A 226,525-nucleotide genomic window follows, 5' to 3' on the forward strand; every position below is an offset into this window, starting at 1 on the left:
CGCCTGATGCACCGCCTCGGACGCATTCCGCCGGCCGAAGCCGAAGCCCGCTACTATTCCCAACTCGTGACCGGTAGACCGGCCGGATCACAGAAACCTGAGGGTGCATGAAACCCGGGACGGTTCAGTGGCGAGCAAGGCCCAGTACGAGGACGCGATCAAAGCTGTCACGTTCTCCACGACCGAGGGCGGGATCGCCCGTGGGATCTCCATCCACGTCACCGACGACGTGCAGGTGCGCAGTGTGGTTCCGGGTTCGGCCACAGTGACGGTGATCGGATTACCGCCGACCGTGACAGCGTTCGGCACACCGTTCTTCCGGTTGGGCGGGTCGCCGGTGAAGGTGGTGTCCGCGGTGGACATCAGTGATCTCGACTCGGACAACCTCTCCGGCGCCACGATCCTCATAGCGTCCGCCTATCAGGCTGGCGATGTCCTCAATTACGCTGCCCCAAGCGGTAGTTTGATCATCGGCACCTGGGATGCCGGAACCCGGACGTTGACGCTGTCCGGGGTGGCAAGCAAGGCCCAGTACGAGGAAGCCATCAAGGCCGTCACATTCACGACGAATCAGGGCGGCCTGTCACGAGGCATCCAGATCCACGTCATCGACGAAACCAGCGTCAAGTCCTTGGTGCCGGCATCTGCAGTGGTCAATGTGGTGGGATTGCCTCCGTCGGTGACGACCATCGGAGCCCCGACGTACACCATCGGTACAGCGCCGGTGAAATTGTTGTCGTCTGTCAGCATCGCCGATGCGGATTCCGACTACATGTCGAAGGCAGAGGTCAAGATCGTCTCGCTGGGTCAGTCCGGTGACCGTCTGGATTACGTTGTGGCCGCCGGAAACCCGATCACGGCAACATGGAACGCTGCCAGTCGGACACTCACGCTGTCAGGAGTCGCGACCAAGGCCCAGTATGAGCAGGCCTTGGAGGCCGTCACGTTCTCCGCGACTGGGGGAGCGGGACTGGTCCGCGGTATCTCGGTGACGGTCACGGACGACACCGACGTCGACAGTGTGCTACCCGGTGGCGCGACAGCCAACGTTCGGTACTCGCTACCGCCGTCGGTGGTGACGGTCGGTTCGCCGACGCACACCATCGGAACAGAACCGGTCAAGTTGCTGTCGTCGGTCACAATCACCGATGCCGATTCGGAGGTGTTCTCCTCGGCACGCGTGACTATCGAAACCCTTGCACAGAGCGGAGATACGCTCGGCTATCTCCGGCCGGCCGGAAGTCCTATCACCGCGTCGTGGGACGGCTCCAGCAAGACTCTGACGTTGACCGGGCCGGGGACCAAGGCTCAATACGAAGAAGCGCTCCGATCGGTCACTTTCTCCGGCACAGGCGGTGTCCTGTTGGTCAGAGGCATCTCTGTATCAGTGACGGACGAAACAGGGGTGAGTAGTTCTGGCGTGCTCAACGGCATTGCGACTGCATCAGTTCGGGAGAACTCCGCCCCGGGACTGTGGATTACCGGTGGTAGGTCCTACGACCGCAACGACCCGCCGATGAACCCAGTCGTAACGCTCGACATCAGCGATGACCTCGGCATCCTGACGGGGGCCACCCTGAAGGTCACTGCGTTTGTCCAGCCGAATGACACCCTCGGTTACGTGCAGCCCGCCGGCAATCCGGTGACCGCGTTCTGGGATTCAGGTTCCAAGACCCTGACCTTGTCAGGGACTGCAACGGTGGAGCAGTACGAGCAGGCGCTGTGGGCAGTGACGTTCTGGGCGAATCAGGGCGGGTGGACCACCCGCACCATCGCTGTCACTGTGACGGACAACGGAGGCAAGAGTGCGTCGGGGGCAATGACGGTTTCGGTGTGGTGACCGTCGCCAGCTCGAGGCACGTGGCGAGGGCGATCAGGTCATCGGCGGCCTTGATGACCTAGCCGAATCCCTGTTCGGTAATCAACCGCTGACAGCACGTGTTCGACTTGTCGCGCGAAACCTCGATAGAAGACCGCGGGGATGCTGTGGGTCGGTGCGTCGCGTGTTTTGCTGCTGGCAATCGTCCGGCGCCGTTACCGCCGTGTCTGTCCCGGCAAGGTGCAGACCGGGAGGCAAGGCTGAGTCCGCTCGATGCGCCAAGAGCGTTCGACCGCCTGAGAGCAACTCTGTTCGCCAACTTCCGTTGGGTCGGGATTTCCGATTCCTGAGCGTCGAACGGAAGTAGACGCTGCCATTCAGCAAACGGCTTAACCGCGGCTGCCCGGGGCCTGGCCAATGCGGGTTGCCTCCGAACGTGCAGGTCACGAATGCATTCCTGGCGCAGACTGCCATAATCGCTTCAGCGATGGCTCGAAGTATCGCTAGCAAACACGCAGCTAATATTGATCGCGCGGCTTATTGACTATGCAAACAGTCGGCGCCTGCTGGGCTAAAAAGTGCCATAAGCAGTGTTGCAGGCCACATTTCTTGGTGCTAGCGTCAGGTCCGTCACGGGGCGAATAAGCGGTCGAGTTCGTTAACAGCTAATTCATTGGTCTTCACTGAAATCGCAGGCCAATGCGCAGGGGGCGGGTATGGCGGGGCATATTTCAAATAACGGGCATAGCGGGGCGGCGCCTGTCGCGCACTCAGCCAATCGCAGCGTTCACGTCCAGGACGTTGCCCACATCGGGAACGTGCACAAGCGCGAGAGGGTGCCGGAGTCGGCTACGTCCCTAACTGTCAGCCTTGTCATTCCAGTCAAGAATGAGGCGCGAAACATCGCCTGGGTCCTGAATCAGATCGACGACGACATCGACGAAGTAATTCTCGTCGACGGGAACTCCACCGACGCCACCCTGGTCACTGCGCGACGCTGCCGCCCGGACATCAAAGTGGTGTCTCAGAAGGGCGTCGGCAAGGGCGATGCGCTGAGGGCCGGCTTCCTGGCTGCCGCGGGCGACGTCATCGTGATGATGGATGCGGACGGCAGCATGACGCCCGACGAGATAACCCACTATCTGCATTTCCTGGCCAACGGCTACGACTTCGTCAAGGGTTCTCGATTCATCTCCGGGGGTGGATCTTTGGACATCACCAGCTTCCGGCGGATGGGCAACCGCTTCCTTCTCGGCGTCTTCAACTCGCTTTATCGCACTGACCTGACGGACTTGTGCTACGGCTTCTGCGGCTTCCACCGGCGCTACCTGGATGTGCTGGCTCTGTCTGCGACCGGCTTCGAGATCGAGGCCGAGATGGTGGTCCGCGCGATGCAGGCCGGCCTGCGCGTTGCTGAGGTGCCGAGCCTTGAGCTCCCGCGTCGTGCCGGCAAGTCAAACCTTCATTCGGTACGGGATGGCATCAGAGTGCTGCGGACGGTACTGCGAGAGCACCGGTCCGGGCTGAGCGGTCGAGTCGTGCAATCAGTCCGCAGGCAGGTCAGCTCCGGCAAGCGCGTCGGGATAACTGCGTGATTGACGGGCGCGCTTGGGGGAGCGGGCCCGTCACCTCAGGAGCTCGGCCGGGGGGTGGATCAATGCCTAGTAGACGGACTTGTCCAACGCTGAGCGCTGGGTCTTTCCTACAGAGCCGGGCGAGCGTCGAGCAGAAGAAACGTATAGGCCGACGTCCAGGCCGACAAGGAGCGGGGGCATGACGAAGTCCGCGTTGCGGGTTGGGATTCTCGTCCCACGTTTCGCGCCTTTCCGGGGAGGCATCGAAACCTACGTGGCTTCTGCGGCCGCCGCGCTGGCAGCAGAAGGTGCAGAGGTCACCGTCGTCACCCAGGCGCCGCGTAGCGCCGCCCTGCCGAGACGGGAGCTGCTCGACGGATACGCCATCGAGCGTCACCCGCTTCCGCTCGGAGACGTTTTCGATGTATCTGCGCCTGCGGCGGCGCGCGCCGCAGCCATACCGGGGCGCTTCGACGTCGTCTGGTTGCACAGTTACCACACTCCGCTGGCATGGCTGGGCGCTGAGCGAACCACGGCGCCAGTGGTTCTCACTCCGCACTACCACGGTGTCGGACACACCCGTGTACGTCATGTGCTCCACTACGCCTACCGGCCTGCCGGTCGTCGGCTCATGGCGGCGAGTCGACGCGTAGTCGTCGACACGCAAGCTGAAGCGAGACTGGTTCTTCGAGACTTCGCCGGCCGGGTATCGGCGGACAAACTCGTGATCATCCCGCCGGCCGTCGCGAAACCCAGACTCGGCCTGCCGCTACCGTGCGCAGATCGACGCGTCGTGTTGACCGTCGCCCGGCAGGAAACGTACAAGCGCACCGACCTTCTGATTCGTGCGATCGCGCAGCTGCGTGACCACGGCGAGCCCGCGCATCTAGTGGTGGTCGGAGACGGTGCCGCCCTCGGCTCGCTGCGAGCCCTCGCCGCTGCGCTCAACGCAGACCGGGCAGTGACTTTCACCGGATTCGTGGACGAAAAGACACTCGGGGATTGGTGGGCGTCGGCATCCCTGTACGCCACAGCAAGTCAACAGGAGGCGTACGGGATCGGACTCGCCGAAGCACTGCTCTCAGGGCTGCCGGTGGTGGCAAGCGACATTCCTGCCCATCGAGAGGTCGCCGAGCGTGCGGGAGAGCGCGCTGCCGTCCGTCTGTGTGCGCACACCGACTCTGATTCCGAGGCGGCCTCGCGCTATGCCGAGGCGATCGTTCGAATGTTGTCGACCCCCGGTTCGCGCACGCAGCGCGCCTCCGAGTGTGCGTTGCCGCAATGCGCCGAGGTGGCACAGCAGTTACTCGAGACACTTGCAGAAGTCAGCCAGATTGCGAGTCGGGTGTGACGACAACGCTGGACACGGTCCCAGAGTCTGAACCGGCCCGGCCGTCGGCCCCTAAATGCCGCACGGATCGGGCAGGATCGAACGCACATCGACTCCGTATCGCTCTGGCTGTGGTGATGCCGGCCGTCGGCGGAGCCTTGATCGTTTTCTCCCACCACCATGCCGCGGGTTTGGAGCAGCCCGACAACCTGATGTTCGCCCTGTACTGGGCCGGCTTCCTGGGCGGCATGATGCCGCTCGTCTGGCTGGCCTGCGCACGCCGCACCGCCGGCGCGATCCGGGCCCTCGCCCTGATCGGCATGGGCTTGTACAGCATGGTGCCGAGGGTGCTGCACTTCGCGCAGCCCGTGGGCTCCGACGAGTACATCCACTTGCGGCAGGCCATGGAGACCTACATCAACGGCGATGTCGGCCACACCGTCAAACTGTTGCCGATCACCAAGGAGTTCTTCGGTCTTCATCAGGTTGCCAGCGCCTTCGCCCATCTTGGCGAAGTCCCCCTCTGGTTCGCCGCAATGGCCGTGGTGGTCCTGGCGCACATCCTGTCCCTGCTAGGGATCTACCAGCTCGTCCGGATGGTGAATGTCCCTGCCAACGGGGCGGCGGTCGGCGCGGTCGTCTATTCGCTGAACCCTTCCTGGATGTACTTCAACGTCGCCTTTTCGTACGAGAGCCTGGCCTCACCGCTGATCGTGTGGTGTCTGGCGGCGACCGTCGCCGCCGGCCGCGGCACGCAACGACCGGCCATCAGGGCGATCGCGGGCGCGGTGCTGGTCGTGGCCGTGGTGCCGATGATGCACCATCTCAGCACGATCATGCTCCTGCTGATTTTGATGGTGCTCATCGGCACCAGGCTCGTGCCCTGGTTTCCCCGAGTGGCGGCCGGCACCCTCGAGGCCCGGCGGGAGCGGATCTGGCCGCTGGTGCTGATCTGGTGCTGTCTGATGGCGTCGATTGCGTATTGGTGGACCGGCAAATACGAATGGCTGATCAACTACCTCGGGCCTGCGCTGAGCGAGGGTTACGCACAGCTGCAACGGATCCTCGAAGGTGTCAGTAAGTCCACCAGCGGTCAGCGGTCGCTGTTCGCCAACGCCCAAAACCCGATGTACGAGATCATCAGTGGTTACCTGTTCCCCGTCGTGACGTTGGGGTTGTTCCTGTGGGCTCTCGCGGTTCTATGGCGCAACCGGCGCCGGATCGGCTCCACGCCATGGGCATTCGCGGTGGTCGGGGCGATGTTCTTCGGGAGCATGCCGATGTTGCTGACTGCGGGAGGCGCCGAGGGCGCACATCGATCATGGGGGTTCAGCTTCATCGGGATCGCGGTCGTGTGCGGCTTCGCGTGGTCTTTCGGGCCGCGGACCCCTGGCGTGCTGGCCGCCAGATGGTCGCGGGCGGCACTCACATTGGCCCAGCCCCGTTTCCGGGTCAGCGCTGCGGTCGCCGTCTACATAGTCCTGGTTTTCGGGGGCGCTGCGCTGGGTGTCAATGTGTCACACCGGTTCCCGGGCAGCGCGAACGTCGGCGATGACGCCCGAGCGGCGTCCAACGAGGGCCGAGCAGTAGCTGATTGGTTCGCGACACACGTGCCGGCCGACACCCCGGTAATGGCTGACAGGTACGTCTCAACCCTGGTCGGTTCGATCGGGAGAATGTCTGCTTTGCGACCCAGCAAGACGTTTCCCATCTGGGAGATGTACATGAGTCCGGGCCCGGTACGTCCCGAGGTGCTCAAGCAGATATGGGATTCCAAGATCGGATTCTTCGTGGTCGACTCCAGGATGGCGACCACCATCCCGAAGAGCGGTACTTGGTTTGTGAAGGATGAGCCGGGACGCGGCGCCAACACGGTGGTGCCGCAAGCGGCTCTCGACCGATTCAACTGCCTGCCATGGCTCAAGGGTGTGTTCGCAGCCGGGACGCTGACGGTGTACGGGGTCGACCGCGGTGCCCTCAGTCGCACAAAAGCCGTCAGCTGCGAGGTGCCGGCGACATGAGCGTCACCTATCGGACGGACGACGAGGCGGCGGGTCCGTCCGTGCAACACTCACGGGACGAGGAACTGGACCAACCGGCCGCGCAGAGCCGCCTCCTGCGGCGCGCGCGACACCGCCGGCAGCTTGCGGATTCACAGCGCCGCCTGACGCCGAGGTCGAGGGACAGATTACGACTCCTCGCGTGGTCGCTCTTCGGCATCGGCTGTCTGCTGACAGCGCAATGGATCCAACCGGAACACGGTTCACTGTTCGCGCCGCCTTCATTGTTCGCACCACCCGCCGATGTCGTCGGTTGGGCATCGCTGCTGTGCGGTGTCACCGGACTGTGGCTGGTTCCCGGGGTGTGGTTGTCGGCGCTCGTCGCACGCACCGGGGCTGGTCAGCCGGCGTGGCTGGGTACTCGCATCGCGACGACGCTGATCTGGTACGCGGTGCTCGGACCTGTCATCCACCGTTCCGGAGAGGGAGCCAAGGTCACCACGGGCGGCCTGCTCATCGCGACCGTCGCAGCGACCACCGCCGTACTGATCGGTGTGGCGCTCGGCCTGTCGCGGTGGCCCTCCCGGCGGTGGATTCGCGTTCTCATACCGGCCATCGTCGGGACCGTGGGCGCGCACGCCGCGATCTGGGTGTGGATGCGGGTCTGGACATCTGACATGAACTACGAGCACATCCGGCGGCTGGACTGGCTGATCGTGCTCTGCGGCGCACTGCTCGTGACCCTCGGGACGCTGAGCAAGCCCAAGCTGCCCGCGGTCACGACGAAGCGTCAGCTCGTCCAGATCGTGGCGGCATTCGCCGTGGTGGCTGCGGCCTTCGGCGCGATCCAGCTCACGAGCGCAATCTGGTCCCCGGCGCAGCGGATGCCGTCGGTGATCAGCGCGGAGCAGATTACGGCGCCGGCCGGCGCGGACCTGGCATTCGCACTGAACGCGATCGGCCCGGAGGGGGGCCGTCTCTTCGAGCGTGCCGACTTCACCGTCGCCGACGCGACCGGGCGCCCGGTGCCCGCTTCCAGCCGGATCGAAGCTTCGGAGACCTCGGCGACCCAAGCGACGCTGAACGTCGTGTTGGACCCCAATGCCCGTCCGATGCTGTGCACCTCGGGCCAGACCGCCAAACTGACCGTGCGTGACCAGGTGTCGGGCATGCAGGTGCAAGCGATGTTCCCGGACAGTTGGTGCGCCCGATGAGTACCGAGCGCACGCCGAAGTCCCGTGGTCTGGTGGGAAATAGCTTCGCCCTCCTCGCCCTCACCAATGTCACGTCGGTCCTCGGCTTCGTCTACTGGACGCTGTGCGCACGCCACGTCTCTCCCGGCGCCATCGGCATCGCAAACACGGTGATCTCGGGGATCACGTTGGTCGCGATCGTCTGTGTTGCCGGTTTCCTGCCGTTCCTCACGCGACTTCTGCCCGGTGCCAGCTCGGACGACCGCAGCGGCCTGTGCAGCACAGCGTTCGTCGTCACCGCCATCGCTTCCGGAACGGTCGGCGCCGTCGGAGCGTTTCTCCTGCCTACCCGGGTGCACACCACAGTCGGCACCGGATGGCTCGTAGCGTTGCTGGTCACCGGTTCTGTGGCCACGGCGATGCAGATGGTGATCAATGCGTCATTGCTGGGTGTACGCCGGGCCGAATTCTCGCTGTACGCCAGTAGCGCAGGAGCCGTGCTACGGCTGGGCACCATCGCGTCGATGGTGACGCTCGGGGCACTGGCGGCAACCATCGACAGCGGCGCGACGCACACCATGCTCGTCATCTACGTGGCATCTCTGGTGGTCTCCGACACCATCGCCTTCGTACTGCTGCGCCGTGCCAACCCGGATTTCCGGTTCCGGCCTCGCATGGAGTGGTTGACACGCATCAGCCGGACAGTCGGCTGGGACCACGTCGCCGTGCTCGCGGTCCGGTCACCGGCGTTCATCATGCCGATCCTGGCCGCCGCGATATTTCCCGCCAGGCAACTCGGCCATTACGCCGTAACTGTGATGATCGCGAGCGTTTTCCTCGCTGTCTCTGCTGCGGTGTCCAATGCCCTGCTGGCCGACTGCGCCGGCGATCCCGGACGGCTCCAGGCGCAGGCACGACGCGCGATGCTCCTGATCGGAGTGCTTCTGGTCGTGCCCGTAACCGGTACCTGCGTATTCGCCAAGCAGGTGCTCGGCTTCTTCGGCAGCGAATACACCAGCTGCAGCACGCTGCTCATCGTGCTGCTGATGGCGACCTTCCCGGACGCGATGATCAACATCTCGATGTCGATCTTCCGAGTTCAGGGACGACTGCGCATCATCACCCTCTTGACCGTGACCCAGGCGATCATGATGGTGGGCGGGGCGTGGTTCCTGATGCTGCATACGGGCGTCATCGGCGCCGCCCTGGCCGCGGTGGTCGCGCAGACGATCACCGCGGCGGTATTCGCCGCGGTGGGCACACGCCGATTCCTCTTCGAGGCGCCGCCGGTCGCACCTCTGACGACGCCGGTCCCGACGCCCGATCCTCTCATCGCCGGGCGACAGGGGTTGCCATGACAAGTGGCCGGCTTCACGGGTTGCGCATCCTGCACGCGACCGACAGTTTCCTCCCCAACGTCGGGGGCCTGGAGCTGTCGATCCACGCACTGGCCCGCGAGCAGGTGCGGCACGGCCGTTCGGTAGCGGTGGTGGCGGCCGAGCACCCGGACGCGCCGGCCCGCGAAGACATGGACGGAGTGGAAGTGCACCGGCTGCCGATGGCGATGGCCCATCTTCCCGGCGCCTACGAGTCGACGACCCATCGGTTCTTCCCACCGGTTCCGGACCCCACGTTCGCGCATGCTTTCGCCCGCCTGGTTCGGCAGTTCCGCCCGGACGTCATCAACGTCCGTGGCTGGATTCTCTACAGCGTGCTCGGCACCGCCAGCCGCATGGGCATCCCGGTGGTAGCGAGCGCACACGATCACAGTCAGGTCTGCGCCACCAAGGTGATGCTGTATCGCGGCAAGAGCGTGTGTTCGGAACCGGGCCTGGTCAAGTGCATCGGTTGTGCCCATTCGCAATACGGCCTCAAGGGAATTCCGTTGGCCGCAGGCCTGCATCAATTGGGATCGCGACGGCACCGCGACGTCGCGCAGTGGACAGCCACGTCCTCTGCACTCGCAGCACGCGGTTCAGCGCCGCGCCCCGCAGACAGAGGGCCGATGACGGTGATCCCCACCTTCATCGACGATCAACTGATCGCGCTCGCCAACGACGAGCGGACCGAACAGCGACCCGGTTTCGTCCCGGCCGACGGGCCGTACATCTTCTACGCGGGCGCGCTCGGTGTCCACAAGGGCGTAGACGTCCTGCTCGATGCCCACAAACGCCTTCATGCCGATGGTTTCGACATTCCGCTGGTTCTCGCGGGCCTGCCCCGCAACGATTTCCCGATCGAGGACCGGCCCGGGGTGATCGTCGCGACCAACGTCGCGATGCCGGATGTGATCGCCGCGTGGCGACACGCCGTCGTCGGCGTCGTACCGAGCGTGGTTCCCGAGGGATTCGGGCGCGTCGCTGTGGAGTGTCTGGCCGCGGGTACCCCGTGCGTGGTCTCGGCCCTGGGCGGGCTGCTCGACATCGTCACAGACGAGGTCGAGGGGCTGCACGTGCCGCCGGGAGACGCGGAAGCGCTGGCCGGCGCCGTACGTCGCATCCTCGAGGACGAACCATTGCGGTTGCGGCTGGGGGCGGCCGGACCGGCCAAAGCCGCTCGCTTCACGCTGTCCCAGGTGATGCCCCAGCTCGACGAGGTGTATCTGCGAGCCCTGGACGCCAACGCAGCCGTCACCAACCCCGAACCAACGCCATTGTTCACCAGTGGATTTCGACCGAGTCGGCCCTACGATAGAGAAGAGATCTGAGCATGACCGCGTCCATCGCCGGAGGCACCTCCACATCCCGCGAGCTGAACACCTTTCCGCTGGTGTGGATGTATCACTCAGTCGCACCGTACGACGAAGATCCATACCAGGTGACCATGACTCCGCAACGGTTCGAGAGACAGATGCGCTGGCTCCGCCGAAGGGGGCTGCGGGGCGTCTCGATGCGCGAACTCCTCGAGGCCAGGGCGGAGGGCCGGGCACGCGGGCTCGTCGGCTTGACATTCGACGATGGCTATCAGGACTTCATCCCCAATGCGCTGCCGGTGCTGCAGCGACACGGTTACACCGCAACGCTTTTCATTCTCGCCGGACGGCTCGGCGGGCAGAACGAGTGGAGCCGGCCCGGGCCGAACAAGGCGCTGTTGACCGCCGACGAGGTGAAACAGATCGCGGAGGCCGGCATGGAGATCGGATCGCACGGCCTCAAGCACATCTCGTTGGTGAAGACGGACGACGAGATGCTGAGATCGGAGGTTGTCCAAAGCCGAGAGATCCTGCAGGAGTTGCTCTCTGGCGATGTTCCGGGGTTCTGCTATCCGTATGGCTACCTGGATGCGCGCGTCGTCGAGGCGGCGCGCGCCGCAGGCTACGACTATGCCTGCGCGGTGCAGGCCGGCACCGAGATCAGTCGCCACGCGATCCCCCGGACGTCCGTGCTCGCGAAGGACACGTCGTGGCGACTCGAGGCCAAGCGGGCCGTCTCACTGCTCACGGTCGGTAACCGTCATGGCGTCCGGCGGTACCGAGGAGGTCGCTCGTGAAAGTCGCGGTTGTCGGCCAAGGCTACGTAGGCCTACCGCTGTCGGTCCGAGCGGCGCAGGTCGGCCATCATGTGGTCGCATACGACATCGACGAGAACCGGATGAAGCGGCTGCTGGTCGGGGCTTCCTACATCGAAGACATCTCCGACGAGGAATTGGACGCGATCTTGGCGGCCGGCACATTCCACCCGTCGTCGGACGCCAGCGCGTGCGAGGGCTTCGACGTCGCAATCATCGCTGTTCCGACACCGCTGCGCGAGGGTGTGCCTGACTTGCGCTACATCGAGGAGTCCGCGCAGACACTCGCGCGCTATCTGCGGCCCGGTGCGACCGTCATCGTGGAGTCCACGACGTATCCCGGGACCACCCAGGAGCTGGTCGCCCCGATTCTCGAGGACGGCTCCGGTCTGATCGCGGGCAGCGACTTCCACCTCGGGTTCAGCCCCGAGCGCATCGACCCGGGCAATGCCACCTGGACGCTGGTCAACACACCGAAAATCGTCTCGGGGGTCGACGAGGCCTCGCTGGCATCCATCCAGGGGTTCTACGACACGATCGTGGACACCACCGTCCCGGTCGCCTCACCACGCGAGGCCGAACTGGCCAAGTTGCTGGAAAACACCTTCCGGCACGTCAACATTGCGCTCGTCAACGAGATCGCGATATTCGCGCATGAGCTCGGCATCGACGTCTGGGAAGCGATCGACGCTGCCGCGACGAAGCCGTTCGGGTTCATGCGCTTCACACCCGGCCCAGGCGTCGGCGGCCACTGCCTGCCGATCGACCCCTCGTATCTGTCCTGGTGTGTGGAACGCACCCTCGGTCACAATTTCCGGTTCGTCGAGTTGGCCAATGACATCAATGAACACATGCCCGACCACGTGGTGCGCCGCGTCACGATGGCGCTGAACGACCAGCAGCGTTCGGTGAACGGGTCGCGGATCCTGCTACTGGGTCTGTCCTACAAGAAGAACACCGGCGACGCGCGCGAGTCTCCGTCGGTGCGGGTGGCACAACTGCTCGCCGGGATGGGCGCCGAGGTTCGCGGCGCCGACCCCTACGTGGTCGAGACCACCTCTGTCGACGGGCTGCTGATGCGCGTCGAAGTCACCAAGGACGAACTCGCCGCGGCCGACGCCGTCGTGCTGCTGACCGACCACGATGCGTTCGACTACGACGCGGTCGTCGAGCACTCGAAACTCGTCCTTGACTGCCGCCATCGAATAGGAGGCCCGCGTGTCGAACATCTCTGAATGGCGGCGACCAGCACAGCGGGCCAAGGCGGTGGCGATTTGCCTGGCGGTCATCGCAGTGCTGGCCATGTCGCTCGGCTGCAAGTCTTCGGATGCCGAAGTGCCCGCCGGACAACAGCGAGGGTTCGCGTTGCCGACCTGGGAGGTGACCGGCTACGACGGACCGGGAGTCGAACAGTCCCTGAGGGAGATTCGTGCGCTGGGCGCAAACTGGGTTCAGTTCACGCCAACCTGGTATCAGGCGACGCCCAGCTCCAGCGACATCTACCGAACGGACAGGACGGTCAGCGACTCCGGGCAGGAGCGGGCGATCACGCTGGCTCACCAACTGGGGCTGAAAGTACTGCTCAAACCTCACCTCAATCTGACACCGCAGGGCAGCAACAAGATTGCCGCGCAGGACCGTCCGGCGTGGTTCGCCTCGTATACCGCTTTCATCACCCACTACGCGACCATGGCGCAGCGCCTCGGGGTCGAGCAGTTCGCCATCGCCACCGAGCTGGCCATGATGACCGACGACCGACCGGGATGGCTGGGAGTGATCCAGGCAGTGCGGGAACGGTACGGCGGCCAACTGACCTACGCGTCGAGCACCGACTGGGAGCGGGTCCCGTTCTGGGACGCCCTCGATCTGATCGGCCTGGACGTCTACGCGCCCCTGAGCGCGACGCCCACAACGGATGTACAGGCGCTACAGCAGGCCGTCGAGTCCTTCACCCCCCGTATCGCGGCGCTGTCGGCCAAATACAACCGCAGGATCCTGTTCACCGAGGCCGGTTACACCAGCCAGCAGGGGACCGCGACGGACCCGTCCAGCTGGCGCATCAGCAAGATACCGGCGCAGGCGGAACAGGCGGCGGCGTATCAAGCGCTGCTCGCGGCCGCCAGCGGCCAGCCGTTCTGGGCCGGGGTCTTCTGGTGGGTGTGGGCGACGCCGCCGCACACCGAAGCCGAACCGCTGGACTTCTCCCCGCGCGGTAAGGAAGCAGAAGGGGTCATACGCCGGTGGTGGGCAACATGAGGGCGAAATCCCGCCCGGTGGACCACAATTCTCGCCGCGGAGTGGCTGATTACGTCCCATGCAGATCGTGAAATGCTCAACTGATCACCACAGCGGGCCTTGAGCCCTATCGTCGAAATAGGAACTAGATCCGGGGGGACGACTACAGATTGTGACGACCATCGATTCACATTCATCGGCAGTCCGGCGTTCATCATCGAGTCGACGGCGGCTCGGGCGCGTCAACTCGCTGCTCGCAGGTGTCGCCGTCGCCTTCACGGTCTCTTCGTCACCAGGCTCACCGCCACCACCTGCTCCGAGGCGCTGGGCGGGAGTGCCTCGGTACGCAGTGAGGTAGGAGCACCCACGGTGTCCAATTCTGTCGTGTCAAATGTTCCTGACCTCGAGGTCAAGCCGATCACCGATGCCGACGTCCGGACGGTTGCCGAGTTCTTGCACACCGAGTTCTTGAACCTCGGCGTCGCGAGAACTAGACCCGTCACCGATTGGCTACGTGCGATGAATCCGCCATGGGCCGTCGAGCAGCCCAACCACGGCTACCTGCTGCGCGAAAGCGGGCGAGTCGTCGGAGTGCATCTCGCGCTGTACTCGGAACGCGTCATCGACGACCACGTGCGACGTATCTGCAACCTCGGTGTGTGGTGTGTTGCTGAACCGCACCGCGCGTCCGGAATGCGCCTGCTCCGATCGTTGCTCCGCCAAAAGGGTTACAACTTCACCGATCTCACCCCGAACCCGAACGTGGTGACATTGAACTCTCGCCTGGGATTCGTTGCGCTCGACACCACCACGGTGTTGGTGCCCAACCTGCCCTGGCCATTGTGGTCGCGACGGGTCCGGGTCATCGACGCCAAGGACGAGATCGATGTCCTGCTCTCGGGACAGGACAAGCGGATCTACCACGACCACAGGGCGACAGCTGCGCATCACGTCGTGCTCACCGATGGCGATCAAAGCTGCTATGTCGTGTACCGGCGTGAGCGGTACAAGCATCGCTCGGTGCTTGCCATGGTCCTCTATGTGGGCAACGCCGAGATGTTCGGACGCTGGGCACCGCATTTCCACCGATACCTGTTGTTGAGGCAAAGGATTCTGGCAACGCTGTTGGAGGTCAGGATCGTGGGGCAGTGCCCGGCGCGAGCGATCTCGGTAGCCGGGCGGCCGAGAATGTATCTCGGCGACGATCTGGAACCGGGCCAGATCGACTATCTCTACAGCGAATTGACGTGTCTGGAATGACTCGATCAGATGGGTTCGCCCGCGACACTCGGCTGCGAGGTAGCGCACGTCCGCTCGATGCGGGGGACCCGCGCGTTTCACGTAGGCGGCCGCCATGCGCCTGAGGATCACCTGTGCACCCAGCCTCCCGCCGTTGGCGTGGTGTGTGAGGCTCGGTCGCGGCGATGTCGAACTTCTGTGCGGCACCAGCGTCGAGGTCCGTGACGACGGTTTCTTCGAAGGAGCGTGGGCAGGCGACGCGCACTCGTTCGAATTCGCCGATGCCGTCGACGTGTTCGGGTCGGGCGGCCGGATCGCCGGAGATGATCTGATCGTCGTGCCCCCGAGTCACACCCTGGAGCGGATCCAGTACATCAGCCGCGGCGACGAAATCCTGATCTCGAACTCGCTGGTGTTCCTCCTGACGGCCGCCCGCGCAGAACTCGATCCGCGCCATGCCCGCTACGCGACCGACTTCGCCGCGATCATCCACGACGGCATCCGCGCGTTCGACACTGTCATCCCCGTCCGCTTCAGCGGGGATTCGGGGCTGCCCAGCGGCGAAGCGCACCTCGTGTACGTGCACAACGTGCGCTTCCATCACGACGGCCGGATCACCTTTCTGGACAAGTCCGCGGGGCAGCCGTACCAGACGTACGACGAGTACGTGGCGCTGATCACCGACGTCCTGCAGCGGACGGTCCGCAACGCCGCGGCGCCGTGGCGTTCAGTGGCGTATTCACCGCTGGCGTCCGTATCCTCCGGCTACGACTCCCCGGCAGTGGCAACCCTGGCCCGCCGCGCCGGCTGCAAGAAGGCCTTCACCTTCACCCATGCCCGCACCCGGGGCGGCCATCCGGAGGACGACTCCGGGAAACCGGTCGCGGCGGTTCTGGGCTACGAACTCGAGGAGTTCGACCGGGAGGCGTATCGCGAGGCCGGTGACTTCCCCGAGGCGGAGTTCCTCGCGACCGGTATGAGTGGTGAGGACTTGAACATGGCCGGGTTGGCGACCGACATCGGTCGGACGGTGTTCTTCAGTGGCCACTATGGTGGCCGCGTCTGGGACCTGCATACCTACCCCGACGAATTGCTGCGCCGAGGGGACATGAGCGGCGCATCGATGAACGAGTTCCGGCTCCGCACGGATTTCGTCCACGTGCCCGCACCGTTCATCGGCGCACGCCGACACCCGAAGCTCCTCGAGATCGCCCAGAGCGATGTGATGCGGGCATGGTCGACCGGAACCGCCTACGACCGCCCCGTTCCCCGTCGGATCGCCGAGGATGCGGGTGTGCCCCGGGCCGCCTTCGGTCACAAGAAGCGAGCGACCACCGCCCTGCTGCACGTACCGGGGGACTCCGCGTGGACCGAGCGTACGCGGGACGCCATTCGCGAATACGCACGGGCGCAACACCTTCCACTACGCACCCGGCTGACCTACCTACTCGACGCGGCAGCCGAGTCGTCGCGTTCCTTCGCCTACCGCGTGGCGCGCAGGCTGAATCTGCTGCGACTCACGCCGGCCCTGGCCGTCAGACCACTGGAGATCCACAGCCACACGCGTCTCGGACCCCTACCGACACTCTGGGCGATCCAGTGCATCAATCCGCGCTACGGTGCCGCGGTCGAGTCATGGCGGGAGACGCTGTCGTCCCCTCCCGCCACCGCGAGGTGAGCTGTGCTGACGAATCTTCATCATCTGGTCGAGGGCCGTGCGTCATCCTGTCCCGATGCGCCGGCCGTGACATTCAAGACGGCGACGCTCACCTACGGCGAGTTGTGGTCGCAGATCCGGGACGTGGCAGCCGGCTTCGCCGAGATCGGTGTCGAACGAGGGCAGCGCGTCGCGGTCTACCTCGACAAGAGGATCGAGACGGTCACGGCCATCTTCGGCGCGTCCGCGGCGGGGGGCGTGTTCGTGCCGATCAACCCGTTGCTGCGGCCCGCGCAGGTCGGCCACATCCTGCGGGACTGCGACGTCCGTGTCCTCATCACCACTGCCGATCGGTTCGCCCTGTTGGTCGACGAGCTCGCAGCGTGTCCGGCTCTCGAGGATGTCGTGCTGGTGGCTGCGCGGACCGAAGAACCTGAAACCGGCGCGCGCCTCCAATCGCGAAGCTGGGAACGGTTGCTCGCCGCACCTCGCGCACCATCCGGCCCGGCCGCCCCCACCGACCTCGACATCGCGGCCATCCTCTACACCTCCGGTAGCACGGGCCGTCCCAAAGGCGTGGTCCTCAGCCACCGCAACCTGATCGCCGGCGCGGAAAGTGTGTCGACCTACCTGGAGAACTCGGCGGACGACGTCCTGCTGGCCGCGTTGCCGCTGAGTTTCGATGCCGGCTTCAGCCAGCTGACAACGGCCTTCGCGGTGGGTGCCCACGTGATCCTGACGAACTACCTGCTGCCCGGCGATGTGCCCAAGCTGTGCGCGCGGCACCAGGTGACCGGCTTGACATGCGTACCACCGCTATGGATCCAGATCGCCGAGCAGAACTGGCCGGACGACGCCAGAACCTCGTTGCGGTATTTCGCGAACACCGGGGGGCGGATGCCCAAACCCGTCCTCGACCGGTTGCGGGAGGTGTTCCCGACCGCCAGGCCGTACCTCATGTACGGCCTCACCGAGGCCTTCCGGTCGACCTACCTCGATCCCGACCAGATCGACCATCGGCCCGGTTCCATCGGCAAGGCCATTCCGGGTGCCGAGATCCTCGTGGTCCGACCCGACGGATCGACGTGCGACCCGGGCGAAGAGGGTGAACTCGTCCATCGTGGACCACATGTGGCGCTGGGCTACTGGAACGACCCAGCCCGCACCGCGGAACGTTTCCGGCCGGTACCTGGACGCGACGAGCCCTGGCGCACACCGGAACTCGCGGTCTTCTCAGGTGACACGGTGGTCACCGACGCTGAGGGGTTCCTGTATTTCGTCGGCCGCCGCGACGACATGATCAAGACCTCCGGCTACCGGGTCAGCCCGACCGAGATTGAAGAAGCCGCCTACGCCACCGGCCTGGTCCGCGATGCGGTCGCCCTCGGCGTCGAGGACCCCGCGCTGGGAGAACGGGTGCTGCTGGTGGTGGCGCCGACCGCCGAGGACTTCGCCGCCGATGCACTCCTTGACGCGATGAGATCCGGGCTGCCGCTCTATATGGTGCCGGGCTCCGTCGTGGTTCGGTCGGAGATCCCCCGCTCGCCCAACGGCAAATTCGACCGGTCGGCGCTGCGCGAGGAGTTGACCACATGAACCTGCGCCCGACGATCGCGGCCTTCGGCACCGTCGACGGCCAACTCGCGGTCGGTGGCACGCCGCTTGACCGCCTCACCGCCCGCGTCGGATCGACGCCGTACTTCGCCTACGACCGCCGCCTGTTGAGTGAGCGCATCGCCGCTCTGCGCGCGACACTTCCCTCGGCGATGCATCTGAGCTATGCGGTGAAGGCGAACCCGATGCCCGCAGTCGTGCAACACCTCGCCGGCCTGGTCGACGCGCTGGATGTCGCGTCGACACTGGAGATGCAGACCGCCCTGGACACGCCGCTGTCTGCGGACCGCATCAGCTTCGCCGGACCGGGCAAGACCGCAGCCGAAATCACCCAGGCGGTCGCGGCGGGCGTGACCATCGAGATGGAATCAACCACCGAAGCGCGACGTGTCATCGAGGCTGGCGAAACGGTGGGGGTGCGCCCGCGAGTCGCGATCCGGGTGAATCCCGACTTCCAGGTGAAGGGTTCGGGAATGCGCATGGGCGGGGGCCCTCAGCAGTTCGGTGTCGACGCCGAACAGGTGCCCGAGTTGCTCGACCTGGTCGATACCGCCGATCTCGAGTTTCTCGGCTTCCACGTGTTCGCCGGTTCGCAAAACCTGAACGCCGAGATCCTTTGTGAGGCACAGCAGAAGACGGTGGAGCTCATCCTCGGGCTGGCTGACAAGTCGCCCACCCCGGTCCGGTACGTCAACCTGGGTGGCGGCTTCGGCATCCCTTACTTCGACAAGGACTCCCCCCTCGACCTGGGCGCGATCGGGACGAACCTGACCAATCTGGTCCAGGACCGTATCGGGCCGCAACTGCCGGATGCGAAGGTGGTGATCGAGCTCGGCCGCTACATCGTGGGGGAGTCCGGCATCTACGTCACCCGGGTCGTCGATCGCAAGGTGTCCCGTGGCCGCACCTATCTCGTCGTCGACGGCGGTATGCACCACCAACTGGCTGCATCCGGGAACTTCGGCCAGGTGATCCGCCGCAACTATCCCATCGCTGTGGGCAATCGCCTCACCGAAAGCCCGGACTCGGAGGTGACGGTGGTCGGATGCCTGTGCACCCCGCTGGACCTGTTGGGCGACAATGTCCAGCTCCCGAACGCCGACATCGGCGATTCGATCGTGCTTTTCCAGGCAGGCGCCTACGGTCTGACCGCAAGCCCGACCGCATTTCTGGGCCATCCAGCTCCCGTCGAGATACTTGTATAGCAGGATGAAATGAGAGATTTCCTAGCCAACAGAGGGTTCCCGATGGAGGACCTCGAGAGGCATCCTGTCTACAAGTTCGCGGGAAAGATCTACCACGACCAGATCCTCGGGACCATGATCAGGATCAAGTACCGGACGAAGAATCTCCGGAAGAGATTCGAGCAGGACCATCGGCCCACCACCATCTTGTTCCATCCGGACAAGCCTGATTACTCCCAGATCCTGTACAAGATCTCTCATTCGCTGGGTCTGACGATGACGTCGAGGACTGCCACGCGTCCAGATGTGGTGGTGTCCTTCGAGGATGTGACCAAACGACGCCACAATCCACTGCTCGCAGAGTTGTCCAACCACCACTTCGTGGTGAATCAGCACTGCAACGACATCAGCAAGACCAAGGTGGAGCAGGTCTTTCGGGAAGTTTTCGGCTACGGCACATTCGTCGACCCTCGCACGTACCAGGGTTTATGCGTCATGAAGTCCGACGACAACGCGATGCACGACGGAACACTCATCGAATGTCCCACGGCCACAACACGAACAGATGTTGTCTACCAGCGAGTGATCAACAACACGAGCAGAGATCAGGTCGTCGATATCAGAGTTCCGATTGTGGGCGGCTCGATACCGCTCGTCTACTGGAAGTTCCGCGATGCCAGAACCCGGTTCAGCAATCGCAACGATCGCGTGAAGTTGGGATCCCCCGAGTCCGCCTTCTCAGACCGTGAATCGGTGCTGATCCAGCTTTTCGCGAAGAATCTGGGCCTGGATTTCGGTGAGCTCGATATCCTCAGGGACGTCGATGACGGCCAGATCTACATCGTCGATGTGAACAACACTCCGTGCGGCCCGCCCAACCATCTCGGCAAGGCCGAGAGCAAGCAGGCGGTGAAACTTCTGAGCGCCAGTTTCAATGACGAATTCGTCCGCAGGGCACCGACCCGAGATGTCTGATGGCATAACCCCGCGACCGGGCGCCGCCAGGTTTCGCACAACCCGTTGGAGGAGGAAACAGTTCGATGAACTACAGCACGGAGACTCTGGAACGCGTGAAGGTGGTGCTCGTGAAAACCCTGGCGATCCAGGATCGCGCCGGCACCCTCGACGCGTCCACCGAATTGTTCGGCAGCATGCCTGAACTCGATTCGATGGCGGTTGTCGCCCTCTCGGTCAATCTTGAGAGAGAATTCGACTTCCAGATCGACGACGAGGACTTCACGGGGGACGTCTTCGAGACGATCGGCACTCTCGCCGAATTCGTCGAGCAGAGCGCGAACTAACTGCCGACCGCGTTCTCCGGGACGTGCGACGGGCCGGGTTTCGGTGCGTCGTGGTGGGGAAAGCGGCCTTGGAACTCGAAACAGGTCAGCTCGCTGTAGAGATAGTCGATCTGCGCCGGCTCAAGGTCATCGGACAAAAACATCTTCGCCGGACCCGCCACCAAGACCGATCTCGGCAGCCGGTGCCCCACCACCCTGATCTCGCCCAACGTAGCGGGTATTCCGCGCCGCAGCAGCAGGTAACGGTAGAAGTGCGGCGCACAGTCCCGAAAGACGTCGGGGTCGCCGACGTGCAGGATCGATGCGAACGTGGGTCGTCGCTTGATCCGGCCGTAGTCCAGCCGGAACATCACGTAACAACTCCGCTCACCCTTGGTGAGCACCACATGGTGAGCAGCGGCAGCCTGGGCGTGGTCGCGGTATATCGTCCGGTCTTGGCCGTGGAGCAAGTCCTCGATTCCTTTTGGGGTATCGACGACTCGCACCCTCCTCGACCACGCCGGCCACGGAATGTTGGGGGCCAGCGACTGCGTCGTGTCGAGTTGAGCGAACCCGAGGCGGGCGTTCAGCGCCACGATCTTGCGGTTCGGCGTCAGGTCGGTGAAGGTGTATCCCTTCTGGCGGAGCAACGTCCGCAGCAATCGCAAACCTGCTGCGCGGTGTTCTTCTGCGACGCACCAGGTCCCGAGGTTGCAGATCCGGTGGTGTCGGCCATCGATCGTTCGTTCGGAATACAACGCCAGATGCGCGCCGACGAGGCGCCCATTATCGCGCAGGAGGTAACCGTAGTTGGGTTGGACGAAATCCCACGTAATGGTCATCGCCCGACGCCAGTCGGCCGCTGACACTTCCGGCCCGATCCCGCTGTGCAGGAATTCAGCCACCTCGGGGATGTCAGCTTCGGTGATCGGCTCGACCTGTACTGGGCGGACCTCTGACATGTCGATACGGTACCGCAGCCCGGGTGAACAGCAACCAATGCCGAGTGCGTCCCCGGCGACGAGATTTCGCGTCGAAAGCGTTCGGGATGAGCCATTTTCCTATTGGCCGCCGATTCACCGCCTGAACTTTGCTGAGACGGAAACACCACGTGATGAGCCGTGATAGCGTCTCGCAACGTGGGGGCGTGGGTGCCGTCAGGGCCCACAGTCGTGGAGGGGGAGAACCGTGCGGCATGATCCGATTCCTGCAATTTGGGCGAACTTCGGTTGTCGGCCCGGCGTTGTTCAAGAGCGTCCCAGACACGGTGGCCCAACCGCATGAAGCGACTCCGGGAAAAGACCGCGATACTCATTGAGCTTCTGCGCACCCCGCGGGGACGCGCATGGCTCCGGCGGGCGCTGCGCAAGCGGTTTTGGTCAGATACGGTGTCGATTGGAATTGGCGACGACCTGAGCGTCCGTTTTCCTGCGCCGCCGGCGAAGATTCCGCTGGTCGTGCGAAAGCTCCAACCCGACGATGACCTCTCCTTGGTCGCCGACGTTCCGGGCCTCACCCCAGAGGTGGCCCGACATCGTGCAGACCAGCGTTGGCTGTTGAACTCCGACCTGCCTGCGCCCTGGGTCGCCATCGATCCCGAGGGAGCAGTGTGCTTTATCGCGTATCTGTTCACGGCGGAGGACAACCCCCGTATGCAGGCGCTTTGGGGCCCACTGGCTCCGGTGCTCAAGCCGGGCGAGGGGTTGGTCGAGGGCATCTTCACATCGGAGCGTCATCGTGGGATGGGAGTGTTCATGGATGCCGGTACCAAGATCATGGACGAAGCCCGCAAGCTCGGTCTGAAAACCGCGATCGGCGTCGCGGGCGAGAAGAACCTCGGGACGTTCAAAGTGGCCGAAAGCGCCGGATGGACGCGACAGTTCAAACGCGTCGAGCGCTGGCGCCTATTTCGCCAAAGCGTCAGCTTCGAACCCTTGGAGGGGGTTCCGGCGTGATCGGTTTATTTGCCCTTTCAATCACCGCGAATCACCGATTCACGATCGGCGTCAACATGTTTCGGTAAATGTGCCATTTATGGCCGAGTGAATCTGAGGCGGTGTTAGGGTCTGCGCGATGTCTGAAAAAGGGCGCTCAATTGTTCTCGGCAGGATCGCTGCCTGGGCATACGCGACGTTCGATCGGCTCCAAGCCCTGTTCGAACGTCTGCTGTTACGCGCGCCGTCCGGCCGTACCGAATTCTTTGATCCCTCGGATTTTCCGTGGATCGCTCAGGTCGAGGCACGGGCCGACGAGATTCAGGCCGAACTCGACGGCTTGCTCGCCCAGGTCGATAAGCTCCCCAACTTTCAGGACATCCAAGAGGAACAGCGCCAACTCACCCAGGACGACCGCTGGAAGGTATTCGCCTTCTATGCCTACGGCGGCCGTGCAGACGGCAACTGCAAAAGATGTCCGCGTACAGCCGAGATCGTGGAATCCATTCCCGGCATGACCACAGCGCTGTTCTCGGTCCTGCTCCCACACAAGCACATCCCACCGCACACGGGGCCGTGGAAGGGGGTGTTGCGCTACCACCTCGCTCTCCGCACTCCGGCCGACGAGACACTAGTCCGTATCCGCGTCGGCAGCAGTACCCAGCACTGGCGCGAGGGTCGAAGCATGGTCTTCGACGACACATTCGAGCACGAAGTCTGGAACGACAGCGAGGAGATACGTGTCGTCCTCTTCGTCGACTTCGTCCGGGAACTGCCTTGGTACCTAGCGATACCGAACCGCGCCTTCATCGGCGCCATTCGCAGGTCGCCGTATATCAGGCGGGCATTGGCCAACTCCGAAGCTTGGCAGGAGACGCTTGGCGCACAGATCACGGCCGACACCGGGAGGCACCCGACCGGCGACTCTGATACGCACGCTCGCTAGCACCCGGTTGCCCGCGCTGTCACCCTCGAGCTACTGCCCTACTCCACCTGAACGCTCAACTGGACAGTTCGACGGCGCAGGGACCCCGTCGAATCGGGCGGCCACCCACCTCGCCACGATTGAGGCGGATCTCCACAAGACGTTGGCGTGATCGGCGCTTGGAATCTGTCGGTACTCGATGTGTCCGCCGAGTGAGCAGCTGTCGGCAACCGCTGTGCGCACCCACTGCGCGAAGACCAGGGAATCCACGGCGCCGGAGACGACGAGCATCGGCCGGTCCAACGGGCGTTGGGGTAGCGCGATTTTGCGCATCGCATCCCGCAGCTCAGCGACGTCGCGGGGAGAGTCCGGCGTGGTCTCGTTCGTCCCGCTCAGCTGATCGACGACGGTTTTCCAGGGGATCGGCGCCGGGTATCTCCTTGGGGCTGCGTGTGCCTCGCCTCGTTGCGCACAATGGCTCAGGCGTTTCCGCTGGGCCTCAGTTGAACCATGCAGGAAGGCCCTCTCGTCGAGATCTGGGTTGTATCGACCCAGGCCGACGATGAACAGCGGGAACAGCGCCAGCTGTTCTTCCGTGAGTGAACCCGACCAGATGAGGTCCGCCGTGGCCGTCACATTTGCCGCCGGTGCGAGCGCGACGCTCCCCACCAGTTCGAGACCACCGCCGTAGTACGGATTCAACTCGTTGGCGGCCCACACCGCTTGTCCACCCTGTGAATAACCGATCGCCGCCCAACGTGTGGACACAGTCGGCGAGAGCTCGCGCAAGGCTCGGACGGCGTCGATGGTGTTGAACGCCGCAGTCCGTTGCTCGAGATATTGATGTGAGCCAGTCTGGCCGAGTCCTTCGTAGTCACTGAGTGCGACGGCGTACTTGCGGTCCAGCAGAGATTCAACGATCGGCGAGTATCCCTGTAGATCCGGCTGGTAGGAGGGACCGCAGTCGGTGCCGATACCGGTCGTACCGTGTGCAAACGAAACGACCGGCCAGCCACCAACCGGCGGAGTTCCGCGGGGGAGGAAGAACGCTCCGGAAACCTCGCGTTCCCCGCCGTCGAGGCCGGACACCGACCTGTAGACAGCACGCCACGAGCCGCCAAGTACCGAATCCGGGTCGGCAAGCGGCGGGTCGTAGGACTCCTTGTGGACGATTTGGCCACGGCTCTGCCAGACATCTGCGGGGACATCAGGCAACGGCACCACGATCGGGGCAGCGATGGGCGCGGACGGCAGTAGCGGGTCAGCGGTGGTCAAACCGAACATCGAAAGAAAGACCAGGAGTGGAAAGACCAGACGCCAACTGGATCTGGCGAATTCTGCCAGCGCCGCCCGTAGCGCGGTACTTCTGCTGCTTCGGCGATGACGCATCTATTCGCTACCGCGGAGTGCGCCGTCGGCGCTGCGATGGTCAACCGTACGAGTAGCTATCGCAGTCAGCCCTTTCCCGTTGTGCCCAGACAGAGCGCGGGCTGGTGACGAAACTCCGAGCTCCATCTGCAGCCTAGCGAAGGGTGATCGGCAACGTGACCGACCTGGTGATTCGGTTTCGCAGCGCGGATTTCGGCACGCTACCGCACTCGAGGCGAGTTGGCCTGCCGGCTCTCCACCGGGTTTGCGCGGTCGGCGGGTGGTAAAGCGATCTCACGATGACTACACAGGGGCGACCGCAAGTCGGACGGCATTGGCAGCATGCGCTGCGGAATCACAGCCCTGAAGCGCGCAGCGAGATATCCAACGGCTGCGGCGGCCAAACCACAGAGCGCCGCCAGTCCTTTGATCCGGTTCGAAGCGTCTCCACTCAGCCGACGCAGGGCGGAACAAGCTGCGCGGCGCACGAAGTCCCGCTCCGCGTCGAGCGTGGACCGGTGGCCGATGTTGCTTTCGAGTGCTGCCTTGCCTTGGCCTTCGGAAAAGCACCGCTTGAGAAAGAACCTGAATGTGCTTCGCGAGGCTGGCACCTCGTGATTGATGACCGCGGTCGGCACATACACCCAGTGCCCCTCACAGGCGGCGGCCATTCGAACGCACAGATCGGTGTCTTCTGGTTCACACACCGATCCGACTTTGCCGAAATCGGTTCGGAATCCTCCGACCGCCAGAAACGCTGCCGTTCTGACGGCCATGTTTCCCGACCACACGTTGCGGACTCGTGAGGTGACGGTCGGCTGACCGCGGTAGGACCCGCCAACGGTCCACGCGAAGTCTTCGGGAAGCCATCGCGGCTCGCCACGTGCCCACACCGGGACATATTTTCCGCCGCAACCGACCGTGGTGTCCTCAGAGAAAGGCCGTATCAGTTCCGACAGCCAGTCCGGCTCTGCAAACTCGTCGTCGTCAAGAAAGGCGACCAGGGGTGTGGTGGCCACTCGGACCCCGGCATTACGTGTTGCCGAGGCGCCTCTGGAGTCTCGGTTGAGGACGGCGAGCACTCGAGGGAATTCGTCACGAACGATGCTGAAGAGCTTTTCATTGTTATCGACCGCAACGACCACCCGCACCGACGGAAGTGTTTGCGTTTGCACGGATTTGACGGCCGCCCGAATATTCGCCAGCCGGTCCACGGTGTGGCATGGGATGACAACAGTGATCGCATCGTCGGACATGTGGTACTCCTCCCCCCGGATAGTTGTACCAAGGCACGACGTCGGTAGCAGCCGCAACGGCTAGATGCGAGAGAACCTTCGGCCGGGATATGGCTCGTCGAGGTCCACCGTCCTCGGAGGTTCTCGTGGCCGAACGCAATGCTCATCCGACGTGTGACGGTCGAAGTATTTGATAGCGCAACAAAATTGGTCTGGACTTGACCCAGATGCGGCGACCGTTTCCTCATGGTTGGCGTGCAAAGTCATTGGGATCGTCGACCAGGCCGGCAGATTGCCTCGACGGTCGACAACACCGTCCGAGACACTGCGGGCGGGTGGGGTGGCCACTGGGCGGTGAGCACCCGATCGCAGCAGAAGCGATCGCGCCGAACCGCTAGATCAGCGTGCCGTTCTGGCTGCCGAGAACCACGTCCGTGCCATTGCCGGTCACGGTGTTGCCGGTCAGGAGATAGCCCGTCACGCCGCCGTTGGTCCAGATGCCGTACTTGCGATTGTCCGTGACCTTGTTGTCTTCGAGCACCGCCCGAAGGACATCGTGGAGAACGATGCCGCTGCCGTTGCCGTAAACGGTGTTTCGGCGGAGGTACAGGTCTTGGAGAGGGGCGAGATCGGCCTTGATGCCCGCATCCAGATTGTTGTAGAAGATGTTGTCTTCGATCCAGGTGTTGTTGCTGTTGTTGACGATCCGCAGACCGCAGGTGCAGTTGTAGACGATGTTGTGGTGAATCCAGTTGTTGGGTCCGGAATTGTCGTGCTTGGTTTCGGTGCCGATGACCCCGCTGTATTCGCCGATCTCGATACCCGCCCCATTCGGGCTGACCGAGGTGCCGTTGCGGACACAATCCGAAACGGTGTTGTAGCGGATCTCGTTGCTGTACTCGTCCTCACCGTGCAGATCGATAGCGCCGGACACGGCCCCGGTGATGGTGTTGTCCTCGATGAGGTTGTGGTGCGCACTCTCTTGGATGAGGATCCCATGGCGGATGACCGGCCCGATGGTGTTGTTCCTGACCCAGTTGTTGTGGGATCCGGCTTGGTCGATGATGATCCCGTATCCGGACCCGCCGCCGTCGAGAGCCGAGGCGTTTCGAATCATGTTGCCCTCGACGAGCACGTTGTCGGCGTTTTGCAGCTGGACGCCGAAGCGCCGGTGCTTCTCGATGAACAGGTCTTTGACGGCGATCCGCGATACCTGGCCGCGACTTTCTGAGCCGAGTCTGACGCCGGCGTTGTAGATCTTGCCCGAGGCCTGCCTGATGGTGAAGCTGGAAATCGTCAGGTTGGTGGTCCCGCCCGGAGCGTAAATCACCGCATGCGGGTTGGAGAACATGTACGTCATCGTCGAGAAGGCGCTCGCCAGCACCGTCGCGTCGCGCGACTGACCGATCAGCGACACCCCCGACTTCAAGGTGATGATCGACTTGACGTGGTAGACGCCGTCGGGGATGTAGACGACATCACCGGCCTGCGCGGCGTTGATCGCCTTCTGGATCGCGGCGGCATCGTTGTCCGAGGACTTCCCCGAGGTCGCACCGTAATCGCGGACGTTGAGGGTCTTTCCGGACGGTTGGTCCGCGTGCTGGAACGGATCCTTCAAGCCGGCGTCGTAACCCCCCGGGCTCTGGGTGGGCTGATCCTGCGTCGCTCCTCCCGTCGTGCCACCGGGGGTGCTGTCGGGATTGTCCGGGGCGATCTTCGCGATGGACACCGTGACCGTCCGCACGATGGTGCCTGCCGGAGTGCCGGCCGTCGCCCCGCTCAAAGCCCGGACCATCTTGTTCCACATGCCGTCGAACCCGTGCGTGTGCTCGTCGGCATTGGTCTCCCGCACCACGACGGTGAACGTGTCGGTCCCGCCGCTTGCGGCCAACTCCGCTGACGGCGTGTAGGTGTAGTTGCCGTCGGTGTCGACCTGCACACTGCCGCGTTTCGGGCCCGAGGACAGCGTCACCTCCAGCGGATCTCCGTCCGGATCCTTCGCCCCGACGGTTCCCGTCACCACGCCCTGGCTGGATTGCCCCGGCTTCTGCACCGGCTTGGCCGTCGGCATCTTGTTGAAGTACGTGCGCTGGAAATTCAGGAACAGGGCACTGAGAAGCTCTGACAGCGTCTTCGGCGCCGCCGGTGTCTCCACCGCGGTGGCGGTTGCGGTCGCCACGCGCGCAACGGTTCTCGACGCCTGAGGCGCCGTCGCGGTGTCGACGGCCGCCGGGATCACCAGTGCCGTCGCCGTTGTCGACACGGAAGTGTCAGCGGGGTCGCTCGTCGACCGGTCGACCTCCGTTGCGACGTCCTCACGCACGGGAATCGACTCTTCGCGCGCGGCGGAATCCTCAACGGGATCTGCCTCGTCGATGATCGGGGTCTCCGGCCGAGCGGCGTCCCGATCCCTGCCTGCCGCATCCTCGGTGCTGACCGGCGAGGGTTCAGCAACCGGATCGGACGCGTCCTCGTCGCCCTCGGTGCCCGTGCTGTCGTCCGAGTCCTCGACGGTCTCGCTTGAGTCCTTGCTGTCCGCCCCGTCTACGGTGTCGTCGCCTGACGGATCGTCCGTCGAAATGTCGTCGCCGGCCTGGTCTTCGGTGGCGACGTCGGTCGGCTCCCCGTCGACGTCGGTATCGGTGTCGGTGTCGGCTTTGCTGGTCGACTCGCCGGCGCTGCCGTCCGATGACGACGACTCTGTCTTCGCCGACGCACTGCTGGCGGGTCCAGTTGAACCGGCGGCGTCCTCGGCGTAGGCGATCCCGGTTCCGGAGATCGCTGCAGCAATGCCGACGCTCACCGCTCCGGCGGCCAGCCATGCGTACGGTTCGACACGGCGGTGCTGGCGGCGAGTTGACCGCTTCCGCCGCTGCACATCCTGCGTCGGGGGTGCGTCCCCTGTGCTGTTCATATCGCGAATTACGCGGTCCATGGGTGACCCCCGATGTCGAAGCTGGCCTGGCTGCCGCGCCAGGCATCAACATGTTGAGCCATCTAGGTCCCTTTATGCAGCAATTTCGAACTCGCTGCCCATCTTTGCATTTATGGCAACTCAAAAACTGATTGCCAAAAGTCGGCTTATGCGTGCAGTGACGTCCCGCAGCGGGCCAGCTTAGGCCGCTGGACTGAGCTTATCCGCTGGTAGTGCGACAGGCGGGCCGCGAGCTGGTGCGTGCGGACGTTTCCCGGCAGGAGCTCGATTCACGCTCATAGATATGCCGAATATGCGAAGAGCAAATTTATCTCGGGCGTCATCCGTACTTGTGAGGCATATCTCAGCAAGGCCGATCAATGGTGCAGGCAACGCGGTCGAGGCGCGTTTGAGCGCCATTTGTTAGTCGAGTACCTGTTGGCGTTCGAGTGTCAGATGGCGGGGCCGAGCAGGTCGTCGGCATCCTTGATGACGTAGCCGTAGCCCTGTTCGGCAAGGAACCGCTGTCGGTGCGCGGCGTACTCGGCGTCCAGGCTGTCGCGCGAGACCACCGAATAGAAGACCGCACCGCCACCGTCGGCCTTGGGGCGCAGCAACCGTCCGAGTCGCTGAGCTTCTTCCTGGCGTGATCCGAACGTTCCTGAAACTTGCACGGCCACACTGGCTTCGGGCAGGTCGATGGAGAAGTTTGCCACTTTGGACACGACCAGCGTCCGGATCTCACCACGGCGGAAGCCGTCGAAGAGGGCTTCGCGCTCGGCGTTCTTGGTCGACCCCTGGATCACCGGCGCGTTCAGTTCGGCGCCCAGCTCGTCGAGCTGGTCGAGGTACGCGCCGATCACCAGGGTCGGCTCGTCCGGATGCCGTTCCAGGATCGACTTCACCACAGCGATCTTGGTGTGCGCGGTGGCGCACAACTTGTACCGCTCGTCCGGTTCGGCTGTCGCGTAGAGCATGCGTTCGTTGTCCGTCATCGTGACGCGGACCTCGATGCACTCGGCCGGCGCGATCCAACCCTGCGCCTCGATGTCCTTCCACGGCGCGTCGTAACGCTTGGGGCCGATCAACGAGAAGACGTCACCCTCGCGCCCGTCCTCGCGGATCAGGGTGGCCGTGAGGCCGAGGCGTCTGCGGGACTGCAGATCGGCGGTCATCCGGAACACCGGTGCGGGGAGCAGGTGCACCTCGTCGTAGACGATCAGGCCCCAGTCGCGGCTGTCGAACAGTTCCAGGTGCTTGTACTCGCCCTTGGTTCTGCGCGTGATCACCTGATACGTCGCGATGGTGACGGGACGGATCTCCTTGCGTTCCCCGGAGTACTCGCCGATCTCGTCCTCGGTCAGGGACGTCCGCGCGACCAGCTCGCGCTTCCACTGCCGGCCGGCCACGGTGTTGGTGACCAGGATCAGCGTGGTGGCGCCGGCCTTGGCCATGGCGGCCGCACCGACCAGGGTCTTCCCGGCCCCGCACGGCAGCACGACGACACCGGATCCGCCATCCCAGAACGAGTCGGCGGCCATCTGCTGGTAGTCGCGCAGCTGCCAACCGTCCTGCTGCAGATCGATCGGGTGGGCCTCGCCATCGACGTAACCGGCGAGGTCCTCGGCCGGCCAGCCGATCTTCAGCAGCATCTGCTTGACCCGGCCCCGCTCGCTGTTGTGCACGATCACGGTGTCGTCGTCGAGCCGGGCGCCGAGCATGGGTGCGATCTTCTTGTTCCGCAGCACCTCTTCGAGGACGGCGCGGTCGAAGCTCACCAGCGTCAGGCCGTGCGCCGGATGTTTGACGAGCTGCAGGCGGCCGTAGCGGCCCATGGTGTCGACGATGTCGACCAGCAGCGGTTGCGGCACGGCGTAGCGCGAGTACGTCACCAGGGCATCGACGACCTGCTCGGCGTCGTGCCCGGCAGCTCGTGCGTTCCACAGCGCCAGCGGGGTGATGCGGTAGGTGTGGATGTGTTCGGGGGCGCGCTCGAGCTCTGCGAACGGCGCGATCGCGGCGCGCGCCGCGCCGGCCTGCTCATGGTCGACCTCGAGCAGCACCGTCTTGTCGGACTGCACGATCAGCGGGCCGTCGGTCACGCGGCACCTCGGTGATAAGTCATCCCACCTATTATCCGGACTCGGCGGACACGACCGATGTCACCCGGTGGATCGCGAACTCGCGGACCCGCCCCGACGCGGGGTCGTAAGCGGTCAGTTGCCCGCCGCGGACATTGATCGGGGCCACTACCCGCTGGGTCGCCACACCCGCCGGATCGACGTAGCCGATGACCACCGACTGCTGATGGTGGGCCGCGTGCTGCAGTTCCGAGATGGCCGCGGCCGGATCCAATCGCAGGCCCGACGGCGGCGCCGACGCGACCTTGCGCAGCACCGCGACGATCGCGGCCAGCGTCTGATCGGTGGGCGCCGCGTTGTGCCGATATCCGCGGCGCCGCCCGGGCGACGGGACGCGGGCGCCGCGGCTGCGCAGATCCACGACCGTGCCGGTCGTGTCCTCGGCGGCCGGTGCGAACCCGGCGCTGCGCAGCGCGTGGAGCACCTCGCTGATCGGCGCCTGGGACACCGCCACGGTGGGCGCCAGCACGCGCAGCTCGACCGACTCGGTGGCCGGTGCCGCCACCGCCTGGGCCAGCAGCGCGGCGTCCTCGCAGCGAACGAACGCCGACGCCATCCCGACCCGCAGTTGCCCGTGGCGTCTCGCCACGTCGTCGATCAGATATGTCAGCGCTTGCGGCACTGGTGTTTTCGAATGCCGGTTGAACAGCGCGTGCAGCTCGCCGGCGGTGTTGCCGGTGTCGAGCGCGCGCCGCACCGAAGCCTCGTCGATGCGGTAGACCATGGCCGCGCCGGCCGACTCGACGGTGGCGACCGCGGCCAGCTGCTCGGCCAGCGCACGTTCCAGCGGGCCGGGAACCACCACCGTAAGGTCGGCCTGCAGCAGGAAATGGTCGATCGGCGCCGGAAGGACTTTCTCCATCGCGGCGATGACCGCGTGCTCATCGTCGCCGGCGAGCAGGCGCCGGATCGGGGAAGCAACCGCGCCGCGGCCCACCGCCCCGACAGCATGGGCCTCGGTCAGCATGTCGGCGACAGGGCCGGGTTGCAGCCGTACCGCCCACCGCGGCCGCTTCCAGACCATCGCCTGCGAGGCGGTGCCCGCATCCACGCCTGAGCCCGGCGGCAGCTCGGCGAGGATATCGAGCATCAGCCGGCGGTCCAGCGGCGCCGCCGTCGAGAACAGCGAATCCGACAGCGCCGCATACGGTTTGTTGTCGGGCCCGCGGGTACCCACGAGGCTGGGGCGGCCAGGAAGCTCAAGCCAGGCCGACACCACGAGATGCCATTTCGCGGCGGTGGGAGATTCGACGAATCGATCGAATGCCACGGTCGGTGCCCAGTGCGATCCCGCGCCGTCGTCGGGTTCGGGTTCCGGCATCCCCGGTGCGACCAGCCCGGCGGCCGCACTGACCTCAAGGATCAGGCCCAGCCGGCGTTCGTCGATCCCGGTGTTCTTGGTCAACCGCTTGACCTCGCGCACCCCGAGTCCACCGCTGCGCAGCTCGGGAACCGGTGCGGCGCTGAGTGATTCGAGGACCACTTCGATCTCACGCAGGAAGTCGATCGCCGCGCCCGCGGCGACGGCGTCCACGTCGGCGGCTGTCGTCGTCGTCACGGTCGGATCGGGAGCGGACAGACTCACCGGGCCCGGCTGCTCACCACGGAGCACCTGCCCGACCAGGCGGGGGAGGATGACGGTGTCGTCGTCGAGGCGGCGCAGCAGCCCCGCGGTCAACAGCCGCTGAACCGGGCGCTGCGCCGGCGTTCCCGGCATCGCGTCGCGGGTCCGGCCGATCGGCGAGCCCTCCAGCAGCTTGTCGAGCAGATCGCGTGCGGCGTCGTCCATCGATTCGAGCGCAGCGGTGACCTCGGAGCCGGTCTGCGTCGCGCTCTCCTGGGTGACCTGCCCGGGGTACCACGGCAGACTCGACGCCGCCTCGGCGACGACCCGCAGCGCACCCTCGCCCTGCAGGTCACCCCAGACCAGGGCGCGCGCGGCCAGGTCATCGACCGCGGCGCGCAGATCAGCGGCGGCCACGCGCTCGCCGAGGACCTCGGCCAGGTCTGAGAACGTCGCAGCGGTGGTTTCGGCGTGCACGCTAAGCAGCGCGTCGAGCACCGCCAGGTGCAGAAAGTCCAGATCGTCGGTGGCGACTTTCACCGACTGACGTGCGGCGGCGCGCGCCGCCAGCGCGGCGACGGTGCCCGGCGGAGGCTGGGTCAGATCCGGCCGCAGACGCAGCAGCTGGATCAGCCGCTCGTCGTCCAATTCCGCCAACCAGGTGCCCAGCGGCACACCTGGACTCTTCACGCTCATTGCTGACCAGCGTAAAGGAGCCTCCCGACCTCGCCAGCCGCCGAGTCGTTTGCCACAATGTCAGCGTGGCTGATGACAAGAAGAACCGATACGTCGACCCGGGTTGGCCCACGACGGACCCCGATGACCACGCGGTCAGCGAGCTTGCCACCGACCGCACCGGTGCACTGTCACCGTTCGGCGACGTGACGTTCCCGCTGCCCGCCGACGAACTGCCCTTCATCCAGGCCGTCACCGTCATCAACAAGTAGCGGTGCGCTCCGGGTGAGTGAAGGCCTCTCGCATCTCGACGAGACCGGCGCGGCTCACATGGTCGACGTCACGGCCAAGGACGCCACCAAGCGTGTGGCCGTGGCTGCCGGCACCGTGCACACCCGGCCGGACGTGGTTGACATGATCACCTCCAACGGCCTGCCCAAAGGCGACGCGCTGGCGACGGCCCGTGTCGCGGGGATCATGGCGGCGAAGAGAACCAGCGATCTGGTGCCGCTCTGCCACCCGTTGGCGATCACCGGCGTGGACATCGATTTCACCGTCGGCGGTGACGACGATCCCGGTGCGGTCGCGATCACCGCGACTGTGCGCACGACGGACCGCACCGGGGTGGAGATGGAAGCGCTCACCGCGGTCACCGTCGCCGCGCTGACCGTCTACGACATGATCAAAGCCGTCGATCGTGCCGCCTCCATCGACGATGTCCGTGTGGTGCGCAAAGAAGGCGGCAAGACGGGGACCTGGGTCAGATGACGCGGTCGGGCCTGGTGGTCATCGCGTCGACCCGGGCATCCGGCGGTGTGTACGAAGACCGGTGCGGTCCGGTCCTCGTGGGCTGGCTCAACGGCCGGGGGATAAACACCCCGCCTGCGACCGTCGTCGCCGACGGCGCACCCGTGGACGCCGCGCTGCGCAGTGGGCTCCGAGAGCAACCGGATGTGATCCTGACCTCCGGCGGAACCGGTATCTCGCCGACCGACGCCACCCCGCAGATCACCTCGGCGCTGCTGGACTACGAGATCCCGGGCCTGGCCGATGCGATCAGACGATCAGGACTTCCGAAAGTTCCGACATCGGTGCTGTCGCGCGGCGTCTGCGGTGTCGCGGGCCGCACGCTCATCGTGAACCTGCCCGGCTCACTCGGCGGCGTCAAAGACGGTCTCTCCGTTCTCGCCGAGGTTCTCGACCACGCCCTCGACCAACTCCAAGGCAAGGATCATTCCCGATGACCACCGTGCTGCGGGCCGCGCTGACGGAACAGTCCATCGATACGACAGAGCACGAGCGGCTGGTGGTGCATGAGGCGGCGGGCGCTGTGGTCACCTTCGCCGGCGTGGTGCGTGACCACGACGGCGGTCGGACGGTGACCCGGTTGGAGTACTCGTCGCATCCGTCCGCCGAGCAGACACTGGCCGACGTGGCCGCCGAGATCGCCGCCGCGAGCCACGGAGTCCGTGCCATCGCTGTCAGCCACCGGGTGGGCACCCTGCAGATCGGGGATGCCGCGCTCGTCGCCGCGGTGGCCGCAGACCACCGCGGCGCGGCCTTCGAGACATGCGCACGCCTGGTCGACCGGGTCAAAGAACGGCTACCGGTGTGGAAGCACCAGTTCTTCGCCGACGGCACGGACGAATGGGTGAATTCCGCCTAGCCTCAGGCGGGCGGCACCACCGGAGCAGGCTCGGGCGCGCCCGGGGCGGGCGCGGGAGCCGGAGCAGGCGCGGGAGACGGGGCAGGCGCCGGACCCGCCAGCGGTGCGACCGGAGCATTCGGTGCCATGCCACCGGGGTCCGGCGTGGTCAGCGGTCGCTGGGTCAGGGCCAGCAGCGCGTCCGCGCCCGAGATCTCCTGGGTCTGGATCGCGTGCCAAATCTCCTTGAGATACGTGACGTTCGGGCTCTGCGCAGGTCCCTGCGGTGCCATCGCGGTGCCTGGCGGGAGGTTCTCGGGGCTGGCCAGGTGCGGAACCTCGGTGGGAACGGCAAGCTCGCCGCTGATCGCCTGGTTGGCGAGGTCGTAGGCCGGCGCCGGCACATTTACGGCACCGAGCGGAGCCAGCGGGTCGGGGGCCGGTGCGGCGACGGCGACCGGTGCGGGGACAGGCACCGGCACCGGCGCCGGCGGCAGGGCCGGGTCGGCGGGAGCCGGCTGCAGCGGCGCATCGACACCGAGGGACCACAACTGCGGCTGCTCGGCGGGCACCGGAGCGGCGTCCCAGTTGGCCGCGGCGATGATTGCGCTCGGCGGCGCGTCGACCGGTGCCGGCGGCACAGGTGCGTCAATGGGAGCGACGTTCACCACGTCGACGGCCGGGGCGGGGGCCGGAGGCAGGACCTCCGGAGCCGGCGGCAGCGGGGCGGGAGCCGCGAGCGCGTCCGCCGGAGGCGCCGGTGCGGGTTCGGGTGCGGGCGGCATCGGCGCGGGAGCCGAGAGCGGATCGATCGGCGCTGGTGCGGGTGGCAGCACCTCGGGGGCGGGCGGCAACGGCGCCGGGGCGGCCAGCGCGTCGAACGGAGCCGGGGCAGGCGGCGCAGGCGGGGCGAACGGGTCGAGGGGCGGCGGGGGAGGCGGCAGCATCCCGTCGAGGCCGACCGGTGCGACCGGGGCCGGTGGTTCATCGACGACGTTGCGTGGCGTTGCGGCGGAGAGCGGCCCGCCGCACGTCGGCCATGCACCCTTGCCCTGCGAAGCCAGGACACGCTCGGCGACGGCGATCTGCTCTTCCTTGGTGGCCAAGTGCGCGGCCGGGGCGAACTCGCCGCCGCCGTGACCGGACCAGGTGCTCGGCGCGAACTGCAGACCACCCTGGTAGCCGTTGCCGGTGTTGATGGCCCAGTTGCCGCCCGACTCGCAGCGGGCGACCTGGTCCCACTCACCGTCCGTCGCCGCTCCGGCCTGGCCGGCCAGCGCGATGCCGCCACCTCCGATGACTGCTCCGGTGAATGCGATCTTCGCGACGTTTACAGCAGATGAAGCGGGCTTGCGGTGCCGTCCACTCATAAGTGCGTGTGGTCCTCTCTGAAGCGCCCGCGAGGTCAGCTGTCGGGTTCGGGCTGGAGAGGTTGCCCGGCCGGCGTCGTCGAAACGGCGACGGCTTCACCCCAAGGAACCGAACGGTTCCTGGTCCTTCTATGTCGGTGGACCGGTGGGTCCCCCGCCTCCATCCAAGTTGTATCTCGTTGTCCCCGCGCACCAACGGATGGAGCTCGGCGCAATTGGTGTGCGGCAGGCCGGTCAGATGTGGGGGGCGATCGGCCTGGTTCAAGACGGTAACGGCTCGTCTGGGCCGCGTCACCTTTTGCTCACCGCCGTGTGTCCGCCGACGGCAAATACTAAAAAAACTCTAAAAGACCAGTAACGACCGTTATTCCTGCAGGTGCCATACCGCGCAACCGTGCCGTAGCCATCCCGTGACCATTCCGTGATGTGACGCAAATCACGGATTAGATTTATGTGCGCGTGAAGTCAGCCGCCGGCGAACGGGGGGAGAACATCGACGGTCTGCCCGTGGCGGAGTTCAGAATCCATGTCGCGCACCGCAACTCCGTCGAGCAGATAGGAACACCGCGCCAGGACCCGGGCCAGGCCGGCGTCCCTGGCCTTCAGAAGGTCCACGAGGTGTGCCACCGTGCCGGCGGGGCCGACGTGCAGCAGCTCCGATTCCGTGCCTGCCGCCGCGCGGGCTGCGGCGAAGTAGCGGACGGTGACCCGTGCCTCGGCGTCAACAGTCATCGCTCATCCGCCGATCGCGCTCATCGGACGGTCGGGTTGCACGAAGCCGGGGTCATTGATGCCGTGACCGGCGGCTTTCGTCCACATGGCCGCCCGCCACGCACTCTCCAGCGCGGCGTCGTCCGCGCCGGAACGCAGCAGTACCCGCAGGTCGGTTTCCTCACGTGCGAACAGGCAATTGCGGACCTGCCCGTCGGCGGTGAGCCGGGTGCGGTCACAGGTCGAGCAGAACGCGCGGGACACCGACGCGATGATGCCGATGTGACCTGCCACGCCGGCGCCGTCGCGCACCTGCCAGAGCTGAGCCGGCGCCGACCCCCGTGGTCGTGGATCGGGTGTCAGCGTGAAGTGAGCGCTCAGCGCGCCGAGGATGTCGTCGGCGGTGAGCACACGGTCGCGTGCCCACGAGTGCCCGGCGTCGAGAGGCATCTGCTCGATCACGCGCAGCTGGTAGCCGTTGTCGACGCAGAACCGCGCCAGCGACACCACGTCATCCAGGCCGGTCACCGGGTCGAGGACGGCGTTGACCTTTACCGGACGCAGGCCGGCGTCCTTGGCCGCACGTAGACCGGCCACCACATCCGAGAACCGGTCGCGTCGCGTGATCGCGGCGAACCGGGCCGGGTCGACGGTGTCGAGGGAGACATTGATGCGGTCGAGTCCGGCGGCCTTCAAAGCTTCGGCACGTCTGGCCAACCCGATGCCGTTGGTCGTCAACGTGATCTCGGGGCGTGGCCGCAACGCGGCGGTCGCCGCGACGATGTCCTCCAGGAACGGCGCCACCAGGGGTTCGCCGCCGGTGAACCGGACGCTGGTGATGCCGAGCCGCGTGACGGCGATGCCCAACAGCCGGATCAACTCGTCCGGGTGGAGCTTCGCGTCGGCCGGGAGCCAGTCGAGCCCCGCGGCCGGCATGCAGTAGGTGCAGCGCAGGTTGCACAGATCGGTCAGCGACACCCGCAGGTCGGTCGCGATCCGGCCGAAGGTGTCGATCAACGGGCCCTCGGCGGGGGCCGGAGACGATGGCCGGTGCACCGACGGCACGCCGAGTGCGACAACGGTCACGGCACCGCTCCGACGATCCGACCGTGCGCCTGGTCGACGGGCACGATCTCCTTGCCCAGGGGCATCAACGACACCGGGATCAGCTTCAGGTTGGCCAGGGCGAGCGGGATGCCGACGATCGTGATGGCCATCGCGATCGCGGTGGTGATGTGGCCGATGGCCAGCCACACACCGGCGACGATGACCCAGATGACATTGCCGATCAGTGCGCCGGGGCGCGGGCCCGGCTTTTCGACGATGGTGCGGCCGAACGGCCACAGCGCATAGGCCGCGATACGCAGCGAGGCGAACCCGAACGGGATCGTGACGATCAGGACGAAGCAGATGAGCGCGGCGAGGAGGTAGCCGAGTGCCAGCCACAGGCCGCCGAAAATCAGCCAGATGACATTCAGGATTAATCGCATAGCAGTCGATTCGTCTTCCTTCTGCGGTGACTCGCAGCCTACCGACATAAGGGGATGCTGGCTGTGCTGCGGTCCGAGTAGGATCTCCCGGGACGCGTCCCGACGCAGGCGGGACGCTTACTTTATGTACCCCTACAGGTACAGACATCTATCGGCTCAGACAGACAGCAGGTGAGACCAGTGCCGACCGGCCGGGTGAAGTGGTACGACGCGGAGAAGGGCTTCGGGTTCCTCTCGCAGGAGGACGGCGAGGACGTGTACGTGCGGTCCTCGGCGCTGCCCGCCGGTGTCGAAGGCCTCAAGGCCGGTCAGCGGGTCGAGTTCGGCATCGCGGCGGGGCGCCGCGGGCCGCAGGCGCTCAGCCTCAAGCTCATCGACCCGCCGCCGAGTCTGACCCGCACACGCCGCGAAGCCGCGGCTGCCGAGCACAAGCACACACCCGACGAGCTGCACGGCATGGTCGAGGACATGATCACGCTGCTGGAGAGCGCCGTGCAGCCGGAACTGCGCAAGGGTCGCTACCCGGATCGTAAGGTCGCCCGCAGGGTCTCTGAGGTGGTCAAGGCGGTCGCCCGCGAGTTGGACGCGTAAGGCGCGCGCCGGACCCTGCACGCGGCCGCCGACCTTCGGGCCACGCTCTGCGGGAATGCCGTTTCGGCGGTCGGGGATTGGCGCATTGGGTATGACTGAGCCATGAGTTATGTCGCCGACCCGTCGAGTTCCGGCGGAGAGTTCAGCCGGGACACCGAGTACATCTCGACGCGGATCACCGCCGACGGTCGGGACGGATACCCGGTCGAACCGGGCCGGTACCGGCTGATCGTGGCCAGGGCATGCCCGTGGGCGAACCGCACCATTATCGTGCGTCGGCTCCTCGGACTGGAGGACGCTCTTTCCATCGGCTTCTGCGGACCCACCCATGACGAACGCAGCTGGACCTTCGACCTCGATCCCGACGGTGTGGATCCGGTGCTGGGAATCCACTATCTGCGCGATGCCTACAACAAGCGCATTCCGGACTACCCGAAGGGCGTCACAGTGCCCGCGATCGTGGAGGTCGCGACCGGGCAGGTGGTCACCAACGACTTCCCGCAGATAACGCTGGACTTCTCAACGGAGTGGACCGCCCACCACCGCGAAGGAGCCCCGGAGCTCTACCCCGAACCCCTGCGCGACGAGATCGACGAGGTTGCCCAGCGCATCTACACCGAGGTGAACAACGGTGTGTACCGGTGTGGGTTCGCAGGATCCCAGCGCGCCTACGAGAAGGCTTATGACCGGCTGTTCACCGCGCTGGACTGGTTGTCCGACCGCCTGGCCGAACGGCGGTATCTGGTCGGGGACACCATCACCGAAGCCGACGTTCGCCTGTTCACCACGCTGGCGAGATTCGACCCGGTGTATCACGGCCATTTCAAGACCAACCGCAGCAAGCTGTCGGAGATGCCGGTGCTGTGGGCCTACGCGCGGGACCTGTTCCAGACCCCGGGATTCGGCGACACCACCGACTTCGTGCAGATCAAGCAGCACTACTACATCGTGCATTCGGACATCAACCCCACCGGTGTCGTGCCGAAGGGGCCGGATCTGTCGAACTGGTTGACCCCGCATGGTCGAGAAGCCCTGGGAGGCAGACCGTTCGGCGACGGAACCCCGCCCGGACCGACCCGTGAGGGTGAGCGTGTGCCGGAGGCGCACTCGGCCGGCTGACGCGAATCGGTGCGGCTAGCCCTGCTGCCACACCGTGCGCACCGACCACTCGGCGTGCGGCACCGGGAATTCGTTGCCGTCCTGGTCGCGGACCAGGGTCGGCAGCTGCACCGCGAATCCGGTGAGTCGGCCGCGCTGCGCGTCCACGGTCGGGATCGTCACCGCCAGTCGGCTGCCGGGGCGGAACTCCTCGACGAGATCCGCGTCCTCATAGGCGCGGATCAGCACCCATGGCGCCTGGCTGATGTCGGCCGGAATGGACAACTGCACGGGGTCGCGGCCGATGACCCGCAGCTCACCTTGATCGGCGGGGACGACGCAGTCGGTCGGGTTGAGCACCTCGCAGAAGCGGTACGGGCCCACCCGGGCCAGCTGTCCGTGCGAGTACGCCGAGATCTCGGGGAGTTCCGGTGCGTGGTCGCGCGCCCGCTGCCAGACGAAAACGCCGGTACCGATCGACGAGAGCAGGGCCACCGCTGCGAGAACAGCGACAACACGTTTCACTCCTGGGTCACCACCGCATCCGTCCGTACGCCTTCCTGTTCTGCCAGCACCGGCCGGTTGCCGCCGAAGCCCGGTACCAGTGACTCGCCACGATAGCTCAGCACGGTTTGGGCCAGTCCGAGGATCAGGATCGCGGTGATGGTGGTGAAGCCCGCATACAGGTCGGTGTAGATCAGCACGCCGGTCGCGCCACCCGCGACCCAGGCCAGCTGCAGCAGGGACTCCGACCGTCCGAACGCCGACGCGCGTGACTCCTCGGGCAGGTCGTCCTGCAGGGAAGCATCCAGTGACGCCTTGGCGATGGCGCTGCAACCGGAGGTGATCAAGGTCGCGACCGCCGCGACCAAAAGATTCCCGGTCAGCGCGGTCACCAGGGCCGCCGCGGTGACCGCCACTGCGCACCGCACGACCAGCCGCGCGGGATGGCCGAGTTTGAGCCGAGCCGCGGTGAAATTGCCCGCGAAGTTCCCGACGGCCGCCGCGGCGCCGATCATCCCCAGGATCCGCAGCTGCTCCCAGCCGCCGGCGTCGTGGGCCTTCGCGACGAACGCCGGGTAGAGGAACAGGAAGCCGACCATCACCTTGATCGTGCAGTTGCCCCACAACGACGTGATGATGTTGCGGCCAAGCGGTTGGCGGGCCCGGGTGACGCCGCCCCCGTGCGGCGGGCGGCGGAGCGGGTCGGTGTGGTCGGTCTGGCCGTGATAGCTCAAGGTCGCCGGGACCTCACCCTCGGTGACCTCGACCCATTTCGGGATCCGCATGGACAGGACCGCACCGCCGATGGTCACCGCGACCACGATGTAGAGCGCGCCGGGCATCTGGAACAGCTGGAATCCCCATTCGGCGGCCGCTGCGATGCCGCCGCCGACCAGGGTGCCGCCCAGCAGACCGAACGTCGTCAAGCGCGAGTTCACCCGGACCAGGTCGATCGATGGTGGCAGCACTCGTGGCGTCACCGCGCTGCGCAACACCGAGAAGGACTTGGAAAGCACCATCATCCCGAGCGCACACGGATAGAGGACCCACGACGGGAAGCTGCCGGTCGCACTGTCGAAGTTGGCGATGAGCACCACGGCGAGCACAGTGCGCAGGGCGAACGACGCAGCCAACGCGACCCGGCGGCCGTGTTGCAGGCGATCCAGAGCGGGCCCGATCAGCGGAGCGATCACGGCGAACGGAGCGATCGTTATGAGCAGGTACAGCGCGACGCGGCTCTTGCTCTCACCGGAGGCCGCCGCGAAGAACAGGGTGTTGGCCAGCGCCACGGCCATGGCGGCGTCGACCGCGAAGTTCGCGACCACCGGCCAGGTCAGTGCCGTCAGCCCCGACTTGTCGGCGCCGTCGGCGGTCGCGGCCCGGTGCACCAGGCCGTACATTTTGGAGCCCATCTCGCGGCTGCGCTGTGCAGCCACCCGGGTGACCGTGACCTTTTCTCCGTTACGTCCGGGGGGCGGGTCGTCATAGCGGTCGTGATGGCGGGCGCTCTCGTCGAGTGGGGGCAGCCAGCGGTTCCCGCCCTGATTCGGCGAATAGGGCCGCCCCCGTGCGGCGCCGCGGTGACCTGGACGCATGGTCGGTTCGCTCGGGTAGTTGGCCATCCCCGGGTGTTCGCCCGCAGGCGGACGCGGCGGGTAGTAGCGTCCACCCTGCTGACCGTCAGGGTCCCGGTGGTCACGCCGCGGTCCGGTCACGCCGTCGATTCTCCCCTATGGGGACGACAGGGGCCGCGCAGCCGACCGGTGTGGCTGGCCTTCGCCCGGCTCAGGCAGTATTGGAGGCGATGGACAGCATGACCGAACCCGACCCGCAGGCCGCCGTACCGGGTGCCGAGGTCGACCCGCCGGCGGTCGAGAGCCCCGGGCCCGAGCTTGAAGCGGTGCTGCTAGGCGCTGTGGAGGCGGCGCGTGCAGCGATCGTGGAATACAGCGGCGAGGACACCGTGGGTGAATACCTCGGCGCGGGTTTCGAGGACCCGAGTTCGGCCACCCATCGCTTTCTCGCGGAGATGCCGGGGTATCGCGGCTGGCAGTGGGCCGTCGTTGTCGCCGCGTGTCCCGGCGCCGAGCGCGCCACGATCAGTGAGGTCGTCCTCGTGCCCGGCCCGACCGCACTGCTCGCGCCCAAATGGGTGCCGTGGGACGAACGGATCCGGCCGGGTGACCTCGGGCCGGGTGACCTGCTGGCTCCGCCTGCCGATGATCCCCGACTCGTTCCGGGTTGCACGGCCACCGGCGATCCGCAGATCGACGAGGTCGCGGTCGAGGTGGGTCTCGGACGTCGCCAGGTGTTGAGTCTGTGGGGCCGCAACGACGCCGCCCAGCGCTGGCACGACGGCGACTACGGGCCGGGCACGCCGATGGCCCGGGGCACCCGGCGCGTGTGCCGGGACTGCGCCTTCTACGTACCGCTCGGCGGTTCTCTCGGCGGGCTGTTCGGCGTGTGCGCTAACGAGTACGCCGCCGACGGGCACGTGGTCGACGCCGAGTACGGGTGTGGTGCGCACTCGGATACGCCGGCTCCCGGCGGCAATGGGTCGCCGCTGTTCGATCCGTACGACGACGGGGTCCTCGATCTCGTCGAGCGCAGCGAGTAGTCGGCCCGGTCAGCGCTCCGCGGCGGTCTTGATGCGCGTCAGCGATGCGTTCATGCCTTCGATGAGTTCCTGCTCGAAGTTCGGGACGCCGCCCATGAACTTGCCGACCAGAAAATTCGACACCGCCGTCGTGCCGTTCTCGGCGTGCCGGGTCTCGACCAGCCGGGTGCCGGCTTCCGTCGGCTCCAGTTCATAGCTCCATACGGTGTGGTTCTCGTTGACCCGGAACGCCAGCTTCTTTTCGGGGATGAACTCGGTGATCCGGCAGGTGGTGGGCCAGAACAGGAGTCCGCGCCTGTTGAAATTCACGGTGCGGGCACCCTGGCGCAGCTGGCCGACCGGCTTCATCAGGCGGCACTGCGGGCTCCACTGCGGCATCTTGCTCAGATCCGAGACGAGCGCCCAGACCTTGGACACCGGCGCGTTGATGTCGACCTCGGCCTGCAAAACCGGCGCTGCCATCGAATTCCTCCTACGTCAAACCGCGTTGAGCGCCGCGGTGTCCGCGGCGCACCGCGTGACGTTGCCACAGAAATATCGTCGTGCCAAGCACTCCGACGCCGAGGCCGGCGACGGTGACCGGACGCCACTCGTGCAGAGCGCCGACCGTGAACGCCAGCACGGCGGCGATCAGCCATCCGCACGCGATCACCACGATGACGGGCCACGGCGTCAGCAGGCCCCCGGGCAGCGGCGGGGGTTGCGGTTCGGAATCGGTGTCCATCGCGTCCAACTTAACGACCACCGCGGGGCGCTGGGTAGTCTCAGCGCTGTGCTCGTCACTGCCTGCCTCGAAACAGCGTGATCGCCAACGGCGTTGAAGTCATCGACGTCAGCGATCCGTCCGACCCGCGACTCGACGACTTCCGTGATCTCAACAGTGTCGACCGCAGACCCGACCTTCCCAGCGGCAAGGGGTTGGTCATCGCCGAGGGTGTGCTGGTGGTACAGCGGATGCTCGCGTCGCGGTTCGTCCCTCGCGCGCTGCTGGGCACCGATCGGCGGTTGGCCGAACTGGGGGCGGACCTCGACGGCATCGGGGCGCCGTTCTACCGGGCGTCGGCGGAGGTGATGGCCGAGGCGGTCGGCTTCCATTTGAACCGCGGGGTGCTGGCGTCGGCCTCCCGGGCCCCCGATCTGACGGTGCCCGAGGTGCTCGCGGGGGCGCGGACCGTCGCCGTGCTCGAAGGTGTCAACGACCACGAGAACCTGGGCTCGGTCTTCCGGAACGCCGCGGGACTGGGTGTGGACGCGGTGGTGTTCGGCAGCGGCTGCGCCGACCCGCTGTACCGGCGGGCGGTTCGGGTGTCGATGGGGCATGCCCTGCTGGTGCCGTTCGCCAAGGCCGGCCACTGGCCCGGTGATCTGGAGTTGTTGCGGCAGAGCGGTTTTCGGTTGCTCGCGATGACGCCGGACCCTGAGGTGCAGACCCTCGCCGAGGCGATGTCCGGTCTGGCGGAGCAGCGGGTGGCCATCCTGGTGGGCGCCGAAGGGCCCGGCCTGAAGGAACACACGATGCAGGCCAGCGATGTGCGCGTGCGTATTCCGATGTCGCGCGGTACGGATTCGCTGAACGTCGCCACTGCTGCCGCGCTGGCGTTCTATGAGCGGGATAGGCTCGCCCGGTGAGCGACGAGACGCCGTGGGGGACGGGCCTGACGGTCGCGGTGTTCGTCGCGGCGGTGGTGGCCGCCGCCGTCATCGTGCTCAGCATCGGGCTGATGCGGGTGCACGTGCTGCTCGCTGCGGGACTGAATCTCGTTGCGGTGGGCGGTCTGGCGCCCACGGTCTGGGGTTGGCGCCGTGTGCCGGTGTGGCGCTGGTTCGTGCTCGGGACGGGCGCCGGTGTCGCCGCGGCCTGGATCGCGTTGCTGGCGATCGCCGCCTCGGGTGGGTGAAAAACGTTGCGCGCGTAGAAGCTAGCGCTGGCCGCCGCTGGAACGGACACCGAGCAGGACGTCCTCCCACGCCGGCACGGCGGGCCTGCTCTTGCGGGAGCGGGGGGCCTTGGCCGCCGGTGCGGGCTCAGGCGTCTCGGCGACCTCGGGCGCGGGTTCGGGTTCGGGTGACTCGACCGGGGCAGGTGCCTGGACCTCGTCGGGTTCGCCCAGGGCTAGCTGTGCCACCGCCGCCAGCGGACGCAGTGGGCGCGCGAAATTCGGATCGATCAACTCGGACGCGGCGTCGTCGAACGCGGTGACGGTGCCGCCGTGCGCGCCGGGCGCGTAGCGGAAGTGGGCCACGTTGTCCGACATACCGGCCTTCCAGGCCAACTGCACGGTCCACCGGCCGTCCTCGTTGCGCCAGGCGTCCCAGTCCGCGCCGTCGGGATCCAGTCCGCGGGCAATGAGCGCCGAGGTGACCGTTTCGAGCAGGGTCAGCACCGACGGGCCGTCGGCCAGCACCGGATGCGCAGCGGTGGCCAGTTCGGCCGCGCGGGCGCGCTCCAGCAGCACCGGGTGGGCGAACCGTTCGACGCGGGCGATGTCGACTCCGGCGGCCGCGGCGACCTGTTCGACCGATGCTCCGGCCCTGATCTTCGACTGGATCTCGCGCGGACGCAGCAACGTGGGAACCTCGACATCGATGGTGGTCTGGGCCGACCCGGCGCGGTCACCGCGCACGGCGGCCTTGAGCCGGTCGTCGGAGCGGAGGACGAACTTCTCGTCGGAGTCGCTGGTCTCGCAGATGATGCGTCTGCCGTCGACATCCAGCCCGACGACCTTGAGCTCTCTCATTGCGACCTCCTCCGGGCTTGCGCGAGCCCGATACAGAAGGTGACCCTACTGCGTGATCAATCCGTAACCGGGATGACACGCGGCACGGGGCTACAACCGCTGCACCACCCAGTCGACGCATGCGGTCAGGGCGCTGACGTCGTCGGGCTCGACCGCGGGGAACATCCCGACGCGAAGCTGGTTGCGGCCCAGCTTGCGGTACGGCTCGGTGTCGACGATGCCGTTGGCTCGCAGGATATTGGCGACGGCGGCGGCGTCCACGTCATCGGAGAAGTCGACCGTCCCCACCACTTGCGACCGCAGGGTCGGGTCGGTGACGAACGGTGTCGCAAACGGGGCGGCCTCGGCCCACGAGTACAGCCGCGACGATGACTCGGCGGTGCGCTTGGTCGCCCAGTCCAGGCCGCCGTTGCCCAGCAGCCAGTCGATCTGCTCGGCGAGCAGGATCAGCGTGGCGATCGCCGGGGTGTTGTAGGTCTGGTTCTTGAGGCTGTTCTCGATGGCGATCGGCAGAGATAGGAACTCCGGCACCCAGCGACCCGAACCCGCGATGGCCTCCACCCGGGCCAGCGCTGCCGGAGACAGGATCGCCAGCCACAGGCCGCCGTCACCGGCGAAGTTCTTCTGGGGCGCAAAGTAGTAGGCGTCGGCCTGGGTGATGTCGACCGGCAGGCCGCCCGCCGCGGAGGTCGCATCGATCGCCACGAGCGCGTCGCCCGATCCCTCCGGGCGCACCACCGGGACCGCCACTCCGGTCGAGGTCTCATTGTGTGCCCACGCGATCAGGTCGACCGACGGGTCCGACTGTGGCGCGGGCGCGCTGCCCGCGTCGGCCTTGACGACCACCGGGTCGCCGACGAACGGGTTTTTGTCCACGGCGGAGGCGAACTTGGAACTGAACTCGCCGTAGGTCAGGTGGAGCGAGCGCTTGTCGATCAACCCGAACGCGGCGGCGTCCCAGAATGCCGTCGACCCGCCGTTGCCGAGGATCACTTCGTACCCGTCGGGCAGGGAGAACAGCTGGCGCAGTCCGTCGCGGACGCGACCGACGAGGTTCTTCACCGGCGCCTGCCGGTGCGAGGTGCCGAACAGGTGGCCGGCCGTGGCGAGGGCCTGCAGCTGTTCCGGCCGGACCTTTGACGGCCCGCAGCCGAATCGCCCGTCGGCGGGCTTGAGATCGGAGGGGATGGTCAGGGAGGGCGAGCTGTCGGCCATGGCGCCAAGCCTAGAACCGGAGCTCAACCCGGAGAAATTCGGGCACCCGCGGTCTTCGCGCGTCCGCCCGCGGCCTCTTCGGTGTGATGGGGGCCACATGTGATGGGGATAACCAGGTTGACGCACATCCCGGAGAAGACCCTGGTTAATTCATGGGACCGCGGGTACTGTCACTGGACAACGAGCACGAGAATGTAAACCTCACGGGAGGCGGCAATGGCTGTCAAGGAAGCTCGGACGCGCATCATCCGGCGCTGGCGCGAAAACATGGAAATCGGGGACAGCCCGGAGGACAGGGCCTACGTCGAGATGCTCACCACGCTGTCTGAAGGCTCGGTGCGGCGCAATTTCAACCCGTACACCGACATCGACTGGGACTCGCCCGAGTTCGCGGTGACGCCCAACGATGAGCGCTGGATCCTGCCCGGCACCGACCCGTTCGGCAAGCATGAGTGGTACCGGTCCCAGCCGAAGGACAAGCAGATCGCGATCGGCATGTGGCGCCAGGCCAACGTCGCCAAAGTCGGTCTGCATTTCGAGTCGATCCTGATCCGCGGCCTGATGAACTACGCCTTCTGGGTGCCCAACGGGTCGCCGGAGTACCGGTACTGCCTCCACGAGTCGGTCGAGGAGTGCAACCACACGATGATGTTCCAGGAGATGGTCAACCGCATCGGCGCCGACGTCCCCGGCATGCCCCGGCTGCTGAAGTGGCTCTCCCAGCTCATCCCGCTGGCCGCCGGCCCGCTGCCCATCCCGTTCTTCTTCGGCGTGCTCGCCGGCGAGGAGCCGATCGACCACACCCAGAAGAACATCCTGCGCGAGGGCAAGGCGCTGCACCCGATCATGGAGCGCGTCATGGCGATCCACGTCGCCGAGGAGGCCCGCCACATCTCGTTCGCCCATGAATACCTGCGGAAGCGGGTGCCGCACCTGAACCGCCGGCAGAAGTTCCTGCTGTCGCTCAACGTGCCGATCATCATGCGGGTGCTGTGCCAGGCGATCATCGTGCCGCCCAAGTCCTTCTGGCAGGAGTTCGACATCCCGCGTTCGGTGAAGAAGGAGATCTTCTTCGGCACCCCCGTGGCGCGGCAGTTCCTGCGCGACATGTTCGGCGATGTCCGGATGCTGTGCCACGAGACGGGTTTGATGAATCCGTTCGCCAAGCTGATGTGGCGAATCTGCAAGATCGACGGACCGCCGAGCCGGTACCGCAGCGAGCCCGCGCGTCAGCACGTCGTGAGCGCCGCCTAGGGCCCGGAAGTCCCACGTCATGCCTCATGTGATCACCCAGTCGTGCTGCAGCGACGGGTCCTGCGTCTACGCCTGCCCGGTCAACTGCATCCACCCGACCCCGGACGAGCCCGGCTTCGCGACCGCCGAGATGCTCTACATCGACCCGGTGGCCTGTGTGGACTGCGGGGCCTGCGTGTCGGCCTGCCCGGTCGGCGCCATCGCCCCGGACACCCGGCTCCAACCCGAGCAGCTTCCCTTCGTCGAACTCAACGCCGCGTTCTATCCGAAGCGCGACGGCAAGCTGCCTCCGACGTCGAAGCTGGCGCCGGTACAGGAAGCTCCGGTCGTGCGTCCGAGAGCCGGAGGGCCGCTCACGGTCGCGGTGGTCGGGTCGGGCCCGGCGGCGATGTACGCGGCCGACGAGTTGCTCACCCAGACGGGGGTGCGGGTCAACGTCTTCGAGAAGTTGCCGACGCCGTACGGTCTGGTCCGTGCCGGTGTCGCACCGGATCACCAGAGCACCAAGCGGGTGACGAACCTCTTCGACAAGATCGCTGCGCGTGCGGGTTTCACGTTCTACCTCAATGTCGAGGTGGGCTCGGACATCACCCACCACGAACTGCTCGCCCATCATCACGCCGTGCTCTACGCGGTGGGCGCCCCCGACGACAAGCGCCTGCAGGTCGACGGCATGGACCTCGCCGGCACCGCAACGGCCACCGAGGTGGTTGCGTGGTACAACGGCCACCCCGAATTCGCGGGTCTGCCGGTCGATCTGAGCGGTGAGCGTGTCGTGGTCATCGGCAACGGCAACGTCGCCCTGGACGTGGCCCGCATCCTGACCACCGACCCGGATGTGTTGGCGCGCACCGACATCGCCGAGCATGCGCTGGACGCGCTGCGGGACTCCCGCGTCCAGGAGGTGGTGATCGCCGCCCGGCGGGGGCCGGCGGCCTCGGCGTTCACGCTGCCGGAGTTGATCGGGCTGACCTCGACGTGTGAGGTGGTGCTCGACCCGGCCGACCATGAGCTGGTGCTCGCGGCGCTGGCCGAGACCACCGATCCGCTGACCCGCAACAAACTCGAAGTCCTGTCCAAGCTCGGCGACGCGACGGCTCCGGTCACCCGGCCGCGCATCCGCCTGGCCTACCAGCTGACCCCGCGTCGGGTGCGGGGCGAGCAGCGCGCGGCAGGCGTCGAGTTCGTGGTGACCGGCACCGACGAGACCCGCGACATCGAGGCGGGTCTGGTGCTCACGTCCATCGGCTACCGCGGCAGACCGATTCGCGGGTTGCCGTTCGACGACGCAACCGCCGCGGTGCCCAACGCGGGTGGCCGGGTGATCGACCCTGAGACGGGCGGACCGGTACGCGGCAGCTACGTGGCCGGCTGGATCAAGCGCGGACCGACGGGTTTCATCGGCACCAATAAGTCCTGTGCCGCCGAAACCGTGCGCAATCTGGTCGCCGACTACAACGACGGTCTGCTCACCGACCCCGTCGAGAAACCCTCAGCGCTGCGGCGTTTCGTCCGCGGCAGGCAGCCGGCTGTCATCGACGCCGACGGGTGGCACGCCATCGATCAGGCCGAGATCGGGCGTGGGGCCGGGCTGCGTCCGCGTGACAAGTTCACCTCCGTCGCAGAGATGGTGGGTGTCGCCGCGAATGCGTCGGCCCCGCCGGTGCATCAGCGGTTGCTGGCCGGCCTGCGCCGCTGACCGCGCGCACGCCACGGAGTTTGGTCAAACCGCCCCCGGGGTCGCCCGCCGGAGGTATGCAAAGGCATGGGTTCTGCGCAGTTCGTGGGTCGTGTCGGAGGCCTGGCCGTGGCGTTGGGAGTCGGGGCCGCGGTGTTCACCGGATCCGGTGTCGCGTGGGCGAATGAGGATGCCCCGCCGGGAACCGCCTCGGAGTCCGATCCGCCGGCGGCAGCGCCGGGCTCGGACACTGAGCCCGGTGCCTCCGGGGACATCGAGGTTGGTGTCGACGGGGATCCGGGCGTGGAGTCCGACGAGGAAGACCTCGGCAGCCCAGAGCCCGGCGAGGAGTCCGGGCAGGATCTAGGCGAGGAGTCCGGCGAGGGCCTCGGCGGGGAGGACCCAGGGGAAGACCACTTCGACGGCGGGGATGTCGAGGGCGAAGACGACCCCGTCGACACCGACACGGACACACCGGCCGTCGACGTGGACAAGCGCGGGTACGACGAGCCCGTCGTGCGAATCGAAGAAGACGATGATGCGGGTCCCGCCGCCACGTTCGACGGCGCTGTGACCTCCGCAGCGGAATTGCCGGAGTCGCCCGGCAACGACGAGGTGGCGTCCGTGGCGGACACCTTCGCCGCCACGGCGTTGACGACGTTCGCGCCGCCGAAGGTGCCGTCGTGGCGGCCGTGGCCGACCGCGTTCGATCTGCGCAGCGTCGTCACCTACGTCGTTGACCTGACCACCAGCTTCGTCGACGCGCTGTTGCGGCCGTTCGCCGCCGGTCCGCCCAGGCCCCCCGCCGACCCGTCCGGCTGGGCTCTGCTGGCCTGGGTGCGACGCGAGTTCTTCAACGGCACACCCGCGCTGGTGGACAATCCGCTTCCGGACACCCAGAGTCTCGTCGACGGTGAGGTTCGCATCACCGGCAACATCGGCATCGAGGATCCCGACGGTGACGCCCTGACCTACACGGTGATCGGACGCCCGCACAACGGCGGGACGGTCACCGTCGACGCCGACGGGAACTTCGTGTACCGGCCGATGAACGCGATGGCCGCGGTCGGCGGTACGGACACCTTCACCGTCGCCGTCAGCGACGAGCACGACGGCCTGCACGTGCACGGGCTGTTCGGCTGGCTGCAGTTCGTCCCGGTCCTGGGCAGCCTCCTCAATCCCGGCGGTGGGCACGGCCGCACTGTCACCGTCACGGTCTCCGTCTCACCGGTCGAGGGCATCGACCTATCGCTGCCCGACGACTTCCGATGGGGCGTCGCCCATTCCGGGTTTCAGGCCGAAGGCGGACCCGGTGCTCCGGTCGACACCCGCTCGGACTGGTACCGCTGGGTGCACGATCCGGTCAACCGGCTGCTCGGGCTGGTCAAGGGGGTGCCGGAGAACGGGCCGGGCGCCTATGTCTCCTACGCCGGCGACGCTGCGCTGGCCCGTGACGAACTCGGCGTGAACACCTTCCGGATGAGCATCGAATGGAGCCGCATCTTCCCGAGTTCGACTGCAGCTGTGAACATCTCCGACGAAGGGGGAGCACTGAGCCCGGCCGACCTCGAGGCGCTCGACGCGCTGGCCGACCAGGACGAGGTGGCCCACTACCGGGCGGTGTTCGCGACGCTGAGGCAGTACGGCCTCGATCCGTTCGTCACCGTCAACCACTTCACGCTGCCGGTCTGGGTGCACGATCCGATCGTCGCGCGACCGCTGATCCAGCTCGGGCTACCGGCGCCGGCGGCGGGCTGGTTGTCCCCGGACACCGCGGAGGAGTTCGAGAAGTACGCCGCCTACGTCGCATGGAAATACGGCGACCAGGTCGACAACTGGGCCACCCTCAACGAACCGTTCCCGCCGGTGCTCACCGAGTTCCTGGCGATCCCGTGGGTGGTGCCCAACTGGCCGCCCGGGGTGATCCGACCGGATCTGGCCTCGACGTTCCTGGTGAACCAGGCAATCGGACACGTCGCCGCCTACGACGCGATCCACGCCTGGGACACCACCGCGGCCACCGCGGGAGGGCCGGCGGCGTTCGTCGGCTTCACCCACAACATGATCCCGGCGCGGCCGGCCAATCCGGTCAATCCGCTGGACGTCCAGGCCGCCGAGGCGTGGAACCACTTCTACAACAAGTGGTTCCCGAACGCTGTTATCGAGGGCTGGGTCGACGCGAACTTCGACGGTGTCAAGACCTCCGACGAGATCCACCCCGACATGGCCGGCAAGGTCGACTTCCTGGGTGTGCAGTACTACGGGTCGCAACCGATGGCGGGGTTCGGCGTCGCACCGCTGCCGGGTTTCCCGTTCCTGCGCGGCTTCCCGATCCGTTGCTCGGCACAGGAAGCCACCTGCAGTGACTTCAATCAGCCGACCGACCCCGGTGGTTTCCGAGAGGTGCTCGAGCTCGCGGCGTCCTACGGAAAACCGCTGTGGGTCACCGAGAACGGGATCGCCGACGAAAAGGACACCAAGCGGCCCTCCTACATCGTCAACCACGTCGCGGTCGTACAGGATCTGGTGGCCCACGGCACCGACATCCGGGGCTACACCTACTGGTCGTTCGTCGACAACCTGGAATGGGCCGACGGCTACGAGCTGCAGTTCGGACTGTACGGATCGGACCCGGACACCCCTGAGCTGGAACGGATCCCCAAGCCGGCGAGTATCGCTGCGCTGCGCGGCATCACCACCGGCAACGGGCTGCCGATCGCGTTGCTGCAGAGCTACATCCCGGGCTGACCGCCGTCGGCCATCTGCGCCAGCACCTCGTTCATGTCGACCTCGCGGACGGTCTCGGCCAGTGACCACTGGTGGCCGAAAGGGTCGCGCAGCACTCCGTAGCGGTCGCCCCAGAACTGGTCCTCGAGCGGACTGACGACGGTGGCGCCGGCATCGAGTGCCCGCTGGAACCGCCCGTCGACATCAGGGCCGTGCAAGTGGATGGTCACCGACGATCCGCCCAGTGCGGTCGGCGTGCTCGCCTTGCCGTCGTTGAATTCGGGGAAGTCGTCGTTGAGGAAGACCATGGCTCCGTTGATCCGCATGGCGGCGTGGATGAGCTTCCCGCCCGGACCGGGCATTCGGACCATCTCCTCGGCACCGAAGGCGTCGGCGTAGAAGTCGAGCGCAGCCGCGGCGTCGTCGACGACGAGGTGGGGGACCAGCATGGGTTGGTTGGCTTCGTCTGTCACGGCCATGGTTACTCCTCACGGTGAGTGGACTGCCGGTGCAGACTCCCAGTCGATCAACAACTCATCGCGGTGACCAGATCACACGACGGAAAAGCCGTCCGGCAGTGCGGCGCGTCCTGTCAGCGCGAGCAGCATCACCGGTCCCTGACCCAATGCCACACCGACTCGGCCGGCCAGCGCCGCGGCCTCCGACAGCACCTCGGCGGGTGGTTCGCCGTCGATCCCGACCGCGCGGGCGATGTCGAGGCCATGCACCGCGATCTCGAAGGTCCGGGTGGGCAGATAGCTGCTCAACCGGATGCCCAGGCCGCCGATCACCTCGATCAGCGGGTCGTCGACGGCAGCCACGTCGGCCAGCGCCCGGGACGCCAACGTCTCGACCGCGGCGGCGGGATCGGCGCCGAGATCACGACCCGCCTGCCGGCCGCGTTCGACGACGGCCGCGGCGCCCATGCCCGCGGCATAGGAGTGCATCGTGACGTAGTAGTCCGCCGCGTCGGCGACATCCTCGCGGTGCGCCGGCACCTTCAGATACGTGCTGACCGTGATCAGCGACCGTGACGTGTGGCCGATCAGGTCGCGCACGGTCCACTCGCCCAGACCGGGGTCGTTCCAGCGGTCGTCAGGGATCCGCCTCACCAGGGCCGCGAAATAGTCTGCGGCCGAGGCGAACACTTCACGGGCGGTGGATGTCATCTCCGAGTCAGTAGGTCCCAGCCCTCGACCGATTCCGGGCTGCGCGGTTCGGGGCCGACGTACACCGCCGACGGCCGTACCAGCTTGCCGAGGCGCTTCTGCTCGAGGATGTGGGCGCACCAGCCGGCGGTGCGGCCGCAGGTGAACATCGCGGGCATCATCTTCGGCGGCACCTGTGCGAAGTCCAGGATCACCGCGGCCCAGAACTCCACATTGGTCTCGATCGGGCGGTCCGGCCTGCGCTCCCGCAACTCGGCCAGCGCGGCCTGCTCCAGCGCCGCGGCCACCTCGTAGCGCGGCGCCTGCAGCCGCTGTGCGGTGGCGCGCAGCACCCGGGCACGGGGGTCCTCGGCCCGGTACACCCGGTGTCCGAAGCCCATCAGCTTCTCGTTGCGGTCCAGGATCCCCTTGACCACCGCGCGGGCGTCGCCGGTCCGCTCGGCCTCTTCGATCATCGGGATCACCCGTGCGGGCGCGCCGCCGTGCAGCGGCCCACTCATCGCCCCGATGGCACCTGAGAGCGCCGCGGCCACGTCGGCGCCCGTGGACGCGATGACCCGGGCGGTGAACGTCGAGGCGTTCATCCCGTGCTCGGCGGCGCTGACCCAGTAGGCGTCGATCGCCTCGATGTGCCTCGGGTCGGGTTCACCCTGCCAACGGGTCATGAAACGTGCTGTGACAGTGTCACATTCATCCACGGTGCGCTGCGGTACCGCGGGCTGATAGATGCCGCGAGCGGACTGCGCGACGTAGGAGAGTGCCATCACCGAGGCGCGGGCGAGCTGATCGCGTGCGGTCTCGTCGTCGATGTCCAGGATCGGCGGGTAGCCCCAGATCGGAGCCAGCATGGCCAGTCCGGCCTGCACGTCGACGCGGACGTCGCCGCTGTGGATCGGCAGCGGGAACGGTTCGGCCGGTGGCAGACCGCGGCCGAACCTGCCGTCGACCAGCAGCCCCCAGACGTCGCCGAAGGTGACCCGGTGGGCTACCAGATCCTCGATGTCGACGCCCCGGTAGCGGAGCGCCCCGCCGTCCTTGTCCGGTTCGGCGATCTCGGTTTCGAACGCCACCACGCCCGCCAGCCCGGGGGCGAAATCCTTCGGCACCGCTGTCATGGGCTGATTGTCGCACCACCGTCGGCGGAGCCGACCATTCGGGACCGTCGGCGGAGCCGACCATTCGGGACCGTCGGCGGAGCCGACCATTCGGGACCGTCGGCGGAGCCGACCATTCCGCACCGTCGGCGTACCGTCTGGCAGGTGGGCACTTCTGATCACCTGGCGCGGATGCGCGTCGAATATGGATCGGTGGAGAAGGACGGCAGCGACGATCTCGATGCCGACTGGCTGGGCCCGGACCCTTCGACCGGCTGGGTGGAACTGCTCAACCGGTGGATGGCCGACGCCGTGCAGGCCGGCGTCGCAGAGCCCAACGCGATGGTGATCGCCACCGTCGACGGTCAGGGCAGGCCGGTCACTCGCACCGTGTTGTGCAAGAGCGTCGACCAGACCGGAATCTCGTTCTACACGAATTACGCCTCTGACAAGGGCGAGCAGCTCGCTGCCGTGCCGTACGCGTCGGCGACCTTCCCGTGGTACCTGCTGGGCCGGCAGGTCCACGTCCGCGGCGCTGTCACCAAGGTGTCGCCGGAGGAGACGTCCGACTACTGGCGGAAGCGTCCCCGCGGATCGCAGCTGGGGGCCTGGGCCTCACAGCAGAGCCGGCCCGTCGTGTCGCGGGCCGCGCTGATGCGGCAGCTCGACGACGTCACACAGCGGTTCGCCGACCTGGAGGAGGTGCCCGTGCCGCCGCACTGGGGCGGATACCTCATCGCCCCCGAGGTCGTCGAGTTCTGGCAGGGGCGGGAGAACCGGGTGCACAACAGGATTCGGGTGCACGACGGCCGGGTGGAACGTCTGCAACCCTGACCCGCCCCGGGCTGGCGCGTCGGGGCCGCCGGCGATCTCTCAACCTGCCGTTTTCGCCCTGCAGCCGCCTGCCGACCGTTACCATCCGGGACGTGGGTGAAGCCAGGCGGGAACCGGTTCTCGGTCTGCGCGAACGCAAGAAGCGCAGAACACGTGCCACGCTGATCGACGCCGCTGTGGGCTTGTGCGACCGACAGGGCTTTGACGGCACCACGGTCGACCAGATCGCCGCGATCGCGGAGGTGTCCCCGCGCACGTTCAGCCGCTACTTTGCGACCAAGGATGCCATTGCGTTGGCCCTGATCGACGAGGTCCTGGTGCGCACTGCCGCCGAACTGGCCCGCCAACCGCGGTACCTGAGCCATCTGGAGGCGTTGCGACGCGCGTACGTGGCGATGGCCGAGTCCTGCAAGCTGGCGCCCGCCGACGGCCTGTCGGCCGAGCGGCTGATGCAGATCCTGCGGATCACGATGTCCTCGGCGACGCTGCGTCAGGCCACCATCGAGTACCGGGCCAGTGCCGTGGACGCGGTGGTCGCCGAACGGATGGGCACCACCGTAGACGACCGGAGGGTGAGGCTGCTCGCGGCGGTGTGGGGTGCGTTGATGATGACCGCGCTGCAGGATCTCAGCCGCCGGACCGGCCCCGACGTCCTCGTCAGCGTCGACGATGCGATCGAGGCCTTCGAGTCCACCTATGCGGAGTTCACCGGCGAAATCGCCGACCTGGGGCTGCCCGTCTGACCCTGTGACAGCCCCCCGCGGGCGTGACTGCTGGGATGGGACTACCTTTTGTAGGCAGACTCCGACTGATCGACACACCCGACAGACCTGAAGGGATCCCAGTGGCCGATAACGCCGACGCCGGGCAGGAGCATGCCACCCTGGTCTACCCAGGCGGCGAGCTCGAACTCGACATCGTCAAAGCTTCCGAGGGCGCGGACGGCATCGCGCTGGGTTCGCTGTTGGCCAAGACCGGCTACACGACGTTCGACGGCGGCTTCGTCAACACGGCGTCGACCAAGAGCGCCATCACCTACATCGACGGTGACGCCGGCATCCTGCGCTACCGGGGCTACCCGATCGAGCAGCTGGCCGAGAAGTCGACGTTCATCGAGGTCAGCTACCTGCTGATCTACGGTGAGTTGCCGACTGCCGAACAGCTCGAGGACTTCACCACCAAGATCCAGCGACACACGCTGCTGCACGAGGACCTCAAGCGGTTCTTCGACGGCTTCCCGCGCAACGCGCATCCGATGCCGGTGCTCTCCAGCGCGGTCAACGCGCTGAGCGCCTACTATCAGGACTCGCTGGACCCGTTCGATCCGCACCAGGTCGAGCTGTCCACCATCCGCCTGTTGGCCAAGCTGCCGACGATCGCGGCGTATGCGTACAAGAAGTCCGAGGGACAGCCGTTCCTGTACCCGGACAACTCGCTGACGCTGGTGGAGAACTTCCTGCGGATGACGTTCGGCTTCCCCGCCGAACCGTATGAGGTCGACCCGGAGATCGTGCGGGCTCTCGACATGCTGTTCATCCTGCACGCCGACCACGAACAGAACTGCTCGACCTCGACGGTGCGGCTGGTGGGCTCGTCGCAGGCCAACCTGTTCACCTCGATCTCCGGCGGCATCAATGCCCTGTGGGGTCCGCTGCACGGCGGCGCCAACCAGGCGGTGCTGGAAATGCTGGAGAAGATCCGCACCGGTGACGACGACGTCGCGACGTTCGTGAAGAAGGTCAAGAACCGCGAGGACAACGTCAAGCTGATGGGCTTCGGTCACCGCGTGTACAAGAACTACGACCCGCGGGCGCGCATCGTCAAGGAGCAGGCTGACAAGATCCTCGGCAAGATCGGCGTGCAGGACGAGCTGCTCGACATCGCCAAGGAGCTCGAAGAGATCGCGCTGACCGATGACTTCTTCATCGAGCGCAAGCTCTACCCGAACGTCGACTACTACACCGGTGTGATCTACCGGGCGATGGGCTTCCCGACCCGGATGTTCACGGTGCTGTTCGCGCTGGGCCGGCTGCCGGGCTGGATCGCACACTGGCGGGAGATGCACGGCGAGCCGAACAAGATCGGCCGTCCGCGCCAGATCTACACCGGCTACACCGAGCGCGACTACACCGGTATCGACGGCCGCTGAGGCGCCACCCGGCGGTGCGGTCCCGACCCGATGCGCGCGAGCGTGCGTGTCGGCGGGCGACTCGCCGGGCATATCGCCGAGTAACCGCACGCTCGTCGCCGACGAACGTCACACGCACTCCCGCTTGCCCCGCAAACGGTTGTAGTTTCACAATAGTTGTGTGAATACAACCGTCGGCTCGATGACGCCCAGGCGCAAGGCCATCATCCTGGTGTCCTGCTGCCTGAGCCTGCTCATCGTGTCGATGGACGCGACGATCGTCAATGTCGCGATCCCGTCGATCCGGCAGGACCTGTCGGCAACCTCCGCGCAGATGCAGTGGGTGGTCGACATCTACACCCTGGTGCTGGCGTCACTGCTGATGCTGGCCGGGGCGACCGGGGACCGCTTCGGTCGCCGGCGGGTGTTCCAGACCGGGCTAGCGCTGTTCGCGCTCGGCTCCCTGGCCTGCAGCCTGGCGCCTACCATCGACGCGCTGATCGGGGCTCGTTTCCTGCAGGCCATCGGCGGCTCGATGCTCAATCCCGTTGCGTTGTCCATCATCTCGCAGATCTTCACCAAGCCGGTGGAGCGGGCGCGGGCACTGGGCGTCTGGGGTGGGATCACCGGCATCTCGATGGCGGCCGGACCGATCGTCGGTGGCCTGCTCATCGAAACCATCGGGTGGCGCTCGGTGTTCTGGATCAATCTTCCCATCTGCGCGGCGGCCATCCTGCTCACCGCGGTGTTCGTCCCGGAATCGAAGTCGGCGACGATGCGCAACGTCGACCCCATCGGTCAGGGACTGGCCATCCTGTTCCTCTTCGGCACCGTGTTCACCCTCATCGAGGGGCCGGTGCTCGGCTGGACGAATCCACGCGTCGTCGCGATCGGTGCCGTCGCCGCGGTGGCCCTGGCGGCGTTCCTGCGGTTCGAATCGCGCCGCCACGACCCGTTCCTCGATCTGCGGTTCTTCCGCAGCATCCCGTTCACCACCGCGACCGTCAACGCGGTCAGCGCGTTCGCGGCCTGGGGTGCGTTCCTGTTCATGATGTCGCTGTATCTGCAGGGGGAGCGCGGGTTCTCGGCCATGCACACCGGCCTGATCTATCTGCCGATAGCCCTCGGCGCGCTGCTGTTCTCCCCGCTGTCGGGACGACTCGTCGGCCGCTACGGCGCGCGGCCGTCCCTGGTGGTGGCGGGGGTGGCGATCACCGCGGCGGCGACGATGTTGACGTTCCTGACCGCGACGACCCCGGTGTGGTGGCTGCTGATCATCTTCGCGGTGTTCGGCATCGGCTTCTCGATGGTCAATGCGCCGATCACGAACGCAGCGGTGAGCGGGATGCCGCTGGATCGGGCCGGGGCGGCGTCCGCGGTGACGTCGACGAGCCGCCAGGTCGGGGTGAGCATCGGTGTGGCACTGTGCGGTTCGGTTGCCGGCCCGGCGATGGCCGTCGGCGGCACCGATTTCGCGGCGGCTGCGCGACCGCTGTGGTTCGTCTGTATCGCCCTGGGTCTGGTGATTTTCGGGGTCGGCTTGTTCGCGACATCTCAGCGCGCTCTGCGGTCGGCCGAGCGGCTGGCCCCGTTGGTCTCCGGTGCAGCGGATCCGGTCGGTGGTGCTCATGTCCGGTAATCCGCTCGCCGACGACGTCTGGCGCGATCTGGCCGCATTCGTCCACGATCACCGGGACAACTGGAAGAAGTCGGTGGTCGAGCGCACCGGCCTTCCGTTCAGCAGAGTGCGGATCCTGATGCGGTTGATGCGAAATTCCATGACCGTCAAGCAGATCGCCGCGGCAGCCACCGTCGACGCGCCGGCGGCGACGGTGGCCGTCAACGATCTGGAAGAGCGCGGGCTCGTCGTGCGCCGCATCGATCCGTCCAACCGTCGCTGCAAACTGGTGTCGCTCACCGACGCCGGCCGCGACGTGCTGCGCACGATCGACGCCGTCCACGACCCGGCGCCCGAGGCCCTGGCCACGCTGGCCGAGGACGACCTCGCCGCGCTGCGGGCGATCCTCGACAAACTGGGTTAACTCTCCAGCACAGCCATCGCCGCGTTGTGCCCGCCGATTCCCGACACCGCCCCACCGCGGCGAGAACCGGATCCGCACAACAGGATCCGATCGTGTGCAGTGGCCACACCCCACCGCTGCGCCGGTGTCGCGAGCTCCTCGTCGTCCTCGGCGAATGGCCACGACAACGCGCCGTGGAAGATATTGCCGCGCGTCATGCCCAGGGTGTGGTCCAGGTCGGCGGTCGTCTTGGTCTCGATGCACAGGCGGCCCAGGCTGTCCTGCATGACGACGTCCTGGATGGGCTCGGCCAGAACGGAATTCAGCGATGTCAGCGCCGCGGAGGTCAGGGTGTCACGGAGGCGGTCCGGCGTGACCGAGGCGGCCAGATCGTGCGGGGTGTGCAGGCCGAACACCGTCAGCGTGTGCGCGCCGGAAGCCTGGAGGGTTTCGGACATGATCGACGGGTCGGCCAGGGTGTGGCAGTAGATCTCGCAGGGCAGCGGATCGGGCACCGTGCCCGCCGCAGCCTGGCGGTATGCGGTGTCGAGCTGGCCGTAGGTCTCGTTGATATGGAAGGTGCCGCCGAAAGCCTGTTCGGCGGTGATGGTTTCGTTGCGCAGTCGCGGCAGTCGGGTGAGCATCAGGTTGACCTTCACTTGCGCGCCCGGTGCCACGTCCGGTTCCGGTTCGTCGAGCAGGCGAGCCAGCACCGCCGGTGTCACGTTGGCCAGGACGTGACTGCCGGTGACCTCGTGCTCGGCGTCGCCGCGCCGGTATCGGACCTCGCCGTCCGGGGTGATCGCGAAAACGTCGGCCCCGGTGAGGATCTCGGCGCCGAATCCGGTTGCCGCGGCGGCCAGGGCGCCCGATACCGCGCCCATCCCGCCAACCGGCACGTCCCAGTCCCCGGTACCGCCCCCGATCAGGTGGTACAGGAAACAGCGATTCTGTGCCAGGGATTCGTCGTCGAGGCGGGCGAACGTTCCGATCAGCGCGTCGGTCGCCATCACGCCGCGGACCAGGTCATCGCGCACCGCCGAGGTGATCGCCTGCCCGATCGGGTGCTCGATCATCTGCTGCCAGGCGGTCTTCGCGTCCCCCTCGCCGGTCAGGGCACCGTACATCGCCGACCGGGTGCGCAGCGGCTCCAGCAACGTCGGCCACATCAGGGTGGTCAGCGCCCGGCAGCGTCGGTAGAAGTCCTCGAAGTGCGCTTCGTCGTCACCGGCGCCGATCGCGTCGAACGTCGACTCCGGTCCGACCAGCAGGCCGGTGCGGCCTCCGTCGGCCGGGGTGGGTGTGTAAGACGAGTACCGGCGTCGCGCCAGCCTGATTCGCGCGCCGAGGTCCTCGATGATGCGCCGCGGCAGCAGGCTCACCAGGTAGGAGTAACGCGACAAGCGGGCGTCGACACCGGCGAACGGATGCTGCGACACGGCTGCGCCCCCGACGTGGTCGAGGCGCTCGAGGACCCGCACTCTGCGCCCGGCCTTCGCCAGGTAGGCGGCGGCAACCAGCCCGTTGTGCCCGCCACCGACGATGACGGTGTCAACGCGTGTCACAGCGTGCCTTCCTCAGTTGAGGTAGCCCTCGACCTCGCCCTCGGGTCGCACCTCCGCGTCGGCGGGATTGCCGCCGCTGGAGCGCAGCGCACGCCGCTGGCGGAGCAGGTCCCAGCACTGGTCGAGCTGGACCTCGACCGCCTTCAGCCGCGCGTGTTCCTCGGAGGCGTCGATCTCGCGGTGCTGCAGTTTGTCGCGCAGTTGTCGCTCTTCGGCGACGAGTTCGTGGACTTGTTTGAGGATGTCTTGGTCTTTGTCTGCCTGGGCCACGTCTACCAGTGTGCAGCTATTTCGTGCCCGCGTCTGCGGACTAAGCTGGTCGGATGGCTACCAAACCCGAGATCGAATTCCCCGACGGCCCCGCCCCCGCGGAGCTGGTGATCGAAGACCTCGTGGTGGGCGAGGGGCCGGAAGCGGTCCCCGGTGCCAGGGTCGAGGTGCACTACGTCGGCGTCGAGTACGACACCGGCGAGGAGTTCGACAGCTCGTGGAACCGCGGCGAGTCGATCGAGTTCCCGCTGCGCGGCCTGATCCAGGGCTGGCAGGACGGCATCCCCGGGATGAAGGTCGGCGGGCGCCGGAAGCTGACGATCCCGCCGGAGCAGGCCTACGGCCCCGCCGGCGGCGGGCATCGATTGTCGGGCAAGACGCTCATCTTCGTCATCGACCTGCTCGCCACCCGCTGACGTCGCCTCCGGCGAAATTGCATTCCGGCAGACGACCACTCGCACTCTGCCTGCCGGAATGCGATTTCGGCGAGAAAATCAGCGCGGGCCGGGCAGCCGCAGCAGCAGGCGCGCCCCGCCCAACGGGCTGGCCTCCAGAGACGCGGTGCCGCCGTGCAGTTCGGCCTGCTGAGCCACCAACGCCAACCCCAGGCCCGAACCCGAATGCGACGCCGTCGACCCGCGAGAGAACCGGTCGAACACCACCTTGCGCTCCTCTTCGGGAACCCCGACGCCGTCATCGTCGATCGCGATCTCCACGCCTTCGCGCGAGCTGACCGCTGACAGCTGCACCCGGGTGGCACCGCCGTGCTTGACCGCGTTGGCGATGGCGTTGTCGACGGCCAACCGCAGACCGGCCGGCAACCCGACGATGATCACCGTCGGCGCAGGCACCAGCGACACCTCAAGCTCCGGGTAGACCCGCATCGCGTCGTGGGCGGCACGGTCGAGCAACTCGGTGATGTCGACCGGCACATGGTCGTCCTCGGTGGACAGCTCGCCCTGGGCCAGACGCTCCAGCGCCCCAAGCGTCGCCTCGATGCGGGACTGCGTGCGGATGACGTCGTTGACGACCTCCTTGCGGCCCTCCTCGGACAGGTCCAGCGTCGCGAGCACTTCCAGGTTGGTCCGCATCGCGGTCAGCGGAGTGCGCAGCTCGTGCGCCGACACCGACGCGAAGTCGCGGGCGGACGCCAGCGCCGCCTTGGTGCGACCCTGCTCCTCCCACACACGCTCCACCAGCCCTTTGACCGCGTCGGCGATCTCCACGGCTTCGGTCGCGCCGCGGATGTCGATGTCGGGCGCTTCGTCACCGGCGTCGATCTGGCGGGTCTGTTGGGCCAGCCGTTTGAACGGCCGCACCGCGAACGCTGCCAGCAGCCAGCCGCCGAACGTGGCCGCGCCGACGGCCAACGTGCAGATGATCAGGACACGCCGGTGCAGGTTGTTGGTGTCGGCGATCGTCGCGTCGTAGGTCGCGCCGACGGCCACCGACATCGGTTCGGGTGTCGACAACTGCACCGTGCGCACCCGGTACCGGACACCCCCGACCTCGGTGTCGGCATAACCGGGCTCCAGCTCGGGTAGCACCACATTCGAATTCGAGGTCACCTGCCCGCCCCGGCGCACGGTGATGACCGCGTCCTGGTCGTTCGGGGACTTCGGGATCTCGTCGAGCCCGCGAGGCAGGAACGGGATCGCGAACCCGGCGGCCTCATCGAGGCGACGGTCGAGCCGCTCCTTGCGGTCGTTGGTGATGCCGACCCACACCACGGTGCCGACGATGCCGACGACGATCGCTGCGGCGATGGCGGTGGCGAACGCGACCCGCGTGCGCAGCGACGGTGTGCGGCGAAAGATGCGGGACAGCGCGACCATAACTACTGTTGCCTGTTCTTCGCGCAAGCGCTCATCACTGCTGCCTGAGGACGAATCCCACGCCGCGCACCGTGTGCAGCAGTCGCGGTGCGCCATTGGCCTCGAGCTTGCGCCTCAGGTAGCCGATGAACACGTCGACGACGTTGGTGTCGGCGGCGAAGTCGTAGCCCCACACCAGCTCCAGCAGCTGCGCCCGCGACAGCACCGCGGTCTTGTGCTCGGCGAGCACGGCCAGCAGGTCGAATTCGCGTTTGGTCAGGTCGACGTCGACTCCGTCCACGCGGGCCCGCCGGCCCGGGATGTCGACCTCCAGCGGGCCGACCGTGATGGTTTCCGACGAGAAGGTAGCCGTGGAACCGCGCCGGCGCAGCAGCGCCTTGACACGCGCCACCAACTCGGCCAGCACGAAGGGCTTGACCAGGTAGTCGTCGGCGCCGGCTTCCAGGCCGGCGACACGGTCGTCCACCGACGAGCGGGCGGAGAGCACACAGACCGGCACGTCGTTGTCCATCGCCCGCAACGCGGTCACCACGGACACTCCGTCCAGCACCGGCATGTTGATGTCGAGGACGATCGCGTCCGGGCGCGTCTCGGTGGCGCTGCGGAGGGCCTCGGCGCCGTCGACGGCGGTGAACACCTCGAATCCGGACAGTCGCAGGCCGCGCTCGAGCGAGGCGAGCACATCGGGATCGTCGTCGACCACGAGCACCCGGGGTGAGGCCACACCACTGTCCATGCACGCAATCTTGCCTGATGAAGCGGCGTCCTCGTGGGAGGTGGTGCCTGCGGATTACCGGCCGGCGCCGGAGGGAAGTCATTGACCTCAATCTTCGTTGAGGTCCTACGGTGAAAAACATGAGTTTGGAAACGGTCGCCCGCCAGTCGCTGTACCGGCAGACGCACGCAAAGGGCGGTGATCTGCACTCCTTGGCCGACCGCCGGCTGCTGGCCCGGATCTGGCGCTTCGCGGCGCGCCACCATCGCCGGCTGGCGGTGTTCGTCGGCGTCAGCGTCATCGGTGCGGCGCTGACAGTGGCGACCCCGCTGTTGGCCGGGCGCGTGGTGGACGAGATCACCGGCGCGGGCAGTGCCGGGGTGGTCGTCGCCCTGGCGGCCGTCATCGCGGTGGTCGCGCTCGCCGAGGCCGGGGTCGCGTTGCTCACCCGGTGGCTGTCGTCGACCATCGGCGAGGGCCTGATTCTCGACCTGCGCACCGCGGTGTTCGATCACGTGCAGCGCATGCCTGTCGCGTTCTTCACCCGCACCCGTACCGGCGCGCTGGTGAGCCGGCTCGGCAACGACGTGATGGGCGCCCAGCGCGCGTTCTCCGACACGCTGTCCGGGGTGGTGTCCAACCTCGTGACCCTGACGTTGACGCTGGCGGTGATGCTGGGTATTTCGTGGCAGATCACGCTGGCCGCGCTGGTGGTGTTGCCGCTGTTCCTGATTCCCGCGCGGCGGATCGGCGCGGCGATGGCGCGGCTCTCGCGCGAGGCCGCGGCGCACAACGCGACGATGAACACCCAGATGACCGAGCGGTTCTCGGCGCCGGGGGCGACGCTGGTGAAGCTGTTCGGCGACACCGCGGCCGAGTCCCGAGAGTTCGCGGTGCGGGCCGGGCGCGTGCGCGACATCGGGGTCCGCACCGCGATGCTGCAGTCGACGTTCATGAACTCGCTGACGTTGATGTCGGCGCTGGCGCTGGCGCTGGTCTACGGCCTGGGCGGCACACTCGCCCTCGGTGGTCATCTGCAGGCCGGCGAGATCGTGGCGCTGGCCCTGTTGCTGACCCGGCTCTACGCGCCGCTGACGGCGCTGGCCAACGCGCGCGTCGAGATCGCCACCGCGTTGGTCAGTTTCGAGAGGGTATTCGAGGTGCTGGATCTGGTCCCGCTGATCCGGGAACGCTCCGGCGCGGTCGAGGTGCCGCGCGGTCCGGTGACCGTGGAGTTCGACGACGTGCGGTTCTCGTATCCGTCCGCTGATCAGGTGTCGCTGGCCTCCCTGGAGGAGGTCGCCGAACTGGACGACCCCGGCGGTGAGGAAGTGCTGCACGGCATTTCGTTTACGGCGCGGGCTGGGCAGGTGGTCGCGCTGGTCGGGTCCTCGGGAGCGGGCAAGTCCACGATCGCGTCGCTGGTGGCGCGCCTGTACGACGTCCAGGGCGGTGCGATCCGCCTCAACGGCGTCGACATCCGTGACGTGACGTTCGCGTCGTTGAAGGACACCGTCGGGATGGTCACCCAGGACGGTCACCTGTTCCACGAGTCGATCCGGGCCAACCTCACGCTGGCCGCTCCGGACGCAACCGATGACCAGCTCTGGGCGGCCCTGCGGCGGGCGCGACTCGACGACGTCGTGGCGGCCATGCCCGACGGGCTCGACACCGTGGTCGGGGAGCGCGGCTACCGGCTCTCCGGTGGGCAGCGGCAGCGACTGACGATCGCGCGGGTGTTGCTGGCCTCTCCGCAGGTGGTGATCCTCGACGAGGCCACCGCGTCGCTGGACTCGGAGTCCGAGGCCGCCGTGCAGGCCGCGCTGGCCGAGGCGCTGGCCGGCCGGACGTCGATCGTGATCGCCCACCGGCTGTCCACGGTCCGCGCTGCGGATCTGATCCTCGTCGTCGAGGACGGCCGCATCGTTGAGCGCGGTGATCATCAGGAACTACTGGTCCGCGGCGGCCGCTACGCCGAGCTGTATCGCACCCAATTCGGCACCGACCGCCGAAATTGCGTTCCCGCGGGCCCTCACTCGAACTTTCGCTGCCGGAATGCAAGTTCGGCGCGGGCGGAGCGCGACTTAACCACTTGCCCGCAATGGGAAGATGCTCTAAGTGGCTGACACCCGAGAATCTCTGCATGCGGCGCCCGCGATCGGGGCGCCGCCGAAGCGGGTGAAGCCGAGTTCGGACCTGTGGCGGATGCTTCCGTATCTGTTGCCGTATCGGGGCCGCTGGATCGTGATGATCGTCGTCGCGCTGGCCAGCCTCGCGGCCACCATCTCGATCCCGTTGATGACCAAGGCCGTGATCGACGGTCCGGTGCGTCATCAGGATCAGCAGGGCCTGTGGCTGGTCGGCGCGGCGGCGGTCGCTGTCGGCGTGACCGAGGCTGTGCTGTGGTTCATCCGGCGGTGGCTGGTGGCCCGCGCGACGATGGGCGTGGAAGCCGACATCCGCAAACAGCTCTACGCGCGGTTGCAGATCCTGCCGATGTCGTTCCACGGCCGCTGGCAGTCCGGCCAGTTGCTGTCGCGGATCATGAACGACCTGAGCACGATTCGCCGGTTCATGTCGTTCGGCCTGATCTTCCTGATGCTCAACGTCCTTCAGATCACCGTCGTCACCGCGATCTTGCTGGCGATGTACTGGCCGCTGGGCGTGGTGGTGCTGGTGTCGATCGTGCCGATCACGGTGACGGTGCTGCATTTCCAGCAGGAGTACACCCGGCTGTCGCGGCTGGCGCAGGATCAGGCCGGCCACGTGGCCACCCACGTGGAGGAGGCCGCGCTGGGCCTGCGCGTGGTCAAGTCGTTCGGTCGTGAGGACTACGTCTACGAGCGGTTTGACGAGCAGCTCACCGGCCTCTACGACACGCAGGTCGGCCGGGTGTCGGTGTCGGCGAAGTTCTGGACGCTGCTGGAGATCATCCCGAACCTGACCCTGATCGTCGTGCTCGGCTTCGGCGCGTACGCCGCAGGAAACGGCTCGGTGACGATGGGCACCCTGGTCGCGTTCATCACGATGATGCTGTCGCTGGTGTGGCCGATCGCGTCGCTGGGTTTCCTGCTGTCGATGACCCAGGAGTCGTTCACCGCGGCCAACCGGATCGCCGAGATCTTCGACGCGCCATTGGAGATCACCGACGGTCCGCGCACGCAGGCACCGCGGGGCGGCCGGTTGGAACTCGTCGACGTCGGGTTTCGCTTCCCGGACGCGGCGCCCGACAGTTGGGCTCTGCGCCACGTGAACGTCACCGTCGAAGCGGGGGAGACGCTGGCGTTGGTCGGTGCGACGGGGTCGGGCAAGTCGGTCCTGGTCGGGCTGCTGTCGCGGCTCTACGACGTCAGCGAGGGTGAGATTCGCGTCGACGGCCGGGACATCCGCGAGCTGTCGCTGGACGCACTGCGCCGGACGGTGGCCACCGCGTTCGAGGATCCGACGTTGTTCTCGATGTCGGTCGCCGAGAACCTCCGGCTGGGCCGGCCCCGAGAAGATCCAGCGGCCGACGACGAGTTGGGCCAAGCCGTCGAGATCGCGGCCGCGCAGTTCGTCTACGACCTGCCGTTCGGTCTGGACACCCGCATCGGCGAGCAGGGAATGAGTCTGTCGGGTGGTCAGCGCCAACGCCTTTCGCTGGCCCGGGCGATCCTGGCCGGTCCGCGGATCCTGGTTCTCGACGACACGCTTTCGGCCCTCGACGTGCACACCGAGGCGGTGGTCGAGGAGGCACTGCGCCGAGTGCTGCACGAGGTGACCGGCGTCGTGGTGGCCCATCGGGCCTCGACGGTGCTGCTCGCCGACCGGGTCGCGCTGCTGCAGAACGGCACCATCACGCACGTCGGCACGCACGCTGACCTCCTCTCCCGGGTACCCGAGTACCGCTATCTGCTGGCCGCCGACGACGAGCTCGACGACGGCAGCGAACGCGAATGTGATTGGGCCGATGAGCGTCTGCGTGACGAGCAGATGATCGAACGAGAAGAGCGCGCCCGGCTCGACGGCGACGACGAATGCGCCCGCGTGGACCAGGAAGTCCTGGGGAGGCGCAGATGAGCACCGCCGACTGGCGTGGAAAGTTCGACGAGCAGTCCGATCTCCCGATCGACGAATCGGTGCCGCGCCGACGTGAGGCCCGGTCGCTGCTGTACTCGTTGCTGTATCCCTACCGGTGGGTGGTCGCCGTGCTCGCGATCGTCGTGGTGGTGGAAAACGCTGCGCGTCTTTCGGTTCCGCTTCTGGTGCAGAAGGGCATCGACGACGGCATCCCGCCGCTGCTCGAAGGCGGGACCGCGACCACCCTGCTGACCATCGTGGCGGGCCTGTGCGGTGTGGTCGTGGTCCAGGCCACCAGTCGGATGTACTTCCTGCGCCGATCGGGCCGGACCGGGCAGAAGGTGCTGCTCGAACTGCGTCGCCGGGTGTTCCGCCATTTCGCCCGCCTGGACATCGCGTTCCACGACCGCTACACCTCCGGCCGGGTGGTGAGCCGCTCCACCAACGACGTCGAGGCCATTCAGGACATGCTGGAAACCGGCTTCGACAGCCTGATCACCGCGGTGCTCACGCTGGTCGGCACCGCGGTGCTGCTGGTGGTCCTCGACGTCAAGCTCGGCCTGATGTGCCTGGTGGCGTTCCCGATCCTGGTGCTGCTCGTGTTGTGGTTCCGGCGGGAGTCGTCGAAGGCCTACCGCGAGGTCCGGGAGATCTCCGCGCTGGTCATCGTGCAGTTCGTCGAAACCATGACGGGCATCAAGGCGGTGCAGGCCTACCGCCGCGAGCCACGCAACCAGGAGATCTTCGAGGACGTCGCCGACCGTTACCGCGTGATCAACGAGAAGACGTTCAAGCTGCTGGCCGTCTTCATGCCGGGCGTCAAGCTCGTCGGCAACCTCACCACCGGTGTGGTGCTGCTCTATGGCGGTTACCGGGTCCTGCACGGCGAGATGACGATCGGCACCTTGGCAGCGTTCCTGCTCTACCTGCGGATGTTCTTCGAGCCGATGCAGGAGATCTCACAGTTCTTCAACACCTTTCAGTCCGCGGCCTCGGCCTTGGAGAAGCTGGCCGGCGTGCTCGCCGAGAAGCCGGGTATCAGCGACCCCGCCAGCCCGGTCGAACTCGGCGACGTGCGCGGCGAGATCGCCTTCTGCGGCGTGAAATTCGAGTACGTACAGGGACGCCCGGTGCTTCCCGGGCTGGATCTGGTGATTCCCGCCGGGCAGACCGTCGCGCTGGTCGGCACCACCGGTGCCGGCAAGACCACGATCGCGAAACTCATCACCCGGTTCTACGACCCGGTGGCCGGAACGGTCACGCTGGACGGGGTCGACCTGCGTGACGTGGCGCAGACCGATCTGCGCCGCCATGTGGTGATGGTGACGCAGGAGAACTTCATGTTCGGCGGCACGATCGCCGACAACATCCGGTTCGGGAGACCCGAGGCCACCGATGACGAGGTGCGGGACGCGGCCCGCGCGGTCGGGGCGCACACCTTCATCGAAGCGTTGCCCGACGGCTACGGCACCGACGTCGCCAAACGCGGTGGACGGCTGTCGGCCGGGCAGCGCCAGCTCGTCGCATTCGCACGGGCCTTCCTGGCCGATCCCGCGGTGCTGATCCTGGACGAGGCGACCTCCTCGCTGGACATCCCGAGTGAACGGATGGTGCAGCGAGCCCTGGAAACGGTGCTGGCCGACCGGACCGCGGTGGTGATCGCCCACCGGCTGTCGACGGTGCAGATCGCCGATCGGGTGCTGGTGCTCGAGCACGGTCGCGTCGTCGAGGACGGGGCACCGGCGGAGCTCACGGCCCGCGACGACGGGCATTACGCGGCGTTGCACCGGTCCTGGGTGCAGTCACTGGCGTAGCGGGCAACGTCCGGAGTTCACCGAAATCCTTCCATCTGGCAACACCCGACCCTAGGCTGTCTGTGCTGTCAGCAAATTTGGGGGGTTCAGATGGATCATGCACGGTTCGTGGGACGGGTCGGCGCGTTGGCCGTTGCTCTGGGCATCGGCGCAGCGACGGTCGCGCTGCCCGGGATGGCGTCCGCAGACGCCGGTGACGACACGTCGTCGACCAGCGCCGAGCACGCGAAAGCAGATGACACGAAAGGGGATTCGGCGTCCGGAGCCGGGGACTCGACCGACGGCGGCATTGACGCTGATGTCAATCCCGAGGACGACGCCGACGAGCAGGATTCCGTGCCGGAGGATGACGCCGATGACGAGGAGCCGACGGGGGTCGAGAAGCGCGGCTCGTATGGCAGCAATCGATCAGAAGATGACCTAAAGGGGTCCGACCCCGACGACGTGCAGCCCGACGAGACCGAGAGCGGGTCCGGGGATCTGCACACCGAGCCCGTGCCCGCCGCGGACGACGACCAGCCCGACGACGGCGAGGGCACCGGCGTGGAACCCTCCCCGGAGCCCGGCCCGGCCGCGGACGAGGTGCCGCCGGAACCACTCGTCGACGTTTCTCGGGACGCCCGAGAGCCGGACAAGGCGCGCACGCCGACGTCGTCGTCGGTCGTCACTGCATTGTTCGCCCCGCAGTCCTCCGACGGGTCCGCGCCGGCCGCTCCGGTCGAGTCGCCCCTGCTGTGGACGTTGCTCGCGTTCGCGCGCCGGCAGTTCGGGCAGCCGAGAACCGAACTCGGCGACAGTGGCTCGCCGACGGACACCACCGGATTGGTGGACGGCGGCGCCGGTGCGGTGCCGCAGCCTGCAGAGGTCACCACGCGCGACCCGGGTGTCTTCACCGGCTCGGTCGGTGGCCGCGTGAAAGCGACCGATCCCGACGGTGGGTGGCTGACCTACAGCGGATCGGCCGGCACCGAGAAGGGCAGGGTCGCCGTTACGCCGTGGGGCACCTTCCGTTACACGCCGTCCGCCGCGGCCCGCCATGCCGCGGCCGCGGACGGGGCCACCGCGGAGGACAGGACGGACAGCTTCACCGTCACGGTAAAGGACGCCGCCGGCGGCGCTGTCGAGGTTCCCGTCACCGTGAACATCCTGCCTCGCAACGCCGACCCGTTCGGTGCGCGCGCCCGCGCCGGCAACCCGAGCCTGACCACCGGCACCACCATCGTCAGGGTGAGTGCCTACGACTTCGACCGCGACGCGCTGAGCATCACCGGACCCCTCTCGACCGACAAGGGCGAGCTCGTCGACAACGGCGACGGCACGTTCACCTACACACCGACGGCGGCCGCCCGTGAGGCCGCAGGCACCCCGGGTGCGCCGGCCGATGCCGGGATCGACTCGCTGACGTTCACGATCAGCGACGGACACGGTGGAACCCTCACGGCCACAGTCGATGTCGTCGTAACGGCATACGTGGACGCAAGTGAGTCGACCCCCGGACGGGCCGCGGGCCCTGTGCTGATCAGCTCGAATGGCACCATCTATCAGGTCACCCACGACGTGGACGCGACCAACAGGCCCATCCGGACCCGCGTCAGCATCCTCGACGAGGACGGCCAGGTGCTGAAGACGACCGATGTCATCGCCGGATACCCAGTGGAGCAGGCACTCCCGGTCGTCCGGCCCGACGGCACCCTGTTGGTCACCACCTACAAGGAGTCGTCGAACACGTCCACCATCTCCCTCGTCGACGGCCAGGGGGTGGTGAAGACGGTCGGAACAGTGATCGGGCAACCGTCCGCACCGATGGTGGTCGCCCCGAACGGGGCGGTGTTCTTCCCGACGCGGCAGTTCCCCTCCGGTTCCGGCGACCGGCTCATCCGCGTTTCCGCTGCGGGTTGGCCCCGGGTGTATCAACTCGGTGTCGCCGCAGACACGCCGAGCGTCGCGCCGGACGGCAGCGTGTACATCGTGTCCCGCTCGTTCGGGGTCACGTCGGTGCTGGCAGTCGGACCGGGCGGCAACTCGCGGCGGGTGTCGCTGCCATCGGGTGCCGACACCGTCAACGACGTCGTCATCGGCCAGGACGGCCGGGGCTACCTGACCGTCGAGCGGAACTTCTTCGGCACGAAGACAACTCGCGTGTACACGTTCACCGGGACGTCGAACACCGTGCGGGAGATCCCCGGCACTCCGGACGGCGCGAAAGTGATCACCGCAGATGGTGTCTACCAGTACACCTTCGACGAGTCGACCGGGAAGTCCTACATCTCCCGGATCACCGCGGACGCCATCGAAACCTCCGATCCCCTCGACGGGCGCGTCATCAATCCGATCAGCGTCACCCCGGACGGCACGGTGTACGTCTCGGTCCGCAACGCCGCCACCGGGACCGACAGCGTGGCGATCATCAGCAGCACCGGTGAGGTCATCACGGTCGAGGTCCCGGGCACGGTCGTGCCGGTGCTGCCGAGCGTGAGCCCGGTGCTCGGCGGATATGACGCCAACCCGAACGCCGGCGACAACGGCTACGTCGTCTACGAGTCCGGCGGTGTGCGCTATCTCGCCGTGGTGAACCCGGACGGGACCATCGTGCGCACGATGACGTTGCCCGCCGGCACCACGGTCGCCACTCCGGTGGAGTTCGGGCCGGACGGCGCGGCGTATCAGGTCATCGAGACACGGGACGAGCAGGGCCGGGTCACGTCGCGGGCGGTGCTGGCGTTGGCCACCGACACGGTGACGCCTGCGCTGCCGGGCAATCCGCTGCGCCCGAACTTCCCGGCGCTCCAGTTCGGATCGGACGGCAGCGGGGTGCTGATCACCGTCGAGTCCGGCCAGTCGCCGTTCGAGTACCACTTCCTGCGGTTCGACCAGGACGGCGCCACGATCGCCACCGCGGACCTCGCGGGGTTCCCGCAAGCGGCTGAACAGGATTACGTGTTCTGGCAGGAAGAAGTGGTGTTCGGTCCCGACGGCACGCCGTACGTCACCCTCACCGGCGCAGACCAGGGGGTCTGGGCGTTGACGTCGACGGGGCCGGTGAAGGTCCTCGATCTCGATCTCGGACCTGGCGAGCTCGTCGAACCGGTGAAGTTCGGACCCGACGGCGCGGCCTACGTCACGGTGTCGGAGCGCGTCGACGGCGCCTTCGTGACGACGGTGCGCACCTTCACCCCGCTCACCGAGCTCTGACCCTCTGCGGCCGCCTTCTGCGCCGAAATCGCATTCCACGCGGTCGTTTCGCGATTTGACGCGCGTGGAATGCGATTTCGGCGGTCAGCGGAAGTCGGCGAAAAACGTTGCGACGTCCTCGATGTAGAGCTCGGGCTGTTCGAACGCCGCGAAATGCCCGCCACGCGGCATGGTGGTCCACCGGGTGATGTTGTAATTGGCCTCGCACCAGTGCCGCGGCGAGCGCAGGATCTCCTTCGGGAACGCCGCGACACCGGTGGGCAGTGTGACCGGCCCCCCGCCGCGGAAGCTGCCGAAGCTCTCCCAGTACAGCCGTGCCGACGACGCCGCCGTGCCGGTGGCCCAGTACAGCATCACGTTGTCGAGCAACTCGTCTCGGCTGAGGGCGTTCTCGGGGTGCCCATCGCAGTCGGTCCACGACCAGAACTTCTCGACGATCCAGGCCAGCTGGCCGACCGGCGAATCGACCAGGCCGTAACCCAGAGTCTGTGGCCGGGTCGACTGTTGTTTGGAATAGCCGGAATCCCAGCGCTGGTAGTAGCCGAGGCGTTCGAGGGCGGCCTGTTCGTCGGGTGTCGGTTCGCCCATGTCCTTGGGCGCCTGGCCGATCGGCATATTGGTGTGGATCGCCACGCAGTGGCCGATGTTGCGGCCGATCTGGGTGGTGACCGCCGCGCCCCAGTCGCCGCCCTGGGCGCCGTAGCGGCGGTAGCCGAGCCGCACCATCAGCTCGTCCCAGGCCGCGGCGATGCGTTCCACACCCCACCCGGTCGACGCCGGCTTGCCGGAGAACCCGTAGCCGGGCAACGACGGACAGACGACGTGGAAGCCGGCGTCGGTGAGCGGCTCGATGACCTTGTGGAACTCGACGACCGACCCCGGCCAGCCGTGGGTGATGATCAGCGGGAGAGCGTCTGCACGGGTGGACCGTGCATGGATGAAGTGGATCGGCAGTCCGTCGATCTCGGTGGTGAAGTGGTCGAACCGATTCAGGCTGGCTTCCCTTGCCCGCCAGTCATATTCGTCGGCCCAGTAGGCGGCGAGTTCGCGGGTGTAGGACAGCGGGATGCCCTGACTCCAATCGTCGACGCATTCGGCTTCCGGCCACCGGGTGCGCTGCAGGCGTTCCTTGAGGTCGGCGAGGTCGATGTCGGCGATTTCGATCCGGAACGGCTGAATGTGGGCCATGGCACATCCTGACACTTGGATAATCACCGGTTGTGGGGACCCCGACGCTGATCCTGATCGCCGCGACGACGTTGGCCGCCTGCGTCTGTCTGGGCGCCGCCGTCTACGAAGCCCTCGTCGTCGACCCGTACTGGCCCAGACGCCCGGGCATCATCCAGTCCAAGAACGGCGGCATCTCGCGGGTGCGGTTCTGGTTGCCCGCGCCCCTGATCTTCGAGGTGCTGCTCGTCGTCACCCTGGTGGTCACGTGGGGCGACGCAACGGTCGGGGTGGTGCTGCTGGTCGCCCTGGTCAGCCACGCGGCGATGCGGCTGTGGACGTTGTTCGACCTGATCCCCACGGCGGCCGAGTTCGAACGCACGGACCCCGCCGACATCGACGAGTCCGCGGCGCTGCGGTGGACGCGGAAGAACCTGCTGCGGCTGCCGCTGCTGGCGGTCACCGCGGGCGCGATGCTCGCCGCGCTGGCGTTCGCGTGACGTAGGTAGATCGCGAAATTGCATTCCACGCGCCGTTGTCGCGGAAAACGCCGCGTGGAATGCGATTTCGGCGGGCTTAGAGCGCCGGTGTGATGGGATTGCCGGGTGTCAGAAGACGCCGCCCCCGAGCCCGCGATCGTCGCACGCGCGATCACGATGCGCGGCCCATGGGGTCCGGTCTACGGACCTCTTGACCTCGACGTCGCCGCCGGCGGTGTCACCGTGCTGCTGTGCCCGCCGGGTTCGGGACGCACCGCGCTGCTGATGACGCTGGCGGGCCGGATGCGTCCCGCGTCCGGTTCGCTGTCGGTGTTCGGCCGCAGCCGCGTCCGCGACATCTTCGCCCACGCCGCGCTCGCCGGCATCGACGAACTCGACCCGGTCGCCGAATCGGTGACAGTGCGGGATCTGATCACCGAGAAGCTGCGCTGGGACGCCGACTGGTACCGGCTGATCCGGCGGGCCGGCCAGGACGAGCTGGTCCGGGTGTGCGGGCCTGTCTTCGGCGACCTGCCGCTGCCCCCGCTGTCGGAATACGTCGAGGAGCTCACCGAACTCGACGGTCTGCTGCTGCGGGTCGCGTTGGCCAACACCGGCCGGCCACCGCTACTGGTGGTGGGCAGCATCGAGCAGGTCACCGATGACCGGCATCGCGATCTGCTGGTCTCCCGACTCGTCGAGCTGGGCCGCGCCCAGACCGTCGTCACCGCGGGCGTCAACCCCGTCCCCGGCCGGCCGGTCGCCCAGATCGAGGTCGAGAACACCACCCGCTCCGAGCTTGCAGATCAGCAGAAAGGTGGTGCCTGATGGCGCTGGCCGGGATGTCACTGGGCACCGACCTCAAGCGCTATTCACGCGGGGTGATGCCGCGGATCGCGCTGATCACCATCATCCTGATGCCGCTGCTGTACGGCGCGATGTACCTCTGGGCGTTCTGGAACCCGTTCGCCGAGGTGAACAAGGTGCCGGTGGCCCTGGTCAACGAGGACCGCGGCGCGTCGGCGCAGGGGCAGCCGTTGCGGGCCGGCGACGAGGTCGCCACGGCACTCATGCAGTCCGGCCAGCTCCATCTCACCGAGATGTCGGCGCAGCAGGCCGCCGACGGCGTCGCGCGCGGCGACTACTACTTCTCGATCACGCTGCCGCCGGACTTCAGCGAGCGCGTCGCGTCGCCTTCCGGTGACGACCCGCAGCAGGCGCAGATCCGGTTCACCTTCAACGACGCCAACAACTATCTGGCGACGGTCATCGGGCAGAACGCCTCGCGCGAGGTTCTCAACCAGGTCAACGCCAAAATCGGCGAACGCACTGTCGGCACGGTGCTGACCGGGCTGACCGACGCCGGCGCAGGGCTCGACCAGGCCGCCGACGGCGCGCAGCGACTCGCCACCGGCCTCGACGCGGCCGACGACGGCGCTCACCGGCTGGCCACCGGCGCGGCCACGCTGTCGTCCGGACTGGAGACAGCGCGTGCCGGCTCGGCCCAACTCGCTGCGGGCACACGACAATTGGCCGCAGCGGTGGACACCGCGACGGGTCCGCTGCTGGAGGTGCTGGACCGGGTCGGTGCACTGGAGTTGAACCCCGATGAGGTCGCGCTCGCCGCGCAGCATCTGTCCGCAGCCGTGCATTCGACGACCGACCGGATCGCGGCTCTCAACGTCAACAGCGCGCAGGCCTCCGCGATCGTCGACCAGGCCGTCGGCTTCCTGCAGGCCAACCCCGACCCGGCGGTGCGCGACGCGGGGCACGCGCTGGCCGGTGCTCAGCGGCTGCTGCGTGCCCAGAACATCGACCCGACCACCGACGAGGGCCTGATCCGGTTGCGCGACAGCGCGTCCCGACTGGAAGCCGAGCTCGGCGACCCGGGGGGTGAGTTGCGCACCTTCCTGACACGCGCGCTGAACGGCGGGCTGCGTTCGGACGTCGCCAAGCTCAAGGACGGCGCCGACGAACTGAACTCCGGGGCCCAGCGGCTCAGCGCCGGGCTGGTGCAGCTGTCCGGCGGGGGCCGGGAGTTGTCGTCCGGGGCGTCCCAGCTGGCGGATGGTACGGAGAAGTTGCGGGCCGGCGGGCAGGAGCTGGCGACCAAGTTGCGTCAGGGCACGGCTGAGGTTCCGTCGTGGACGCCGCAGCAGCGCACGGCGATGGCGCAGACGCTGGTGACGCCGGTCGGCCTGGATTTGGTCAACACCAACCCGGCGGCCACGTTCGGCACCGGTTTCGCACCGTTCTTCATGCCGCTGGCATTGTTCATCGGCGCGCTGATCACATGGATGCTGTTGACGCCGTTGCAGTCCCGGCCCATCGTCAACGGGCTGGGCGCCCTGCGGGTGGTGCTGGCCTCCTACTGGCCCGGCTTGCTGATCGCGGCGTGCCAGGTCGTGGTCATGTACGCCGTCGTGCACTTCGGCGTCGGCCTGCAGGCCAAGTACCCGCTGGCCACCGTCGCGTTCCTGGTGCTGATCGCCGCGACATTCCTGGCCATGATCCAGGCGTTCAACGCGGTGTTCGGAGTCGCGGTCGGCCGCGTGGTCACGCTCGCATTCCTGATGCTGCAGCTGGTCTCTGCGGGCGGCATCTACCCGGTCGAGACCACCGCCCGACCGTTCCAGATCATCCATCCGTTCGACCCGATGACCTACGCGGTCAACGGGTTACGGCAACTGACCGTCGGCGGCGTCGACTCGCGGCTGTGGATCGCGATCGCCGTTCTGGCGGGCCTGCTCGCTGCCTCACTGGCTGCCAGCGCATGGTCGGCGCGCCGCAACCGGCAGTACACGATGGACCGGCTTCACCCACCCATCGAGGTGTGACAGGGGTGAGACGGACGACCCCGTCTCCCGCCGAAATCGCATTCCACGCGATGAATCCGCGAAAAGTGCCGCGTGGAATGCGATTTCGGCGGGATCAGGGAAGGCCTATGCGGCGGTAGCGCTCCAGGCGGGCGGCCAGCCGCTGCTCGTCGGGCACCGTGCGCAGCCGGTGGAGTTCGGCCGCGATGGTCGCCGAGAGTCGCGCAGTGAACGCCATCGGTTCGTCGGCCGCATCGGGATGTTCGGGCACGACCGCGTCGACGATCCCGTTGCGTAACAGATCCGCCGATCGAATGCCCTGTGCCGCAGCCAGTTCCGGGGCGTGGTCGACATCGCGGAACACGATCGCGCTGGCGCCCTCGGGAGGCAGCGGTGCCAGCCAGCCGTGCAGGGCCGCCAGCACCCGGTCAGCGGGCACCATCGCCAGGGCAGGGCCGCCGCTGCCCTGGCCGAGCAGTACCGAGATCGTCGGGGTGTCGAGTGTGACCAGCTCGGCCAGGCACCGAGCGATCTCACCGGCCAGCCCGCCTTCCTCGGCCTCGGCCGACAGCGCCGGACCCGCGGTGTCGATGACGAGCACCAGCGGCAGTTTCAGTCCCGCCGCCAACGCCATGCCGCGCCTGGCCTCGCGCAGCGCCGCCGGGCCGACCACCCCGCCGACCACTCGCTGCTGTCCGAGGACGACGGCCGGCTGACCGCCGAACCGGGCCAGCGCCAGCAGCGTGGTGGCCGCCTCACCCTGACCCGTCCCCGACAGCAGCACCCGTTCGGTGGCGCCGTGCCGCAGCAGCGCGCTGACGCCCGGCCGGTCCGGGCGCCGCGAGATCTCGACCGACTCCCAGGCCGGCACATCGGGCAGCGGTTCGGGCTCCGGCGCGACGGGCGGCTCGCCGGGCGCATCCGACACCACCTTCAGCGTGCGGTCCAGCGTCGCGCGCAGCACCGCGAGCGGGACGACAGCGTCGACGACGCCGTGGCGGTGCAGGTTCTCGGCGGTTTGGATGCCCGACGGAAACGGTTCGCCGTAGAGATGCTCGTACACCCGCGGGCCCAGGAACCCGATCAGCGCTCCGGGTTCGGCGGCGGTGACATGCCCGAGCGACCCCCAGGACGCGAACACCCCGCCGGTGGTCGGATGCCGCAGATACACCAGATACGGCAGATGGGCCTTCTTGTGCAGTTCCACGGCGGCGGCGATCTTGACCATCTGCAAGAACGCGACCGTGCCCTCCTGCATGCGGGTGCCGCCCGAGCTGGGCGACGCGAGCAGCGGGAGCCGCTCGGCTGTCGCCTTCTGCACCGCGGCAACGATGCGTTCGGCTGCGGCCACCCCGATGGAACCGGCCAGGAAGTCGAACTCGCACGCCACCAGCGCGACCCGCCGGCCGAACACCCGTCCTTCGCCGGTGAGCACGGATTCGTCGAGCCCGGTCGCGGCCTCGGCGTCGTCGAGTTCCCTACGGTATGCCTCCGAGGTGGGCACGGTCAGCGGCGGCTCATCCCAGCTCACGAAGGATCCCTCGTCCAGCAGGGCGTCGCGCAGCGCATGGGCGCGGATCCGGCTCACAGGGAAAGGCTAATAGGGTGGGGTCCATGATTGGAGTGACCTGCGACGGGAACGTGATGACGCTGGAGCTGCAGCGCCCCGAGCGGCGCAACGCGCTCAACGCCGAGTTGGTGGACGGACTGCGGGAAGCGATCGAGAAGGCGGCTTCCGAAGACGTCCGCGCGATCGTCATCACCGGCGCCGGCCACGTGTTCAGTTCGGGGGCGGACCTGTCCGGTGGTCAGGGCGTCGCCGACGAGCTTCCCGACAAAGCCAGGGCGCTGAACCTGGCGATCGACCGCGCACCGGTGCCGGTCATCGGCGCGGTCAACGGCCCCGCGATCGGCGCCGGGGTCATCCTGTCGATGATCTGCGATCTTCGCGTGGTGGCGCCCGAGGCCTATTTCCAGTTCCCGGTCGCGAAATACGGTATCGCCCTGGACAACTGGAGCATCCGGAGATTGACCTCGCTGGTCGGCGCCGGACGGGCCCGCGGCATGCTGCTGGCCGCCGAACGGCTCACCGCCGACGTCGCGCTGCAGACCGGGATGGCCAACCGGATCGGCACACTGGCGGACGCGCAGGCCTGGGCGCAGGAGATCGCGGGATTCGCGCCGCTGGCGCTGCAGCACGCCAAGCGGGTGCTCAACGACGACGGCGCCTACGAAGAGCCGTGGCCCGCCCACCAGGAGCTCTTCGACCGGGCCTGGGCCAGCCAGGACATCATCGAGGCCCAGGTCGCGCGCATCGAGAAGCGGCCGCCCAGGTTCCGGGGCGCCTGATGGTGCTGCGGACGGCGCTGCGCTACGGCTTCGGCACGGCATCGCTGCTGGCCGGGGGATGGGTGTTGCGCGCGCTGCAGGGCACGCCCGCCTCGCTCGGAGCGACCCCCGCGGAGATTGCGCCGGTGGCGCGCCGCTCGCCGCACTACAAGGACGGGAAGTTCGTCAACCTCGAGCCGCCGTCGGGCATCACGATGGACCGCGACGTGCAGCGCATGCTGCTGCGGGACCTGGCGAACTTCGCGTCCCAGGGCACACCGTCCGCACCGATCCCGCTCGCTGAGCCGCCGACAGTCGACCCGGTCGCGGCGCCGGCCGCGGCGAGCTGGTACGGCCACTCCAGCGTGCTGATCGAGGTGGACGGCTACCGCGTGCTGGCCGACCCGGTGTGGAGCAATCGGTGCTCCCCGTCGCGCGCGGTCGGACCGCACCGGATGCACGACGCGCCGGTGCTGCTGGAAGCGCTACCCGCCGTCGACGCCGTCATCATCAGCCACGACCACTACGACCATCTCGACATCGACACCATCGTCGCGCTCGCGCACACCCAGCGCGCCCCGTTCGTGGTGCCGCTGGGCATCGGCGCACACCTGCGCAAGTGGGGCATCCCCGAGAGCCGCATCGTCGAACTGGACTGGAACGAGGCTCACCGGATCGACGACCTGACCCTGGTCTGCACACCGGCGCGGCACTTCTCCGGACGGCTGTTCGCGCGCGACTCCACGCTGTGGTCGTCGTGGGTGGTAGCCGGGCCCGTCCACAACGCGTTCTTCGGCGGCGACACGGGCTATACCAAGAGCTTCGCCGAGATCGGCGCCGAATACGGCCCGTTCGACCTCACCCTGCTGCCGATCGGCGCCTACCACCCCGCCTTCGCCGACATCCACATGAACCCCGAAGAGGCGGTACGCGCCCACCTGGACCTCACCGACGTGGACCACGGCCTGATGGTGCCGATCCACTGGGCGACGTTCCGGCTGGCGCCGCACCCCTGGGCCGAACCGGCGGAACGGCTGACGGCTGCCACTAATGCCGAGCGGGTGCGTCTCGCGGTGCCGATCCCCGGTCAGCGGGTGGACCCGGAGTCGACTTTCGAGCCGTGGTGGCGCTTCTAGGCTGCGACGACGCGTTACGGTGCTGATCATGAATCCACCGGTCAGGCTGGCCGTGTTCGCACTGGCTGTTGCGCTGCTGGGAGGGTGCGGCGCCGAGCCCGCCGACCCCGCCGCGTCCGCGACATCCGTGGCCCCGCCCGCCGGGCAGGCCTGGAAGGTGCCCCCTCCGTTGGTTCCGGCGATGCCGCTTCCGGACAACGCGGTGGACAACGCGGTGGCCGAACTCGACGGGATCGCCGAGCGCCTGGTCGCCGAGTCGGGTATCCCGGGCATGGCGGTGGCCGTGGTGCACGGCGGAAAAACGGTGTACGCGAAAGGGTTCGGCGTCAAGAACCTTGAGCGTGCCGATCGGCCGGAGAACCGGGTCGGTCCCGACACGGTATTCCAGCTGGCATCGCTGTCCAAACCACTGAGCGCGACGGTCGTGGCCACCCTGGTGGGGCAGGGCCAGGTCAGCTGGGACACCCCCCTGGTGTCGCGGCTGCCGTGGTTCGGGTTGTCGGACCCGGCCGTCACGCAGATGGTCACGGTCGGGGACATGTTCTCGCACCGCTCCGGACTGCCCGACCATGCCGGGGACAAGCTCGAAGACCTCGGCTACGACCGCAGGCAGGTGCTGGAGCGGCTCCGCGAACTGCCGCTCGATCCGTTCCGAACGTCCTACGCCTACACCAACTTCGGATTGACCGCCGGCGCGGAAGCGGTCGCCGCCGGCACCGGGAAGTCCTGGGAGGAACTGGCCTCCGACGCGCTGTTGGCGCGGTTGGGCATGACCGCCACCAGCTACACGTTCGGTGACTACGAGGCCCGGCCGGACCGCGCGGTGGGCCACATCCGCATCGACGGCCGCTACGAGCCGCGCTACGTCCGCGACGCGCAGGCACAGTCACCGGCGGGTGGGGCCAGTTCATCGGTCAACGACATGGCCCGGTGGATGGCGATGGTGCTCGCCGACGGGCAGCACGACGGCCGCGCGCTGATCGACCCGAAGGCGCTGCTGCCCGCGGTCACCCCGCAGGTGGTGTCGTCGCGGGGCTCCGAACCGGCGATGCGGTCGGGGTTCTACGGATACGGCTTCAACGTCGGCACCACGTCGGCGGCACGCACCGAGCTGAGCCACTCGGGTGCATTCGAACTCGGCGCGGCCACCAACGTGCTGTTCCTGCCCTCGGCCGACGTCGCGATCGTCGCGCTGACCAACGCCAGCCCGGCGGGTATCCCGGAGGCCCTGACCGCGCAGTTCGCCGACCTGGTCCAGTTCGGGGAGGTGCGCGAGGACTGGGGTGAGCTGTACGGCAAGGCTTTCGCCGACATGGACAAGCCGGTCGGGGCGCTGGTCGGCCAGCAGCGGCCCGTCGGCGCGAAACCGCCGTCACCGCTGCCGTCGTACGCCGGGGTGTACCGCAACGCCTACTGGGGGCCGGCGACGGTCGCCGAGCGCGACGGCCGGCTGCAGCTCACCCTGGGACCGCGCGGCACCTTCGAGCTGAGCCCGTGGGATGGCGACGTGTTCACCTTCCCGGTGTCCTCCGAGAACGCTCCCCCCGGAACGGTTTCGACGGCGACGTTCGCCGGGGACGCCCTCACGCTGGAATATTTCGACGACGACGGCAAGGGAGTCTTCACCCGATGACGGTTTCTGTGGCCGCCGGCCTGTCGGACGCCGAGGTGGCGCAGCGCGTCGCCGAGGGCAAGACCAACGACGTCCCTACCCGGGCCGCGCGCAGCGTCTCCGAGATCATCCGCGGGAACGTGTTCACCCGCATCAACGCCATCCTCGGCGTGCTCCTGATCATCGTGCTGTCCACCGGATCGGTGATCAACGGCGCGTTCGGTCTGCTCATCATCGCCAACAGTGCGATCGGCATCATCCAGGAATTGCGCGCCAAGCAGACACTGGACAAACTCGCCATCGTCGGGCAGGCGAAACCGTTGGTGCGCAGGCAGTCCGGGAGCCGGCCACTGGCGCCCAGCGAGGTGGTTCTCGACGATGTGATCGAGTTGGGCCCCGGCGACCAGATCGTGGTCGACGGCATGCTCATCGAAGAGGCAAACCTCGAGGTCGACGAGTCCCTGCTGACCGGCGAAGCCGACCCCATCGCCAAAGACGTCGGCGACCATGTGATGTCGGGCAGCTTCGTGGTGGCGGGCACCGGCGCCTACCGCGCCACCAAGGTCGGCCGCGAGGCCTACGCCGCGAAACTCGCCGAGGAGGCCAGCAAGTTCACCCTGGTGAAATCCGAACTGCGCAACGGGATCAACAAGATCCTGCAGTTCATCACCTACCTGCTGGTGCCGGCCGGGGCCCTGATCATCTATACCCAGCTGTTCACCACCGGGGCCGACTGGCGGGAATCGGTGCTGCGGATGGTCGGAGCCCTGGTGCCGATGGTGCCCGAGGGGCTGGTGCTGATGACCTCGATTGCCTTCGCGGTGGGGGTGATCCGGCTGGGCCGTAGGCAGTGTCTGGTCAACGAGCTGCCCGCCATCGAGGGTCTGGCCCGTGTCGACGTCGTCTGCGCCGACAAGACGGGCACTCTGACCGAGAACGGGATGCGGGTCAGCGATCTGTTGCGCATCGAGGCTCCACGGGCAGGAGAGGAGCCGAGCGACCGGGGCGCGGGCACGGTCGCCGAGGTGCTGGCCCAGCTCGCCGCCGACGACGCCAGGCCCAACGCGAGCATGGCCGCGATCGCGGAGGCCTACACGATGCCGCCCGGCTGGACCGCGACCGCCACCGCGCCGTTCAAGTCGGCCACCAAATGGAGCGGCACCTCCTATGCCGATCACGGCAACTGGGTGATCGGCGCACCGGACGTGCTGCTCGACCCCGCCTCGCCGGTGGCCGAGGACGCCGAGAGGATCGGCGCGCAGGGTCTGCGGGTGCTGCTGCTCGGCTCCAGCGACCGGCCGGTGGACGCACCGGACGCCCCCGGTGTGGTCACCCCCGCCGCGCTGGTGGTGCTCGAGCAGCGCGTCCGCCCCGACGCCCGCGACACCCTCGATTACTTTGCCTCGCAGCATGTCTCGATCAAGGTGATCTCGGGGGACAACGCCGTCTCGGTGGGTGCGGTGGCGGGTTCGCTCGGGCTGGCCGGCGAGACGATGGACGCGCGGCGGCTCCCCGAGCAGCCCGACGCGCTCGCCGACACGCTGGAGGAGTGCACGACGTTCGGCCGGGTACGGCCCGATCAGAAGCGGGCGATGGTGCACGCGCTGCAGTCCCGCGGCCACACCGTCGCGATGACCGGCGACGGCGTCAACGACGTGCTCGCGCTCAAGGACGCCGACATCGGCGTGGCGATGGGTTCGGGGAGTTCGGCGTCGCGAGCGGTGGCGCAGATCGTGCTGCTGGACAACAAGTTCGCCACCCTGCCCTACGTCGTGGGGGAGGGCAGGCGAGTGATCGGCAACATCGAGCGGGTCTCGAACCTGTTCCTCACCAAGACGGTGTACTCGGTGTTGCTGGCGGTGCTCGTAGGCCTGGGCGGACTGTCGGCCGAGCTGTTCGGGTCCGATCCGCTGCTGTTCCCGTTCCAGCCCATCCACGTGACGATCGCCGCATGGTTCACCATCGGTATCCCGGCGTTCATCCTGTCCCTGGCCCCGAACAACGAACGTGCCCGCCCAGGGTTCGTGCGGCGGGTGATGACGTCGGCGCTGCCGTCGGGGATCGTCGTCGGGGCGGCGACGTTCACCTCGTACCTGCTCGCCTACCAGGGGCGGGCGGCCACCGAGACCGAGCAGACACAGGCCTCGACCGCGGCGCTGATCACGCTGCTGGTGTCGGCGCTGTGGGTGCTGTCGGTGGTGGCACGCCCGTATGAGTGGTGGCGGGTGCTGCTGGTGGCGGTGTCGGCGCTGGCCTACGTCGTCATCTTCAGCATCCCGTTCGCCCGTGAGCTGTTCATCCTCGATCCGTCCAACGTCGCGCTGACGTCGACGGCGCTGGGAATCGGGCTCGCCGGTGCGGTCGCCATCGAGGTGATCTGGTGGGTTCAGGGCCGTGTGCTGGGAGAACAGCGCACCCTGTGGCGTCCGAGCGAGCGGTAGGGTTGGTCGCATGGGATTTCTGGACAAGGCCAAAGATCTTCTCTCCAAGAACGCCGACAAGGTCGACACGGTGATCGACAAGGCCGGTGATCTCGTCGACAAGAAGACCAAGGGCAAGTACACGTCAACGGTCGACAAGGTGCAGGACGCGGCCAGGAAGGCCGTCGCCGACAACACCGGCACGGTGCCGCCCGAACAGCAGTCCGGTCAGGCGCCTCCTCCGCCGCCGACCACTCCGCCTCAGCAGCCCCCGACGGCTCCGCCGACCTCGTAGGCGCTCGCGCATGGCGAAGCTGTCCGTCTCCGTCGACGTCCCGCTGCCGCCCGAGAAGGCGTGGGAGAGCGCCTCGGACCTGTCCCGCTACCGGGAGTGGCTGTCCATCCACCGGGTATGGCGCTCCAAACTGCCTGATGTCATCGAGAAGGGCACTCAGCTCGACTCGATCGTCGAGGTCAAAGGCATGCCGAACCGGGTGAGCTGGACGGTGGTGCACTACCGCCCACCCGAGGCGATGACGCTCAACGGCGACGGCAAAGGCGGTGTCAAGGTCAAGCTGATGGGCAAGATCAAGCCCAGCCAGACGGACCCGGCCGCCTCGACCGTCACGTTCGACATCCACCTCGGCGGACCCGCGCTGTTCGGACCGATCGGCATGGTGGTCGCCGGTGCCCTCAAGGGGGACATCCAAGAGTCGCTGAACCGGTTCAAGACCGTCTTCGCGCCGTCCTGACCGCGGGTGCGCCGGCCGTTATCCGGCTGCAACGGCGGCCACCGCCTCGGCCACCGGGACGTCGCCGGAGATGACCTCGAAGGTGTGGCCGGCGGTCTGCGGCATGTCCAGCGCAGCGACGAGCACCGCCGCCACATCGGCGCGGGGGATGCTGCCGGGCCCGGTGTGTTCGGCGATGTACACCCGGCCGGTGCCCGGATCGTTGGTAAGCAGGCCCGGCCGCACGATCGTGCTGAGAAGGTCGGCACGCGAGCGGATGACGTCGTCGGCGGCGCCCTTGGCCCGCAGGTAGGCGACGAACACCGGGTTGCCCGCGTCGTCCGGTGCGTGGGCGTCGGCGCCCATCGACGAGATCATCAGGTAACGCCGCACCCCCGCGGCTTCGGCGGCGTCGGCCAAGAGGATCGCCGCGTCGCGGTCGACGGTCTCCTTTCGGGCCGCTCCACTGCCGGGCCCGGCGCCCGCCGCGAAGATGACGGCGTCGGCGCCGCGCAGGTGGGTGGCCACGACACCGTTGGTGGTGTTCTCCAGGTCGACGACGATCGGTTCGGCGCCGGCGGCACGCAGATCGTCGGCTTGGTCGGGGTTACGGATGAGGCCGGCCACCGAGTCGCCGCGCGCGGACAGCAGCCGCGAGGTGATCAGAGCGATTTTTCCGTGCCCTCCGGCGATGACGACGCGCATGACCTACCTCCGACCTGACCGACGACCCGGTGTCGACGTCACAACCTCAACGTACTCACTTCCGCGTCCGTGGCTGTCAGCGCTGAAATCGCCGGCGAACCAGCTTGCCGAACTCGATCGTCGACCGGCGCACCGATTCGAACTCCAACGACACCAGCAGCGTGTCCACCATCGCGAAGGGAAGCGTGGTGGCGACGGCGCCGCGCCCGTATTCGAGGTGCCACGAGCCGGGGTGGACCGTCAATCCCCGCGCGTGCCCGCGTTGCAGACAGGTGTGTCCGCCCGGCATCAGCGGTGGCAGTGCGACGTGGTCGTCGGACTCCAGATCATAGGAGTCGATCTGCCCGGCCAGCAGGAACTTGTGGATGTCGACGTGTTTGTAGCGTCCCGAAAAGCCTTGTGTTCCAGTCGGTGACCCGAAAATGACGATGTACTCGCGTGGGCTGAAATACAGAAACCGGACCTTGCCCAGCACCCCGCCGGCCTTGCTGCCCACCCAGCGCCCCGGAGTCGGGTCGATCAGACCGGGGTACGCCTCGGCGAGCAGCCCGACTGCACGGGCGGTGAGTTCACCGGTGTGCAGCGGCAGGCCGACGACTTCTCTGGCCACCTGATGCAGGACGTCGGGGTCGATCCGGTACGTCACCGGTCGAACTCCACAGGCAGGCTGGTGGGTCCGCTCATACCCAGCAACGGCCGCCACGGTGCCGGTCCGGCCACCTTGGGATTGGGCAGTCGGCGGGCCAGTATCTTCAACGCCTCGCAGAGTTCCCGCCGGGCCAGGTTGGCGCCGAGGCAGTAGTGGGCGCCACCGCCGAAGGTCAGAATCGGGGGTGGGTCGTCGCGGGTGATGTCGAAGCGGGTGGGGTCGTCGTAGATCGCCGGATCCCGGTTGGCGGCGTAGGTGTTGGCCACGATGAATGCTCCCGCAGGGAAGGTGTATTCACCGATTGTGACATCCTCGCCCACGGTGCGGACGGTGCTGCACATCGACGGGGAGTGTCGCATGGTCTCCTCGACGGCGCGCATGGCCAGCTCGGGTCGGTCGCGGAGCAGCGCGAGCTGGTCGGGATGCTCGCAGAGCACCTGCATCGAGGCCGCCAACTGTGTTCTGGTGGTGTCGGTTCCGGCAATCAGGATGCTGAATGCCAGCATGCGGACCTCGCCGGCGTCGAGGCGGTCCCCGCCGTCCTCGGCGCGGATCAGCTCGGACAGCAGATCGGTCGTCAGATGTCGGCGCCGGTGAGCGATCATGTCGTCGATGTAGGCGTCGAACGCATCCACGCCCGAAGCACCGTGGGTTCCTCATCGACGAGGTCGATGTCGAAGCTGACGATCTTGAAGATGTCTTCGGCCCAGGTGGAGAACAGCTTCCAGTCCTGCCGGGGTGCTCCGAACAGCGCGCAGATCACCGGGATCGGATAGGGCCGGGCGATCTGCTCGACGAACTCGCACCCGCCATCCGCGCTGACCGAATCGATCAGCTGATTGATGACCTGATGGATCGTCTCGTCCATCCGCGCTGTCGCGCGTGGGGTGAAGGCCCGCGACACCAGGCTACGTAGGCGGCGGTGTTCATCGCCTTCCATGCACAGGATGCTGCGGGTGACCCGGTCCCAGAGTTCGCCCGAGGTGAGGCCGTGCGCGGAGAGATGAATACCCGGCGGGATCCTGAACCTCGGGTCGCCCAATACAGTTCGGGCCAGGGGATAGGACAGCACCTCGGGTCCGATGGGACCCAGCGCGATCGGCGCGGTCTGCTGCGCGGCGCGCAACTGCGGATAGATCTGCTGCGGGGTGTCGGTGAGCTCGTAGGTGAGGGTGGGCAGGCCGGCGTCGAATACGCTGGGCGCGGCGGTCACCGGAGGATCCTCAGCGGCAGCGCCGGCAGCGTGCACGTCGCCGACGGCCAGGTGATCTCGGGGACGTAGCCGGCAGCGAGCTCGAAGTCGGGAATCCGGGAAAGCCATTCGGCAACCACGAGCTTGAGTTCCATTCTGGCCAGGTGGGAGCCCAGGCAACGGTGCGGTCCGCCGCCGAATCCCCAGTGTTTGTGCAGCTTGCCGTCGAGAACGAGGTCGTCGACGGAGTGGGCGTCGCTGCCGTCGCGGTTGATCGCCCCCAGACACAGCCGCACCTCGGCGCCGGCAGGCAACGTGACACCCGAGACGGTGACCGGCCGGGTCGTCACGCGCCCGACGATGGGCGCGGCCGGTTCCAGCCGGATCATCTCTTCGACGAACACCGCGATGCCGTCGGGGTCCTCCCGCAACGCCGTGCGCAGCGCGGGGCGGCGGGCCAACTCCAGCATCGTGGCGCCGATCGCGGAGGTGACGGTGTCCAGACCGGCGAGGACGAACACCAGAGACAATCCGACCGCCTCGTTGTCGGTGAGGGGTTCGTCGCCATGGAGCAGCTGGGACAGGATGCCCTCGCGGGGGTTCTCCCGTTGTCCAGCAACCGCTTCGGTGAGGTAGGTGTACAGCTGGACCGCGGGGGTCAGGTCGACGCTGGACGGGTCGGTGGTCAGACTGAACGCGATGATGGCGTCTTTCCACCTGATCAGACGTTCGCGGTCGGCCAGCGGCAGCCCGAACAGCGTGAGGAAGACCTGCGACGGGTACGGGGTTGCCAGTTCGGCCATCACCTCGCACTCGTCGCGCTGCGCCAGGCCCTCGATGATGTCGATCACCTGGGCCTGAAACGACGGCATCAGCACGGCGAGTGTCTGCGGACTGAAAAACTGGTGCAGGACGCGCCGGTACCTGGTGTGTTCGGGAGGGTCGAAGCCGAGAGGCACCAACGGCACCGGGCTGATCATGTCGTCGTAGGCGATCCGCGACGAGAACACCTCGGGGTCACGCAGCGCGGCAAGGACGTCCTGGCGGCGGGTGAGGTAGTACCAGCCGTCGCCGTAGAGCACGGGGCCCTGGTCGCGCAGCGTGGCCCAGCCGTCACCGCGGTCCCGCGACATCGGCAGATCCCCGTAGAGCACCTGCGGCAGCGCATCGGCGGCCCCGGTCATGGCACGTCGGTCGCGAGCAAGGTCAGGGGCAGTCCGAGCACCGACAGGTCGACCTCGTCGAGGTAGGTTCCGTCACCGGAGAACTCCTGCCGGAATCGCGTGACCGCGCCGTAGCGGTCGATGACCGCCTCGCCGGCGGCGGCTTCGGGGATGCGCAGCACCACGGTGTAGACGCCGTCTCCGTGGCGGTCGAGGAACTCGTTGACCGACGCCGCCACTGCCGCATCGGACCCGGTGATCGGGCTGATCAGCTCGACGCCACGGTCCCAGTCCAGCTGGACCCGAATGCCCAGTTCGGTGAGTTCGGCGGCGTTGAACCGGAATCCGAGTTCGGTGAACATCATGCGGTGTCATGCCACCGCTGCGGCGCGACCGCGAACACGACATGATGCAGCTTCGGTTCGGTCGTCATCAGCGGACCAGCCCGCGTGGCCGGATCAGGCCGAGGTCGAGGTGGTTGAGCCAGCCGGGTGGACCGTCGCACACGTCGGGAATGGCGTTGATGGCTCCCATCGCCGTCCAGTCGTAGCCGGGATGGGACATGGTGCCGTCGGGCCGGCGGACACCCTTGAGCGTCAGCTCGGTCGGCGGGTCGCCGTCGATGACGATCTCGTAGCGGGTCTCGCCCCAATCCCAGCCCGGGTTCAGCAGGTCGGGGCCTGCGGTCACGTAGATCGCGTGGAAGACGATGAGCGGCTTACCGTCCACCCAGGCGGTCCACTCGTGGCGTTGCCCGGCCACGGTGCCCTTCGGGATGGCGCCGTCCGCGTGCGGGATGTCGGCCGCGGCTGTGGCGACATCGATGTCGGCGGCGCTCACCTCGTCGATCGTCACACCGAGACCGTCGGCGATCATGTGCATCGACTGGGCGAAGAACGGCAATCCGAGGCCCAGGATGGTGGGCTCGGCGAGAAACGCGTCCTTGTCCTTGCCGAAACCCATCCAGTCGATGTGGTCCATCGGCGCGTCCTTGAGCACGTCGACCACTTCGTAAACGTGGATGGTGTCGACCCTGCTCATCACCCGCGACAGGGTGAGCGGAAGGATGTCACCGGCGTAGCCGGGGTGGATGCCGCCGCCGTGAAAGGAGGTGCCACCGTCGCTGCACGCCGCGCGGATCTGTTCGCCGCCGTCGCGGAAATCCGCACTCGGGTGGAAGAATCCGGCCGTCGTCACGACGTTCTTGCCGGAGCGCAGCAGCCGGCACACCGTCTCGACATCCATGATGATCGGCGTGTAGAAGACGCAGTCGGCGTCCAGCGCGACCATCGCGTCGACGTCGTCGGTGGCGGTGACACCGGTCGGAAGGATCCCTGCGAGCTCACCCGCGTCCTTGCCCACCTTGTCCTTGCTATGCACCAGCACACCCACGAGGTCGAAGACGGGCGAGGCGCAGAAGTGCCGGACACCGACCTGTCCGACATCACCGGTCATCCACTGGATCACCCGATAGGTCTTGTCCGTCATGGGCATTCTCCTAGTGCGAACCGGCGTGCAGCACACCGCGGGGCAACGGCAGGGGCAGGTCGTTGTAGGTGGCGATGCCTGCCGGGGCGGCAACCACGGCGGGTATCGCGGTGATCGCCGGCATCGCGGTGATGGTGAGCCCCAGCATGACGAAGTCGTCGAGGGTTTCTCCGGCGAAGTCCGGGGGTGGGGCGAAGCTCAGCGTGCTGGTGATGGTGGGGCGTCCCTCGACGGTGACGGTGTAGCCGAACGCGGTGGGCCACTGTGGCTGCAGCGATTGCCCTTTGGTCCAGATGCCGCGGATCTCGACAACCTCGCGCCCGTCAACGATGCCCTTCCACCGCACGTCGATTCCGGCGACACAGCCGGCGGTGATGGTCCATCCGCCGGGCAGATCGAGGTCCTCGGTGGTCTCGGCGTAGTCCACGTCGCAGCGGATGTCGTCGAGTTGCACTCCGAGTGCGTCGGCGACCACTTGCACGGCCTCGGCGAAGACGCCGGACCCCGTTGCGGTGATCGACGCGAGGTCGGGTTCGTCGATGGAATAGCCGAATCCCATGGGGATTTCGGTCTGCGGCGAGTTGTAGATGGTGGTGTCGAACGATTCGACGATGCTGATCCGGTCGACCCGGTCCGAAATGCCGGCGGTGACGACCGCGAAGAGCTGGATGAAGCCGGGATTGATGCCGCTGCCGAAGATTGTGGAGCCGCCGCGGCGGCAGGCGTCGATGATGCGGTCGCGGTCGGCACCCAGGCGGCTGCCGGTGATGAACTCCGACGTGGTGACGACGTTTGCGCCGGATTCGAGGATGCGAACAAGGTCGCCGGTGTCGGCGAACATCGGGTTGTAAACGACGCAGTCTGGTCGAAGCGCGAGCAGTGCGTCGACGTCGTCGGTGGCGGTGATCCCGATCGGGCCGACCCCGCAGAGTTCGCCGGCATCCCTGCCGACCTTGTCGGGTGACCACGCGTAGCAGCCGACGAGCTCGAGCTCGGTGTTCGCGATCACCGCGTGCACCGACTTGGTCCCGACATTGCCGGTGGTCCACTGCACGACGCGGTATGTCATCGTGACCTGTCTGCGGCAGTGAAAGTGACGGGTACCGAGCGGAATCCGCGAGTGACGGAGTTGCCGTGAAACTTGGCCTGCTGCCCTGCCGCGAGGGTGAAGTCGGGCATGCGGGCCAGCACCCGTTCGAGGCCGACCTGGAACTCCAGCCGTGCCAGGTTGGACCCGAGGCAACGGTGGACGCCGGCGCCGAAGCCGAGGTGCCGGTTCTCGCGGCGGTCGAGGATGCAGCGGTCGGCGTCGGGGAACTGCCGCTCGTCGCGGTTTGCGGCGGCGTAGTTGACGATCACCGACTCGCCGGGGGAGAACCGGCAGCCGTTCATTTCGACGTCTTTGGCCACGGTGCGAGGGATGCCGTGGATGGAGCCGGCGAACCGGATGAACTCCTCGACCGCGCGGGCGAGCAGATCAGGCTCGTCGATCAGGCGGTCCCGCTCGGCGGGGCTGGTGGCCAGATAGTGATAGGCGAAAGACATTGCGCTGGCAGTGGTTTCGAGGCCGGCCTGTACCAGCAGCATTGCGTTGGACACCACGTCGGCGAACGCCAGCTTCTCACCGTCGATCTCGGCGGAGAGCAACACGTCGATCATGTCGTCGCGGGGCGGCTCTGCCGTGCGAGCCGTCACGGCGTCGTGCAGATGCTGGTAGAGACCGCCCCAGGCTTCCATCCGCGCCTCCTCGGTGGCGCCGTTGAGTGCGCTGTCGGTCAGTTCCACACACAGCGGGACATCATCGACGGGCATGCCGAGCAGGTATTTGAAGAACACGATCCCCGGCTGGCGCCACGCCACCGCGGCGAGGTCGCCGGACCCGCTCTCGATGAACTCGTCGAGGAGCCGGTCGGTTTCGTCAGCGATCTGAGGCCGCAAGGCCTTCATGCGTGCCGGGGAGAAGTACGGGTTGAGGACTTTGCGGAACTTCTGCTGCCGGGGCGGATCGAGGGTGATCACCAGATCACCGGCGAGCTGCTCGGCTCCTTCCGGGGTGGGGTTGCTGGAGAAGTGTTCCCAGTCCTGCAGGATCTGCACACATTCGGCGTAGCGCACCGCGACCCACGCCCCCGCCGGTGTCGCGCTGAGAAATGGGTTGTCGGTCCGCGCAAACGGTGACTTAGCCCGCATCACCGCGTACACGTCGTACAGGAATTCGTTGTCGTTGAAATCCGAGTGCCGCAGATCCCAGTTCTCGGCGTGGCGCTCCGGTGTCTGGGTCACGGCGATCCCTCCGCCGCCTGCCGCGCTTCGCGCTCGTCATGAATTCGTACCAGTTCGCGGAACCCGATCCGGTTGTACTTCGGGACGGGCTGGATGCCCCATTCGTCCTGTGCGGTGTCCTTGCCTTCGGCACCCTCGGGCGGGCCGAGAGCCGGATAGGGCACCTGGCATTCCAGCGTGTCGTCGGAGTAGCGCACCTTGAGCAGCTCGCTGCAGATCTCGGTGAGGCTCAACGTCGGGTAGCCGTAGTAGACCGCCATGAACGGCAGTGTGAACGCGCCCTCGATGACCAATGCGACCAGGCACACCAAAACGGCGCGCTTGATCCACTTGTGCATCCGTGCGTAGTACGGGGTGGTACCCGGCGGTAGGTCCTGGCTCTTCTCTTCGGTGTTGTCCACAGAAGTCGTCACAGTTGAACTCCTTAATCCGAGAAGATCTCGCGGTTGACCGTGTGCAGGTACGGGATGGCGAGAAACGGTGTGATGTAGAAGATGTCGTAGAGCCACCAGCCGATGACCGGGAACACGACGCCCGCGTACCGCACGTCGGCGTACATGGTCATGTTGAACACGTACAGGCACCAGATGAGTACGCCCATCCAGCAGGTGATGATCATCCACTGATGGCCCCACCGCTTCATCTGAAGGAACCCGATCGCCGCGGCGCAGCGCATCGCGAAGACGGTGAGGATCATGCCGAACACCATCGACTTCTCGCCGGGTGCAGCGGCGCCGCCGATCCACGCCTCGTTGTAGTGCCAGAAGTAGCCGGCATCGAACATCGCGCCCCAACCGACCATCAGCACGCGGTTGATCAGGGTGTGGTTGGCGACCAGGTCGAGCGCCCAGCCGAGGCTGTTGAGCATCCCGTCGATCAGCACCAGATAGCCGATGAGCGTGACGATCATCGGACGGACCGACAGGCCCGCCCGTAATGCCTGCCGCTGCAACCATACTCCGCGCATGAAGATGGGCAGGCCGATCAGGCCGGGCGCCCACATCCCCATCAGCGCGGCGCCGGCGATCATCCACTTGTCGGCGCGGCGCTGGGCCTGCCGGGACTCGTCGTGGTGCTCCTCCAGATTGACCGAACCGGACGGAACGCTGGCCTTGATGGCCGCCGACTTCTGCTTCAGTAGCGGGATGTTCACAGCTCCCACCACCCCCGGGCGAACGACATGTAGAGCTGGATCAGAAACATCACCAGCAGATATCCGTAGACGACGACCTGCAGGATGATGAGAGCCTTCTTGCGGTTGCGTTCCTTCTGGTCGACCATGTCGTCGATTCCTTTCTAACGGTTGGGGGTCGGGCTGTCGGCGGCGGCGAGGCTGGCCGCGGCCACTTCCCGCAGGCCTTCGGAGACGCCGCCGTCACTGGACAGCGGGGCCAGCACACACGCCTCGGCCGCTTCCAGCTCGGAGGCGCCGGCGGCGATCAGATGTGCGGCGGTGACGAGCACGCGGGTCGACGGCGGTTCGAAGTGAAACGCTTCGTCGGCCGTGCGGATCGCGGTGGCGCACCGGACCAGCCGCTGAGCGCTCGCAAGACCGATGCCCGCCTCGGCGACGATCACCTCGGCTTCCCGCTCGGGAGGCAGGTAACCCATCGGCAGCGTGACGAACCGTTGCCGGAACGACGGTTTGAGTTCCTTGAGGGAGCTGCGGTAGGCCGGGTTGTAGGAGCAGACCAGCATGAACTCATCCGGCGCCTGCACCACTTCGCCCGCCCGGTCGAGGTAGAGGGTGCGCCGGTGATCGGTCAGCGAATGCAGCACGGCCAATGAGTCGTGCCGCGCTTCGACGACCTCGTCGAGATAGCAGATGGCCCCGGCCTTGACCGCCCGGGTCAGCGGCCCGTCGGTCCACACCACGTCCCCGCCGGTGACGGTGAACCGGCCGACCAGGTCCGAGCTCGTCAGATCGTCGTGGCAGCTGATGGTCACCACGGGACGGCCCAGCAGCAGACCCAGGTGCTCGACCAGGCGGGTCTTTCCGCATCCGGTGGGCCCGGTCAGCATCACCGGCAGCCGCTGCCGGTAGGCCTGCTCGAAGAGCTGCACCTCATTGCCGTTGGTGAGATACGTCTGGTCGGTCATGCGGATACCAGCTCCCTGTGGACGTGGGCGAGGACGCGAGGAAGGTCCTCCACCCGGCGGATTCGTTGAGAACGCTTGGGGCCGAACACTTCCGGCAGTGGGTCAACCCGGACCGGGCCGATGCCGACGTAGTACATCGAGACGCCGGCATCGCGCGCCTCCTCGACGGCGTGGGCGGCGTCGGCCCAGGCATAGCGCCCCTCGTAGCCCTCGTCCGAGATCAGCCCGTCGCCGATCACGATGACCAGGCGCCGCTCCGACGGCTGGGCGAGCAGCCTGCTCGTGAGGTGGCGCAGGGGAGCACCGAGGCGGGTGTACCCGCTGGTGCCCAGTCCGAGGCTTCCCGGCGGGACGAACCTTCGGTCGGCGAAGTCCTTGAGACAGGTCACCTCGACGCGGTGCCGGGTGTTGCCGGTGAAGACGAAGATGCCGTGGCGTTCCTGTGCGGTCGTCATCGCCCGCGACAGTGCGTCGGCACAGGCGAGCTCCAGCTTGAACACGGTGCCGCCGTGCACGCCGAGAGAGGAACTGCCGTCCAGCAGTAGAGCTGTGGTGACGTCGCGGCTGGCAGGCAGCAATTCGCGGAAAATCCGTGGCTCCACCGCTTCTCCGGTGGTCACGTCGATGTAGTGGCCCACGTACTGGTCGACGTCGAGGTCGGAGCCGTCCTCGAGGCGGTTCTTCATCGCGCGGTGCGTGTTCTTCTCGAACCACTTACGGACGTCGACCGCGATGGCTCCCGGTTCCCCGGCACGGCCTTGGTGGGTGCGCTCGAGGACGGCGACGTGGTCAGGCAGGAAGCTCTCAGTCCATGCGTTCCATTCCGGATACGGGATGCCCGGGCGGTGCTCCGGAGTGACGTCGAGGTCGTTGTCCTGCGGCCGGCTCGGCGGAGGCAGATTGGGGTTACGGACGCCGCCGTCGCCCCCAGCGGGCACGGAGTGCGGTTGCGGTACCCGCTTCTGGTTGGTGGTCCACGGCAGCCGCCCGAACGAGCGCCGCAGCTTGTCGGACAGTCCCTGCGGCAGCGTGTACGCCCGCGGCAGATGTCCGACCAGCGGGTCCACAGTGAGGGGTTGGTGGGTACGGGACAATGCGACCGCGCGGTTGAGCATCTCCCTGCCGTCCATGTCAGAGTCGAGGGCGGCAAGGTCGGGGAGGACGCGCCGAAACTCGGCGAGCAGTCCCGGCCAGTTCGCGGCGACCCAACCCAGCGCCACTTCGGCTTCGACGAGATGCAGCGCGGCCAGCTCACGCGCGGACAGTTCATGAAGCCTGTAGTCGATGATCCGGTCCTTGGACGGTGAACATTGCAGAGCGATGCCGCATGTCACGGTGCGGCGGGTCCAGTCCCGCTGCCACACCGGATACGGCACGTGCACGACATCGAGCATCGAGCTCAGTCCGAAGCCACGGTGGGCTCCGCTGACGAGGTGGGCGCCGGTCCGACGCTGCCCGCTCAACGCGACCGCGGTGAGCGCGCAACTGCGCTCGACCGCCATGGCGTGTGCATCGGAGAGTTCGGTCATCAACTCAGAAGGTGCCGATGTTGGAGAACATCCAATACCAGAACCAGATGATCAGCCCGGTGCCGCCCCAGGCCGCGACGTATCGCAGGATTTCCCAGATCCAGCCTGTCATGTGAGTTCTCCTAGCAGTAAGGTCTTTTCGATGGTCATCGGGTCTCCAGTCCTCGTAGTGCAGTGGTGATCAGATTGGCCAGCATCGCGTCGCGGATGTCGCTGCGGGTAACGGTGGTCAGCACTCCGTAGATGCCGAGTAGGAAGAACGCGGCACTGTAGAACGCGTCCACTTCGGGATGGACTTCTCCGTCGCCCCGGGCCCGCTCGATCTCGCCGACCAAGGAGACGATGACGGGATGGTCCGACCATTCGTCGTTGCTCGGCCGCGTCGGCGAGAAGTGCAGCGCCAGTAGTTCTTTGAACAGCAGCGGGCCGAAGCGTTGCTCCAGTGCGGAGATCAGCTGGACCACTTTCGTCAGTGCCGCGGCCAGGTCATGTGCCCGGTTCAGGTAGCGAGTGAGTTCCGCTGCCATGCGCGATTCTTCGCGCCGTTCCAACTCGAGCAGCACGTGCTCTTTACTCGGGAAGTGGAAGAAGAAGGTGCCGTGGGCGACACCCGCCGCCGAGACGATGGCGCCGACGTCGGCGCCCGCCATGCCCGACGCTTGGAACTCGGCGATCGCGGCGCCGAGTATCCGTTCCCGCGTCTGTAATCGGCGCAATTCACGTGCTGACTGCCGGACCTGTGGCGTCATCAGTCAGTCCGAGAAGATCTCGCGGTTGACCGAATGCAGATACGGGATCGCCAAGAACGGTGTGATGTAGAAGATGTCGTAGAGCCACCAGCCGACGACGGGAAGGACGACACCGGCGAACCGCACGTCGGCGTACATCGTCATGTTGAACACGTAGAGACACCAGATCACGATGCCCATCCAGCAGGTGATGATCATCCACTGGTGCCCCCAGCGTTTCATCTGTAGAAAGCCGATGGCCGCGGCGATGCGCATGGTGAAGACGGTGAGGATCATGCCCACTTCCATCGCCTTCTCACCCGGGCCTGCGGCCCCGCCGAGCCAGAGTTCGTTGTAGTGCCAGAAGTAGCCGGCGTCGAACATCGCGCCCCAGCCGTTCAACAGGATTCGGGCCAGGATCGTGTGGTTGGCGACCAGGTCGAGCGCCCAGCCGACGGTGTTGATCGCGGCATCGATGATGACCAGGTAGCCGATGAGAGTGACCAGCATGGGGCGCACCGACAATCCGTTGCGCTGCGCCTTGCGCAGTAGCCACACCCCACGCAAAAACAAGGGGAGGCCGAAGATGCCCAGTGCTGCGGTGCCGATCAGCAGGCTGCCGGAGATGAGCCACTTGTCGGCCTGGCGCTGCGCGCGCTGGGATTCCGCCATGTGCTCGTCGAGCCCGCTCGCCGATGCCCGCCGCGGGGGATCGCTACTGCGACGACGGCCCAGGTTCAGCGCCGGCAGGTTCATGCTTGCTGACTATAGTCAGCGTCAAGATTGAGTCAATAGGCATTCTATTGGCGGCCGAGCAGACGCAAAATCGCGTAATTATGGCTGATAACGTGCGAGTTTGTGTCTGCTCGCGGAACTGGTTCACGCTATTTTGTTGACTTGGGTCAGTCGGTGTCGTTAGATGGGCTCACCTCGACGAGGAGGAACCCATGGGATCGTTCGCGACAGACGGTTTACAGGGAAGCCTTGACTTGTTACCCGGGTCGCTGGAGAAGATGAAAGAGGCGACGCCCTTGCATCGCCTGGGCGACGTCGAGGACCTCGGGAGGTTGTGCGTGTATCTGTCCACGCGCGACTGCTATGCCACCAACGCAATCTTCCACGTGGACGGCGGCATCGACTCGAACAATTCGCCGCTGCCCATCCCCGACTATTGAGTGGAGCGGTGTCGAGTGCGCAGAGTGGTTCAGTTCTCCACGGGCAATGTCGGGAGACACTCACTACGGGCGGTGATCGGACGTCCGGATCTGGAACTGGTCGGCGTGCACGCCGCCGGCCCGGCCAAGATCGGCCGCGACGCCGCGGAGCTGTGCGGAATGACGGAGCCCACGGGTGTGGTCGCGACTGACGACCTCGACGCGCTGATCGCGCTGTCACCGGACTGCGTGATCTACACCGCACTGGGGGAGACGCGCCCGATGGAGGCGATCGAGCAGATGTCGCGCTTCCTGGCCGCCGGGATCAATGTGGTCGGCACCTCGATGGTGTGGTTGGTGACGCCGCATCAGGCCGACCCCTGGCTACGGGATCCGCTGGAGCAGGCCTGCGCGGCCGGCAACGCGTCGCTGTATGTCAACGGCATCGACCCCGGCTACTCCGGAGACACCGCGGTGCATGCCGCGCTGAGCCTGGTCACCCGCGCCGAATCAGTGACGGTGCAGGAGATCTTCGACTACGGCAACTACGACGACTACGAATACACCGGCACCGCCATGGGTTTCGGCACCACGCCCGATGACGAGCTGCCGATGGCGTTCCAGCCCGGGGTCATCACCTCGATGTTCGGCGGGCTGGTGCGCAGCCTCGCCGGCCACCTCGGCGTCGAATTGGACGAGGTGCGTCAGCGGTACGAGCCCTGGTACACCCCGGAGCGGATCGAGTGCACGATGGTGACGGTCGAGCCGGGGCAGCTCGCGGGCGTACGGTTCGCCGCCGAAGGGGTTCGGGTCGGCGTGCCGCTGATCACCGTCGAGCACACCACCCGGTTGACACCGGCGGCCGCACCCGACTGGGAATATCCGCCGGAGGGGCTGAGCGGGGTGCACAAGGTCATCGTCGAGGGCGAGCCACGCGTCGAGGTGAGCACCCACCTGTCCCACCCGGTGCTCGACGTCACCGATGCCGGCTGCGTGTCGACGGCGGCCCGGGCGGTCAACGCGATCGACTGGGTGTGCCGCGCTCCGGCCGGCCTCGTCGCGGTCGAGGACATCCCGCCCACGGAGATGATCCGTGGCCTGATGTGGTGACCGCGGACCGTCGGGAGAATTTCTGCATGTAAGGACTCCGGCCGGACTTTAGGCTGGTTGGATGGTGGGCGGGTACGACGTCTGGCGTCTCTCGGAGACGTGGCGGATCCGCTTTGCCTATTTCGAGACCTACGGTCCGGTGGGATCCAGCCCCGAGGGTAAGCAGGCCTACCGCGCGCTGAGCCTGTGGGACAAGGCCCGCATCGCGACCAATCCGTTCGCGTTGCTGTTCGGACCGATCTACTTCTTCGTCAAAGGCATGTGGCGCAAGGGGTTGACGCTGTTGCTGCTGGCGGTGGCGCCGGCGGCGGTGATCGTCGTCGTCAGGCCGGGGGGCGTGGTCGAGTGGGTGCTCGCGCTGATCGTGCCGGTGCTGGCGATGATCGCCGCCAATTACGCCTATTTCCTCCATGTGGTCGAGCACAGCCGGTCGTGGAATCCGTGGGAGGGCAGTGTCGGACGCCGCTGAGGCGCCGCGTCACAGCCGGTGTCGGCGCCGGATACCGTCGAAGCGTTCGTGCAGCTGACGGGCCCGCTGGGACGGGGTGGTCCTGGCGGTGTCCGCGGGAAGCGCGCCGGCCAGCTCCGATCGTCCGACCAGCCGGGTTTCCAGCACCGCCGGTGCCCCGGCCAGCATGTGCCGGTAGGTAAGGTTCCCCCGCTCGAATCCCTGTGTGTCCAGCCAGTTGTGGACACCGGGATCGTCATGGGCCATCACGATGCGGAACCGGCCGTCGCCGTCCACCGCGGCACGGCTCGGGGTGTAGCTCACGGGGCGGTACAGGTAGTCCATGCTGGTGAAGAACACGCCCATGTTGGTCAGATTCCACAGGCCCTCGTGCGCGTCGAACTCGATGATCAACGCGTCGTCGGCGCCGAGCTCCCAGTACATGTTCGCCGCCGCGCGGCCGCGTCGGGCGTCGCCCTCGGAGGTCTGCAGGCCGGGAAACCGGTTCGGCCGGTCGGCGTCCACCCCGCCGTGGGTGAACGGGAACTCCGGCCAGTCGGACATCACCCCGCTGAGGAAGTCAGCCGCCCATTCGATCGCGGGTACCAGCTCGGCGACCGTCGGCACCGGCCGCGGGGACCGCATGCCGACCCGTTCGATGTGCAGTTCGGCCGGGCGTTCGTCCCACCCGTCGAAACCTTGACGGATGAACAGCTTCCGGGAGTCGCCGGTGGTGGGCAGCCAGTTCGGGCCCCGGCGCGGTCCGCCCACGTAGAGCACGAAATCACCGTCGGGCGTGGTGGTCAGCTGATCACCGGACAGGTTCGTCTCGGGAACGTCTCCGAACGGTTCGTGCAGTACGCCGGGTCCGGCCGGGCGAGCTCCCTGGACGGTGATGTTGAAAAACGGTGCCGTGCCGCGGTTCCCGCTGAGCCGGTAGACGTGGGAGCCGCCGATCCACGCCTGGTGATAGGCGAAGTCAGCGCAGTCACCGCCGAGCTTGCGCAGCGGAGTGCTGAACGCGTGCACGACCGGGTACCGCGGATCGGCGGTCTCCAGCGCTAGGTCAAAAGCCTGACCCAGGTTCTGGGTCAACGCGCGCATCGCGTCGGCGCGCTGGACGCTGGTTGCGGCGTTGTAATCCTTGAACACCTGATCGCCGGCGCTGCGCAGCCGGTCGCAGAACGATGTCCACGCCGCGCGCAGCGCCGCGTCGTCGGGTCCGTCACCGAACGCCATCAGGCCCCGGCCCGGGTGAGCATGTCCGAAACCACCGTGCAGGCCCGGCGGGCGGCGGCCTCGCGGCCTTCCCGGTCGATGCGCGGACCGATCAGCTCGAGGTCGAAACCGTGGGAGTAGCCGGCGCCGATCACCTGAGAGATCAGTGGTTGGAGGGGGATCGCGCCGTCGCCCGGTACCGCGCGCGCGGGCAGCGCCCGATCGCCCAGCACGTAGTCGCTCAGCTGTATCAGGCACACGCGGGGTAGGGCGCGCTGCACGAGGGTGGGCAGATCGGCTTCGGCCCAGCAGTGGAAGACGTCGAGGCAGATACCGAGGTCGCCCATCTGGGCGAGCGTGCTGGTGTCGCGCAACGAGTGGGCGATGTGGATGTCGGCGTACAGGCTCGACGCGTTCTCGATCGCCACCTCGACGCCCGCCTCGCGGGCCCGCGCCCGGGACGGGGCCACGGCCGCGCAGAACGCTTCGGCGGCATCGCGCCAGTTCAACGGTCCACGGCCGCCGGTGAGGAGGTAGATCATGCGGGCGTCGACTGCGGCCGCAGCGTCCACGACACGGTCGAGCGCGTCACGGGCGCCGCGGACGTCGGCCGGTGCGACCGGGATCCGGCCTTCGCCGAATAGGTGGTAGACGGCATGGGTGCGGTAACCGTGCCTGGCCGTAAGGGTGGGCAGCTCCGGGTCCAGCAGTTGAGTGTCGGTGAGGCTCAACGTTTTCAGGTCCAGACGCTGCCAGCACTCATGAAGTTCGGACAGCGGCGCGCCGTGGAATGTGACGCTGTGAACCGAGACGCGTTCGTGCACGGTCGAATCCTCAGTCCCGTCGTTCGATCTCGGCGCCGAACCGCTCCCGGTACGGCCGGAACTCCTCGTGCAGCGCCTCGAGGTCCTCGTCGATGTCGGTCAGCACCGAGGTGGAGTAGCGGAACTTGCCGTGGCGGTCGCCCGGGTTGTGGGCCAGATAGTCGCGCATCGCGGTCTCGGCGTCGGCGGTCAGCTCGCGACCGCAGAACGCGTAATAGCGGGCGACGGTGCCGACCTGGTCGGCGACGAAGTCGGTGTAACGCACGTGCTGGATGCGAGGGTCGTCGACGAGCGGATGGCTCATGGTATTGGCGATGCTGGCCCGGGTGAGCTCCAGATGCATTGCGGCCGCCGCCTTCAGGTCGACCGGTCCGACGATGCCTTCGAGGATGTCGGCCATCATCATCGTGCGCGACGCCGCGACCTGGACGGGGTCACGGTGTAGCCACAGCAGCGACGCGTCAGGGTAGGCGGCGAAGAACTCGGTGAGTCGGAACCCGTGAAAACCCTTGCACACCCAGTATTTCGGTGGCCGGCGGTACTGGCACTGCTGCAGCATCGCTTTGTGGATGCGGTACTGCGCCGCCGCGTTGGTGGGCAGTCCGCCGACCACCGTCTGCATCGGCACCCGCCACCACGCGGTCGGCGTCATCACCCGGAAGTCGAATGCCCAGGTGCGTTCGTCCTCGGGCAGTCCCGCGCCGAGCATGTCGTTGTACGGATGGCTGTGCAGCCACTTCGGCATCGTGGCGTTGATCTCGCGCCAGTCGGCGTCGGCGCGGGCAGGCCGCGGATCGTCGGCTACGGCGAGTCCCGGTGGCGGTGAGGGATACATCACCTCCCAGAACCGCAGGGCGCGGGCGTCCGGGTCGACTGAGAGCAGCGCGTGCATCAGCGTGGTACCCGAACGCGGTTCGCCGGTCACGAACATGGGCCGGTCGATGATCTCCGCGTCGATCGGGTATTGCGTCCGGTCGGCGAAGAACTCCAGCCGGGTGGTCAGCAGCCAGTGGCACACCTCGGCGGCCCGGGCGGTCCCGTCGGCGTCCATGCCGACCCCGTTGAGCAGGTCGACGGCTGCTGCGAACCTTTGCGGCAGCGTCGGATCGCCGTAGTCGTGCAGACCGGTGGCGATCTCGGCCTGCCGCAGCAGCCGGGCCGCGTCGAGTGTGGCGATCACGCTGTGACTCCGCAGAGTCGCAGCAGTTCGTCCTCGGCGGCCCTGACCCTGTCGGCAGATGTTGCGGCATAACGTAATCCGCCCATCGCGCCGTAGTCCATGATCTTGGGCACACGCAGTCCGGCGTCGACGAACTCCTTCACTCGCCGGGCCACCTGCTGCGGGGTGCCATGCGGGACCACGGCCAGAATCGCCTCGGGTTCCACCCGGCCGAGGAAGTCGACGATGCGTTCGCGGGTCATGGTGGCGGGGTCGATGTCGTGAAAGCCGTGCCAGTCGTCGCCCATCGGATGCGCATACCCGAACGCGCGCAGGGTCTGGGCCGGCACCTGCAGCAGAAATGCTCTCACCAGCGGCGCTTCCAGAATCTCGGCCAGCATGGCGTCGTCATCGGCGATCAGGCACACCTGGATGTAGCACGGGGTGACGGCCATCGGGTCGCGCCCGGCCCGCTCGGCTGCGCTGCGCACCTCGGCCAGCATGCCCGCGTAGTGATCGGGGGTCCAAGCGCCGGCGGGCCACCAGCCGTCGGCGTACCGGCCGACGATGTCGAGTATCCGGGGACCGCTTGCGCCGATCCAGATCTGGGGGAAGCGCCCGTCGTACGTTTCGGTGTCCAATCGCGCACCGCGCAAGCGAAAGTACCGTCCGGTGAAATCGACGGGCCCGTCGGACTCCCACAGCAATCGGATGACGTGCAGTGCCTCTTCGAACCGGCTCACCGGCCGGGCGAAATCGAACCCGTACGGCACGATGTTCTCGGCCTCGCCGCTGCCCAGGCCGAGGATGAACCGTCCGCGGGAGAGGTGGTCGATGGTCAGCGCGGACTGGGCGAGCGAGGCCGGGTGGCGGCGGACGGTGTCGACGACCGAGGTGGCCAGCGGGGTGCGCTCGGTCAGCACCGCGGCAGCCGCCGCGACCGCCATCCCGTCGAGGTGACGGTGCGGGGACGGCGATGTGGTCGCGAGATCGGTGAACTCGGGTGTCCAGATGGAATCGGGCCAGAAGCTGACCATGTGGTCGGGCAGCCAGATCGAGTGGTAGCGGCCGCTGTCGAGCCGGTCCAGCACCGACATGTCCAGAGGCAGCGTGGTGCGCAGGAACGCCGCCGGCTGCACCGTTGCACTGCTGGGCACTCGCTCAGCATAGGGTGCTGCGGGTGCGGTGCGGCGGTGATTGCGCGATTCGACCCGTCAGCGCGCCGCGCGTGCGATAGCGGCGACCAGATCTTCCCGCGCCTGTGGTCGCCCGAAGTAATAGCCCTGCGCCAACGGGCATCCCATGGTCCGAAGTAGGTCGGCCTGATGCCGGGTCTCCACGCCCTCGGCGATGATCGGCAGATCGAGCGCATCGGCGAGGCTGGCGACAGCCTGGAGCAGCGGCGGCGGAGAGGGTGCCGACGTGATCGACGCGATGAAGGACGCGTCGAGCTTGAGCAGGTCGGTGGGCAGTTTCTGCAGCCTGCTCAGCGACGAGTAGCCGGTGCCGAAATCGTCGATGGCGATCCGGATCCCGTGCCGCCTGAGCTCACGCAGCGCGTTGATCGACGACGGCCGGTCGACATCGAGCACACTCTCGGTGACCTCCAGCACCAGCTGCTCGGCGGGCCAGCCCGTCTCGGCGAGCGTCTCGGCGACCCGTGCCACGTACCCCGGCTCGACCAGCTCGAGGCCGGACACGTTCACGCTCAGCGCCAGTCGCAGACCGGACCGCTGCTGCATCCAGCGCGCGTCCAGACACGCGCGGCGAAGCACATACAGGTCGAGGACGCCGATCAGGCCGTTGTCCTCGGCCACCCGGACGACCTCGCCGGCGTTCAGTTCGGATCCGAGCGCCGGCCACCACCGCAACAACGCCTCGACACCCACGACGGTGTCGTCGTCGATCAGCCGGACGACGGGTTGGTAGTGGACGTCGATGGTCTGTGCGGCCAGCGCGTCGTTGAGTTGCAGGGCGAGCGGGGGCAGCCTCGAGGATTCGAGCATCGTGCGGTTACGCCCGATCGAACGCGCCCGGCGCAGCGCCGCGTCGGCACGTTCGATGACCGGGGAGGCTGATTCCCCGTGCTCCCAAGCGCTGACGCCCGCCGAGAATTCGCGCGAGCATCCTGCGCGCAGCAGCTCGGTCAGCTCGAACGCGTCCTGCTCGGTCATCGCCGGAAGCAGCAACGCGAACTCGTTGTCCCCGCGCCGGGCGAAGACCTGGCCGCGGCCCAGCATGCCGCGCCACGAGTCGATGAGCTGGTGGATCAGCGCGTCACCGGCGCGGTCGCCGAACTCTTCGTGCAGCGCGGTGTGCGCGTCGACGGACATCAGGACGATCGCAGGTCCGTGCCCGGTGACGAGGGCGCGGTTGATCTCGGCGTTCACAGCCCGGTCGAACCCGCGGCGATTGGGCAGACCGGTGACCTCGTCCAGTTCGGCCTTCGACACGATGCGCCCGAGGATCGCGATCAGGGTCCCGATCGCGGCGGCGGTGACGGAGGTGACCACCCCCGTCCACCAGGGCACCGTCGGAGCGATGGCCAGTGCGGTCAGACAGCAGGCGATCGCCACCGCGAGGTACACCACGGCGGTGGGCCAGGCGACGAAGAAGGCCGCACAGGCGACGAACACGTACAGGGTTGCGAACGACACCGCGACGGGGCCCGTCGAGCCGGTGACGGACACGGTGATCAGTGCGATCGCGGTCAGCACGAGCAGATGGAACTGTCGCACGCTCAGGCGCCGCCCGATCAGCAGGACGCAGATCCCGACGAACACAGCGACGGCGGCGTTGCGAAACTGCACCTCGGTGCTGCGGAAGTGGTCCGGCGCCACGGTTGTGACGAGCGCGACGAGCAGGCCGCCCACCAGGAAGCACGCGCCCGCCGTGCGGGCCATCAGAGTTGGTGTTGCGACGCCCGGCCACATTCGCGCGCGACTTACGGCGGCCCGACCGGCCCGCACCCACCCCACGCCGACATCCTAGCCCGGCAAACCCCTTCTCCCCGGGCTTCCGGCGCGAACCCGGATTGACGCAAACGTCAATCCGCAGGCGTGACGACGTGGTGGACGTCACTGACCGGGCAGTTGAAGCACCTGGCCGGCGACGATCACGTTCGGGTTGGTGATCACGGCGCCGTTCATGGCGAAGATGTCTGGCCACCGTTCCGCGTCGCCGAGATGCGTCTTGGCGAGTCCGGACAGCGTGTCGCCGGGTTTGACGATGAGGAAGCGCAGCTGTGGAGCGGGAGGCGGCCCGCTCGGAAGGATCAGGCGCATCCCCGGGAAGATCTGATCGAACCTGCGGACGACGGTGCGGTTGGCGGCGAAGATCTCCGGCCAGCGGGCGCCGTCGCCCAGGTGCTGCTCGGCGATGTCGAACAAGGTGTCCCCGGGCGCGACGACATAGATGTGCGCCGGTGGCGGGGTGTCCAGCACACCGGCGAAGCGCAGCAGATCGGCGAGCTCGAACCTGGCGGGCTGAGCCGACGGCAGCGAGGCCTGCCATCCGGGAACGCGCAGGATCGAGTCCTCGCTGCGGCGCACCAGGCCGATGATGACCTCGGCGACGATCGTGCTGCCGACGGGCCCGAGGCGTTCGCCTCCGGCACAGATCTGTGCCTCGGCCAGCACGTAGTACCACAGCGGTGTGCGCTCCAGGAAGCCGCCGGCAGTGAGCACATCGCGCTGTGCCCGGCCGGCGGCGTGGTCGCGGAGTTCGGCCGGCGTGAGCTTGCGCACCCCGAGCAGCTCCGCCACCGCCTGCCCGGTGGGCATGCGCAGCCGGTAGCCGCGGAGCAGATTGCGCACCGACAGCATGGCGGCCAGATCGACCTCGGGCGCACCGTCAACCTGCCGCAGCCGGAACAGCGCGCGGTTGAGCGCCGACAAACGGGTGTCGAACAGGCGGGCCTTACCGCCCGTACCCGGGTCACCGATGATGTTCTGCCACTCGATGATCCAATTCTCCGGCAGCGTGTCGAAATCCCCGAGTTGGCCGGACAGAGCGGTGAACGTGAACAGCAGATCCAGGCCGGCCGGTATCCGGCCCTCACCCGGGGTGAGGTTGAAATTCAGATTGAAATCGTAGTCGGCGCGAACCATGGTGTGGCCGAATCGGTATGCCGCAACGCTGAATTCGAGGGGCAGGAAGAACGGCTCGGACAGCGCGTCATACCAGCGGTTGCCATTGGTGACGATGTCGTCGACGACCGCGGTGTCGGCGATCCTGGGAAGGAAGTCGTGGACGACGATGTGCTGGTAGTGCTGGCGCAGGATCCGCCGGGCCTGGTGAAAGTCGTGCCCTTCGTGGACGAGCCGGTTGTGCGCCTTGAGGAACGCGACCTGCAACTGCGAGATGATCGTGTTCTCGTCGTTGCGGGGGTCTCCGATGAGCGCGGCGCGGTCGTGCTCGGCGTCGGCGCTGCGTCCCTCCCGCGGCACGTCGTTGTCGTCACTCTTGCCGGGTGGACGGCGGAACGGGATGCGCGTGTCGTCCTGGACCTCACTGACCCGGCCGAGCAGAAGTCTGTCGGGGTCGGTCGGGTGGTGGGGAATCGGTTGTGTGCCGGTCCCGTAGACGCTGTCGAGATCCAGTGTCGCGGTGCGTCGGTTCCTGATCAGCGTGCGCGCCTGCGCCGCGGTGAGCGGCCGCATATCGTCGTCGAGGATGTCGCCGAAGCGGTCGTCGCCGGCCGCCGCGCCGTCGGCGACCTCCAGGGTGATGTCGTGGTCGACGAACTGCCCGAAGTAGGTGTACGCGGCGGGAATCGAGGAGTTGGCCACGTCGTTGCCGCTGTCGTCGACCATCGTCTTACCCAGGCTCCGCAGGTCCGCGATGATCGTGGCGGTGTCCGGGAGCAGAGCGCTCGGATCCGACTGCAGGTCCGAGAACAGATAGTCGAAATTGCCGAGGTCCGGTTCGGCGCCGGGCAGCAGGGAGTGGGCGGCGTCGGCCTGGTCGGTGTCGGTGTCGGCGTCGGTGACGACCTTGCCGTGCGACATTCTGGGCATTGTGCAGACTCCTCCGGGTGGGCGATACGTCGAGCCCCACACTCATGCCCCCGGCCGGTGGCGGCGAGCGTAGTCCTCTACGCGATCTCGGCGCGACGCCCCGCGTTCGCTCACGTAGCCGGCGCGGGCTCAGCCCACGCGGGCCCGCAATTCGCGCTTGAGTACCTTGCCGTAACTGTTCTTCGGCAGCTCGTCGACGAATTCGTAGCGCTTCGGCCGTTTGAACCGCGCGATGCGTTCGAGCAGGTGGGCATCCAGCTCGGCCGCCGAGACGTCGCCGACGACGAACGCGACGACCACCTCGCCCCACTCCTCGTCCGGGGCGCCCACCACCCCGGCCTCGACGACGGCGGGGTGTTCCAGCAAGACCTCTTCGATCTCGCGCGGATAGATGTTGCTGCCACCGCTGATCACGACGTCCTTGGACCGGTCCCGCAACGTCAGGAAACCGTGCTCGTCGAATGAACCCATGTCCCCGGTGCGCAGCCAACCGCCCTGAAGAGTTGACGCTGTGGCCTCGGGGTTCTCCCAGTAGCCCGACATCACCACGTCTCCGCGGCACACGATCTCGCCGATCTCGTCGGCGTCCGCGCGCTCGCCGTCCGGTCCCAGCACCGCGACGTCGACCCCTGAGCGCGCGTACCCGACGGAGCCGAGCACGGCGTCGGAGGCCCATCCGTCACCGGCGACGTGGTCGCGCCGGCGCAGTCCGGTGATCGTCATCGGCGCCTCGCCCTGTCCGTACAGCTGCACGAAGACGGGGCCGAACGCCGCCATCGCCTTCTTCAGGCTGTCGATGTACATGGGTCCGCCGCCGTAGACGAGGGTCTTCAGGTTCGCCGGGCGCGCGCGTCCGGTCTGCACCAGCCGGGCCACCATGGTCGGCGCCAGGAACGCACTGCAGCCCGGATGCTGCTCGCACAGGTCGAGGAATTCGTCGGGGTCGAACCCGCCCGAGGCGGGCACCACCTGGCGCGCTCCCCGAGAAACATACGGCGGCACATACAGACCCGAACCGTGGGACATCGGGGCGCCGTGGATCAGGCTGCAGTTCTGGTCGGGGGAGTCGAAGTCCGCCAGATGTGACACGGTCATCGCCATCAGATTGCGGTGCGACAGCATCGCGCCCTTCGAGCGCCCCGTGGTGCCGCTGGTGTAGAACAACCACGCCAACTGGGCTGGGTCGGTGTGCCGCGGCGGTGCCAGCACCGCACCGGTGCAACGGCTCTCGTATTCGGGCGAGTCGATCGTCTCCAGTCGGGTAGATGTCACCGGTGCGAGTTGGGCGCCGATCTTGGCCGATACGAAGGCCAGGGCCGCGCCGGAGTCGGTGAGAATCTGCTCCATCTCGCGGGGGTGGAGCTTGTAGTTGAGCGGGACGAACACGCATTCGGCCGCCCAGATCGCGAACATCAACTCGATGATGCGGGGGTTGTTCTCGCCGGCCACCGCGACGCGGGCACCGGGACCGAGGTCACGAAGCGAGTTGGCGAGCCGTAAGGCTCTGTCCCGCAGCGACGCCCAGGTTTCGATCTGGCGCTCACCGTGGTACACCGCGCCGCGGTCGCCGTGACGTGCCGCGGTCTGGTCGAGCAGGGCGAACAGGTTCATGACGGAGAACCGTCCGGAACCCACCGGGCGTTGAGTGCGAAGTCGGACAGGTACTTGGTCGAACTCCAGCCGCCGTCGACCACGATCGTCTGTCCGTTGATGAAGCTGCCGCCCTCCGAGCACAGAAACGCCACGGTGGCGGCGACGTCCTCGACCCGGCCGAGTCGCTGATGAGGGGTCATCTCGGTGTTGATCTTGCGGAAGCGCTCGTCCTCCAGCCTGGTCGCCACCATCGGCGTCAACGTGACGCCGGGCGCGACGGCGTTGCACCGGATTCCCTGTGCGCCGTACTGGCAGGCGATATGAGTGGTCAGCGCCGTCAAACCGCCCTTGGCGGCCGAGTACGCACCGCCGCGCAGGCCGCCCACCACGGCGAACGTCGACGTCACGTTGATGATCGCCGAGCCGGGTTGCATGTGCCCGATCACGTCGCGGGCCAGCCGGAACGGGGCCCGCAGCATGATGCCGAGAAACCGGTCCAAGGTTTCGTCGTCGGTCTCGTGCAGCGGCTTCGGACTGCCGATCCCGGCGTTGTTGACCAGGAAATCGATTCGGCCCCAACGCTCCAGCGCCGCGGACACGATACGCTGCGGCGCGTCGTCCTCGGTCAGGTCAACCGCCAGCGTCGCGATCCGGCCCGGTTCCGGGGCGGTCTTCTCCAGGTCGGCGAGCCGTCCCCGGTCGCGTCCGGTGCCCAGCACCGCCATCCCGTGCTCGGCAAGGGTTGTCGCACAACTGAACCCGATACCGCTGCTGGCGCCGGTGACGATCGCTACCTGCATGTCGATGACTCCTTCGCCAGGTCGGCTCTGATCATGTGCTTGAGCACCTTGCCCGCATCGTTCTTCGGTAGCGCGTCGACGAGCACCACCTCCTCGGGCACCTTGAACTTCGCGACACCCCGGGCGATGAGGAACTCGTACAAGTCTGTGACGTCGGGCCCCGACAGCCCGTCAGCGACGATCACCGCACAGGCTCGCTCTCCGGTCCGCGCGTCGGGGACACCGACGACCGCGATCTCCGCGATGCGGGGATGGGTGACGAGGATGTCCTCGACCTCCTTGGGCGAGATGTTCTCGCCGTTGCGGATGATGATGTCCTTGGCCCTGCCGGTGACCACCAGATGACCGTCGTCGGTGAGGCGGCCCAGATCGCCGGTGCGGAAATAGCCGTCGTCGTCGAAGCAGTCGCGGGTGTCCTCGGCGTGCAGATATCCGGTCAGCATCTGCGGGCCGCGCGCCCGGATCTCACCGTCGACCAGCCTGATGCTGGCGATGCCCGGCCGGCCGTCGGTATCGGCGGCCCGGTCGACGTCGTCGAGCGATCCCACCGTGGTCACCGGCACTTCGGTGGACCCGTACACCCGGCTCACCGCGGCGTCGGCGAAATAGGCGGCTGCGCGGCGGATCAGCGACGGCGGCACCGACGCACCGCCGCAGATGAACACCTTCAGATCCGGAAGCCTGGTGTCGGCGCGCTCGGCGGCGGCCAACAAACCGTGCAGGAACGGCGTCGCGCCGGCCATGTGGGTGCACCGGTGTTCGAGCATGAGCGCCACCGCGGCATCGGGATCCCACCGTTGCATCAGCACCGCCTGCGTACCGAGCAGCAGAGGGCACTCGAACGCGTAGATCGAGCCGCCGATGTGGGCGATCGGCGACGGCACCAGGAACGTGTCGCCTGGTGCGATGCGCCAGTAGCTGCCCAGCTGTGAGATCAGTGCCGCGATCGACTCGTGGCTGTGCAGTACACCTTTCGGGCGGCCGGTGGTGCCGGAGGTGTACATGATCATCCGGGTGGCGGCCGGGTCCGGCTCCGGCAGTGTCGGCTGTCCTCCCATGGCCGGCTCGGTCGGCTCTGCCAACAGGTCGGTGAGCGACAGCCGTCCCGCCTCCCCGCGGACCACCACAACCTCCGGCGGCGACGGCAGGCCGGCGACCACACGAGCGAGCATCGCGGCGTAGTCATGCTCCCCGAAGGACTGCGGGATGAAGATCGCGCGGCTGTCGGAGTCGGCGAGGATGAACGACAGCTCCCGGTCGCGCAGCGACGGCAGGATCGGGTTGACGACCATGCCGGCCAGCGTGGCACCGAGGTAGATGATCGCGGCCTCATGCCAATTGGGCACCGTGAACGACACCACGCTGCCCGCCGGCATACGACGGCGCAGGGCGTGCGCCAATGCCGTTGCCTTCTCCGACAACTCGGCACACGTCAGCGACGTCGTGTCGTCCCGCACCAGGATCCGGTCCGGGGTGTCGCGAGCGGCGGCGCGCAGCGCGTCGGACAGCGTGCCACTCACCGTGCGTCCCGACTCAGGTCCGATCGTGCGTCCCGACTCAGGTCTGATCGTGCGTCCCGCACGCGGCGCATCGTCATCGCGTGCCGGAACCTCGACGACGGATGCGTGTTCACGGTGACCTGAGCGATCTCGCCGTCGGAGGTCGTGTAGCTGCGCTGCATCTGCAGCGCGGCAGTACCGGGCTCGGCCTGCAACCGGGCGGCGAGGTCGATGTCGAGCACCACTGCCGAGATCTCCTGGTGCACCTCGACGATGCTGACACCGAACAGGTCCTCAAGGAGTGGGAAGATCGGCCCGGTATGACGGTGCAGCAGCCTGCCCACCGCGGCGAAACTGCGGTTGATGAAGTACTCGGTCCGGCAGATCGGCGCGGTCTGGTCGTCGGCGCGGCGAAACCCGGTGACCGCCAGCCACTGCGACCCCGGCGCCAGTCCGGTTCGGGAGGCCAGCGCGTCGTCGACGGTGACCATCGCGTTGGTCTCGATGGCGAAGCGCGCGCCCTGGGCGAAGGCCAGCAGGTCGTCGATCGACACCACATCCTGGGCGTACGAGTTCGTGCTGGGGCGGGGAACCACCAGAGTGCCGGCGCGGGGCCGGGACTCGACGAGATTGTCGTCCCGCAGCCGGCGCAGCGCCTCACGGATGGTGTAGCGGCTGACGGCGAAGCGCTCGCACAGTTCGTGTTCGGTGGGCAGTTGCGAACCCACCGGGAAGACGCCGTCGACGATTTCCTTGCGCAGTGTGCGCGCCACCTGCAGGTAGCGGTGATCACCGGCGGTGGCGGTCATATCGGCTCCTCGCGCAAGCGCTCGTCGGTCATATCGGCTCCTCGCGCAAGCGCTCGTCGGTCATATCGGCTCCTCGCGCAAGCGCTCGTCGGTCATAACCGGGCAATCGCCAGCACGCTGCCATCGCCGTCAGCCGACACGTACAGCGTGCCGTCGGGCCCGGACGTCACCCCGGCGAACGGTCCCTGCGGACCGGAGAACGGCGGCATGCCTTTGAGCGGTTTGGGTTCGACTCCCGGCGGTGGGCCGACGGCGAGCCCCGCGGCCACCGTGGTACGGGCTTTGGTGGACAGGTCGAACTCGACGAGCTCCTTGGCGCCGGCGTCCACGATGTAGAGCCTGCCGTTGCACACGTGGATCCCCTGTGGACGTTGTAGGCCGTCGACGACTATGTCGACGCCACCGGAGCCGACGCGCACGATCCGGCCGGCGCCCGACTCGGCCACCAACGGCGCACCGTCGGGGTCGGTGGCCACACCGACGGGTTCCCGTAGTCCGGTTGCCAGCGTCTCGGTGCCGCCTGCGCGCACGGCCAGCACCCGTCCGGTGCCGAGTTCGGCGACCACGATCGTGCCGTCGGTGGCTACGTCGATGCCGTAGAGCTGATCGAACTCCGTGGCCAGGAAGTCGGTTTCGCCGTCAGTGGGGCGGTAACGGGCCACCTGACCGCCGGAGGTGGTGACGACGAACTCGCCCGCGCCGACGGCGGTGACCCCGCGCAGGAACCCGGGATAACCGGCAGAGAACAGCATCCCGACGGTATGGAGCGATCCGTCGGGGCTCACCTGATAGAAGTACGTGCCGTCGGCGACGTAAAGGCGTCCGTCGGCCACTGTCAGGTCCAGCGGCCAGTTCAGGCCGCCGGGCAACAGCGTCGAAGTCCGCCCGTCGGAGTGGATCTCGGTGATCTCCCCGGTGAAGTTCGACACGAACAGCCGCTCACCGACCAGAGTCAGGTTGTCCAGGCCCGGATTCAGCTGCGCAAGAACAGTTCTCTCCCCGCTACGGGGATCGATGCGCAGCACCTGGCCACTGGCCACCTGGGTCGACACGATGAAGCCGTCGGAATCGAATTTCACCGCATCGGGCACCCCGAGGTCCGCGGCCACCCGCTGCGGCTCGCCCCCGTCGGGTTCTACCCGCCAGATCTCGTTGGCCGTCATCAGCGGGTAGTACAGCAGTCCGTCGGGTCCCACCTCCATCGCGTTGGGCGAGGGAAGGTTGTCCAGCAGGACGCGGGGAGCGCCGCCGTCGAGCGGCAGTTCCATCAGCCGGCCGCCGTCGCGGCATTCGCCGATGAACAACCGGCCGCGGTGCACCGTGATCCCGTTCGCGCAGGGCAGGTCGTCGCGCAGCACCCGCGACCGGCCGGTGGTGTCCCGGGCCGAGACCCGGCCGTCCATCACCTCGGTCGCGAACAGGGTGCCGTCGTCGCCGAACGCGACGTCGTCGGGGGCGATGATGTCCCCGCCCTTCGGGCTGACAGTCTCAAGCCGCCCCGACTCGAGGTCCAGCGCGCTGATCTGACTTCCCGTCACCTGGGCCACGTAGACCCGGCCGTCGGGGCCGGTGCGCAGGCCGTTCGCGCCGTACAGACGGCTGGGCGCGGTCAGCCTACGGACCTGCCATCCTGCGGCGGTCCACGGTTCGGGCGCGGCGTACCGGGCATTCATGCGATCGGACGTTAGCAAGCGCTGCTAGTCCAGACAATAGGCGCGTAACCGCCGCAATCTCGGCCTTGACGCTCACATAATCCCTGCGGAATAGTGTTCTGCAATATGCAGAGCACCATTATTTGTCCGGACAATTGACGTGACGGGAACCGTTCGCCCAGGTATCCGGCTCAGCCTCGACGGCCGGGTCGTCGTCGTCTCCGGCGCCGGCGGCGGGGGCATCGGCACCACCGTCACCCGGCTGGCCGCCGAGGCGGGCGCCACGGTCGTCGCGGTCAGCCGTTCCTCGGCCAACCTCGACGAACACGTCGCACCGCTCGCCCAGCAGGGGCTGGCCGTCGTCCCGGTATCCGCCGACGCGTCCACCGATGACGGCATCGCGACCGTGCTCGACACGGTGCGTCGCACCGACGGCCGCCTCTACGGTCTGGTGAACATCGCCGGCGGTGCGGCACCGTCGACGTGGATGCCGTCGACCCGCGTCAGCCGTGACGACTGGCGCGCCCTGTTCGCCGCGAACCTCGAGACCACGTTCTTCATGAGTCAGGCCATCAGTAGCGAGTTGCGCGGCCAGGGCAATCCGGGGTCGATCGTGTCCGTGTCGTCGATCAGCGGCATGAACACCGCGCCGTTTCACATCGCCTATGGAACGGCCAAAGCGGCGATCGTCGCGATGACCCGGACCATGGCCGTCGAGCTCGCGCTCGATGGCATCCGCGTGAACGCGGTGGCGCCCGGGGTCACCGAGACAGCGGCGTCGCGCATGTACGTCGACGAGGATCCCGAACGCGACCGCACCGCGATCGCGATGGGGCGCCGCGGCACCCCGGAGGAGCAGGCCGGCGCGATCCTGTTTCTGCTGTCCGACCTGTCGAGCTACATCACCGGGCAGACGCTGCTCGTCGACGGCGGGCTGAACCTCAAGTGGAGCCACCTCGGTGCCGACAACACGTCGCTGTTCCTCAAGGACGAATCCTTCCGACAAGCCATCAGCCGGCCCTGAAAGGAAGAGCATGACCCACACCGAATCCGATCTCGACGCCGCGACCGAGGTCGACGGCGATCCGGACGACTCGACCGGCCAGATCGCCGAGGACCTGTCGGAGCCGACCACCATCCCGGTCGAGGCCTACATCTCCGAGGAATATGCGCGCGCCGAACGCGACAAGCTGTGGCGCAAGGTGTGGCAGCAGGTGGGCCGCGTCGAAGAGATCCCCGAAGTCGGCAGCTACCTGACCTACGACATCCTCGACGACTCGATCATCGTGGTTCGCACCGGTGAGACCACCTTTGCCGCCCACCACAACGTCTGTATGCACCGCGGACGACGGCTCGTCGACACACCGGACGGCGCGAAGAACGCGGTCGGCCGTGCCCGCAAGTCGTTCGTCTGCGGATTCCACGGCTGGACATACGGTTTGGACGGCACGTGCACGCACATCCGGGAACAGGACGACTGGAAGGGTGTGCTCACCCCGCGCAACACCCACCTGGCGCCGGTGCAGGTGGACACCTGGGGCGGCTGGCTGTTCATCAACATGGACCCCGACTGCGAGCCGCTGGCCGACTACCTGTTCCCGGCGTCGAAGATCCTCGAACCGTTCGGTCTGGAGAACATGCGCTACAAGTGGCGCAAATGGCTGTACTTCGACTGCAACTGGAAGGTCGCGATGGAGGCCTTCAACGAGACCTACCACGTGTTCACCACCCACCCGGAGTTCAACAGGTTCGGCGAATTCAAGGGCTGGGCCAAAGCCCAGGGCAAGCACAGCAACATCGGCTACGACGCACCTAAGGGCATGGACGAGACCAAGTCCAAGATCCGTCTCGGCACCGGTGATCCGCGCATCTCGACCGCCGAGATGCAGGTCTACACCATGGAAGAGACCAACGCGACCACCACGCAGACACTGGTCAACGCCGCCAAGCGGCTGGTCGACGAACTGCCCGAAGGCACCCCCGCCGACCAGGTGCTGCAACACTGGCTGGCCTCAGCGCGGCGCGACGACGAGGCCCGCGGCGTCATCTGGCCGACGATCCCGCCGGACATCCTCGGCCAGAGCGGCACGGCGTGGCAGGTTTTCCCGAACTTCCAGGTCGGGCAGGGCCTGACGAGCGCGCTGTGCTATTCGGCCCGCCCCGATCCGAGCTATGACCCGAACAAGTGCATTTTCGAGGTGGCGGTGTTCGAGCTGTACCCGAAAGGCGAAGAACCCGAGACGGAATGGGCGTACACGCCGAAGGACTCACCGAACTGGCTGTCGGTGTTGCCGCAGGACTTCTCCAACATGGCGGCGGTGCAGCAGGGCATGAAGTCGGCCGGTTTCCCCGGCACGTTACCCAACCCGTACCGCGAACGCAGCACCGTCAACCTGCACCACCAACTGTCCAAGTACATGGGAACGGGCGAACCCCGCGAGATCTAGCGATTCCGGCGTCAGAAGGAGGAACTGTGCAGACCTGCGGGCCGACCGCCACACCGACCGACATCGACATCCCGGCACTGAGGGAGAAGTACGCTCAGGAGCGGGCCAAGCGGCTGCGCCCCGAGGGCGCCTCGCAATACCTGGAACTCGAAGGCGATCTCGCCGAGTTCTACGAGGTGGACCCCTACACGACGGTGGTCGAGCGTGACCCGGTCGCCGAGGACGTCGAGGTCGTGATCCTCGGCGGCGGGTTCTCCGGGTTGCTCGCCGGGGCGTACCTGCGAAAAGCCGGGGTGACCGGAATCCGCGTTGTCGAGATGGCCGGTGACTTCGGCGGCGTGTGGTACTGGAACCGCTTCCCCGGCATCCAGTGCGACAACGACGCGTACTGCTACATCCCGCTGCTCGAGGAACTCGGCTTCATGCCGAGCAAGAAGTTCGCCGACGGGGCCGAGATCTTCGGGCACTGCCGCAACATCGGAAAGCACTTCGGACTCTACGACGGGGCGCTGTTCTCCACCCAGGTGCGCGAACTGGTGTGGGACGACGAACTGCAGCGCTGGCGGATCAGCACCGACCGCGGCGACGACATCCGGGCCCGGTTCGTGGTCATGGCGCAGGGCTCCTACAACCGCCCGAAGCTGCCCGGCATCCCCGGCATCAAGGACTACCGGAACGCCGGCGGGCACGTGTTCCACTCCGCCCGCTGGGATTACGACTACACCGGCGGTGACGCCGACGGCGGCCTGCACAAGCTGGCCGACAAGCGCGTCGCACTGGTCGGCACCGGCGCGACCGGAGTCCAGCTGGTACCCCATCTCGGCCGGGATGCCGAGCGGCTGTTCGTTTTTCAGCGGACACCGTCGTCGGTGGACGAGCGGGTCAACACCCCTACCGATCCGGCGTGGGCGGCCTCGCTGCAGCCGGGCTGGCAGGAGGAGCGCAAACGGAACTTCCACAACTGGTCGCCGTTCGTCGGGGTCGTGTTCGGCGAGCCCGACCTGGTGTGCGACTTCTGGACCGAACTCGGCCGCAATCTGACCGCGCGCATCGCGAGCAGCCCTGACCCCACCGCGGTGACGATCGAACAGATCATGGCGTTCCGCGAGGAGGAGGACTACAAGATCATGGAGCGGCTGCGGCGCCGCGTCGCAGCCCTCGTCGAGGACCCCGCCACGGCAGAAGCCCTCAAGCCGTACTACCGGTTCATGTGCAAGCGGCCGTGTTCGAGCGAGCAGTATCTGTCCACCTTCAACAGGCCCAACGTGACGTTGGTGGATGTGTCGGAATCGAAAGGCGTGGAGAGGCTGACCGAGAAGGGGATCGTCGCCAACGGTGTCGAGTACGAGGTCGACTGCGTCATCTTCGCCAGCGGCTTCGAGATCTCGACCGAGATCAGCCGCCGGTACGCGGTCGACCGCATCGTGGGCCGGGACGGGCTCTCCCTCTTCGACCATTGGCACGACAGCTACAAGACGCTGCACGGGATGACGAGCCGCGGTTTCCCGAATCAGTTCTTCATGGGCTTCATCCAGGGCGGCGTATCGGCGAACACCACGGCGATGTTCGAGCAGCAGGCCGAACACATCGCCTACATCATCGCCGAGGCGCAGGGCCGTGGTGCGACGACCGTCGAGCCCTCCCAGGAGGGCCAGGACACCTGGGTGGCGACCGTCCGGGAGCTGGCCATCGACAACTCGGCATTCGAATTATCCTGCACGCCAGGCTATTACAACAACGAGGGCCGCGGCGGCGCGGAGAACAACGGCGCGTTCCTCGGCGACTTCTACTCGCCGGGTTTCTATGCGTTCGGCGACCTGATCGCCGATTGGCGGGCGACGGGCGCCCTCGAAGGTCTCGAGCTCCGTGGCTGACCTGCGGTTCGACGGCCGTGTCGCCGTGGTCACCGGTGCCGGCCGCGGGCTGGGGCGCGCGTATGCGCTGATGCTGGCGACCCGCGGCGCCAAGGTGGTGGTCAACGATCCCGGCGGTGCCCTCGACGGTGAGGGCACCGACACCGGTCCGGCCCAGGCCGTCGTGGACGAGATCGCCTCCGCCGGGGGCGAAGCCGTCGCCAGCACCGGCAGTGTCGCCACCCCGGACGGGGGACAGGCCATCATCGCTACGGCGCAGGAGCGCTTCGGCGGCGTCGACATCCTGGTTCACAACGCCGGCATCGTGCGTCGTGCACCGCTGGCGGAGATGACCTACGACGACTTCGAAGCCGTGCTCGACGTGCACCTGCGCGGCGCCTTTCACGTGGTGCGTCCCGCGTTCCCGGCGATGTGCGACGCCGGCTACGGCCGCATCGTGCTGACGTCGTCGATCGGTGGGCTCTACGGCAACCACGAGGTCGCGAATTATGCCGTGGCCAAGGCGGGCGTGATCGGGCTGTCCAACGTCGCAGCGATGGAGGGAGCGGCCCACAACGTGACCAGCAATGTCATCGTGCCCGCCGCGGTGACCCGGATGGCCGCCGGCATCGACACCTCGGCGTACCCCCCGATGGGGCCGGAACTCGTCGCGCCCGTCGTCGGCTACCTGGCCCACGAAAGCTGTTCGGTCACCGGGGAGATGTTCATCGCGCTGGCCGGCCGCGTCGCCACCGCGGCCGTCACCGAATCCGTTGGCGTGTACCGGCCGTCGTGGACCATTGCCGACGTCGCCGAGAACCTCGATGCGATCCGGGACCGGTCGGCGCCGCTTACGTTCCCGGTGGTTCCGGACGGCCACAGCGACCACATCCGGTACAGCTTCGCGATGGCCAGCCAGAGCGGATCACGGCGATGAGCGCTTGCGCGAAGAGCAGACTACAAAGGCCGCTCGATGGCTGAGAACGGACCGCTGGCGGGCATCCGCGTCGTCGATCTCACCGCGATGGTGATGGGCCCCTACTGCACCCAGATCATGGCCGACATGGGCGCCGACGTGATCAAGGTCGAACCGCCCGAGGGCGACAACACCCGCTTCATCTCGGTCGGTCCTGTCTCGGGCATGAGCGGGGTGTTCGTCAACGTCAACCGCGGCAAGCGCAGTGTGGTGCTGGATCTGCGCTCCGAGGAGGGCAAGGTCGCGATGCGGGCGCTGGTGGGACGCGCCGACGTGTTCATCCACTCGATGCGGTCGAAGGCGATCGCCAAACTGGGCCTCGGCTACGACGACGTCGCCGCGATCAACCCGTCGATCGTCTACACCAACTGCTACGGGTACGGGCGGCGCGGGCCGGAGCGGGACCGCCCCGCCTACGACGACACCATCCAGGCGGAGTGCGGAATCCCGGCTGTGCAGCGGCAACTCACCGGTGAGGCCGACTACGTCGGCACCATCATCGCCGACAAGGTGGCCGGCCTGACGGCCCTCTACGCGACCACGATGGCGCTGTTCCATCGGGAGCGGACCGGGGAGGGCCAGGAGGTCGAGGTCGCCATGTTCGAGACGATGGCCTCGTTCATGCTGGTCGAACATGCCAACGGCGCCATTTTCGACCCCCCGCTCGGGCCGGCCGTGTATCCGAGGACCGTCGCTCCGAACCGCCGTCCCTACCGCACCAAGGACGGCTACATCGCCGCGCTGATCTACAACGACAAGCACTGGAACGCATTCATCGACGCGGTGCAACCGGCCTGGTCCTCGCAGACCTACGCCACGCTGGAAGCCCGCGCTCACCAGATCGATGCGGTGTACGGGCTCGTCGCCGAGACGCTGGCCGAGCGGACCACCGCCGAATGGCTGGACCTGTTCCGGGAACTGGAGATTCCCGCAGCGCCGCTGAACACCCCCGACGCGTTGTTCGACGACCCGCACCTGAACGCGGTGGGCCTGTTCGAGACCGTGCACACCCCGCACGGCCCGGTCAGGTTCCCCGGCGTGCCGACCTGGTTCTCCCGCACGCCGGGCCGGGTGCGAGGGCCGGCCCCGGAACTCGGCGCGGACACCACGGCGGTGCTCGACGAACTCGGCCTCGGCGCGGAATAGGAGCAACCGATGGACTTCGACATGGGCAAGCGCGCCGCGGACCTGCGCCGCGAGCTCCGCGATCTGGTGAACGAGCATGTGCCCGAGCACTTCCTCGGTGCGTTCACCGATGACCCGGCCGACCTGGAGACCGCGCAGGCGTTCTGCCGCACTCTGGCCGAACGCAACCTGTTGTGCCTGGCCTGGCCCGAGCAGTTCGGCGGCAGTGGCGCGTCGGTGTGGGAGCAGACGGTGGTGCGCGAGGAGATGTGGGCCCACCACGAACCGCGCGGCGCGCAGTACATGGGGGTCAACTGGGTCGGCCCGATCATCATGCGCCACGGCACCGAAGAACAGCAGCGTCAACACCTCCCGCCCATCGCCGCGGGTGAGGTGATCTGGTGCCAGGGCTTCTCCGAGCCCGAGGCGGGTTCGGATCTGGCGTCGCTGCGCACCTACGCTCGCCCGGCCGAGGACGGCGACGGATGGCTGGTCAGCGGTCAGAAGATCTGGACGTCGTACGCGACGATGGCGCAGTGGTGTTTCCTGCTCGCGCGCACCTCGAAGGTGGGGGAGGGCACGACCCGGAAGAAGCAGCAGGGTCTGACGATCTTCCTTGTGCCGATGGACGATCCGGCGATCACGGTGCGCCCGATCCGCACCATGCTGGGCCCGCACCACCTGAACGAGGTGTTCTTCGACGACCTGAGGGTCACCGAGGCCGACGTGCTCGGCACCGTCGGCGCGGGCTGGTCGATCGTGCAGGACGTGATGGCGTTCGAACGCGTCGGCATTGCGAGATACGCCCGCTGCGAACGGCTTTTGGCGGCAGCACCGGCGGTGCTGGGGGACCGGTGGGAGTCGCTGCCCGCCGAGCTGCGGGGCCGCTGGATCCGGATGCTGACCCACTGTCGCCGCGCCCGGCTGCTCGCCTACCGGGTGGTCGCGCTGCAGAGCAGCGGTCGCATCACCCCCGGCGACGCGTCGGCCTACCGCATCGCGGTCACCACACTGGACCAGGACAGCGCGGAGGTGTTGATGGACATCGCGGCGCAGGTGTGCCATAACGACCACCGCGCGGCGTGGTTCCTCGGTGAGGTCGACGACCACTGGCGCTACTCGCAGGCGTCCACGGTGTCCTCGGGGAGCATTGAGATGCAACGTATTCTGCTGTCCCGCGCAATGCTCTCAGCAGGGGCTGGGAAATGATCCTGGATCTCAGCGACGACGCGCTGGAATACGGCAGGCAGGCCCGGCACGCTTTCGAGAACGCCGGCGGAGACCGGCTGGTCGAACAGGCCGAGGCCGCGCCCGACACCCGTGCAGCACTGGTCGGTCCCGTCCTGGACGGCCTCGGCGCGTGGGATCTGGACCCGCGCGCCGACGCCGACGGGCTGGAAGCCGCTGCCGCCCTGTGCCGCAGTGCCGGTTACTGGGCGCTGCCGTACCCGCTCGCCGAGCGGTTGGCCGCACCCGCGGACCTTGATGTCGACGGCCTGGTCGTGGCCGGCGGCGCCCGCCCGGCCGCCGCGATCGCCGGTCTGGATCTGCGTTGGGCCGCAGTCGATCTCGACGGCAACCGGTCGCTGATCGCCGGGCGCCGCGGTACCGGGCCGGCATTCGTCACGGAGCTGGAGCTCTCTCCCGTCGACAATGCCGGCGCCGCGGACGTCGCTCTGGCACTGGTGCTGCCGTGCTGGAGCTTGCTGGGCATGCTCGACCGCGCGGTGGCGCTGACCGTCGCGCACGTGAGCCTGCGTCAACAGTTCGGCCAGACACTGGCCTCGTTTCAGGGGGTGCAGTTCCAGCTCACCGACGCCGAAGTCGAGCGCAGCGGGGTGGACATCCTGGCCAAGCACGCGGTGTGGAGCATCGCCTCCGACCAGTCGCACGCCGTCGACGACGCGCTCGCACTGCGGATGGCCGCCATCGAAGCCGCCGAGGTGGTGTTCCGGGTGTGCCACCAGTTGCACGGCGCGGCCGGCTTCTGCGACGAGACGACCCTGTCATGGCTGTCGCGCCACAGCCAACCGCTGCGCCGGCTGCCGTTCGGACTGTCCGCCACGCGAGACCACCTCACCCGGCGTGCCGGACGCCGCGGCCTGACGGGACTGTTCGCATGACCGTGCTCGACGAGTTTCGCGCCGAGGTCCGGGCCTGGTGCCGCGACCACATCCCGGCCGACTGGCGGGCCAACCAGACCCGGGTGAGCGACGACGAGTTCGTCCGCTTCCAGAAGGCGTGGTTCGCCGAACTGCACAGCGCCGGATACGCCGTGCCGCACTGGCCGGCCGAATGGGGTGGTGGCCTCTCGGTCGACCGGCAGGTGGTGCTGTACCAGGAGCTGGCCGCCCACGATGCGCCCCGGCTCGTGTTGGCGTTCGTCGGGATCCACCACGCCGCGTCCACCCTGCTGGTCGCGGGCACCGACGAGCAGCGCCGGCGGCACCTGCCGGCGATCCTCGACGGCGAGATCTGGGTGCAGGGCTTCTCCGAACCCGAGGCGGGTTCGGATCTGGCCGCGCTGCGCACCACCGCCCGCCGGTGCGGCGCCGACGGCGAGGACTATTACGTGGTCAGCGGACAGAAACTGTGGGCCAGCGGCGGGATGCATGCCGACTGGTGTCTGTTGCTGGCCCGCACCGACCCGGATGCGCCGAAGCGCCCCGGTGCTCGGAAAAGCGCGGGCATTTCGTACTTTCTGCTGGACATGACCACCCCGGGCGTGCAGGTGCGCCCGATCCGCAACGCCATCGGTGACTCGCACTTCTGCGAGATCTTCCTCGACGAGGTGAAGATTCCGGCCGCCAACCTGATCGGCGCGGAGAACAACGGCTGGCAGGTGGCGCAAGCGACGCTGGGCGCCGAGCGGGGGATGACCATGCTCGAACTCGCGGAGCGGCTCGGCACGGCCGGATTCCGCCGGCTGGTGGAGTCCGCGCCGCTGCACGACCCGATCGTCGCCGACCGATTGGCCGGGTTCGAGACCGAGATCACCGGACTGCGTGGGCTGTGCCGGCAGATCGTCGAACACGGTGCGGCCGGACCGGCGGACGCGTCGATCGTCAAGCTGTATTACAGCGAACTGTTGCAGCGGCTGACCGATTTCGGCGCCGAGATCGGCGGCCTGGACGCTCACACCGAGCTGGCCAAGCCGATGTCGAGCGGATGGGAATCCGGCTCCTGGGTACTGGATTTCGTGGGCTCCTGGGAGTGGACGATCCCCGGCGGTGCCAGCGAGGTCCAGCGCACCATCATCGCCGAACGCGGGCTGGGCCTGCCGCGGGAACCGAGCGTCGGATGACGGAGTTCTCCGAGTTCCACGACGAGCTGCGTTCGGTCGCCGGCGATGTGCTCGCCAAGGACCGTGCCGTGGACTGGCCGGTGCTGGTGGACGCGGGCTGGCCCGGCCTGGAAATCCCGGACTCCCTCGGCGGATCCGGGGCGACGTTCGTCGAGACGGCGGTGATCCTCGACCAGATCGGGCGTGCCGCCGGAGCGAACGCCTTCCTGGGCAGCGCAGTTCTGGCTGTCGGAGTGTTGAACGAACTGCCGCCCAGCGGTATTCGCGACGAGCTGCTCGGCGCCGTCGCATCCGGGCCCGGGCGGCTGGCCGTCGTGACGGAGGGATTCGCCGTCGACGGCGGCCGGCTGACCGGACACGCCGGCTTCGTCCCCGACGCTGTCGGCGCCGACCAGATTCTGGTCCTCGTCGGCGGCGCCGTGGCGGCGGTGGACCCGGCACAGATGACCGTGGTTTCCCAACCGGTGGTCGACAGCACCCGGCAATTGGCAACCGTCAGCGCCGACGCGGCTGAGATCACCGAACTGCTCCCGCTGACCGGCGCTCCGGAGACCGTGCGGCATCGCGCCGAGGTGGCGCTCGCCTGCGACAGCCTGGGTCTGGCCGAGCACATGCTCACGGCCACTGTCGAATACGTGAAGATGCGGCACCAGTTCGGGCGCCCCATCGGATCCTTCCAGGCCGTCAAACACGCCTGCGCCGACATGCTGGTCGCCATCGAGGTATCGCGTCGGCTCGTCTCCGACGCGGTCCGGATCGTCGCCGACGGCGGCGACGCCGCAGTGGCCGCCGCGATGGCGAAATCCTACGCCTGCTCGGCCGCCGTCGACGTGGCCGGCAAGGCCATGCAGCTACACGGCGGCATCGGCTACACGTGGGAGAGCGGCATCCACGTCTATCTCAAACGCGCCACGCTGAACCGCTCGTTGTTCGGTTCGGCTGCAGCACAACGGAAACGACTCTCGCAAAGATATTCGAAAGGGATTTGACCATGGGTGTACCCGTGTACAAGCGCATTCTCGACCTGTTCGAGGCCGAGGGCGTCAACACGCTGTTCGGCATCCCCGACCCCAACTTCGTGCACATGTTCACCGAGGCCGACGCCCGCGGATGGTCGGTCGTCGCGCCGCACCACGAGCTCAGCGCGGGCTTCATGGCCGAGGCCGCCTCCCGGATGACCGGCAAGCCCGGTCTGTGCATCGGCACTCTCGGACCGGGCGTGGCCAACATCGCCGGCGCGATGATGTGCGCGCTGGTGGAGAACTCGCCGGTGATCTTCCTCGGCGGCCAGCGCGCCCGCATCACCGAGCGCCGGGTGCGTCGCGGGCGGATCCAGTTCGTCCAGCAGGAAGGGCTTTTCGCGCCGTCGGTGAAGTACAGCAGCTCGATCGAGTACGCCGACCAGACCGACGAGATTGTGCACGAGGCGATTCGGCGCGCGATGTCGGGCACCCCCGGCCCCGCCTACATCGAGTTCCCCTCGCACGTCATCCTCGAAGAGCTCAACGTGGGGGAGGCGCCGCCGCCGTCGGGGTACCGGCTGGTGAACCAGGGCGCCGGCGCACCCGAGGTGGCCCGGGCGGTCGAGTTGATCCGCCAGGCCGACAGTCCGATCCTGTTGGTGGGACATGGCGTTCACACGTCTCGGACCCAGCAGCAGGTCAAGGAGCTGGCCGAGCTGATGGCCTGCCCGGTGATCCAGACCTCGGGCGGCACCTCGTTCATCCCGGGGTTGCAGGACCGTACCTTCCCGTACCTGTTCTCCCCGGCCGCCAATCAGGCCGTCGAGGAGTCCGACCTGTGCGTGGCGCTGGGCACCGAACTCGGTGAGCCCATGCACTACGGCCGGACCCAGCACTGGGCCGGCAACGACGCGCACCGCAAGTGGGTGTACGTCGAGCAGGATCCGACCGCGATCGGCGTGAACCGATCCTTCGACGTGCCGCTGGTCGGCGATCTGCGGGGGGTGGTGCCGCAGCTGGTCGAGGCGCTGCGCGACAACCCGCGCAGCGCCTCGGCGAATCTGGATGCCCTGGTCAAGGCCGATGCCGCCGAGCTGGCCCGGGTGGCCGACGAAGCCCCGAGCGGCCGCACCCCGGTGCATCCGGCCCGCTTCGTCGTCGAGGCGACCAAAGCCTTCGATGAGTACGCCGAGGACGGAATCATGGTCCGCGACGGCGGCGCCACGGTGATCTTCCAGTGGACCTACTCGCAGACCAAACCCCGCGACGTGATCTGGAACCAGAACTTCGGCCACCTCGGCACCGGGCTGCCGTACGCCGTCGGCGCGTCGGTCGCCGAAGGTCGCAACCGCCCGGTCATGCTGCTCACCAGCGATTCGGCGTTCCTGTTCCACATCGCGGAGCTGGAGACCGCGGCGCGGGAGAACCTGCCGCTGGTCTGCGTGGTCGGCGTGGACCACCAGTGGGGCCTCGAAGTGGGGGTCTACAAGCGGACTTTCGAGCAGCCGTCGCCGCAGCCCGGTGTGCACTGGAGCAAGGACGTCCGGATGGACAAGATCGCCGAGGGCTTCGGCTGCCACGGCGAGTATGTCGAGAAGGACGACGAGATCGGTCCGGCCATCCAGCGGGCCTACGCCAGCGGCAAGACCGCGGTCGTGCACGTCTGCATCGACCCGAAGGCCAATTCCGAGGAGATGCCGAAGTACGACCGGTTCCGCACCTGGTATGCAGAAGGCACCCAGTAGGCCTAGGGATCGGCGAACCTTTGAGTAAGGATGGCACCATGCGTGAATATCTGAAGCACTACATCGACGGCCAGTGGGTCGACCCGGTCCGGCCCAACGCGCTGGAGGTGGACAACCCGACCACCGAGGAGATCTCCGGCAGGATCGCACTGGGGTCGTCGGCCGACGTCGACCTCGCGGTCACCGCGGCGCGGCGCGCGTTCGGCACCTGGTCGCAGACCACCCGCGAAGAGCGCCTCGACCTGCTCGGCGCGATCATGGCCGAATATCAGAAGCGGGCCGGTGATCTGGCTGAGGCCGTCACCGAGGAGATGGGCGCACCGGCGGGGCTGGCATCAGGCCCGCAGGTCAACCTCGGGGTGGGGCACCTGGCGACCGCGATCGATGCGCTGAAGAACTTCGAGTTCGAGGAGCAGCACGGCAGCACGCTGGTGGTCAAGGAACCGATCGGGGTGTGCGGGCTGATCACGCCGTGGAACTGGCCGATCAACCAGATCGCCTGCAAGGTGTTCCCGGCGCTGGCGACCGGCAACACGATGGTGCTCAAGCCGTCAGAGATCGCGCCGTATTCGGCGCAGATCTTCACCGAAATCCTGGACGCCGCAGGGGTTCCCGCCGGGGTGTACAACCTCGTCTACGGTGACGGGCCCGGTGTCGGGGCCGCGATCTCCAGCCATCCCGACATCGACATGGTCTCGTTCACCGGCTCGACGCGCGCCGGCGTCGAGGTGGCGCGCAACGCGGCCCCGACCGTCAAGCGGGTCACCCAGGAGCTCGGCGGCAAGAGCCCGAACATCGTGCTCGACGACGAGGACTTCGCCAAGAGCGTGGCCGCGGGCACGTCGGTGATGATGGTGAACAGCGGGCAGAGCTGTAATGCGCCGTCGCGGATGCTGGTGCCGAATTCGCGGATGGACGAGGCGATCGCGGTGGCCCGCGAGACCGCGTCGGCGGTCAAGGTCGGCGATCGGTCCGACAAGTCCGCGATCGGGCCGGTCGCGTCGAAGGCGCAGTTCGACAAGATCCAGGGCCTGATCCAGAAGGGCATCGACGAGGGCGCCACGCTCGTCGTCGGCGGCACCGGCCGGCCCGACGGCCTCGACAAGGGCTACTACGTCAAGCCGACGGTGTTCGCCAATGTCACCAACGACATGACGATCGCCCGTGAGGAGATCTTCGGCCCGGTGCTGTGCATCCTCGGCTACGACGACATCGACCAGGCCGTCGAGATCGGCAACGACACCGAATACGGTCTGGCCGGCTACGTCTCGGGCGCCGACCTGGAGAAGGCGCGCGCGGTGGCGCGCCGCATCCGGGCCGGGTCGGTGGCGATCAACCACGGCTTCGACATGGCCGCGCCGTTCGGCGGCTACAAGCGCAGCGGCAACGGCCGGGAGTGGGGCCCGTTCGCATTCGACGAGTTCCTCGAGGTCAAGGCCGCGCTGGGCTACGCCCCGGCGTAAACCCCCGAGATCACGGCGCGCCGGGGTACGCCTGCCGCCAAACCCTGGCCTGCTCGGGCGAGCGTAGGTGTTTCTGACGGATATCGGCGGCGGAAATCGCTCAGAAACCGTACGCTCGGCGCAGTGTCGAGTGAAAAGTACGAGTACGGAATCGATTTCGACGCGGTCGCGGCGATCGACATCCACACCCACGTCGAGGTCGACAGCCACGGCCACCGCGCCTATGACGACGTGCTGGTCGAGGCGACCGGCAAGTACTTCAAAATGCCCTCCGCCTTGGAAGGCGTCGCGGCCGGCGTGGACGCCGTCGCCGAGCAGTACCGACAGCACAACACCGCCGCGGTGGTGTTCACCATCGACGCCCGCCACGGCATGCGGCACGCGCCGAACTCGATCGAGGACCTGGTGGCCGGCGCCGCCCGCAACAACGACGTGTTGATCCCGTTCGGCTCCGTCGATCCGTGGCAGGGCCGTCACGCCGTGCACCGTGTCCACGACCTGGTGCGCAATCACGGCGTCAAGGGCTTCAAATTCCATCCGAGCATGCAGGCGTTCGAGCCCAATGACCGCGCCCACTACCCGATCTACCATGCGATCGCCGAGGCCGGTGTGCCCGCGTTGTTCCACACCGGGCAGACCGGTATGGGCGCCGGGCTGCCCGGTGGCCACGGCATCAAGTTGCGCTACAGCGATCCCATGCTCCTCGACGACGTCGCCGCCGACTTCCCGGAGCTGACGATCGTGATGGCCCACCCGGCCGTGCCGTGGGTGGATGCGCAGATCTCGATCGCCACGCACAAGGCCAACTTCTACATCGATCTGTCGGGGTGGTCGCCGAAGTACTTTCCGCCCCAACTGGTCCGAGCGATGGGACGCCAATTGCGCACCAAGGTGCTGTTCGGCACCGACTATCCGTACATCCAGCTCGAACGCTGGCGCCGCGACTTCGACACTCTCGACATCGACCCGGCGGTGGTGCCGCTGATCTACAAGCAGAACGCGTTGCGGGTGCTGGGGCTCGCCTCGTAGCACCGGGGCGCGATGAGTTTCCGCCGGTCCGTCGGTCTGCATCGATGACACACCACCCTGGACCACTGAACAGGAGAGTTCGATGCCCGTCCGTACCTCCGTCCCGCTGGGCGCCCCCATCTGGATCGACCTGGCCACCTCCGACCTCGACCGCGCAAAGGACTTCTACGGCAGGGTTTTCGGCTGGACCTTCGACACCGCCGGCCCGGAGTACGGCAGCTACGTCACCGCACTCCTGGACGGCCGACCGGTGGCCGGATTGATGGTCAACGACCCGCAGTGGCACGCCCCCGACGCCTGGACCACCTACCTGCACACCGCCGACATCCAGACCACTGTCGACAAGGCCATTGCGGCCGGTGGCACCTCGTGCGTGGCGCCGATGGAGGTTCCCGGCAAGGGCTGGATGGGGATGATCACCGACCCGGCCGGCGCATTCTTCGGGCTCTGGCAGCCGACCGGCCACCACGGCTACGAACTCGTCGACCAGCCCGGCGCACCGGTCTACCACCAGCTCACCGCCAGTGACTACCGGGGAGCTCTCGACTTCTACCGCACGGTTTTCGGCTGGGACATCGACACCGTGTCCGACTCCGATGAGTTCCGCTACAGCACAGCCCTGTTCGACGGTGCGGCGCTGCTCGGCGTGATGGACGGCAGCGGCATCCCGGGCGAGGCGCCGTCGAGCTGGTCCTTCTTCCTCGGCGCCGACGACGTCGACAAGACCGTGCAGCTCATCGTGGACAACGGCGGGAGTGTCGTGCGGGCCGCCGAGGACACCCCGTACGGCAGGCTGGCCGCGGTGACGGATCCGACCGGGGCCGGGTTCAACCTGTCGTCGATCGAGAGCTGATCGTCACGACTTCTTCTTCAGAGCGTCGGGCTTGTGCACGGCGTCGTTGCCGCTCTTGTCGCTGCGCACCCGGTATTGGGGTTCGTCCGGCGATGCCCGCACCGTGCGCCCGGCAGCCTCGGCGTCGGAGGTGATCTTCTCCTCGACGGTGCCCTCGGCCGTGCTGCCGTGGCTCTGCCAGGTCACCTTGTCACCGGTGGTGAACTTCTGTTCTGCCATATGGTTGCGGATACCCGTAGCGGGACCCGCTACTCGTGGGGTACATGTCGACTACACGCATTACCGGCGACAGTATCGGCAGCATGGGGGGACCATGGCTAAGTTCCCGGACGTGGTGGTGACCGGCATCGCCATGACGACGGCTCTGGGCACGGACGTGGAGTCGACGTGGCGGGCGCTACTGGACGGGCGCAGCGGTATCCGGTACCTGCCGGACTCGTTCGTCGAAGAGTTCGACCTGCCGGTCCGCATCGGGGGGCACCTGCTGGAGACCTTCGACGAGGAGCTGACCCCCGAGGAGGTCGCGAACCACTCGTACATCCAGCGGATGGCCCTGGTGCTCGGCCGGCGGGTGTGGGAGAACGCCGGTTCGCCCGAGGTGGATCCGCGCCGGTTGGCCGTGTCGATCGGCACCGGGATGGGCGGCATCGAGATGATGATCTTCGCGTACGACGACCTGCGCCAACGCGGATATGGCGCCGTCGCACCGAACGCGGTGCAGCAATACGTGCCCAGCGCGCCGTCCACCGCGGTCGCGGTGGATCACCATGCCCGCGCCGGGATGGTGACCCCGGTGTCGGCATGCGCGTCGGGCTCCGAGGGGGTGGCCCAGGCGTGGCGGCAGATCATCTTCGGCGACGCCGACATCGCGATCTGCGGGGGAGTGGAGTCCCGCATCGAAGCGGTGCCGATCGCCGCGTTCGCCAAGATGCGCATCGTGATGTCGACCAACAACGACGACCCCCAGGGCGCCTGCCGGCCCTTCGACAAGGACCGCGACGGCTTCGTGTTCGGGGAGGGCGGCGCGCTGCTGGTGATCGAGACCGAGGAGCACGCGAGGGCTCGGGGTGCCCGGATCGTGGGCCGGTTGATGGGGGCCAGCGTCACCTCGGACGGTTACCACATGGTGGCCCCCGATCCCAACGGCGAGCGGGCGGGCCACGCGATGGCCCGGGCGATCGAGCTCGCCGGCCTGTCACCGATCGACATCGACCACGTCAACGCGCACGCGACCGGAACCACGGTGGGCGACGTCGCCGAAGCGGTGGCGATCAACAACGCACTGGGCAGCCACTCACCTGCGGTGTACGCGCCGAAGGGGGCGCTCGGGCATTCGGTGGGGGCGGTGGGTGCGGTCGAGTCGGTTCTGACGCTGTTGGCCCTGCGCGACGGCGTGGTGCCGGCGACGCGCAATCTGAAGAACCTGGCCCCGGACATCCACCTCGATGTGGTGGCAGGCAGCCCGCGGCCCGGCAACTACCAGTACGCGATCAACAACTCGTTCGGGTTTGGCGGCCACAACGTGTCGCTGGTGTTCGGCCGCCCTTAGCGACGCCGAAACTGCAACTGAACAGGGCGTTTCCCGACCTTCTGCCGCCGGAATGCAGTTGCGCCGGCAGCGGGGTCAGGCTTTGACGAGAGTGAACTGACCCAGTTCGCTGATGCCACGGTTGAAGAAGTCGCTGCATCCGGTCAGGTACTTCATGTACCGCTGGTAGACCTCTTCGGACGTGGCCGCGACGGACTCGTCGTGATGGGCCTCCAGCGCCTCGGCCCAGGTGTCGAGGGTGCGCACATAGTCCTTGTTCAGGTACTGCTTGTGCTCCAGCGTGAACCCGGCATCGGCGGACAGTTCGACGATGTTGTCTTCGCCGGGAACCGAGCCGCCGGGGAAGATCTCCTTGGCGATGAACCGCATGAACTTGAGGTCGGTCATCGTGATCGGAATGCCCAATTCGGGCCACTTCTTCAGCGGATGGCCGAGGATGGCCTGCAGCAGCATCCGGCCACCGCTGGGCAGCACGCTGCTGCACATCTTGAAGAACGGGGCGTAACGCTCCTGCGGGAACGCCTCGATGGCTTCGATGCTGACGATGCGGTCGACGGGTTCCTCGAACTGCTCCCAGCCGCGCAGCAGGATGCGCCGGGACCGCTGCGTGTCGAGGCCGTCGAGCAGTTCCTGGGCGAACTTGTGTTGGTTGCGGCTCAACGTCAGGCCGATGACGTTGACGTCGTACTTCTCCACCGCACGGCGGAGCACCGAGCCCCAACCGCAACCGATGTCGAGCAGCGTCATACCCGGCCGCAGATCCAGCTTGCCCAACGCGAGGTCGATCTTGGCCAGCTGCGCCTCGGCCAGCGTCATGTCGTCGCGTTCGTAATAGGCGCAACTGTAGGTCCGGGACGGATCCTGGAAGAGGCCGAAGAAGTCGTCGGAGAGGTCGTAGTGCGCCTGAACCTCGTCGAAGTGGGGCTCCATGTTCTTGCCCGCCTCGGGCGGGTTCACCGTGCTCTTGACCATTCCCGACCGACCTCCATCCGAAAAAGCGGATTCTCGTTCCGTGTGGGCATCCAGGTTACGCGCGTACCCAAATTACTACACGGGCGTCATTTACGGTTTCTCGCAGGTGAATTGGACGACGTCGGTGTAGCCGTCGCGGAACAGGTCGGCGCACCCGGTCAGGTACTTGTAGAAGCGCTCGTAGATCTCCTCCGAGGTGATCGCGATCGCCTCGTCCTTCTTGTCCTTGAGGTTCGAGGCCCAGGTGTCGAGCGTCTTGACGTAGTGCGGCTGCAGGTGCTGCTCGCGGGTGACGTTGTAGCCGTTACGAGTCGCCGCGTCGGTGACCTGAGCGGCCAGCGGCAGACGACCGCCGGGGTAGATCTCGTCCATGATGAACTTGATGAAGCGCACCTTCGACATGGTCAGCGGCAGCTTCTTGGCTTTGATCTCGTCATCGCTGGGGATGATGATCGTGTGTAGCAGCATCACACCGTCGTCGGGCATCCAGCTGAAGGTCTTCTTGAAGTAGTCGTCGTACTTGTTGAAGCCGAAGTGCTCGAACGCGCCGATCGACACGACCCGGTCGACCTTGCCGTCGAACTCCTCCCACGGCTGCAGCCGGACTTCCATGCTGCGGCTGGTGTCGATGTTGGGGAACCGGTTGGTCTCGATGTGCTGCTTCTGGTTCTCCGACAGCGTTAGGCCGATGACGTTGACGTCGTACTTCTCCACAGCGCGCTGGATGGTCGACCCCCAGCCGCAGCCGATGTCGAGCAGCGTCATGCCGGGTTCGAGGCCCAGCTTGCCGAGGGACAGGTCGACCTTGGCGAGCTGAGCCTCCTCGAGGGTCATGTCGTCGCGCTCGAAGTACGCGCAGCTGTAGGTCTGGGACGGGTCCTGCCAGAGCTTGAAGAAGTCGTTGGAGATGTCGTAGTGGAATTGGACTTCTTTCTTGTCCGAGCCGCGGGTCTGGGACGCGGATGTGGACAGCCAGGCGGATTCAGCGGTCTGGTTCGCTTGGTCGGTTGAGCTGTTAGGCATCAGGTGTCCTGTCGGCATGCAGATGTCACGCCCGGGCGGGACGCTGGTTCTCTACTACCCCGCCTGGAGAACGTGAAAACGGTCCGCGTCTGAATGTACGCGGCACGGGCCGCGCACCGGGCGACCCACGCCCATGACCGTCAAGATGGTGCTCATGAGCCGCAGCTCGCAGATCTACCTCAAGGCGTGCATCAACGGCGCCCGCACGCCGGACCAGCATCCGAACCTGCCCGTCACCCCCGCGGAGCTGGCCGCCGAAGCGGTGGCGGCGCACCGGGCGGGCGCCAGGGCCGTGCACATGCACCCCAAGGACGCCGAGGGCGCCGACTCGCTGCTCGCCGGTGAGGTCGACGCCGCGGTGGCCGCCGTGCGGGACGCGCTGCCGGGGCTGCCGCTCGGCGTGACGACCGGCTTCTGGGCGCTGCCCGATCCCGGGCAACGGCTGCGGGCAGTGCAGAGCTGGAGTGTGTTGCCGGACTTCGCGTCGCTGAACTGGCATGAGCCCGGTTCTCCGGAACTCGCCGAACTGCTGCTCGGTCGTGGGCTCGGCGTGGAGGTCGGCATCTTCCACGCCGAGGCGGCGCAGTCCTGGGCGGCCTCGGGCATCGCGCAGCACTGCATGCGCGTGATGATCGAACTCGGGTCGGACGCCGACACGGCGACGGCCGACGAACTGCTGGGCATCGTCGCCGCAGCGAACTCGCCGGCGCCGATACTGTTGCACGGATTCGACGCCAGTTGTTGGCCGCTGCTGCAACACGCCGGGGTACGGGGGCTGCAGACGCGCATCGGCCTGGAGGACACGCTGCAGATGCCCGACGGTGCCGCCGCCGCCGGCAATGCGGCTCTGGTCTCGGCCGCGGTGGAGCTGTTCAGTCGGTAGAGGCGCCGAGCGCGAAGTCGGCGAAATCGAAGCCCGGGACCACCACGCAGCTCACCAGGCAGGGCTGGGCTCCGCGGGGGCGGGCGCGCTGCCAGTGCCCGGGCGGCACGACGAACTGCGGGATCTCGCCCGCGTCGAGGTCGGCGCCGAGGAGGTGGGTGGTCGCCGATTCCTGCTGGGCACCGACCTCGAGCAGCAGTGGCCCGCCGAAGTGGTACAGCCACAGTTCGGCGCTGCGCACGGTGTGCCAGGCGGACTGCTGCCCCGGCATGAGCAGGTACAGGATCGCCGTTCCCGCGTTGCGGACCCCGGCGTAATCCGGAGGCAACGCCGACTGCGGGATCGTCAGATCGCTGCGCCAGGTTTCCTTGAACCAGCCCCCTTCCGGGTGCGGGGAGAGGTCCAGGCGACGCGCCCACTCGGGAAGATCGCTCATCGGCTCACCCTAGTAGTCTTCCCGCCATGGCTCGCGCGCTTCCGGGGTGGTTGGTCGCGCTGTGCGCGTTGCTCATCGCCGTCAGCGCGTGGCTGCCGTGGCTCAGATCCGCCGACGGGGCCCGCGCCAACGCGATCGGGGGGGTGGCCGGCGCGATGCCGGTGCCTCCGCCCGCCTTCGGGGTGGGCCAGCTGGTGGTGCTGCTGGCGGCAACACTGGTGGTCGCGGGCGCGATGGCGGCGCGGGGAATCTCCGGGCGCATGGCTTCCACGGCGGCACTGGCGATTTCGGTGGTGCTGGTCGTGCTCGCGCTGTGGTTCTACCGACTCTACGTCTATCCGCCGGTGTCGGCGGGATACGGTCTGTACGTCGCCGCGGCGCTGGCGCTGGCCTCAGCGCTGCTCTCGATCTGGGCGATGCTCTCGGCATGGACGTCGTCGGCGCCGGCCACCGTGCGATGACCGGCTTCGTCGAGCCGGTCACGTTGACCGGTGACCGCTGGGTTCGACTGGAACCGCTTGCCCCCGAACATCTCCCGGAGATCGAGGCGGCAGCCGCCGACGGCGAGCTGGGCCGGCTGTGGTTCACCGGCACGCCGCGGGCGGGCCGGGCGCGCGACTGGCTCGACATGCGACTCGGCCTGCAGCGGCCGGACACCGGCTTGACCTTCGTGGTACGCGGCGGCGACGGGGCGCTGATCGGGTCCTCGAGCTATCTCGACGTCGACGGCGCCAACCGGCGGCTGGAGATCGGCAACACCTGGTACGTCGACGCGGTGCGACGCACCGGCGTCAACAGCGAGACCAAGCTGTTGATGCTGAGTCACGCGTTCGACGTTCTGGGTTGCGTCGCAGTCGAATTCCGCACCCACTTCTTCAACTTCACCAGCCGGGCCGCGATCGAGCGCCTCGGCGCAAAGCTCGATGGGACCCTGCGCAGTCATCAGCTGCTGCCCGACGGCTCCCGCCGGGACACCGTGGTGTATTCGATTCTTGATATCGAGTGGCCGGCCGTGCGGTCCAACCTGCGGTTCAGGCTGGACCGCCACGGCTGAGCCGCCGGACTATTCGGCGTCGATCGTCGTGGTCTTGATCGACTTCTGCGTGCCGGCGTGGCTGATCTCGATCTTGCGCGGTTTGGCCTTCTCGGCCACCGGGATCGTCACGGTGAGCACGCCGTTCTCGTAGGTTGCCGAGATGGCGCCCGTGTCGATGCCTTCGCCGAGAGAGAGCTGCCTGCGGTAGCTGCCGAAGAACCTCTCGTTGGCCAGCCACTGCGCCGACTCGTCCGAACGTGCGGTGCGGTGCGCCGAGATGGTCAGCGTGCCGTTGTCGACGTTCACGTCGACCGATCCCGGATCGACACCGGGCAGGTCGGCGGTCAGCACGTAGAGGTCGTCGATCTTGCAGAGGTCCATCGGCATGAACCGTGGGGCTCGGTTTGATCCGGTCTGGCTGGTCAGCAAGCCCCGGGTCAAGGCATCAAGGTCACTGAACGGATCAAAGCGGAGCACAGCAATCCACCTCCTACCTCACTCAGAGCCCGCCACCCCGGCGGGCAGCCAAATCACTGTGCAGCAGCGAGATTAGCGCTCGACCATAGAGAGTGCCAGCCCTGGCGCCGAAATTTCCGGCTCATCGCAGGGCCCGGATCTGGGCTCCGCGCAGGTGTGCACGGCAGTGATCGCAGACGAGCGCGGGTGCGAACCTGCGCCTGCAGGCGGTGTGGGTCAGCAGCACCGCGGGTCCCTCCGGGGACGGGAACCAGCGCTGCGCCCAGTCCAGCGCGCACACCAGTACCGGGAAGAACGCCAGCCCCTTCTCGGTCAACCAGTAGCGACCGCCGTCCTGGCCGAGGATCCCTTCATCGGTGAACACCGACAGCCGGCCCGCGATGGTGGCCGGCGGGGCTTTGAGCTGACTTTGGAAGTCGGTGAACCGGCCGATGCCGACGAACGCGGCGACCAGCAGGGCGAACGCCCATCGGTCGCCGATGACACTCATGGTCTGCGGGAAGAGCGCCGCGGCCCCGGAGCGGCGGGCACTGGAGCGCCGCCGGTTCGCACCGGCCGGGATCGACCGCTCCCACGACCCGCTCGGTCCCCACTGTGCGACAACATCTTTCGCTTCGACGCCGCTGCCGCACGAACGGCAGGTGGTCTCCGGCCGGAAGTCCCGGCCGCAGCCGGTGTGGTGCATCTGCGGCAGGGGTTCGGCGTGGTCGGGTACCCACCGTCGTTCCCATTCCCAGACCGAGGTGAGCATCGGCCACAGCGAGCGGCTCTTCGGGGTGAGTAGATACTCCGAACGCGGGGGGTTGTCCCGGTACTGCCGCCGGACCAGCAGCTCATCGCCCGCCAGCGAGTTGAGCCGGTTCGACAACACCGCATTCGACACCGGAAGTGCGGCGGTGAAGTCGCCGTAGCGGCGGGCCCCCAGCATGGCCCGCTGCACGATGAGCAGCGTCCACTCGTCCCCGAGTAGGCCGAGCATCCGCGCTACGGCGTTGGGTGCCTCCGGCAACTACAGCCCGATCGCCGCGGCGGCCGAGTCGGTGTCCCGCCACCGCGGAAGGTCGGATCCGGGTGCCCACGTGGAATGCGTACCGCTGGAGATGCGTTCGGGCAACAGCAGTTTGCACACCGGTCCGTCCTCGACCCGGGCCGCATCGAACACGAGGCAGTACGACGCGTCGGCGTTCATGTCGGTGGTCAGCGTGATGAGGTAGCCGTCGTCCTCGGCGACATCGGAGCGCGGAGCCGCCCCGGCGGCGACATCGGAGCGGGGCGCCATCGCGGTCTCGCTGCCGAACACGCCCTCGCCGAAGGCGTAGTGCGTCTCGGTTCCGGTGTGCAGGTCGTGGCGGAGCAGGCCGTCGAACAGGAACCAGCCGGGCTTGCCGGTGGCCGCGTAGGTGTAGCGGTGCGGGCGGCCCGCGTAACCGGGATTGATCATCCCGAACTCGCTGAGGCAGTCGGACAACGGCTCCTCGCGGACCTGACCGGTGACCAGGTTGAAGCGCCACCGGTGCAGCCGCGTCTGCATGCCGTCCAGGGAGAGACTGCGGAAGATCTGCTGCCACCTGCGGCTCATGCCGTTGTCGATGCCCTGGGTGGGTTCGGGATCACCCTGGAAGAAGCCGTCCAGCGCGATCTCGTCACCGTCCTCGTAGGCGTTGGGGAAGTGCAGCACGTAGGTCGGGTCGGTCTCGAACCACCTGATCTGGGAGGTGTCGCCGCGGCGTGGGACGACCGCAAATCGCGACGGCAGGTCCCGGTGCAACCGCGGCAGGTGGATGTTGTGCTCGAGCAGGGAGGTGTCCCAGAACAGCGGGAAATCGTTGAGAATCACGTAATTCTCAGTGAACGCCATGTCGTGCGGCAGCCGCGGGCCGGGCAGCGGGACGTCGACGCTGTGCACCACCTCCCCGGCGGCGCTGACCACGCCGTAGCGCATATGTGGCGCCTGCTTGCTGTAGTGGAAGAACAGCAGTTCGCCGGTGCGGTCGTCGACCTTGGGGTGCGCGGACACGCCCCAGTCGGTGGGAAATGTGCCGTGCCAGTTCTCCTTGCCGAGGTCCTCGCCGCTGCACGGGTCGATGCGGTACAGGTCGCCGCATTGGTAGTGGCTGGTCAGTGCGACACCCCGGTGCACGATGACGTCGGTGGAGGACGCGTCTTTCATCAGGGTGCGTGCGCCCCAGCCGTAGTCGCGGCGGGCGAGTTCGATGGGTTCGGCGATCCCGGGCCACAGCGGTCCGCCGGCCTCGTTCTCGGCGATGAAACCGTCGGTACCGACAAAGCGGTTGCGGTAGAACGCTTTTCCGTCCCGGAATCCGACGATGTGCAGCATGCCGTCGCCGTCGAACGGGTGGTAGTACTTCAGGGCGGGGTGCAGCGGGTTCTCCGTGTTGCGCAGGTACACGCCGTCGAGGTCGGCCGGGATCTGCCCCTCCACGACGCGGAGGTCGTCGTCGTCCCACTCGGTGGTCTGGGGGCGCCACGGTCCGGTCCGGTAGGGGTGGTCGTCGTCTTCGGGCAGCGTCGAGAGGTACTTGCCGACGATTTCGGGGTGGGGCGATGTCATGGCGTCCTTCCGACGACGAAGCTGACCGTGGTGGCGGTGCTGCCGCCGAAGTTCAAGGTGGCGAAGGTCTTTGCGTCGTCGATTTGGTAGGCGCCCGCGGTGCCGCTGACCTGACGTGCCGCGTCGAGCAGCATCCTGACCCCGGACGCGCCGACGGGATGTCCGCCGCCGATCAGGCCGCCGCTGGGGTTGATCGGGAGCCGGCCGCCGGGCGCGATGTCGCCCTGTTCGATCGCCTTCCAGGACTCGCCGGGCGCGGTCAGGCCGATGTGGTCGATCGCCAGGTATTCGCTCGGGGTGAAGCAGTCGTGCACCTCGAAGCCGTGGACGTCGTCGAGCGTGACCTCGGCGCGGCAGAACGCGTCGAGCACTGTCGTCCGCACGTGGGGCAGCACGTAGGGTTCGCCGGCCGAATGGTCCAGTTTCTGCTGCAGGCCGAGGCCGACGGTGCGGTGACCCCAACCGTCGATGCGGCCGAGCGGACGCGCGGCGGGATGGTCGCGCAGCCAGTCGTCGCTGACCAGGACCACGCCGGCGCCGCCGTCGGTGAGCTGACTGCAGTCCAGTCGCCGCAGCCTGCCCTCGACCACAGGGTTGGTGACGTCGTCGGCGTTGACGGGGTCGGGAATCGACCAATCGCGGGTCTGCGCCTGCGGGTTGCGCTTGGCGTTCGCATAGTTCAACGCCGCGATCGCGTGCAGGTGGGCTTCGTCGATGCCGTACCGACGGTCGTACTCCGCGGCGACGGATTCGAACATGGAACGCCACATGAACTTCGCGTCGCAGCCTTCGTGTTCGGTCCACGCCGCTGCGCCGAGGATGGCGGTGGCGACGTCGCCGGGGACCGTCTTCTCCAACTCCACGCCGAGCACCAGTGCCGAGGCGTAGGCGCCCGACCGCAGATCGGCCATCGCGGCCAGCACCGCGGCGCTGCCCGACGCGCAGGCTGCCTCGTGACGCACCGCGGGAGTCCCCCACAGCCCGGGGTCGACGGTGGCGGGCATGGCGCCGAGGTGACCCTGGCCGGCGAACAGCTCGCCGAAGGCGTTGGCGACGTGCACGACGCCGATCTGGCCGGCGCCGACCTTCGCCGCGTGCAGCGTCGACGTGACGACCTCGGCGGTCAGCCCGGCGAAGTCCAGGCCTTCCTTGGCGTAGTTGCGTGCGAAGTCGCTCTGATAGCCACCCAGGATCCACACGCCGGCCGCACCCATGCCGGCACCGTACTACAACTAACAGAGTGACTGGAAGAGGCGGCCCCGCCGGCTCCTGTCTGAACCGACGAGACCTCGACAGCGGCGACGGTCGACCATCGTCGTTGTCTGCCGCCCTGCATTGCCCCCGCGCCCGACGCGCAAACCCGGGCCGCGTGTACATGTCGGAACGGATGGGGAAGTCTGTACGAATGACTGAAACGTCCAGCCATGCGCTGGCCAAGCGGATGGCGGAGCTGGCCCGGGCGGTGGCCACCCCTCGCCGCGTCGAGGATGTGTTGTCCGATGTCACCGGTGAAGTCCTGGATCTGATCCCCGGTGTCGATGCGGCCGGCATCCTGTTCGTCGGTAAGGGGGGACGCTTCGAAACGGTGGCCGGCACTTCTGAGCTGCCACATCGCCTCGACGAACTGCAGATGACGTTTCGAGAGGGGCCATGCCTCGACGCCGCGCTGGACCAGGTGGTGGTGCGCACCGACGACTTCCGCACCGAACAGCGCTGGCCGCAGTACGCGCCCGCCGCCGCGGAGATCGGTGTGCTGAGTGGTCTGTCGTTCAAGCTCTACACCAGTGGAAAGACCGCGGGAGCGCTCAATTTGTTCGCGCTGAGGCCGCACGTGTTCGACGACGAGGCCGAGACGATCGGCGCGGTGCTCGCGGCCCATGCGGCCGCCGCGATCCTGGCCAGCCGGGAGAACGAGCAGCTGACCTCGGCGCTGTCGACGCGAGACCGCATCGGCCAGGCCAAGGGCATCATCATGGAGCGGTACAACGTCGATGACATCGCCGCCTTCGAGATGCTGCGCAGACTTTCGCAGGACAGCAACACCAAGCTCGTCGACGTCGCGGACAAGGTGATCGAGACCCGGGGCACTTGACCGGCCGCGGGGTCAGAGCCCGCGGGGCCGGATCAGGAACGTCTCTTCGGTCAGGCCGCACTACCTGCTGGCTGGAAGTGCGCTGCGCAGCCCGACGGTCAGGCGTCCGGCATGCTGGCCGGCGGGAGCCCGCAGCGGGCGCGGAAATCGATCATCGGCTGCCGGATGCCGCGCAGCTCGGAGGCTACCTGCGGGCTCGTGTCCATGTAGGACTCGACCTTGGCTCGCCGTTCTTCGGGCGGCAGACCGCGCAGACTGGTGAAGAACCAGTTCACGTCCGGGTGGGTGAACATGTAGGCCGACAGCGATGCGGACACCCCGGACAGGATGCCGGCCTGGTCGGCGATCGAGCAGTTGGGGGCCGGGGCCGGCTGTGCCGCCGCGAGCGGGCCGGAGCCGAGCAACGCGGCCCCGGCGAGCACCACCGCACCTGCAGATCGGACGAGAACAGACATACCCACTCCTTTTCGTGGTCGAGTCAACATGCCAGGGATCCTGCGACCGTCAATTGTCATCGTCGTCGTCACCGCTGCCGAATGCGGCGCCTCCGCCATATCCCACGTCGTGCCGTTCCCGCTGTGGGTTCAGAGCGATACTGATGTCGTCGTCGTAGCAGAACATGTCCAGCTCGCACCACGGATACTCGGTGGGGAACGGTCCGGACAGGACCGGGGCGGCACCGGCCACCGCGGCGGACGTCACCGCGCCGGCCACGGCGCCGGCCGCCAGCAACGGAATTGCCAAGTAGGACTTGCGCATCACTACCTCCCGACCCGATCACCAACGTTCCGCGGGCCGGTAATCGGCTGCGCTGGTGCTCAATCTGCCGTCGGCGGAGGGTAGTGACATCCCCCAGGATGGGGGAAATGGCGAGTGGAAAGTACGCCTCGTTGCCGGGCTGTCAGAGATCAGCCGAAGCAACTGTCAAGCATCAGTCGAAACAGACAGCGAACAAGGACTCGGCACTCGCCCCATGAACCGTCCCGGGTCCGGGGATGATCGGGACGACCCGTGTGCGGGGCGGTATGCGTTGGCTGAGGCCCCTAACCGAAGAATCCGGCTGTCGGCTGAGCGCCGCGCTCAACCACGCGAACCAGCTTCGCGTTGACGAATTCCTTGATGCCCAGCGGACCGAGCTCACGTCCGTAACCGGAGCGTTTGATACCTCCGAAGGGCAACTGCGGTTCTGAGCTGGTGGGGTAGTTGATCCACACCATGCCGGCCTCCAGTCGGGCGGCCAGGTCCCGGGCCCGTTGCTCATCCCCGCTCCACACCGAACCACCGAGTGCGAAGGGCGTAGCGTTGGCGAGCTCGATGGCCTCAGCTTCAGTTTCGACCCGGTACACCTGCGCCGCCGGACCGAAAAACTCCGTATAGAAGGCCGGATTGTCCGGTGTGATATCGGTCAAGATGGTCGGCTGGACGTAGGCACCGGGGCGGTCGATGCGTCCTCCGCCGAGTACCAGGGTGGCGCCGCCGGCGACTGCCTGTTGAATCTGCCCGATCAGGCGTTGTGCGGCCTGCTCAGAGCTGAGCGGGGCAAGGGTGGTGGCCTCGTCGGTCGGGTCTCCTGGCCTCAGCGCGCCCATTCGGTCCCGCATAGCCTCCAGGAAGCGGTCGTAGAGGTCGCCGAGGACGATGAATCGCTTCGCGGCGACGCAACTCTGGCCGCAGTTCGCCGTGCGCGCGGTCACCGCGAAGTCCAGCGTGCGCTCGAAGTCCTCATCGTCGAGCACGATGAACGGATCGCTGCCGCCGAGTTCGAGCACTGTCTTCTTCACCTCGTGGCCCGCACTCTCGGCGACCGCTTGGCCGGCGGCGTCGCTCCCGGTCAGCGAGACTCCGCGCACCAGGGTATTCGGAATGATCTTCTCCACCGTGCGACCGGGCACGAGCAAGTTCACGTAAACGCCGCGCGGCAGGCCCGCGTCGGTCAGGAGTTTCTCGATGGCGATCGAGCATTGGGGACATTGGCTCGCGTGTTTCAGCACGATGGTGTTGCCGGCGGCGATGTTGGGCGCCGCGAAGCGGGCAACCTGGTATATCGGGAAATTCCACGGCATGACGCCGAGCAGTACGCCCAATGGCTCGTAGCGTATCTGCGCACTGCCCGCGTCCGCGTTGAGCGGTTCGGCCTCAAGCAGCGTCGCGGCGTTTTCTGCGTAGTAGCGGAAGATCTCGGCGCTCAGATTCACTTCGCCACGCGCCTCGTGACGAAGCTTGCCCATCTCCAATGTCACCAGGCTGCTGAGCTCGTCGACGCGTTCCAGCATCAGGTCGGCGGCGCGGGCGAGCACGGCCACCCGTTCGCTGACAGGACGCTCTCGCCAGGACAGGAAGGCCTGGTGGGCGTCGTCGACCGCGTGATCGACCTGTTCGTCGCTCATCGGTTGGAACTCGCGCAGCAACTCTCCGCTGGCCGGGTTGACGGTGGCAATCGGTGAACGGTGTTCGACCCCGACCGAAGGTGAATTCATGGTCTCCCCTTTGCGTGCAGCGGATTCCTGCTTGCGATGTCTGGATTGATCGCACGTTCGACGGTCCCTGCATGGCAGCCGACATCTTCGGAGTGTGGCAATCCGGCAGCGCGCGAATCTTCAACTCGGTCATACCGATTTCGCCAGGCGGATTCGTCCCGTCAGAACCACGGCCGAGGGCGGCTCCGCGCGCGCCCTTTCACCTATGTGGGGTTGGGCTTTCTCAACAGCTACTTTCGCAGTTGACTGTGAGCCACGATTCAACAGTTGAGTGCCCCCGGCAGGATTCGAACCTGCGACACCGGCTTTAGGAGAGCCGTGCTCTATCCCCTGAGCTACGGGGGCAGCTACGGGACGATGCCGGTGGGAGCTTACCCTCCCGGTGCCGCGGGCCCGCAACGGCGGATCCCAGGTATGGCAAAAGTGACAAAACTCTGCGGAGTGGCCGGTAGCGTTTCCACCGTGGAGCTGACTCTGCAACGTCTCGGCGCCTGGTCGGGCAGCATCATGATCCTGCTCTACGGCGCCAGTTTCTCCGGTGTGGCCCAACTGTTCCCGCCGCTGTCCCCGGCCGCATCGGCCGACGAGATCGCCGCGTTCTTCGTCGAGCACAAACTCTGGATCCGGTTCGGCGTCTCCGGTGCGCTGCTCAGCGCCGTGCTCGGGCTGCCGTTCCTGGCGACGATCGTCCTGCGGATCCGCCGGGTCGAAGGACGCTGGGGAATGCTGTCCATGACCCAGCTGATGGCCGCCACGGTGTTCGTCCCGGCGCTGCTGTTCCCGCAGTTTTTCCTCGGCGTGGCCGCCTACCGCCCCGAGGAGCGCTCCGCGGAACTCACCCAGGCCCTCAACGACGTGTTCTGGCTGTGGTTCATCGGCATCGTCGGCACCATCATCATCCAGAACCTCACCCTGGCCGTCGCGACGTTCATCGACAAGACCGACCCGCCGACGTTCCCCCGCTGGTACGGCTACCTCAACCTGTGGGTGGCGACGCTGTCGCTGCCCGGTTGCGTGGTGGTGGTCTTCAACGACGGGCCGCTGGCCTGGAACGGTGTATTCGCCTTCTACATCCCCGGTTTGGTGCTCGTGGTGTGGCTGTTCGCCACCACCGCGGTGATGCTGAAGTCCATCAGAGCCCAGCAGCGCAGCGAGGCGACGGCGACGGCGCAGGCCCAACCCGCGTGACCGACACGGCCGCCCCGCCCCGTCCCGCCCGCAGAATCCCCGGCGAGAGCGGCACCTGGGTCTTCCTGTTCGGCGACATGCTGGTCTTCGGAGCGTTCTTCGTGACCTTCCTGGTGGAGCGCGCCAAAGCGCCGGAAGTGTTCGACACCGCCCGCGCCGCGCTGCATCTGGGCGTCGGCGTCACCAACACGCTCGTGCTGCTCACCAGTTCGCTGTGCGTGGTGCTGGCGCTCAACGCTCTGCGCGCCGGCGCCGGGGTGATCGCCACCCGCGCTGTCGCTGCGGCCATGCTGTGCGGTCTGGTCTTCATCGGTCTGAAGGTGTTCGAGTACGTCGCACTCGCGGCGGCCGGGCACGGCCCAGGCGCCAACGACTTTTACCTGTACTACGTCATCCTCACCGGGCTGCACCTGTTCCACGTATGCCTCGGGCTCGGCGCGCTGTCGTTCGTGCTCAGTCAGACCCGGCGCGCCGAACTGGGGCCCACCCGCACCGCGCTGGTCGAGGGCGGCGCCTGCTTCTGGCACCTGGTCGACCTGCTGTGGATCTTCTTGTTCGCGCTGCTGTACCTGGTGAGCTGAATGACCGCGTTGAGTCTGCTGACGAATCGGGCCGGGGCGACCTGGCTGTTCCTCGTCGCCGCGACCGTCGTGTCCTGGGCGGTCGGTGCCGAGCACGGCACCGGATCGGTGGTGGCCGTGGTCGTCCTGGCCATCGCCGCGATCAAGGTGCGCCTCGTCGGGCTCGACTTCATGGAGTTGCGGCACGCACCGATCCCGCTGCGCGCGGCGTTCGAGCTGTATTGCGTGGGCATGTGGGCGCTGCTGTCGGCCCTCTACCTGTGGCTCTAGCTATCGCAGCAGCTCCATCACCTCGCCGAACGCGTCGGCGTGCCGCATCTGCACGATCAGATAGCTGATGCCGTAGTCGTCGCGGTACCCACGGATTCGCTCGGCGATATCCTCGGCGGACCCCGACAGCACGCCGGGATGGCGCAGCAACTGCTCGTCGGTGAGCCCCGGCAGCGAGATCCGGGGGATAGTCAGATCCGGCACGCCGGAACCGTCGACCGGCATCGCCGTGATCGCCAGGTTGAGTTCCAGTTCGGCGAACCGCGCCCCGGCCGCCTCCCGCACGAACGCGATCCGCTCAGCCAGCGGATCCTCGTCAGCCGAGGCCGCACGGTCACCGCCGGTGAGGCCGATGATGTGCGCTGAACGGGCCGCGATCCGCAGCACTCGGTCGCCGTTGCCGGCGATCATGATCGGGACATCGGGCAGCTGCGCGGCCATGTACTCCGTCGTCGACCGCAGGTGGTCGACGCGTTGTCCGGCGCTGGGGAAGGGGATGCCGGCGGCGTCGAACTCCTCCTTGACGTAGCCGGTGCCCAGACCGAGCTCGAACCGTCCGTCGCTGATGTCGCGCAGTGCCGCGACGTCGCGCGCCAGCAGCGCGGGACGGTAGAACGCCGCGTTGATGACGAAGGTGCCGACCCGCAGCGTCGAGGTCGCCGTCGCGACCGCGGTCAGCACCGGGAACGGCGCCGGACCGCCGAGGTGATCAGGCACATGCAGGACGTCGAAACCGAGGCTTTCGGCGCGTCGCGCGTTCTCGACGATCTGGGCCCGGGAACCGGTCCGCGTCAGCCCGATCCCGAACCGGAAGTTCTTTGCCACATCGTGATGGTAGGTCCAGGTTTGAATCGGAATCGGCAGGGGCATATACGCAATCGACTTTCATCGCCCCGATCCGGCCCGTCGTCGAATTATCCGACGGGCCGGATCAAATTTTCGTGTGAGGCCCAGACATGGCAGACGTTCCAACTCTCGGGGTCGAAGAGGAGTTCCTCCTCGTCGACCCGGGTTCGGGCCAACCCACCGCGCTCAACCGCGAGGTCGCCGAACGCGCCGCCGAGCAGGATGTGGAACTGCAGCTGGAGCTCACCAGCTGCCAGGTCGAGACCGCCACCGGCGTCGCCGAGGACGTCGGGGAGCTGCGCGAGCAACTGACCCGGCTGCGACGGGTCTCGGCCGAAGCGGCCGAGCGGGCCGGTGCCCGGCTGCTGGCGGTCGGGCTGCCGCCGACCCTGCCGCACGATTTCCCGGTCACCGACACGCCGCGGTACCGCGACATCGGCGAGTGCTACGGCATGATCGCCCACGAGCAGGGCATCTGCGGATGCCACGTGCACGTCGCGGTGCCCGACCGAGATGCCGCTGTCGCCGTCAGCAACCGGCTGCGGCCGTGGTTGCCCCTGCTGCTCGCACTGACCGCGAACTCGGCGATCTACCGCAACGCCGACACCGGCCACGCGAGCTGGCGCAGCGTACTGTGGGCCCGCTGGCCCAGCGCGGGTCCGCCGCCGCATTTCGGCTCCGCCGACGAGTACGACGCCGCGGTACAGATGCTGTCGCACACCGGGGTGATTCGCGACGACGGAATGGTCTACTGGGACGTGCGGCCGTCGGCGAACTTCCCGACCGTGGAGGTGCGGGTGGCCGACGTGCCCGCGACGGTGACCGAGACCGTGCTGTTCGCCGCGCTGGTGCGCGGCTGCGTGATGACCGCCCTGGACGACGAACGACACGGTGAGCCCGTGCTGCCGCTGGCGCCGTACGCGCTCAAGGCCGCGTACTGGAAGGCGGCGCGGGAGGGCGTGGACGGCGACGGCGTCGACCTGGAGAACCATGCGCCCGCACCGATGTCAGCACTGCTGGCCGGTCTCGTCGACCGCATCGCGCCGGCGCTGGAGGCCACCGGCGACCTCCCGCTGGTGCGCGCGGGCCTCGAGCGTGTCACGACTGTCGGCAACGGCGCGCTGCGACAGCAGCGCGCGTGGCGCAGAAGGTATGACGTCGCTGACGTGCTGGCCGAAGTGACCGCCGCAACGCTGGAGGAGACTAGGTGAGCGGCAGTTCGGCGAACACCGGGCTGCTCGGCTGCGAGGAACCACCCGGCGGTTCGACGGTGAACGCCAGCGCCCGCGACGACCCGAGATCGGGCAGCACGGCCGTGGTCGACGGCGCGACCGCCGCAGAGTCCATGGTCCCAGCTGAGTGCGGACCGGCGGCGTCGACCAGCCACATCTGGTACACGGTGCCCGGTTGCGGGGGCGGAACGTTGTTCATCACCAGCACCCCGGAATTGCGTTCACGCGAGAACACCACGGTCGCGGTGCCGCCGCCGGGGATCTCGCCGGAGATCGTGCGCACGTCGGGTGCGGCGAAGACCTGCTCGGCGGTCGTCGGTGCCGAGGCCGGCCGCAGCGCGTACCCGACGCCGACGGCGCCGAGGCCGATCACCACGGCGGCCGCCGCGGTCAGCACCGCGGCCGCGCGCCTGCGGGAGCGTGGCTGGGTGGGCAGAGACCGGACCGGGTCGTCGGCGATCTGGCGCAGCACCGCATCACGCAGGTGCGCGGGAGGTTCGACGGCGGTGGCGCTGGCAAGCACGGCCATGGTCTCCTGCACCGACCGCACCTCGGCCAGAAACGCCGCAGCGACATCAGGTTCCGCGGTGGCCAGCCGGTGGTCCACATCGGCCCGCTCGGCGCCGCTCAGCGCGTGCAGCGCGTAGGGCGTCGCGAGCGTCAGAAGCTCGTTCTGTGCGCTGGTCATGCCACCCCCAAACATCTGCGCAGGCCGCGGATACCGTCGCGCATCCGCGATTTGATTGTGGCCAGGTTCGCCGCCAACCGCTCGGAGACCTGGACGTAAGTCAGACCGTCGTAATAAGCCAACTGGATGCACTCCCGCTGGGTGTCGGTCAACGAACCCAGGCAGTCGGCCACCCGGCGGCGCTCGTCGTCGAGGAGCACCTCGTCGGCGACGTGATCGGTCGGCGGTTCCACCGAGGCGGCGCCGTAGCGGGACTCCCGGGTGCTGGCCGCCTGCTCGGCGCGCACCCGGTCCACCGCGCGGCGATGGGCCAGGGTCAGCAGCCAGGTCAGCGGCGACCCGGCCTCCGGGTTGTAGTTCGCCGCGTTGCGCCATACCTGCAGATAGATGTCCTGCGTCGTTTCCTCGCTGTAACCGGGGTCGCGCAGCACCCGGATGACCAGTCCGTAGACGCGGGACCGGGTCTGGTTGTAGAACGCGGCGAACGCGTCGGCATCGCGGCGGGCCACCTGGCGCAGAAGAGCGTCGAGTTCGGCGGTCACGAGCGGTAGCCTAGCGGCAGCTACCAGGACCGATGACGTCATGGCGATCGTGTCTCCAGCGGACCCCTGGTCAAGATCGTTCCGGAAGTTCCTTTGCCGACCGTCGCCCGGCCGTCACGGACTGTCGCCCGATCCTCGTCGGACCCCTCGGGAATTACCGGCACCCTGCGCAGCCACAACAGTGCGGCCTGGGTGCGCATGCTCATCCGGTTCATCAGCGGTGACAGCGGGGCGACGACCTGCAGCGCGAGGATCTGACCGACACCGGCCGGCCGGCGGGTACCCCGCATCGTCGCCACGATGGCCGGCTGCTGGTCGCGGTGCAGCGAGATCGTCACGTCGAGTCTTTCGTCGGGTTGCGGGGCCCGCACCAGATAGTGCCCGTCCACTCCGTTGAACGGTGACGTCCGGAACTTCTTGTCCACCATCACCGGTCGGTCGTCGCAGGGCGGAAGCAGGTATGCGTACCGGCCGCCGGCCGCGTTGTGGACCTCGGCGATGACACAGCGCAGCACTCCGCGGGCGTCGTGGCACCAGAACAGGGTCAGCGGATTGAACTCCTGCCCGAGCACCCGCGGTTGCATCAGCGCGGTGACCGTTCCGCAGCCCAGGTCGATGCCCTTCTCCGCCAGGAACGCGTCGACCCTGCCCCGCAGGGTGTCCTGCGGCGCTTCCCACAGGTGGTCGCGGGCCTCGAAGCGGGCGAACGGCCGCAGCCATCCCGGCAGGCGGGGCAGCGCGTCCAGATCGACGAACCAGCTGTAGCTGCGGTGTTCGAAGTAATGGTGCACAGGTGCGCGCCGCAGGTGGGTGATGCGCGTGCGGTACACGGCCGCATTCCCGCGGTCGCCGCCTCGACAGTCGGATTTCACATCAGCTATTCGGAGCGGGGTCGGGCGTGGATGGGTCGGTTGCCGACGGGGGAGTCGCGTCGGGTCAGCACCCTGGCGTCAGCATCGCGGATCCGGCGATGTCCGCACGACGCACCGACCCGACATCTGCCACGAGCGTGCGGCGGCCGCCAGTCCCCGCACCAGTGCCGAGGTCGCAGCGAACAGCCCGTCGTCGCTGGGCAGCCCGCTGCGGGGGCTCAGCCCGCGAACCCGCGGTGGGAGTTCAAGCTGGGTGCCGCCCCCGCGGACCCGGTTGACCGGATTGTCCGGGTGCAGGCCCCGCAGCTCTCTCGGGATCGCCTCCAGGTCGGTGACCACCCGGTAGCCGGGGATGCCGATATGGCGGGCGACGTGGTCGGTCAGGCCGCGATTGCGCCCACCGGCCAGGATCTGGGTGCTGCGCCCCAGCCGGCCGTAGCCGTGCAGGGACACCGCCACCTCGATGTGGTCGAGGAACTCCGCGAGCCGATCCGACTGCGCCGGGTCATAACGCGCCGAGGCCAGGTGGTGGGGGTAGCGGTCGGGATGACGCACCGTATACAGCGACGCGCCCGCTGCGTCCGCGGCGCGTTCGGCGATCACATCGGTCATCTGCTCCAGGCCGCCGCCGTGGATGGCCAGGAACCCGAACCGGGACTTCAGCACCGAGTCCTCGACGACGGCCGGATCGGTGAGCAACTCGGAGAGCGTTTGCGGCCCGGCATCATCGGCGGACGCGCGGCGATGCGGCCAGCGACTCGGATCCCACCTCTCCAGGAACTGGATCCAGTTGTGGGGCAGCCCGTGATGGCGGGCACCGGCGAGGATGCGCTCGAGATAGCCGGGACGCGGCGGCCCGGCTTCGACGCGATGGTCGATGTACACCCACGCGCTCGACGGTCCCCGCTCGGTCATGACGGTGAGTTCGTCGCGCCGGTACCGCACCGGAACTCCTTCGGCACTGTCCAGCGTGGCCAGGTCGCGATCGGAGACCCGCCACACCACGCCGTGCACCACGCTGCCGGCCAGCGGTTCCACCGTCGCGACCCCGCGCTGGTTGATCAGCCAGTCGTGATCGGCCAGCGTCGCCGGGCGCGGGTCGGTGGCATCGGGGCATCGGCGCGCCATCTGCTGCACGCACAGATTCGACCCGTACGCGAAGTAGATGTGCCGACCGCCCATTCAGCCGGTCAGCGTGAGATAGATCAGCACCACGTTCAACAGGGTAATCAGGCCGGCGACGATCCAGCCGAGCGTCGTGGTGAGCCGATGGTTGACGTCATCACCCATCAGTCGGGCGTCGGCGGTGAGCCGGACCAGCGGGATCAGTGCGAATGGGATCCCGAACGACAGCACCACCTGCGAGAGCACCAGGGCGCGGCTCGGATCCACCCCGGCGGCCAACACCGCCAGCGCGGGCAGCAGCGTGATCAGCCGGCGCGTGATCAGTGGCACCGACCGGCGGATCAGGCCCTGCATGATCATCGCGCCGGCGTATGCCCCGACCGACGACGACGCCAGCCCGGACGCCAGCAGGCCGATCGCGAACAGCAAGGCGACGGTGGGGCCGAGTGCGGTCTGCACCGCGGCGTGTGCGCCCTCGATCGAGTCGGTGTTCTCGACGCCCTGCAGATTGGTCGCCGCCACGAGAAGCATGGACAGATTGACCGCGCCGGCGACGAGCATCGCGATGCCGACATCCCAGCGGGTGACCCGCAGCAGCATCCGGCGGGTAGGTCCGGGTTCGGGATGGCCATGGCGGTCGCGGGCCAGCCCCGAATGAAGGTAGACGGCGTGCGGCATGACCGTCGCGCCGAGCATCGCCGCGGCGAGCAGGACGCTCTCGGGGCCGTCGAACCGCGGCAGCAGGCCCGCGACCGTGTCGTCGACCGGCGGCGGTGACGCGAAAAGACTTGTCAGGAAACCGATTGCGATGACCAGCAGCAGGCCGGTGATCACCCGCTCGAACATGCGTTGTCCGCGCTGGTCTTTGACGAGCAGCAACACCAGCGAGACCGCACCGGTGATCACGCCGCCGACGAGCAGTGGCAGGTCGAACAACAGGTAGAGCGCGATCGCTCCGCCCACTACCTCGGCCAGATCCGTTGCCATGGCCACTAATTCGGCCTGGAGCCAGTAGGCCAGCCGGGTGGGCCGGCCCATCCGGCCACCGACCGCTTCGGGAAGCGACATACCGCTCACCAGCCCGAGCTTGGCGGACAGGTACTGCACCAGACAGGCCATCAGGTTGGCGGCCACGATGACCCACAGCAGCAGGAATCCGAACTGCGCGCCGGCACTGACGTTCGCGGCCACGTTGCCGGGGTCGACGTAAGCGATCGCGGCGACGAATGCGGGCCCGAGCAGCACCCAGCGTGAGCGCGTCGGTGCTTCGGCCTGGCGCGTCACGGCACCCCTTTCCATCCGGCGATGCGAATAGAAAAGTTAGGTTAGCCGAAACCTATGGGTCGGGCCAGTCCCGCGATGGTGCCGGAAGAGCGGTCACCAGGGGCCGAGGCCGTATGCGCCGACCAACGGCCACACCCCGATACCGGTCCAGCCGCCGTAGTTCCACGGCGGTGGGGTGGTGGTGATCTGGGTGCTTCCGTTGGTCTCGCAGAACGTCACCGTCTTGCCGAGGTCCGTACAGTCCGGGGCGGCCGACGCGGTGGGGGCAAGGATCGCCGCCACCCCGAGAGCCACGAAAAGCCCTGTCGCAGAGCGAGACACGACGGTCACGGAATCAGAAGATGAACGGGCCGTAGCCTTCCCACGGAAACATGCCACCGCCGTACCACGGCATGGCGTATTGCCCGGGGGTCGAGCTGATCTGGGCGTTGCCCGGCGACTGGCAAACCTCGGTCCGCCCCCCGGCGCCCGCCGACGTCGTGGCGCAATTCGGCTGGGCAGACGCCGCAGGAGCTGCGGCGATGGCCACGGAAGCACCGCCGGCGACAAGGAGAGCAGCAACAGTGCTCAGGCGAGCCTTCATTTTCAGCATCCTTCCAGGGAGGGTTGCCGCTTAGCGTACAGACCTTCGCCGGTTATGGGAGGTAACTCCCGCGCGGTCACGATTCCGGGGGCAGCGTCGATGACGGCGGGGATCGCATTGACGACTCGAGCCGCGGTCGCCACCAGCCCGGCATGGTTGTGGTCGCCGTGGGGACTGCTCAGGCACAGGTCGAGCGTGTAGGACGGTTCGCCGGTGATCTCGATCCGGTAGGAGCCGCCGTGCTGAGCGGGCTGCGGCCACTCCGGGCACAGGTCATCACGCAGCCGGGTGACGTGCTCGAGGACCACGGCGACGTCTCCGTCCTTCATCCCGCGCACCTCGAAGCGGATCGCCGCGGTGGTGCCCTTCTCGATGCGGCCGGCGGCGATGTCGAAGGCCTCCGGTGCGGGGACACGCACATGGGTCTCGGTGACCTCGTCGAGTTCGATGCCCAATCCGGCGGCCAGCTGCCGCACCACCGAGCCCCACGCCAGGCTCAGCACTCCCGGCTGCAGCAGCATCGGGGTGTCGTCCAGGCTGCCGCCGAAGCCCATGACGTCGAACATCACCGGCGCGCTGTCGTACGTGTCGTAGTTGATGATCTCCATACAGCGGATCTGCTGGACGCTCTGGCAGGTTCCCGCCAGTGCCATCGGCAGCAGGTCGTTGGCGAAGCCCGGGTCGATGCCGTTCACGAAAATGCTGGCGTTGCCCGCTTTGGCGGCGTCCTCGATGGGGGAGATCAGCTCGTCGGGGAGCACCTGCCACGGATGCTGGAGGAAGACGGCGCTGCTGCCGACGACGTTGACGCCCGCGGCGAGGATCCGGCGGTAATCTTCCAGCGCCTCGGGCAGCCGGTTGTCGGCCAGTGCGGTGTAGACCGCGCACTCCGGTTGCGTGGCCAGCACCGCGTCGAGGTCGGTGGTGGCCAGCACGCCCGTCGAATCCTGCAGTCCGGCAAGCTCTGCGGCATCCTTACCGGTTTTGGCCTCCGAGGACACCCACACCGCGGTCAACTCGAAGCGGGCGTCGGTGATCAGCTGCGCCAGCGCGTGCTTGCCGACGTTTCCGGTGCCGATGGCGGCGACTTTGATGGCCATGGCTGGCTCCTCACAGATCGGGGATGGGCAGGTCGAGATTCGGGAAGGTGATGCCGCCGTCGACTTCGAGGGTCTTACCGGTCAGGTAGCTGCCGGCCGGCGAGGCCAGATACACCGCGGCGGCGGCGATGTCGACGGGATCGCCGAGACGCTTGAGCGGGGTGGCCTTCTCCATCGGGTCGCGCAGCGCGTCGTTCTCGGCCACGATCTCCAGCGCCGAGGTCAGGATCGAACCGGGGGCGATCGCGTTGACCCGGATCCGCGGGGCCAGATCAAGCGCCGACAACCGGGTGTAGTGCGCCAGCGCGGCTTTCGCGGTGCCGTAGGCGGCGAACCCGCGGCCGGCCAGGCGCCCCATCGTCGAGGTGATGTTGATGATGCTGCCGCCGCCGGCGTGCTCGAGCATCAGCGGCACCGCGGCGACGGTCAGCGCGTGCGCGGTCGCGACGTTGAACGCGAACGCGTCGCGCATATCCTTGGCCGAGGTGCTCAGAAGCGCGTTCGGCATGGTGCCGCCAACGTTGTTGACGACGATGTCTAGTCGCCCGAACGCGTCGACGGCCTGTGCCGCGAGGGCCGCGGTGTCCTCGGAGTGCGCGAGGTCGGCGACCACGACGTGCGCGCGCCGGCCGGTCGCCTCGACCTGCTGGGCCACCTCGTCGAGCTGGGACCGGGTGCGGGCGGCAATCAGCACGTCAGCACCAGCTTCAGCGAATGCCAGCGCCATCGCCGCGCCCAGCCCGCGGCCGGCGCCGGTCACCACGGCCACCTGATCGTCGAGTCGGAACCGGTCCAAGATCATGCGCGTCGTCCAATGGTCACGGGGCGTCACGCTAGCAAGGAGTGCGCAGCGAAGTGACCGGTTTCTGGAACACGTTCTATTTGACTGTGGGGGCGGCTTCGCGTTTCGGGGGCGCGTCGCGGGTCGGCGTCGCCACGGGCGACACCAGTCACAGGAATCCGTCTATTTCAGGAGAAGTGCGAGTGGGCCGCTGCTAAACGTCGATAGGTGGGGCCCGTCGTGCCTGTGATGTCAGCGGCCGGAACTGACGTCAGCTTCGATGGGCGCCTGCCGGTTGGCGGCGCCGGTCCAGTGCTACTTCTTGGCCGGTGCCTTCTTGGCCGCTGTCTTCTTGGCGGGTGCTTTCTTGGCAGCCGATTTCTTGGCCGGCGCCTTCCTGGCCGACCCGCCGTCGGAGTCATCGGTGTCGTCCGACTCCTCTTCATCGGAGCCGGACCCTGATCGACCCGACCTGCTCTTCGAGCCTTGCTCCTTGCGGGCCTTCACGCTAGCTTCCAGCTTGGCCAGCAGATCGGAGACATCCTCGGTCTCGTCGAGCTCCTGCGGCTGCTCTTCGGTGGTAAATGCTTCTCCGCCTTCGAGTTTCGCCTGGATCAGCTCGTGCAAATGCTCCTGATAGTCGTCGTGGTAGCGGTCCGGATTGAAGTCGTCGGTCATGGAATCCACGACCTGACTGGCCATCTTCAGCTCGGCGGGCTTGACGTCGACCTTCTTGTCGAGCACCGGGAAGTCCGGATCGCGGATCTCGTCAGGCCACAGCAGGGTGTGAATCATCATCACGTCGCGCTTGCTGAAATCCTTGACCCGCAGGGCGGCCAGTCGGGTCTTGTTACGCAGCGCGAAGTTCACGATCGCAACCCGGTCGGTCTCCTTCAGCGTCTGGGCGAGCAGCACGTAGGACTTCGCCGACTTTCCGTCGGGCTCCAGGAAATACGACCGGTCGTACATCAGCGGGTCGAGATCGCCGGCGGGCACGAACTCCAGCACCTCGATCTCGCGGCTACGTTCTTCGGGGAGCGTCGAGATGTCGTCGTCGGTGATGATGACGGTCTGTCCGTCGTCGGATTCGTAGGCCTTGGCGATGTCGCGGTACTCGACGACCTCACCGCACACCTCACACACCCGCTTGTAGCGGATGCGTCCGTTGTCCTTCTCGTGCACCTGATGGAACTTGATGTCGTGGTCCTCGGTGGCGCTGTACACCTTGACCGGGACATTGACCAGCCCGAACGCGATGGAGCCCTTCCAGATGGACCGCATCAGCCCAGTATGTCCGATGCGGCGGCGTCGCGGCTGACACGATCGGGTAGCTCGGCGCCGGGCCGCGCCACGGTCAGGGCCGCCGTCAGCGTCGCCATGCGCACCGCGCCCGTCAATGACTCCGTCCCGATGGCGGCGAGGCGGTCGCGGCGCTGCGCGCCGAGCAGATCCATCGACCACAGCGCGTCGATGAGGCCCGTCATGAACGCATCACCCGCGCCCACGGTGTCCACCACATCGACATGTCCGGCAGGTACCCGCACCGTTCCGTCCGCACACATCGCCAGCGCACCGTCCGCGCCGTAGGTCACCACGACGATCGACGGTCCCAGGGCCAGCCAGGCCGCCGCGGTCTGATCGGGGGTGCGCGTCGGATCCATCCAGTGCAGGTCCTCGCTGCTGGCCTTGACGACGTCGGCGCGTTCGAGCATCCGGTCGATGCGCGCACGAGCGGCGTCGGCATCGGCGATCAGCGCGGAGCGGATGTTCGGGTCGAAGGTGACTGTCGCCGACAAGTGATACGTGTCGACGAGGGCCTTGGTGGCCAGGCATCCCGGTTCCAGCACCGTGGCGATGGAGCCGGTGTGCAACACCAACGGCGGCGCTACTTCGGGAGTGCCGCTCAGCTGCCACTCGATGTCGAACGAATAGGTCGCCGACCCGGACGGATCGAGCCGGGCGCGTGCCGTGGCGGTCTTGGCGGCACTGGTGCTTCCGGAAACAAGTTGTGCGCCTGAGCTTTTCACGTAGTCCGCGATCCGCTGCCCGCGGGCGTCGGTGCCGATGTGGGTGAGGAAATCGACGTCGCGGCCCAGCCGGGCGAGGCCGACCGCCACATTCAGTGGGCTTCCGCCCACATATTCGCCCAGTGGCTCTCCATCGCGTTCGACGATGTCGACGAGTGCCTCACCGATCACCAGTGCCCTCATCGTGTCGACGCTACCGCTTCCGGAATGGGTAATACCGTGATGTGGTGGACCGCTATGACCGGGTGAGGCTGACCAACCCGGACAAGGTGCTGTACCCGGCGACCGGGGGACGGCGCAGGGACGTCACGAAAGCAGAGGTGTTCGACTACTACGTCAACGTAGCGGCGGCGATGCTGCCCCACATCGCCGGGCGTCCCGTCACCCGCAAGCGCTGGCCCAACGGCGTCGACCAGGAGTCCTTCTTCGAAAAGCAGCTCGCCTCGTCCGCGCCGGACTGGCTGAGACGCGGCACCATCGTGCACAAGTCGGGCACCACGACCTATCCGGTGATCGACACCGTGGAGGGGCTGGCCTGGATCGCCCAGCAGGCCGCGCTGGAAGTGCACGTGCCGCAGTGGCGGTTCACGGGCGGCGACGGGGAAGCCGGTGAGGTCGGGCCTGCGACGCGCATCGTGTTCGATCTCGACCCGGGTGAGGGGGTGACGTTCCGGCAGTTGTGCGAGGTCGCCCACGAGGTCCGGGGTCTGATCGGCGACATCGGGTTGCGGACGTTCCCGCTGACCAGCGGCAGCAAGGGGCTGCACCTCTACGTGCCGCTCGACGACCCGATCAGCTCACGCGGAGCCTCTGTGCTGGCCAAGCGGGTGGCCCAGCAGCTCGAACAGGCGATGCCCAAGCAGGTCACAGCCACGATGACCAAAAGCATGCGGGCCGGCAAGGTATTTCTGGACTGGAGTCAGAACAACGGCAACAAGACCACCATCGCGCCGTATTCCCTTCGCGGACGCGAACATCCGACCGTGGCGGCGCCGCGCACCTGGGACGAGATCGAGGATCCGGACCTGCGTCACCTGATGTTCGACGAGGTGCTCGATCGGCTCGACCGCGACGGCGACCTGCTCGCCGATCTGGATCCGCCGCTGCCGGTGCCCGACCGGCTCACCCGGTATCGAAGCATGCGCGACACCGCCAAGACTCCGGAACCGATTCCCGGTGAGGCTCCGAAGACCGGCAACAACGACACGTTCGTCATCCAGGAACACCACGCCCGCCGGCTGCATTACGACTTCCGGCTGGAACGCGACGGTGTGCTGGTCAGCTGGGCGGTGCCCAAGAACCTGCCCGACACCCCTTCGGTGAACCACCTCGCCGTACACACCGAGGACCACCCGATGGAGTACCTGACCTTCGCGGGTGAGATCCCCAAAGGCGAGTACGGCGGAGGCCAGGTCTACCTCTGGGATACCGGCACCTACGAGACCGAGAAGTTTCGGGACAATCCGCCCGACGGTCCTGCCAAGGGCGGCGAGGTCATCGTGACCCTGCACGGCAGCAAGATCGAGGGCCGGTATGCGTTGATCCAGACCGACGGCAAGAACTGGCTGGCGCACCGGATGAAGGAGCAGAACAATCCCACAGTGGCAGACCTTGCGCCCATGCTGGCCACCGAGGGCTCGATACAGCGACTGACCAAGGCGCAGTGGGCGTTCGAGGGAAAGTGGGATGGCTACCGGCTGTTGGTCGAAATCGATCACGGGAAGTTGGCGCTGCGCTCGCGGCGGGGTCGCGACGTCACCGGCGAGTATCCGCAGCTGAGGGCGCTGGCCGCCGACCTCGCCGAGCACCACGTGATCCTCGACGGCGAGGCGGTGGCACTCGACGAGTCCGGTGTTCCCAACTTCGGCCACATGCAGAACAGGGCGCGGTCGACGCGAGTGGAGTTCTGGGCGTTCGACATCCTCTATCTCGACGGCCGTTCGCTGCTGCGGGCCAAATACTCCGACCGCCGTCGCCTGTTGGAGGCTCTTGCCGATGCTTGCGGCGTCATCGTGCCCCCGGTGATCGACGCCGACACCGGGCCCGAGGCGCTCGAGGCGGCACGCAAGAAGCGGTGGGAGGGGGTCATCGCGAAGAAGCGCGACGCCACTTACCAGCCGGGTCGTCGCTCATCGTCGTGGATCAAGGACAAACTCTGGAACACCCAGGAGGTGGTGATCGGGGGCTGGCGGGAAGGCAACGGGGGCCGCACCAGCGGCATCGGTGCGCTCGTGCTCGGCATCCCCGGCGACGGCGGCCTGCAGTTCGTCGGCCGTGTGGGCACCGGGTTCACCGACAAGGAGCTGGCGTCGCTGAAGGAGACGCTGATGCCCCTACGTACCGACGAATCACCTTTCGCCACAGAGCTTCCCAAGCAGGACGCCAAGGGGGTGACGTTCGTGCGGCCGGAACTGGTGGGGGAGGTGCGCTACAGCGAACGTACGTCCGACAACCGGCTCCGGCAGGCCAGCTGGCGCGGGCTGCGTGACGACAAGACGCCCGACGAGGTCAGATGGGAATGAGTTGGGAATGAGTGCAGTCAAGTGCGGAGGAAACGCGTAAGCGACGTGGACAGGCTCGAATGCGTTGTCCAATGTCTTGCACTCTGTCGGTGGTGACGGCATCAGCGCAGAGGTCGGATGGCGCGGATCGGGTTTGGAGTGTGTGCGTCAGAGTGCTCAGAACTGTCGCCGATGTCTTGGTGGATGGCATCTGAAGGCCGACCTCGGTTTGTCGGTGGTCGAATGTATGTTCGAAGTATGTCGGGGAGCGAGGTGCGGGCCGCGGTGAGCGGGTTGCGCCGCGCCTTCGATGAGGTGGCGGCCTGTGAGGTTGATTTGTTGACCCGACCGGATTTGGTGGCGGCCCTGGATGAGCTGGAAACCCTGTGGTGTCAGCTGCCCGCGGTGCGTCATCGGCTGCTGGCCCGGTTGCAGGCTGAGGCGACCCCGCGCCAGATGGGCGCGAAATCCTGGAAAGAGGTGCTTTCGGTGCGTTGGCGGCTCTCGACCGGCGAGGCGCATCGGCGGTTGAGCGAAGCGGCGGTGTTGGCGCCGCGCCAGTCGTTGACCGGCCCGGCCCTGCCGCCGGTGCTGCCGGCCACGGCGATCGCCCAAGCGCACGGGCTGATCAACGCCGAACACGTCGACGTGATCCGCCGATCGCTCAACAAGGTGCCGGGCTGGGTCGACACCGCCACCCGGGAGCGCATCGAGGTTGATCTGGTGCGTACTGCGGTGGGTAACGGCCCCAAGGAACTCAAGGACTGCGCGGAGCGGACGTTGTTTCTGCTCGATCAGGACGGCCCCGAACCCGATGAAACCGAACGCGCCCGCAAACGCGCGGTGTCGAGGTCGCCCCAGCGTGGGGATGCCATGGTGGATCTGCGCGCCACGCTGACTCCGGAGGCGTGGGCGGTGTGGGAGCCGATTTTCGCCCGGTTGGCCGCACCGGGGATGTGTAATCCCGACGATCCCGAGCCGTGTACGTCGGGGACGCCGTCGCAGGCCCAGATCGACAACGATCAGCGCAGCCTGGCCCAGCGTCAGCATGATGCGCTGGTCGCGGCCGGGCGGATCGCCCTGATGAGCGGCCAGCTGGGGCAGCTCAACGGGTTGCCGGTGTCGGTGATCATCCGTACCACGGTGCAGGATTTGGAGTCTCGGGCCGGGGTCGGTGTCACCGGCGGGGGCACGGTGGTGCCGATCGCCGAAGTGATCCGCATGGCCGGGCACGCCAACCACTATTTGGCGGTGTTCGACCGGGCCAGCGGCTCAGCACTGGAGTTGTTCCGCGCCAAACGGATCGCCTCCCCGGCCCAGCGGATCATGCTGATCGCCCGTGACGGCGGGTGTACCAAGCCGTGCTGCACCGTGGGCGCCTACGGGTCTCAGGTCCATCACGTGGTCGCTGATTGGGTCGATGGCGGGAACACCAATGTCGATGAAATGGGCCTGGCGTGTGGGCCGGATAACCGCAGCGTCGGCGCCGAGGGTGGCGGTTGGTCGACCCGGATGAACGACCGTTGTGAGGTGGAATGGATCCCACCCCCGACACTGGACACCGGTCAGGCCCGGCTGAACTACTACCACCAACCCGAACGGCTCCTCCGCCCACCAGAGGACCCGGAACCCGACAATCCCGAGCCGGCCGAGCCCGCGGCGGGCAGCCAAGTCCGCGTCGCCGAACCGGACACCCCACGAACCGCCGACGATCCCGGCGAACCCGGCGGACCCGCACCACCCGGCGACCGCGCGGCCTGACGGTCGCGGGGACGCTGACCCGTGCAACAGGTTACCGCGCGACCGGACCGTCGCGAGGTTCGCAGAGGTGGCGTTCCACCGTGCGGGACTGTTGAACAGTGTTCGGCGATCTCAGAGTTGGTGTCCGTCGCCGGCCGGTCGAGCGATGAAGCTTGGCTACATTTTCATGTCACCGCCGCAATCAACTGACGGATCGCCATATGTGACGGCATGGCCAGTTTGTAAGTGTCTCTGACGAAATCCTCAGAACTGACACCTCCTGTTAGAGTGGCTGATGTGAGTGATCTGCATGACGGCCCCGGCAATCGACTGGAGCGGCGGAAACAGCGGACGCGGGCTGCGCTGATCCGCGCGGCGCAGGCGCTTATCGCCGCTGGGACGCTCAATGTGCCGATATTGGAGATCACCCGGGTCGCCGACGTCGGGATGGGTTCGTTCTACAACCACTTCGCCAGCAAGGAAGAGCTTTTCGAAGCAGCGGTCGCCGACGTACTGGACAAGCACGGTGCGCTTCTCGACCGGCTGACTGCCTCGACAGAGGATCCTGCGGAGACGTTCGCGTGCAGCTTCCGGCTGACCGGCCGATTGTTCCGCCGCCGGCCACAGGAAAGCCGGATACTCCTCGGCGGGGGACTGCACCTGATGTCCTCGGATCGCGGTCTCGCTCCGCGCGCACGACGCGACATCACAGCGGCCGCAGCGGCGGGACGCTTCCGCGTCGACGATCCTCAGCTCGCGTTGGCGGTTGCTGCAGGTGCGTTGTTCGGTCTCGGGAAGCTGCTGCAGGACGAGCCGGAACGTGACGATGCGGAGGCCGCCGACAGGGTCACCGAAGACTTGTTGCGCATGTTCGGGATGACCGCCGATGAGGCCCGCGACGTCTGTCGCCGGCCGCTACCCGACATCGATGACGTGACTCGTCCGGACTCGGCGGCCTGACTGCGCTGCACCGCGACGCTGAACTCCGACACCTCAGATAGGACTGGCGGCCGCCGCGAGCGCCTGCTGCAGCCCGCGGGTGGCCAGCACGTCGGCGAGCTCGTTGTCGACGACACCGGAATGTCCCTTGACCCAGAACCATTCGACACGGTGCTGCGCGCACGCGATCTGAAGCCGCTGCCACAGATCGACGTTCTTCACCGGCTGCTTGGCTGCGGTCATCCACCCGTTGCGCTCCCAACCGTGCACCCACTTGGTGATGCCGTTGCGGACATACGTGCTGTCGGTGTGCAGGTGCACCGTCACAGGCCGGGTGAGTGCCTCCAGCGCCATGATCGGCGCCATCAATTCCATCCGGTTGTTGCTCGTCGTAGTGGCCTCGCCGCCGAACATCTCACGGACGCGATCGCGGTGACGCAGCACCGCACCCCAGCCGCCCGGTCCCGGGTTGGGTCGGCAGCCCCCGTCGGTGTGGATGATGACGGGGTCCTCGATGGACGCGCTCATGGGGTCCGAGGATAAGGGGCCGAGATCATCGCCGTCCGGACCGACATCCCGAACTCGAGATTCCGAAGCGTGGTAATCCGCCGGCCCGGCTGCACCGCGTCCTTCACGGGGCCGGTGCGGCCGTCGAAGAACGCGGCGGTCTGCTCGATGTCGGTGACGGCGTAGGTGATACCCCACAGCGTGGAGGGCCCGTTACCGGTCGTGTCGGGTGAACCGACAACTTCCAGGATCACCTCCCCGAGTCGGAAGAAGACCTGGCGGACCGGCCGACCGCCCAGTTCGGCGTCGCGCGTGCGGCGCGGGCGCGTGCCGCACGCGATCAGCGCGGTGACGGTGCGGTCCAGATCGGGCGACATCAGCACGACGTGATCGATGCCGATGACGCCGTTGGCGTGGGGGGCGGGCGGGAACGCAGCGGTGTCGGAGCTGACGGTCGGGACCTCGTCCGAACTGGTCGTCGGAATGCCGTCGACGTCCCCGCCCCCTGAAGGCAGGCCGCGTAGCGTCCAGCCGACGATGCCGCTCCCGTGGCCCCGGCCGACCAGACTGAGGCGGACCGCGCCCACTCGGCAGATCCCGTCGGCATCGACGCGGAAACCGGCCTGCGCCCATGCGTCGGGTGGATCGGCGACGCGGAACTCGTCGACGGTCACGGTGGCGGCGGCGCGGGAAGAATCGATGGGGCTCAGCCTACGACGCGCGCGTCACCAACGAAGAGCTCACACTTCACGTGTCCCGGACGCAGCCGGGTCTCGTTACCCGCCGAGCGGACCACGACGGCCACATGGCGGGACAAACCGTCCTGGTATCAGGTGTCCACCCAGGACCGCACCATCAACCCTGACCTGGAGCGCTTCCTGGCTCACCGGATGAGCGCGCACACAACCGAACTCGACATGTCCCACGTGTCGCTGATCACCCAGCCACTAGAGGCGGCGGCGGTGATCCTGGCGGCCGCCGGCGTCGCCGGCTAGTCGTCCTCGTCGTCGGACTTGTCCTCAGATTTGTCCGATTTGTCGTCGTCATCCTCGTCGGACTCGGACTTCTCGGATTTATCGTCGTCCTCGTCATCGCCGGACCGGCCAACCAATTCGAGGACCGCCCAATGACTGGGAGACAGCAGGACCGACCACTGGCCCTTCTTGCGGCCGAGTTTCAGTACGCCGTCGTCGATCTCCCACACAGTGTCGTCATCGTGCTGGGATTCTTGGCCATCGGAGTAAGTGAGTTTGAACGCCATGGTGACGAATGCCCGAAAGAGCTGGCCGTTAATCGCCGTGACGTGTGCCTGAAGGGGGCGACATGATTGTGCCAGCCGGAACGGCACCCGGGGAGGGCGGGAGCCGACTGATCCCGTCGGCAGCCGGGGCTGCGAAGAATCCGGCCTGGTAATACAACCTCGCCGCGCACCCCGACCGGGTGCGGATCAAGCTGGAGGGGCGCAGGTACAAGGTCGTCGCCGAGCAACTTCACGGAAGCGAGCGCGAACAGGCATGGCAGGGGATCGCGAGATCCACGAAGCGCTCGCGACCTTCCAGTCCAAGACCGACCGGGAACTCCCCGTGATCGGTTGTCCGCGCGTTAGTCCGTCGCTGCGTGCGGCGCGCGGCCGAGGAAGGTGTGCACGATGCCGCGCTGCCAGCCGGACACGGTCATGCTCTGCACGTCGATGAAACCGTTGCGCCGCAGCCGGTCACGGAACTGTTCGGCACCGTCGAACTCGTTGACACTGCGCCGCAGGTACCGGTAGAGGCCGGCGTCGCCGGAGCGCACCCGGCCCGCCGGGATGATGATCGCGGTGGCGACCAGGTTCCAGACGGCGGAGGCCAGCCGGGAGTCGCGCACCGAGTACTCGTGTACGGCCAGCACCGCCCCGGGTTTCAGGAGTTTCAGCAGCGATCCCAGCACGTCGTCCTTGTCGTCGACGTTGCGGATCAGATAGGCGGCGAGGATGCCGTCGAACGGGCCGTTCACCCCGGCGTCCTGGAGGGTCTCGGCGCGGCTGCGCACGAACGTCACCGAGGGCGGCCACGACTTGGCCCGCGCCTGCGCCAGCATCCCGCCCGATCCGTCGACCGCGACGATCTCGGCGTACGGTGCGACACTGAGCAGCGCCGCGGTGGACAGCCCGGTGCCGCAACCGATGTCGAGCAGGCGCAAACCGCGGCCCTGGTCGGGCAACTGCATTCGCTGTGCCGACAGGCGGAGGTGTTCGTGGTAGCCGGGGTTGGCGCCGACCAGCCCGTCGTAGGCCTGCGCCCCGGCGTCGAAGGCATCGGGGACGTCGTAGTGTTCGGGGGTCATACGATCTCCAGACACGTCATCAGCGCGAATTGTAGCCGCCGACGGCGGTTGCGATACCGCTGATGATCAACCTCGGGCCCGGCGGTTGCGGGCGCGCTCGGGGCCATACCTCGAATCCGGGTTTCGTAACACATCCCCAGTGGGTCGGCACCGCTGCGGTCGACGGGCGGCAGGTAGCGTGCGGACACGTGAGCGAACCGTGATGTCGCTCGCACCGACAACCCAGGAGCGGGTGCTCCGTGACGGCGAAGGACCCGGTGTGGCGCACTATCTGCTCGCGGTCAGCCCGCTTCGCGGGCACGTCATGCCGATGGTCAACGTCGGCGTCGGCCTTCAAGCCCTCGGGCACGACATCTCCGTGCTGACCGGTGTCGAGTTCGCCGCGCCTGTGCGCAGTGCCGGACTCCGGATGGTCCCGCTCCCGGAGAGCGTGCGGATCGATGCGCCGGCCGCGGGCCCGGCGCTGCTCCGCACAATGCCCGCGGCCGCACGCCGATTCTGGCTGGGACGCGCCGAATTGGCGTCCGTATTCGTCGAACCCCTTGCCGCGGAGGCGGAATCGTTGCGGGCCGTGCTGCGTGACGAGGCGGTGGACGCGGTCATCGCCGACGTCACGTTCACCGGCGTGGTCCCGATGTTCCTGCGGGACGCCCCCCGTCCGCCGGTGGTGGTCTGCGGTGTGGGTCCGCTGACCATTTCGAGCCGGGACACCCCGCCGTTCGGGATGGCCTGGCAACCCGAGCCGGGTCTCGACTATCGGCAGATGACCGCCGTCGCGCACCGGGTGATCATGCGGCCGAGTCAGCGGAAGTTCAATCGTGCGCTGCGGCAGGCTGATTCGCCGGAATGCCCGTTGTTCGTCAGTGATTGGCCGCGGCTGGCCGACGGTCTGCTGCAACTGTCGGTGCAGGAGTTCGAGTATCCGCGGTCCGACCTGCCGTCGACGGTCGAGTTCGTCGGTCCGGTCCTGCCGGCCGGCCCAGAGGAGTTCGACCGTCCGCCCTGGTGGGGCGACGTGGAGACCGCAGGCACCGTCGTGCACGTCACGCAGGGCACGTTCGACAATGCCGATCTGGACCAGCTGATCGGCCCGACTCTGGAAGCGCTCGGTGACCAGGACGATCTCCTGATCGTCGCGACCACCGGCGGCCGGCGGGGCCAGCACATGCACGGCCGTATCCCGGGCAACGCGCGCATCGCCGACTGGATCCCGTACTCGGCCCTGCTGCCGCACGTGGACGTGATGATCACCAACGGGGGCTACGGCGGGGTGCAGTACGCGCTGGGCCACGGCGTTCCGCTCGTCGTCGCCGGGGAGACTTCTGACAAAGCCGAGGTGGCCGCGCGCGTCGACTTCAGCGGAGCGGGCATCGACCTCAAGACCGCCCTGCCGTCGCCGCAGGCCGTCGGCGCCGCAGTCGACATCGTCCGCCGAGACGACCGCTACCGGACCGCCGCGCAGAGCCTGCGGACCGCGATCCAGGCCTGCACCCCGGTCGATGCGATCGCCAACGCGCTCAAGCGACTGTGCAACGCCTGATCAGAGCTTGGCGATGACGTTCTCGGCGAACATCTCCAGGTGGCGGATCTTCGTGTCCAGTGGCTCGGTGTCCTGACCCATGATGTAGGGGATGCGGAAGCCGACGATGACGTCGGTGACACCCTTGTCCTCGAGCCGCTTGATGCCGTCGGCGGTGTAGGCGTCGATCGAGATCACGTGGATCTGGTAGTCCTCGTTGCCCGCCGTTCCGGCCTCGTCGCGGAACTTGTTGAGCTTGCCCAGCAGGGCGTCGAGTTCCTCCGGGTCGCCGCCGCCGTGCATCCAGCCGTCGTTGCGGGCGGCGCGGCGCAGTGCCGCGTCGGCGTGCCCGCCGATGAGGATCGGAACCGGCTTGGACGGCGCCGGCGTCATCTTGGTCTTCGGGATGTCGTAGAACTCGCCGTGGTATTCGAAGTAGTCGCCCGAGGTGAGGCCTTTGATGATGTCGATGCACTCGTCCATCCGCTTGCCGCGCTTGGCGAACGGGACGTTCATCAGCTCGTAGTCCTCGGGCCACGGGCTGGTGCCGACGCCGAGACCGAGGCGGTTGTCGAACAGCGCCGCCAGCGAGCCGGCCTGCTTGGCCACCAGGGCCGGCGGCCGGATCGGCAACTTGAGGACGAAGTGGTTGAAGTGCAGCTTCGTGGTCACCGCGCACAGTGCCGCGGTCAGCACGAACGACTCGATGAAGGCCTTGCCGTCGAGGAATTCGCGATTGCCGTCCGGAGTGTAGGGGTACTTCGAGTCCGATTCGAACGGGTAGGCCACGCTGTCGGGAATCGTCATCGCGTGGTAGCCCGCGGCTTCGGCGGCCTGCGCCAACGGGATGTAGAACGTCGGATCGGTCATCGCTTCCGCGTAGGTGAATCGCATGACGGTGATATTAGAACGTGTTCTAGTTCTTTCCCCGATGAATCCCCGAATTGCCTACCTGATGTCAGTCGAGCGGGAAAGGCGGTGCTCCCACCCCGGCCACGGTGTAGCTGCCCCACGGGGTCTGTTCCACCACGCGCGCCTGCGCTGTCCGCGTCCCGACGGTCACGGTCACCTCTCGCGGGCCTTTGAGCAGGTCCGCGGGCAGATCGCCGGTGACATTTCCGCGCCAGTGATAACGGCCGTCGATCGCTGCGAGGTGCCCGGCCAGCCTGCCCCGGGCGCTGATGTCGGCATCGGCGACAGCGATCAACACCGGCCCGTCGTAGATGTCCTCGTCGACCGGCGTGGAACGGTCCAGGTAGAAACTGGACCGCACCGACCGCGGCCGCCATCTGCTCAGCACGATGCGGGACTTCGCCTCCATGCGGGTGGAACCCGACTGCGTCATCACCTCCAGGCACTGCGAGACGAACCGGGTCTGACGGGCTACGTCGGGACCCGGGATGCGGAAGTGGTTCGGCATACCGTGCACCGCCACAGCGCCGTCCCTCGACCTTCGAGTGTCGATCACCGTGCGAGCGGCCAGCGCACGGCCGTCCGGCGCAACGGCCGTCCACATGTCGGTCGCGTTGTCGAAGCGCAGGTCCTCGGCGTCGGCGACGGCCGTGCCCGGAAACGCGCCGCCCGTGCCGATCACAATGCTGCTCACAGGAATCCGGCCCGACGCCACAACCGTCGACCGACTCGGCCCATCAAGTCGACTTCCTCGAAGAACGCTGCCAGCGACGCGAATGACGAGACGCACATGGCGCGGAAGTGCGGGTTCGACCGCGCCACACGCCGCATCCGGCGGCCGTCGAGACCGGCACGGCGGTACTGGATCGGAAGGGTGAACAGCATCCGGTAGAACGGACCACCGACCCCGTGCAGATTCGCCAGCAGCACCCTGCGGTGCCACGCCATCGTCGGCACCGACTTGCGCAGCCCGTCGCGGGCGAACTGGATGTGTCGGGCTTCCTCCGTGACGTGAATACGCATGAGCCGCTGAACGATCGGCTGCAGCTCCGGATCCTCCATGATCTGGCGCTGCAGCGCGTCGAAGATCTCCTCGCCGACCAGGGCTGCGCCCCACAGCACGCTGCCACGGAACAGGAAGGGCAACGAGTTGATGATGATGCGCTGAAACAACTTGGGACGCACCGGAATACCGCCGACACATGCGATGGTTCGGCCGAACATGACCATGTGGCGGGTCTCATCGCCGAGTTCGGTGAGCGCATAGTGCGTGGTCGCGGCGGTCGGGTTCTTGTGCATGAGATCGCGGAGCAGAGCCTGATTGAGGATGTTCTCGAACCAGATGCCGGCCGAGAGGATGTTGACCAGTTCCTGTCGGCTCAGCTCGATCTGCTGCGCACGGCTCATCGCGTCCCATTCCGGCGTGCCGTAGAGGGTGACGACTTTCGGCGGAAGAAAGAACTTGTCGGGGTCCAGCGGTGCGTCCCAGTCGATGTCGACGACCGGGGCATAGGACTTCTTCACCGAACCTTTCAACAGCCGTTCGGCAAATTCTTCGCGCGTCGTCTTCGTGGGCATCGTCACCATTCGAAGGTAGGAACACACACCGCACGATGTCAATACCCGCGGTACCGCATACCTGCGGTAGCACACTCGGGGAGTCTCCTCGGTGGATCATGACTCCATGGGATTCCTCCTGCGGGCGGCACTAACCGGGCTGGCGCTGTGGCTGGTGACGCTGCTGGTGCCCGGCATCGAGTTCGTCGGCGGCGACTCGACAGCTGCCCGGATAGGCATCATCTTCGTCGTCGCGGTGATCTTCGGGCTGGTCAACGCGATCATCAAGCCCGTCGTGCAGATCATCTCGATCCCGCTCTACATCCTCACGCTGGGCCTCATCCACGTGGTGATCAACGCGCTCATGCTGTGGATCACGTCGTGGATCACCGAGCACACCACCCACTGGGGCCTGGCCATCGACCAGTTCTGGTGGACCGCAATCTGGGCGGCGATCGTGTTGTCGGTCGTGAGCTGGGTGCTCTCGCTGTTCCTCAAGGCAGACTGAGTGTCATGCCCGAGCTCCCGGAGGTCGAAGCGCTCGCCGATCATTTGCGTCGTCATGCCGTCGGCGCGACCGTCGGCCGGGTGGACGTATCGGCGCTGTCGGTGCTGAAGACCTTCGACCCGCCGGTCTCCGCGGTGCGCGGCCAAGAGGTCACCGGCGCGCACCGATGGGGAAAATACCTCGGGTTGCAGGCTGGTGAGCTGTACCTGATCACGCATCTGTCCCGGGCAGGCTGGCTGCGCTGGTCGGACAAGCTCGCCGCGGCACCGTTGAAGCCCGGCAAGGGGCCGATCGCGCTGCGCGTGCATCTGGGAGAGCCGGGCTCGGCGCCGGGCTTCGACCTGACGGAGGCGGGCACGCAGAAGCGCCTCGCGGTGTGGCTGGTCACCGACCCGCTGGCCGTCCCGCAGATCGCCGCGCTCGGTCCCGATGCGCTTTCGCTGAGCCTGCAGGCGCTGACGGAGGCGCTGAAGGGCCAGACGGGCCGCATCAAGACCGTTATCACCGACCAGAAGGTGATCGCCGGGATCGGCAACGCCTACAGCGACGAGATCCTGCACGTCGCCAAGCTCTCGCCGTTCGCCACCGCGAACAAGCTGACCGAGGCGCAGTTGGCGACGCTGCACGACGCGATGATCTCGGTGCTGACCGACGCGGTGACGCGGTCGGTCGGCCAACAGGCGGCCACATTGAAGGGCGAGAAACGTTCCGGACTGCGGGTGCATGCCCGCACCGGCCTGCCGTGCCCGGTCTGCGGGGACACCGTCCGCGAGGTGTCGTTCGCCGACAAGTCGTTCCAGTACTGCCCTACGTGCCAGACCGGCGGCAAGGTGCTGGCCGACCGGCGGATGTCCCGACTGCTCAAGTAGCCGTCTCGCGCGTTGCCCTGCACGTTCGGCGATTACTCGCGACTTGTCTAACTCGGTTATCCTGCCCGCATGACTCGGCAGAAGATCTTGATCACCGGTGCGAGCTCGGGCCTCGGTGCGGGCATGGCCCGCCAGTTCGCCGCCAGGGACCGCGACCTGGCCCTGTGTGCGCGTCGCGTCGACAACCTTGAGGAGCTCAAGGCCGAGCTGGCAGCGAAGTATCCGAACATCAAGGTCGCTGTCGCCGCGCTCGACGTCAACGATCACGAGCAGGTTCCGAAGGTCTTCGGTGAGTTGTCCGAGGAACTCGGCGGCATCGACTGCGTGATCGTCAACGCGGGCATCGGCAAGGGCTACCCGCTCGGCGGCGGCAAGCTGTGGGCGAACAAGGCCACCATCGAGACCAATCTCGTTGCCGCGCTGGTGCAAATCGAGACCGCGTTGGAGATGTTCAAGGCTGCCGGCAAGGGGCAGCTGGTGTTGGTGTCGTCGGTGCTCGGCAACGTGGGGGTGCCGGGTTTCAAGGCCGCCTACGCTGCGAGCAAAGCCGGTGTCACGTCGCTGGGGCAGTCGCTGCGTGCCGAATACCCGTCGTCCGGGCCGATCAAGATCACGGTGCTGGAGCCCGGCTACATCGAGTCGGAGATGACGGCCAAGTCCAACTCGACGATGCTCATGGTCGACAACGAGACCGGCGTGAAGGCCATGGTCGACGCCATCGAGAAGGAGAAGGGCCGCGCCGTCGTCCCCGGCTGGCCGTGGTGGCCGCTGGTGGAGGTCATGAAGCTGCTGCCGCCGCGGTTCACGAAGTACTTCGCCTGAGTCCCTTGCGATGTGGGTGTGAAAACTGTCGCTGACTCGCAACGAGAAGAACGCCGAAATCGCCCGGTTTGCTTGACAGACTGTTAGGTTTTCCTAACAATCGATTAGGTGAGTCCAGTGCGCCGCGGGGAAACCTTCCCCATCCACAACCGCATCGGTGTGCTGCGCGCGGAGCGGCGGATGTCGCGGGCGCAGCTGGCAGAGCTGATCGACGTCAACCCGCAGACCGTCGGAGCACTAGAACGAGGCGATCACTACCCGAGCCTCGATCTGGCGTTCCGCATCTGTGAGGTGTTCGACCTACCCGTCGAGGCGGTCTTCTCCCGCGAACCGTTCGCACCACTGTCGACCGCGCTGTATCGCCGAGAACAAGGAGGAAAGACGAATGCGTGAAGCCACCTTGATCGACCGCTACCAGAACTACCGCACCAAGCAGTTCCTGAAAAACGAATCGAAGTATGCGAATTCGCTTCCCGGGTGGCGGACCCAGCGTAGACGCCGCATGCTCGTCACCGGGTTGGCCGCGACGTTTGGGTTCATGTTCGGCGTAAGCCTGTTGTGCGCGTTCGGCATCCAGTGGGCACCGCTGCTATGGCTGCCCGCATGCCTGGTGTTCTTCCCGCTCTGGGTGACCTTGCAGATTGTGTCCGGGCGCCAGGGTGACGCACCGGACGCCACACTTGACGAATACGAACTGGCGCAACGCAACAGCGCCAGATCCATCGGGCTGACCCTCACGCAATACCTCATGATGGTGCCGATCTTCTACCTGATCTTCGGCGCCGCCTTCACCGGCGGAACCGACACCGACATGGCCTACGCCGGCGGCCTGATGGCATTGACCGTGCTGCTGATCGGCGGATGCTCACCGGCGATGATCCTGGGCTGGACGCGCCCCGATCCGGAGATGTGAGCGCTTTCGGCGTGATTGTCGCCGCTGAGCGACGATAACCACGCCGAAATCACGCGGTGCGGCCGCGCTCCGCTCGGTAGCGGCGGACGAGGGCGTCCGTCGACGAATCCGACTGCTCGGCCGGCGGCTCGTCGGACGTGATCACCGGCAGCAGCGCCTTGGCTTGAGTCTTGCCCAGCTCCACGCCCCACTGGTCGAACGAGTCGATGCCCCAGATGACGCCCTCGACGAAGACCTGGTGCTCGTAGAGCGCGATGAGTTGGCCGACCACCGACGGGGTCAGCTTGGTCGCGAGGATCGACGTGCTCGGACGGTTGCCCGGCATCACCTTGTGCGGCACCACATCTGGCGGCGTTCCCTCGGCGCTGATCTCCTCGGCCGTCTTGCCGAACGCCAGCACCTGCGTCTGTGCGAAGAAGTTGCTCATCAGCAGGTCGTGCATGCTGCCGGTGCCGTCGGCGGTCGGCAGGTCGTCGGTCGGCTCACTGAACCCGATGAAGTCGGCCGGGACCAGTCGGGTGCCCTGATGCAGCAGTTGGTAGAACGCGTGCTGCCCGTTGGTGCCCGGCTCGCCCCAGAAGATCTCGCCGGTGTCGGTGGACACCGGTGTGCCGTCGGCGCGCACCGACTTGCCGTTGGACTCCATCGTCAGCTGCTGCAGGTAGGCGGCGAAACGGGCCAGGTCGTTCGAATAGGGAAGTACCGCACGGGTTTCGGCGCCGAAGAAGTTGTTGTACCAGAGCCCGATCAACCCGAGCAGCACCGGCGCGTTTTCCTCCAGCGGCGCGGTCCGGAAGTGCTCGTCGACGAGGTGGAAGCCGGCGAGGAACTCCGCGAATCGTTCCCGGCCGATCACCGCCATCACCGATAACCCGATCGCCGAATCCACTGAGTACCGGCCACCCACCCAGTCCCAGAAGCCGAACATGTTGTCGGTGTCGATGCCGAACTCGTCGACCAGCTTGGCGTTGGTCGACACCGCCACGAAGTGCTTCGAGACCGCGTCATCGCCCAGAGCCTCGGTGAGCCAGCGCCGTGCGGCCGTCGCGTTGGTCAGCGTCTCCAGCGTCGAGAATGTCTTCGATGCGATGATGAAAAGCGTTGTGGCCGGGTCGAGTCCGGCGAGTTTGGCCACCAGGTCGGCGGGGTCGACGTTGGAGACGAACCGCGCGGAGATGCCGGCGTCGGCGTAGTGGCGCAACGCCTGATCCACCATCACCGGCCCGAGATCCGAGCCGCCGATGCCGATGTTGACCACGGTGGTGATGCGTTCGCCGGTTGCGCCACGCCAGTCGCCGCTGCGCAGCCGGTCGGTGAAATCGCCCATCCGGTCCAGCACCTCGTGCACGTCGGCGACGACGTCCTGCCCGTCGACGGTCAGAGACGCGTCCCGCGGCAGGCGCAGCGCGGTGTGCAGCACCGCGCGGTCCTCAGAGGTGTTGATGTGTTCCCCGGCGAACATCGCGTCCCGCTTGGCCGGTACGTCGGCGGCGCGGGCCAGATCCGTAAGCAGGCGCAGGGTCTCCCGGGTGACGCGGTGCTTGCTGTAGTCGATGTAGAGGTCGCCGACCGTCAGCGCCAGCTCGGTGCCCCGGGCGGGATCCTCGGCGAACAGTTCACGCAGATCCGCGGCGGCGATCTCGTCGTGATGGCGGGACAGTGCCTGCCACGCAGGCGTGCCGGTGATGTCAGAACCCATGTGCAGAACCCTAGTGCGGGCGCGCAGACGAAGGAGTAAATGATGGAGGTATGGATACTTCCGCGCTGCTGGCTTCGGTACCGACCGGTCTGTGGATCGGCGGTGAGGAACGCCAGGGCAAGTCGACGTTCAACGTGCTGGACCCCAGTGACGACGAGGTGCTGACCGAGGTCGCCGACGCGACCGCCGACGACGCGCGCGACGCGCTGGACGCGGCATGTGCGGTGCAGGCGGAATGGGCCGCGACCCCGCCCCGCAAGCGCGGAGAGATCCTGCGGTCGGTGTTCGAGACCATCACCGCGCGCGCCGACGACATCGCGGCGCTGATGACCCTGGAGATGGGCAAGGTGCTCGCCGAGAGCAAGGGCGAGGTCACCTACGGCGCGGAGTTCTTCCGCTGGTTCGCCGAGGAGGCCGTGCGTATCGACGGCAGGTACACGACGAGCCCGGCCGGCACCGGACGCATCCTGGTGACCAAGCAGGCGGTCGGTCCGTGCTATGCGATCACGCCGTGGAACTTTCCGCTGGCGATGGGCACCCGCAAGATGGGTCCGGCATTCGCGGCCGGGTGCACGATGATCGTCAAGCCCGCACAGGAGACGCCGCTGACCATGCTGCTTCTGGCCAAGCTGATGGCCGAGGCCGGCCTCCCCAAGGGCGTGCTGTCGGTGCTGCCCACCAGCAGCCCGGGGCCCGTGACCGAGGCACTGACCAGCGACGGCCGGCTTCGCAAGCTGACCTTCACCGGATCCACCGGCGTGGGCAAGGCGCTGGTCAAGCAGTCGGCCGACAAACTGCTGCGTACGTCGATGGAACTCGGCGGCAACGCTCCGTTCATCGTGTTCGACGACGCCGACGTCGACGCCGCTGTGGACGGGGCGATCCTGGCCAAGATGCGCAACGGCGGCGAGGCCTGCACCGCCGCCAACCGTTTCCACGTCGCCAACGCCGTGCGCGCGGAGTTCACCGAGAAGTTCGTCAAGCGGATGAGCGAGTTCACCCTCGGTAAGGGCCTCGACGAGAAGTCGACACTCGGCCCGCTGATCAACGCCAAGCAGGTCGCCAAGGTGACCGAGTTGGTGTCCGATGCCGTCTCGCGCGGCGCGACCGTCGCCGTCGGCGGCGTCGCCCCGGGCGGGCCCGGCAACTTCTACCCGGCCACCGTGCTCACCGACGTCCCCGCCGATGCCCGCATCCTCAAGGAAGAGGTGTTCGGGCCCGTGGCACCCATCGCCGGGTTCGACACCGAGGAAGAAGGCATCGCCGCCGCCAACAACACCGAGTACGGACTGGCCGCCTACGTGTACACCCAGTCGCTGGACCGGGCGCTGCGGGTCGCCGAGGGAATCGAGTCCGGCATGGTCGGCGTGAACCGCGGGGTCATCTCCGATGCGGCGGCGCCGTTCGGCGGCATCAAGGAGTCGGGCTTCGGCCGCGAGGGCGGCACCGAGGGCATACAGGAGTATCTCGACATCAAGTACATCGCGCTCACCAAGTAGTCACCTGCGCGCCGAGCAGACACGAACTCCGGCGAGTCGCCGGCGACACGCCAGAGTTTGCGTCTGCTCGCACGAGGGAGGCGCCCCCGGCTTGCGGGACCGGGCAGGGGTTGGAGCCAGCGCGCCTTCCGGATCCGCCGGCGGTCGGACCCTAGACTTCCTTGCTTGAAGTAGGCGAGGAGGGCCCTGGAAATTGACTGCCGTGAGTGCGGCGCCGATGCGAGTGGGCCCGCGGCGGTATGTCGGGCCGGGGCAGTCGATTCCGGCCCTCGACGGCATCCGGGCGATCGCGGTCGCGCTGGTGCTGGCCGACCACGGCGGCGTCCCCGGACTGTCCGGTGGCTTCCTCGGCGTCGACGTGTTCTTTGTCCTCAGCGGATTCCTGATCACCTCGCTGCTGCTCGACGAGGTCGGCCGGACCGGCCGGATCGGGCTGAAGGGTTTCTGGATCCGGCGGGCCCGCCGACTGCTGCCCGCGCTGCTGGTGATGGTGCTGGCCGTCGTCGCATTGCGGGAGCTGTTCTCCGAGGAATCCACCGCGAACCTGCGTGAAGACGCCGTCGCCGCGTTCTTCTGGATGTCGAACTGGGTGTTCGTCGCCCAGCACACCGACTACTTCTCTCAGGGCGCGCCGCCCTCACCGCTGCAACACACGTGGTCGCTGGCCGTCGAGGAGCAGTACTACGTGCTGTGGCCGTTGCTGATCGCCGCCGTCGTCGCGGGGCTGACGGCGCTGGCGTATCGGCGCGGGGTGCCGTTGTCTGCGCGGGTGGTGCGTGGTGCGGTCTTCGTGGTGGCCGCTGGAGGCGTTGCCGCGTCGGCAGCGGCCACGACGATGCGCAGTGCCGACGCGACCCTCAACCGCGTGTACTTCGGGACCGACACCCGGGTGCAGGCCCTGCTGGTCGGCGCCGCCGCGGCCGCGCTGCTGGTGCGCGACTGGCGCGGGCTGACCGCGGGCCTGGTGATGTTCCGGTCGCGCTGGGCCCGCTGGATCGCGTGGTGGCTTCCGCTGGCCGGGCTGGTGGTGTTGTTCAGCGCCGCGCGGATGGCCACCGGAAGCGCCGCGGAGTTCCGGGCCGGACTGCTGCTCGTAGTCGCCGTGGCGGCGGTGCTCATCATCGCCCCGGTGGCGCTCGCCCAGGACGGGCCGGTCGCGCGGCTGCTCTCGGCGGGCCCGCTCGTCGGGCTCGGCGCGATCTCCTACGGGGTGTACCTGTGGCACTGGCCGATCTTCCTGGTGCTCAACGGGGAACGCACCGGCATCGACGGCTGGGAGCTGTTCGCGCTGCGCTGCGCGGCGACGATCGCGGTGGCGGCGGTGTCGTGGTGGCTGATCGAGCAGCCGATCCGCGAGTGGCGGCCCGCGTTCGTGCCGATGCTGCCGCTGGCGGCGGCGACGGCCGCGACGGCCGCGGTGGTGACGATGACGGTGCTGCCGGTGCGCATCGCGCCCGCGACACCCCAGCCGGGCCCGGACGTGGACATCGCGGCGCTGGTCGGCGCCGAGGTGCCCGTCGAGGTCACCAGGCCACAGAAGCCGCGCGCCCCGGGCGACCTGCGGGTGGCGGTGTTCGGCGACTCGATCGCGTGGACATTGATGCGGTACCTGCCCGAGACGCCGGGCCTGGACTTCGCCGACTACACCACGATCGGGTGCGGCATCGCCCGCGGCGGGCCCTATGAATACGTCGGCCAGGAGTTGCCGCAGAAGCCGGAGTGCGACGCGTGGCCGGCCCGCTGGGCTCAGCGCATCGGACACGAGAAGCCCGATGTGGTGCTGCTGATCGTCGGCCGGTGGGAGGTGGTGGACCGGTTGAACGAGGGTCGGTGGACCCACATCGGCGAGCCCGGCTACGACGCGTATCTGCGTGGGGAGCTCAACCGGGCGCTGGACATCCTGGGCTCGACCGGTGCCCGGTTGGTGGTGACGACCGAGCCGTACAACCGGCGCGCGGAGAAAGCGGACGGCAGCCTGTACCCCGAGGATCAGCCCAAGCGTGTCGAGCAGTGGAATACGTTGCTGCGCAGCGTGGTCGACGAACGGCCGAACGCGACGGTGCTGGACCTGAACAAGAAGCTCAGCCCCAACGGCTACTACCAGACCAGGGTGGACGGCATCCGGGTGCGCAGCGACGGCGTGCACCCCACCCCCGAGGCCGTGGAATGGCTGACACCGTGGCTGATGGAGGCCCTGACCTCCGAGTGACTTCGGCGTGCCCACCGCCGTGCAGCGACGGTTTTTACGCCCGGGGACGCTACTTGCCGAGGCGGCCGCGGCCGAGGCGCAGCAGCAGCATGGCGAGATTCTTGCCCTCTTCGCCGAGCACGCTGTAGCGCTCGATGACCTTCATCTCGCGGCTGTGCACCAGGCGGGTGCCCCCGGAGGCCATCCGTGCCTTGCCGATCATCTGCGATACCTCGGTGCGGCGCTGGACGGCCTCGAGGATCGCCGCATCGAGACGGTCGATCTCCTCGCGCAGTTCGTCGATTTCAGGCACTTGGGCGGTTTCCATCGTCGTCATGTCGTTCTCCGGATTCTCGTTGTGGGATCGGCCCGCTCCGGTGCGTTTCGGGCCTCACACACGAGACGAGCCCCGGATCGCAAAGCGGACCGCGGGGCTCTGGGAAGCAGCTAGACCACGGGCACCGCTGGCCGGTACCCGTAGAAAAATCGGCGATGAGCCCCTCGGGCGAGGTGCGTATGGCCGAGCTGCGCGGTGAGCACCCGAACAGTCTGCCACCACCTGGCTCGCCTGCGCAAAGAGTGTCGCCGCCCGGCGGTAAGTTGGGGACCGATATGACTTCGCTTTTCTCCGACACCGGCACCGACGAGCTTCTGGACGGGCTCAACCCGCAGCAGCGGCAGGCAGTGCTGCATGAGGGCACGCCCCTGTTGATCGTGGCCGGTGCCGGCTCCGGTAAGACGGCGGTGCTGACTCGGCGCATCGCCCACCTGCTGGCCGCCCGCGACGTCGGTGTCGGTCAGGTGCTGGCCATCACGTTCACCAATAAGGCGGCCGCGGAGATGCGGGAGCGAGTGGTCGCACTGGTCGGCTCGCGGGCCCGCAACATGTGGGTGTCGACGTTCCACTCGACCTGCGTGCGGATCCTGCGCAACCAGGCCTCGCTGCTGCCCGGCCTGAACTCGAACTTTTCGATCTACGACGCCGACGACTCGCGCCGTCTGTTGTTGATGATCGGCAAGGACATGGGCCTGGACACCAAGAAGTACTCGCCCCGGCTGCTGTCCAACGGCATCTCCAATCTGAAGAACGAGCTGATCGGACCTGAGCAGGCCGCCGCGGAGGCCTCCGAGGCCGCCGACGATCTCGCCCGGATCATCGCCGAGGTGTACGCGGAGTACCAACGCCGGCTGCGGGCGGCCAACGCGCTGGACTTCGACGACCTGATCGGCGAGACCGTCGCTGTGCTGCAGGCGTTTCCCCAGATCGCGCAGTACTACCGGCGCCGCTTCCGGCACATTCTGGTCGACGAGTACCAGGACACCAACCATGCGCAGTACGTGCTCGTCAGGGAACTCGTCGGAACCGAAACGGTCGACGGGGTCGCACCTGCCGAGTTGTGCGTGGTGGGCGACGCCGACCAGTCCATTTATGCGTTCCGCGGCGCCACGATCCGCAACATCGAGGACTTCGAGCGCGACTTCCCGAACGCCACGACGATTCTGCTGGAACAGAACTACCGCTCCACCCAGACGATCCTGAACGCGGCGAACTCGGTGATCGCCCGCAACACGGGGCGGCGCGAGAAGCGGCTGTGGACCGATGCCGGCGAAGGCGACCTCATCGTCGGCTACGTCGCCGACAACGAGCACGACGAGGCCCGCTTCGTCGCGCAGGAGATCGACGCGCTGGCCGACTCGGTGCCGGGATTCTCGTACAACGACGTCGCGGTGTTCTACCGCACCAACAACTCCTCACGGGCCATCGAGGAGGTCTTCATCCGGGCCGGCATCCCGTACAAGGTGGTCGGGGGAGTGCGCTTCTACGAGCGCAAGGAGATCCGCGACATCGTCGCCTATCTGCGGGTGCTCGACAACCCCGGCGACTCGGTGAGCATGCGGCGCATCCTCAACACTCCGCGCCGCGGCATCGGGGACCGAGCCGAGGCCTGTGTGGCGGTGTACGCCGAGACCACCGGCGCCAACTTCAACGACGCGCTCGCGGCCGCCGCCGAAGGCAAGGTGCCGATGCTCAACACCCGGTCGGAGAAGGCGATCAAGGGTTTCGTCGACCTGCTCGACGATCTGCGCGGCGGACTCGACGGCGAACTCGGCGATCTTGTCGAGACCGTGCTCGACCGCACCGGCTACCGCGCCGAACTGGAGTCCTCCAGCGATCCACAGGACCTGGCCCGGCTGGACAACCTGAACGAGTTGGTCAGCGTCGCACACGAATTCAGCACCGACCTGGCCAACGCCAGGGCGTTGGCCGGCGAGGACGGGGACGAGCAGCAGGACGAGGACGTCCCCGACACCGGTGTGCTGGCCGCATTCCTGGAGCGGGTGTCGCTGGTCGCCGACGCCGACGACATCCCCGAGCACGGTTCCGGCGTCGTCACGATGATGACGCTGCACACCGCCAAGGGACTGGAATTCCCCGTCGTGTTCGTCACCGGCTGGGAGGACGGCATGTTCCCGCACATGCGTGCGCTCGGGGATCCGGCCGAACTCTCCGAGGAGCGCCGGCTTGCCTACGTCGGTATCACCCGCGCCCGGCAACGTCTGTACCTGAGCCGTGCCAAGGTGCGGTCGTCCTGGGGGCAGCCGATGCTGAACCCGGAGTCCCGGTTTCTGCGTGAGATCCCGAAGGAGCTCATCGACTGGCGCCGCACCGAGGCGCCGGCGTCGTCGTTCTCCGCGCCGGTCGGCAACGCGGGCCGGTACGGCACACCGCGTCCGTCACCGACGCGGTCGGCGGCCGGCAAGCGGCCGCTGATCGTGCTCGAGCCGGGGGACCGCGTCACCCACGACAAGTACGGGCTGGGCCGGGTCGAGGAGGTCTCGGGCGCCGGGGAGTCGGCGATGTCGCTGATCGACTTCGGCAGCGCCGGCCGCGTCAAGCTGATGCACAACCACGCCCCGGTCAGCAAGCTCTAACCCGTGCGGCTCCACCGTGCGGTGGCCGGCAGCGCCGCCAGCGCGACTGATGCCAGCGGCAGCACCGGCATCGCGTAGACCAGCGGGGGCAGCTTCGCGCCCGCGACGAACAGGCTGGCGAAGATCAGGATCGCGATGACGGCGCCTACCACCATCAGTAGGCGGGCGTTGGGGCGGCGCAACAGCAGCGCAATGACACCGCTGATGGACGCCGCGGCCGTCACCGCGGCCAGGAACCCCATCGCGACACAGAACAGCGGGTCGGTGGACCACCAGCCGGCGATCAGGTCGGTCGCGATCACCCCGGTGGCCCAGCCGGACACGATCGTCGTCCCCGCGGCGGCGATGGCGGCGCGGGATTCGGCCCGGGTCGGACGAGTGGGTCCCACCGCGACGGGTTTGGCCCGCGGGACGTACTGGGTAACTGGGTCGGAGACGGACGCGACGGGCAGCTCGCCGGTGGGATGGCGGCGCAGGATGCCGGTAGGAGGCTCAGTGGAGGACTGCGAGGCAGACGGAAAGGTTTGGGAGCCCGTCAGCGGTGCGCGCCGCAGGATCCGGGTCTCTTCGGTGGAATCAGAGGACTCGTCGGCCACTCAGCCAACGTAGCCGCCGGGGGACAGCCCCCGCTTGGCCAGCCAGCCGACAGGGTCGACGCGGGTACCGCCGATGTGCACCTCGAAGTGGCAGTGCGGACCGGTGGAGTTGCCGGTGTTGCCCATCTTGGCGATCTGGTCGCCGGCCATGACCCGCTCGCCGACGTTGACCAGAAGCGAGCTGTTGTGCCCGTACAACGTCACGGTGCCGTCGGCGTGACGCAGTTTCACCACGTTGCCGTAGCCGCCTTCGGACCCGGCGGCGATCACGACGCCGTCGGCGGCGGCCAGGATCGGCGTGCCGATGGCGTTGGCGATGTCGATGCCGGCGTGCAGGACGCCCCACCGGTAGCCGAAGCCCGAGGTCCACACTCCGGTGGTCGGCATGACGAACTGGGGCTTGGTCAGCCGGGCTTCGCGCTCGGCGCGCTCCTGCGCGAACGCGGCGGCTTTGGTGATCTCCTCGGCGTGCACGGCAGAGTTGGCGGCCGGGGCGACCGTCACGATCTGCATGCCGTCCACCGAGCCGGTGATCGTGCTGCCGTCGCCCAGCGCGATCTGATCCGCGGCGAGTACCGTCTCGGCCGGCGCCTTGGAGGTCTGGTTGGTCATCGTGTACGCGCCGGCCGCGGTGGCGCCGACAGCCATCGCCGCGACGACCAGACGGCCCCGGACGGGTACCTCGGCCTTGCGGTGCTGGCCGGTGCGGCCGCGCATATCGATGATGTCCGTCTTTGCTGTGCCGTCGGTGACGTCGGTGTGACTGTCGCGGTAGGCCCGCGCGGACGGCCGGCGCTCGGCCTGCGGGGCGGCGCGGAACTCGTCCGGCACGGCCAGGCGCAGCGGCGTCTCGTCGTCGGTGTCGTTGAGGTCGTCGAGTTCCGGAGCGTGGATCACCTGCGTGTCGCGGTCAAAAGCCGCGTGCGACAAGAACTCCAGATTCAAGTGATCGGTGAGTTCGCCGAATTCGTTGAACGGGATGATGTCGGTGACTTCGGTGGGACCAGGCGCCGCGAGGGCCTCGGAAGAGCGAGGCGGACGATGCTGAGGCAACCTGAAAAATCCTTGTCGTCGTGACCAGACCGTTATCTAGACCAATGGACGTTAACCAAATTCCAATCAGAGTGGCAACCCGTGCGTCTATTCCGCCGCTATTTGTGATTTGAATCACTTTGGTTATGCCGGTGAGATCGACCACATGAGCGGTGGGCGGTGGCAATGAGTGGCACGCGGGTCGATACAGTTCCCCCGAGCCCGTCGGGCCGTACTTCTAGCCGCTCACAGACAGGGAAGTTCTAAGAGTCCATGGACCTCTTCGAGTATCAGGCGAAAGAGCTGTTCGCCAAGCACAACGTTCCCACCACTCCCGGCCGGGTGACCGAATCCGCCGAGGACGCCAAAGCGATCGCCGAGGAAATCGGCAAACCCGTGATGGTCAAGGCGCAGGTCAAGGTCGGTGGCCGGGGTAAGGCCGGTGGCGTGAAGTACGCCGCCACCCCCGACGACGCCTTCACCCACGCCCAGAACATCCTGGGACTGGACATCAAGGGCCACGTGGTCAAGAAGCTGCTGGTCGCCGAGGCCAGCGACATCGCCGAGGAGTACTACATCTCCTTCCTGCTCGACCGCGCCAACCGCACCTACCTGGCCATGTGCTCGGTGGAGGGCGGCATGGAGATCGAAGAGGTCGCCGCCACCAAGCCCGAGCGGCTTGCCAAGGTTCCCGTCGACGCGGTCAAGGGTGTCGACGAGGCGTTCGCCCGCGAGATCGCCGAGAAGGGCCACCTGCCCGCCGAGGTGCTCGACGCCGCCGCGGTCACCATCGCCAAGCTGTGGGAGGTCTTCGTCGCCGAGGACGCCACGCTGGTCGAGGTGAACCCGCTCGTGCGCACGCCCGACGACCAGATCCTCGCGCTGGACGGCAAGGTCACGCTCGACGCCAACGCCGACTTCCGCCACCCCGAGCACGCCGAGTTCGAGGACAAGGAGTCCACCGACCCGCTGGAGCTCAAGGCCAAGGAGAACGACCTCAACTACGTCAAGCTCGACGGCGCGGTCGGCATCATCGGCAACGGCGCGGGTCTGGTGATGTCGACGCTGGACGTCGTCGCCTACGCCGGCGAGAAGCACGGTGGCGTTAAGCCGGCCAACTTCCTCGACATCGGCGGCGGTGCGTCGGCCGAGGTGATGGCCGCCGGGCTCGATGTGATCCTGAACGACTCTCAGGTCAAGAGCGTGTTCGTCAACGTGTTCGGCGGCATCACCGCCTGCGACGCGGTGGCCAACGGCATCGTCAAGGCGCTGCAGATGCTCGGCGACGAGGCCAACAAGCCGCTCGTGGTGCGTCTTGACGGCAACAACGTCGAAGAGGGCCGTCGCATCCTCTCCGAGGCCAACCACCCGCTGGTCATCCAGGCCGACACCATGGACTCCGGCGCCGACAAGGCCGCCGAGCTGGCGAACAAGTAAGGGACATACGAGATGTCGATCTTTTTGAACAAGGACAGCAAGGTCATCGTCCAGGGCATCACCGGCGGTGAGGGAACCAAACACACCAAGCTGATGCTCAAGGCAGGCACTCAGATCGTCGGCGGTGTCAACGCGCGCAAGGCCGGCACGACGGTCACGCACCAGGATAAAGACGGTAACGACGTCGAACTCCCGGTGTTCGCCTCGGTCGCCGAGGCGATGAAGGAGACCGGCGCCGACACCTCGATCGCGTTCGTGCCGCCGGCGTTCTCCAAGGACGCGATCATCGAGGCCATCGACGCCGAGATCCCGCTGCTGGTGGTCATCACCGAGGGAATCCCGGTGCAGGACACCGCCTATGCGTGGGCCTATAACGTCGACAAGGGCCAGAAGACCCGCATCATCGGCCCCAACTGCCCGGGCATCATCACTCCCGGCGAGTCGCTGGTCGGCATCACGCCGAACAACATCACCGGCAAGGGCCCGATCGGTCTGGTGTCGAAGTCGGGCACGCTGACCTACCAGATGATGTACGAGCTTCGCGATCTCGGCTTCTCCACCGCGATCGGCATCGGCGGAGACCCGGTGATCGGCACCACCCACATCGACGCGATCGAGGCGTTCGAGAAAGACCCCGAGACCAAGATCATCGTGATGATCGGCGAGATCGGTGGTGACGCCGAGGAACGGGCGGCCGACTACATCAAGGCCAACGTCACCAAGCCGGTCGTCGGCTACGTCGCGGGCTTCACCGCTCCGGAGGGCAAGACCATGGGCCACGCCGGCGCCATCGTGTCGGGCTCGTCGGGCACCGCGGCCGCCAAGAAGGAGGCCCTGGAGGCAGCCGGGGTGAAGGTCGGCAAGACCCCGTCGGAGACCGCCAAGCTGGCCCGCGAGCTCCTCGAAAGCCTCTGAGCTCCAGATCTTTTCGAGCGGCACACGCCGCATCGCGAGCGCGCGTGTTCGCACCGCGACACATCGTTGTCGCGCGATGTGCGGATGCGCGCGCTCGCCGCGTTTCTAGCGCTCGCGGTACTGCAGGTAGCTGCGCAGCAGCGGATCCGTGAGGTCGTACCAGGAGGTGCGGCGGTCACCGTCGGCCTTGGACGAGGTCACCCAGCCCGCGGCGGCCAGCCGTCCCAATGCCGCGGACGCCGATTGATTCGACACCCCCACGCGGTGGGCGAGGTCGGAGACCGATCGCGGTGCCGAGCCCCGGGCCAGTTCGACGACCAGCCGTTGTTCGCCCGGGGGTAACTGCCACAGTTGCTGCTGGAACTGCGGCGCCAGTCGATCGAGCACCGCGTCGACTGCCGGGGTCAGCGCTGTGAGCTCGGATTCGCCCGTGGATTCGGCGAGCAGGTGCCACAGACGGGGAGTGCCGCCGATGATCCGGTGCACGTCTTGCACCCGGGCCCGGCCGGCGGCGGAGTCGAGGTAGGCCGCCAAGCCGGCATCCCCCCGTCGCCGTGCCGCGCGGCGCAACAACTCGGTCGCGTCTTCGGTCGTCAGTGCGGTCAGCGTCTCGATCATGAACGACCCGTACCACGGGAACTCGCGCGACGAGACGCCCGGGAACAGCGCGGGGGTGGTCGCCAGAACCAGTACAGCCGTGGATGTTTCGACCCAGGCCCGCAGGCTTCCCTGCCCGGGCGCGCCGATCGCGTCGAACACGCGATCGGCGTTCTCGATCGCCAGCAGGATCATCCGGTCCGCGGCCGAGCGGATGATCGCGGCCTCGATGCCCACCGGGTCCCGGGCGTTCCTGAGCGCCCTGGCCTCCTCGCCGACCTCGGGCCCGACTGCGCGCGCCATCTCCACCAGCAGGTCGAGATAGGAGCCGATTGCCAGCGAGTCCTCCGAAACCTCCAGGGGCAGAATGCGTTCGGCGGTTTCGGGATCCGAGATCGCGCGGTTGACGGCCACCCTCAAGGTGTGTGTCTTGCCGGCGCCGCGGGGTGCGACCAGCAGCGTGTGCGGTCGGGAGCCGTCGCGTGCCGCAGCCGTGATGCGGTTCGTCAGGGTGTCGAGCAGGTCGGTCCGGCCCACCGTCGACGCTTCGAGTTCGGCGGCGTCGGCGGCCGACGGCGTGAACAACGGCGGATAGCTCACCGCCGCATCGCTTTCCACGCCCGCTGTAGCAATGGGGAGGAGAACGCGTCGGCGTCACCGGAGCGGACCAGGTAGTGGTCGAGGGTGAGCCGCTCGATGACGGACACCAGCTGTGCCCGGCCGGTGATCGGGTTGCCCTCGCTGCGCAGGCGCATCAGCACGGTGTCGACGCCCAGCGGGCCACCGGCGTGGGCGTAGATGTCGAGCAGCCCGGCGATTGCCGGCGCGTCGGCGCCGTAGTAGTGCGGCAAGCGGTCTCGGTAATGCCGCAGATCCCAGGGGTCGTAGGGGCTCTCGACGGCGTCGAGCACCAGAAGATCGACCAGTTCCGGATACGGCGCCACGCCGGTGTCGAGCCAGGATTTCCGGGCGGCGGCCACCAGGTGCTGGATGTAGTAGGGCACATTCTCGGCGGCTGCGGCGATCGCCGCGGCGACCTCGCGCCGGTCGGTGGTCGGGACGCCGCTGCCCAGCAGCAGGCACTCGGCCAGATATGTGGCGTGATCGGAACGGATGGGCCCGACCGCGATCTTCGGGATGTCGTTGACCGTGCTCGGCGCGTCGGCCGAGACGTGGTGGAAGCCGATCGAGCCCGAGAGCACCGTCGCGACCCTGCCGGGATGGTCCTGACGCACCCGGCGAAGCAGGTGCAGGAAGGTATCCCCGGAGCCGGCGGCGGCGCGCTCCAGGTTGCGTGCCAACACGCTGACCTCGTCGATGAACAGCGCCAGGATGCGTCCGTCGGCCCGCCGGATGGCACGGTCGAGCAGATCGTCGAGAGTGGCCGCGGCGCGGCTGTCGCGTTCCAGCCGGACGGGTCCCGCGGTCAGCGTGAGCCGGATCCGGGCGAGTTCCTGGGCCCACGCCGGGTCCAGGCGGGCCAGCTCGGAGATCAGCGCGGCGACGAACTCGGCGTAGGTCTCGCGTTCGGCGCTGACGGACACGACGACGGCGCCGGTGTCGGCGGCCCTTCGCTGCACGAGCCGGGCCAGCGAGGTCTTGCCGTGCCTGCGGTCACCGACCAGCACGGCACCGGAGTTCGGGAGCGTGGACAGGACCTCGGTGGATTCGCGAACCCGGCCCACCACGTCCTCGACGGGCACCACCCCGCCGACGACCAGCGACATCGGACGCGGGTCCCAGTTCATGACCGAACTATACGTCAATAAAGACGTACATCACGATAATCGTACGTCGGACACAGCGTATGTGGAATTACTGCAACATGTTCTATTAGCCTCCCGAAGTAACTGAGAGGACGGGGCGCATGGCAGTGGATCCACGGACGCCGGTGATCGTAGGCGTCGGGCAGTTCACCGAACGGGTCGACGACCCGGACTACCGCGGCATGTCGGCCGTCGAGCTGGCGGCCGCCGCGGTGCGGGCCGCCCTCGCCGACACCGGCGCCGACCCCGCCGACGTGGCCGCCGCCGTGGACACGGTGTTCGGGCTGCGCCAGTTCGAGATCTCGGGCCCGATGCCCGCGACGCTCGGCAAGTCCGACAACTACCCGCGTTCGGTGATGAACCGGGTGGGAGGCGCCCCGGCCCGCGTTGTGCTCGAACCCGTCGGCGGGCAGGGGCCGCAGAAACTGGTCACCGAGGCCGGCAACCTGATCGTCGCCGGTGACGCGGACGTCGTGATGATCATGGGCTCCGAACCCGGGTCGACGGCCAAGTACTTCGCGAACCGGGACGACAAGCCGGATTTCACCGAGCACGTCGACGGGCAGCTGGAAGACCGCGGACACCAGATCTTCACCTATGTCGACGAATACACCATCCGGCACGGCCTGACCGGCGCTCCCGTGCAGTACGGGCTGTTGGACAACGCGCGGCGCGCCCGGCTCGGGCTCGGCGTCGACGAGTACCGGCGCCAGATGGCCGAACTCTTCGCGCCGATGTCCAAAGTCGCTGCCAAGAACCCGTTCTCGTCGTCTCCGGTGGAACGCTCGGTGGACGAGATCGCGACCGTGACCGACGAGAACCGGATGATCTGCGATCCGTACCCGCGGTTGCTCGTCGCCCGCGACACCGTCAACCAGGGCGCTGCCGCGGTGCTGATGTCGATCGAGGCCGCGCGCAGGCTCGGTGTGCCCGAAGAGAAGTGGGTGTACCAGCACGGCCACTCGGATCTGGTCGAGCAGCCGCTGCTGGACCGGGCGGACCTCGGCGCCAGCCCGGCGGCGGTGCACGCCGCACACGAAGCCCTGCGAGTGGCCGGCGTCGGTGTGCGCGACATCAGCACCTTCGACCTCTACAGCTGTTTCCCGTTCCCGGTGTTCGTGATCTGCGAGGCGCTCGGCCTGTCGGGCGACGACCCCCGGGGCCTGACCCTGACCGGGGGGCTGCCGTATTTCGGGGGCCCGGGCAACAGCTACTCGCTGCACGGCATCGCCGAGACGGTGATCCAGATGCGGGACCACCCGGGCCGATTCGGCTTCGTCGGCGCCAACGGCGGCATCATGAGCAAGTACTCCGTCGGGGTCTATTCGACCGAGCCGGTCGGCTGGCGCACGTCACGCAGCGCGGAACTGACCGCCGAAGTCGCCGCACGGCCCACCGTCGCGGTGACCAAGACCCCCGAGGGAACGGGCACGATCGAGACCTATTCGGTGCATCACGACTGGCCGGTGCGCACCGGAATCATCGTCGGGCGCCTCGACGACGGATCCCGATTCTTGGCCACCACCGAGGACGTCGAACTCGTGGCGCTGATGACCGGCGGGGATCCGCTGGGCGCGTCGGTCCGCGTCACGCCGACGGAGAACGGCAACCGCGCGGTACCGGGGTAGCGCCGCGACCGGTGGACTCAGGTCAGGGCGCCGAGCTTCCCGGCCAGCCGCTCGACATAGGCGGCGACGTCGGCCTCGGACCTGTCGGGCAGCCCGAACAGCACCTCGGTGACGCCGAGTTCACGCCAGTGCGCCAGCTTCTCGGGGTCCGGCTTGAAATCGAGCGCGACGATCTGCGGGGCGCCGTCACGCCCGGCGGCCGCCCAGGTGTCCTGCAGCAGCTTGACGGGCTCGTCGATGTCGAAGTCGCGCGGCGTGGTGATCCAGCCGTCGGCGGACTTCGCGATCCACTTGAAGTTCTTCTCGGTGCCGGCGGCGCCGACGAGAACCGGGATGTGTGATTGCACCGGCTTGGGCCACGCCCAGGACGGTCCGAACTTGACGAACTCGCCGTCGTACTCGGCTTCCTCCTGGGTCCACAGCGCCCGCATGGCTTCCAGATATTCGCGCAGCATGGTGCGCCGGCGGGCCGGCGGCACGTTGTGGTCGGTCAGCTCGTCGGTGTTCCAGCCGAAACCGACGCCCAGGCAGACCCGCCCGCCCGAGAGGTGATCGAGCGTGGCGATGGATTTGGCCAGCGTGATGGGGTCGTGCTCGACGGGCAGTGCCACCGCCGTGGACAGCCGGACCCGCGAGGTGACCGCGGCGGCGGTGCCCAGAGAGACCCATGGGTCGAGGGTGCGCATGTAGCGGTCGTCGGGCAGGGATTCATCGCCGGTGGTGGGGTGGGCGGCCTGCCGCTTGATCGGGATGTGGGTGTGTTCGGGGACGTAGAACGTCTCGAAGCCGTGTTCGTCGGCGAGCTTGGCGGCGGCCGCCGGTGTGATTCCGCGGTCCGAGGTGAACAGCACCAACCCGTAGTTCATGCCGAGAATTAGAACGTGTTCCAATCTGGCGGCGCAAGGGGGGTCGGGTTCGGGTGGTTTCGGTTCACCGCGATCCATACCGATGACCGCGCCGCCCTGCGGCGGTTGCATGGCTAGCCATGACCACCGAACGCATCGCCGACCACGTCAAGTTCGCGTACTGGGTGCCCAACGTCAGCGGTGGCCTGGTCACCAGTGACATCGAGCAGCGCACCGACTGGAACTACGACTACAACCGGAAACTCGCCCGCACCGCGGAGAACAACGGCTTCGAATACGCGCTGTCGCAGGTGCGGTACGAAGCCAGCTACGGCGCCGAGTACCAGCACGAATCGACCAGCTTCAGTCTTGCGCTGCTGCTTGCCACCGAACGGCTCAAGGTCATCGCGGCCGTGCACCCAGGGTTGTGGCAGCCGGCCGTGCTGGCCAAGCTCGGGGCCACCGCCGATCAGCTCTCCGGTGGCCGCTTCGCCGTCAACGTCGTCAGCGGCTGGTTCAAAGACGAGTTCACCCACCTGGGCGAACCGTGGCTGGAACACGACGAGCGCTACCGGCGCAGCGCGGAGTTCCTGCAGGTCCTGCGCAAGATCTGGACCGAGGACGACGTGGATTTCCGCGGCGACTTCTACCGCATCCACGATTTCACCTTGAAACCCAAACCCGCCAACACCCCTGAGCGACCCAATCCGGAGCTGTTCCAAGGCGGCAACTCGACCGCCGCCCGCCGCAACGGCGGCTACTACGCCGACTGGTACTTCTCCAACGGCAAGGACTTCGACGGGGTCACCGAGCAGTTGGTGGAGGTGCGCGACCACGCCCGCAGTGCCGCTCCAGCGGGCCGTGAGGTCAGCTTCGGGCTCAACGGCTTCATCATCGCCAGAGACACCGAGAAAGAGGCCCGGGAGACCCTCAAGGAGATCATCGCCAAGGCGAACAAGCCGGCGGTCGAGGGTTTCCGCGGTGCGGTGCAGCAGGCCGGGAACTCGACCAGCGACAAGAAGGGGATGTGGGCCGACTCCACCTTCGAGGACCTGGTGCAGTACAACGACGGTTTCCGCACCCGGCTGATCGGCACGCCGGAGCAGATCGCCGAACGCATCGCGGCGTACCGCAAGCGTGGCGTCGACCTGATCCTGGGCGGCTTCCTGCACTTTCAGGAGGAGATCGAGTACTTCGGGGCGCGGGTTCTGCCGCTGGTGCGCGAGATCGAGAACGCCGAGCAGGCGTCGGCGGATTCGCCCGTGCTGGCGTCCGCGTAGCACGGGCCCGGGGCGAGGGTGCGGGCCGGTGACGAAGTGACAGGCCCACCCCGCGGTGCGCTAGCGTGGTTTATCGAATCGCTCAGGCGGATTGATCGACGTCGACTGTCGCCCTGATGGCGGCACCGTCGGTTCCGACGCCCGCACAGCACAGGAGAGGTCATGTCGTACCCACAAGGCGCGCCCGGAGGTCCTGGATTTCCCGGTCAGCAGCCCACCACGCAGTTCACGGCGCCGACTCAGCAGTTCGGTCGGGTTCCTGACGCCGAACCGGCCGCAGACGGTCCGAGCCGGCTGCCCTTCTCTCTCAGCGCCGCCGTCGCGGTCCTCGGCCTGCTGGTGTACCTGTCCAGCTTCGGCCCCCAATTCACTGTCGCGTCGTCGGACTTCCCCGATTTCCGTCCGCTGACCGCCAGCTCCTTCGGCGTGTTCTTCGCAGTCATCGCCGCGGTGGTGGCGGGCCTGCTCGCCGGGGTCGGTCTGCTGCCCCGGCAGCGCAACTTCGTCGCCGTCGCCGCGGTTGCCGCCGTGCTGGGCTTCCTGCTCGTGTTGGCCGAGGTCATCAACAAGCCCTCCGAGGCCTCGATCGGCTGGGGCCTGTACCTGGCCGTTGCGTTCACCCTGCTGCAGGCGGCCACCGCGGTCGTCGTGCTGCTGTTCGATTCCGGCATCATCACTCCGCCGGCGCCGCGGCCGAAGTATGAGCAGCCGCAGTCCTACGGGCAGTACGGCTACTACGGCCAGCAGGGGCCGCACACCGGCCAGGGGCAGCACCAGCAGCTCCCGCAGCACCAGCGTCCCGGCTACCCGTCGCAGTACGGCGGCAGCGGCTACCCGGGCACCGGTGGCTTCCCGGCCGCATCCCCGTCCGGGCAGTCCGCCCCGTCGGGACCGCCGACCCCGCCCACGGGTTTCCCCACCTACGGTCAGCCGCCGGCGAGCGACACGCCGACGACCCATGTGCCCACGCAACACCAGCCGCCGTCATCCTCGCAGTCGGGTCAGTCGTCGTCGTAGTCTGAGCCGCGCGTGCGCGAACGTCGCGCGCCCGAGCGCCTGCGAGGAGCGGCCCAACCTGTGAGCACCCGGCCAGTCGGCACACGCCAGGCGCGTGACCTGCTGCGGGTCGCGTTCGGACCCTCTCTCGTCGCGTTGCTGGTGATCGCTGCGGTGGTGCTGCTGCAGCTGGTGATCGCCAACAGCGACATGACAGGCACTCTCGGCGCCATCGCCAGCATGTGGCTGGGTGTGCACCAGGTCCCGGTGTCGATCGGCGGCAGCGCCCTTGGGGTGATGCCGCTGCTGCCGGTCCTGGTGATGATCTACGGCACCGCGCGCACCACCGCTGCGGCGGCGGGCACATCGTGGTTCGTCACCCGCTGGGTGGTGGCGTCGGCGCTGGGCGGTCCCGTGCTGATCGCCGCGATCTGCCTGGCGGTGATCCATGACGCCGCCTCGGTGCTCACAGAACTGCAGACCCCGGACGCGCTGCACGCGTTCGGGTCGGTGTTCGCGGTGCACGCGATCGGTGCGGTGCTCGGCGTCGGCTCGCGGGTCGGCGGCCCGTTGCTGGCCTCGACTCCGCTGCCGAAGTGGCTTCCGGAATCCTTGCGGGCGGCTGCGGCCGGTGTGCTCACCTTGATGGGGTTGTCCGGTGCGATCGTCGCCGGATCGCTGATCGTGCACTGGTCGACCATGCACGACCTGTTCTCCATCACGGACTCGATGTTCGGGCAGCTCAGCCTGATGGTGCTGTCGGTGCTGTACCTGCCCAATGTGATGGTCGGCGCCTCCGCGGTGGCGGTGGGGTCCAGTGCCCACGTCGGATTGGCGACGTTCAGTTCATTCACCGTGTTCGGCGGGGATATCCCGGCGCTGCCGGTGCTGGCGGCGGTGCCGACGCCGCCGCTCGGTCCGGTGTGGGTGGCGCTGATGATCACTGCGGCCGTCTCCGGGGTGGCGCTCGGCCAGCAGTGCGCGCGCCGCCCGCTGCCGCTGGGGCCGGCGCTCCTGAAGGTCGTCGTCGCCGCCGCAGCCGCGGCCGCGGTGATGGCGCTGCTCGCCGAGGCCGGCGGGGGCCCGCTGGGCAACTTCGGCGACATCGGGGTCGACCAGACCACGTTCGGCCCCGCGGTGTTCCTATGGATGCTCGGGATCGGTGCGCTGACCGTCGTGATGTCGGGCGGGGTCACTCCGCGGGTCCGCATCCCGAAGCCGGTGGACGTATCCACCGTCGATGAGCCGGACGACGTGGACGACGGGGCGCAAACGACTTCTGGCCTGGAAGAGGACGCGCAACCGCAGACCGACGAGATCGTCGTCGACGCCGGGCCCACCGATGCCGCGGCCGAGCCGCTCGGACCGGTCGGGGGTCTGCCGCTTGAAGAGTTCGACCCGGAGGAGCACTTCGTCGTAGACGAAAGAGATGGCCGGGGCGTCGTAGACGAAAGAGATGGCCGGGGCGTCGTAGACGAAAGAGATGGCCGGGGCGTCGTAGACGAAAGAGATGGCCGGGGCGTCGTCGACCGCGACGGTCACGACACCGACAGCGGCGGCGAACGCGAACGCCGCGACCACTAGGCTTTCAGCGTGCAACTGGAGGCCGGCCGACGCGAAGAGCAGTCGTGCCTGCGCGTACCCCCGAGCGCGCCGGACGCGCGGCTTGTCGTGCTGGCTTCGGGCACCGGTTCGCTGCTGGCATCTCTGCTGAACTCGGCTGTCGGTGACTACCCGGCCCGGGTGGTGGCGGTCGGCACCGATCGGGCGTGTGCCGCGCTGGACATCGCGGCCCGAGCGGCGGTACCGACGTTCACCGTGCCGCTGAGCGAGTATGCCGACCGTGCCGCGTGGGACGCCGCGCTGACCGCCGCAACCGCCGCCCACCGGCCCCACGTGGTGGTGTCGGCCGGGTTCATGAAAATCCTTGGCCCGAGGTTTCTTTCATCATTTCCGGGGCGGGTGCTCAACACCCACCCGGCGCTGCTTCCGGCGTTTCCCGGCGCCCACGCAGTGCGCGATGCGCTGGCCTACGGGGTGCGGGTCACCGGGTGCACGGTTCATCTCGTGGATGAGGGCACCGACACCGGACCGATCGTCGCTCAGCGGGCGGTGGAGGTCCTCGACGGCGACGACGAGTCGACCCTGCACGAGCGGATCAAGGTGATCGAACGACAACTTCTGGTGGATGTGGTGGCGGCGGTGGCAACCCGCGGCGTGACCCGGACAGGACGAAAGGCGACCCTAGGATGAGCGACAACGACGACGAGGTGTTCCGGCGGCCGATCCGCCGCGCGCTGATCAGCGTCTACGACAAGACCGGCCTCGTTCCGCTCGCCCAGGGACTGCATGCGGCGGGTGTCGAGATCGTGTCGACCGGGTCGACCGCGAAAACCATTGCCGGCGCCGGTGTTCCGGTTACCCCGGTCGAGGACGTCACCGGCTTCCCCGAGGTGCTGGACGGGCGCGTGAAGACTCTGCACCCACACGTGCACGCCGGGCTGCTCGCCGATCAGCGCAAACCCGAACATGTTTCGGCGCTCGAAACGCTCGGTGTGGCGGCCTTCGAACTCGTGGTGGTGAACCTTTATCCGTTCACCCAGACCGTCGCCTCCGGGGCCGGTGTCGACGAATGCGTGGAACAGATCGACATCGGTGGTCCGTCGATGGTGCGGGCGGCGGCCAAGAATCATCCGAGTGTCGCCGTGGTGGTCGAGCCGCTCGGGTACGACGGTGTACTGGCCGCGGTGCGGGCCGGCGGATTCACCTATGCGGAGCGGAAGAAGCTGGCGGCGTTGGCGTTCCGGCACACCGCGGAGTACGACGTCGCGGTCGCGTCCTGGATGGAGTCGGTGCTGGCTCCTGAGCACGACGCTGCGTCGACCGAGCTGCCGCCCTGGGTCGGTTTGACGTTCCACCGGTCCGCGGTGCTGCGGTACGGCGAGAATCCGCATCAGCAGGCGGCGCTGTATCGCGACGACAGCGGCTGGCCGGGCCTGGCCCAGGCCGAGCAGCTGCACGGCAAGGAGATGTCCTACAACAACTACACCGACGCCGATGCCGCGTGGCGCGCCGCATTCGACCACGAGGACATCTGCGTGGCGATCATCAAGCACGCCAACCCCTGTGGCATCGCGGTCTCGTCGGTGTCGGTGGCCGATGCGCACCGCAAGGCCCATGACTGTGACCCGCTGTCGGCCTTCGGTGGGGTCATCGCGGCCAACACCGAGGTCACCGTCGAGATGGCCGAGACGGTCGCCGGGATCTTCACCGAGGTCATCATCGCTCCGGCCTACGAGCCGGGCGCCGTCGAGGTGCTGTCGGGCAAGAAGAACATCCGGGTGCTGCTCGCCTCCGAACCGCAGCCGGGCGGCACCGAGTTTCGCCAGGTCAGCGGCGGGCTGCTGGTGCAGCAGCGCGACGCTCTGGATGCCAGCGGTGACGACCCGAACAACTGGACGCTGGCCACCGGATCGCCGGCCGATCCCGCCACACTGGCTGATCTTGTGTTCGCCTGGCGCGCCTGCCGCGCGGTCAAGTCGAACGCGATCGTGCTGGCCAAGGACGGCGCGACGGTCGGTGTGGGGATGGGGCAGGTCAACCGGGTGGACGCGGCCAGGCTCGCGGTCGAGCGCGCCGGCGACCGCACCCGCGGCGCGGTCGGTGCCTCCGACGCCTTCTTCCCATTCCCCGATGGGCTCGAGACGCTGATCAAGGCGGGGGTGAAGGCCGTGGTGCATCCCGGCGGGTCGGTGCGTGACGATGAGGTGACCGCAGCTGCCGAGGCGGCCGGCATCACGCTCTATCTCACCGGGGCAAGGCATTTCGCGCACTAGGGGGTGATCGGGTGAAGATCTCACCCTTGCTGCGGCGCCGCGTGTTCGCGGCCACCGTCATGACGGTGGCGGCGCTGGTGTCGTCGTGTACAAGAGTGGTCGACGACGCGCGGGCGGTGGCCGTGGAACCCGGCACACCGTTCGGCTCGTACGCGTCGGTCGATCTGTGCACCCCCGTGGACGGCAAGCTCGCCGACGTCCCGCCGCCGCGCGGTCCGGCGTCCGACACCGAACCGGTGCTTCGTATTCCGCAGCCCGACGGCTGGAAGCGGATCACCGCGCTGGACTCGCCGATGATCCGGTTCGTCATGCGCAACGACGGGCTCGCGGCCGGCGGGATCGCGCCGACCGCGGTGGTGACCCTGGAGTCGCACCGCGGTGAGATCGCCCCGGAGGAGTTCTTCGCCGATCAACGCCGCCAGGTGTCCCAGCTGGGCGTCACCGATCTGACGCTGACCGACACCACGTTGTGCGGATTGCCCGCCGTGCGCGGGCACTACCTGTCGCCTCTGCTGCCCGGTCTGAAGCCACGCCGGGCCGACCTGCTCAGCGCCGTGATGGTCAGTGAAGGCCGGACGTACGGTGTGGCGATCACGGTGCAGAGCGCCGACGAGCAGGACCCGGATTACCGGCGGGACGCCGACCGGATCCTCGGCGGGTTCCAGATGCTGCCTCCCGGCAGCCGCTGATCACCCTCTCCGACAAGCGTTCTGGCGGATCAGGGTAGTCCTGCGAGCAGTTGCCCGCGGACGGTCTGCAGGTGATGACGCATCGCCTCGCGGCTTCTGGTGGCGTCACGGTCGAAGATCGCCTCGGCGATCTCGCGGTGCTCACGCTGGCACACGGCGTAGTTCTGCGGGGTGTACGGGCGGGTGTCCAGCGCGCTGCCGGCCAATCGTCGCCTGCCGGACTCGACCATGTCGTTGAGTGCGGCCACCACGGAGTTGTGCGTGGCCAAGGCCAGCGCGCGGTGAAAAGCGATGTCCCACTCCGCGAATTCATCGGGTGTGCGTGCGGCCTCGCCTTGTTCCAGGCACCTTCGGATCTCGGCGAAGTCCTCGGCGGTGGCGGCCACCGCCACCAGCGTCATCAGGTTGGGTTCCCACGCGGCGCGGGCGTCGATCAAATCCAGTGGGCTGATCCTCACCGGCGTCGCCACAGCTGCGGGGGAGCCGGCGCCGTCGCGGGTCAGGAAGGTGCCGCGTCCGACTTCGCGGGTGACCCGCCCTTGGGTCTCCAGCACGTCGAGTTGCCGGCGCACGTCGTGGCGACTGCACCCGAGCAGGCCCGCCAGCGCACGCTCGGTCGGCACGCGGCCGCCGGGCTTGAGCGCGCCGGCCAGGATCTGACCGTCCAGGTATTGCGCGACCGAGGTGGCTTCCGGTCCGGGGGCGGTCATTGCCCGGTCACCACCGACCGCACGAAGCGAAGGTGATCGGTCATCGCGGTGGCCGCCCGGCGCCGGTCCCGCTGTATCAGCGCCTCGACGATCTCCTGATGTTCGCGTTCGATGGTGGCTCGGTTCTCGGGGGTGTAGCCGTCACGCTTGAGCCGGCCCCATACCGGGTTGTTGCGTGTCGAGTTCAGCACGTCGACCATCGCCACGATCTGCGGATTATGAGTGGCCACCGCGAACGCGTGGTGCAGGGTGATGTCCCACTGTTCGAAGGATTCGTAGTCGGTGGCCGCTTCTCCCCGGGCGAGGCAGCGACGCAGTTCGGCGAAATCTTCCTCGGTGGCGGCCAACGCCGCCACCGACACCACCTCGGGCTCGAACAGCAAGGACGCAGTCATGATCGCCGCCGGCGCAAACGACCCGCCGGCACCCGAAGTGCCGGACGGCGCAGCCTCGTCGCCGTCGGCGACGAGGAACGTTCCGCGGCCGACCTCGCGCACCACCCGGCCCTCCCGTTCGAGCTGGGCCATCACGCGGCGCACCTGAGCTCGGGTGCAACCGAGTTGGTCCGCGAGGTGGCGCTCGGCCGGCAACCGGCCGTTGCGGGGGAGATGTGCGGTAGCGACCCACTCGTCGATGAGCCGTCGGATGTCACGGTCGACCACCGGCATGGCTCCGCCGCTCATCAGTCCCCCTTTCGTGTGCCGAGTGCGTTCACTGTAACCAATGCGACCGTATTGGGCGGCACTAGTGAGTAAGCCAACATAACTCGACCAATGTATGAGAATTGGTTCTAGTAACGCATGCGTAAACTCTGAACGCACAGACCCATTCGTGAATTGACTTAAGGCGGGTGCCGAGGTGTTCACCATGTCCGACCGCTTGGCGCTGTGCGCGCTGGTCGGCGCGGTGCCTCCCACGATGGTCGACGACGCGGTGCTGGCCGCCGGCGTGGCGGCCGAGCGGGTGCGGACCCTCCCGCCCTGGGTGACGACCTACCACGTGCTCGGCTCGGCGATGAGTCCGCGCGCGACCTACGACGACGTCACCGACCTGGTGTGGACGACGCTGCCGGCGGCCACCGGACGCGGCCTCTCGCGGCAGCGCCCGACCCGCGGCGCGATCACCAGGGCCCGGTCGCGCTTGGGTGCCGATCCGCTCGCGGCGCTGCTGTCCCGGATGGCGCCAGCGGCTCCCGAAGTAGAGCCTATTTCGACTGTCTACCTGCATAGATTCCAGGCCGTGGGGGTACCGGGCCTGTGGTGGATCACGTGTCCTGACACCGGCGCGTTGCGAGGCTGCGACGCGCGGGACGACAGTCTGGACACCGCAGTGAGGTTGTTGCGCAGCGCCGGCGTGTCCCACGTGACCGTCGATCTGCCCGTCGGGGTGGGCGCGAGTCTGCAGCAGCAGCTCGGCGCTGACGTCCGGATCGAGACGGGACGCTCAACCGCGGCCGACGGGGCGTGGTGGCTGGGGTTGCGAGCCCGGACCAGCGCGGGTTGGCGCCAGGAGGCGCTGGCGCGCGCCTGCGTGATCGCAGCGTGGGAGCGGGCGTCGAGGATCGCGCAGTCGATGTCCTGATCCGGTTACTAAGTCAACGAAACCCCGCGCTGGCGGTCGAGCAATTTGCGTGATTGTGTTCCCGGCACAGCACAACTCTTCTAGCCTCATTGGGCGAGGAATGGTTGCATATTGGTTGCCGACTCACGTGGGAGTGACATGAATAAATCGACGAAGGTCTGGTCCAGCGCAGCGGCCGCGGCCGCCCTGCTCGCAGTGCCCGCATGTTCGGGCGGTGGTGAGGCCGGAACTGGTGACCCACTTGTGGTCGGCATGCTGATGGCGTTCAGCGGTCCCACCGCGGTGGAGGGTGCCGAGGTGGTCAACGGATGCCTGCCTGCGGCTGCCGAGATCAACGAGGCCGGCGGGGTGCTCGGCCGTGACATCGAGTGCGAAGCGTTCGACACCAAGGGCACGGCCAGCGATTCGGTGCCCGCCGCGCGCCAGATGTTGAGCACCACCTCCAACCTGTTCACCGTGCTCGGCCCCAGCACCGCCGAGGCCGCCGCGGCCGCCCCGGTGCTGGAGGAGGCCGGCCAGGTGATGTTCTCCCCGGCCGGCGACGGCCGCTTCGACCGGACCGAGCTCGACTACTACTACCGCCTGATCACCTCGGATTCGGTGGGGGCCCAGGCGATGGCGTTGCACTCGCAGCGGCAGAACTTCGACAAGGTCGCGTTGGTGTTCGTCAGCGGCGCCTCGGCGCAGGCGAACATCCCGCCGCTGGAAGAGGCGCTGGGGGGACTGGGCGTCGGTGTCACCGAGGCCATGACGATCCAACCCGAGCAGCCCTCCTACCGCACCGAGGTGGCGCGGATCCTGCAGAACCGGCCGGCTGCCATCGTGTTCGAGGCGGACGCGGTCACCGCGGGCACCTTCCTGACCGAACTCAACCAGGCCGGCGGCGGCGACATCCCGATTGTCACGAACACGCTTGCCACCACCGGCGACTGGCAGGAAGCGGCGTTGGGGGCCTACGGCGGGGACGAGGCGCTGGCGAAATCGCTGCAGGTGGTCGTCCGGTATGCCCAGGAAGGGGGTGCGGGCACCGAGACCTTCGTCGAGACCCTGCAGTCGCTGGAGGGCACGGACGGTATCGACATCCCGTCGTTCAAGGACAGCGCGTACGCCCGTGCGGCCTACGACGGTGTGGTGCTCTCGGGTCTGGCCGCCACCAAGACCGACTCGGTGGAGCCCGAGGACTACAACTCGGCCATCCCCGAGATCCTCGCCGCCGGTGACGGCAAGACGGTGGTGACCAACTACGCCGACGGCGTCGAGGCGCTCGGCAAAGGGGAAAACATCCAGTACGTCGGCGCCAACGGTGAATACCGGCTCAACGAGTTCCACAACGTGATCGGTGCCTTCGCGTTCTACGACTGGGATCCGGCCACCAGGCAACTGCGGCTGGTGAGCCAGCTTCCCGCCGAAGAGCTCGAAGCCCTCGCGAGCGGACAGCGCTGATCTCGTGAATCTGCTTGTCTCTGCGACGGTGTTCGGGATGGTGATCGCCGCGGTGCTCGCCCTGGCCGCGGTCGGTTTCACCTTGCAGTACAGCGTCTCGAACGTCTTCAACCTCGCGTTCAGCGAGACGATGGTGGTCTCGGGGTTCGCCGCGCTGGGGGCCGGCCGGGCCGGACTCCCGATGGCTGCCGCGGCGTTGATCGGTGTCGCAGCGGGCGTGGTGATCTCGTTGCTGCTGAATCGCTTTGTGTACCAACCGTTCGCGCGGCGTGGTGTGTCGGTGTTCCAGATGCTGGTGATCAGCCTGGCGGTCAGCCTGGTGCTGGCCAACACCCTGCTGGCCATGGTGGGTCCGATGTCGTTCCGGTACGAGGTCACCCCGACGGTGGTGTTCACCATCGCCAGCGCCGCGGTCACCGACCTCCAGTTGATCGTGATCGCCCTCGCGCTGATCGCCATGGTCACCATGCATCTGCTGCTCAAGCGGTCCCGGCTGGGCCTGGCCATGCGCGCCGCGTCGGTCGACGGGGGACTGGCGCAGTCGTGCGGCATCCCCACCCAGCGTGTGGTGGCCACCGCCTGGGCGATCTCCGGCGCGTTGTGCGGTCTGGCCGGGGTGGCGTTGTTCGTCATCAGCTCGTCGTTCTCGGCCACCTCGGGACGCACGTTCATCGTGTTGGTGATCGCCGCCGCGGTGCTGGGCGGAATCGGTGACGCCTACGGCGCCATGTTCGGTGCGCTCGTCCTCGGCCTGGCAACGGAACTCACCGCGGTGTGGCTGGATCCGAGCTTCAAGATCGCCATCGCGCTGGTGGTCCTGATCGGCGTGCTGATGGCACGACCGCAGGGCATCCGTGCGGAGTTCTCGGCGGGAAGGGCTTTGCAGGTATGACGTCCCAGCAAGGAGTGGACGTGCGAGGCAAGAGCACGGGAACGGATCGCGCATGAGCACAGATCTGTCCTTCTACCTCGTCACGCTCGTGGTCTATGCCGCGGTGGCCGTGATCGGCTGCTGGGGACTGGAACTGCAGTACTCCGACACCGGCCTGCTCAATCTGAGCTACATCGTGTCGGTGGCGGTGGGTGGCTACACCGTGGCGCTGCTGTCGCTGGGCCCACCGGAGGCCGGAGGCGGCACCGTGGTCCAGGAGTACTTCTGGGGTGCGTCGCTGCCCTTCCCGTTGCCGTTCGTCGGCGCGGTGCTGGCCGGCATGCTGATCTCCCTACCGATCGGGCTGGTCGCGCTGCGGCGCCTGCGGTCCGACTACCAGGCGGTGGCGATGCTGTCGGTGGCGCTGATCGCCGCGGCGCTGGTGGTGGCGATGCCGGGACTGCTTGGCGGCGGGCACGGCCTGTATCTGATCCCGGCTCCGCTCAAATCGGAGCTGGGGCTGCGGTCGGACGAATATTCCTGGCTATACGCCGGATTCGCGATCGCGATGACGGTGCTGGCGGCGTGGGTGGTGCTGCGGATCTCGCGGGCGCCGCTGTGGCGCGTGCTGCGCGCGGTGCGGGAGAACCCGGAGGCCGCCGACGCGCTCGGCATCAACGTCACCCCGGTCCGGCTGGCGGCCTTCGCGGTCGGCAACGGCCTCGGAGCGCTCAGTGGCGCGCTGCTGGCCGCGTTCATCGGAACCTACGCGCCGGCGGACTGGTCGTATCAGGAGACGTTGATCCTGATGGGCGCGGTGATCGTCGGCGGCGCCGGAAACCGATTCGGCGTGCTGCTCGGCGCGCTGCTGTTGCCGGTGGGGCTGACCGAGGCGACGCGCTACCTGCCGCAGTTCGGTGCGCCGGGAACGGTGGACGCGTTACAGTACGTGGTGGTCGGATTGGTGATCATCGCGTTCCTGTGGTGGCGGCCGCAGGGCGTGTTCCCCGAGCGCAAGCGCACTTTCGGCGTCGACGGCGCCCCGGTGCCGTTCTGGTCCAGGACCGAACCCAGACAAGGGGTGGTGTGATGAGTGACGATCGCATCCTGACCATCGACGGGCTCACCGTCGCCTACGGCGCGAACCGGGTACTGGAGAACGTCGCGCTGAGCGTGCCGCGGGCCAGGATCACCGCCGTGGTCGGCCCCAACGGCGCAGGCAAGTCCACGCTGTTGCACGCGCTGGCCGGTACCGCACCCGTGCAGGCGGGACGGGTGCTCCACCGCGGTCAGGACATCGCAAAGATGCCGCCGTACAAGCGGTCTCGGCGGGGCATCATGCGGACCTTCCAGATGCCCGCCGACTTCGGCCGGCTGACGGTGCTGGAGAACCTGCTGCTGGCCGACCGCGCCGTCGGCGGCACCGGGTTCCTGCAGGTCTTCACCCGTCCCCGGCGCAGCTGGCTGCCCGGCCAGCGCGACGCGGTGGCCAGAGCACGGGCGCTGCTCGCCGAATTCGGCCTCGAGGCCAAGGAAAACGACTACATGGGCGATCTCTCCGGAGGTCAGCGCCGCATCCTGGAACTGCTGCGTGCGGTCACCACCGAACCCGAGATGCTGCTGCTCGACGAGCCGTTCGCCGGTGTGCACGCGAGCATCATCGAGCGCATCTCCGATTTCCTGATGGCGCTGCGGGACCGCGGTATCAGCATCCTGATGGTCGCCCACGAGCTCGACGCGGTGGAACGCCTGACCGATTCGGTCGTGGTGATGGCGCGCGGGCAGGTGCTGTTCGAAGGATCCATGGCGGCGGCCCGCCGCGAACAGGAAGTGGTGGACGCGTATGTCGCCGGATGACACCCGCACCGCGACGGGCGCGAAGGTGCTCGGCGTACAGGATCTCACGGTCGGTTACAACGGCGTACCGATCGTGCACAACGTCAGCGTGGAGCTGGTCGCCGGAAAGACCGCGTGTGTGGTCGGACCCAACGGCTGCGGAAAGAGCACTCTGCTCAAAGGATTGGCCGGGCTGGTCAAACCGATGGGCGGAACGGTCGAGCTGGCCGATCACGGTGACATCACCGCGATGTCCACCGCAGAGCGGGCCGCCGGCGGCATGGGATACGTCCCGCAGATCGACGACGTCTTCAAACCTCTGACTGTGGAGGAGAACATCGTCATCGGCGGCTACACGTTGTCCAGGACCAGGGTTGCGGCCAACAGGGAGCGGGTGCTCGAGCTGTTCCCTCGGCTGAAGTCGATGCTCAAAAGGCACGCCGGTGTGCTCTCGGGCGGGGAGCGCAAGATGCTCGCCATGGCGCGGGTGCTGATGCTCGACCCGAAGGTGCTTCTTCTCGACGAGCCCACAGCGGGCCTGACCGAGGAGATGGCCTCCCGTCTGCTCGACGAGCAGCTCGCCGAACTCAAGGCCAGTGGAATCGCGGTGCTGCTGGTCGAGCAGCGCGCCAATCTTGCGATGGCATCGGCGGATTGGGCTTACGTGCTGGCTACCGGACGGGTGCGCCGGTCCGGGTCGGCGGCCGAACTGCGCGCCGATCCCAGTTTCTCGCACATTTTCCTCGGCGGCACCGAAGAGCCCCTGCTGGCCGGCGCCGCCGAAACCACGGATACCGAAGGAGAGGTTCGTTGCAGTTAGTTCAATACGTCCATCAGGGCAGCACCCGGTGCGGCTTCATCGATGGCGACGGCTTCATCGATGGCGGCGACGCCACGATCGTCGGCCTGGACTGGTCACTGCGCGACGCACTGGTGCTGCTGGCGGCGGGACAGGGTGAGCGCGTCACCGAGGCCCGCACCGGGCGGGTGAAGCGCAGCGAGGTGGTCCTGCTGCCTCCGGTCACGCCGTCGAGTCGCATCTTCTGCATCGGCATCAACTACCTGGACCATCAACAGGAGTCCAAGGACGTCTTTCTGGCCACCGTGCCGAAGGCGCCGGTGGTCTTCATGAAGGATCTCTCCACGATCGCCGGTCCCTTCGACCGGCTCGACCTGCCGAGTGCGCTGTCGGTCGAATTCGACTGGGAGGCCGAGCTCGGAGTAGTCATCGGTGCCCCCGCACGCAATGTGTCCGAAGAGGACTCCTGGGATGTGGTGGCCGGCTACACGGTCGTCAACGACGTGTCGGTGCGCGACCGTCAGGTCCGGCACGTGCAATGGACGCTCGGCAAGAACGCACCCGCCTCCACCCCGATCGGGCCGGGCATCGTCGACCGCGACACCGTCGGTATCAAGCCGGACATCGAGGTGACCTGCCGGGTCAACGGGGTGGTCAAACAGAACGCGTTCACCCGGGACCTGATCTTCGACATTCCCCGGTTGATCGCCGAGATCTCCCAGGTGACACCGCTGTTGCCGGGCGACGTCATCGTCAGCGGCACTGCCGCCGGCGTGGGTTTCAAGCGCAACCCGCCGGAGTTCCTGCGTGACGGCGACGTCGTCGAGGTCGAGATCGCCGGTGTGGGAAAGATTTCCAACAAGGTTCGGACGGAGTTCTGAGATGCCGGTAGTCGGAGGGATCTCCGCATCCCACGCGCCGGGAATCCTCGGTTGGCCCGGCGACGTCACCGCCGATGAGCACGCGGCGGTGTTCGCCGCCTATGACGAGCTCAGGCGCAGCGTCGCCGATGCCCGCCCCGACGTGATCATCGCCTTCCTGGACGACCACTTCGAAAACCACTTCCGCAACCTGATGCCGTCGATCAGCGTCGGTGTGGCCGAACACCACACCGGTCCCGGCGACCACCTCCTCGAGCTGCTGAAGTTCGATCAGGTGCAGACATTCGAAGGTGAGAAGGAACTCGCCGAACGTATCCTGCGCACACTGGTGGCCTCCGGCATCGACGCGGCCCGGATGGGCACCGCGGAGTTCGGCAACAACCTGATGGTCCCGATGCGGTTGCTGCGTCCCGAAGCGGACATCCCGGTGATCCCGGTGTACATCAACGTGTTCACCCCTCCGCTGATCACGATGAAGCGCGCCTTCGAGGTCGGCGCGGCGGTGCACGCCGCCGTTGAGGGCAGCGACAAGCGGATCATGTTCTGGGGCACCGGCGGGCTGTCGCACTGGCCGCCGATCTGGGAGCCGAGCCGCGAGTCGGACGAGTTCCTGGCCAGGATGAAGACGTTTCAGAACGAGGGACGCGGCTACCTCGAGCGCGACCCGAACCTGTGGACCGACATCGGCCCGTACGAGATCAAGATGGCCCGGGAGATGGGCGATGCCTGCGTAAACCCCGAATGGGACCGACAGTTCCTGAATCTGTTGTCCGCCGGTGACATGCAGACGCTGTTCGCCTGGAGTTACGACGACATCGAGAAGGGCGGCGGCCACGGCGGCCACGAGATCCTGAACTGGATGGCCGTCGCCGGAGCCATGGGCGGCGGGCCGTGCGAGGTGCTCACCTATCAACCGACCCCGGCCTGGATCTGCGGTACCGGTGCGGTCCGCTACGCCGTCTAGGCCACCGAAGAATCCAGTTACGAAAACCACGAAGAGGAAAAGGAAGTCACGTGATCACCTACCAGGATGCGCCCCTGCCCAAGTTCGGCGACTACTCCACCCTTGCCTCCGGTAACCCGGGCGAGGTCGTGGTGGTGGCCGGGCAGATGGGCGCGAACGCCGACGGTAAGTTCCCCACCTCCGACGGCGCCGAGCAGGTGAAGGCCACCTACGACAACCTCGGGGTCGCGCTGGCCGCAGCGGGACTCGGATTCGACAACGTCATCGGGTTCCGCACCTACGTGGTGGGCCGGGAGATGATCCCGGAGTTCATGGCCGGGCGTAAGGAGAAGTTCGCCGAGATCTACCCGTCCGGCGTGTACCCACCGAACACCCTGCTGATCATCGGTGGCCTGGTGGAGGAGGCGGCCAGGGTCGAGATCGAGGCACTGGCGGTGCGTCCGGCGGCAGCGTCGTGACGGTGCAGGAGGTGACGCCCGAGGCCGCGGTGCAGCCGCGGCGCTATCCGTTCCACCACGGTCGGGACACCGTGATCGCCTATCCGGTCACCGGGGCCGGCGTCACCACGCGCGTCGTCGAATCCGGTTCCGGCGACAACATCCTGGTGTGCCTGCACGGCGCCGGCTCCCGGGCGGACCGGTTCGTCCCGGTGATGCCCGGCCTGGTGGCGGCGGGTTACCGGGTGCTGGCGATCGATTTCCCGGGCCACGGGTTCGCCGAGAAGCGGGACGACATCGATTACAGCGCAGCAGGTTTCGCTGACGTGATCGCCGGGGTGCTCGACTCGCTGGACTTGTCGAAGGTCACCGTCGTCGGCACCTCGCTGGGCGGTCACGTCGCCGCACACCTGGCCGTGCACCGCACGGATCTGGTGAAAGCCCTGGTGCTGATCGGCGCAGTCGGCGTCGGCGACTTCCCACAGGAGTTCCACACCCCGCCGGAGGTGCTTTCCGACGGCAGCGTCGACGGCGTCCGCCGCAAGCTGACCTTCCTGGTGTCGGACCCGGAGATGGTCACCGACGCCTGGGTACGGGAGGAGTCGATGATCAACTCCTCGACCGGTGCCAAGGCGGCCCTGCTGAAGGTCTCCGAATGGCTGGACACCGAGTGCAACGACGCCCGGGTGGACACCGAGCTCGCCTCACTGCTGCCCGGCCTGCCCGTGCTGCTGGTGTGGGGCGCCGACGACAAGTGGACCCCGCCGTCGATGGGCATGGAGGCCCAGAAGAACCTGCCCGGAGCCCCTCTTGAGCTGATGCCCGGCTGCGGCCACGCGCCGTACTTCGAAGATCCCGACGCCTTCGTCGAGATCCTGATCAGGCACCGCGTCGGACTGGACTGAAAGACAAGGAGACTCACCGTGGCCGACAACTGGCTACTGATCGAGAACGGCACCGTCGTCGACGGCGACGCCAACCCACCGATACCGAATTGCGCTGTGCTGGTGCGCAATGCGCGGATCGTCAAGATCGGTTCGGTGGACCGTGAGGTCGACATCCCGCGGGGTGCACGGCTGGAGGTGATCGACGCCCGCGGCAAGACCGTGATGCCGGGGCTGATCGACATCCACTGCCATATGACCTACGGCCTGGCACGCACCGAGGAAGAGATCTCGATGTACACGCCGCCGGAGCTGCGCACGCTCATCGCCGCGGCGAACGTCGAGAAGGTGCTGGCGGCCGGCGTCACCAGCATCTCGCAGCCGGGTGGCTCGTATTACATCGGCGTCGGGCTGCGGGAAGGGATCAAGCGCGGCATCGTGCACGGCCCCCGGATGACCTCGGCGGGACGGTATCTGACCACGAGCAACGGGTTGACGGACTGGTTCCCGGACGCCACCGGCAACCCGGAGTCCAGCACCGGCAAGCTGACCAACACCCCGGACGAGATGATCGCCGAGATCCGCCGTCAGAAGAAGGCGGGGGTGGATCTGATCAAGCTCGCCGACAGCCCGTTCGGCGACTACCAGGCGTTCACCGACGACGAACTGAAGCTGTGCGCCGACCTGGCCCATCAGCTCGGCATGCAGATCACCATCCACGCCCGCGGCGACGGAGAGATGAATGCGGCGGTGGAGGCCGGGTTCGACCACATCATGCACGGCAACCACATGTCCGATGCCACGATCGAGAAGCTGGCCAAGAGCCGGATCCCGCTGGCGCCCACCCAGCTGCTGATGCACCACATCGTGGAGTTCGCCGAAACGCTGCGGGTGCGTCCGTCGATCTCCGAGGCCACCAAACGGATGAACGACGCGACGATGGACAGCCTGCACCGCGCGTACGCGGCCGGGGTGAAGTTCGCGATGGGCACCGACAGCGGCTTCTCGTTGGTGCCGTACGGCCAGTGGCACGCCCGCGAGCTGGAGATGCTGATGCTCTACACCGGCATGAGTTCATTGGAGGCCATCCAGGCCGGCACCAAGCACGGCGCCAACGCGATGGGCCTGCCCGACGACCTCGGCGTGCTCGCCGAAGGCAAGCTGGCCGACATCATCGTCGTCGACGGCGACCCGGTGGCCGACATCCGGGTGCTGTACCAGCCCGGCAGGGTCGAGACCGTCGTCCTCAACGGCGAGATCCAGACGTTCCCCGAGGACATCCGGACCCGGTTCATCCGCAACGACTACCTGCCCCACGAGTACGGGTGGGACCTGCTGTCCTACGAGCGGGCGTTCGAGGGCGCCGAGACCCCCAAGACCCAACTCGACTGGACCTCCGAGCAGCGCCTGGACGTCGTCAACGACGTCCGCAAGTACGAGAAGATCGGCGCCGCGCCCGCCGCGGAATAGGTCGGCCCTTTTTTCGCTCTCAGCAGGGAGCGGCTGCCTGATGTCGGGGACAGTCGTAGCGTGGTGGTCGTGACATCACCTAACGATCTGCCCCGCACCCTCGGCGAGCTGCGCGCCTCCGGCCATCAGGAGCGCAGCATCAAGGCTGAGCTGCGGGAGAACCTGCTGGCCCGCCTTGCCGCCGGCGACGACATCTGGTCCGGCCTGTTCGGCTTCGAGGACACGGTGCTGCCGCAGGTCGAACGTGCGCTGATCGCCGGGCACGACTTCGTGCTGCTCGGCGAGCGCGGGCAGGGAAAGACCCGGTTGCTGCGGTCGCTGGTCGGCCTGCTCGACGAGTGGACGCCGGTGATCGCCGGGTCCGAGCTCGGCGAGCACCCGTACAGCCCGATCACCCCGGAGTCGATCCGGCGGGCGGCCGACTCCGGCGACGACCTGCCGGTGATCTGGCGGCACCGCAGCGAGCGCTACACCGAGAAGCTGGCCACCCCCGACACCAGCGTGGCCGACCTCGTCGGTGACATCGATCCGATCAAGGTCGCCGAGGGACGCAGCCTCGGGGACCCGGAGACCATCGCCTACGGCCTGATCCCGCGGGCCCACCGCGGCATCGTCGCCGTCAACGAGCTTCCCGACCTTGCCGAGCGGATCCAGGTCGCGATGCTCAACGTCATGGAGGAACGCGACATCCAGGTCCGCGGCTACACGCTGCGGCTGCCGCTGGACGTGCTGGTCGTCGCCAGCGCCAACCCGGAGGACTACACCAACCGCGGCCGCATCATCACCCCGCTCAAGGACCGGTTCGGCGCGGAGATCCGCACCCACTATCCGCTCCAGCTCGACGCCGAGGTCGGCGTCATCGTCCAGGAGGCCCACCTGGCGGCCGAGGTGCCCGAGTATCTGCTGCAGATCCTGGCCCGCTTCGCCCGCAGCCTGCGCGAGTCCAGCTCGATCGACCAGCGCTCGGGTGTGTCGGCCCGCTTCGCGATCGCGGCCGCCGAGACGGTCGCCGCGTCGGCGCGGCATCGCGCCGCGCTGCTCGGCGAGCAGGAGCCGGTGGCGCGGGTGGTCGATCTGCAGACGGTGATCGACGTGCTGCGCGGCAAACTGGAGTTCGAGTCGGGGGAGGAAGGACGCGAGCAGGCGGTGCTGGAGCACCTGCTGCGGCGCGCGACCGCCGAGACCGCTCAGCGTCTCCTCGGCGGCATCGACGTCGGACCCATGGTCACCGCTGTGGAGAACGGCTCACCCGTCACCACTGGGGAACGGGTGTCGGCCCGCCAGGTGCTGGACGCGCTTCCCGAGGTGCCCGCGGTGGCCGAGATCCAGCGGCGTCTCGGCGCGACGTCGGAGGGGCAGCGCGCCGCCGCGATCGAGTTGGCGTTGGAGGCGTTATATCTGGCCAAGCGCATCGACAAGGTGTCCGACGAGGGCGAAACGGTATACGGCTGATGGCGAGAAAACTCTCGCGGTACTCGCGATATACCGGCGGCCCGGATCCGTTGGCGCCGCCGGTGGATCTGCGGGAGGCGCTGGAGGCCATCGGTCAGGACGTGATGGAGGGCACGTCGCCGCGGCGCGCGCTGTCCGAACTGCTGCGCCGCGGCACCCGCAACATGCCCGGTGCCGACAAGCTCGCCGCCGAGGCCAACCGCCGCCGACGAGAACTGTTGCAACGCAACAACCTCGACGGAACTCTGGCCGACATCAAGAAGCTGCTCGGCGAGGCGGTCCTCGCCGAGCGCAAGGAGCTGGCCCGCGCCCTCGACGATGACGCGCGCTTCGGGGAGCTGCAGCTCGACTCGCTGTCGCCGTCGCCGGCCAAGGCCGTGCAGGAACTCGGCGAGTACGACTGGCGATCGCCGGAAGCGCGCGAGAAGTACGAGCAGATCAAGGATCTCCTCGGCCGCGAGATGCTCGATCAGCGGTTCGCGGGCATGAAGGAGGCGCTGGAGAACGCCACCGATGAGGATCGGCAGCAGGTCAACGACATGCTCGACGACCTCAACGACCTGCTCGACAAGCACGCCAAGGGGCAGGACTCGCAGCAGGATTTCGACGACTTCATGGCCAAGCACGGCCAGTTCTTCCCGGAGAATCCGCAGAACATCGACGAACTGCTGGACTCGCTGGCCAAACGAGCTGCTGCCGCCCAGCGGTTCCGCAACAGCCTGTCCGAGCAGCAGCGGGCCGAACTGGATGCGTTGGCGCAGCAGGCATTCGGGTCGCCGTCGTTGATGAACGCGCTGAACCGTCTCGACGCCCACCTGCAGGCGGCCAGGCCGGGTGAGGACTGGTCGGGTTCGGAGCGGTTCTCCGGTGACGATCCGCTGGGCATGGGTGAGGGAGCGCAGGCACTGGCCGACATCGCCGAGCTCGAACAGCTCGCCGAGCAGCTCTCGCAGAGCTATTCCGGGGCCACCATGGACGACGTCGACCTCGACATGCTGGCGCGGCAACTCGGTGACGAAGCCGCCGTCAACGCCCGCACCCTGGCCGAGCTGGAGCGCGCGCTGATGAACCAGGGCTTCCTCGACCGCGGCTCCGACGGGCAGTGGCGGCTCTCGCCCAAGGCGATGCGACAACTCGGTCAGGCGGCGTTACGGGATGTGGCGCAACAACTCTCGGGTCGGCACGGCGAACGCGACACCCGGCGTGCCGGTGCCGCGGGAGAGCTGACCGGCGCCACCCGGCCGTGGCAGTTCGGCGACACCGAACCGTGGAACGTGACCCGGACGGTAACGAATGCAGTGCTGCGCACTGCGGCGACCAACGCCGTTGGGCGCGAGGCCGGTGCCGGCGCGTCCGCGCCCCCGATCCGGATCACCGTCGACGACGTCGAGGTCTCCGAAACCGAGATGCGTACCCAGGCCGCGGTGGCGCTGCTGGTCGACACGTCATTCTCCATGGTGATGGAGAACCGGTGGGTGCCGATGAAGCAGACCGCGCTGGCCCTCAACCATCTGGTGAGCACCCGGTTCAGGTCGGATGCGCTGCAGATCGTCGCATTCGGCCGGTATGCCCGCACGGTGACCGCCGCCGAGCTGACCGGGCTGGAGGGCGTCTACGAGCAGGGCACCAACCTGCACCACGCGCTGGCGCTGGCGATGCGGCACCTGCGCCGGCATCCGAACGCGCAGCCGGTGGTGCTGGTGGTCACCGACGGCGAGCCGACGGCGCACCTGGAGGACTTCGACCGGGATGGACGTTCCGCTGTCTTTTTCGATTACCCTCCGCATCCCCGGACCATCGCGCACACCGTGCGCGGTTTCGACGAGGTGGCCCGGTTGGGCGCGCAGGTGACGATCTTCCGGCTCGGCAGCGACCCGGGGCTGGCACGGTTCATCGATCAGGTGGCCCGGCGGGTGGGCGGCCGGGTGGTGGTGCCCGACCTCGACGGTCTGGGCGCCGCGGTGGTCGGCGACTATCTGGGCACCCGGCGGCGGCGCGGTTGATCTTGAGGGGCGCGGCTGGTTCTGGGCGGGGGGCTAGTTCTCGGCTGCCGGCTTGCGCCGCTTGCGTTTGACGGCGACGCTGCCCCACAGCGCGAAACCGCGGATGCGGACGGTCGGCGCGCCGGGAGAGCCCTCACCGTCGACGCTGTGATCGAAGCTGCCCATCACCGCGACGCCGCGGGTGTCGACGTTGACCTCCGGCGGGACCAGGATCGTCTGACCGCCCATGATCGAGTGGCAGCGGATCTCGACCTCCGGTGAGGTGAAATCGGCATAGCGCAGGTCGATGACCCCGCCGCCGCACAGCGCGAAGGTGGTGAGCCGGCGCGGCACGTTCCACCGGCCGCGACGTTCGAAACCGGTGAGGATGGCCAGCAGCGTCGTCGACGGCGCCGGCCGGCACGGCCCGCCGCGGCCCCGCGTCACCGCGCCCGGCAGGTCCGCCGACAGCCGGTCCAGTTCGTCATGGGTCTGAGCGGCGTACGCCTTGCTCAGACGGGACTCGTATTCGGAGAGGCCGAGCGTGCCGGAGGCGGCCGCGTCGGTCAGCAGTTGCGCCACCTGAATCCGGTCGGTGTCCCCGGCGCGTAGGGATCCGTTTCGCGAGGCGGGGGTGCTCATCGCGACCCGCTGCTCTTCATCGACGGCTCCTCGCTGCACACGCGTACATCGCCCCCGAGCCTACGACGAACGCCGATTCACGCAAGTGCCTTGACCAAACTGTGAGGTGTCAGCGCGCCCAGCGCGGTGGACGCTTCTCCAGGAACGCGAGCATGCCTTCGCGGGCCTCCTCCGAGACGAACAGCGCGGCCGACTGATGCGTCAATTTCTCTGCACGCCGCTCGAAGTCGTCGATCAGCGCCGCAGTCGTCAGGGCTTTCGAAGCGGCCAGGCCCTGGGGGGAGCCCTGCGCGATCGCCGCCGTGAATTCGGCGACGGTCGACGCCACGTCGGGGGTCGCTATCGTGACAAGCCCCATCTCGGCGGCGTCGACGGCGCCGAACTTCTCCCCGGTGAGGAAATACCGTCCCGCCGCCCGCGCCGTCATCTTCGGCAGCAACGTCAGCGAGATGATCGACGGCGCGACACCGATCCTGGCCTCGGTCAGGGCGAACGTGCTCGCAGCGCCGGCCACCGCGATATCGCACGCGCCGACCAGGCCCAGCCCGCCGGCACGCACATGCCCGTCGATCGCGGCGATCACGGGCAGGCGCAGTTCGAGGATCCTGCGCAGCAGCCGTGTCATTTCCCGGGCGCGGGCGGTGGCCAGTTCGGACGGGTCACGGCCGGCCGCCTCGCCGAGGTCGGCGCCCGCGCAGAACGTCCTGCCGGTGTGCCCGAGGACCACCGCGCGCACCGCGCGGTCGTCGGCGGCGCTGGTCAGCCCGTCGTGCAACTGCTCGACCAGCGCCGAGGACAGTGCGTTGCGGTTGTGCGGGGAGTCCAGCGTGAGCCGGGCGACCGCGCCGTCGCGCTCGTAGCGGACCAGGGTGCTCGTCATCAGTAGGACCGGGGCAGCCCGAGCGAGGTCTGCGCGACGAAGTTGAGGATCATCTCCCGGCTGACCGGGGCGATGCGCGCCAGCCGCGACGCGGTCAGCACCGAGGCGATGCCGTACTCCTTGGTCAGGCCGTTCCCGCCGAGTGACTGCACCGCCTGATCGACGGCCCGAACCGACGCCTCGCCCGCCGCGTACTTGGCCATGTTGGCGGCCTCAGCGGCGCCGGCGTCGTCTCCGGCGTCGTACAGCGTCGCGGCCTTCTGCATCATCAGCCTGGCCAGCTCGATCTCGATGTGGTTCTGCGCCAAGGGATGTGACAGGCCCTGATGGGCGCCGATCGGGGTCTTCCACACCTGCCGGGTCTTGACGTAATCGACGGCCTTGTTGATCGCGAAGCGGCCCATGCCGACCGCGCTGGCCGCGCCCATGATGCGTTCGGGGTTCAGTCCCGCGAACAGTTGGGCGATCGCGGCGTCCTCGGAACCGACGAGCGCATCGGCGGGCAGCCGCACCTCGTCGAGGAACACCTGGAACTGGAACTCCGGGCTGACAATTTCCATCGGGATCTTGGTATACGTCAAACCCGTTGTGTCGGTGGGCACCACGAACAGCGCGGGCTTGAGGTTGCCGGTCTTGTGGTCTTCTGTCCTGCCGACGACGAGCACCGCTTGGGCCTGGTCAACGCCCGAGATGTACACCTTCTGGCCGGACAGGATCCAGTCGCTGCCGTCGCGCCGTGCGGTGGTGGTGATCTTGTGGGAGTTCGAGCCGGCGTCGGGTTCGGTGATCGCGAACGCCATCGTCAGCGTGCCGTCGGCGATGCCGGGAATCCAGCGTTTCTTCTGCTCCTCGGTGCCGAACCTGGAGATGATGGTGCCGTTGATGGCGGGGGAGACGACCATCATCAGCAGCGCCGACCCCGCGGCCGCCATCTCCTCCATCACCAGGCTCAACTCGTACATGCCGGCACCGCCGCCGCCGTACTCCTCGGGCAGGTTCACCCCGATGAAGCCGAGTCTTCCCGCCTCGGCCCATAATTCGTCGGTGTGCTGCCCGGCGCGGGCCTTCTCCAGGTAGTAGTCCTGCCCGTAGTTGGCGGCCATCGCGGCCACCGCTTTGCGCAGTGCCTGCTGCTCCTCGGTTTCGATGAAGCTCATCGTGAATCTCCTTCTCGGCTTTCGACGCGGGCGAGTACGGCGCCGACCTCGACCTGACGGCCGGGTTCGGCGATGAGTTCGACGAGGACACCGTCGGCGGGGGCGGTGATGGTGTGTTCCATCTTCATGGCCTCCAGCCATACCAGCGGTTGTCCCGCGGTGACGGTGTCACCGGCGGCGGCGCCAACCCGCAGCACCGTGCCCGGCATGGGGGCCAGCAGCGAACCGTGGGCCAGCGCTGCCGCCGGATCGGGAAAGCGGGGAAGTGCCCGCAGGTGTGCCGATCCGCCGGGCGAGTCGACGCACACCGTGTCGCCGTAGCGGGCGACGTCGAAGGGGCGATCCACCCCCGACACCGTCAGCACCACCCGTCGCCCGTCGGCCGACGCCAACGACACGTCGTCGTGGTCGGCGATCGTGATCCCGTCGCGGGTGAAGCGGTACCGCACCTCGTGTGTCGAACCGTCGGCGCCCTGGTAGCTCTTGCACTGGAATCCCGACGCCACATTGCGCCAGCCACTGGGGATCCCGGGGAAAGCAACCGCACCGCTGCGGTTGGCGGCCGCGTCGGCGAGGGCCGCGGCAACGGCGCTCAACGCGACCGTGCGGGCGTCGGCCACGGGTGCGGTCAGTCCCGTCAGCCCGTGGGTGTCGAAGAACCCGGTGTCGGTGGCGCCGTCGAGAAACGCGGGATGGCGCAACACGTTGACGAGCAGGTCCCGGTTGGTGCGCACCCCGTGGATACGGGCCCGGGTCAGCGCGTCGGCCAGCAGCGCGGCGGCCTGCCCGCGTGTCGGGGCGTATGAGATCACCTTCGCGATCATCGGGTCGTAGAACACCGAGATCACCGCACCGTCGTCGACGCCGGAGTCCAGACGCACCCCGGCCCGGTCGATCAGGCCGAATTCGATTCCGGCGGTGGGAACGTCGAAGTGGTGCACGGTGCCGGGCTGCGGCTGCCAATCCTTGGCGGGATCTTCTGCGTAGAGCCGCGCCTCGATCGACGCGCCCCGCGACATCGGCGGCGTGGGCTCCAGCCGGGTGCCGTCGGCGACGGCGAGCTGCAGTTCGACGAGGTCCGCGCCGGCGGTGAGCTCGGTGACCGGGTGCTCGACCTGCAGGCGGGTGTTCATCTCGAGGAAGTAGAAGGACCCGTCATCGTCGGCCATGAACTCCACGGTGCCCGCGCCGGTGTAGCCGATCGCGGTCGCGGCCAGCCGGGCGGCGTCGAACAGCTTGTCGCGCATCCCCGCGACGCGCTCGACGAGCGGGGACGGCGCTTCCTCGATGATCTTCTGGTGCCGCCGCTGGATCGAGCACTCGCGTTCGCCGACGGCCCACACGGTGCCGTACGCGTCAGCCATCACCTGCACCTCGACGTGATGGCCGGCGTCGAGGTAGCGCTCGCAGAACACCGTCGGATCGCCGAACGCCGACTGCGCCTCACGGCGTGCGGCCTCCACCTGGGTGGGCAGATCGGTCAGATCGCGCACCACGCGCATGCCGCGGCCCCCGCCCCCGGCAGAGGCCTTGATCAGCACCGGCAGCTGCTGCGTGGTCACGGCGTCTGGCGCCAGCTCGTCGAGCACGGGGACACCCGCGGCGGCCATGATCTTCTTCGCTTCGATCTTCGAGCCCATCGCCGCGACGGCGGCCACCGGCGGACCGATCCACGTCAGGCCCGCGTCCTGCACCGCAGCGGCGAAATCCGGGTTTTCGGAAAGGAAGCCGTAGCCGGGGTGGATCGCATCGGCGCCCGCCGCGTGCGCTGCCGCGATGAGTTGGTTCGCGTCGAGGTAGCCGCGGGTGCCGTCCAGACGCACCCGGGCGTCGGCCTCGGTCACATGCGGTGCGTCGGCATCGGGATCGGTGTACACCGCGACCGTGCCGATGCCCAGCCGGCGGCAGGTCGCGAACACCCGACGGGCGATCTCCCCGCGATTGGCAACCAGAACTCGAGTGATCATCGATGTCCCTTCGCAGACATGCGGGCGCTCACATCCGGAAGACGCCGAAGTTCGACGTCCCCTGGATCGGGCCACCGGCGATGGCGGACAAGCACATTCCGAGCACGGTGCGGGTGTCGCGGGGGTCGATCACGCCGTCGTCGTAGAGCCGGCCGGACAGGAACATCGGCAGCGACTCCGCCTCGATCTGCGCCTCCACCGCCGCGCGCAGTGCAGCATCAGCGGCTTCGTCGACCTGCTGGCCGCGTGCCTCGGACGCGGCCCGGTTGACGATCGAGAGCACCCCTGCCAGCTGCGTGCCGCCCATCACCGCGGATTTCGCGCTGGGCCAGGCGAACAGGAACCGGGGATCGTAGGCTCGCCCGCACATGCCGTAATGCCCGGCGCCGTAGGAGGCGCCGATGAGTAACGAGATGTGCGGCACGGTGGAGTTCGAGACCGCGTTGATCATCATCGCGCCGTGCTTGATCATCCCGCCCTCCTCGTAATCCTTGCCGACCATGTAGCCGGTGGTGTTGTGCAGGAACAGAAGCGGGGTGTTCGACCGGTTGGCCAGCTGGATGAACTGGGTGGCCTTCTGCGACTCGGCGCTGAACAGCACGCCGCGGGCGTTGGCCAGGATGCCGATCGGATAACCGTGCAGGGTGGCCCACCCCGTCACCAGCGAACCGCCGTAGAGGGGTTTGAACTCGTCGAACTCCGAACCGTCGACGACGCGGGCGATCACCTCGCGCGGATCGAACGGGATGCGCAGATCCGGTGGCACCACGCCGATCAACTCGTTCTCGTCGTAACGCGGCGCGGCGAACGGCTGCGGCGCCGGGCCCTGCTTACGCCAATTCAGCCGCGCGACGATGCGCCGGCCGATCCGCAGCGCGTCCAGTTCGTCGACGGCGAAGTAGTCGGCCAGGCCCGACGTGCGCGCGTGCATCTCGGCGCCGCCCAGGGATTCGTCGTCGGACTCCTCGCCGGTGGCCATCTTCACCAGCGGCGGGCCGGCCAGGAACACCTTCGAACGTTCCTTGATCATCACGACGTGGTCGGACATGCCGGGGATGTAAGCGCCGCCGGCGGTGGAGTTGCCGAAGACCAGCGAGATGGTGGGGATGCCCGCTGCCGAGAGTCGGGTCAGATCCCGGAACATCTGCCCGCCCGGGATGAAGATCTCCTTCTGCGTCGGCAGGTCCGCGCCGCCCGATTCCACCAGGGAAATCACCGGAAGCCGGTTCTGGAGCGCGATCTGATTGGCGCGCAGGATCTTCCGCAGCGTCCACGGGTTGCTGGTGCCGCCCCTGACGGTCGGGTCGTTGGCCACCAGCAGGCATTCGACGCCGCTGACCGCGCCGATGCCGATCACCACGCTGGCACCGACGGCGAAGTCGGTGCCCCAGGCCGCCAGCGGGCTCAGTTCCAGGAACGGTGAATCCGCGTCCAGGAGCGCTTCGATACGTTCGCGGGCGGTCATCTTGCCGCGGGCGTGGTGACGCGAGACGTATTTCTCGCCACCGCCGGCCAGCGCTTTGGCGTGTTCGGTCTCCAGTTCGGCGAGCTTGGCGGTCATCGCCTCGGCCGCCTCCCGGTAGGCGGTCGAGCGGACGTCGAGCGCTGAGGTCAAACTCATGACTGAAATCCCAGTGTCTTGGCGGCCAGCGCGGTGAGAATCTCGGTGGTGCCGCCACCGATCCCCAAAATCCGCATGTCGCGGTATTGGCGTTCGATCTCCGATTCGGCCATGTAACCCATGCCGCCGAAGAGTTGGACCGCCTGATTGGCCACCCACTCGCCGGCCTCGACGGCGGTGTTCTTGGCGAAGCAGACCTCGGTGATCAAGTTGTCCGCTCCGGCGAGTTGACGTTCCACGACGTGACGGGTGTAAACGCGGGCGACGTCTATGCGGCGGGCCATCTCGGCCAGGGTGTTCTGCACCGACTGCCGGGTGATCAGCGGTTTGCCGAATGTCTCCCGGTTGCGGCACCACTCGACGGTCAGGTCCAGGCAACGCTGCGCACTCGAATACGCCTGCGCGGCAAGGCCGACCCGTTCGGACACGAACGCGGCCGCGATCTGCAGGAAGCCGGTGTTCTCCGCGCCGACGAGGTTGGCCGCCGGCACCCGCACGTCGGTGTAGGACAGTTCGGCGGTGTCCGAGGAGCGCCAGCCCATCTTGTCCAGCTTGCGGCTCACCTCGAAACCGGGGGTGCCCTTGTCGACGACGATCAGCGACACCCCCGCCGCGCCGCGCCCGCCGGTGCGCACGGCGGTGACGACATAGTCGGCGCGCACCCCGGAGGTGATGTAGGTCTTGGCGCCGTTGAGGATGTAGTGCGGCCCGTCGCTCGCCAGATCGAGTTCGGCGCGGGTGGTCAGATGCCCGACGTCGGATCCGCCGCCGGGTTCGGTGATCGCCAGCGACCCGATCTTCTCGCCGCGCAGGGTGGGCCGCACGTAGGTGTCGATCAGGTGTCCGTCAGCGGAGGCGACCATGTGCGGTACCGCGATCCCGGAGGTGAACAACGACGCGAACACCCCGCCGGGTGCGCCGGCGTGGTGCATCTCCTCGCAGATGACCACCGCGTCGGCGCCGTCGCCGCCCTCTCCGCCGACGGCCTCGGGGAAACCGGCGCCGAGCAGCCCCGCCTGACCGGCTGCGCGATGCAGGTCGCGGGGCAGCTCACCGCACCGCTCCCACTCGTCGGCGTGCGGCAGGATCTCGCGTTCGGCGAACGCCCGCACAGTCTTTCGCAGTTCTTCTCGCTCCGGGGTGGTCCAGATGCTCATCGAAGCGGCTCCTCCGCACTGGCTCGGCTCAACTCGACGGGAATCTGCGGGCACAACTCGACAGGTATGTCCCGGCACAACTCGACAGGTATGTCCCGGCACAACTCGACAGGTATGTCCCGGCACAACTCGACAGGTATGTCGACGGACCGGCTGCGCAGCCATTCGCCGAGCCCTTTGGCCTGCGGATCGAAGCGGGCCTGGTAGGCCACGCCCTTGCCGAGGATGCCGTCGATGACGAAGTTGACGGCGCGCAGATTGGGCAGCAGATGGCGGGTGATCGGGAGGCCCGCCGCCTCGGGGAGCAGCTCGCGCAGCTTGTCCACGGTCAGCGTGTGGGCCAGCCACACCCATTGCTCCTCGGTGCGAACCCAGACACCGACATTCGCGCTGCCACCCTTGTCCCCGCTGCGGGCGCCGGCGACCGAACCTAGGGGAATCCGGTGCGTCACCCCGAATTCACCAGGCGCGGGAAGTCCGGGCTCGGGGACGTCGGTGAGTTCCCGCGTCACCGTCGGCGCCGGGATGTCGACCCGTGTGCCGTCGGCGTGCACGGCGACGTGGGAAACCTCGCCGGCGGCGACATGGGCAGCGGTGAACACGCCGTACACCTGCCCGTCCCCGGGAGGCGCGGTGCTGGTGAAGCCGGGATAGCTGGCCAACGCGAGTTCGACTGCCGCAGAGGAGAACCGGCGACCGACCAGGTCGGGATCGGGGTCACGCACGACACAGCGCAGCAGCGCGCTGGCAGTCTGTTCGGTGTCGGCGTCGACATGATCGGTGCGTGCCAGCGTCCATTCCAGCTCGGCGGGTTTGACGGTCAGGCTCGTCTCGAGCTGGTGACGCACCAGCGCGGCCTTGGCCTCGATGTCCAGGCCGGTGAGGATGAAGGTGACCTCGTTGCGGAATCCACCCAGACTGTTCAGGGAGACCTTCACGGTCGGCGGTGGGGGCTCGCCCCGGACGTCGCCGATCCGGACCCGGTCGGCGCCGTCATCGCTCAGCCGGAGGGAATCGATGCGAAGGGTGGCGTCGGGGTTGGCGTAGCGGGCGCCGCCGATCTCGTAGAGCAGCTGGGCGGTGACGGTGTCCACCGTGACCGCGCCACCGGTGCCGGGGTGCTTGGTGATCACCGACGAGCCGTCGTGGTGAATCTCGGCGATCGGGAACCCGGGATGGGTCAACGCGGTCAGGTCGGGAAAATCCCGCGCGAAGAACGCATAGTTGCCGCCGGTGGCCTGCGCGCCGCACTCGATCACGTGCCCAGCCGCGACCGCGCCGGCGATGCGGTCGTGGTCGGTGGGCGCCCAACCGAAGTGCGCGGCGGCCGGGCCGACGATCACCGAGGCGTCGGTCACCCGGCCGGTGACCACGACGTCCGCGCCGGCGTTCAGGCACTCGACGATGCCCCACGCCCCGAGATACGCGTTTGCGGTCAGCGGCTTCCCCAGTCCGAGCTCGGCCGCGCGGGCCAGCAGATCGTCGCCTTCGACGTGCGCCACCGTGACGTCGGCGCCGAGCCTGGCGGCGAGCTCACGCACCGCGTCGGCCAGCCCCGCGGGATTGAGGCCGCCCGCATTCGCCACGATGCGGACCCCAGCGTCCTTCGCGAGCCCCAGGCAATCCTCGAGCTGGCGCAGGAAGGTCTTCGCGTAGCCGCGGTCCGGGTTCTTCATCCGGTCGCGGCCCAGGATCAGCATCGTCAGTTCGGCGAGGTAATCGCCGGTCAGAAAGTCCAGCTCACCGCCGGTGAGCATCTCGCGCATGGCCGACATGCGGTCGCCGTAGAATCCCGAACAATTGCCGATACGCACGGGCATCCGCATCTCTGCGGGCGGCGCATTCGTCACGCACACACTCCTGACTGTCGTCGGGCCAGCGACCAACCAACCGGTAGGTTACGGGGTACCGGCGGTATCGCGTCAAGGCTTTGGGCGGGTTTTCGTTCCCCAGTCTGCGACGCTGCTCCGCCGGGTTGGGGGGTTCCGCCGACGCCGGCGCCGCGCCGTCCGGCGCCTGCGGGCAAGCCGCCGAGTTTGGAGCCGATCCTGCTCACCGGCTATCCTGAACCGCAATTGCCGGTGCGCGGCCGCATCCAGGCCCGCAGGCAGTGTGAACTGGTATCACCCCCGATAGATGGAGAGCTCGATCATGGCTGTGCCGAAGCGCAGGATGTCGCGCGCGAACACCCGTAGCCGGCGCGCGCAGTGGAAGGCCACCGCAACCAATCTGGTCGGCGTCACCGTGGCGGGTCAGCAGCGCAAGGTGCCCCGCCGCCTGCTCAAAGCCGCCCGTCTGGGCCTGATCGACCTCGACCGCCGCTAACTCTGCGGGACGGCGCCGAATTGGCGGCTTGCCTCTCAGCTCACTCTCAGACGAGGGGTTGAGACTGTGCCGGTGCGCATTCTTGTCGTTGATGACGATCGCGCGGTGCGCGAATCCCTGCGCCGCTCGCTGTCGTTCAATGGATATTCGGTAGAGCTGGCCCAAGACGGCCGCGAAGCGCTCGACCTGATCGCCAGCGATCGGCCCGACGCGGTGGTGCTCGATGTGATGATGCCGAGGCTCGACGGTCTCGAAGTGTGCCGTCAGCTTCGCAGCACCGGCGACGACCTGCCGATCCTGGTACTCACCGCCCGGGACTCCGTGTCCGAGCGGGTCGCCGGCCTGGACGCCGGCGCCGACGATTACCTTCCAAAGCCGTTCGCGCTGGAAGAGCTGCTCGCCCGCATGCGTGCGCTGCTGCGCCGCACCAGCCCCGACGACGGCACCGCCGAGTCCGCGGCGATGACGTTCTCGGACCTGTCACTGGACCCGGTCACCCGCGAGGTGACCCGGGGGGACCGACAGATCAGCCTCACCCGAACCGAGTTCGCGCTGCTGGAAATGCTGATCGCCAACCCGCGCCGCGTCCTGACGCGCAGCCGGATCCTCGAAGAGGTCTGGGGCTTCGACTTCCCGACCTCGGGAAACGCCCTCGAAGTCTACGTCGGCTACCTGCGCCGCAAGACCGAGGCAGAGGGCGAACCGCGGTTGATCCACACCGTGCGCGGCGTGGGATACGTACTGCGCGAGACCCCGCCCTGATGGCGGCCGACGGCAGGCCGTGGCCCGGACTACCGCCGGCCCCGCCCCATCCGGCCAGCTCGGTGTCCCTGCGATGGCGGGTGATGCTGCTGGCGATGTCGATGGTGGTCATCTCGGTCGTCCTGCTGGCCGTGGCGGTGTACGCGGTGGTCTCCCGCGCGCTCTACGAAGACATCGACGATCAGCTGCAGAGCCGGGCGCAGATGCTGGTGGAGAGCGGTTCGCTGGATGCCGACCCCGGCAAGGCGATCGAGGGCACGGCCTACTCCGACACGAACGCGATGTTCTACATCCCCGGCCGCGGCAAATACACCGCCAACCAGCAAGGGCAGACGCTGCCCATCGGTCCACCCGAGCAGGACGTGATGGACGGCAAGCTGTGGATGTCGTTGCGCACCGTCGAGCATCAACGGGTGCTGGCGCTGCGCCTCGACAGCGGCAACTCGCTGCTGCTGTCCAAGAGCCTCGCCCCGACGGGACAGGTGCTCAAGCGGCTCGGCACGGTGCTGCTGATCGTCGGCGGGCTCGGCGTCGCGGTGGCGGCGATCGCCGGCGGCATGGTCGCCAGTGCGGGGCTGCGTCCGGTGGCCCGGCTGACGCAGGCTGCCGAGCGTGTCGCGCGCACCGACGACCTGCGCCCGATACCGGTGGTCGGCAACGACGAACTCGCCCGCCTCACCGAGACGTTCAACATGATGCTGCGGGCCCTGGCCGAGTCCCGGGAACGCCAGGCGCGCCTGGTCGCCGACGCCGGCCACGAGTTGCGGACGCCGCTGACCTCGATGCGCACCAATGTCGAGCTGTTGATGGAGTCGATGAAGCCGGGAGCGCCGCCGATACCGGACGAGGACATGGCCGAGCTGCGCGCCGACGTCATCGCCCAGATCGAGGAGATGTCTACCCTGGTGGGTGACCTGGTGGACCTGACCCGCGGCGACGCCGGATTCACGGTCCACGAGACGGTCGAGCTCACCGACGTGATCGACCGTTCGCTGGAGCGGGTGCGCCGGCGCCGCAACGACATCGAGTTCGACCTGTCGGTAATGCCGTGGCAGGTCTTCGGCGACGCGGCCGGACTGGGCCGGGCGGTGCTGAACCTGCTCGACAACGCGGCCAAGTGGAGTCCGCCGGGAGCGCATGTCGGCGTTCGCCTGGTCCAGATCGACTCCACGCACGCCGAATTGGTGGTGTCCGACCACGGGCCCGGCATCGCGCCGCAGGAACGCGCGCTGGTGTTCGAGCGCTTCTTCCGGTCGACCTCGGCGCGCGCGATGCCCGGCTCGGGTCTCGGCCTCGCGATCGTCAAACAGGTGGTGCTCAAACACGGCGGCTCGGTGAACGTCGGCGAGACGGTCCCGGGCGGCCAGCCGCCGGGCACCTCCATGCATGTGGTGCTCCCGGGCCGGCCGTCGCCCGCCGGCGCCGATCCGGCCGAGGAGTAGCGGTCATAGAACGCGACACGCGGGGTACACCCGACGTGAACGCGATCGGTCGTTGACGATGATTGAGCCGAAAGTTTTCGGAACGGCAATCCTTCTCTAAGCCGATTCTCAGCACGTTTCGGCAGGCTGAGCTAGCAACCTTCATTGTTCCTAGTGACGACACCGACTCCAGGAAGAGCACTGCAGCGACATGACCAACCACCCGAGGTATTCGCCCACTCAGCAACAGGGGCACCAGTCCGGTTATCCCGGGCAGGCGGCCCCCGGCCATCACGGCCCGCCGACGGGTGCCTACGAGCAACAGGGCAATGGTGGTTGGGACTGGCGGTACGCCACCGAGCACCAGCGCCAAGCGTTCCGTTCGCCCTATGACCCGTATGCGGGTGCGCCCGTCACCGGCCAGTACCCGCGGCCCGGGATGGTCGCGCCGGCGGCGCGAGGACAGAAGAAGCGGTCCCGTACCGCGGCGCTCGCCGCGGGGGCAGTGGCCCTGGCGATGGTCTCGGGCGGTATCGGCGGAGGCGTCGCGATGCTGGTGCACCCCGACCACAATCTCACTGGGATCAGCGCGTCGGGGGCGGCGCCGAGCGTGCCCGCCGCGAGCGCCCCGGCCGGATCGGTGGAGGCGGTCGCCGCCAAGGTCGTGCCCAGCGTGGTCAAGCTCGAGGTCAACCAGGGCAGAGCCTCAGAGGAAGGGTCGGGGGTGATCCTGTCCTCGGACGGGCTGATCCTGACCAACAACCACGTGGTGGCCAGCGCCCAGGGCAACGCCGGCGGTCCCGGCGGTCCCGCACAGACCAAGGTGACCTTCTTCGACGGCAAGACCGCGGAGTTCACGGTCATCGGCACCGATCCCAGCAGCGACATCGCGGTCGTGCGCGCCAGGAACGTGTCCGATCTGACGCCGATCACGGTCGGCTCATCGGCCGATCTGCGCGTGGGGCAGGACGTGGTGGCCATCGGCTCCCCGCTCGGGCTGGAGGGCACGGTCACCACAGGGATCATCAGCGCGCTGAACCGCCCGGTCGCGGCCGGCGGCGACGCACGCAACCAGAACACCGTGCTCGACGCGATCCAGACCGACGCGGCGATCAACCCGGGTAACTCCGGCGGGGCCCTGGTCAACATGAACGGTGAGCTCGTCGGCATCAACTCTGCGATCGCCACGCTGGGCGCCGACGCCGGCGGACCGCAGGGCGGTTCGATCGGGCTCGGTTTCGCGATCCCGGTCGACCAGGCCAAGCGGATCGCCGACGAGATCATCAAGACCGGATCGGCAACCCGCGCCTCGCTGGGCGTGCAGGTCGGCAACGAGGCCGGGGTGGACGGCGCGAAGATCGTCGAGGTCACCGCGGGCGGGGCGGCATCGGCTGCCGGGCTGCCCGGCGGAGTGATCGTCACCAAGCTCGACGACCGGGTGATCAGCAGCGCCGACGCGCTGGTCGCCGCGGTGCGGTCGAAAGCCCCCGGCGACAAGGTCACCCTGACCTTCATCGACCCGTCGGGCCGGACTCAATCTGTGGACGTGACGCTCGGCAAGGCCAGCCAGTGAGACCGTCAGCGGGGCAGGGTCGCCCCGACCTGCGAGTGGCTGCGCCGGTGTCCGGACCGAGATATACGGTTGAGCTCATGGAACAGCCTCATGCGTTGGTCGGACGGGCCCTGGTCGTCGTCGTCGATGACCGCACCGCCCACGGTGACGAAGAGGACCACAGCGGTCCGCTGGTCACCGAACTGCTCGGGGAGGCGGGATTCGTCGTCGACGGTGTCGTCGTGGTGTCCTCCGATGAGGTGGAGATCCGCAACGCCCTGAACACCGCCGTCATCGGCGGCGTGGACCTCGTCGTCTCCGTCGGCGGCACCGGCGTGACGCCGCGCGACGTCACCCCCGAGTCGACCCGTGAGCTCCTCGACCGGGAACTGTTGGGTATTTCCGAGGCTCTCCGTGCCTCCGGCCTGGCGGCGGGAATCATCGACGCGGGAGTCTCCCGTGGGCTCGCCGGGATCTCCGGCAGCACCCTGGTGGTCAACCTGGCCGGGTCCCGCGCGGCCGTCCGCGACGGCATGGCGACCCTCGGGCCGCTGGCCGGGCAGATCATCGCTCAGCTATCCAGTTTGGAGATCTAAGCGGGTTGCCTGCGCTCTCGTTTGTTCACAACGGCGATGCGACGGCGCGACGCGAGCCCTTGCCGGCCCGCGTCGCGCCTCACTGTCGTAACCGCGCCCTACCTGCGGTATTACGAGCAGGTGAACAGGCGACGCAAGCAAACTGTGATCTTCATCACTTC

The 226,525-nt window shown here is 67.6% G+C and carries 207 protein-coding genes, 1 tRNA gene, 6 pseudogenes and 1 riboswitch; of the genes and pseudogenes, 115 read left to right on the forward strand and 99 right to left on the reverse strand.

Going from position 1 to position 226,525, the window contains the following annotated elements; genetic code table 11:
• Positions 1–87: 87 nt before the first annotated feature.
• Entirely contained in the window at positions 88–363 is a 276-nt protein-coding gene (locus ACTWP6_RS03110; RefSeq protein ID WP_443186779.1) for a hypothetical protein, read from the reverse strand.
• Between ACTWP6_RS03110 and ACTWP6_RS03115 the strand changes: the two genes are divergently transcribed.
• The 16 genes from ACTWP6_RS03115 to ACTWP6_RS03190 all read left to right on the forward strand — a co-directional run bounded on the left by ACTWP6_RS03115 (position 347) and on the right by ACTWP6_RS03190 (position 20,653).
• A complete protein-coding gene (locus ACTWP6_RS03115) occupies positions 347–1,840 on the forward strand; it encodes a hypothetical protein (RefSeq protein WP_443186780.1) in 1,494 nt (497 codons plus the stop codon). The genes ACTWP6_RS03110 and ACTWP6_RS03115 overlap by 17 nt on opposite strands.
• A gap of 797 nt (positions 1,841–2,637) precedes the next feature.
• Entirely contained in the window at positions 2,638–3,414 is a 777-nt protein-coding gene (locus ACTWP6_RS03120; protein ID WP_443186781.1) for a glycosyltransferase family 2 protein, read from the forward strand.
• A 178-nt stretch (positions 3,415–3,592) separates the two neighbouring features.
• Positions 3,593–4,744: a glycosyltransferase family 4 protein gene (locus ACTWP6_RS03125; RefSeq protein WP_260755320.1), complete on the forward strand. Its 1,152-nt coding sequence runs from the start codon at positions 3,593–3,595 to the stop codon at positions 4,742–4,744.
• Positions 4,745–4,854: 110 nt separating this feature from the next.
• On the forward strand, positions 4,855–6,744 hold the full coding sequence (locus tag ACTWP6_RS03130; protein WP_260755318.1) for a hypothetical protein: 1,890 nt from the start codon (positions 4,855–4,857) through the stop codon (positions 6,742–6,744).
• The gene (locus ACTWP6_RS03135; protein WP_443186782.1) at positions 6,741–7,937 is read left to right on the forward strand and encodes a hypothetical protein; all 1,197 of its coding nucleotides are present in this window, start codon (positions 6,741–6,743) and stop codon (positions 7,935–7,937) included. Before ACTWP6_RS03130 ends, ACTWP6_RS03135 begins: the two co-directional genes overlap by 4 nt.
• A complete protein-coding gene (locus tag ACTWP6_RS03140; protein WP_443186783.1) occupies positions 7,934–9,274 on the forward strand; it encodes a lipopolysaccharide biosynthesis protein in 1,341 nt (446 codons plus the stop codon). The genes ACTWP6_RS03135 and ACTWP6_RS03140 overlap by 4 nt, the downstream gene beginning before the upstream one ends.
• On the forward strand, positions 9,271–10,623 hold the full coding sequence (locus ACTWP6_RS03145; RefSeq protein ID WP_443186784.1) for a glycosyltransferase family 4 protein: 1,353 nt from the start codon (positions 9,271–9,273) through the stop codon (positions 10,621–10,623). Before ACTWP6_RS03140 ends, ACTWP6_RS03145 begins: the two co-directional genes overlap by 4 nt.
• Before the next feature lie 2 nt (positions 10,624–10,625).
• Positions 10,626–11,405: a polysaccharide deacetylase family protein gene (locus ACTWP6_RS03150; RefSeq protein ID WP_443186785.1), complete on the forward strand. Its 780-nt coding sequence runs from the start codon at positions 10,626–10,628 to the stop codon at positions 11,403–11,405.
• Positions 11,402–12,658 (forward strand): nucleotide sugar dehydrogenase, encoded by a 1,257-nt coding sequence (locus ACTWP6_RS03155; RefSeq protein WP_260755313.1) that lies wholly within the window; start codon positions 11,402–11,404, stop codon positions 12,656–12,658. Before ACTWP6_RS03150 ends, ACTWP6_RS03155 begins: the two co-directional genes overlap by 4 nt.
• Positions 12,642–13,679 carry a glycoside hydrolase family 113 gene (locus ACTWP6_RS03160; RefSeq protein ID WP_443186786.1) on the forward strand — a complete coding sequence of 346 codons (1,038 nt, stop codon included), beginning with the start codon at positions 12,642–12,644 and terminating at the stop codon, positions 13,677–13,679. The genes ACTWP6_RS03155 and ACTWP6_RS03160 overlap by 17 nt, the downstream gene beginning before the upstream one ends.
• Positions 13,680–14,042: 363 nt before the next feature.
• Positions 14,043–14,918, forward strand: a complete 876-nt coding sequence (locus ACTWP6_RS03165) for a hypothetical protein (protein ID WP_443186787.1) — start codon at positions 14,043–14,045, stop codon at positions 14,916–14,918.
• 145 nt (positions 14,919–15,063) lie between these two features.
• A complete protein-coding gene (locus tag ACTWP6_RS03170) occupies positions 15,064–16,575 on the forward strand; it encodes a hypothetical protein (RefSeq protein WP_443186788.1) in 1,512 nt (503 codons plus the stop codon).
• Between the two features lie 3 nt (positions 16,576–16,578).
• The gene (locus tag ACTWP6_RS03175; RefSeq protein ID WP_443186789.1) at positions 16,579–18,150 is read left to right on the forward strand and encodes an acyl-CoA ligase (AMP-forming), exosortase A system-associated; all 1,572 of its coding nucleotides are present in this window, start codon (positions 16,579–16,581) and stop codon (positions 18,148–18,150) included.
• A complete protein-coding gene (locus tag ACTWP6_RS03180) occupies positions 18,147–19,373 on the forward strand; it encodes a pyridoxal-dependent decarboxylase, exosortase A system-associated (protein ID WP_443186790.1) in 1,227 nt (408 codons plus the stop codon). The genes ACTWP6_RS03175 and ACTWP6_RS03180 overlap by 4 nt, the downstream gene beginning before the upstream one ends.
• A 42-nt stretch (positions 19,374–19,415) precedes the next feature.
• Positions 19,416–20,327 carry a hypothetical protein gene (locus ACTWP6_RS03185; protein WP_443186791.1) on the forward strand — a complete coding sequence of 304 codons (912 nt, stop codon included), beginning with the start codon at positions 19,416–19,418 and terminating at the stop codon, positions 20,325–20,327.
• 65 nt (positions 20,328–20,392) lie between these two features.
• The gene (locus ACTWP6_RS03190; protein ID WP_443186792.1) at positions 20,393–20,653 is read left to right on the forward strand and encodes an acyl carrier protein; all 261 of its coding nucleotides are present in this window, start codon (positions 20,393–20,395) and stop codon (positions 20,651–20,653) included.
• Here ACTWP6_RS03190 and ACTWP6_RS03195 read toward each other — a convergent pair.
• Complete coding sequence (locus ACTWP6_RS03195; protein WP_443186793.1) at positions 20,650–21,594, reverse strand: hypothetical protein; 945 nt, start codon at positions 21,592–21,594, stop codon at positions 20,650–20,652. The genes ACTWP6_RS03190 and ACTWP6_RS03195 overlap by 4 nt on opposite strands.
• 318 nt (positions 21,595–21,912) lie before the next feature.
• Here ACTWP6_RS03195 and ACTWP6_RS03200 point away from each other — a divergent pair, with 318 nt between their 5' ends.
• The gene (locus ACTWP6_RS03200) at positions 21,913–22,587 is read left to right on the forward strand and encodes a hypothetical protein (protein WP_260755304.1); all 675 of its coding nucleotides are present in this window, start codon (positions 21,913–21,915) and stop codon (positions 22,585–22,587) included.
• A 118-nt stretch (positions 22,588–22,705) separates the two neighbouring features.
• Positions 22,706–23,512 carry an aspartyl/asparaginyl beta-hydroxylase domain-containing protein gene (locus tag ACTWP6_RS03205; RefSeq protein WP_443186794.1) on the forward strand — a complete coding sequence of 269 codons (807 nt, stop codon included), beginning with the start codon at positions 22,706–22,708 and terminating at the stop codon, positions 23,510–23,512.
• 30 nt (positions 23,513–23,542) lie between these two features.
• Here ACTWP6_RS03205 and ACTWP6_RS03210 read toward each other — a convergent pair whose 3' ends face one another.
• The 5 genes from ACTWP6_RS03210 to ACTWP6_RS03230 all read right to left on the reverse strand — a co-directional run bounded on the left by ACTWP6_RS03210 (position 23,543) and on the right by ACTWP6_RS03230 (position 33,409).
• Positions 23,543–24,580, reverse strand: a complete 1,038-nt coding sequence (locus ACTWP6_RS03210) for a lipase family protein (RefSeq protein WP_443186795.1) — start codon at positions 24,578–24,580, stop codon at positions 23,543–23,545.
• Between the two features lie 500 nt (positions 24,581–25,080).
• Positions 25,081–26,115 (reverse strand): glycosyltransferase family 2 protein, encoded by a 1,035-nt coding sequence (locus ACTWP6_RS03215; RefSeq protein WP_443186796.1) that lies wholly within the window; start codon positions 26,113–26,115, stop codon positions 25,081–25,083.
• Between the two features lie 373 nt (positions 26,116–26,488).
• Positions 26,489–29,008: a right-handed parallel beta-helix repeat-containing protein gene (locus tag ACTWP6_RS03220; protein ID WP_443186797.1), complete on the reverse strand. Its 2,520-nt coding sequence runs from the start codon at positions 29,006–29,008 to the stop codon at positions 26,489–26,491.
• Positions 29,009–29,460: 452 nt separating this feature from the next.
• Positions 29,461–31,110 carry a DNA repair helicase XPB gene (locus ACTWP6_RS03225; RefSeq protein WP_260755298.1) on the reverse strand — a complete coding sequence of 550 codons (1,650 nt, stop codon included), beginning with the start codon at positions 31,108–31,110 and terminating at the stop codon, positions 29,461–29,463.
• A gap of 31 nt (positions 31,111–31,141) precedes the next feature.
• Positions 31,142–33,409, reverse strand: a complete 2,268-nt coding sequence (locus tag ACTWP6_RS03230; RefSeq protein ID WP_260755297.1) for a helicase-associated domain-containing protein — start codon at positions 33,407–33,409, stop codon at positions 31,142–31,144.
• A 65-nt stretch (positions 33,410–33,474) separates the two neighbouring features.
• Between ACTWP6_RS03230 and ACTWP6_RS03235 the strand changes: the two genes are divergently transcribed.
• Genes ACTWP6_RS03235 through ACTWP6_RS03250 form a run of 4 tightly spaced genes read left to right on the forward strand, consistent with a single transcriptional unit; the run spans position 33,475 to position 35,054 of the window.
• On the forward strand, positions 33,475–33,660 hold the full coding sequence (locus ACTWP6_RS03235; RefSeq protein WP_260755296.1) for a hypothetical protein: 186 nt from the start codon (positions 33,475–33,477) through the stop codon (positions 33,658–33,660).
• 58 nt (positions 33,661–33,718) lie between these two features.
• Positions 33,719–34,156 carry a cyclic pyranopterin monophosphate synthase MoaC gene (moaC, locus tag ACTWP6_RS03240; protein WP_260757813.1) on the forward strand — a complete coding sequence of 146 codons (438 nt, stop codon included), beginning with the start codon at positions 33,719–33,721 and terminating at the stop codon, positions 34,154–34,156.
• Positions 34,153–34,632 (forward strand): MogA/MoaB family molybdenum cofactor biosynthesis protein, encoded by a 480-nt coding sequence (locus ACTWP6_RS03245; protein ID WP_260755295.1) that lies wholly within the window; start codon positions 34,153–34,155, stop codon positions 34,630–34,632. Before moaC ends, ACTWP6_RS03245 begins: the two co-directional genes overlap by 4 nt.
• Complete coding sequence (locus tag ACTWP6_RS03250) at positions 34,629–35,054, forward strand: molybdenum cofactor biosynthesis protein MoaE (protein WP_260755294.1); 426 nt, start codon at positions 34,629–34,631, stop codon at positions 35,052–35,054. Before ACTWP6_RS03245 ends, ACTWP6_RS03250 begins: the two co-directional genes overlap by 4 nt.
• A gap of 2 nt (positions 35,055–35,056) precedes the next feature.
• On the opposite strand, the gene ACTWP6_RS03255 is transcribed toward ACTWP6_RS03250, so the two are convergent.
• The 4 genes from ACTWP6_RS03255 to ACTWP6_RS03270 form a co-directional block, all read right to left on the reverse strand.
• On the reverse strand, positions 35,057–36,403 hold the full coding sequence (locus ACTWP6_RS03255) for a transglycosylase family protein (protein WP_443186798.1): 1,347 nt from the start codon (positions 36,401–36,403) through the stop codon (positions 35,057–35,059).
• 9 nt (positions 36,404–36,412) lie between these two features.
• A riboswitch (cyclic di-AMP (ydaO/yuaA leader) is annotated at positions 36,413–36,587 on the reverse strand.
• 281 nt (positions 36,588–36,868) lie between these two features.
• On the reverse strand, positions 36,869–37,135 hold the full coding sequence (locus tag ACTWP6_RS03260) for a MoaD/ThiS family protein (protein WP_260755291.1): 267 nt from the start codon (positions 37,133–37,135) through the stop codon (positions 36,869–36,871).
• Positions 37,136–37,138: 3 nt separating this feature from the next.
• Positions 37,139–38,200, reverse strand: a complete 1,062-nt coding sequence (moaA, locus tag ACTWP6_RS03265) for a GTP 3',8-cyclase MoaA (protein WP_443186799.1) — start codon at positions 38,198–38,200, stop codon at positions 37,139–37,141.
• Positions 38,197–38,604 carry a YccF domain-containing protein gene (locus tag ACTWP6_RS03270; RefSeq protein WP_260755289.1) on the reverse strand — a complete coding sequence of 136 codons (408 nt, stop codon included), beginning with the start codon at positions 38,602–38,604 and terminating at the stop codon, positions 38,197–38,199. The genes moaA and ACTWP6_RS03270 overlap by 4 nt, the downstream gene beginning before the upstream one ends.
• A 180-nt stretch (positions 38,605–38,784) precedes the next feature.
• Between ACTWP6_RS03270 and ACTWP6_RS03275 the strand changes: the two genes are divergently transcribed.
• A complete protein-coding gene (locus tag ACTWP6_RS03275) occupies positions 38,785–39,195 on the forward strand; it encodes a cold-shock protein (RefSeq protein WP_260755288.1) in 411 nt (136 codons plus the stop codon).
• 102 nt (positions 39,196–39,297) lie between these two features.
• Positions 39,298–40,314 carry a glutathione S-transferase family protein gene (locus tag ACTWP6_RS03280; protein ID WP_260755287.1) on the forward strand — a complete coding sequence of 339 codons (1,017 nt, stop codon included), beginning with the start codon at positions 39,298–39,300 and terminating at the stop codon, positions 40,312–40,314.
• A gap of 15 nt (positions 40,315–40,329) precedes the next feature.
• Here ACTWP6_RS03280 and ACTWP6_RS03285 read toward each other — a convergent pair whose 3' ends face one another.
• Together ACTWP6_RS03285 and ACTWP6_RS03290 are read right to left on the reverse strand one after the other, a co-directional pair.
• Positions 40,330–40,818 carry a DUF2771 domain-containing protein gene (locus tag ACTWP6_RS03285; protein WP_260755286.1) on the reverse strand — a complete coding sequence of 163 codons (489 nt, stop codon included), beginning with the start codon at positions 40,816–40,818 and terminating at the stop codon, positions 40,330–40,332.
• Positions 40,815–42,512, reverse strand: a complete 1,698-nt coding sequence (locus ACTWP6_RS03290; protein ID WP_443186800.1) for an MFS transporter — start codon at positions 42,510–42,512, stop codon at positions 40,815–40,817. Before ACTWP6_RS03290 ends, ACTWP6_RS03285 begins: the two co-directional genes overlap by 4 nt.
• Positions 42,513–42,610: 98 nt before the next feature.
• On the opposite strand from ACTWP6_RS03290, the gene ACTWP6_RS03295 reads away from it, so the two are divergent.
• On the forward strand, positions 42,611–43,414 hold the full coding sequence (locus tag ACTWP6_RS03295) for a DUF3027 domain-containing protein (RefSeq protein ID WP_443186941.1): 804 nt from the start codon (positions 42,611–42,613) through the stop codon (positions 43,412–43,414).
• Positions 43,415–43,423: 9 nt separating this feature from the next.
• Here the strand turns inward: ACTWP6_RS03295 and ACTWP6_RS03300 are convergent, their stop codons facing one another.
• Both ACTWP6_RS03300 and ACTWP6_RS03305 read right to left on the reverse strand, forming a co-directional pair.
• Positions 43,424–43,876, reverse strand: a complete 453-nt coding sequence (locus tag ACTWP6_RS03300) for an SRPBCC family protein (protein WP_260755284.1) — start codon at positions 43,874–43,876, stop codon at positions 43,424–43,426.
• 10 nt (positions 43,877–43,886) lie between these two features.
• Positions 43,887–44,138 (reverse strand): DUF2530 domain-containing protein, encoded by a 252-nt coding sequence (locus tag ACTWP6_RS03305; RefSeq protein WP_260755283.1) that lies wholly within the window; start codon positions 44,136–44,138, stop codon positions 43,887–43,889.
• 77 nt (positions 44,139–44,215) lie between these two features.
• On the opposite strand from ACTWP6_RS03305, the gene ACTWP6_RS03310 reads away from it, so the two are divergent.
• Positions 44,216–45,043 carry a TrmH family RNA methyltransferase gene (locus ACTWP6_RS03310; RefSeq protein WP_443186801.1) on the forward strand — a complete coding sequence of 276 codons (828 nt, stop codon included), beginning with the start codon at positions 44,216–44,218 and terminating at the stop codon, positions 45,041–45,043.
• Positions 45,040–45,312 carry a DUF2537 domain-containing protein gene (locus ACTWP6_RS03315; RefSeq protein WP_260755281.1) on the forward strand — a complete coding sequence of 91 codons (273 nt, stop codon included), beginning with the start codon at positions 45,040–45,042 and terminating at the stop codon, positions 45,310–45,312. Before ACTWP6_RS03310 ends, ACTWP6_RS03315 begins: the two co-directional genes overlap by 4 nt.
• Before the next feature lie 21 nt (positions 45,313–45,333).
• Here ACTWP6_RS03315 and sepH read toward each other — a convergent pair whose 3' ends face one another.
• Together sepH and serC are read right to left on the reverse strand one after the other, a co-directional pair.
• Positions 45,334–46,152: a septation protein SepH gene (gene sepH, locus ACTWP6_RS03320; protein ID WP_443186802.1), complete on the reverse strand. Its 819-nt coding sequence runs from the start codon at positions 46,150–46,152 to the stop codon at positions 45,334–45,336.
• A 90-nt stretch (positions 46,153–46,242) separates the two neighbouring features.
• Positions 46,243–47,367, reverse strand: coding sequence for a phosphoserine transaminase (gene serC / locus ACTWP6_RS03325; protein WP_443186803.1), 1,125 nt, complete (start codon positions 47,365–47,367; stop codon positions 46,243–46,245).
• Positions 47,368–47,583: 216 nt separating this feature from the next.
• Here serC and ACTWP6_RS03330 point away from each other — a divergent pair, with 216 nt between their 5' ends.
• The 3 genes from ACTWP6_RS03330 (at position 47,584) to ACTWP6_RS03340 (ending at position 53,047) form a co-directional block, all read left to right on the forward strand.
• Complete coding sequence (locus ACTWP6_RS03330; RefSeq protein WP_443186804.1) at positions 47,584–48,621, forward strand: AurF N-oxygenase family protein; 1,038 nt, start codon at positions 47,584–47,586, stop codon at positions 48,619–48,621.
• Positions 48,622–48,640: 19 nt separating this feature from the next.
• Positions 48,641–50,320 carry an FAD-dependent oxidoreductase gene (locus ACTWP6_RS03335; RefSeq protein ID WP_443186805.1) on the forward strand — a complete coding sequence of 560 codons (1,680 nt, stop codon included), beginning with the start codon at positions 48,641–48,643 and terminating at the stop codon, positions 50,318–50,320.
• 66 nt (positions 50,321–50,386) lie between these two features.
• Positions 50,387–53,047 (forward strand): family 1 glycosylhydrolase, encoded by a 2,661-nt coding sequence (locus ACTWP6_RS03340; RefSeq protein WP_443186806.1) that lies wholly within the window; start codon positions 50,387–50,389, stop codon positions 53,045–53,047.
• On the opposite strand, the gene ACTWP6_RS03345 is transcribed toward ACTWP6_RS03340, so the two are convergent.
• The 3 genes from ACTWP6_RS03345 to ACTWP6_RS03355 form a co-directional block, all read right to left on the reverse strand.
• Positions 53,032–53,505 (reverse strand): VOC family protein, encoded by a 474-nt coding sequence (locus tag ACTWP6_RS03345; protein WP_443186807.1) that lies wholly within the window; start codon positions 53,503–53,505, stop codon positions 53,032–53,034. The two genes, ACTWP6_RS03340 and ACTWP6_RS03345, sit on opposite strands and share 16 nt — an antisense overlap.
• A 72-nt stretch (positions 53,506–53,577) precedes the next feature.
• Positions 53,578–54,195 (reverse strand): maleylpyruvate isomerase family mycothiol-dependent enzyme, encoded by a 618-nt coding sequence (locus tag ACTWP6_RS03350; protein WP_443186808.1) that lies wholly within the window; start codon positions 54,193–54,195, stop codon positions 53,578–53,580.
• A complete protein-coding gene (locus tag ACTWP6_RS03355; protein WP_260755273.1) occupies positions 54,192–55,310 on the reverse strand; it encodes a citrate synthase 2 in 1,119 nt (372 codons plus the stop codon). Before ACTWP6_RS03355 ends, ACTWP6_RS03350 begins: the two co-directional genes overlap by 4 nt.
• Before the next feature lie 171 nt (positions 55,311–55,481).
• Here ACTWP6_RS03355 and pdxH point away from each other — a divergent pair, with 171 nt between their 5' ends.
• The 5 genes from pdxH (at position 55,482) to ACTWP6_RS03380 (ending at position 60,293) form a co-directional block, all read left to right on the forward strand.
• Positions 55,482–56,123, forward strand: a complete 642-nt coding sequence (gene pdxH, locus ACTWP6_RS03360; RefSeq protein WP_443186942.1) for a pyridoxamine 5'-phosphate oxidase — start codon at positions 55,482–55,484, stop codon at positions 56,121–56,123.
• Between the two features lie 92 nt (positions 56,124–56,215).
• A complete protein-coding gene (locus ACTWP6_RS03365; RefSeq protein WP_260755272.1) occupies positions 56,216–56,866 on the forward strand; it encodes a TetR/AcrR family transcriptional regulator in 651 nt (216 codons plus the stop codon).
• A gap of 101 nt (positions 56,867–56,967) precedes the next feature.
• On the forward strand, positions 56,968–58,272 hold the full coding sequence (locus tag ACTWP6_RS03370; RefSeq protein WP_443186809.1) for a citrate synthase: 1,305 nt from the start codon (positions 56,968–56,970) through the stop codon (positions 58,270–58,272).
• A gap of 181 nt (positions 58,273–58,453) precedes the next feature.
• Complete coding sequence (locus ACTWP6_RS03375) at positions 58,454–59,890, forward strand: MFS transporter (protein ID WP_260758283.1); 1,437 nt, start codon at positions 58,454–58,456, stop codon at positions 59,888–59,890.
• Positions 59,880–60,293, forward strand: coding sequence for a MarR family winged helix-turn-helix transcriptional regulator (locus ACTWP6_RS03380; RefSeq protein ID WP_443186810.1), 414 nt, complete (start codon positions 59,880–59,882; stop codon positions 60,291–60,293). The genes ACTWP6_RS03375 and ACTWP6_RS03380 overlap by 11 nt, the downstream gene beginning before the upstream one ends.
• On the opposite strand, the gene ACTWP6_RS03385 is transcribed toward ACTWP6_RS03380, so the two are convergent.
• The gene (locus tag ACTWP6_RS03385; protein WP_443186811.1) at positions 60,290–61,837 is read right to left on the reverse strand and encodes a phytoene desaturase family protein; all 1,548 of its coding nucleotides are present in this window, start codon (positions 61,835–61,837) and stop codon (positions 60,290–60,292) included. The two genes, ACTWP6_RS03380 and ACTWP6_RS03385, sit on opposite strands and share 4 nt — an antisense overlap.
• Before the next feature lie 12 nt (positions 61,838–61,849).
• A complete protein-coding gene (locus ACTWP6_RS03390; RefSeq protein WP_443186812.1) occupies positions 61,850–62,107 on the reverse strand; it encodes a DUF2630 family protein in 258 nt (85 codons plus the stop codon).
• Between the two features lie 53 nt (positions 62,108–62,160).
• Here ACTWP6_RS03390 and ACTWP6_RS03395 point away from each other — a divergent pair, with 53 nt between their 5' ends.
• Positions 62,161–62,523 carry an FKBP-type peptidyl-prolyl cis-trans isomerase gene (locus ACTWP6_RS03395; protein ID WP_260755267.1) on the forward strand — a complete coding sequence of 121 codons (363 nt, stop codon included), beginning with the start codon at positions 62,161–62,163 and terminating at the stop codon, positions 62,521–62,523.
• A 78-nt stretch (positions 62,524–62,601) separates the two neighbouring features.
• On the opposite strand, the gene ACTWP6_RS03400 is transcribed toward ACTWP6_RS03395, so the two are convergent.
• Entirely contained in the window at positions 62,602–63,942 is a 1,341-nt protein-coding gene (locus tag ACTWP6_RS03400) for a HAMP domain-containing sensor histidine kinase (RefSeq protein ID WP_443186813.1), read from the reverse strand.
• A gap of 34 nt (positions 63,943–63,976) precedes the next feature.
• Positions 63,977–64,687, reverse strand: a complete 711-nt coding sequence (gene prrA, locus ACTWP6_RS03405; protein WP_260758281.1) for a two-component system response regulator PrrA — start codon at positions 64,685–64,687, stop codon at positions 63,977–63,979.
• Positions 64,688–64,797: 110 nt separating this feature from the next.
• On the opposite strand from prrA, the gene ACTWP6_RS03410 reads away from it, so the two are divergent.
• The 4 genes from ACTWP6_RS03410 (at position 64,798) to ACTWP6_RS03425 (ending at position 73,722) form a co-directional block, all read left to right on the forward strand.
• Positions 64,798–66,783, forward strand: coding sequence for an ABC transporter ATP-binding protein (locus tag ACTWP6_RS03410; RefSeq protein WP_260755265.1), 1,986 nt, complete (start codon positions 64,798–64,800; stop codon positions 66,781–66,783).
• Entirely contained in the window at positions 66,776–68,716 is a 1,941-nt protein-coding gene (locus ACTWP6_RS03415) for an ABC transporter ATP-binding protein (RefSeq protein ID WP_260755264.1), read from the forward strand. The genes ACTWP6_RS03410 and ACTWP6_RS03415 overlap by 8 nt, the downstream gene beginning before the upstream one ends.
• On the forward strand, positions 68,713–70,530 hold the full coding sequence (locus ACTWP6_RS03420) for an ABC transporter ATP-binding protein (protein ID WP_443186814.1): 1,818 nt from the start codon (positions 68,713–68,715) through the stop codon (positions 70,528–70,530). Before ACTWP6_RS03415 ends, ACTWP6_RS03420 begins: the two co-directional genes overlap by 4 nt.
• Before the next feature lie 90 nt (positions 70,531–70,620).
• Positions 70,621–73,722, forward strand: coding sequence for an Ig-like domain-containing protein (locus ACTWP6_RS03425; protein WP_443186815.1), 3,102 nt, complete (start codon positions 70,621–70,623; stop codon positions 73,720–73,722).
• An 84-nt stretch (positions 73,723–73,806) separates the two neighbouring features.
• Here the strand turns inward: ACTWP6_RS03425 and ACTWP6_RS03430 are convergent, their stop codons facing one another.
• Positions 73,807–74,910: an epoxide hydrolase family protein gene (locus tag ACTWP6_RS03430; protein WP_443186816.1), complete on the reverse strand. Its 1,104-nt coding sequence runs from the start codon at positions 74,908–74,910 to the stop codon at positions 73,807–73,809.
• Positions 74,911–74,942: 32 nt separating this feature from the next.
• Here ACTWP6_RS03430 and ACTWP6_RS03435 point away from each other — a divergent pair, with 32 nt between their 5' ends.
• The 3 genes from ACTWP6_RS03435 to ACTWP6_RS03445 all read left to right on the forward strand — a co-directional run bounded on the left by ACTWP6_RS03435 (position 74,943) and on the right by ACTWP6_RS03445 (position 78,205).
• Positions 74,943–75,389 (forward strand): hypothetical protein, encoded by a 447-nt coding sequence (locus tag ACTWP6_RS03435; RefSeq protein ID WP_260755260.1) that lies wholly within the window; start codon positions 74,943–74,945, stop codon positions 75,387–75,389.
• 156 nt (positions 75,390–75,545) lie between these two features.
• Complete coding sequence (locus ACTWP6_RS03440) at positions 75,546–76,196, forward strand: ATP-binding cassette domain-containing protein (protein ID WP_396885574.1); 651 nt, start codon at positions 75,546–75,548, stop codon at positions 76,194–76,196.
• A complete protein-coding gene (locus ACTWP6_RS03445; protein ID WP_260755258.1) occupies positions 76,196–78,205 on the forward strand; it encodes a YhgE/Pip domain-containing protein in 2,010 nt (669 codons plus the stop codon). The genes ACTWP6_RS03440 and ACTWP6_RS03445 overlap by 1 nt, the downstream gene beginning before the upstream one ends.
• Before the next feature lie 94 nt (positions 78,206–78,299).
• On the opposite strand, the gene ACTWP6_RS03450 is transcribed toward ACTWP6_RS03445, so the two are convergent.
• Positions 78,300–79,772 (reverse strand): acetyl-coenzyme A carboxylase carboxyl transferase subunits beta/alpha, encoded by a 1,473-nt coding sequence (locus tag ACTWP6_RS03450; protein WP_260755257.1) that lies wholly within the window; start codon positions 79,770–79,772, stop codon positions 78,300–78,302.
• A 26-nt stretch (positions 79,773–79,798) separates the two neighbouring features.
• Here ACTWP6_RS03450 and ACTWP6_RS03455 point away from each other — a divergent pair, with 26 nt between their 5' ends.
• The 6 genes from ACTWP6_RS03455 to ACTWP6_RS03480 are packed head-to-tail and all read left to right on the forward strand — an operon-like array spanning position 79,799 to position 86,432.
• Entirely contained in the window at positions 79,799–80,533 is a 735-nt protein-coding gene (locus ACTWP6_RS03455; RefSeq protein ID WP_443186817.1) for an enoyl-CoA hydratase, read from the forward strand.
• Positions 80,533–81,648, forward strand: coding sequence for an MBL fold metallo-hydrolase (locus ACTWP6_RS03460; protein WP_443186818.1), 1,116 nt, complete (start codon positions 80,533–80,535; stop codon positions 81,646–81,648). The genes ACTWP6_RS03455 and ACTWP6_RS03460 overlap by 1 nt, the downstream gene beginning before the upstream one ends.
• A gap of 28 nt (positions 81,649–81,676) precedes the next feature.
• On the forward strand, positions 81,677–83,281 hold the full coding sequence (locus tag ACTWP6_RS03465) for a serine hydrolase (RefSeq protein ID WP_443186819.1): 1,605 nt from the start codon (positions 81,677–81,679) through the stop codon (positions 83,279–83,281).
• Complete coding sequence (locus tag ACTWP6_RS03470; RefSeq protein ID WP_443186820.1) at positions 83,278–85,701, forward strand: HAD-IC family P-type ATPase; 2,424 nt, start codon at positions 83,278–83,280, stop codon at positions 85,699–85,701. Before ACTWP6_RS03465 ends, ACTWP6_RS03470 begins: the two co-directional genes overlap by 4 nt.
• Before the next feature lie 10 nt (positions 85,702–85,711).
• A complete protein-coding gene (locus ACTWP6_RS03475) occupies positions 85,712–85,975 on the forward strand; it encodes an antitoxin (RefSeq protein ID WP_443186821.1) in 264 nt (87 codons plus the stop codon).
• A gap of 10 nt (positions 85,976–85,985) precedes the next feature.
• Entirely contained in the window at positions 85,986–86,432 is a 447-nt protein-coding gene (locus ACTWP6_RS03480; protein WP_260755251.1) for a type II toxin-antitoxin system Rv0910 family toxin, read from the forward strand.
• An 18-nt stretch (positions 86,433–86,450) separates the two neighbouring features.
• On the opposite strand, the gene ACTWP6_RS03485 is transcribed toward ACTWP6_RS03480, so the two are convergent.
• The 15 genes and pseudogenes from ACTWP6_RS03485 to ACTWP6_RS03555 all read right to left on the reverse strand — a co-directional run bounded on the left by ACTWP6_RS03485 (position 86,451) and on the right by ACTWP6_RS03555 (position 99,004).
• The gene (locus ACTWP6_RS03485) at positions 86,451–87,116 is read right to left on the reverse strand and encodes an NAD(P)H-binding protein (RefSeq protein WP_443186822.1); all 666 of its coding nucleotides are present in this window, start codon (positions 87,114–87,116) and stop codon (positions 86,451–86,453) included.
• A 76-nt stretch (positions 87,117–87,192) separates the two neighbouring features.
• The gene (locus ACTWP6_RS03490; RefSeq protein ID WP_443186823.1) at positions 87,193–87,762 is read right to left on the reverse strand and encodes an isomerase; all 570 of its coding nucleotides are present in this window, start codon (positions 87,760–87,762) and stop codon (positions 87,193–87,195) included.
• Positions 87,759–88,978 (reverse strand): annotated as a pseudogene (locus ACTWP6_RS03495) (cytochrome P450). The gene ACTWP6_RS03490 and the pseudogene ACTWP6_RS03495 overlap by 4 nt, the downstream one beginning before the upstream one ends.
• Complete coding sequence (locus ACTWP6_RS03500) at positions 88,975–90,141, reverse strand: cytochrome P450 (RefSeq protein ID WP_443186824.1); 1,167 nt, start codon at positions 90,139–90,141, stop codon at positions 88,975–88,977. The pseudogene ACTWP6_RS03495 and the gene ACTWP6_RS03500 overlap by 4 nt, the downstream one beginning before the upstream one ends.
• A pseudogene (locus ACTWP6_RS03505) lies at positions 90,138–90,553 on the reverse strand (hypothetical protein). The gene ACTWP6_RS03500 and the pseudogene ACTWP6_RS03505 overlap by 4 nt, the downstream one beginning before the upstream one ends.
• On the reverse strand, positions 90,553–91,608 hold the full coding sequence (locus ACTWP6_RS03510; RefSeq protein WP_443186825.1) for an NAD(P)H-dependent amine dehydrogenase family protein: 1,056 nt from the start codon (positions 91,606–91,608) through the stop codon (positions 90,553–90,555). Before ACTWP6_RS03510 ends, ACTWP6_RS03505 begins: the two are co-directional and overlap by 1 nt.
• 10 nt (positions 91,609–91,618) lie before the next feature.
• Entirely contained in the window at positions 91,619–92,677 is a 1,059-nt protein-coding gene (locus tag ACTWP6_RS03515) for an NAD(P)H-dependent amine dehydrogenase family protein (RefSeq protein ID WP_443186826.1), read from the reverse strand.
• Complete coding sequence (locus ACTWP6_RS03520; protein WP_443186827.1) at positions 92,674–93,891, reverse strand: cytochrome P450; 1,218 nt, start codon at positions 93,889–93,891, stop codon at positions 92,674–92,676. Before ACTWP6_RS03520 ends, ACTWP6_RS03515 begins: the two co-directional genes overlap by 4 nt.
• Positions 93,888–94,292, reverse strand: a complete 405-nt coding sequence (locus tag ACTWP6_RS03525; RefSeq protein WP_396885572.1) for a hypothetical protein — start codon at positions 94,290–94,292, stop codon at positions 93,888–93,890. The genes ACTWP6_RS03520 and ACTWP6_RS03525 overlap by 4 nt, the downstream gene beginning before the upstream one ends.
• A 23-nt stretch (positions 94,293–94,315) precedes the next feature.
• A complete protein-coding gene (locus tag ACTWP6_RS03530; protein WP_443186828.1) occupies positions 94,316–95,044 on the reverse strand; it encodes a hypothetical protein in 729 nt (242 codons plus the stop codon).
• The gene (locus ACTWP6_RS03535) at positions 95,041–95,172 is read right to left on the reverse strand and encodes a hypothetical protein (RefSeq protein ID WP_260755242.1); all 132 of its coding nucleotides are present in this window, start codon (positions 95,170–95,172) and stop codon (positions 95,041–95,043) included. The genes ACTWP6_RS03530 and ACTWP6_RS03535 overlap by 4 nt, the downstream gene beginning before the upstream one ends.
• A gap of 15 nt (positions 95,173–95,187) precedes the next feature.
• On the reverse strand, positions 95,188–95,991 hold the full coding sequence (locus ACTWP6_RS03540; protein WP_443186829.1) for a CbbQ/NirQ/NorQ/GpvN family protein: 804 nt from the start codon (positions 95,989–95,991) through the stop codon (positions 95,188–95,190).
• Positions 95,988–97,520 (reverse strand): nitric oxide reductase activation protein NorD, encoded by a 1,533-nt coding sequence (locus ACTWP6_RS03545; protein WP_443186830.1) that lies wholly within the window; start codon positions 97,518–97,520, stop codon positions 95,988–95,990. The genes ACTWP6_RS03540 and ACTWP6_RS03545 overlap by 4 nt, the downstream gene beginning before the upstream one ends.
• 146 nt (positions 97,521–97,666) lie before the next feature.
• On the reverse strand, positions 97,667–98,269 hold the full coding sequence (locus tag ACTWP6_RS03550) for a TetR/AcrR family transcriptional regulator (protein ID WP_443186831.1): 603 nt from the start codon (positions 98,267–98,269) through the stop codon (positions 97,667–97,669).
• A gap of 3 nt (positions 98,270–98,272) precedes the next feature.
• Complete coding sequence (locus ACTWP6_RS03555) at positions 98,273–99,004, reverse strand: hypothetical protein (protein WP_443186832.1); 732 nt, start codon at positions 99,002–99,004, stop codon at positions 98,273–98,275.
• Positions 99,005–99,195: 191 nt separating this feature from the next.
• Here ACTWP6_RS03555 and ACTWP6_RS03560 point away from each other — a divergent pair.
• The 3 genes and pseudogenes from ACTWP6_RS03560 to ACTWP6_RS03570 all read left to right on the forward strand — a co-directional run.
• Positions 99,196–99,423, forward strand: a pseudogene (locus ACTWP6_RS03560) (SDR family NAD(P)-dependent oxidoreductase); the annotation flags it as partial.
• A 15-nt stretch (positions 99,424–99,438) separates the two neighbouring features.
• Positions 99,439–100,512 (forward strand): NAD(P)H-dependent amine dehydrogenase family protein, encoded by a 1,074-nt coding sequence (locus tag ACTWP6_RS03565; RefSeq protein WP_443186833.1) that lies wholly within the window; start codon positions 99,439–99,441, stop codon positions 100,510–100,512.
• 61 nt (positions 100,513–100,573) lie between these two features.
• On the forward strand, positions 100,574–100,981 hold the full coding sequence (locus ACTWP6_RS03570; protein ID WP_443186834.1) for a DUF2628 domain-containing protein: 408 nt from the start codon (positions 100,574–100,576) through the stop codon (positions 100,979–100,981).
• Between the two features lie 9 nt (positions 100,982–100,990).
• Here ACTWP6_RS03570 and ACTWP6_RS03575 read toward each other — a convergent pair whose 3' ends face one another.
• The 11 genes from ACTWP6_RS03575 to ACTWP6_RS03625 all read right to left on the reverse strand — a co-directional run bounded on the left by ACTWP6_RS03575 (position 100,991) and on the right by ACTWP6_RS03625 (position 115,553).
• The gene (locus ACTWP6_RS03575) at positions 100,991–102,199 is read right to left on the reverse strand and encodes a DUF1214 domain-containing protein (protein WP_443186835.1); all 1,209 of its coding nucleotides are present in this window, start codon (positions 102,197–102,199) and stop codon (positions 100,991–100,993) included.
• A complete protein-coding gene (locus ACTWP6_RS03580; protein WP_443186836.1) occupies positions 102,199–103,002 on the reverse strand; it encodes a sugar phosphate isomerase/epimerase family protein in 804 nt (267 codons plus the stop codon). Before ACTWP6_RS03580 ends, ACTWP6_RS03575 begins: the two co-directional genes overlap by 1 nt.
• Positions 103,003–103,012: 10 nt before the next feature.
• Complete coding sequence (locus ACTWP6_RS03585; RefSeq protein WP_443186837.1) at positions 103,013–104,182, reverse strand: sulfotransferase family protein; 1,170 nt, start codon at positions 104,180–104,182, stop codon at positions 103,013–103,015.
• Positions 104,179–105,258, reverse strand: coding sequence for an LLM class flavin-dependent oxidoreductase (locus ACTWP6_RS03590; protein WP_443186943.1), 1,080 nt, complete (start codon positions 105,256–105,258; stop codon positions 104,179–104,181). Before ACTWP6_RS03590 ends, ACTWP6_RS03585 begins: the two co-directional genes overlap by 4 nt.
• A 117-nt stretch (positions 105,259–105,375) precedes the next feature.
• A complete protein-coding gene (locus tag ACTWP6_RS03595; RefSeq protein ID WP_443186838.1) occupies positions 105,376–107,064 on the reverse strand; it encodes a putative bifunctional diguanylate cyclase/phosphodiesterase in 1,689 nt (562 codons plus the stop codon).
• 174 nt (positions 107,065–107,238) lie between these two features.
• Positions 107,239–109,170, reverse strand: coding sequence for a peroxidase family protein (locus ACTWP6_RS03600; protein WP_443186839.1), 1,932 nt, complete (start codon positions 109,168–109,170; stop codon positions 107,239–107,241).
• 138 nt (positions 109,171–109,308) lie between these two features.
• On the reverse strand, positions 109,309–110,790 hold the full coding sequence (locus tag ACTWP6_RS03605) for an acyl-CoA synthetase (protein WP_443186840.1): 1,482 nt from the start codon (positions 110,788–110,790) through the stop codon (positions 109,309–109,311).
• On the reverse strand, positions 110,787–111,572 hold the full coding sequence (locus ACTWP6_RS03610; protein WP_443186841.1) for an SDR family NAD(P)-dependent oxidoreductase: 786 nt from the start codon (positions 111,570–111,572) through the stop codon (positions 110,787–110,789). The genes ACTWP6_RS03605 and ACTWP6_RS03610 overlap by 4 nt, the downstream gene beginning before the upstream one ends.
• On the reverse strand, positions 111,563–113,092 hold the full coding sequence (locus tag ACTWP6_RS03615; protein WP_443186842.1) for an AMP-binding protein: 1,530 nt from the start codon (positions 113,090–113,092) through the stop codon (positions 111,563–111,565). The genes ACTWP6_RS03610 and ACTWP6_RS03615 overlap by 10 nt, the downstream gene beginning before the upstream one ends.
• Positions 113,089–113,880 carry a GntR family transcriptional regulator gene (locus ACTWP6_RS03620; RefSeq protein WP_443186843.1) on the reverse strand — a complete coding sequence of 264 codons (792 nt, stop codon included), beginning with the start codon at positions 113,878–113,880 and terminating at the stop codon, positions 113,089–113,091. Before ACTWP6_RS03620 ends, ACTWP6_RS03615 begins: the two co-directional genes overlap by 4 nt.
• Positions 113,881–113,972: 92 nt before the next feature.
• Entirely contained in the window at positions 113,973–115,553 is a 1,581-nt protein-coding gene (locus ACTWP6_RS03625; protein WP_443186844.1) for an SMP-30/gluconolactonase/LRE family protein, read from the reverse strand.
• A gap of 139 nt (positions 115,554–115,692) precedes the next feature.
• Between ACTWP6_RS03625 and ACTWP6_RS03630 the strand changes: the two genes are divergently transcribed.
• The 13 genes from ACTWP6_RS03630 to ACTWP6_RS03690 all read left to right on the forward strand — a co-directional run bounded on the left by ACTWP6_RS03630 (position 115,693) and on the right by ACTWP6_RS03690 (position 131,289).
• Positions 115,693–116,556 carry an SDR family NAD(P)-dependent oxidoreductase gene (locus tag ACTWP6_RS03630; protein ID WP_443186845.1) on the forward strand — a complete coding sequence of 288 codons (864 nt, stop codon included), beginning with the start codon at positions 115,693–115,695 and terminating at the stop codon, positions 116,554–116,556.
• A 10-nt stretch (positions 116,557–116,566) separates the two neighbouring features.
• Positions 116,567–117,979, forward strand: coding sequence for an aromatic ring-hydroxylating oxygenase subunit alpha (locus tag ACTWP6_RS03635; RefSeq protein WP_443186846.1), 1,413 nt, complete (start codon positions 116,567–116,569; stop codon positions 117,977–117,979).
• A gap of 26 nt (positions 117,980–118,005) precedes the next feature.
• Positions 118,006–119,853 carry a flavin-containing monooxygenase gene (locus tag ACTWP6_RS03640; protein WP_443186847.1) on the forward strand — a complete coding sequence of 616 codons (1,848 nt, stop codon included), beginning with the start codon at positions 118,006–118,008 and terminating at the stop codon, positions 119,851–119,853.
• Complete coding sequence (locus tag ACTWP6_RS03645) at positions 119,846–120,769, forward strand: SDR family NAD(P)-dependent oxidoreductase (RefSeq protein ID WP_443186848.1); 924 nt, start codon at positions 119,846–119,848, stop codon at positions 120,767–120,769. Before ACTWP6_RS03640 ends, ACTWP6_RS03645 begins: the two co-directional genes overlap by 8 nt.
• 36 nt (positions 120,770–120,805) lie before the next feature.
• Positions 120,806–121,954: a CaiB/BaiF CoA transferase family protein gene (locus ACTWP6_RS03650; RefSeq protein WP_443186849.1), complete on the forward strand. Its 1,149-nt coding sequence runs from the start codon at positions 120,806–120,808 to the stop codon at positions 121,952–121,954.
• A gap of 9 nt (positions 121,955–121,963) precedes the next feature.
• Complete coding sequence (locus tag ACTWP6_RS03655; RefSeq protein WP_443186850.1) at positions 121,964–123,142, forward strand: acyl-CoA dehydrogenase family protein; 1,179 nt, start codon at positions 121,964–121,966, stop codon at positions 123,140–123,142.
• The gene (locus ACTWP6_RS03660; protein ID WP_443186851.1) at positions 123,139–124,056 is read left to right on the forward strand and encodes an acyl-CoA dehydrogenase family protein; all 918 of its coding nucleotides are present in this window, start codon (positions 123,139–123,141) and stop codon (positions 124,054–124,056) included. Before ACTWP6_RS03655 ends, ACTWP6_RS03660 begins: the two co-directional genes overlap by 4 nt.
• Positions 124,053–125,237 carry an acyl-CoA dehydrogenase family protein gene (locus ACTWP6_RS03665; protein WP_443186852.1) on the forward strand — a complete coding sequence of 395 codons (1,185 nt, stop codon included), beginning with the start codon at positions 124,053–124,055 and terminating at the stop codon, positions 125,235–125,237. Before ACTWP6_RS03660 ends, ACTWP6_RS03665 begins: the two co-directional genes overlap by 4 nt.
• Entirely contained in the window at positions 125,234–126,226 is a 993-nt protein-coding gene (locus tag ACTWP6_RS03670) for an acyl-CoA dehydrogenase family protein (RefSeq protein ID WP_443186853.1), read from the forward strand. Before ACTWP6_RS03665 ends, ACTWP6_RS03670 begins: the two co-directional genes overlap by 4 nt.
• A 2-nt stretch (positions 126,227–126,228) precedes the next feature.
• Entirely contained in the window at positions 126,229–127,944 is a 1,716-nt protein-coding gene (locus ACTWP6_RS03675; protein WP_443186854.1) for a thiamine pyrophosphate-binding protein, read from the forward strand.
• Between the two features lie 38 nt (positions 127,945–127,982).
• On the forward strand, positions 127,983–129,407 hold the full coding sequence (locus tag ACTWP6_RS03680) for an aldehyde dehydrogenase family protein (protein WP_443186855.1): 1,425 nt from the start codon (positions 127,983–127,985) through the stop codon (positions 129,405–129,407).
• Positions 129,408–129,530: 123 nt separating this feature from the next.
• Entirely contained in the window at positions 129,531–130,436 is a 906-nt protein-coding gene (locus ACTWP6_RS03685) for an amidohydrolase family protein (RefSeq protein ID WP_443186856.1), read from the forward strand.
• Between the two features lie 82 nt (positions 130,437–130,518).
• On the forward strand, positions 130,519–131,289 hold the full coding sequence (locus tag ACTWP6_RS03690) for a VOC family protein (RefSeq protein WP_443186857.1): 771 nt from the start codon (positions 130,519–130,521) through the stop codon (positions 131,287–131,289).
• Between the two features lie 3 nt (positions 131,290–131,292).
• On the opposite strand, the gene ACTWP6_RS03695 is transcribed toward ACTWP6_RS03690, so the two are convergent.
• A complete protein-coding gene (locus tag ACTWP6_RS03695) occupies positions 131,293–131,508 on the reverse strand; it encodes a DUF2945 domain-containing protein (RefSeq protein ID WP_443186858.1) in 216 nt (71 codons plus the stop codon).
• A 94-nt stretch (positions 131,509–131,602) separates the two neighbouring features.
• Here ACTWP6_RS03695 and ACTWP6_RS03700 point away from each other — a divergent pair, with 94 nt between their 5' ends.
• A complete protein-coding gene (locus ACTWP6_RS03700) occupies positions 131,603–132,838 on the forward strand; it encodes a KasA/KasB family beta-ketoacyl-ACP synthase (RefSeq protein ID WP_260755211.1) in 1,236 nt (411 codons plus the stop codon).
• Between the two features lie 75 nt (positions 132,839–132,913).
• On the opposite strand, the gene ACTWP6_RS03705 is transcribed toward ACTWP6_RS03700, so the two are convergent.
• Together ACTWP6_RS03705 and ACTWP6_RS03710 are read right to left on the reverse strand one after the other, a co-directional pair.
• Positions 132,914–133,810 carry a cyclopropane mycolic acid synthase family methyltransferase gene (locus ACTWP6_RS03705; protein WP_260755210.1) on the reverse strand — a complete coding sequence of 299 codons (897 nt, stop codon included), beginning with the start codon at positions 133,808–133,810 and terminating at the stop codon, positions 132,914–132,916.
• Positions 133,811–133,900: 90 nt separating this feature from the next.
• Positions 133,901–134,833, reverse strand: a complete 933-nt coding sequence (locus tag ACTWP6_RS03710) for a cyclopropane mycolic acid synthase family methyltransferase (protein WP_443186859.1) — start codon at positions 134,831–134,833, stop codon at positions 133,901–133,903.
• 154 nt (positions 134,834–134,987) lie between these two features.
• Here ACTWP6_RS03710 and ACTWP6_RS03715 point away from each other — a divergent pair, with 154 nt between their 5' ends.
• Positions 134,988–135,716 carry a 3-keto-5-aminohexanoate cleavage protein gene (locus tag ACTWP6_RS03715; protein WP_443186860.1) on the forward strand — a complete coding sequence of 243 codons (729 nt, stop codon included), beginning with the start codon at positions 134,988–134,990 and terminating at the stop codon, positions 135,714–135,716.
• On the opposite strand, the gene ACTWP6_RS03720 is transcribed toward ACTWP6_RS03715, so the two are convergent.
• Complete coding sequence (locus tag ACTWP6_RS03720) at positions 135,706–136,152, reverse strand: cupin domain-containing protein (RefSeq protein WP_443186861.1); 447 nt, start codon at positions 136,150–136,152, stop codon at positions 135,706–135,708. The genes ACTWP6_RS03715 and ACTWP6_RS03720 overlap by 11 nt on opposite strands.
• A gap of 26 nt (positions 136,153–136,178) precedes the next feature.
• Between ACTWP6_RS03720 and ACTWP6_RS03725 the strand changes: the two genes are divergently transcribed.
• Positions 136,179–136,613 (forward strand): hypothetical protein, encoded by a 435-nt coding sequence (locus ACTWP6_RS03725; protein ID WP_260755207.1) that lies wholly within the window; start codon positions 136,179–136,181, stop codon positions 136,611–136,613.
• Positions 136,610–137,206, forward strand: a complete 597-nt coding sequence (locus tag ACTWP6_RS03730) for a GNAT family N-acetyltransferase (protein WP_443186944.1) — start codon at positions 136,610–136,612, stop codon at positions 137,204–137,206. Before ACTWP6_RS03725 ends, ACTWP6_RS03730 begins: the two co-directional genes overlap by 4 nt.
• Positions 137,207–137,215: 9 nt before the next feature.
• On the opposite strand, the gene ACTWP6_RS03735 is transcribed toward ACTWP6_RS03730, so the two are convergent.
• The 4 genes from ACTWP6_RS03735 to ACTWP6_RS03750 all read right to left on the reverse strand — a co-directional run bounded on the left by ACTWP6_RS03735 (position 137,216) and on the right by ACTWP6_RS03750 (position 141,451).
• On the reverse strand, positions 137,216–137,665 hold the full coding sequence (locus ACTWP6_RS03735) for an Hsp20/alpha crystallin family protein (RefSeq protein WP_260755206.1): 450 nt from the start codon (positions 137,663–137,665) through the stop codon (positions 137,216–137,218).
• 121 nt (positions 137,666–137,786) lie between these two features.
• A complete protein-coding gene (locus ACTWP6_RS03740) occupies positions 137,787–138,644 on the reverse strand; it encodes a winged helix-turn-helix transcriptional regulator (RefSeq protein WP_443186862.1) in 858 nt (285 codons plus the stop codon).
• 30 nt (positions 138,645–138,674) lie between these two features.
• Positions 138,675–140,237 carry a carotenoid oxygenase family protein gene (locus ACTWP6_RS03745; RefSeq protein ID WP_443186863.1) on the reverse strand — a complete coding sequence of 521 codons (1,563 nt, stop codon included), beginning with the start codon at positions 140,235–140,237 and terminating at the stop codon, positions 138,675–138,677.
• Positions 140,234–141,451 (reverse strand): acetyl-CoA acetyltransferase, encoded by a 1,218-nt coding sequence (locus tag ACTWP6_RS03750; protein ID WP_443186864.1) that lies wholly within the window; start codon positions 141,449–141,451, stop codon positions 140,234–140,236. Before ACTWP6_RS03750 ends, ACTWP6_RS03745 begins: the two co-directional genes overlap by 4 nt.
• Positions 141,452–141,642: 191 nt before the next feature.
• Here ACTWP6_RS03750 and ACTWP6_RS03755 point away from each other — a divergent pair, with 191 nt between their 5' ends.
• Entirely contained in the window at positions 141,643–142,329 is a 687-nt protein-coding gene (locus ACTWP6_RS03755) for a GAF and ANTAR domain-containing protein (protein WP_443186865.1), read from the forward strand.
• Between the two features lie 98 nt (positions 142,330–142,427).
• Here ACTWP6_RS03755 and ACTWP6_RS03760 read toward each other — a convergent pair whose 3' ends face one another.
• From ACTWP6_RS03760 to ACTWP6_RS03775, 4 genes are all read right to left on the reverse strand, one after another.
• Positions 142,428–142,784 carry a heme-binding protein gene (locus ACTWP6_RS03760; RefSeq protein WP_443186866.1) on the reverse strand — a complete coding sequence of 119 codons (357 nt, stop codon included), beginning with the start codon at positions 142,782–142,784 and terminating at the stop codon, positions 142,428–142,430.
• A 49-nt stretch (positions 142,785–142,833) separates the two neighbouring features.
• Complete coding sequence (locus ACTWP6_RS03765; protein WP_260755200.1) at positions 142,834–143,088, reverse strand: hypothetical protein; 255 nt, start codon at positions 143,086–143,088, stop codon at positions 142,834–142,836.
• A 284-nt stretch (positions 143,089–143,372) separates the two neighbouring features.
• The gene (locus tag ACTWP6_RS03770) at positions 143,373–144,716 is read right to left on the reverse strand and encodes an NAD-dependent succinate-semialdehyde dehydrogenase (protein WP_260758272.1); all 1,344 of its coding nucleotides are present in this window, start codon (positions 144,714–144,716) and stop codon (positions 143,373–143,375) included.
• Between the two features lie 362 nt (positions 144,717–145,078).
• Positions 145,079–145,151 (reverse strand) — tRNA-Arg (locus ACTWP6_RS03775).
• Positions 145,152–145,268: 117 nt separating this feature from the next.
• Between ACTWP6_RS03775 and ACTWP6_RS03780 the strand changes: the two genes are divergently transcribed.
• Genes ACTWP6_RS03780 through ACTWP6_RS03790 form a run of 3 tightly spaced genes read left to right on the forward strand, consistent with a single transcriptional unit; the run spans position 145,269 to position 146,845 of the window.
• Positions 145,269–145,994, forward strand: a complete 726-nt coding sequence (locus tag ACTWP6_RS03780) for a hypothetical protein (protein WP_443186867.1) — start codon at positions 145,269–145,271, stop codon at positions 145,992–145,994.
• Positions 145,991–146,575, forward strand: coding sequence for a cytochrome c oxidase subunit 3 (locus ACTWP6_RS03785; RefSeq protein WP_443186868.1), 585 nt, complete (start codon positions 145,991–145,993; stop codon positions 146,573–146,575). Before ACTWP6_RS03780 ends, ACTWP6_RS03785 begins: the two co-directional genes overlap by 4 nt.
• Positions 146,576–146,845, forward strand: a complete 270-nt coding sequence (locus ACTWP6_RS03790; protein ID WP_260755197.1) for a cytochrome C oxidase subunit IV family protein — start codon at positions 146,576–146,578, stop codon at positions 146,843–146,845. It abuts the gene before it with no gap.
• Here ACTWP6_RS03790 and ACTWP6_RS03795 read toward each other — a convergent pair whose 3' ends face one another.
• Positions 146,846–147,670, reverse strand: coding sequence for an LLM class F420-dependent oxidoreductase (locus ACTWP6_RS03795; protein ID WP_443186869.1), 825 nt, complete (start codon positions 147,668–147,670; stop codon positions 146,846–146,848). It abuts the gene before it with no gap.
• Positions 147,671–147,801: 131 nt separating this feature from the next.
• Between ACTWP6_RS03795 and ACTWP6_RS03800 the strand changes: the two genes are divergently transcribed.
• Positions 147,802–148,902 carry a glutamate--cysteine ligase 2 gene (locus tag ACTWP6_RS03800; protein WP_443186870.1) on the forward strand — a complete coding sequence of 367 codons (1,101 nt, stop codon included), beginning with the start codon at positions 147,802–147,804 and terminating at the stop codon, positions 148,900–148,902.
• On the opposite strand, the gene ACTWP6_RS03805 is transcribed toward ACTWP6_RS03800, so the two are convergent.
• From ACTWP6_RS03805 to ACTWP6_RS03855, 11 genes are all read right to left on the reverse strand, one after another.
• A complete protein-coding gene (locus ACTWP6_RS03805; RefSeq protein ID WP_260755195.1) occupies positions 148,895–149,611 on the reverse strand; it encodes an anti-sigma factor in 717 nt (238 codons plus the stop codon). The genes ACTWP6_RS03800 and ACTWP6_RS03805 overlap by 8 nt on opposite strands.
• Positions 149,608–150,195: a sigma-70 family RNA polymerase sigma factor gene (locus ACTWP6_RS03810; RefSeq protein WP_260755194.1), complete on the reverse strand. Its 588-nt coding sequence runs from the start codon at positions 150,193–150,195 to the stop codon at positions 149,608–149,610. Before ACTWP6_RS03810 ends, ACTWP6_RS03805 begins: the two co-directional genes overlap by 4 nt.
• Positions 150,192–151,025, reverse strand: a complete 834-nt coding sequence (locus ACTWP6_RS03815; protein WP_443186871.1) for a DUF1365 domain-containing protein — start codon at positions 151,023–151,025, stop codon at positions 150,192–150,194. The genes ACTWP6_RS03810 and ACTWP6_RS03815 overlap by 4 nt, the downstream gene beginning before the upstream one ends.
• A 78-nt stretch (positions 151,026–151,103) precedes the next feature.
• Positions 151,104–152,207, reverse strand: a complete 1,104-nt coding sequence (locus ACTWP6_RS03820; protein ID WP_443186872.1) for a poly-gamma-glutamate hydrolase family protein — start codon at positions 152,205–152,207, stop codon at positions 151,104–151,106.
• Entirely contained in the window at positions 152,208–153,449 is a 1,242-nt protein-coding gene (locus ACTWP6_RS03825) for an Nramp family divalent metal transporter (RefSeq protein WP_443186873.1), read from the reverse strand.
• A gap of 78 nt (positions 153,450–153,527) precedes the next feature.
• Positions 153,528–153,764 carry a hypothetical protein gene (locus ACTWP6_RS03830; RefSeq protein WP_443186874.1) on the reverse strand — a complete coding sequence of 79 codons (237 nt, stop codon included), beginning with the start codon at positions 153,762–153,764 and terminating at the stop codon, positions 153,528–153,530.
• A gap of 4 nt (positions 153,765–153,768) precedes the next feature.
• Positions 153,769–154,017, reverse strand: coding sequence for a hypothetical protein (locus tag ACTWP6_RS03835; protein WP_260755189.1), 249 nt, complete (start codon positions 154,015–154,017; stop codon positions 153,769–153,771).
• A gap of 2 nt (positions 154,018–154,019) precedes the next feature.
• Positions 154,020–155,117 carry an NAD(P)H-dependent amine dehydrogenase family protein gene (locus ACTWP6_RS03840; RefSeq protein ID WP_443186875.1) on the reverse strand — a complete coding sequence of 366 codons (1,098 nt, stop codon included), beginning with the start codon at positions 155,115–155,117 and terminating at the stop codon, positions 154,020–154,022.
• Between the two features lie 10 nt (positions 155,118–155,127).
• On the reverse strand, positions 155,128–155,919 hold the full coding sequence (locus ACTWP6_RS03845; RefSeq protein WP_443186876.1) for an SDR family oxidoreductase: 792 nt from the start codon (positions 155,917–155,919) through the stop codon (positions 155,128–155,130).
• 294 nt (positions 155,920–156,213) lie between these two features.
• Positions 156,214–157,179 (reverse strand): non-homologous end joining protein Ku, encoded by a 966-nt coding sequence (gene ku / locus ACTWP6_RS03850; RefSeq protein WP_443186877.1) that lies wholly within the window; start codon positions 157,177–157,179, stop codon positions 156,214–156,216.
• Positions 157,179–158,108, reverse strand: a complete 930-nt coding sequence (locus tag ACTWP6_RS03855) for a carbohydrate kinase family protein (protein WP_443186878.1) — start codon at positions 158,106–158,108, stop codon at positions 157,179–157,181. Before ACTWP6_RS03855 ends, ku begins: the two co-directional genes overlap by 1 nt.
• A 41-nt stretch (positions 158,109–158,149) precedes the next feature.
• On the opposite strand from ACTWP6_RS03855, the gene ACTWP6_RS03860 reads away from it, so the two are divergent.
• From ACTWP6_RS03860 to ACTWP6_RS03870, 3 genes are all read left to right on the forward strand, one after another.
• Positions 158,150–160,447, forward strand: coding sequence for an ATP-dependent DNA ligase (locus ACTWP6_RS03860; protein WP_443186879.1), 2,298 nt, complete (start codon positions 158,150–158,152; stop codon positions 160,445–160,447).
• A gap of 222 nt (positions 160,448–160,669) precedes the next feature.
• Positions 160,670–162,187, forward strand: coding sequence for a DUF222 domain-containing protein (locus ACTWP6_RS03865; RefSeq protein ID WP_443186880.1), 1,518 nt, complete (start codon positions 160,670–160,672; stop codon positions 162,185–162,187).
• Positions 162,188–162,463: 276 nt separating this feature from the next.
• On the forward strand, positions 162,464–163,126 hold the full coding sequence (locus tag ACTWP6_RS03870; RefSeq protein WP_260755183.1) for a TetR/AcrR family transcriptional regulator: 663 nt from the start codon (positions 162,464–162,466) through the stop codon (positions 163,124–163,126).
• Positions 163,127–163,159: 33 nt separating this feature from the next.
• Here ACTWP6_RS03870 and rnhA read toward each other — a convergent pair whose 3' ends face one another.
• Positions 163,160–163,633: a ribonuclease HI gene (gene rnhA, locus ACTWP6_RS03875; protein ID WP_260755182.1), complete on the reverse strand. Its 474-nt coding sequence runs from the start codon at positions 163,631–163,633 to the stop codon at positions 163,160–163,162.
• Positions 163,630–164,286 (reverse strand): VOC family protein, encoded by a 657-nt coding sequence (locus ACTWP6_RS03880; protein WP_260755181.1) that lies wholly within the window; start codon positions 164,284–164,286, stop codon positions 163,630–163,632. The genes rnhA and ACTWP6_RS03880 overlap by 4 nt, the downstream gene beginning before the upstream one ends.
• Before the next feature lie 159 nt (positions 164,287–164,445).
• Here ACTWP6_RS03880 and ACTWP6_RS03885 point away from each other — a divergent pair, with 159 nt between their 5' ends.
• A complete protein-coding gene (locus tag ACTWP6_RS03885) occupies positions 164,446–164,607 on the forward strand; it encodes a hypothetical protein (protein ID WP_260755180.1) in 162 nt (53 codons plus the stop codon).
• Here ACTWP6_RS03885 and ACTWP6_RS03890 read toward each other — a convergent pair.
• Positions 164,604–164,873, reverse strand: coding sequence for a hypothetical protein (locus tag ACTWP6_RS03890; RefSeq protein ID WP_260755179.1), 270 nt, complete (start codon positions 164,871–164,873; stop codon positions 164,604–164,606). The genes ACTWP6_RS03885 and ACTWP6_RS03890 overlap by 4 nt on opposite strands.
• Before the next feature lie 341 nt (positions 164,874–165,214).
• Positions 165,215–165,937 carry a class I SAM-dependent methyltransferase gene (locus ACTWP6_RS03895; RefSeq protein ID WP_260755178.1) on the reverse strand — a complete coding sequence of 241 codons (723 nt, stop codon included), beginning with the start codon at positions 165,935–165,937 and terminating at the stop codon, positions 165,215–165,217.
• Positions 165,938–166,139: 202 nt separating this feature from the next.
• On the opposite strand from ACTWP6_RS03895, the gene ACTWP6_RS03900 reads away from it, so the two are divergent.
• Positions 166,140–167,477, forward strand: coding sequence for a nucleotide disphospho-sugar-binding domain-containing protein (locus tag ACTWP6_RS03900; RefSeq protein WP_443186881.1), 1,338 nt, complete (start codon positions 166,140–166,142; stop codon positions 167,475–167,477).
• Here ACTWP6_RS03900 and ACTWP6_RS03905 read toward each other — a convergent pair whose 3' ends face one another.
• From ACTWP6_RS03905 to ACTWP6_RS03915, 3 genes and pseudogenes are all read right to left on the reverse strand, one after another.
• Positions 167,478–168,350: an LLM class flavin-dependent oxidoreductase gene (locus ACTWP6_RS03905; RefSeq protein WP_260755176.1), complete on the reverse strand. Its 873-nt coding sequence runs from the start codon at positions 168,348–168,350 to the stop codon at positions 167,478–167,480.
• Positions 168,351–168,414: 64 nt separating this feature from the next.
• Complete coding sequence (locus tag ACTWP6_RS03910) at positions 168,415–169,062, reverse strand: DUF4873 domain-containing protein (RefSeq protein ID WP_260755175.1); 648 nt, start codon at positions 169,060–169,062, stop codon at positions 168,415–168,417.
• A pseudogene (locus ACTWP6_RS03915) lies at positions 169,062–169,955 on the reverse strand (AurF N-oxygenase family protein); the annotation flags it as partial. The gene ACTWP6_RS03910 and the pseudogene ACTWP6_RS03915, both read right to left, overlap by 1 nt.
• 97 nt (positions 169,956–170,052) lie before the next feature.
• On the opposite strand from ACTWP6_RS03915, the gene ACTWP6_RS03920 reads away from it, so the two are divergent.
• The 6 genes and pseudogenes from ACTWP6_RS03920 to ACTWP6_RS03945 all read left to right on the forward strand — a co-directional run bounded on the left by ACTWP6_RS03920 (position 170,053) and on the right by ACTWP6_RS03945 (position 173,037).
• Positions 170,053–170,433 carry a phage holin family protein gene (locus tag ACTWP6_RS03920; RefSeq protein WP_443186882.1) on the forward strand — a complete coding sequence of 127 codons (381 nt, stop codon included), beginning with the start codon at positions 170,053–170,055 and terminating at the stop codon, positions 170,431–170,433.
• Between the two features lie 5 nt (positions 170,434–170,438).
• A pseudogene (locus tag ACTWP6_RS03925) lies at positions 170,439–170,681 on the forward strand (DNA-formamidopyrimidine glycosylase family protein); the annotation flags it as partial.
• A 147-nt stretch (positions 170,682–170,828) separates the two neighbouring features.
• Complete coding sequence (locus tag ACTWP6_RS03930) at positions 170,829–171,302, forward strand: zinc finger domain-containing protein (RefSeq protein WP_260758271.1); 474 nt, start codon at positions 170,829–170,831, stop codon at positions 171,300–171,302.
• 69 nt (positions 171,303–171,371) lie between these two features.
• On the forward strand, positions 171,372–172,124 hold the full coding sequence (locus ACTWP6_RS03935) for an SDR family oxidoreductase (protein WP_260755172.1): 753 nt from the start codon (positions 171,372–171,374) through the stop codon (positions 172,122–172,124).
• 108 nt (positions 172,125–172,232) lie between these two features.
• The gene (locus tag ACTWP6_RS03940; RefSeq protein ID WP_260755171.1) at positions 172,233–172,517 is read left to right on the forward strand and encodes a helix-turn-helix transcriptional regulator; all 285 of its coding nucleotides are present in this window, start codon (positions 172,233–172,235) and stop codon (positions 172,515–172,517) included.
• Positions 172,510–173,037 carry a hypothetical protein gene (locus ACTWP6_RS03945; RefSeq protein ID WP_260755170.1) on the forward strand — a complete coding sequence of 176 codons (528 nt, stop codon included), beginning with the start codon at positions 172,510–172,512 and terminating at the stop codon, positions 173,035–173,037. Before ACTWP6_RS03940 ends, ACTWP6_RS03945 begins: the two co-directional genes overlap by 8 nt.
• Positions 173,038–173,086: 49 nt before the next feature.
• On the opposite strand, the gene pgi is transcribed toward ACTWP6_RS03945, so the two are convergent.
• Positions 173,087–174,736 (reverse strand): glucose-6-phosphate isomerase, encoded by a 1,650-nt coding sequence (gene pgi / locus ACTWP6_RS03950; protein ID WP_260755169.1) that lies wholly within the window; start codon positions 174,734–174,736, stop codon positions 173,087–173,089.
• A gap of 50 nt (positions 174,737–174,786) precedes the next feature.
• On the opposite strand from pgi, the gene ACTWP6_RS03955 reads away from it, so the two are divergent.
• A complete protein-coding gene (locus tag ACTWP6_RS03955; protein ID WP_260755168.1) occupies positions 174,787–176,235 on the forward strand; it encodes an NAD-dependent succinate-semialdehyde dehydrogenase in 1,449 nt (482 codons plus the stop codon).
• 217 nt (positions 176,236–176,452) lie between these two features.
• Positions 176,453–178,444 (forward strand): acyltransferase family protein, encoded by a 1,992-nt coding sequence (locus tag ACTWP6_RS03960; protein ID WP_443186945.1) that lies wholly within the window; start codon positions 176,453–176,455, stop codon positions 178,442–178,444.
• 49 nt (positions 178,445–178,493) lie between these two features.
• Here the strand turns inward: ACTWP6_RS03960 and ACTWP6_RS03965 are convergent, their stop codons facing one another.
• The gene (locus ACTWP6_RS03965) at positions 178,494–178,760 is read right to left on the reverse strand and encodes a chorismate mutase (RefSeq protein WP_260755166.1); all 267 of its coding nucleotides are present in this window, start codon (positions 178,758–178,760) and stop codon (positions 178,494–178,496) included.
• A 275-nt stretch (positions 178,761–179,035) separates the two neighbouring features.
• Between ACTWP6_RS03965 and pcrA the strand changes: the two genes are divergently transcribed.
• Complete coding sequence (pcrA, locus tag ACTWP6_RS03970; RefSeq protein WP_443186883.1) at positions 179,036–181,357, forward strand: DNA helicase PcrA; 2,322 nt, start codon at positions 179,036–179,038, stop codon at positions 181,355–181,357.
• Here pcrA and ACTWP6_RS03975 read toward each other — a convergent pair.
• Both ACTWP6_RS03975 and ACTWP6_RS03980 read right to left on the reverse strand, forming a co-directional pair.
• Positions 181,354–181,953, reverse strand: a complete 600-nt coding sequence (locus tag ACTWP6_RS03975; RefSeq protein WP_443186884.1) for a hypothetical protein — start codon at positions 181,951–181,953, stop codon at positions 181,354–181,356. The two genes, pcrA and ACTWP6_RS03975, sit on opposite strands and share 4 nt — an antisense overlap.
• Positions 181,954–183,006 (reverse strand): M23 family metallopeptidase, encoded by a 1,053-nt coding sequence (locus tag ACTWP6_RS03980; protein ID WP_443186885.1) that lies wholly within the window; start codon positions 183,004–183,006, stop codon positions 181,954–181,956. It abuts the gene before it with no gap.
• Between the two features lie 252 nt (positions 183,007–183,258).
• Between ACTWP6_RS03980 and sucC the strand changes: the two genes are divergently transcribed.
• On the forward strand, positions 183,259–184,422 hold the full coding sequence (sucC, locus tag ACTWP6_RS03985; protein ID WP_260755162.1) for an ADP-forming succinate--CoA ligase subunit beta: 1,164 nt from the start codon (positions 183,259–183,261) through the stop codon (positions 184,420–184,422).
• 12 nt (positions 184,423–184,434) lie between these two features.
• Positions 184,435–185,337 (forward strand): succinate--CoA ligase subunit alpha, encoded by a 903-nt coding sequence (gene sucD, locus ACTWP6_RS03990; RefSeq protein WP_260755161.1) that lies wholly within the window; start codon positions 184,435–184,437, stop codon positions 185,335–185,337.
• A 105-nt stretch (positions 185,338–185,442) separates the two neighbouring features.
• Here the strand turns inward: sucD and ACTWP6_RS03995 are convergent, their stop codons facing one another.
• Positions 185,443–186,552, reverse strand: coding sequence for an ATP-binding protein (locus ACTWP6_RS03995; RefSeq protein ID WP_260755160.1), 1,110 nt, complete (start codon positions 186,550–186,552; stop codon positions 185,443–185,445).
• Positions 186,531–187,661, reverse strand: a complete 1,131-nt coding sequence (locus tag ACTWP6_RS04000) for an ATP-binding protein (RefSeq protein ID WP_443186946.1) — start codon at positions 187,659–187,661, stop codon at positions 186,531–186,533. The genes ACTWP6_RS03995 and ACTWP6_RS04000 overlap by 22 nt, the downstream gene beginning before the upstream one ends.
• 140 nt (positions 187,662–187,801) lie before the next feature.
• Between ACTWP6_RS04000 and ACTWP6_RS04005 the strand changes: the two genes are divergently transcribed.
• Complete coding sequence (locus tag ACTWP6_RS04005; protein ID WP_443186886.1) at positions 187,802–189,328, forward strand: acetyl-CoA acetyltransferase; 1,527 nt, start codon at positions 187,802–187,804, stop codon at positions 189,326–189,328.
• 17 nt (positions 189,329–189,345) lie between these two features.
• On the opposite strand, the gene ACTWP6_RS04010 is transcribed toward ACTWP6_RS04005, so the two are convergent.
• Positions 189,346–190,194, reverse strand: coding sequence for an LLM class F420-dependent oxidoreductase (locus ACTWP6_RS04010; RefSeq protein WP_260755158.1), 849 nt, complete (start codon positions 190,192–190,194; stop codon positions 189,346–189,348).
• A 119-nt stretch (positions 190,195–190,313) separates the two neighbouring features.
• Between ACTWP6_RS04010 and sfnG the strand changes: the two genes are divergently transcribed.
• From sfnG to ACTWP6_RS04040, 6 genes are all read left to right on the forward strand, one after another.
• On the forward strand, positions 190,314–191,453 hold the full coding sequence (gene sfnG, locus ACTWP6_RS04015; protein WP_260755157.1) for a dimethylsulfone monooxygenase SfnG: 1,140 nt from the start codon (positions 190,314–190,316) through the stop codon (positions 191,451–191,453).
• 162 nt (positions 191,454–191,615) lie between these two features.
• Positions 191,616–192,470: a DUF5336 domain-containing protein gene (locus ACTWP6_RS04020; RefSeq protein WP_260755156.1), complete on the forward strand. Its 855-nt coding sequence runs from the start codon at positions 191,616–191,618 to the stop codon at positions 192,468–192,470.
• A gap of 60 nt (positions 192,471–192,530) precedes the next feature.
• A complete protein-coding gene (locus tag ACTWP6_RS04025; RefSeq protein WP_443186887.1) occupies positions 192,531–194,033 on the forward strand; it encodes a cell division protein PerM in 1,503 nt (500 codons plus the stop codon).
• Positions 194,034–194,042: 9 nt separating this feature from the next.
• Complete coding sequence (gene purN, locus ACTWP6_RS04030; protein WP_443186888.1) at positions 194,043–194,702, forward strand: phosphoribosylglycinamide formyltransferase; 660 nt, start codon at positions 194,043–194,045, stop codon at positions 194,700–194,702.
• Positions 194,699–196,285, forward strand: a complete 1,587-nt coding sequence (gene purH, locus ACTWP6_RS04035; RefSeq protein WP_443186889.1) for a bifunctional phosphoribosylaminoimidazolecarboxamide formyltransferase/IMP cyclohydrolase — start codon at positions 194,699–194,701, stop codon at positions 196,283–196,285. The genes purN and purH overlap by 4 nt, the downstream gene beginning before the upstream one ends.
• An 11-nt stretch (positions 196,286–196,296) precedes the next feature.
• Positions 196,297–196,974, forward strand: coding sequence for a hypothetical protein (locus tag ACTWP6_RS04040; RefSeq protein WP_443186890.1), 678 nt, complete (start codon positions 196,297–196,299; stop codon positions 196,972–196,974).
• Positions 196,975–197,003: 29 nt separating this feature from the next.
• Here ACTWP6_RS04040 and ACTWP6_RS04045 read toward each other — a convergent pair whose 3' ends face one another.
• Positions 197,004–197,684: a FadR/GntR family transcriptional regulator gene (locus ACTWP6_RS04045; protein ID WP_443186891.1), complete on the reverse strand. Its 681-nt coding sequence runs from the start codon at positions 197,682–197,684 to the stop codon at positions 197,004–197,006.
• Entirely contained in the window at positions 197,681–198,367 is a 687-nt protein-coding gene (locus ACTWP6_RS04050; RefSeq protein ID WP_443186892.1) for a FadR/GntR family transcriptional regulator, read from the reverse strand. Before ACTWP6_RS04050 ends, ACTWP6_RS04045 begins: the two co-directional genes overlap by 4 nt.
• Before the next feature lie 184 nt (positions 198,368–198,551).
• On the opposite strand from ACTWP6_RS04050, the gene ACTWP6_RS04055 reads away from it, so the two are divergent.
• From ACTWP6_RS04055 to ACTWP6_RS04115, 13 genes are all read left to right on the forward strand, one after another.
• The gene (locus ACTWP6_RS04055; protein ID WP_443186893.1) at positions 198,552–199,265 is read left to right on the forward strand and encodes a transposase domain-containing protein; all 714 of its coding nucleotides are present in this window, start codon (positions 198,552–198,554) and stop codon (positions 199,263–199,265) included.
• Positions 199,266–199,403: 138 nt separating this feature from the next.
• A complete protein-coding gene (locus ACTWP6_RS04060; protein WP_443186894.1) occupies positions 199,404–200,708 on the forward strand; it encodes an ABC transporter substrate-binding protein in 1,305 nt (434 codons plus the stop codon).
• Between the two features lie 4 nt (positions 200,709–200,712).
• On the forward strand, positions 200,713–201,600 hold the full coding sequence (locus tag ACTWP6_RS04065; protein ID WP_260755148.1) for a branched-chain amino acid ABC transporter permease: 888 nt from the start codon (positions 200,713–200,715) through the stop codon (positions 201,598–201,600).
• A gap of 52 nt (positions 201,601–201,652) precedes the next feature.
• A complete protein-coding gene (locus tag ACTWP6_RS04070) occupies positions 201,653–202,669 on the forward strand; it encodes a branched-chain amino acid ABC transporter permease (RefSeq protein WP_443186895.1) in 1,017 nt (338 codons plus the stop codon).
• Positions 202,669–203,436, forward strand: coding sequence for an ABC transporter ATP-binding protein (locus tag ACTWP6_RS04075; RefSeq protein ID WP_443186896.1), 768 nt, complete (start codon positions 202,669–202,671; stop codon positions 203,434–203,436). Before ACTWP6_RS04070 ends, ACTWP6_RS04075 begins: the two co-directional genes overlap by 1 nt.
• Positions 203,423–204,235, forward strand: a complete 813-nt coding sequence (locus tag ACTWP6_RS04080) for an ABC transporter ATP-binding protein (protein WP_443186897.1) — start codon at positions 203,423–203,425, stop codon at positions 204,233–204,235. Before ACTWP6_RS04075 ends, ACTWP6_RS04080 begins: the two co-directional genes overlap by 14 nt.
• Positions 204,226–205,095, forward strand: coding sequence for a fumarylacetoacetate hydrolase family protein (locus ACTWP6_RS04085; protein ID WP_443186898.1), 870 nt, complete (start codon positions 204,226–204,228; stop codon positions 205,093–205,095). The genes ACTWP6_RS04080 and ACTWP6_RS04085 overlap by 10 nt, the downstream gene beginning before the upstream one ends.
• A 1-nt stretch (position 205,096) precedes the next feature.
• On the forward strand, positions 205,097–206,059 hold the full coding sequence (locus tag ACTWP6_RS04090) for an extradiol dioxygenase (RefSeq protein WP_443186899.1): 963 nt from the start codon (positions 205,097–205,099) through the stop codon (positions 206,057–206,059).
• Positions 206,060–206,109: 50 nt separating this feature from the next.
• Positions 206,110–206,517 (forward strand): RidA family protein, encoded by a 408-nt coding sequence (locus tag ACTWP6_RS04095; RefSeq protein WP_260755142.1) that lies wholly within the window; start codon positions 206,110–206,112, stop codon positions 206,515–206,517.
• Positions 206,518–206,519: 2 nt separating this feature from the next.
• Positions 206,520–207,401, forward strand: coding sequence for an alpha/beta fold hydrolase (locus ACTWP6_RS04100; RefSeq protein WP_260755141.1), 882 nt, complete (start codon positions 206,520–206,522; stop codon positions 207,399–207,401).
• An 18-nt stretch (positions 207,402–207,419) separates the two neighbouring features.
• Positions 207,420–208,850 (forward strand): amidohydrolase family protein, encoded by a 1,431-nt coding sequence (locus ACTWP6_RS04105; RefSeq protein WP_443186900.1) that lies wholly within the window; start codon positions 207,420–207,422, stop codon positions 208,848–208,850.
• A gap of 69 nt (positions 208,851–208,919) precedes the next feature.
• Positions 208,920–210,302: a sigma 54-interacting transcriptional regulator gene (locus ACTWP6_RS04110; RefSeq protein WP_443186901.1), complete on the forward strand. Its 1,383-nt coding sequence runs from the start codon at positions 208,920–208,922 to the stop codon at positions 210,300–210,302.
• The gene (locus ACTWP6_RS04115; protein WP_443186902.1) at positions 210,302–212,305 is read left to right on the forward strand and encodes a vWA domain-containing protein; all 2,004 of its coding nucleotides are present in this window, start codon (positions 210,302–210,304) and stop codon (positions 212,303–212,305) included. The genes ACTWP6_RS04110 and ACTWP6_RS04115 overlap by 1 nt, the downstream gene beginning before the upstream one ends.
• Before the next feature lie 33 nt (positions 212,306–212,338).
• Here ACTWP6_RS04115 and ACTWP6_RS04120 read toward each other — a convergent pair whose 3' ends face one another.
• The 7 genes and pseudogenes from ACTWP6_RS04120 to ACTWP6_RS04150 form a co-directional block, all read right to left on the reverse strand.
• Positions 212,339–212,926 carry a DUF1707 SHOCT-like domain-containing protein gene (locus tag ACTWP6_RS04120; RefSeq protein WP_443186903.1) on the reverse strand — a complete coding sequence of 196 codons (588 nt, stop codon included), beginning with the start codon at positions 212,924–212,926 and terminating at the stop codon, positions 212,339–212,341.
• Positions 212,927–213,035: 109 nt separating this feature from the next.
• Entirely contained in the window at positions 213,036–213,806 is a 771-nt protein-coding gene (locus ACTWP6_RS04125; protein ID WP_443186904.1) for an enoyl-CoA hydratase family protein, read from the reverse strand.
• Positions 213,806–214,963: an acyl-CoA dehydrogenase family protein gene (locus ACTWP6_RS04130; RefSeq protein ID WP_260755135.1), complete on the reverse strand. Its 1,158-nt coding sequence runs from the start codon at positions 214,961–214,963 to the stop codon at positions 213,806–213,808. The genes ACTWP6_RS04125 and ACTWP6_RS04130 overlap by 1 nt, the downstream gene beginning before the upstream one ends.
• Positions 214,960–216,930 carry an acetyl/propionyl/methylcrotonyl-CoA carboxylase subunit alpha gene (locus tag ACTWP6_RS04135; protein ID WP_260755134.1) on the reverse strand — a complete coding sequence of 657 codons (1,971 nt, stop codon included), beginning with the start codon at positions 216,928–216,930 and terminating at the stop codon, positions 214,960–214,962. Before ACTWP6_RS04135 ends, ACTWP6_RS04130 begins: the two co-directional genes overlap by 4 nt.
• 28 nt (positions 216,931–216,958) lie before the next feature.
• Entirely contained in the window at positions 216,959–218,551 is a 1,593-nt protein-coding gene (locus ACTWP6_RS04140) for an acyl-CoA carboxylase subunit beta (RefSeq protein ID WP_260755133.1), read from the reverse strand.
• Positions 218,548–219,708, reverse strand: a complete 1,161-nt coding sequence (locus ACTWP6_RS04145; protein ID WP_443186905.1) for an acyl-CoA dehydrogenase family protein — start codon at positions 219,706–219,708, stop codon at positions 218,548–218,550. The genes ACTWP6_RS04140 and ACTWP6_RS04145 overlap by 4 nt, the downstream gene beginning before the upstream one ends.
• Positions 219,709–219,833: 125 nt before the next feature.
• A pseudogene (locus tag ACTWP6_RS04150) lies at positions 219,834–221,522 on the reverse strand (acyclic terpene utilization AtuA family protein); the annotation flags it as partial.
• 337 nt (positions 221,523–221,859) lie between these two features.
• Here ACTWP6_RS04150 and rpmF point away from each other — a divergent pair.
• From rpmF to ACTWP6_RS04175, 5 genes are all read left to right on the forward strand, one after another.
• Positions 221,860–222,033, forward strand: coding sequence for a 50S ribosomal protein L32 (rpmF, locus tag ACTWP6_RS04155; protein WP_003930126.1), 174 nt, complete (start codon positions 221,860–221,862; stop codon positions 222,031–222,033).
• A gap of 72 nt (positions 222,034–222,105) precedes the next feature.
• The gene (locus ACTWP6_RS04160; protein WP_260755131.1) at positions 222,106–222,795 is read left to right on the forward strand and encodes a response regulator transcription factor; all 690 of its coding nucleotides are present in this window, start codon (positions 222,106–222,108) and stop codon (positions 222,793–222,795) included.
• Positions 222,795–224,237: a sensor histidine kinase gene (locus tag ACTWP6_RS04165; RefSeq protein WP_443186906.1), complete on the forward strand. Its 1,443-nt coding sequence runs from the start codon at positions 222,795–222,797 to the stop codon at positions 224,235–224,237. The genes ACTWP6_RS04160 and ACTWP6_RS04165 overlap by 1 nt, the downstream gene beginning before the upstream one ends.
• Positions 224,238–224,427: 190 nt before the next feature.
• Positions 224,428–225,789 (forward strand): S1C family serine protease, encoded by a 1,362-nt coding sequence (locus ACTWP6_RS04170; protein ID WP_443186907.1) that lies wholly within the window; start codon positions 224,428–224,430, stop codon positions 225,787–225,789.
• 29 nt (positions 225,790–225,818) lie between these two features.
• Positions 225,819–226,364, forward strand: coding sequence for a MogA/MoaB family molybdenum cofactor biosynthesis protein (locus ACTWP6_RS04175; protein WP_260758266.1), 546 nt, complete (start codon positions 225,819–225,821; stop codon positions 226,362–226,364).
• Positions 226,365–226,525: the final 161 nt, after the last annotated feature.

It is taken from the genome of Mycobacterium sp. 4D054 (assembly GCF_052245755.1).
GTDB lineage: Bacteria > Actinomycetota > Actinomycetes > Mycobacteriales > Mycobacteriaceae > Mycobacterium.

What these genes read in the sequence shown, in the direction of transcription:
- ACTWP6_RS03705 (WP_260755210.1), bottom strand. Translation starts at nt 133,810, where the DNA reads ATGGTCAAGAGCACGGTGAACCCGCCCGAGGCGGGCAAGAACATGGAG.
- ACTWP6_RS03145 (WP_443186784.1), top strand. Translation starts at nt 9,271, where the DNA reads ATGACAAGTGGCCGGCTTCACGGGTTGCGCATCCTGCACGCGACCGAC.
- ACTWP6_RS03810 (WP_260755194.1), bottom strand. Translation starts at nt 150,195, where the DNA reads ATGACGTCATCGGTCCTGGTAGCTGCCGCTAGGCTACCGCTCGTGACC.
- ACTWP6_RS03375 (WP_260758283.1), top strand. Translation starts at nt 58,454, where the DNA reads ATGACGCCCAGGCGCAAGGCCATCATCCTGGTGTCCTGCTGCCTGAGC.
- ACTWP6_RS03765 (WP_260755200.1), bottom strand. Translation starts at nt 143,088, where the DNA reads ATGCGCAAGTCCTACTTGGCAATTCCGTTGCTGGCGGCCGGCGCCGTG.
- ACTWP6_RS03250 (WP_260755294.1), top strand. Translation starts at nt 34,629, where the DNA reads ATGACCACCGTGCTGCGGGCCGCGCTGACGGAACAGTCCATCGATACG.
- ACTWP6_RS03150 (WP_443186785.1), top strand. Translation starts at nt 10,626, where the DNA reads ATGACCGCGTCCATCGCCGGAGGCACCTCCACATCCCGCGAGCTGAAC.
- ACTWP6_RS03485 (WP_443186822.1), bottom strand. Translation starts at nt 87,116, where the DNA reads ATGCGCGTCGTCATCGCCGGAGGGCACGGAAAAATCGCTCTGATCACC.
- ACTWP6_RS03605 (WP_443186840.1), bottom strand. Translation starts at nt 110,790, where the DNA reads ATGAACCTGTTCGCCCTGCTCGACCAGACCGCGGCACGTCACGGCGAC.
- ACTWP6_RS03535 (WP_260755242.1), bottom strand. Translation starts at nt 95,172, where the DNA reads ATGGTCGACCAGAAGGAACGCAACCGCAAGAAGGCTCTCATCATCCTG.
- ACTWP6_RS03755 (WP_443186865.1), top strand. Translation starts at nt 141,643, where the DNA reads ATGACTGAAACGTCCAGCCATGCGCTGGCCAAGCGGATGGCGGAGCTG.
- ACTWP6_RS04120 (WP_443186903.1), bottom strand. Translation starts at nt 212,926, where the DNA reads ATGAGCACCCCCGCCTCGCGAAACGGATCCCTACGCGCCGGGGACACC.
- ACTWP6_RS03660 (WP_443186851.1), top strand. Translation starts at nt 123,139, where the DNA reads ATGATCCTGGATCTCAGCGACGACGCGCTGGAATACGGCAGGCAGGCC.
- ACTWP6_RS03220 (WP_443186797.1), bottom strand. Translation starts at nt 29,008, where the DNA reads ATGAACAGCACAGGGGACGCACCCCCGACGCAGGATGTGCAGCGGCGG.
- ACTWP6_RS04145 (WP_443186905.1), bottom strand. Translation starts at nt 219,708, where the DNA reads ATGAGCATCTGGACCACCCCGGAGCGAGAAGAACTGCGAAAGACTGTG.
- ACTWP6_RS03475 (WP_443186821.1), top strand. Translation starts at nt 85,712, where the DNA reads ATGGGATTTCTGGACAAGGCCAAAGATCTTCTCTCCAAGAACGCCGAC.
- ACTWP6_RS04010 (WP_260755158.1), bottom strand. Translation starts at nt 190,194, where the DNA reads ATGAACTACGGGTTGGTGCTGTTCACCTCGGACCGCGGAATCACACCG.
- ACTWP6_RS03650 (WP_443186849.1), top strand. Translation starts at nt 120,806, where the DNA reads ATGGCTGAGAACGGACCGCTGGCGGGCATCCGCGTCGTCGATCTCACC.
- ACTWP6_RS03555 (WP_443186832.1), bottom strand. Translation starts at nt 99,004, where the DNA reads ATGAACCTGCCGGCGCTGAACCTGGGCCGTCGTCGCAGTAGCGATCCC.
- ACTWP6_RS03690 (WP_443186857.1), top strand. Translation starts at nt 130,519, where the DNA reads ATGCCCGTCCGTACCTCCGTCCCGCTGGGCGCCCCCATCTGGATCGAC.
- ACTWP6_RS03575 (WP_443186835.1), bottom strand. Translation starts at nt 102,199, where the DNA reads ATGGCGTTCGGTGACGGACCCGACGACGCGGCGCTGCGCGCGGCGTGG.
- ACTWP6_RS04125 (WP_443186904.1), bottom strand. Translation starts at nt 213,806, where the DNA reads ATGACGAGCACCCTGGTCCGCTACGAGCGCGACGGCGCGGTCGCCCGG.
- ACTWP6_RS03400 (WP_443186813.1), bottom strand. Translation starts at nt 63,942, where the DNA reads ATGGTCGCGCTGTCCCGCATCTTTCGCCGCACACCGTCGCTGCGCACG.
- ACTWP6_RS03420 (WP_443186814.1), top strand. Translation starts at nt 68,713, where the DNA reads ATGAGCACCGCCGACTGGCGTGGAAAGTTCGACGAGCAGTCCGATCTC.
- ACTWP6_RS04165 (WP_443186906.1), top strand. Translation starts at nt 222,795, where the DNA reads ATGGCGGCCGACGGCAGGCCGTGGCCCGGACTACCGCCGGCCCCGCCC.
- ACTWP6_RS03905 (WP_260755176.1), bottom strand. Translation starts at nt 168,350, where the DNA reads ATGCGATTCACCTACGCGGAAGCGATGACCGATCCGACGTTCTACATC.
- sfnG (WP_260755157.1), top strand. Translation starts at nt 190,314, where the DNA reads ATGACCACCGAACGCATCGCCGACCACGTCAAGTTCGCGTACTGGGTG.
- ACTWP6_RS03215 (WP_443186796.1), bottom strand. Translation starts at nt 26,115, where the DNA reads ATGTCCGACGATGCGATCACTGTTGTCATCCCATGCCACACCGTGGAC.
- ACTWP6_RS03480 (WP_260755251.1), top strand. Translation starts at nt 85,986, where the DNA reads ATGGCGAAGCTGTCCGTCTCCGTCGACGTCCCGCTGCCGCCCGAGAAG.
- ACTWP6_RS03855 (WP_443186878.1), bottom strand. Translation starts at nt 158,108, where the DNA reads ATGAGGGCACTGGTGATCGGTGAGGCACTCGTCGACATCGTCGAACGC.
- ACTWP6_RS03800 (WP_443186870.1), top strand. Translation starts at nt 147,802, where the DNA reads ATGGCAGACGTTCCAACTCTCGGGGTCGAAGAGGAGTTCCTCCTCGTC.
- ACTWP6_RS03825 (WP_443186873.1), bottom strand. Translation starts at nt 153,449, where the DNA reads ATGGAAAGGGGTGCCGTGACGCGCCAGGCCGAAGCACCGACGCGCTCA.
- ACTWP6_RS03965 (WP_260755166.1), bottom strand. Translation starts at nt 178,760, where the DNA reads ATGACGACGATGGAAACCGCCCAAGTGCCTGAAATCGACGAACTGCGC.
- ACTWP6_RS03750 (WP_443186864.1), bottom strand. Translation starts at nt 141,451, where the DNA reads ATGGGTGCGGCCGGCGTGTGGATCCTGGGTGGCTATCAGAGCGACTTC.
- purH (WP_443186889.1), top strand. Translation starts at nt 194,699, where the DNA reads ATGAGCGACAACGACGACGAGGTGTTCCGGCGGCCGATCCGCCGCGCG.
- ACTWP6_RS03655 (WP_443186850.1), top strand. Translation starts at nt 121,964, where the DNA reads ATGGACTTCGACATGGGCAAGCGCGCCGCGGACCTGCGCCGCGAGCTC.
- ACTWP6_RS04090 (WP_443186899.1), top strand. Translation starts at nt 205,097, where the DNA reads ATGCCGGTAGTCGGAGGGATCTCCGCATCCCACGCGCCGGGAATCCTC.
- ACTWP6_RS04140 (WP_260755133.1), bottom strand. Translation starts at nt 218,551, where the DNA reads ATGAGTTTGACCTCAGCGCTCGACGTCCGCTCGACCGCCTACCGGGAG.
- ACTWP6_RS03140 (WP_443186783.1), top strand. Translation starts at nt 7,934, where the DNA reads ATGAGTACCGAGCGCACGCCGAAGTCCCGTGGTCTGGTGGGAAATAGC.
- ACTWP6_RS03770 (WP_260758272.1), bottom strand. Translation starts at nt 144,716, where the DNA reads ATGAGCGACGAACAGGTCGATCACGCGGTCGACGACGCCCACCAGGCC.
- ACTWP6_RS03430 (WP_443186816.1), bottom strand. Translation starts at nt 74,910, where the DNA reads ATGGCCCACATTCAGCCGTTCCGGATCGAAATCGCCGACATCGACCTC.
- ACTWP6_RS03410 (WP_260755265.1), top strand. Translation starts at nt 64,798, where the DNA reads ATGAGTTTGGAAACGGTCGCCCGCCAGTCGCTGTACCGGCAGACGCAC.
- ACTWP6_RS03820 (WP_443186872.1), bottom strand. Translation starts at nt 152,207, where the DNA reads ATGGGCGGTCGGCACATCTACTTCGCGTACGGGTCGAATCTGTGCGTG.
- ACTWP6_RS03900 (WP_443186881.1), top strand. Translation starts at nt 166,140, where the DNA reads ATGTCGCTCGCACCGACAACCCAGGAGCGGGTGCTCCGTGACGGCGAA.
- ACTWP6_RS03935 (WP_260755172.1), top strand. Translation starts at nt 171,372, where the DNA reads ATGACTCGGCAGAAGATCTTGATCACCGGTGCGAGCTCGGGCCTCGGT.
- ACTWP6_RS03540 (WP_443186829.1), bottom strand. Translation starts at nt 95,991, where the DNA reads ATGACCGACCAGACGTATCTCACCAACGGCAATGAGGTGCAGCTCTTC.
- ACTWP6_RS03500 (WP_443186824.1), bottom strand. Translation starts at nt 90,141, where the DNA reads ATGACCGGGGCCGCCGATGCGCTGCCGCAGGTGCTCTACGGGGATCTG.
- moaC (WP_260757813.1), top strand. Translation starts at nt 33,719, where the DNA reads ATGGTCGACGTCACGGCCAAGGACGCCACCAAGCGTGTGGCCGTGGCT.
- ACTWP6_RS03920 (WP_443186882.1), top strand. Translation starts at nt 170,053, where the DNA reads ATGGGATTCCTCCTGCGGGCGGCACTAACCGGGCTGGCGCTGTGGCTG.
- ACTWP6_RS03695 (WP_443186858.1), bottom strand. Translation starts at nt 131,508, where the DNA reads ATGGCAGAACAGAAGTTCACCACCGGTGACAAGGTGACCTGGCAGAGC.
- sucD (WP_260755161.1), top strand. Translation starts at nt 184,435, where the DNA reads ATGTCGATCTTTTTGAACAAGGACAGCAAGGTCATCGTCCAGGGCATC.
- ACTWP6_RS03185 (WP_443186791.1), top strand. Translation starts at nt 19,416, where the DNA reads ATGGAGGACCTCGAGAGGCATCCTGTCTACAAGTTCGCGGGAAAGATC.
- ACTWP6_RS03725 (WP_260755207.1), top strand. Translation starts at nt 136,179, where the DNA reads ATGGCTCGCGCGCTTCCGGGGTGGTTGGTCGCGCTGTGCGCGTTGCTC.
- ACTWP6_RS03200 (WP_260755304.1), top strand. Translation starts at nt 21,913, where the DNA reads ATGAAGCGACTCCGGGAAAAGACCGCGATACTCATTGAGCTTCTGCGC.
- ACTWP6_RS03670 (WP_443186853.1), top strand. Translation starts at nt 125,234, where the DNA reads ATGACGGAGTTCTCCGAGTTCCACGACGAGCTGCGTTCGGTCGCCGGC.
- ACTWP6_RS03710 (WP_443186859.1), bottom strand. Translation starts at nt 134,833, where the DNA reads ATGCCTAACAGCTCAACCGACCAAGCGAACCAGACCGCTGAATCCGCC.
- ACTWP6_RS04000 (WP_443186946.1), bottom strand. Translation starts at nt 187,661, where the DNA reads ATGTCGCTGGTCGTCGGCGGGGTGGTGCCCGTCGAGGACGTGGTGGGC.
- ACTWP6_RS03790 (WP_260755197.1), top strand. Translation starts at nt 146,576, where the DNA reads ATGACCGCGTTGAGTCTGCTGACGAATCGGGCCGGGGCGACCTGGCTG.
- ACTWP6_RS04020 (WP_260755156.1), top strand. Translation starts at nt 191,616, where the DNA reads ATGTCGTACCCACAAGGCGCGCCCGGAGGTCCTGGATTTCCCGGTCAG.
- ACTWP6_RS03895 (WP_260755178.1), bottom strand. Translation starts at nt 165,937, where the DNA reads ATGACCCCCGAACACTACGACGTCCCCGATGCCTTCGACGCCGGGGCG.
- ACTWP6_RS03425 (WP_443186815.1), top strand. Translation starts at nt 70,621, where the DNA reads ATGGATCATGCACGGTTCGTGGGACGGGTCGGCGCGTTGGCCGTTGCT.
- ACTWP6_RS03590 (WP_443186943.1), bottom strand. Translation starts at nt 105,258, where the DNA reads ATGTCGGTGCTGGACCGGCTCGACAGCGGCCGCTACCACTCGATCTGG.
- ACTWP6_RS04070 (WP_443186895.1), top strand. Translation starts at nt 201,653, where the DNA reads ATGAGCACAGATCTGTCCTTCTACCTCGTCACGCTCGTGGTCTATGCC.
- ACTWP6_RS04080 (WP_443186897.1), top strand. Translation starts at nt 203,423, where the DNA reads ATGTCGCCGGATGACACCCGCACCGCGACGGGCGCGAAGGTGCTCGGC.
- ACTWP6_RS04055 (WP_443186893.1), top strand. Translation starts at nt 198,552, where the DNA reads ATGTCCGACCGCTTGGCGCTGTGCGCGCTGGTCGGCGCGGTGCCTCCC.
- ACTWP6_RS03205 (WP_443186794.1), top strand. Translation starts at nt 22,706, where the DNA reads ATGTCTGAAAAAGGGCGCTCAATTGTTCTCGGCAGGATCGCTGCCTGG.
- ACTWP6_RS03330 (WP_443186804.1), top strand. Translation starts at nt 47,584, where the DNA reads ATGGCTGTCAAGGAAGCTCGGACGCGCATCATCCGGCGCTGGCGCGAA.
- ACTWP6_RS03835 (WP_260755189.1), bottom strand. Translation starts at nt 154,017, where the DNA reads ATGAAGGCTCGCCTGAGCACTGTTGCTGCTCTCCTTGTCGCCGGCGGT.
- ACTWP6_RS03865 (WP_443186880.1), top strand. Translation starts at nt 160,670, where the DNA reads ATGTATGTTCGAAGTATGTCGGGGAGCGAGGTGCGGGCCGCGGTGAGC.
- ACTWP6_RS03125 (WP_260755320.1), top strand. Translation starts at nt 3,593, where the DNA reads ATGACGAAGTCCGCGTTGCGGGTTGGGATTCTCGTCCCACGTTTCGCG.
- ACTWP6_RS03455 (WP_443186817.1), top strand. Translation starts at nt 79,799, where the DNA reads ATGATTGGAGTGACCTGCGACGGGAACGTGATGACGCTGGAGCTGCAG.
- ACTWP6_RS03620 (WP_443186843.1), bottom strand. Translation starts at nt 113,880, where the DNA reads ATGACCGCCACCGCCGGTGATCACCGCTACCTGCAGGTGGCGCGCACA.
- rnhA (WP_260755182.1), bottom strand. Translation starts at nt 163,633, where the DNA reads ATGAGCGCGTCCATCGAGGACCCCGTCATCATCCACACCGACGGGGGC.
- ACTWP6_RS03740 (WP_443186862.1), bottom strand. Translation starts at nt 138,644, where the DNA reads ATGCTCGGCCTACTCGGGGACGAGTGGACGCTGCTCATCGTGCAGCGG.
- ACTWP6_RS03760 (WP_443186866.1), bottom strand. Translation starts at nt 142,784, where the DNA reads ATGTCTGTTCTCGTCCGATCTGCAGGTGCGGTGGTGCTCGCCGGGGCC.
- ACTWP6_RS03570 (WP_443186834.1), top strand. Translation starts at nt 100,574, where the DNA reads ATGGTGGGCGGGTACGACGTCTGGCGTCTCTCGGAGACGTGGCGGATC.
- ACTWP6_RS03230 (WP_260755297.1), bottom strand. Translation starts at nt 33,409, where the DNA reads ATGAGCGTGAAGAGTCCAGGTGTGCCGCTGGGCACCTGGTTGGCGGAA.
- ACTWP6_RS03720 (WP_443186861.1), bottom strand. Translation starts at nt 136,152, where the DNA reads ATGAGCGATCTTCCCGAGTGGGCGCGTCGCCTGGACCTCTCCCCGCAC.
- ACTWP6_RS03260 (WP_260755291.1), bottom strand. Translation starts at nt 37,135, where the DNA reads ATGACTGTTGACGCCGAGGCACGGGTCACCGTCCGCTACTTCGCCGCA.
- ACTWP6_RS03680 (WP_443186855.1), top strand. Translation starts at nt 127,983, where the DNA reads ATGCGTGAATATCTGAAGCACTACATCGACGGCCAGTGGGTCGACCCG.
- ACTWP6_RS03845 (WP_443186876.1), bottom strand. Translation starts at nt 155,919, where the DNA reads ATGATCTTGGACCGGTTCCGACTCGACGATCAGGTGGCCGTGGTGACC.
- ACTWP6_RS03955 (WP_260755168.1), top strand. Translation starts at nt 174,787, where the DNA reads ATGGATACTTCCGCGCTGCTGGCTTCGGTACCGACCGGTCTGTGGATC.
- ACTWP6_RS03595 (WP_443186838.1), bottom strand. Translation starts at nt 107,064, where the DNA reads ATGGCCCGCACGGCGGGCGCGTGCTTCCTGGTGGGCGGCCTGCTCGTC.
- ACTWP6_RS04115 (WP_443186902.1), top strand. Translation starts at nt 210,302, where the DNA reads ATGGCGAGAAAACTCTCGCGGTACTCGCGATATACCGGCGGCCCGGAT.
- ku (WP_443186877.1), bottom strand. Translation starts at nt 157,179, where the DNA reads ATGCGGTCCATCTGGAAGGGCTCCATCGCGTTCGGGCTGGTCAATGTC.
- ACTWP6_RS03960 (WP_443186945.1), top strand. Translation starts at nt 176,453, where the DNA reads ATGCGAGTGGGCCCGCGGCGGTATGTCGGGCCGGGGCAGTCGATTCCG.
- ACTWP6_RS03355 (WP_260755273.1), bottom strand. Translation starts at nt 55,310, where the DNA reads ATGACAGCGGTGCCGAAGGATTTCGCCCCCGGGCTGGCGGGCGTGGTG.
- ACTWP6_RS03335 (WP_443186805.1), top strand. Translation starts at nt 48,641, where the DNA reads ATGCCTCATGTGATCACCCAGTCGTGCTGCAGCGACGGGTCCTGCGTC.
- ACTWP6_RS03350 (WP_443186808.1), bottom strand. Translation starts at nt 54,195, where the DNA reads ATGACATCCACCGCCCGTGAAGTGTTCGCCTCGGCCGCAGACTATTTC.
- ACTWP6_RS03340 (WP_443186806.1), top strand. Translation starts at nt 50,387, where the DNA reads ATGGGTTCTGCGCAGTTCGTGGGTCGTGTCGGAGGCCTGGCCGTGGCG.
- ACTWP6_RS03600 (WP_443186839.1), bottom strand. Translation starts at nt 109,170, where the DNA reads ATGTCGCACGGCAAGGTCGTCACCGACGCCGACACCGACACCGACCAG.
- ACTWP6_RS03190 (WP_443186792.1), top strand. Translation starts at nt 20,393, where the DNA reads ATGAACTACAGCACGGAGACTCTGGAACGCGTGAAGGTGGTGCTCGTG.
- ACTWP6_RS03510 (WP_443186825.1), bottom strand. Translation starts at nt 91,608, where the DNA reads ATGACGGACAAGACCTATCGGGTGATCCAGTGGATGACCGGTGATGTC.
- ACTWP6_RS04075 (WP_443186896.1), top strand. Translation starts at nt 202,669, where the DNA reads ATGAGTGACGATCGCATCCTGACCATCGACGGGCTCACCGTCGCCTAC.
- ACTWP6_RS03110 (WP_443186779.1), bottom strand. Translation starts at nt 363, where the DNA reads ATGTCCACCGCGGACACCACCTTCACCGGCGACCCGCCCAACCGGAAG.
- ACTWP6_RS03460 (WP_443186818.1), top strand. Translation starts at nt 80,533, where the DNA reads ATGGTGCTGCGGACGGCGCTGCGCTACGGCTTCGGCACGGCATCGCTG.
- ACTWP6_RS03470 (WP_443186820.1), top strand. Translation starts at nt 83,278, where the DNA reads ATGACGGTTTCTGTGGCCGCCGGCCTGTCGGACGCCGAGGTGGCGCAG.
- ACTWP6_RS03445 (WP_260755258.1), top strand. Translation starts at nt 76,196, where the DNA reads ATGGCGCTGGCCGGGATGTCACTGGGCACCGACCTCAAGCGCTATTCA.
- ACTWP6_RS04060 (WP_443186894.1), top strand. Translation starts at nt 199,404, where the DNA reads ATGAATAAATCGACGAAGGTCTGGTCCAGCGCAGCGGCCGCGGCCGCC.
- ACTWP6_RS03255 (WP_443186798.1), bottom strand. Translation starts at nt 36,403, where the DNA reads ATGAGTGGACGGCACCGCAAGCCCGCTTCATCTGCTGTAAACGTCGCG.
- ACTWP6_RS03345 (WP_443186807.1), bottom strand. Translation starts at nt 53,505, where the DNA reads ATGGCCGTGACAGACGAAGCCAACCAACCCATGCTGGTCCCCCACCTC.
- ACTWP6_RS03545 (WP_443186830.1), bottom strand. Translation starts at nt 97,520, where the DNA reads ATGACCGAACTCTCCGATGCACACGCCATGGCGGTCGAGCGCAGTTGC.
- ACTWP6_RS04135 (WP_260755134.1), bottom strand. Translation starts at nt 216,930, where the DNA reads ATGATCACTCGAGTTCTGGTTGCCAATCGCGGGGAGATCGCCCGTCGG.
- ACTWP6_RS03280 (WP_260755287.1), top strand. Translation starts at nt 39,298, where the DNA reads ATGAGTTATGTCGCCGACCCGTCGAGTTCCGGCGGAGAGTTCAGCCGG.
- ACTWP6_RS03305 (WP_260755283.1), bottom strand. Translation starts at nt 44,138, where the DNA reads ATGGACACCGATTCCGAACCGCAACCCCCGCCGCTGCCCGGGGGCCTG.
- ACTWP6_RS03610 (WP_443186841.1), bottom strand. Translation starts at nt 111,572, where the DNA reads ATGCAGGTAGCGATCGTCACCGGCGCCAGCAGCGGTATCGGGTTCAGT.
- ACTWP6_RS03745 (WP_443186863.1), bottom strand. Translation starts at nt 140,237, where the DNA reads ATGACATCGCCCCACCCCGAAATCGTCGGCAAGTACCTCTCGACGCTG.
- ACTWP6_RS03715 (WP_443186860.1), top strand. Translation starts at nt 134,988, where the DNA reads ATGAGCCGCAGCTCGCAGATCTACCTCAAGGCGTGCATCAACGGCGCC.
- ACTWP6_RS04050 (WP_443186892.1), bottom strand. Translation starts at nt 198,367, where the DNA reads ATGAGCGGCGGAGCCATGCCGGTGGTCGACCGTGACATCCGACGGCTC.
- ACTWP6_RS03395 (WP_260755267.1), top strand. Translation starts at nt 62,161, where the DNA reads ATGGCTACCAAACCCGAGATCGAATTCCCCGACGGCCCCGCCCCCGCG.
- ACTWP6_RS04170 (WP_443186907.1), top strand. Translation starts at nt 224,428, where the DNA reads ATGACCAACCACCCGAGGTATTCGCCCACTCAGCAACAGGGGCACCAG.
- serC (WP_443186803.1), bottom strand. Translation starts at nt 47,367, where the DNA reads ATGGCCGACAGCTCGCCCTCCCTGACCATCCCCTCCGATCTCAAGCCC.
- ACTWP6_RS03840 (WP_443186875.1), bottom strand. Translation starts at nt 155,117, where the DNA reads ATGGCCATCAAAGTCGCCGCCATCGGCACCGGAAACGTCGGCAAGCAC.
- ACTWP6_RS03515 (WP_443186826.1), bottom strand. Translation starts at nt 92,677, where the DNA reads ATGACATACCGCGTCGTGCAGTGGACCACCGGCAATGTCGGGACCAAG.
- ACTWP6_RS03625 (WP_443186844.1), bottom strand. Translation starts at nt 115,553, where the DNA reads ATGAATGCCCGGTACGCCGCGCCCGAACCGTGGACCGCCGCAGGATGG.
- ACTWP6_RS03380 (WP_443186810.1), top strand. Translation starts at nt 59,880, where the DNA reads ATGTCCGGTAATCCGCTCGCCGACGACGTCTGGCGCGATCTGGCCGCA.
- sepH (WP_443186802.1), bottom strand. Translation starts at nt 46,152, where the DNA reads ATGAGAGAGCTCAAGGTCGTCGGGCTGGATGTCGACGGCAGACGCATC.
- ACTWP6_RS03180 (WP_443186790.1), top strand. Translation starts at nt 18,147, where the DNA reads ATGAACCTGCGCCCGACGATCGCGGCCTTCGGCACCGTCGACGGCCAA.
- ACTWP6_RS03195 (WP_443186793.1), bottom strand. Translation starts at nt 21,594, where the DNA reads ATGTCAGAGGTCCGCCCAGTACAGGTCGAGCCGATCACCGAAGCTGAC.
- ACTWP6_RS03665 (WP_443186852.1), top strand. Translation starts at nt 124,053, where the DNA reads ATGACCGTGCTCGACGAGTTTCGCGCCGAGGTCCGGGCCTGGTGCCGC.
- ACTWP6_RS03730 (WP_443186944.1), top strand. Translation starts at nt 136,610, where the DNA reads ATGACCGGCTTCGTCGAGCCGGTCACGTTGACCGGTGACCGCTGGGTT.
- ACTWP6_RS03135 (WP_443186782.1), top strand. Translation starts at nt 6,741, where the DNA reads ATGAGCGTCACCTATCGGACGGACGACGAGGCGGCGGGTCCGTCCGTG.
- ACTWP6_RS03700 (WP_260755211.1), top strand. Translation starts at nt 131,603, where the DNA reads ATGGCTAAGTTCCCGGACGTGGTGGTGACCGGCATCGCCATGACGACG.
- ACTWP6_RS03465 (WP_443186819.1), top strand. Translation starts at nt 81,677, where the DNA reads ATGAATCCACCGGTCAGGCTGGCCGTGTTCGCACTGGCTGTTGCGCTG.
- rpmF (WP_003930126.1), top strand. Translation starts at nt 221,860, where the DNA reads ATGGCTGTGCCGAAGCGCAGGATGTCGCGCGCGAACACCCGTAGCCGG.
- ACTWP6_RS04005 (WP_443186886.1), top strand. Translation starts at nt 187,802, where the DNA reads ATGGCAGTGGATCCACGGACGCCGGTGATCGTAGGCGTCGGGCAGTTC.
- ACTWP6_RS03300 (WP_260755284.1), bottom strand. Translation starts at nt 43,876, where the DNA reads ATGGCAGCGCCGGTTTTGCAGGCCGAGGTCGACATCAACGCGCCGGTG.
- ACTWP6_RS03295 (WP_443186941.1), top strand. Translation starts at nt 42,611, where the DNA reads ATGACCGAACCCGACCCGCAGGCCGCCGTACCGGGTGCCGAGGTCGAC.
- ACTWP6_RS03805 (WP_260755195.1), bottom strand. Translation starts at nt 149,611, where the DNA reads ATGACCAGCGCACAGAACGAGCTTCTGACGCTCGCGACGCCCTACGCG.
- ACTWP6_RS03635 (WP_443186846.1), top strand. Translation starts at nt 116,567, where the DNA reads ATGACCCACACCGAATCCGATCTCGACGCCGCGACCGAGGTCGACGGC.
- ACTWP6_RS03270 (WP_260755289.1), bottom strand. Translation starts at nt 38,604, where the DNA reads ATGCGATTAATCCTGAATGTCATCTGGCTGATTTTCGGCGGCCTGTGG.
- ACTWP6_RS03945 (WP_260755170.1), top strand. Translation starts at nt 172,510, where the DNA reads ATGCGTGAAGCCACCTTGATCGACCGCTACCAGAACTACCGCACCAAG.
- pdxH (WP_443186942.1), top strand. Translation starts at nt 55,482, where the DNA reads ATGCGCGTCGAATATGGATCGGTGGAGAAGGACGGCAGCGACGATCTC.
- pgi (WP_260755169.1), bottom strand. Translation starts at nt 174,736, where the DNA reads ATGGGTTCTGACATCACCGGCACGCCTGCGTGGCAGGCACTGTCCCGC.
- ACTWP6_RS03550 (WP_443186831.1), bottom strand. Translation starts at nt 98,269, where the DNA reads ATGACGCCACAGGTCCGGCAGTCAGCACGTGAATTGCGCCGATTACAG.
- ACTWP6_RS03890 (WP_260755179.1), bottom strand. Translation starts at nt 164,873, where the DNA reads ATGGCGTTCAAACTCACTTACTCCGATGGCCAAGAATCCCAGCACGAT.
- sucC (WP_260755162.1), top strand. Translation starts at nt 183,259, where the DNA reads ATGGACCTCTTCGAGTATCAGGCGAAAGAGCTGTTCGCCAAGCACAAC.
- ACTWP6_RS03675 (WP_443186854.1), top strand. Translation starts at nt 126,229, where the DNA reads ATGGGTGTACCCGTGTACAAGCGCATTCTCGACCTGTTCGAGGCCGAG.
- ACTWP6_RS03440 (WP_396885574.1), top strand. Translation starts at nt 75,546, where the DNA reads ATGCGCGGCCCATGGGGTCCGGTCTACGGACCTCTTGACCTCGACGTC.
- ACTWP6_RS04130 (WP_260755135.1), bottom strand. Translation starts at nt 214,963, where the DNA reads ATGAGCTTCATCGAAACCGAGGAGCAGCAGGCACTGCGCAAAGCGGTG.
- pcrA (WP_443186883.1), top strand. Translation starts at nt 179,036, where the DNA reads ATGACTTCGCTTTTCTCCGACACCGGCACCGACGAGCTTCTGGACGGG.
- ACTWP6_RS04045 (WP_443186891.1), bottom strand. Translation starts at nt 197,684, where the DNA reads ATGACCGCCCCCGGACCGGAAGCCACCTCGGTCGCGCAATACCTGGAC.
- ACTWP6_RS03245 (WP_260755295.1), top strand. Translation starts at nt 34,153, where the DNA reads ATGACGCGGTCGGGCCTGGTGGTCATCGCGTCGACCCGGGCATCCGGC.